The sequence below is a fragment of the Arthrobacter sp. KKT183 genome (genome assembly GCF_055657625.1).
Map to the genome: position 1 here is coordinate 1,422,124 of NZ_CM145770.1, position 225,407 is coordinate 1,647,530.

The window sequence follows — 225,407 nt, forward strand, 5'->3', positions numbered from 1 at the left end:
GCAGCATTCCCTCGCCGAATCGGGTGAGGTAAGCAACGCGGACCCCTGCCGCTGATTCGATTTCCTTCACAGACCTGCCGAGCCAACCGTCATGGAGTGCGAGTTCACCGAGGATGAGCCTGCCCGAGGATTCACGGAAGTCACCGTTGATGCTCTGTTCAGGCAGAATCCGGCGCAGAACCTGGTCGGCGCTCCACCGGACCGCCGCCACCGTGGGTATTCCCAGCCGCTGGTAGATCTCGGCCCGTCCGGGATCGTAGATCCTGGCGACGACGTGCGGCACGTGAAAGATCTCCCGGGCAACCCGGGTTGCAAGGATATTCGAATTGTCTCCGCTGGAGACGGCCGCAAAGGCATAGGCGTTCTCAATGTCGGCGTTTTTCAGGGTGTCGCGGTCAAACCCCACACCCGTGACCTTGCGGCCGCCGAATGAGCCCCTCAGCCGGCGGAACGCGCGGTCGTCCTGATCGATGATCGCAACGCTGTGCCCGGACTCGTCGAGCGTATGCGCAAGGCTGACTCCCACCCGGCCGCAACCCATGATTACGAAATGCGCCACTGACCACCCCTGGTTGTCTGCTTCCCGATTGTCAGACCTAAGCGTAGTGGTCCGGTAGAGGCGACGCCGCTCAAACGCGCTAGTCTGTGGGCTGTGCTGACATTCTTCGAGGCCGTCAAGCGGGTGCTGGTGGGCAAACCGTTCCGCAATGACCGGCTCCGGCATGAGACCCTGCCCAAGAAGATCGCCATGCCGCTGTTCTCCACCAGCGCGCTGTCCTCGGCAGCGTACTCGCCGGACGAGATTCTCCTCACCCTCGCGCTGGCGGGCGTTACAGCTGTTGCTGTGTCGCCCTGGGTGGGTCTCGCCGTCATCGTGGTGCTGCTGGTGGTCATAGCGTCCTACCGTCAATCAGTGCACGCCTATCCTTCAGGCGGTGGCGATTATGAGATCGCCCGGCGCAATCTGGGCAACGGGGCCGGCGTGACCGTCGCCGCGGCCCTCATGGTGGACTACGTCCTCACCGTGGCGGTGTCGGTCTCCGCCGCCGCGCACTATCTAATCTCGCTGGCGCCGGCCCTGGCGGGCACGCAGAGCGCGCTGGCGGCGGGCGCCGTCGTCGTTCTGGTGCTTGTGAACCTGCGGGGATTCACACGGGACGCACGGGTCCTGGCCGTCCCGTCCTATATCTTCATGGCGGCGATCCTCGCGCTCTGCGTGGCCGGGATCGTGCAGCGGCTCTCCGGGACGCTGGGGGAGGCGCCGAGTGCCCGCTTCGAGATCATTCCGGATCCGGCGTTCGAGAGCGGTCTGGTAGGACTGGCCGGAGCGCTGCTCATCCTGCGGGCGTTCTCCTCGGGCGCGGCTGCGCTGACCGGCGTGGAGGCACCGAGCGCAAACGTGCCGAGTTTCGAACCGCCGCGCGGCCGCAATGCAGCGAGCACGCTGCTCGTCCTGGGCGTGGTCGCGTCGGCGATGACGGCGGGGGTTATTTACCTGGCGAACGCGACCCGCGTGCATGTGGTGCAGAATCCGTCGGAGCAGCTGCTGCTTGGTGGTGAACCCGTGGGAGGCTCCTACGTCCAGAACCCGGTGATCAGCCAACTTGCCAGAACCATCTTCGACGGCGGAAGCCTGCCGTTCATCGTGGTTGTGTCAGCGACTGCGCTCATCCTCCTGCTGGCCGCGCACGGAGCGTTCAACGGCTTCCCGGTGCTGGCATCGATCCTCGCCAAGGATGGATACCTTCCACGTCAGCTGCGTACCCGCGGCGACCGGCTCACCTTCAGCAACGGCATCATGGCGCTCGGTCTCGGGGCCATTGCGCTGATCGTTGTCTTCCGGGCGGACGTCACCCAGCTGGTGCAGCTGTACATCGTCGGCGTCTTCGTCTCCTTCACCGCCACCCAGCTCGCGCTGATCAAGCACTGGACCCGGGAACTGCGCAGCACCGTCGACAAGAAGCACCGCCGGCAGATGAACAAGTCCCGCGCCATCAACTCGATCGGATTTGTACTCACCGCCGCAGTGCTCGTGGTGGTCCTGGTGACCAAATTCGAGTTCGGAGCCTGGATCGCAGTCCTTGCGATGGTGGTGCTCTTCGCGGTCATGCTCAGCATCAAAAAGCACTATGACCAGGTGGCGCGTGAACTTGCGATCGACGACGCCGCCTCCGCCCGCGCCCTGCCCTCACGGGTCCACGCCGTCATTCTCGTGTCGCATGTGCGCAAGCCGGTCCTGCGCGCGCTGGCCTTCGCCCGTGCGTCCCGCCCCTCAAAACTTGATGCGATCGTGGTTGATGTCGACGCCGAAGAGACCCGCCGCACGCTCGAGGACTGGGACCGGCTCGAGCTCCCGGTGCCGATCACCGTCCTCGCCTCGCCCTACCGGGACACCATCCAGCCGATCATGGACTACATCAAGTCCATGCGGCGGAATTCGCCGCGGGACCTCATTGTGGTCTATATCCCGGAATACGTCGTCGGTAAATGGTGGGAGCAGCTGGTCCACAACCAGACCGCGCTGCGCATCAAGACCCGGCTGCACTTCGAGCCGGGGGTTATGGTGGCAAGCGTGCCATGGCAGTTGGCATCCTCCGACGCCGCCCGCGAATCCCAGGACCTCAGGTGACCCAGAACCCAGAACTCGAACTAACCATCGGTCCGCCCGCCCACGGCGGGCACTGCGTTGCCCGGCACGAGGGCAGGGTGATCTTCGTGCGCCACGCGCTGCCCGGAGAGGTGGTGAAGGCACGCCTGACCGAGCACGACGACGACGCCCGCTTCTGGCGCGCGGACGCCACGGAGGTGGTCCAGTCCTCTTCCGACCGCGTGAACCACCCATGGCCGTTGGCTGACGCCGGCCTCGCCGGACTGCGCGGCACCCGCCCGGTGGGAGGCGCGGAATTCGGTCACATCGACCTGTCCGCGCAGCGCCGTCTGAAGAGTGAAATCTTCTCGGAGCAGCTTGTGCGCCTTGGAAAGATCGAGCGCGACATCACCGTCGAACCGGTTCCCGATGAAGCGCCGGACGGGCTGGGATGGCGCACCCGGGTGGGTTTCGCCGTCGATCCAGACGGGCATCTTGCCATGCATGAGCACCGCTCGAACGTGTTGATTCCGGTGGCCGATATGCCGCTGGCCGTTCCTGCGATCAATGGCCTGGCGCTCTGGAACCTGGACTTCAGCGGCCTGGATGGAGTGGAAGTCGCCGCGGGGTCCGGGGATGATGAGCCGCTGGTGCTGCTCAAGACCCGACAGGATCGGCCTAACCGCAGGATCCGGGCGGTAGCTGAGGAAATCCAGGGCGCGTCGGTGGCGGCGTGGAACCCTGAAACGGGCTCGCTGACGCAGCTCCGCGGTAAGACCTGGGTGCGTGAAACCGTTGGAAACCATAGCTTCCGGGTCACCGGAGAGGGCTTCTGGCAGATCCACCGTAGTGCCCCGGCGGTCCTGACAGCGGCGGTGCTCGAGGGCCTCGATGCAGCGCCCGGCCTGCGGTTGGCGGATTTGTATGCCGGAGCGGGATTGTTCACCGCAGCGCTCGCGGAACGCGTCGGTGAGGCGGGTTCCGTCCTCTCCGTCGAGGGATCATCGGCAGCGAGCCGTGACGCGCGGAGGAATCTCCACGGGCGTGCCCACGTGGATATCGTGCAGGGCAAGGTGGAGAAGGTGCTGCGTGAGCGCCGGCCGCATCTGGACGCCGTCGTGCTGGATCCGCCGCGGGCCGGTGCAGGCAGGGAGGTCGTTCGGGCCATGACCGGAACCGGCGCAAAGTCGGTGGTGTACGTATCCTGCGATCCGGCTTCCTTCGCCCGCGATGCCGCCTACTTCACGGCGGCGGGATGGAGCCTTGAATCCCTGCGCGTGCTTGACCTGTATCCGCACACGCACCACATGGAGTCGGTGGCAGTCTTCCGCGGAGAGTGAGCGCTCGATAGCTGCATACCGATAGGATGAAAATGTTGTTCCGCGTGGACTTCGCGGCCTTATGATCGACGCGAAAACCCGACACCTGCTCCTGCTGGAGTCTTAGGTACTCCTAACTAGCAGCTCGCGCCCGCCGGAACAAGGATAGAAGACGGCGAGAGGAGTCCTGACATGAGTAGTGTGGACAGCTTCGGTTCCAAAGGCGTACTAGACGTCGCCGGTGCCGAATATGAGATTTTCCGGTTGAATGCAGTTGAAGGCGCCGAGAGCCTTCCGTACAGCCTCAAGGTTCTGCTCGAGAACCTGCTGCGCACCGAGGACGGCGCAAATATCACTGCGGATCACATTCGCGCCCTCGCAGACTGGGACGCAGACGCCCAGCCGAGCACCGAAATCCAGTTCACTCCGGCGCGCGTCCTGATGCAGGACTTCACCGGCGTGCCCTGTGTCGTGGATCTGGCCACCATGCGGGAAGCTGTCAAGGAGCTCGGCGGAGATCCGGCGCGCGTCAACCCGCTCGCACCTGCTGAAATGGTCATCGACCACTCCGTGCAGATCGACGTCTTCGGCAATTCCGAGGCGATCGAGCGCAACATGGAGATTGAATACGAGCGCAATGGCGAGCGTTACCAGTTCCTGCGCTGGGGCCAGACCGCCTTTGATGACTTCAAGGTTGTTCCCCCCGGAACGGGCATTGTGCACCAGGTCAACATCGAATACCTGGCGCGTACGGTCATGACCCGCGAGGTAGACGGTACGCTGCGTGCCTATCCTGACACCTGCGTCGGCACCGACTCCCACACCACCATGGTTAATGGCCTGGGCGTGCTGGGCTGGGGCGTCGGCGGCATCGAGGCCGAGGCCGCGATGCTTGGCCAGCCCGTGTCGATGCTGATTCCACGCGTCGTCGGCTTCAAGCTCACCGGCTCAATCCCGGCCGGCGCAACGGCAACCGACGTAGTTCTGACCATCACGGAGATGCTCCGCAAGCATGGCGTCGTCGGGAAGTTTGTTGAGTTCTACGGCGAAGGCGTTGCAGAGGTTCCGCTGGCCAACCGCGCCACCATCGGCAACATGAGCCCGGAATTCGGTTCAACGGCCGCCATGTTCCCCATCGACGACGTCACGCTCGAGTACCTGCGCCTCACCGGTCGCTCCGAAGAGAGTGTCGCGCTCGTGGAGTCCTACACCAAGGAACAGGGCCTCTGGCATGACCCCTCGCGTGAGATCCGTTTCTCGGAGTACATCGAGTTGGACCTGTCCACCGTTGTTCCTTCCATCGCAGGGCCAAAGCGGCCCCAGGACCGCATCGCCCTGACGGACTCCAAGGAGCAGTTCCGCAAGGACATCCACAACTACACCGGTAACGCTGATGATGCAGCGCTGGACGAGGCGCTCGAGGAGTCTTTCCCGGCCTCAGACGTTCCTGCCATGACGTCCACGCTCAAGCATTCCGCTGCAGCGTCGGCAAACGGACGGCCGTCCCGGCCGGTCAAGGTCAATATGGCGGACGGGCGGGAATTCATCCTCGACCACGGTGCAGTAAGCATCGCGTCGATCACCTCGTGCACCAACACCTCGAACCCGTCAGTGATGCTGGCCGCGGCGCTGCTCGCCCGGAATGCCGTGGACAAGGGCCTCGCTTCGAAGCCCTGGGTGAAAACTTCCGTGGCACCCGGCTCGAAGGTTGTCACCGATTACTATGACAAGTCCGGGCTGACTCCGTACCTGGAAAAGCTTGGCTTCTTCATCGTGGGCTACGGCTGCGCCACCTGCATCGGCAATTCCGGTCCGCTTGAGGAGGAAATCTCCAACGCGATCCAGAACAACGACCTCTCGGTTGCTGCAGTGCTCTCGGGCAACCGGAACTTCGAGGGCCGCATCAACCCCGACGTCAAGATGAATTACCTCGCGTCGCCGCCGCTGGTCATTGCCTACGCGCTGGCTGGAACCATGGACTTCGACTTCGAGAATGATCCGCTCGGACAGGACGAGTCAGGCAACGACGTCTTCCTGCAGGACATCTGGCCGAGCCCCACCGAAGTGCAGCAGGTCATCGATTCCTCGATTGACGAGGCCATGTTCTCAAAGGGCTACGAGGGAGTGTTCGACGGCGATGACCGCTGGAAGGCGCTCGATACCCCGGAGGGCGACACCTTCGCCTGGGCGGAGGACTCCACCTACGTGCGCAAGCCTCCGTACTTCGAGGGCATGCAGGCCCAACCGGAGCCGGTAGCGGACATTGAGGGAGCCCGCGTGCTCGCCAAGCTCGGTGATTCCGTCACCACCGACCACATCAGCCCCGCGGGATCGTTCAAGTCCGACAGCCCGGCGGGCCGTTACCTCCTCGAGCATGGCGTAGCCCGTAAGGACTTCAACTCCTACGGATCACGCCGCGGCAACCACGAGGTAATGATCCGCGGCACCTTCGCAAACATCCGGCTGCGCAACATGCTGCTCGATGGAGTAGAGGGTGGCTTCACCCGCGACTTCACGCAGACCGGCGGACCGCAGGCCTATATCTACGATGCCGCGATGAACTACCAGGCCGCAGAGACACCGCTGGTTGTCCTCGCGGGCAAGGAATACGGTTCAGGGTCATCGCGTGACTGGGCTGCCAAGGGCACTGCGCTGCTCGGAGTCAAGGCCGTCATCGCAGAAAGCTACGAGCGTATCCACCGGTCAAACCTCATCGGTATGGGTGTGCTGCCCCTGCAGTTCCCTGCCGGTGAAAATGCTGCAACGCTCAAACTGACCGGAACTGAGACGTTTGCCATTGAGGGCGTCACCGAGCTGAACAACGGCAACTCGCCGGCAACCGTCAAGGTGACCGCCACTCCGGAAGAGGACGGTAGTCCGGTCACCTTCGATGCTGTCCTCCGCATCGACACGCCGGGTGAAGCTGACTACTACCGCAACGGCGGAATTCTGCAGTACGTCCTGCGCCAGTTGGCAGCAGCGTCCTGACCGAGCCCCCCGTCCATGCAAAACACGCCGTTCCCGGTATTGGGAGCGGCGTGTTTTGTGTTGCACCGGCGGCGCGCGACGGCCGCGGGCACGGCTGGGCGGCAGGCCGCGTTAGAGTTAACAGCGTGTGAGAACGCACCGGTGCCGTGAATCACAAGTAGCAGAAGGAGGCGCGATGGGACTCCTGGAGACCATCCACAGCCCACAGGACCTCACCAGGTTGTCAGGACAGCAGCTTTCCCGCCTGGCAGCGGAGATACGTGCCTTCCTCATCCGTACCGTGTCGCGAACCGGCGGCCATCTGGGTCCCAACCTGGGCGTTGTTGAGCTGACAATCGGCATTCATCGGGTGTTTGACTCCCCTCGCGACAGCATTGTTTTTGACACCGGGCACCAGTCCTATGTGCACAAACTCCTGACCGGACGTCAGAATTTTGATTCCCTGCGCCAGCAGGGCGGGCTCTCGGGCTATCCTTCCCGTGCTGAATCAGTCCACGACGTCGTTGAAAGCTCGCACGCCTCGGCGTCGCTTTCATGGGCGGATGGCATCTCGCGGGCGCGCGTGTTGAACGGCGAGGAGGATCGCACTGCCGTTGTTCTGATCGGCGACGGCGCCCTGACCGGCGGAATGGCCTGGGAAGCGATCAACAACATCGCCGCTGACCAGCGGCGCCGGGTCGTGATTGTCGTCAATGACAACGGTCGCTCCTACGCACCCACAATCGGCGGGGTTGCTGACTACCTCGCCTCGCTGCGGCCAACCCTTGACACGGTGCGTACCCACCGCGTGTATGAGGGCACCCTCGACTGGTGGAAGCGCAAGCTGCAGAACGGCGGTACAGTGGGCCGCTTCGCCTACAAGAGCCTGCACGCCACCAAGAAGGGCGTGAAGGACTGGTGGGCGCCCCAGGGCCTCTTCGAGGATCTGGGCATGAAATACATTGGCCCCATCAACGGTCATGACCTCGCTGCGGTAGAGCACGCACTGACCCAGGCCAAAAACTATGGTGGTCCGGTCATCGTCCATGCCATTACCGAGAAAGGCCACGGCTACGCGCCCGCACGTGCCGATGAAGCGGACCAGTTCCACGCCGTCGGAATCATTGATCCTGAAACCGGCGAGCCGATCGGCGCCGGGGGAGTACAGTCATGGACCTCGGTTTTCGCCGAGGAAATTGCGGCCATAGCCGATGAGCGGCAGGACATCGTCGGCATTACCGGCGCCATGCTCATTCCGGTCGGGCTCCACAAGTTTGCCGCGAACCACCCGGACCGGGTGTTCGACGTCGGCATTGCGGAACAGCATGCTCTCACCAGTGCAGCCGGCATGGCTTTTGGCGGCCTCCATCCGGTGATCGGGCTGTACGCCACCTTCCTGAACCGTGCTTTCGATCAGCTTCTGATGGATGTCGCCCTCCATAAGGCGGGCGTGACCATTGTGCTGGACCGCTCCGGAGTTACCGGGCCGGACGGCGCGAGCCACCATGGTATGTGGGATCTCTCGATGCTGCAGATCGTACCGGGGCTGCATCTGGCGGCGCCGCGTGATGCCACCCGGCTTCGGGAGGAACTCCGCGAGGCGGTGGCCATCGGCGATGCACCCTCGGTGGTGCGTTACTCGAAGGGTAACGTCGGTGTCGAGGTTGAGGCTGTTGAACGGCTCTCCGACGGGGTGGACGTCCTTTGCCGCAGACCGGCCGGTTCCCGCCAGAATGATGTCCTGATTGTCAGCGTCGGAGCCATGAGCGAACTCGCGCTTGATGTATCCAACCGGTTGGGGGCCCAGGGGATCAGTTCCACCGTCATCGATCCGCGGTGGGTATTGCCGGTGGCCCGTTCAGTCATTGAGCTTGCTGCCGAGCACCGCATCGTTGTGGTCATCGAGGACGGGGTGCGTGCCGGCGGCGTCGGATCGCGCATTCGGCAGGAGATGCGCTCTGCCGGCGTGGATACGGCACTCAACGAGGTTGGCCTGCCGGTGGAATTCCTTGACCATGGCTCACGCAGCGAGGTTCTGGAGCGTGTCGGGCTGACTGCCCGGAAGGTTGCACAGGACACAGTGGAGCAGGTGCTCGGAACCAAGGTGCCCGTGGCGCGTCCGTTGCCCGGTGAGGTGCCTTCGGCCACGGGTCAGCTGCCTAAGCTCTAACCCGCCGGACACAGCTCAGCCGAGGAATGCCCGGGAAAAACTGAAGAACACAGAGGCCGCGGTCGCTACGAGCAGCAGCACGGTGAGCGGCCAGGCCCATTCGGCAAGGAACCGCCGTATGCCTCCGGGCGCCGGAAGATCTCCACGGATGATGTTCCGCGCCGTCAGCAGGACAGTCAGGACGATCAGAACTGCCCACACCGCCATACAGTACAGGCACAGGATGTGGATCACGAACAGCGCCTGGCTCCAAAGCCAGACGACAAAAATGAACCCGAGGCTGACTCCGATCTGCAGGCCGCGCCAGTACCAGCGGGCCGGACGCGCACCCGAGAACAGGACCATCGCCGTCGTGAGGATGATCGTGAAGGCAACAAGGCCGATCAGCGGATTGGGAAACCCGAACAACGCCGCCTGCCAGGTGCGGAACACCTCGCCGCAGGAGACAAACGGGCTGATGTCGCAGGACGTCACGTAGTTCGGATTCTCGTACAGCGCGATCCGTTCCAGGACCAGTTGCCCCGAGGCCAGAAAGCCGACGACGCCGCACACGGCCATCAACCACGCCATACCGCGGTCGCCGGCCAACGCAGGTTGAGTGCTTCCGCTCCAACCCGCCGGCTCTGTCCGGGCGTCCTCGGGCATGCGCCCCTCCTCGGTATCGCTGTGCCGGCTTGTTTGCCACCAGCGAGTCTAGCGGCCGGTACAGGCGGTGGTGATGGGCGTGTGAGACAATGAACGTGGCTGGTGCGGGAACCACATTCCGGTGCCGGTCCAGTGACAGGCTTCCGGTTCTGCCGGCGACGCTCCTGCGGATTTGGCACTTCATGGTGAACCCCGCAGAATCCGCCGGGCAGGACCCGCGCTGGTTTTCAGCGATCGGGCAGGAAAAGCGCCACTGGTCTTCGAGTGATGCCGCGCCCCATGGTTGGCGCGACCTCGAACGACACAATAACGACTTCCGGGTGGCGCGTGCACTCACGCCGCGGACACCCGACCAAGCGCCTCGCGGCGACGGAATGTGGACGCCGTTCGCGGGGGTGGAGCACAGCCGAATATGGATACAAACGCATCAGACACCTCAGAGGTCCTGACGGACACAGCTGAGCAGGAAGCGCCGGCGCTCAAGGCGCCGCGTACCCGCCGCAGGAAAAATGAGGACGTAGCTGAGCCTCCGGAAGCCGTACCGGCGGCCGCTGACGGTGAAGAGGCCGCGCAACCCGCGCGCCGCCGGACTTCCCGGCGGGCGTCACAGCCTGAGGTCAGCCTGCCCGAGTCCCCATCCCAGCCGCCGTCGGTCGGTTCAAACGCCGGTGCTTCCGGAACTTCTACTGACGCCCCGACCGGCGAAGCTGTCGTCGAAGAGGGCCAGTTTTCGAGCGATGCACCCGCAGCAGAAAAGAAGCCCGCGCGCACCCGGCGTACCCGCAAATCCGCGACCGATGTGAGTCCTGAGCCGTCCGCGGCCTCAGCGGAGGCGCCGGATGAGGCCGGTTCCTCGCCGGAGCGGCCCGTCCGCCGTCGTCGTGTGGCAACGAAGGCAGCCACCGTGGAGGGTGCTACCGGAGGGTCGGCAGTAGAACCCCCAGCAGCAGTTGAGCCTGCTGCCACGGAAACTGTTGCGCCGGATGTTCAGTCTGCCGGTGCTCCCGAAGTGCCGGCGGCCGAAGAAGCTCCCCGCCGATCCCGCCCGACGCGCAGCCGTCGAGCAACACGCAGCGCGGGGCCTGCAGATGACTTCGCCGATTCCGGGAGCGCTGGAACGGGCGTAAGCCAGGACGCTCAGACTGCTGCCGGCGCACCGGAGGCTGCGCCGGCACCAGACGCTGCGGCCGACGAGGACGTCGCTTCCGGGGGCGCCGAAGCGGATGACCGTGCCGGCCTGGACCCCTTCGCCGTTCCGGATTCGCCGGTATCCCTGCTCTTCCACGCTCCGGACCTCACCGCGGTTGTGCCGCGGACGCCGCCGAAGACCGCTCCGAAGGCTGTTACCGAAGACGCCGAAGACAATACCGAGGGCGACGACGACGGGCGCGGACGCCGCCGGAGCAGGCGCAGCAGGAGCCGCAGCCGGGCGACGGAGTCTGAGGCCTCCGAATCCGGGCCGGAGGCCCGGAACCAGGGGCCGGCGGAATCCGGTGAGGAGAGCGAGCCGGTGACCTCCCGCCGTCGCCGTCGCCGCCGCCGCGGTGATGAGGACCTCGAACTTACCGGCGGGCAGGATGATGATCCGCCGAACACGATCACGCGTGTCCGTGCGCCGCGGCAGAGCCAGGAAGCGCCGTCGGACCAGGTGACCAGCGTGAAGGGATCCACCCGGCTGGAAGCCAAGAAGCAGCGCCGTCGTGAGTCGAGGGATTCGGGCAGGCGCCGCCAGGTCATCACCGAGGCGGAGTTCCTTGCACGTCGTGAATCCGTTGACCGCCAGATGGTGGTCCGCCAGCGCGACGACAGGATCCAGATCGGTGTCATGGAGGACGGAGTGCTCGCGGAGCACTTCGTGTCCAAGACCCAGCAGGATTCGTTGATCGGGAACGTCTACCTCGGCAAGGTCCAGAACGTCCTGCCCAGCATGGAAGCTGCCTTCATCGATATCGGGCGGGGACGCAACGCCGTACTGTATGCCGGCGAGGTCAACTGGGACGCGGCCGGACTGGACGGCCAGCCGCGCCGCATCGAGCTTGCGCTGAAGTCGGGCGACCCGGTGCTGGTGCAGGTCACCAAGGATCCGGTGGGCCACAAGGGCGCACGGCTGACCAGCCAGATCTCCCTTCCCGGGCGGTACCTGGTGTACGTGCCGGGCGGCTCCATGACCGGAATCTCCCGCAAGCTTCCCGACGTTGAGCGCAATCGCCTCAAGCGGATCCTCAAGGACCGGCTCCCGGAGAACGCAGGCGTCATCGTGCGCACCGCGGCAGAGGGAGCCAGCGAAGAGGAACTGACCCACGACATCAACCGCCTCCGCTCCCAGTGGGAGACAATTGAGGGCAAGGCGAAGTCAACCAAGACGCTCGCGCCGGAACTGCTCTACGGTGAACCGGACCTGACCATCAAGGTGGTCCGGGACGTCTTCAACGAGGACTTCTCCAAGTTGATCGTCTCCGGCGAGGAAGCCTGGGACACAATAGAGGCGTACGTCATGTACGTCGCCCCGGATCTCGTGGGCAGGCTCGAGAAGTGGACGAAGGACGAGGACATCTTCACTGCCCGGCGCATCGACGAGCAGATCCACAAGGCACTGGACCGCAAGGTGTTCCTGCCTTCCGGCGGCTCGCTGGTGATCGACCGGACCGAAGCCATGACCGTGGTCGATGTGAACACAGGCAAGTTCACCGGCAGCGGCGGCAATCTCGAGGAAACCGTCACCAAGAACAACCTTGAAGCGGCTGAGGAAGTCGTCCGGCAGCTTCGCCTGCGCGACATCGGCGGCATCATCGTCATCGACTTCATCGACATGGTGCTCGAGGCGAACCGCGACCTCGTGCTGCGGCGGCTCGTCGAATGCCTCGGACGGGACCGGACCAAGCATCAGGTCGCTGAGGTCACCTCGCTGGGCCTCGTCCAAATGACCCGCAAGCGGATGGGAACCGGGCTGCTGGAGGTGTTCGGCGAGAACTGCGAGCACTGTGCGGGTCGCGGTGTCGTCACCCATGACGAACCGGTTGAGCACCGCAGGCACGCTGTGTCGACGGAGAACCACCAGCAGCACCTGCGCCAGGAGAAGATGTCCCGCAGCGAACGCAAGCGCCGGGCGAAGACTCCGCCGGTGGAGGAGGAGCACGTTTCCCCGCCGGAACCGAGGGCCGACGACGCCGAACGCCAGGCTCGTGCCGAAGCCGCGCGGGCTGCCCTGGCCAGCATCGCCGCTGCCACTCATGCGGCGCATGAGCACGATCACGGGCAAGGAGTCTCGCCGGTGGCGGAAGCGCCGTCGTCGGCCGCTGTGCTGACGATCAATGGGGAGCAGGTGACGCTCCCCAAAGCGGAGAACGCGCCTGCTTCCGTCCGTCCGGAGCCGGCCCTGACCCTGGAGAGTCTGACGGAGGCCTTCAACCGCTTCCCTACGGCGGGTGGGGCGGATTCCGGCAGCCCGGCGCGCGAGGATCCTGCGAGCCCGGCCAGCGGGACCATGGCGCCTGCGGAGGACGAACCGGCGCATCGGGCCCCGGCGGGCCAGGAGGCGGCGAGGCAGGGCATGTCCGCGGACGGCTCCGGTGCGGCCCCATCGTCCGGTCACCGTAAGCGGCGGCACCGAGCCGCCAGCAGCGCCCAGGGCTCGGCTGAGAACGCCACGATCGAGCGTGCCGCTACCGTGGCGGACGCACCGGCAGCCGGAACACAGTATGTTGCACGTGCCGGCAAAGCTGCGCCCAAACCGCAGCAGTCGGACGAGCCCATGATCCTGGGAGTCGGGGTGCCGGCCTCCGAGCTGTAGCAATCGTCGCTCGACGGAACGCGCCGTTCCCGGTCTGAAGGGGGCGGCGTGTTCTGATTGCGGGCGGTGAGCCCCCTGCACGGTAGGGTAGGCCACAGTGACACGCGGTGCCCGGTTCCGGGCTGAGATGAAACGCGTTGAACCTGATCTAGAGATGGCCGTCAATAGGCGGCCTTTGGCCTAGCGGAGGGATGTCGCGGATGAGTATTCGCACGCTCGTAGACACAGTGGAGCACACAGAAGCCCTATCGGTTCCAGCGCGGGCGCGGACTATTCCGCACGTGCTGAGCATTGCGGGAACAGACCCCACCGGCGGGGCCGGTATTCAGGCTGACCTGAAAAGCATCGGGGCGCAGGGTGGCTACGGTATGGCGGTAGTCACTTCCCTTGTTGCCCAGAACACCCGCGGGGTGCGCAGCGTGCATACACCGCCGTCGACGTTCCTCGGTGAACAGCTGCAGGCGGTCAGTGATGACGTCACCATTGATGCGGTGAAGATCGGGATGCTCGGAGACGCGGAAACCATCCGCACAGTCAGGCGATGGCTGCCGCGAGCGACCGGGGCCGTCATAGTCCTCGATCCGGTCATGGTTGCAACCAGCGGGGACAGGCTGCTGGCCTCCGACGCGGAGGACGAGTTGCGCTCCCTGGTGCCGCTCGCTGACCTCGTGACGCCGAACCTGCCGGAGCTCGCGGTACTGCTCGGTGAGCCTGTTGCCACAAGCTGGGACGCGGCTGTGGAGCAGGGCAAACGGCTTGCAGCTTCAACGGGTACCTCGGTGCTGGTCAAGGGCGGCCATCTGGAAGGTGCCCTGGAATGCCCGGACGCGCTCGTAGACGCGTCCGGCGACGCCGGCACAGTCTCCGTGGTGGGCGGTACTCGCATCGATACACGGAACACGCACGGTACCGGCTGCTCCCTTTCGGCGGCCCTGGCGACCGTCCAGACGCGCACCGGGAACTGGCACCAGTCGCTGCTGATCGTGAAGAAATGGCTTCGGGGCGCGCTCGAACGAGCCGACGAGCTCAACGTGGGGCAGGGAAACGGACCGATCCATCACTTCCATGAGTTCGTACCCGGGCCGATCCCGGCGCCCCCGCCAGAGGAGCGCCCGTTCAGCGAGCAGGTCTGGGAGCTCACCACAAGCCACCGTCTGGCGATCGAGACGCTCGGGTTCGTACGGGCGCTCGGCGACGGTAGCCTGCCGCCTGAACAGTTTGCGTATTATCTGGCACAGGACGCCATGTATCTGAGGGGCTACTCGCGCGTGCTGTCCAGGGCAAGCGCTCTTGCACCCAGCGAGGCTGAGCAACTCTTCTGGGCGAAGTCGGCACTCAGTTGCCTTGAGGTGGAATCCGAGCTCCACCGGACGTGGCTGACCGGACGCGGGCAGTCACCGGCCCAGGGGCGGGTGACGAGGGCCTACGTTGACCATCTGCTGGCAGCCTCTGCCAACGCAGGCTACGCCGTCCTGGTGGCGGCGGTCCTGCCGTGCTACTGGCTTTACTCACACCTGGGCAATGCCCTGCACTCGCAGTGGATCGGCAACGGAGCCAGCCCGAACCACCCGTACGCAAACTGGCTGGAAACGTACGCCGATCCAGCGTTCGCGGAGGCCACCGCACGTGCAATTTCCATCGCAGATTCGTGTTTCGCTGCTGCCCCGCCCGCAGACAGGGAGGCAATGGTCGAGGCGTTCGAAGCATCTGCCTGGTATGAACATGAGTTTTTTGACGCGCCGACACGCCTTGATTTGCGGGATTCCGCGAAATTGCCGTAATCTGGATCTTCGGTGCGGCGCCCTCGTATGGCTATTTTCGGGGCGTGGATGCATCGTGAGTGCACTAGCACCCCTCCGGCTGCGCTGACAACAGCGTACGGTCCCGGAAACAGTATGCAAACAGTTTGATCGTCGAGAGAAGTGAGTTCCCAAGTGGTGTACGCGATTGTCCGCGCAGGCGGCCGCCAAGAAAAGGTTTCCGTGGGAGACCTCGTAACCCTTGACCGCGTCCCCGGTGAGGCCGGCAGCAGCTTCCAGCTGCCTGCTCTCCTTCTGGTAGACGGCGACAAGGTGACTTCAGCAGCACAGGACCTGGCAAAGGTCAGTGTCACTGCCGAAATCGTCGAGAATCTTCGGGGCCCGAAGATTGTTATCCAGAAGTTCAAGAACAAGACCGGCTACAAGAAGCGCCAGGGTCACCGTTCAGAGCTCACCAAGGTCAAGATCACGGGTATCAAGTAACCGCTGCAGGTTCCTTGATCCAAAGATTCTGTTTCAGAAAAGGGCAGGCATAACAGATGGCACATAAGAAGGGTGCGAGTTCCACTCGCAACGGTCGCGACTCCAATGCGCAGTACCTCGGCGTGAAGCGCTTCGGCGGACAGGTCGTCAAGGCAGGCGAAATCATCGTCCGCCAGCGCGGAACCCACTTCCACCCCGGCGCCAACGTCGGTCGTGGCGGCGATGACACGCTGTTCGCCCTGGAAGCCGGTGCCGTTGAGTTCGGTACCCGCCGTGGACGTCGCGTTGTCAACATCGTGGGTGCGGCTGCCGAGTAGTACTCGCAACCGCACACCATAGCAGCGTTATACAAGAGCACTAGGGTGGGGTGAGCCAATCAGGCTCACCCCATTTTCTTTTAAGCCGATAAACTCGGCAAAAATGAGAAGTTTCTCAAGAGGAGTACACCGTGGCAAGCTTCGTTGACCGGGTAGTTCTGCACGTCTCGGGCGGCACCGGCGGGCACGGGTGCGTCTCGGTCAAGCGGGAGAAGTTCAAGCCGCTGGGCGGGCCTGACGGTGGGAACGGCGGCGACGGCGGAGCCGTCATCCTTCGTGTGGAACCGCAGACCACAACCCTGCTGGACTACCATCATGCCCCGCACCGCCATGCCACCAACGGTGGAAACGGCATGGGTGACTGGCGCGAGGGAAAGAGGGGCGAGACGCTCATCCTTCCCGTTCCGGACGGCACGGTAGTGAAGACGCGCGACGGCGAAGTGCTGGCTGACCTTGTCGGCGCCGGTACCGAGTATGTGGCAGCAGCCGGTGGACAGGGTGGTCTCGGTAACTCCTCACTATCGTCGCAGAAACGCAAGGCACCCGGGTTTGCACTCCTGGGTATTCCGGGTGATGCCCGGGATGTGGTGCTGGAACTCAAATCCATCGCTGACATCGCCCTGGTCGGGTTCCCCTCGGCCGGCAAGTCCAGCCTCATTGCCGCCATGTCTGCGGCCCGCCCCAAGATTGCTGACTACCCGTTCACCACTCTGCGTCCCAACCTTGGAGTCGTACAGGCCGGCGAGGTCCGCTTCACCATCGCGGATGTCCCCGGACTTATTGAGGGCGCAAGCGAGGGCAGGGGACTGGGCCATGACTTCCTTCGACACGTCGAACGGTGCGCCGCCCTCGTCCATGTGCTTGACTGCGCCGCGCTTGAGACTGACAGGGATCCGCTGAAGGACCTTGAAATCATTGAGAGCGAGCTTGATCGCTACGCCGTTGACATGAGTTACGCCGGTCCCGGCGGTGAGGTTGTGCCGCTCAATGAGCGTCCGCGCCTGGTGGCACTCAATAAGGTGGATGTGCCAGACGGCCGTGACATGGCAGAGTTTGTGCGTCCGGAACTTGAAGCCCGCGGTTACCGTGTCTTCGAGGTGTCAGCTACAAGCCATGAAGGGCTCCGGCAGCTCGGGTTCGCGATGGCGGAGATTGTGCGCGAGGCCCGCGAGCTGCTCAAAACCGCACCTCCGGTTGTGGCTCCTCCGGTGCTCCGTCCGCGCGCAGTCAACGAAAAGGGATTCGTCATCCGGCGCGAGGAGAAAAACCTCGAACCCCTCTTTCGGGTGTTGGGTGAGAAGCCCGAGCGCTGGGTGAAGCAGACCGACTTCACAAATGACGAGGCTGTTGGCTACCTTGCGGACAGGCTCGCTAAGTTGGGTGTTGAGGAACAGCTCTTCAGGAGCGGAGCGAAGCCGGGGGACACCGTGGTGATCGGCGAGGGCGACGGCGTCGTCTTCGACTGGGAGCCAACCATGATGGGCGGTGCTGAACTTCTCGCTTCTCCGCGCGGTACCGACATCCGTTTGGCCGAGTACGTGCGCCCCACGCGTGACCAGAAGCGTGAGGACCACCAGAACCGGAAGGATGCGCGGGCCGCAGCGCGCGAAGAACTCGAGGCAGAGCGGAGGGCCGGCATCTGGACGGAGTCGGTCAACTACAAGCACTCCGGTCCGAAGGCAGCGAAGAACGACGGCGCCACCGACACCGGCTCCGGCGATGACGCTGGCGAGGACTGATTTCGCCGAGCACCAGAAAATCCGCAATCAACAGAAGGAATAGATGACAGTAAAGCGCCCGATCAAAACCCGCTCCGGACTGGCGAAGGCCAAGAGAATTGTTGTCAAGGTAGGTTCATCTTCCCTCACGTCGCTCTCCGGAGGACTCTCCGATGAAGCCCTGTTCGCCCTGTCCGATGTGCTCGCTGCCCGCCATAACGAAGGGACCGAGGTCATCCTTGTCTCCTCGGGAGCAATTGCAGCGGGCCTCGCTCCGCTTGGACTCCCACGGCGACCGAACCAGCTCTCGTCGCAGCAGGCGGCTGCCAGTGTGGGGCAGGGCCTGCTCATGGCGCGCTACACCCACGCATTCGGCGCTCACGGGGTCACCGTCAGCCAGGTCCTGCTGACCCTCGATGACCTGATACGGCGAAGCCACTACGCGAATGCGCACCGCGCAATGGAGCGGCTCCTGAACTTCGGCGTGGTCCCCATCGTCAACGAGAACGACACCGTGGCAAGCTCCGAGATCCGCTTCGGGGACAATGACCGCCTGGCTGCCCTGGTTGCCCACCTGGTCAAGGCTGATGCGCTGATCCTGCTTTCTGATGTCGACTCCCTCTATGACGGTCCACCCAAGGACGGAGCAAAGCGCATCCCCGAAGTCCGTGGACCTCAGGACCTCGAGGGGGTGAGCATCGGCAAGACCGGGAAGGCCGGGGTCGGTACGGGCGGTATGGTGACGAAGGTCGAAGCCGCCACGATCGCCGCTTCCTCCGGCATTCCAGCACTGGTCACATCGGCGGATAATGCCGGACCGGCATTGGCTGGAGAGGACGTGGGAACCTGGTTCAGCACCAATGGCCGCCGCCAGCCGATCCGCCTGCTCTGGCTGGCCCACCTGGCCCGGATTCAGGGAACGCTCACGCTTGACGACGGCGCGGCCAAAGCCGTGGGGGAGCGGCGGCGGTCGCTCCTGTCGGCGGGAATCGTTTCAGTCGGCGGAGAGTTTGAGGCAGGGGATCCCGTCGAGATGGTGGACCGAACCGGTTCGGTCATTGCCCGGGGGCTTGTGAACTACAGCTCATTCGAGTTGCCGCGGATGCTCGGCAGGACCACCCGCGAGCTGTCGAAGGAACTCGGCAGGGAATACGAGCGTTCAGTGGTGCACGTCAACGACCTGGTCGTGCTCAATACGGTCGCACCTTCCTGACCCCGGCTGGGGTTGGGAGGACGCGCTCGTTAGACTGGAGTGATGACTGACGTGACTACACAGCAGACTGCCCATCAGACAACCACCGAATCCGCCGACGGCGAGCAGCCGGCCACGCCGGTGAACGTCGAGCAGGCTGTGCACGCCATAGCGGACCGCGCCAGAACCGCATCGCGGATCGTTGCCCGGGCCAACCGGTCCCATAAGGACAAGGCGCTCGAAGCCATTGGTGAGGCACTCGTAGCCAATCAGGGCGCCATTCTTCGGGCCAACCAGAAGGACCTGGAGTCGGGGCGTGCCAAGGGCACCTCAGCTGCCCTGCTTGACCGGTTGAGCCTGAGCGAAGAACGGATTGCGGGTTTGGCCGCAGCGCTGGAGAACCTTGCCGGCCTGCCGGATCCCGTAGGTACCATCGACCGCGGGCAAACTCTGCCTAATGGCGTCCGTCTCCGGCAGGTCCACGTTCCCCTCGGTGTGGTCGCAGCCATCTACGAGGCCCGGCCCAATGTGACGGTGGACATCGCCGGCCTCGCACTGAAGAGCGGCAACGCCGTCATCCTGCGTGGTGGCAGTGCCGCCGCTCATACCAATGCTGCGCTTCTTGGCATTATCCGGGATGCACTGGACCGCACGGGGCTGCCTGCGGATGCCGTGCAGACTGTGGACGAGTTCGGCCGCGAAGGAGCCAACGTCCTGATGAAGGCACGCGGACGGGTGGATGTACTGATTCCCCGCGGTGGCCATGACCTGATCCAGACGGTAGTCAGCAATGCAGCCGTACCCGTCATTGAGACGGGCGAAGGCAACGTTCACATCTTCCTCGATGAGAGCGCGGACGAGGAGATGGCGGTAGACATCCTGCTCAATGCCAAGACACAGCGCCCCAGTGTCTGCAACACGGTTGAGACCCTCCTCGTGCACAAGGACGCGAAGGCTGCCGCGGCAGTTCTGGAAGCACTGTCCGGTGCCGGTGTGCGTATCCACGCAGACGCCCGGATTCAGGCTATCCTCCCGCAGGGCGTAAGCGCTGATACAGCCAGCGAGGATGACTGGGCGCGTGAATACATGGATCTCGACATCGCCGTTGCAATGGTGGACACCGTGGATGAAGCGCTGGAGCACATCCGTACCTGGAGCACCGGCCACACCGAAGCCATCATCACCAATAACCTGGCACGGTCTGAAGAGTTCATTGCCGGTGTGGATTCGGCGGCCGTCATTGTCAATGCTTCCACGCGATTCACCGACGGCGGCGAGCTCGGCCTGGGCGCCGAGGTCGGCATCTCCACTCAGAAGATGCATGCCCGGGGACCAATGGGCTTGCGCGAACTGACCACCACGAAGTGGATCATCCAGGGCGACGGACAGATCCGGCGGTAGTAACGCGTAGGATAGTACCGAAACAGTACTGAAAGTACGCGCTGACCCGCGCCCGGCGGCGGGCGGACACCTCGTTCCCAAGGGGAGAAGAATGCTGACACAAATCCTCAACGTTGCTGTTGTTGCAGGCGAGACTGCCGAGCACCACAACGAGCTTCCGATGCCTGCCATCGCGTACGGCGCCATCATCATGGGGTTGCTGTTGTTGCTGATGTTCGTCACTATCGCCTTCACCAGCCTGGGGCACCGGCATGAGGCAGTGCAGGAGCACGCCGATCCCCATCGCCAGCATCCGAACAAGCATGATCACGGCGAATCGGCCCACTGATCTCGTTGACCGCTCCGCCCGCGTCCACCCCTGAGCAAGGGATACTCCCGAACGCTCGCCCTTCCGATGGCCCTGCCCGCTGGCGTCTGGGAGTCATGGGTGGAACCTTCGATCCGATCCACCACGGTCACCTCGTTGCGGCCAGTGAAGTTGCGGCAGCCTTCGACCTCGACGAAGTCGTCTTTGTTCCGACGGGCCAACCCTGGCAGAAAAATGCCCAGGAAGTCAGCCCGGCCGAGCACCGCTACCTCATGACCGTAGTGGCCACGGCATCAAACCCGCGGTTCACGGTGAGCAGGGTGGATATCGACCGCCCGGGCCCTACCTACACGATCGACACACTCCGGGACCTGCGAGCTACACGGCCGGAAGCGGAGTTGTTCTTCATCACGGGCGCGGACGCCATGGCGCAGATTCTCTCCTGGAAGAACGTGGATGAGCTGTGGTCTCTGGCGCACTTCGTCGGTGTCACCAGGCCTGGTCATGAACTGAGCACGCAACGCAAGGACGTCAGCCTGATGGAAGTTCCGGCTATGTCGATTTCTTCGACAGACTGCCGTCGCCGAGTCTCGGGTGGAGAGCCGGTCTGGTACCTGGTTCCGGACGGCGTCGTGCAGTACATCGCAAAGCACGGGCTCTACCGGAAAGGTGCCCCTGAGACGGGAACGCCGGTCCAACCTGAAGTGTCCACAACAACATGACAATCACTGGGTGAAGAAGTAATGAGTAACGGTCACGAGTCCCCGCAGAGCCGGAGGTCGCTCCGACAAGCGAGCGCAGCCTCCGCCGGGGACCACTTGCCGTCGCAGGGAAGTTCCGAGGGGGCACTGATGCCCGGGCACCGGCCGCCGGCGCAGTCCGGCAAGCCGGCGGCTGTCAGCCTTGAACCTGCGCCCCGCGAACGGCGCAGCCGGCGGGCAGCAAACGCTCCTGTGGACGCGCCGTCGGCCGTGTCGGCTCCGTCCACGGAACGTCTGTCGCAGGTCCGTGCCCGTGACCGCGAAATGCTGCGCAGCTACCGTGCGCTGGCTGACCAGCAAGTCGACCAGCCCGCAGGCATCCCCACCCGACGCCAACTTCGTCTCCAGCAGCAGGCAGCCCGCGAGAAGGCGCTGCAGGCTGAAGGCACTCCTCTCACGTCGCCCGCCGAGGTAAGCCCATCTGGCGTTGCTCATCCGGACGGGATGACGGTGGAGCAAGCTCTGGCTGCGCGTGAAGCAATTGCTCACCAAGCGCAAAACCAGGTGGCGGTCATGGAAGCGGCGGCGAAGGACGATCCCTTCTCGGTTGACCTGGAGATCCTCGCCCAGCAGAAGGCACTTGCCGAGCGTGCAGCCGTGCTCAACACGCGTGCGCAGAAAATCCAGCAGCTCACGCAGGAGAACCGGCAGCGCAAGCCGCTGCTCAATGACCCGACAACGGCGCACAATCTCTCGATCGTTTCCCCGGTCGAGTTCGTTCGGGCTCCGACGGAAATTCCGGAGGGCGCTGAGCCCTCGACCTCCCACATCCCGGTTGTGACTGCGCCCGCTGTGCCGAGCAGGCCGCCGTCGTCGGCGTTGTCTCCGGACTCTGCGGGACGCTCGCAGGTGCTAGCGCAGGCGGAGGCAATGGTCCGTGAACAGCGCCGTCCGGGTTCCGACGGCGCCACTCCCATCCGTGCGCGCAGCGCCCACGGATTGGAGCCCCTTGATGCGATGACGGCAGGACTGGCACGTGTCCAGCGAATGCGAATCGCGCAGTATTCGGTAGTAGGTTTGGGCGCTCTGGCGCTCATCACCGGAATCATGATGATCGTCGGCCGCTTTTAGCAGCCGACCACACCCTAGGAGATTAGTGAGCGCATCGGAATCGTCCATTGCGATTGCCCGCACCGCAGCACGCGCGGCGACGGACAAAATTGCACAGGACATCGTGGCCATGGATGTCAGTGAACGCCTGGCGATCACTGACGTCTTCCTTGTGGCCTCGGCCCCCAGCGAGCGTCAGGTCAACGCCATTGTTGACGGCATCGAAGAAGAACTCTCAAAGCAGGACCTGAAGCCCGTACGCCGCGAGGGCCGGAGCGAGGGCCGCTGGGTACTGCTTGATTACGTTGAGGTGGTCATCCACGTGCAGCACCAGGAAGACCGCGTTTTCTACGCCCTGGAGCGGCTGTGGGGCGACTGCCCCAAGGTTGACCTGCAGCTGGAGGGCGCGTCGGGCGCTGCTCCCGCAGACACCGCGTCCGCCGAGTGAGTCCGCGCGCCGTAGACAGCGCAGCTGGGGACTCCGCACCAGAGGGTCGGCGGATCGTTTTCTGGCGGCACGGTCGGACTGAGTGGAACGCCCGCGGCCTGTTCCAGGGCCAGGAGGACATCGCGCTCGATGATCTTGGCAGGCAGCAGGCTGCACAGGCAGCGCACGAGCTGAAGCACCTGTCGCCGTCGCTCATTGTGTCCTCGGATCTGGAACGGGCGCGGGATACTGCAGCGGCATTGAGCGTAGCCACGGGAGTGCCTGTGGGTACGGACCCACGCTTCCGGGAGACCTATGCCGGCCAGTGGCAGGGACTTGCGTTCGCGGAGATCGGCGCGAGGTTTCCCGAGGAGCAGCAGGCGTGGCATGAAGGGGATCCCTTTGTTGCTGCCGGCGGTGGAGAGAGCCGGTCGGACGTCGGCGGGCGCATGAAGGCGGGGACTCTAGAGGCCGTCGCTCAGTTGGCGCCGGGACAGACGCTCGTCGTGGTCAGCCACGGCGGAGCGATCCGCGCAGGCGTTGCCGCCCTGATGGGTATCCCGGCGAACCTCTGGGGATCGCTGGCTGGTGTGGCCAACTGTCACTGGTCGGTTCTGGAGGAGCTGAATCCGTCGTCGTCGGCGGTGCCGCTCAGATGGCAGTTGACCGAGCATAACGTCGGGCTGGCATCCATGCCGTCGTCGCCGCTGGAAGGTTGAATCGACGCCGTCGCGCCGATTTTGCGGGGGCAGGAAAATTGTCTAAACTGAACAAGTTGCGTCGGCCCGATCAGGGCGGGATCAACGGGTTTGGGGCTGTGGCGCAGCTGGTAGCGCACCTGCATGGCATGCAGGGGGTCAGGGGTTCGAGTCCCCTCAGCTCCACGTAAGTTGAGAAGTTCGAAACCTGCCCCGTCTGATGGCGGGGCAGGTTCGTGTCCGGCTCCGGTTGGGTCGTCTCGCCGCCGCGCGCCTGGGCGAAGACGGCCGCAGCTGGCTCGGCTGGTAGGAACGTGACGTGTTCGTCCTCGTCGATGACTATCCCCTTGAACAGTGCTCGGTTGAGGATTCGGCGTTCAGCAGGTTCGCACTTGCTGTAAAGGTCCCCGAGGTCGGTGAGGACACCGAGGATCTGATCGAGCCCCTCGTGAGCGCTGTGGTAGGTGGTTGCGATGCTGTCGAGTCGGTTGATGATCGCGTCCAGGCTGGTGCGGATGCGGTCCTGTTCGGTCCTGAGCAGGTCGAGTGGAATGGCGTCGGCGTAGTGGGCTTGGACGAGCTTGAGGCGTTCGGCTTCGAGCTTGTCGCGCTGTGCGGTCAGCACGGCGCGTTCATCGCCGCTGGAGGCTTCGAGCTGGGCGAACACCTGATGTAGGACCTGGTTGACGCGCTGTGCTTCCTCGGCGGTCAGGCCGTTCGTGCCGTAGTCGCGTTCGATGTGGTCCTCGATCCGTTCGGCGAGGATCGCCGAACGGGTGCAGCCGTTCTTCTTGCGTCGCCCTGAGCATGTGAAGTACTCGTAGCGATCTCCTTGCTTGTCACGGGGCCGTTCGATCATGAGCTTGGCGCCGCACGAGCAACGCAAGCTCCCCTTGAGGTAGTGGTCGTACTTCTGGGGCCGCTCACCGACGGCGTTCTTCGCATCGAGCTGCGTCTGGACGCGCAGCCAGGTGTTCGGGTCGACCAGCGGGCTGTGGGCGCCGTCGTAGGTGACGCCGCGGAAGGTGACGGTGCCCTGGTAGTAGGGGTTGGTCAGGATCTTGTGCAGCCCCGTGGTGATGACCGGTTTTGCCGGCTGGGACGGTGTGGGGCGAGTTGTCAGGCCACGGGTCTTCAACTCGCGAGCGAGGGAGGACAGGGACCAGTCGCCGGTGGCGTAGGCGGTGAACGCGAACCGGATCAGGTCGGCGCGGTCGGGGTCTAGTTCGATGTCGCGGGCCTCTCGGCCCTTGGTGTCGGTGGTGCGCACGTTCAGGTAGCCCAACGGTGCTTTGGTCGGGGTGCCGCCGATTGAGGCTTTCTGCGTCATCCCTTTGAGGACTTCCTGGGCGAGGTTGAGGGAGTAGAACTCGGCCATCGACGCGAGGATGCCGTGCATGAGCATGCCGGAGGGGGACTCGTCGATGTTCTCCGTGACCGAGACCAGGGTGATGTTGGATCCGCGCAGGGTGGAGTGGATGATCGCGTCATCGAGCCGGTTGCGAGCGAGTCGGTCGACCTTGTTGATGATGCAGTACCGCACCTGGTTGACTGCGATGTAGTCGAGCATCTCCTGCAACGCGCGGCGGCGGGCGGTCTTGGCGGACTCGCCGGGCTCGATGAACTCCTTAACGATGACCGCGCCGAGCTGTTCGGCCTTGCGCTGGGCGGCTTCTCGCTGGGCGGGGATGGACAGACCTTCTTCGAGGCCGTTGCGGGTGGCCTGGTCCTTGGTGGAGACCCGCAGGTAGGTGATCGCCGGTACCAGGCCGTCAGGTTTTTCCTCACCGGTCACGGCTATCTGGCGTCGTTTGTCAGTTGCCAGGGCGCGGAGTGCTGCGAGGTCGAGGCCGGAGGGAAGGTCGAGGAACGTCATCGGGTGACCGCCTTTCAGGTGCCCAACGGTGGGTTGGGTATCCGGGGCACCGGATGGCGGTCACGTCAGGATTCGAAAAGAACACCCCGGGGCGGGTTTAGGGTCGGTGCCAGCGACGCCGTGATTGTCGTGTTGGCCTCTGATTCTACCGTCCGGGAGTGAGCAGTTGTCGGAGGTGTTTGCCTGCTTGGGCTGTGGCATCGTCGGATGCTCGCAGGGCGAGGCGGATGAGGACTTCGGCGACCTTCTCGGTGTCGACGTCGTCACGCTTGTCGAATCGGACCCGGACCGGCCGGTCGGCGCCGGCCCGGTCGGTCCTGTGCGAATAAGAGCGAACCATCAGCGCTTGCCTTGCGCACGTTGGTCACCGGGGCGATGGTCGAAGGGTTCACCGGTGGCTTCGTCAATGGTAGCGAAGAACACGTCCTCAGCGGCTTGCCGCTGCCTGACCTGCTCGCGGACGAAGTCGACGAACTCATCGTCGCGGTCAGCGATCACGATGTCCTCTACCGGTGGTGCGGGCATTTCGCCGGGCCAGGTGGTCTGCCGGGTGGGGCGGTCCCGGTCGAGGCGTGTGCCGGAAGCAGCGATCCAATCGCGCAGTCGCACCCTGACGTCGGCGAAGTCGCGGTGCCAGCCGATGGGTGCGGAGCCGTTCTGTTCAGCGTCGTAGGCGCACAGCCAGTGCAGGTGCAGGGCAGATAGCTCCCAGACCAGTTCGGGGTGGTGGTGCCAGAACGGCGGGATCACGGCGGCGGGGAGCCCGTAAGTGTGGCGGAGCCAGTCGATCCACCGGTTCAGCTCCAGCCATTCTTGCTCCAGGTCGTGGGCTGAGAGCATGTTCCAGTTCACCGGGTGCGGCGGTCCGCCCACCGACTCATCGGCCATCTCATCGCCCAAGTTGTCGTCCAGGTCGTCGTCGAGGTCGCTCTCATCGGGCTCCGGGGGCGGCATGTGGTCGCTCATGATGCTGCTCCTCCCGGTTCAGCGGCCCAGCACCGGAGCATCGGCAGGCGGCCGGGTTTGAGACGGGTCGAACGCTCGGTTGTGCTCGCGGGTCGCGCTCTCGCGCTCTGCGGCAACACCGGTCCGGTGGGGTGTGCGGTCCACGTCGTAGCGGGTCCGGGCGGTGTCGTGACCGATCTTCTTCCCGACGAACTCCTCGCCCTCGATCTGTTGCGCGTCGCGGGTGTAGGAGTACTCGTGCGCGTAGCCTTCGGCGACGAAGTTGTCGCCCTTGGCGAACCGCTCGTAGGCACGTTCGGCGGTGGCCCGGTACAGCACGAGGTTGCCGAAGCTCGGCTCTCGCTTCGAGAAGGACCCGTCCGGGTCCTTGCGGTAGTTCTCCTGCCCGAACCGGGCATAGAACCGTGCGTCACCGTTCTCCGTGGTGGTGAGCTGCGGATCGGTGGCGATGAAACCCGAGATGGACTGCTGAGTGTGGATAGCCATCGGGCTCTCCTCCTGACGTTCGTGGCGACCGCCCGTGCGGGGTCGCTCGTATGAGATAGGTGCACAGCGAAGCCCGCGGCCTTTGGTCAGGAATCGACTGGGCGTTGCAGCCGCGCTTCGATCTCGGCGCGGTCTTCTTTGAGCTGCGTGCCGTCAGGGCGCGAGGGCCAGGCGCGCAGGTCGGTGATGATCGGTGGCGCGGAGCGCAGCAGGGTGACGCCGGTGCCGAACGGCAGTGTCCTGATCCGGTCGGGTGGGAGGATTGGGACGCGGCGGATGGAGCGTTGGTTGGAGCGGGTGCCGTGGTCGCCGAGGGTCACGCTGTCGGTGTACTCGTCGCGTTCGCCGATGAGCGTGGAGAGGTCTTGGAGGTCGCGGGAGTTGGAGGCGCCGCCGAGGATGATCTTGACGATGCTGGCGTCCCAGATCGCGCCGGCGGCGTTGTCTGACCACTTGTCCCGTGCTTGGGCCAGTGACTGGAGTACGGGCAGGGTGGTGATGCCGGTGCCGCCGCCCTCAGCCATCAGCGTGGGCAGGGAGGGGAGGGGGGCGAGGTTTCCGATCTCATCCAGTGCGAGCAGCAGGGGCGGGTCGAGCCGGGCACCGGGCGAGCGGGCGGCCAGACGCCGGGCGGTCTCGATGAGGTCTTCGACGAACGCGGCCACCAGTGCGGCGGATGCGCCGGCTCCGGCGCCGGTGGCGAGGAGGTAGAGGGTGCCGCGTTCTCGGATGAAGGTTTCGGGGTCGAAGCCTTCGCCGGGTCCGGGTGAGACGGCGTCGAGGACGCGGGGGTCGGCGAGGGCTCCGAGGGCGAGGGCGACGCCCTGCCAGATGCTGTCGCGGGTCTTGGGGTCGGAGTCGATCATCGCGCCGAGTGAGTCCGCCCACCCGGTCGCCGCCTGCGCGCTGTTGGTGAGGATCGCGGCGGCCTCGGCGGCAGCGGTGGGGTCGAGGGTCCAGCGGAATAGCTCGGACGGTGGCCGGTGGTCGAGGGCGGCGGCATGCAGGAGTGCTTGGAGGGCGGTGCGGGTTTTGCCTTCCCAGAATCCGCCGGATTCCACTCCGCCGGCCGAGAGCCCGGTGCCGGCTGCGAGCCCGGTGGCGCGGATCATCGCGGTCAGCGGGTCCTCACAGCCGCGGATCGGTGACCAGCGCATGCCTGCGGGGATGCCGTCGGTGAGGTGCTGGGGGTCGAACAGGGCCACCGGGCGTCCGTCACGCTCCCGGGCGCGGAGGGTCGCGGTGAGGTTGTCGGGGCGGGTGCTGGTGGTGACGACGGCGCCGGGCGCATCGAGGATGGCGTTGATGACCACGTGGAGGCCTTTGCCGGACCGCGGGGGTCCGATGAGCAGAATCGAATCCTCCACACTCGCCCACACGTCCTGGCCCTTGGAGGTGCCGATCCGGTAGCCCACATCACCAGGGGCCGGGCAGTCGAGGGATGGACGGAGAGTCGCGGCCCGGCGCAGCAGCGCTTTGGCTGAGGCGCTCTGGTTTACCTCGTGGGCGGTGGCGGTGCCGGCCAGGCGTCGCGGATCCGTGTCGACCTTGCGGGAGTAGCGGCACAGCCCGACCCACACCCAGGCCCCTGCGGCGGTGAGGCCGGCGAGCAGGATCGCGGTGATGATCCAGTACGCGACCGGGTTGAGGCCGTGCGCGTCGAGCGCTGTGGCGGGGTCGTCCGGGTTGAACAGGACTGCGAGTCCGGAGGCGGGGCCGGCGGAGGGGTGGGGTGTGCCGGTGAGGAACGCAGCCACGCTTCCTGCGGCGCGGAGGATGAGCGCGACGCCGAAAACCCCTACCAGTCCGATGAGGGCGGCGTTGGTCAGCTCGTCGCCGAAGGAACCCGCCTGGCGCTGCTGGGGCGCGTTCACGGCAGCCGCCAAACATGGACGGCGCCGGAGATGCGCCCCAGCAGCACCACCTCGCCGGTGCCGTCGCGCAGCAGGGAGGAGATTTTGGTCTTGTCGAGGAGAGCGCGGGCATGGCCGGTGCCGGTGGCATCGGTGTGGGAGACGATGACCGCGACGGCGACGTCCTCACTGGGCAGGAACCCGTCCCCGGTCACCTCGACCAGTTCCGGCGTGCGCGTCTTCGTCGCGTGCTTGCCGCGTTGCTTCTCCGGGTCGGCCTCGGGCGGCTTGGGCGTGGTGCGTCGGCCGGTGCGGATGATGTCGGTGAACACGCTCCCGTCGGTCTCACGGATTTCGATGCGCACCGCGGTTGTCCGGTCCTCGGTGATGGCATCCAGCAGGACTCCGAAGGCCCTTCGGGTCCACGCTGGCCCGCCGGCTGGAGGCGGGTAGGGGGTCCCGTCGATATTGACGTTCAGGACGCCGGTGTCGGTGACGGTGATGACCGCGCGCGGCAGGATGATCGGGGTCTGTACGGGTTCCCGCCAGGTCGAGCGGCGTGGGGGTTTGCGGTTTATCACTTCACCCCCTGAATGAGCCTGGAGCTGGTGTCGAACAGGTCCAGTTCAGCGGGATGCAGTTGGTGTTGGGTCACGAAGGCCCTGTCCTTGATCCGCCATAGTCCTTGCCCGACACCGAGCGAGGGGAGAAGTTTTTGTTCGGTGCCGGTGAGCCCGAGGGCCTGGGCGGTGGGGCCGAGCTGATCGGATTCCTGTCGGTACACGATCCTGGTCTCGGCATTCGCCAGTAGCGAGTTCGCCAGGGATCTCATGGCGGAACCGGCGTCGCCAACGTTGTCGAGGTCGGAGAGCTTGTGGAAGATCAGCATGTTCGCGATCCCGTAATGCCGCGCCAGCCGCCAGTGAGCGTCCATCCGTCGCAGCAGTGCCGGGTGGGACATGAGCCGCCACGCCTCGTCATAGATCACCCACCGTTGCCCACCGTTGGGGTCCAACAACGCGGATTCCATCCATGCGCTGGAGCACGTCATCAGCACCGAGATCAGGGTGCTGTTCTCGGTGACGCGGGACAGGTCCAGGCTGATCATCGGCAGGGACGGGTCGAACGTCACCGTGGACGGGCCATCGAACAGTCCGGCGAGGTCGCCGGCGACTAGGCGGCGCAGGGCATGGCCGACGAGCCGTCCGTCTTCGGCCAACCGGTCGTCGGCGCCCGCGTTCGGGTTGAGGATGCGGTCAACGACCATCGGCAGGATCGGCACGGTGTTCTCCCGCACCGTCTCGGTCAGGGCAAGGTCGATCGCGGTGTGCTCCAATGGCGTCAATCCCCGAGTCAGGACCGTCTCAGCCAGTGACCCGATGAGGTCACGGCGGCGGGACGCGACCGTGATCGCCCACTGCTCATTCGACAGACCGGAGGGCCGGTGGCCCTCGTCAAGCGGGTTAAGACGTGTGTTGAGTCCGTGGCCGAGGACGATCGCCCTCCCACCGACCGCCTTCGCGACCGCCGTGTGCTCACCCTTCGGATCTCCCGGGACGTAGACACGCCGCCCGAACGGAAGACTGCGTGTGTAGAGCGACTTCGCCAGGGACGACTTGCCGGAGCCGACGATCCCGGCCAGGACGACGTTCGGTGCGGTGATGATCCCGCGGGCGTAGAGCACCCAGGGGTCGTACACGAAGGAGCCGCCGGAGTAGAGGTCTTGGCCGACGAATACCCCGTCGGCGCCGAGTCCTCCTTCGGCGACGAACGGATACGCCCCCGCTAACGTGGCAGAGGTGTCCTGATGCCGAGGTAGCCGGAATCTGCCGGGGGTGCGCAGCGCTGCCGGTCCGGGTTCACCCGCGGCTGGCAGGTAGGTGGTGGCGCGTCGTTCGGCGCGCTCGGCATCAGCCTTTGCCCGCGTTTCGGTGTTCTCGGTGCGCCGTTGTTCGGCTTGGAGGCGGGAGGCGGCCTGGAGGCGCTGCTTGCGGAGCCGGCGGCGCTCGGAGGCCGGCGTGACCAGCACGGAGGTGTGCAGCCGCTCGCGCTCGGTCACAGCGACAGCCCCCGCCTAACAGATGTGGTCGCGCGGGTGGGAACGGCGAACCAGTCCTTCTCCGCCCCCGGCGGTGTCCGCACCGACTGTGGCAGGGGTGGCCTTCGGTCCGCGGCGGGGAGGGGGTTGGTGGCCTCGCGGCTGCGCGCCGTGGTCGCGTCGGCCAGAGACGGGTCGGGTGGGACCGGGTGGACGCGCAGCAGGCCCACGTGCCCCATCCCCGCGTTCGACGTGAGGGTGTAGTCGCCATCGGCCACCACGTGGTCGAGGGTTCCCGCCGGGGGCTCGTCGTAGACGTACCCGTTCTCCAACGCGGCGGCGGTGGTCTCGTCCCCGTAGTCGAAACGCTTCAAGTGCTCGATTGCCGCGCCCGTGCCGTCGCGGTCGATCAGATCGAGTACCTCGTCGGCATCCTCGCCCTGGAGGAACACCACGGAGACCCATCGCCGCGGGGCAGTCCCACTCAGTGGCTCTTCTGTAAGGTCGGGTCCCGGATGCCAGGCGATCCTCCCGGAATGACCGGACGCCGCATCGAGCCGGTCATGCACCTGATCCAGCAGGGTGCCGGCTTGGTGCAACTCGTCCGCTGCGGCCAGGGCACTGTCCGCCCCGGCGGCGTGGTCACCGTGATCGTCGTGGGCACGGTCACGGTAGGTGAGATGTGCGTTCGCGAGTTGGTCGAGCACCTGCCGAAGCGACCGCACCACGGCGGTCATGTCACCGAACACGGCGTACGTGTCGGCCGGGTTGTCGAAGGTCCGGCTTGCGTGGGCCAGGCCGCGCAGCGCTTCTGATGCCTCGGCGGCATCGGCGAGTGGATCGTGGAACGTGGGCATGAACGGCCTCCCGTGGAACGCGAGTGAGTCCCCGGATTCGGGGTCGCAGGTCAGGTGCGCGCAACGATGCAACGGCCCAGCGGGCTTGTCAGATGTGGCGGCAGAGGGGGAGCGCGGCGGCGGTGAATGCGGTGGCCTGTTGACCGACGAGCAGCCTGGTCTCGCAGGAGGTTTGGATCGCGGCTTGTTCGATGGCGGCGACGGCGGCTTCCAGCTCGTCGATGGTGGGGGCGGTGACGCTGATGAGGCCGGTGTAGCGCAGCACGCCGTGGCCGGCGGTCAGGTCGGCTTCCTGCTGGAGGACGTCGTGGTATTCGGCGGTGAGAGCGGCGTCTTCGATCTGCCCGATCTTCGCCCGCTGGGCCTGATCGGAGATGTGCTCGACCTTCTTCTTCCTGATGTCGCGTGCGGCTTGGTCGGAGCGCATCGGGGTGCACAGGAGCGTGAACGAGCGTTGGACGCCGGTGGACAGCAGGACAGGGGACAAGAAGCCGGGGTAGACCATTGATCGCGGCCACTCGCTGATCCACAACACGGCGTGGTGGGCGGAGTCGGTGCGCAGCCTTGTCCAGGACTCGTTGACTGCGACGGGGCCGGCGGTTGCGAGGTTCTGCCCCAGCTCACCGTGGCGTTCCAAGGTCGCTGCGATCGCTGGGTCGTACGCGCTGCGGAGGATGACGGCGATCTGTCCGGGGGTGAGCCAGCCGGAGGGGGTGAGGTCGGCGGAGCGGAGGGCTGAGGTGAGGGTGGACATCTCTTGGCGCAGGACGGCGGTGGCGCCGCGGATGCCGCCGCCGGCGGTTCTGATCTGCCGGGCGGCGTTCTTCATGTCCAGTGACAGTGACAGGGTGGAGGCGTGCCGTTCTCCGGCGGGGCCGGCACGGTCGATGAGTTCGGCGTAGGTGGTCGCGGCCCAGGAGTCATCGGAGATCCCGTGGGAGGCCCACCATTCGGCGAGCCCGGCGCCCGAGTCCGGCAGCGTGCGCTCCAGCACCTGGAGGGTCGCGATCCGACCGGAGCGGCACACGGTGGCCAGGACGCGACCCCAGGAGGTGACGCGGCGTTCCTGCTCGCCCGGGTCCAACAGCACGAACGCGGGGTGGGAGACCTCGCACACCACGGTCAAGGTCTGCTGGCGGGGGTCGTGGATCATCCCGGCGCCGGTTTCGGGGTCGGTGTATTCGCGCAGCCGGGCTGTGTCGCCGGGCAGGGCGAGGGTCCCGACAGGCCGCGGTGTCACCACGCGTCGCCGGTACAGGAGCTGCCCGCCGGTGGAACGCCAGAGCCACCAGAATGCGACGGGTAACCATTCGATGGCGGGACGTCCTGCCATCGGTGTCCAGGTCAGGGCGGCGGCGAGCACCCAGACGGGTGCGGTGTAGGCGAGCAGGATGCCGCCGCCGGCGTAGAGGGCGGCAATGATCGAGAGGACACCGGTCGCCAGGGTGATGAGCTGGGACAGTGACAGGCCCAGGAGCACTCCTCGGCGGGTGAGGCGGGAAAATTTCACCGGCACCAGCTCTGAGGACACCGTGCGCTCATTCTTCGTCGTCATGGCTCACTGCCTCCCGGTCGGTTGCGGCGCCGGTGGTGGGGTCTGCTTCGACGCGGACGGCATCCTGGGTTCCGGTGTGGACGGCGGGGGCGCCTGTGCCAGCGGGGATGTGCCGGTCTGGGAGGCGGAGTCTGCGGCGGTCTCGCCTTGCCCGCCGAGGGCGGTACCGGCTTTAGGTCCGGCGGAGGCGACGTCCTTGGCGACCTTTGTGCCGATCACCGTCGCTGCGGCCGGACCTGCCGCCGCAGCACCAGCACCCGCCCTCGCTCCAGTTCCTGCGCCGGCGGAGCTGTTGCCTGCGGCGGCGGCCTTCCCTCCGCCAGCAGCGCCACCAGGTGCCTGGGGTGCCGGGTTTTTCGGTGAGGGCGGGTTCTTCCCACCCCCATCCCCGCCGCCGTTGTTGTCGCCGTCGAGGATCTTCTTCGGCTCGCCGCCCTGCGGCTTGGATGGTGTGGGGATGGGCCGGTTGAGGGCGTTCTTCGCGTCCTGCTCGGACCCGATCGCGTGGTACATGTCGAAGCCCACAAACGACAGGAACTTGTAGGTCAGGTAGGGAGCGAAGGCGGCCATCGCCATCAGCACGATCCCGGCGATCGGATCAGCGACCGAGGACAGGTCCGCATCGATCGGCGCGCTGACTTGGGTAATGGCGACGAGGAACATGACGACCAGGACGAGTTTGGAGACGATCAGGGCGATGATGAACATCGCCCACTTGCTGATCCACCCTTTCGTGGCATCCCATGACGCACCGGAGAACGCCAGAGGGGCGAGGACGATCGCGACCAGGAGGAGTGCTTTGCGGACGAGGAGGGAGAGCCAGACGATCGCGGCGGCGGCGATGGCGAGGCCGGCGAGGAAGATCGTGATGATCGCCCCGACACCGGGGGCGGCGATGTTGATCCCGACCAGGCCCGCGGCGAGCAGGGTGATCTTGTCGCCCATCGACTCGGTGGTCTCGCCGGCGGCTTGGATGATCCCGATGCAGAGCTGATCGACGATCTCCAACAGCAACGCGGTCAGGGTGATGACCACGAATGATCCGAGGACGGATTTCGCGAGTCCGAGGGCGGCGCGGGAGAGGGCGGTGGGGTCACGGCGGATGAGTCCGGTGATGAGTTGGAGGCAGAAGAAGATCAGCATCACGAACACGGCGATGCCGAACAAGATGTTGTAGACGGCCACGTACTCCGGCCTGGTGACGTCCACGAGGGTGGTGGTGTCGAACACCGTCCAGACGGCCTCGAACAGCCAGCCCGCGGCGGCGCCCATCGCGGAGGCAAGCCAGTCGAACGGTGCCGAGACCAGGGTGGCGGCGGCTTCGCCGGCCACGTCGCACACGGACGAGATGATGGGGACATCGCACACGCCCACCGCAATCACTCCTCACATATAGGTGTCGAGTTGGTGGGTGGGGTCAGACCTGCTGGCCGACGTTCCAGAAGAAGTTGATGAGCGTCACCGACGCTCCGCAGATCACCGCGGCACCGCAGGACACGAGGACGCCGACCTTTCCCCGGCCGGCGAGGTGGGGGTTGGAGGAGTTGGCGCCGAAGCCCCACACGATCGCCGAGATGATCAGCGCCAGAACGGACAGGATCAGGCCGACGGTCATGACGGCGCCGACGATGGTGCGCAGCTGGGCGATCCCGGGCAGGCCGTCGCTGTTGGGGTCGATGGTGATGTCCATCGGCATGAGCGCGGGCAGAGCGGTGATGAGATCGAGCACGGTGGGTCTCCTGACGAACGAACTCCGCCTCTGAGGTGGAGAACATGGATGGGTTCGTCGGTCAGGTGCACGGGCCGTCCCCGCGGCCCCGGGAAAGCGACAGTTCCGGGATGCGGGCGGTGTGGCGTCAGAGTTGTTGGCCGAGGTCGATGAGCCAGTTCATCCACGCGACCCCGCCGCCGGCCAAAACGGTGGCCCCGAGGGCGGTCCAGGCGCCGATGCGTGCCTTGGTCGCTGCGGCATGGTTGCCGTTGGCGGTGGCGATTGCCCAGATGATGGCGCAGACGATCAGCATGAGCACGGCGGTGATGAGCACGAAGGTCAGCAGCGCGCCGACTACTTCGCGCAGGTCGCCAATGCCGCTCAGGCCTTCAAAGTCGGGGAACACGTCCATGGTCTTCAGCTCCTTGCCCGGACGGTGACGTGGAGGTGGTCGATGTGCCTGGTGGTGATATCGGTGCCGTGGGTGTAGTCGCGCCATCCTTCGGCGTCGCGGGTCAGGGACCAGATCTTGTCCTGCCAGATCAGATATTCGACGCCGAGGGTCTCGGCGTGCTCTTTCATCCAGTTGGTGACCTGCCATCCGGCCTCGAGTTGCGAGGTGGTGGGGTGTTGGCCGATGGTGTTGCGAATGTGAGATCGCATGCCCGGCCCAGGGTGTGTTCTGAGACGTTGCCGGGCCGCGGCGAGTAGCAGGCCCACGAGGTCTCGGGGAACGCTGCGGTGGCCTGGTTGTGGAGGTGCAGGAGGCGGGCGGTGATTCGCCCGTCGCTGGTGGGGTCGTCGACCATCCGGTCCGGGCCGCCGTCGAGCGGGTCCGGCTCGTCGCCGGGTGCTCCGGTGTCGGCATCGCAGCCGGTGGGGGCGCCAGTGGCGGGCTTTGGCAGATCGGCGGCCTCGTGGGCGTTGAGCCAGGCGGCGGGGTCGGTGTGCTCGCCGTTGGTGCCGCCGTTGCGGACCTCGAAGTGCAGGTGCGGGCCGGTGGAGTTGCCGGAGGAGCCGACATCGCCGATGTGCTGTCCGGCGGTCACGGTGTCGCCGGCGGTGACGTGGATGCCGGTCTCCCACATGTGCGCATACGCCGTCGCCACGACCGCTCCGTCGATGTGGTGTTCGATGACGATGAGTCCGCCGTCACTGCTGGAGAACTCCGCGACGGTCACGGTGCCGTCTGCTGCGGCGAGGATGGGGGTGTCGTCCGGGGCGGCGAAGTCGGTGCCGGTGTGGAACGAGTTCTCCCCGGTGATCGGGTGGGCCCGGGGTCCGTAGTCCGAGGAGGGCGCCCAGGTGTCCTCCGGCAGCAGGAACACGACCCGCGACGACTCTACCGGGACCGTCTTCACGACCGGCACCACAGTGCCGTCGACGGTTGTAGTGCCCGTGGCGCCGGTGGTGGTCGTGGTGGTGAGGGTGGTCAGGATGGTCTCGGCCACGGGCTCGTAGTTGCGATACCGGTCGGGATAGGCGGACACCTCGACGGCCTGGGCTGCTTCGCCCTTGTCCATGGACTTCCAGCCGGGGATATCCAACAGGCCTCTGGGGCTGGGGTAGTTGGGGCCTTCTGGTCCGCCGAAGAACGCCCGCGCCTGGTAGGTCGGGTCCATGAGGTCGGTGACCGTGCCCCACCCGGACTGCGGCCGCATCTGGAACAGGCCCAGGCTGTCGTGGTCGGAGCCGTCGCCGTCGTTGGGGTAGTCCGCGGATTCGGGGTAGGTGCCCGTGTTGGTGAGTTGCCGCAGGGTGGATTCGGTGAGGGCCGCCATCAGCGCGATCTGGAGTCCGTCCCGGGTGACGCCGTCGATGCGCGTGCCGGTCTCGATGATCGTCGCCGCGTGGGTGAGCTGCCGGTTGTTGAGGGTGAAGGTCTCGCCGTTCGCGGTGGTTACGGTCAACGACTCGGGGACGTCGCCGATCGTGATGGCGTTCCCGGCGACGGTGCACGCGGCGGTGGAGGCGGGATTCATCAGCAACCCGATCCCGACCGGCGCGAACGACGGGCCGAGCAGGACCAGGGTGAGGGCGGCAGTCGCGAGCTTCTTCACGATCGACCCCGGGGCCTTATCGCAAGGGGTTGTCGAGCTGGGACAGCCGCAGCAGATGACAGGTGTCATAGGCTGGGCCGCAGCCGATGAACACCGTGAACGCCACCGCATGTTCGGAGGCGACTGGTTCGTCGTTCCACAGGCCTGTGCGGTGGCGGGTGCCCTCGATCGTGTAGGCGGTCGTGCCGTCGGCGAGCTGCCCCGGTTGCGCCTGAGCGACGGCGGTGTCCCATGCGTCGGGGACGAACAGGGTGTCGATGGTGAGGTGCTGGGTCGTGGCGTACTGGCGCAGCTCGACCCATGCCTCCCGGGTGGGCAGGTAGGTGGCGATGTCGGAGGCGAGCCCCGCCTGCTCGGCACCGGTGGGGTCGCCGACGGCGAGGAGAACCGACGTGTAGTCCAGGGGCATGAACCCGGATGCGGTGTCCCACCCGAACAGGGCGGTCGCGACGTTGCGGGCGAAGGACTCTGGGTCATCCGACCCGGCGACGACCGGCAGACGCGGCGTCACGGTCTGGACCGGGATGGCGGGTGTCGTGACCACTGGCCCAGACCCGACACCACTTTCGGTGTCGGTGCTGGTGGGTGGTCCGGTGATGAGGCCGTAGCCGCTGACTACGGCCAGGACGAGGACTGCCGCGAGGGCGGCGAGCACGGCGATCCGCCGGCGACGGATACGAGGGTCGGCGAGGTCGGGTGTCTTCATGCCTGTAGGTGCACGACCGTACCCAGTCCTCGCCGCGGAGGGATCAGAGGGCGCGCAGGCGACCCCGGACAGGCCCGGGCTCGCCGGTCTGTCGGTCGCGGGCGGCACGCAGCTCCTCCGCGAACCGGCCCGTCCCGGCGGCAGTGGTCAGGAAGGATTCGATCTGTTCGTCGCTGAGTTCGGTCGCGAGCTGGCCGGCGTCGTAGTGGGTCCACCAGTCGACCAGCTCGCCCCAGGTGAGCACGAACGCCCGCACCGGATACCGCACCGGCTCGCCAGCGTCATCCGCGGACGGGACTGGCCGGGGTGCGCGCTTCTTCGTCTGGGTGTTCTTGACGCGGGCGAGCGCGTCGGCGGCGAGCTGGTGCAGGTCCGCCTCGCGCTGTCCCTGGGCGGTGGCGACGGCGGTACGGACTGCTTCGTAGATCGGGTGCACCGGGGCGCCGGCGTCGATACGTGCCAACTCGGCGGTTACATGTGCGCGGAGTTCGGTTGGTTGGGCGGGGTCGTCGGCGATCTGCTCCAGGTAGCTGATCTTGTCGAGGGTTTTGTAGGAGGCCCCGCCGGGGATCATCGCTGCTGCCTGTTCGCGGGTCTTGCCGTGCGGCCCGGGTGACGGGGGTGGAAATTTTCCACCCCCGTCACCTCCGGGCTGGTGTTCGCTGCTGAACCGGGTCGCGGCTTCCCGGCCGGCGGCGTCCTCGGCCATCAGCGTCTTCAGCTCCCGGTAGAGAACGGCCGCCTCGGTCTGGGTCAGCGGCTTGTGGAGCACGTTGTCGTCTTGTTCGGCGAGGAGGTGTCCGAGTCGGTCGGAGATCCCGGAGCGGACCCACACGTTGACCTTCTTCCACCCGAGCCGTGTGATGGCCGCCAGCCGGCGTGCGCCGCAGACGAGTACGCCGTCGGGGGTGATGGTGATGGGTTGCAGGAGCCCCTCGCGGTCGATGGAGGCGGCGAGTTGTTCGATGTCGCCCAGATCGGTGCGGTGCCGGCGTCCGACACGGATCGAGGCGACCGTGCGCTCCAGCTCGATGAACCCCGCTGGCGCGCTCACCGAGACCCACCCCGGTCATGTTCGCGCGGTGCTGCGAGGCAGACGGTGAGGGTGAGGTCGTCGTCGCGCAGCAGCATAGGCAGGTTCTCGCCGATCAGCAGCCGCAGCAGCACACCCCGCCCGGCTGTGGTGGCGGCGTAGGCGGGGTGGGGATTGCCCAGCAACGCCTTCAGCAGGGCTGTCCAGGAGGCGCGGGGGAGGTCGAGGAGGGCTCGGGCGTGCTTGTCGCGTCGCAGCGCGTCGTAGGTGGCCTGGCGGGTGCCGGTCCGGGTCAGCGCCCCGCAGACATGCTCAATCCCGGCCCGCGCCGTCGCTGGCGGCCAGTCCAGCAGGGTGAAGAACGCGATGGCGTCCTCGACTACCGCCGACGCCGTGGTGCGCGCCCCTGCGGAGTCCTCCTTCTCGTCCTCGTCCTGGTTCTTGTCGTGCCTGGTGGGAATGGGGTCGGTGACCTGGAATGCCGGGTCGTAGTCGGTCAGGGGGTTGTCGCGGTCGCTGAAGCGTTCGGGGTCGTGGAACGCCGACACGTGCGGGCGCCGTGCCTGATGCACTGAGCAGAGCAGACCTTGGGCGCGTTCCTCGAAAATGCAGGTGATCCGCACCGCATGGGTCACCACCGCCCACGGGTCGACCGCCGTGCGGGCGGCCTGGGTGCGCATCACGTCGAACGCTGCGGACGCGGCCTCCCACGGGTCCAGCCCGTGCTTGTGCGCCAAGGGGGCGTACTTCTCGGCCACGAACACCATCAGCTCCGCCCCGGCCGGGTCGTGCTGCCACGCGCCCGGTCCTGCGGTATGGAGCCGGCGCAGCAGGATTCGTAGGCCCTCACTGGTCGTGAAGTCCCCGGCGCTCTCAGTCGTCTGGCCGGTGGTGGCGTGTGCGTTCTCGGTCATGGTCAGGGCACCTCCTGACAGATAGGTGCGCAGGCGTCCCCCTGCAGTCGCCATGGGCGACGTGCCGGTGCTGGGGACGCGCATCGTCAGCTCACCCCAGCCCGATCCCCGAGCGAGTCACCCACGACTGCGGCCCACCCGTTCGTCCGAACTCCGGCACCGACGGCAGACGCCTAGCCCGCTCGCTCACGGCCGTCTGCACGGTAGTGACCCCGCGGCTTCCCGCACGGACCGCCCGGCCCGGGAGGTGGCGGGAGCGGCGGGCCAGCTCGACCTCAAAGTCGATACCCCGACCCGCCACCGCGGCGCCGTGACGAGCGATCAGGTCCGTGGGCCGCACCCATTCCGCACCCCGCACACGTCTCGCGCATGCCCCTGTCTGTGACGTAGCGCTGCCCGGACGGCGGACGACGTTTGCGGCCTGCACCGCCTCCGGCGTCTCGGTCCTCTGGACAGGCTCCGCCGTCGCCCGGGTCGTGTCCGGCTCGGGTGCCTGACGGCGCTCGTGTGGCTGGGTTGGATCGGTGCTCATGGGTTCTCTGCCTCCGCGGTGTCGCTGCGCTCGGTGTCGGTGTCTGTGTGCGCGGTGTCATCGGGAAGGTGCGTGCTGGTGAACCACCGGCCCACCGTCGAGGGATGCACCTGGAGCTCGCGGGCGATCTTCTTGTTCGACCAGCCCCGCCCACACAGCTCCCGTGCGCGGTCCCTCCGATCCGTGCCCGCGGCATCCCTCGGACGGCGCGGTGTCTCCTTGATCGACGGGGGCCGTTTCAGCGGCATGCTTTTGATGGGCGACGACGTCGGAGCGACGAGGCTTCGTTGCGCAGGTACGGCGATGGAGGCCTCGGTCGGCTTTTCCGAGGATGAACGCTCGCCGGTGGCGGGGACGGGTCGGGTGAGGATGACGGTCAGGTGGGTGATCGCCAGCAGCACGACCGGTGGCACTGCGGCCACGGCCGCGGCCAGCACGCCCGGCACATCGGCATCGGCGGCGACGACGGCGTGGATCGCGTTCGCGGTCACCGACACCGCGGCCCCACCGGCCAGCAACGCCCACGGATACCACGCCGACCTTTGCCCGGCCAGGGCGACGACGGCGACAGTGGCGACCACGATGATCCCGTCCACGATCAGCGGCCACGCCCACGCCTGCCCCTGACCGATCCCGGACCGGGCGGCCAGGTCCGCCAAGGCTGTGAAACTGAGCCAGAACGCCCCGGCGGCGATGAACACCGTCCCGGCACCGGCCGTCACCACAGCCCGGCGCCGACTGGCCCTCCTGTCGCGGATGGATGTAGTCATCCCAGCCCCCGCACACTCGACGATCGTGAAACGGCAGGGTCTCTGGCAAACCAGTCGTCCGTAGCTGCCGGTGAAGGGTCCCGGACCGTGGGCGAGGTGGAGTTCTCCCTGGTGGGGTGGGCGGCACGGTAGGCGGAGTGGACGGTCGCTGTGATCTCCCGCTCATCCAGCCCCGCATCGGAAGCAGCAGCGCTCAGCACGTCGAGGGCGTCGGAGGCCGGGACGCCGTTCTCCGCGAGGCGGCATGCGGCCCAGAACAGGCCACGGTTCCGCTCACCCTCTCCGCGGCCTGCGACCCACGCCGCCAACCGCGACATATCCGCCTGTCTTTGCAGACCTTGGTTTTCCGGCGGGCGAGGTGCCGGGCGCGGGTCGAGGAAGTCCCGCAGCCGATCTGAGTCCAGCACTGAGGAAGTTCCGGCGTTGACCCGCCGCACCCGGTATCCGGCGACAGCACCAGTGGTGGATACCTCGGAGGGTGGGAGGAGGATGTATCCGCCGTCGCCACGGAAGTCGATCCCGGCGCGCGCCGCCTGCCAAGACCGCTGATCCTGACGAGGCGTGGCCGGGTAATAGGCGTGCATCCCACCCGACGGGGTGGACACAAGGAACTGCCACCCCTCCGCCAGCCCCGCACGGGAAGCGCGCAAGAACCCGCGGAACCCATCGACGGGGCCGTGGACATCGACATCAACCACGACGAAACCAGAGGGCGCGCCGGTCGGGACGCCGATGTTTGCCCCCGGATGCTCACCCCACCAGGCCTCCACCTGATCGGGGTCGGCGGCCGCGTCGTGGAAGCCGTGCTCGGTGAGTGGGCGCTTGCCACCAGGCACGCACGGGAACACCGGCACCCCTGAACGAGCCAACTCCCGGGCCGCAGCGGACAACGGCCACCGGCCGGACGCCCGCGTCAACGCACCGGAGAAGACGCCGGGGACACCATCACAGCTGCTGCCCGTGCGTCGACATAGCAGGGACGTGCCGCGGACCGGTCCCCGATGGCTGCGGCATCGCATGTGCCGGCGCTGACAGCTCGCGAGCGGCCAAAGGTCGTTCCGTCGGGTCGCGGTGCGGTGTCTCATAGTCCAGGCCCGGCGGAGTGCCGTCGCCGACCTGGGCGCTGTCGAGCTGGTCGAGGATCGCCAGGGCGGTCTTGCGGACCCGCTCACCGGTGGTCTTCACGATCTCGACCGGTTCCTTGCCATCGACCCTGGCCGCCCACGTCGACACGTACGGGATCGTGTAACCACTGGTGTCCAGGCCGTGGGCGGCGCCGAGCATCAGCGCGACCGACTCCGCCTCGACCTCACCGATCCCACGATGTTGACGCGCTTCGGGTTGATCGGGTCCGTGCATGAGCACGTGGCCGAGTTCGTGAGCGAGGGTCTTCACCTGCGCGGCGGGGTCCATATCCTCCCGCACCGCCACCGTCTTCGCGCCGTAGTCGGTCATCCCGTTCGCCGCATGGATGGATGCCCCGTCCGGGACGCGAAGCAGGCGGAATCCCGCGGCATGCACCTGGGCGGCGAGTCCTTCCCAGAGCCCCGCGGGAGCTTCACCTTCGAGCAGTATTGGCGCCGGAGGGGAGGGGAGGGGATCGCCTGCAGTCTGGGAAGCGTCCCACACGTACGCGGGCCGCACGCCAATCATCTTCGACCGAGCAACCTCGCCCGGCTTGGGCTTCTCGGACCGGTTCAGTCGTCGCCACGACGCCGGATCGGACGGATTAGCCGATGCGAACCGGCCGGTTACCGGCGCGAGGATCTGGTACCCCGGCTGCCCCTTCTGCACCTGACGGCCCAGCTGCTGCCACTGCTTGTACCCGGCGACGTACGTCGGCATAGGCGAGGGCACCAGTTTGGCGTCGAAAGCCGCGCAGTGCTGAACCCAGATCAGCAATGTGTTGTTGAACGACCGAGAGCGGAACCGTGCGGCGAACGCCAACGCGCGTGCCCAATCATCACCAGAGACCAGTTGTGCGACGGCGTCCGTCAACTTCTCGTGCAGCTCGTCGAGCTTCGCCTCCTGCGCAGCTCGGCCTTCCTCCATCGATGCCATCATTGGGTCTCCTCTCCGGCGGGCCACGGCACTCGTGTGCGTGGCGGTACACCGTTGAGGTGAGCCGGGAGACCCAACGGATCGTGACGGACGACGGGACTGGACCGTTTCCACAGCCATGATCAAGCCGCCAGCGCACTGGACATGAGCACGCAGTCGGAGGGTTGTGTTCGAGCCGGGCAGCATTCACCTCCCGGGTTGGAAGCGCGGCGACAGCGGCGCTTTTTGACAGAGCCGTTCCCCTCGAAGCCCGCCGTTGAGCATGCTCAAAATGCTTGAGGGTTCCGTTCTAACACCCCCGTTGAGCATGCGCAACCCCTTGATTTGAGCATGCCCAACGGTTATATTGAGCATTCTCAACACTCCGCTCGGGGGCAGCCGAACGACGATGCCTTTGCCTGACCCGAGGGGAAGGGTGATCAAACGAAAATGACAGATGAGGACAACACAGCGGCGCAGGACCTCGCGAAGCGTCTGCGGCTCCTGCTGGATGTCGCGATCGCCGAGTCGGGTTCCGAACCGACCTACTCGCAGATCGCGGCCTACCTCGATCAGCGCGGAACTAGTCTGTCGAGGTCACGGTGGACCTACATGGTGAACGGCCACAGGTTTGTGCAGGACGCTGCGGTCTTCGAGGGATTGGCAGCATTCTTCGACGTGGATGCGGCCTTCCTGGCCGGGGAGGGCGACGCGCCTATTCCGGCTAAAGTGAGTGCGCAGCTGGATCTCGTGCGCTCGATGCGGGCGGCCAAGGTGAAGTCGTACGCGGCACGCACGCTGGGGGATATATCACCGAAAGCGCTCCAGGCGATCAGCAGGTTCTTGGACGAAGAAATGACGCACACCTGAGCAGTGACGGCGCCGCTCCGCACGGAGCCGGCATCGGCACATGCTCCCGGAGTGAGAGCGAAAGCACTTTGAACATCGAACAGACCGTGTCGACGGCCGTAGCGAGCCTCGCGCTGGACAGCACTTTTACGTTCGATGAATTGTGCCAAGCGATGCAGAATCATAGGCAGCGCAAGCTCCGCGTCGTCGAACTAGCGGATCTCGGCGACCACGACGGAATCTGCGCGCTGTGGCTGATCATGGACTCCGAAGACCTTGTTCTCCACGCTCGCAGTGACTCGTTCCTGCACCGCCAGCAGTTCGTCCTCCACGAGTTCGCCCATATGCTCCTTGGCCACGGCCAGGGCGACGAATGCGCGGTTGACGACGTCTTGCTCCCCGACATCCCAGCACACACCCGCGGGCGCTTACTCAGACGGCAAGATCCCAATTCTGACAGCGAGATCGCGGCGGAGTCCGTGGCCGATCGGCTCGCCGCTGCGATCCGAGCATCGGCCTTCGCTGAGTCCCGCTATTCGGAGATTTTCGGGTGATCCAGACCCTTGTCGCGGTACTCATGTGGGTGCTCGTCGTGAGTCTTCTCATCCTGCGGCGCAGACGCACGGACCGCAGCCTCACGTACGCCGCACTCACCATTTCCGTCGCGATGACCCTCAACGTGGACCCGATCTACAGCACCGTCGATGCGGCCCTTGGCGCGACAAACATCGCAACACTTCTTGCCGATGGCGCGTTGATGATTGGGCTCTTTTTCCTCGGCCGGGGGATCATGAAGGCCGGAGAGTATCGACCAAGACTGGTGCGTACCGCCCTGGGACTTCCCGCGCTCCTCATCTCACTTGTCGGGGTTGGGTCTGCTTTTCTGCTCATTGACCGAGGGGCGACGACGACGACCTTCATGAGCGACCTCGGAGCACAGCCAGCGGCGGCCACTTACTCGATGATTGGCTTCACGTACTGCGGAATCGTGGTCGCAGCGATGATGATCCTCGCGGGACGTCAATATCGCCTCCGCAATGATGGGGCTCAGCGCATTCCCGCCGGCTTGCTGCTTCTTGGATCGATTTTTGGAGTCGCACTGTGCCTGGTCGTTCTGATCATGGACGTCGCGCACGTCGTTGGCAATCTCGATTTAATGGATGCCGTCGCCGCGGCATACGGGCCTCTCTATTTGCTGACGTTCGTCTTCCTGTGCACTGGTTTGGCAGGGCAATCAGCCGTCCGCTACGTGCGAGACCGTTCACGGGGCGTGAGAACTGGTGCGCTGGTGAACGAGCTGGAGCCGATCTGGCGTCGGGCGACGCTCGTTCGCCCGGGGTTGAGCCAGACGCACTCTTCGGCCGCCAACATGGAGGACCCGGAGACGCGCCTTCATCGAGTGATCGTCGAAATCCGCGATGCCATGATTGATCCACGCGTCTCGTTTGAGGTGAGCAGTCACGAGCGCGCACTTCTGGGACGGGCGGAAGACCACCTCCTTGGGCTCGACGGACGGGGCGCGCAGGCAGCCGACGATACTTCAACTCGCCGTGGTTCCGAACGAGGGCACGTATGAAACGCCTTCTCGCCGCGGGAGCGGTGTTATTGACTGCATGCGGGTTAGGTCTCGGTTGGGGCATTGCTCGGCGGTTGACGGCATCCGCAGGGCTGAGGAAATTCGACCTCGTCGTCCGTGACGTGGAGCGCGACGGTGATGGCTGTTTGATCGTCTTGGACCGAACGCGCCAGACAGTGGCGGATGGCATCTACAACCTATGGTTCCAGAATGGCGGCTGGGTTCAACTCTCTGCCGAGGTCCTCGATCGAGGGCGAGGTCGAATCGAACGGCCCGTGACAAGCGCTTCTGCCGGCTTCGCCCTGGCGGCTGGCGATCGTACCTCATGGAGCGGGATTTACTTTGCGAGTCCAACTGATGCTGGCCTTTCCGCCCGAGAAGTCGCGGTTGACACCGCCGTGGGAAGTGCTCCGGCCTGGCTTGTGGAGGGAGAGAGTGACCGCTCGACGTGGGCGATCCACGTTCATGGTCTGGGGAGCACCCGAGCGGGCACATTGCGCGGCGTGCGGGTCGCTTCGGACCTAGGCTACACATCGCTCATCATCACTTATCGAAACGATGGAGAAGGGCCGAAGGCGGGCTCTGGCCGGTCCTCGCTTGGGTTCACGGAAGTCGAGGATGCCGAAGCAGCAGTACATTACGCGATACAACACGGAGCACATCGGATCATTCTCTTCGGATGGTCGATGGGCGCCGCGATTGCGCTGCAACTCGTCGACCGTGCGCGCTACCACGGCATAATCGTGGGGGTTGTGCTGGAGTCTCCGGTGCTCGACTGGGTCGCGGTGATCAACGCGAATTGTATTCGTAGCGGGCTGCCTGCCGCGTCAGGCATCCTTGCTATTCCGTGGCTCACGCTTCCCTCGCTGTCACGCATGACCGGTCTGCCGACGGCCATCCCGCTTCGGGATCTTGATTGGGTCGCACGCGCCGCAGAACTCGCTGTGCCCATGCTGATCATCCACGGGACCCTAGACGACTCCGCCCCGATTCGAGTCTCGCAGGCCGTTCGCGACCTGCGCCCCGACCTCGTTGAGTTCGAAGCCTTCACAGCCGGTCATACACTGTCATGGAACTCCGACCCCGAACGCTGGCAATCGACGGTCACCGCCTGGCTTTTGGCACACGTCAACGCTGACGCCAGGTGAGGTTAGCGTCCCACGGCGCGAAGGGTCGCGCGAGGTCTCCGACGCAAAGACCGCCGAAAACTGCGGCCCTGAAAGCAGAGCTCGCCACGGCCGCTGAACCGGCTACAGCAGCCGAAACCCGGGCAGGACAGGGAGAAGGGGCTGCAGCCAGAGCGCGTGCGGAAGTAGGTACTCTCGCCGTGGACCTCGCCGCAGCGATCATCACCCAAGCAGCGCCAAGATTGGTGAGCATCCAGCTAGAGGACGGCTCGTGATTGCCGTGCATCACGGCAGCCTCTTCTTCGCCCCAGGTGCACCACTAAGGCCCTTCGCGCAGCCCACCGCAGAAGGGCTACCGGCTGGATGAACTGTTGACAACGCCCTTAGTCTGAAAAGACCTGCTTCGCTTTCGGGGGAGTGGACGATACGGAGAAGGGGCTATCTAATGAGATAGCCCCTTCTTTATGCCTGCGAGCCTCCATGAAGGGCCGGGTATGGACGTTACCTGAGTTTCCGGTGTCCGTGACCGACGAGATCGGTCGGACGCTCATCAAGGAGGTACCGGAGCGTTTGAGCGTTCCACGACGCGTAGAACCCCTCTCAGCTAAAGAGGGTCGGGCCGTGCGGGATCTCATCTTGAATTCGCGAAAGGAAGATTTCTGAGGATCGTCTCGGTGCACGGATTGATCATTTAGAGCCCCCGATCTTCGGGTCCTTCGCCCACGTGGGCACCAGACCCCCAGGGGAGGTCTAGCAGACGCCGGGTCAGGTCCACCGTCGGTGTGGGCCTTCTCGACGTAGGTCCGGGGGAGCGTCCTGAACCTGGAAGGAGGTTGGCGGATCGGCTTGGTTCGCTAGCTGTTCCCGTAGTAGGCATCGTTCAGGTCATCCCGGTGCCGCGCCGGGCCGTTGACGTGCTGGTCGGGGACGGGCAGGCGCGTATTCAGCCTGATCGGCTGCTTATCTGACCTCCCCAGTAGGTACCCCTGCCCGGCGATCACTGGGTGACGCGGGGGTGGGGCGACGCCCGGGAGCAGCAGCGCGGCCAGCATGCGCGGCTCTTCGACGCCTTCGGCAACGATCCACCCTCCGGTCTGTTGAATGAAGGTGATGGCGGCCTGCACGGTCGCCTGCGATGAGGGGTCCCGGTCGAGGCGGGCGATGACGTCCCCGTCGATTTTGATGATGTCGAAGCTGATCAGCCTGAGCGCCTGCAGGCCGGCGTTGCTTCGGCCCATGTCGTCGAGGGCAAGCCGAAATCCCTTCTCTTGTGCCTGTCTGAGGGTCCGGATGGACTCGGCATGGTTTAGGCCGGACTGTTCGGTCACTTCCAAGACGACGTCCTGCGGTTCCAGTCCCGCCACGGCGAGCTCGGCGGCCAGCTCATTGAGGTCAAAGCCCGGCAGGGTGTCCGGGTGGACGTTGAGGAAAAGCAGGCCCTCCCACTGCTGGCCGATGACTGAGGCTAGCACCGCCGATCGTGCGAGCCGGTCCAGTGCCGGGGCGACACCGAGGCGTTCGGCCAGTTCGAAGGCCTCGTGAGGTCCGGTGATCTTGGAACCTTCCGGCAGGCGCAGCAGCGCCTCATGGGCCAGGACGACGCCGCGGTGCAAATCCCAGATGGGCTGAAACGCCACGGTGATGGGTCCGCCGGCGACCAGGGCGGTGAGCTCGTCGATTTTTTCGGCACTGACGGTGTGGCCCTGTGCCATCGACGTGAAGGAGACACTCCGATGCCGTCCGAGGCGTTTGGCTTCGTAGAGCGCCGCGTCGCTGCGCTCCCACAGCTCAGTCAGGGTCAGCGGCTCGTCGGAGTTTGAGGCGACACCTGCACTGAAAGATACCCCGGGAAACCGTCCGGACAATGCTGCCCGAACCCGTTCAAGTGCTTCGGTGGCCTGGTTTTCGTCCCTCCCTGGGAGATGACGGCGAACTCGTCGCGCCGAGCCGGAATGGGGTGTCGGAGGGGCAGAGTTCAACGAAGGAGTCGGCAAGGGCCTGCAAGACCCGGTCACCGTGGCTGTGGCCCAGCCGGTCATTGAGTTGTTTGAACCCGTCCAGATCAATAAGGGCAAGACTCACGGCCGTGTTCCTGCGGTCAGCCAGCGCTGCTGCCAGGGACGGCCCGAAGGGGCGCCGTCCGGAAAGCCCTGTCAGGGGGTCAGCGTCGGCCTGTTGCTGTGCCCGCAACTGCCGCCGCTGGAGCGATCGTCCCCCGAACAGATACGACAGGGGCAAAGCGACCATAATGGCTGTCAGCAGACCCATGAGCTTGTTCTGCCCCAAGTCCTTGACCAGTTCCGTGATGATGTCCGCGCGCTGGTCCACCTCCAGGATCAGAGTTCCTTCCGGTGATGAGATCGGCAGCAGGAATTCGTACCTTCCTGTTCCTGTCTCCCCTGCCTCAGCTTCGGTTTGGACAACCGTCCGGCCGGTGGCCAGCACTTCGGTTAGGCGCGACGGGTCCATGTCTTCGGACACATCGCTGTCACCGCCTTCACTTTCTGCAATCAACCCGCCGGCGTCATTAAACAGACGGGACTGCCCCCGGTTTGTGTTGACTCCTTGACCTAGCGAGCTTGGGCTCGTGGAAGGATGTTGACCATGCCCACGGCTTATGGGGCGGAGTTCCGTCAGGATGTTATTGATGTGGCCCGGAAGGGCGAGGCTCCTTTGGCGCAGATAGCAAAGGATTTTGGGCTCTAACGCTGCGTCCGCCAGTTATCAAAATCGACCGGGACTTGATCCACGATGTTGATCGGGATGAAGCCAAACGCGCGTTGATCGAGATGCTGGGGACCTTCGCCAGCCGAGTCGACGCCTGGATCCTCGCCGAGGGAGTCGAAACCCCGGAGGAGCTCGACACCTTGGCCGGTCTCGGGGTTCCGCTGGTGCAGGGCTATTATCTGGGCCGGCCGGCAGCGCCTTGGCACCGGTCACCGACGAGGCAGCGCTGCGGCTGGCATCACGGGAAAGATCCGCCCGGTCGATTAGCCTGCGCGGGATCGTCGAACCGGCAGGAACCGTGCACAGCGTCGCCAAAGCCGTCCAGGCATTCTGCAGCGACCCGCGGCTACACCACGTGGTGTTGCTGGATAGCGTTACGCGCCGGCCCGTGTGCGTTGTGACCGCCGAAGCGGCAGCGCTTGGGGTGGTGACTGAGGGGGTGAGAGCGAACCTGGACACACCGGTGGACCAGATCCTGACACGATGCATGACCAGGAACGAGGGGGAGCGCTTCGACCCGATCCTCGTCACCGACAACGCGGGACGATTCGCGGGGATCGCCCGCATGGAACGCCTGATCACCGCCCTCGCCGTAGCGTACGAGTCCGGGCACCCGGAAGCGGCACCCACGAACTGAACTCCTTAACGTTAACGGCGGTTTCAACCGCCGGACCACGTCATGCCCTATTGGGGCTCGTCATGCCTCCGGAGCCTGGGGTGCCGGGGGTGTGTCGGTGGTGCGCTCGAGCCAGCGTACTTTCCTGTTCACATCTCACCGCCGCTCCGGTGGTTCCTGCCCGGCTCTTACCGCCGGCTCTGGGGGAGTGGGTCCCATCAGGGCTACGTTCCGCGCTGATCAGTCGGCCGAGGGTTGTTGGGGCCCCCAACTTCGCTCAACAACCCTCGGGACTATCACCGCGGATCATTTGATCGGTGGTGTGCACAGATAGTAGGCGCACGCTTCATTTTTGACCAGCGCGAGGATTCATCGCTGGTGGAACGATTACTTGCTCTGGGATACCAGTGCAGGACCTGATCCGTGATTCGATTGATGATGAAGGTTGGGGCCGCACATCATCTGCGGACGGGGGAGGACAAGGGTTCCCTTGTTCCCCTTCGGTTTGTCTTAGGGGCCGGGCTGCATGCGTTACTTTCAGCTAGGCGCACGATGTTTATTAGTGCGGCCCGCAGGGCAGGGTTGGTCAGCCCGTTGGGAATATGTTCGCTGGCTTCGCTGTGTTCTATTTCCCTGAGTACTTTCCGACCCGCTGTTGTGAGGCCTACACGCCAGACGCGCCGATCCGCGTCGTCCCTGGCACGTTCCACCAACGCGCCGTGTGATTCCAGGCGATCGATGATTTTGCCGATTGTTTGGGTCTGCACGTGAACCAGTCGTGCGAGCTTCACCTGTGTCAGGGGTTTGTGTGCTCGGAGGGCCTTCAAAGTGACTACACCGGCTTGCGTGATGCCGCTCAACCGTAGGCGTCCGTTCTCTCGGTTCTCATTCAATCGGGCCGCAGTGGTCAGAAGACGGACAGTTGGCCATTCACTCATGTCCATAACGAGGTACCCTTCGTTTCCGGGGCGCGATATACGGTCGGTTTTGAATCTCGTGGCCGGGTGTTCGGTGTCCTGCAAGGGGGGTGCGAGGTTCCCCAGGAACGGTGCTTGTGGCTTTTGGGTCGGCGTTCTCGAGTCCTTGCCTTGTGGCATCCGGAGCCCGTCGAGTCCTTCGGGCACTACCAGGTTCTGACCTCGACCCGGCTGATCTACAGGCACTATCAGAGCGGTCCCGTGCGGTGATCACCGGACGCGGCGGTGAAATTGAACCAGCCCACGAAACGCGAAAAGACTCCCTGCCCGGAGGTTAGCGGCCTTCAGGGGTGCCGGCGTCTACTCTTCTACCCTTGCAGATTGTCCGCTGAAGCGACCGTTCAACCTTGAGGTCAGGGTGATCCTGCCGGTCCCGATCAGGTGTCAGCCGGGCGGGCGACTGTGCAGCGCATCACGCAACAGTGGCAGGAGTTCGTCCCCATCAGCGCCGCGAACGACAGGGATTGCGTTGATGGAGTCTGCGTCCTGATCACCCCCGGCCCGCTCGGTCGGTCGCACCTCACGCAATGCGATAGCCGCCACATGGTCCGGGTGGTCCCTCGCCAGGTCGCTGTAAAGGGTGGGGTCATGTTCGCCGTTATCGCCAACGAGGACCCATGTGACATGAGGCATGTCCTGGATGAGACGGGCGAGGGAGGACGATTTGTGTTCCTGACCATCGCGGAACCAACGGTGCGGGGTGATGCCCCAGTCGGTCATCAGGACTGCGCCGGCCGGGAAGTCGTGCCGTTCGAGGAAGCGGGACACCGGACCCACGAAGTTCCACGGGCCATTGCTCAGATACACCACCCCGGGATGGTCCTGACCCTCAACAGCGGTCCGGAGTAGGCGCGCCATGCCAGGCACCGAGCGCCTAGTTGAACTGGAACCGCGCAGGGTGCGCCAGGCCGCCCGGGCAGGATGGGAGATACCGGTGACCCACACGGTGTCGTCGATGTCGCAGACCACACCGCGCACCGGTTCACCGCTCATCACGTGCACGGTCGCAGGAACCTGCGCACGGCCGTCCACGTGCAGGGAAGCTTCAGTGCTGCCCGGCTCTAGGGGACTGTCCAACGATAACCGGGAATCGATGATACCGGCGGAGTCGCTGGTGACCGTGGCCGTGACACCACCAAGCTCGATCCTCACATCGACTCCAGGACTCTCCAGGGTGAGCAGGCGACGCCAACCGGAGATACCAGGCCGGGCAGCAGGATCCACCGACGCCGGTGCGAGGACGACCCGGCCCAGCACGCGGGCATGGTCGGCGCTGGCGTAACCCGAATACGGAATCACCGCGGGCGTCCACCCCTGACGGGCCGCCCGGCGCGCCAGCCGGTTCCGGATTCCTTGTTCCGTGCGATAGGCGGCCGTGACCGCAGCTTGACGGAACCGGCTCGACTGGGGATCACGTGAGGACATCAATACACGGTACCCGTAGAGCCACGAGTCCGGTCGACGCTCAGCCCCGATTCAAGCGATGCCCGGTATATACGACGTGGACCTACAGGAGGAGCGCCGCGCTTTCCTCTGATAGGCACCAAGACGATTCGGACCGTGAAGGGATCAGGGCATAACAGATGGCAGGCACTCGGGGCCTAACGACCGTTGTGGCCAACTCGCCCACCTTGGTTTGCGGCGGCCGTGGAAGTGGGGGGAGCTGCCTGGCCGTTTCTATGCGCATGGTCTTTCAGTGTGTTTAGCTGGGCCAATCAGTTTTCGCCGATTGCACCAGTGAAGTCGACCGCAAGGAGAACGTCATGGGCTTGGACGACAAGATCGGAAACGCCGCTGAGAAGCTTGGCGGCAAGGGCAAGGAAGCGACCGGGGACGCCACCGGCGATAACGAGCTGAAGGCCGAAGGCAAGGGCGATCAGGCCAAGGGAGATCTGAAGCAGGCAGGCGAAAAGGTCAAGGACGCCTTCAAGAAGGATTAGATCCACCAACTTTCTGTATGCCATGAAGAAGGGGCGAACCTAAAACAGAACTGCTCCCCGGAAGTTGGACTGAGAAATTCAGTTCCGACTTCCGGGGAGCAGTTTTATGTATGCAAGTAGTTCGTTATCAGTAGATCAGCGCGAGGCCGCTGTAGCGTGGTTCGAGAAGGGCATCGCAGATCGGGCAGCGGCCAGCCTGCTGGGCGTCTCTCGTCGCCCGGTCGGGCGTCTGTATCGGCGATGGAAGATTCATGGCCGAGGAGCGCTGGTGACCAAGCCGACCAAGCAGTCCTACCCGTTTGAGTTTAAGCGCGCGTTGGTCGAGCGGGTCCTTGCTGGTGAGGATGCCCAGGCACTCGCCGCGGAGGCAGGGCTGTCCTCACCTGAACTGGTGAAAACGTGGGTCCGTAAGTATCGGCTTGAGGGTGCGGACGCGTTGCGGGCGAAGCCGAAGGGCAGACCCAAGAAACCCGATGGTCCGCCGCCGCCGGAGGTGTCCGAGCTGGAGCGATTGCGGCGGGAGAACGAACGGTTGCGGGCAGAGGTGGCGTACCTGGGAAAATTGCGGGCCTTGAGGGCGCAGGAACGACGGTGAAGGCCCAGACCATCATCGCCCTCAAGGCTGACTTTCCTCTGCCGGTTCGGCTGCAGGTGACCGGTCTTGCCCGGTCCACGTTCTTCTATCACCCCAGGCGCGCCTCCAAGCACCCGATCGGAACGCGTCGCTAAAGGCCTCGATCGCGGAGATCTTCACCAAGAACCACGGCCGGTACGGGCACCGCCGGATCCATACCGAACTGGTCAAGCACGGGCGGACGGTCGCGAAGAAAACCGTGCTCAAGCTGATGCGTTCGCAGCAGTTAGTCTGCAAGGTGCGCAGGAAGAAGCGTTACAACTCCTACCGGGGCGAGCAGTGCAAGATCGCCCCGAACGTACTGAACCGGGAGTTCCACGCCGATGCCCCGAACCAGAAATGGGTGACGGACGTGACCGAGTTCAGTGTTGGTGACCGGAAGCTCTACCTCTCACCGGTCATGGACCTCTTCGACCGGCAAATCATCTCCTACACGGTGGGCCAAACATTCACCGACCCGCGCCTCGCGGCGGCCGTCGTGGACCGGCTGACCTTCCGCGGCCACATCATCAACACCGGCACCGATTCCTACCGGCTAAAAACCACCCAGCAGACCATCAACAAGTCCCGGCAAAACTGACCGGAACACCAACAGGGTGGGGCCAAACCAAACGGCGAACCCGGGGCCAAATCAACTTGCTATTCCCACCCCAAACCTGGAACTGACCAACGCCTCACTACGCGATGCTCTGGTAACGCTCGAGCCGGGCCAACAACCGCTCGTCCATTCGGATCAGGGCTTCCAGTACCAGCACCTCTCCTGGCGGCGTATGCTTCAGAACGCCGACGCGACCCAATCGATGTCACGTAAGGCAAACTGCTACGACAACGCGGTGATGGAGAACTTCTTCGGGCACCTCAAGGAAGAACTCTTCCACCGCATCCGAGTCCTCAGCACAGACGCACTGACCGCCGCACTGCACGACTACATCCACTGGTACAACACCGAAAGGATCTCGACAAAGCTAAAGGGCCTGAGCCCGGTGCAATACCGTGCTCAGGCCCTAGTCGCCTAGCCTCTTACTAAACCAGTCCAACTATCGGGGACCAGTTCACACAGGTTCGCCCCTTCTTCATGGCATATCGCCAGCGGTTGGGGGATCAGGTGGTGGAGGTGGCGTCCCGGACCTCTCCGACGAGCTCTTCGATGATGTCCTCGAGGAAGAGCATACCGGTGGTGTGTCCTTCGGCGTTGAAGACCCGGGCAACGTGGGCGCCGGTGCGACGCATGGTCGCCAGCGCGTCCTCGAGTTCGCTATCCCGGTAGGCGGAGGCCAGTCGGCGGATCCTCTTGGTAGGTACCGGGCGGGTGAACTTCTCCGGCGCGGTGAGGTCCATGACGTCCTTCAAATGCAGGTAGCCGGTCGGCTCACCGTCCGGGTTGGTGAGGATGTACCGGGAGTACCCGTGCTCACTCACCGCCGCCTGCAGGTCAGCCGGCGTTGCATCCTCCGGCAGGAGGATCATGTCCGTGATCGGCACTTCGACATCAGCGACCGTCTTGGTGGTGAATTCGAAGGCCGCGGTGAGCGTGCCGCTTTCATCCGAGAACAACCCTTCCCTGGTGGACTGCTCCACAATGGTGGCGACCTCATCGAGGGTGTAGGCGCTGGTGGCTTCGTCTTTCGGTTCGACCTTGAACAGCCGCAGGATCCCGTTAGCGATCCCGTTCAACGCCCAGATGACCGGTTTGACGATCTTCGAGACCATTACCAGCGGGGGTGCCAGCAGCAGTGCTGCCTTGGTGGGGACGGAGAAGGAGATGTTCTTGGGCACCATCTCCCCGAGCACGACGTGCAGGAAGGTCACCAGCAGCAGTGCGATCACAAACGCAAGGATGCCGACCGCTTCGGGCGAGAGGGGCGTGTAGGCCAGCGGGTATTCGAGCAGGTGGTGGATTGCCGGTTCGGAGACATTCAGGATCACCAGCGAGCACACGGTGATGCCGAGCTGGCTGGTTGCCAGCATGAGCGTGGCGTGCTCCATGGCCCACAGGGTGGTTTTGGCGGCTTTGCTGCCGGCGTCGGCCTTGGGTTCGATCTGGGACCGGCGCGCGGAGATCACAGCGAACTCAGCCCCGACGAAGAACGCGTTCACCGCGAGCAGGACGACGAGCCAGATGATGCCGGGTAGGTACTCGCTCATGTCAGGTCCTTGGTGAGCTCATCGATCACACGGTCATGGGGGCTCTCAGGTGATTTCTCGGGATCGGACGGGGTGTACCGGAGGCGTTCGACGTGGGTTCCCAGGACGCGTTCGACGCGCAGGATTCCGTCCTCGACGGTGACCTCGTCGCCGAGTTCGGGGATGCGGTCCAGCTGGTCGGTGACGAACCCGGCGAGGGTGTCATACTCCTCACCGTCCGGGACCTTGATGCCCGTGCGGTCGGCAAGCTCGTCGGGGCGCAGCGACGCGTCGAAGCTGATGGACCTCCCGGTACGGACGACGCCGACCTGGGTGCGGTCGTGCTCATCCTCCAATTCGCCGACGATTTCCTCGACCAGGTCCTCCAGGGTGACGATGCCGGCTGTTCCACCGTGCTCATCGGATACCACCGCGACCTGCAGGCCCTGCGTGCGGAGCACACCGAGCAGGGAGTCCACGCCCATGGATTCCGGGACCCGGAGTGGTTTGATCATCAGGTCCGTCGCCGCAACGTGGCTTCGCTGCTCCAGGGATACCGCGAAGGCCTGCTTCACGTGCAGTACGCCCAGGACGTCATCGGAGTCCCGGCCGATCACGGGGAACCGGGAGTATCCGGTCTGGATGGCGACGTCCACGATCTCTTCTGCGGTGGCCGATGAGGGGACGGTTTTCATGCGCACCCTGGGGGTCATCACGTCCGCGGCCGTGTGGTCCGAGAAACGCAGCGTGCGGTGCAACAGCTCGGCGTGATCGGCGTCCAACCGGCCCTCAAGGGCGGAGCGGCGGACCAGGGAGCTCAGTTCCTCGGCGCTGCGGGCACCGGAGAGCTCTTCCTTCGGTTCGATTCCGAAGGACCGGATGATCTTGTTCGCGGTGTTGTTGAACAGCAGGATCACCGGTTTGAGCACCGTGGTGAAAAGGGTTTGGAACGGCACCACGAACTTGGCTGTCTGCCGGGGCAGGGCCAGGGCGAAGTTCTTGGGCACCAGCTCTCCGATCACCATGGCGAACACGGTTGCGATGAAAATCCCCACCACCGCCCCTACTCCGGGCACGATGCCCTCAGGTAGGCCGATCCCGAGCAGCGGTTCGCGCAGCAGTGAGCTGATCGCAGGTTCGAAGGTGTACCCGGTCAGCAGCGTCGTCAGGGTGATACCCAGCTGCGCACTGGACAGGTGCGTTGAAGTGATCTTCAACGCGTTAATGGTCGGTTTCAGGCGCTTCTCACCGCGGGCCTGACGGGCCTCCAGATCGCCGCGGTCCAGGTTGACCAGGGCGAACTCGGAGGCAACGAACATACCGGTTCCGACCGTGAGGATCAGGCCGATACCGATCATGATCCACTCATACATGGTGTCGCCCCTCTCCACTGGCAACCAGAACACCGGTGTTCAGTACGTAGAGGGGCAAGGGTTTATGTGAGGGAGGGTCATCCATGGTGCCAAACAGTCTACCGAACGTCCCCACGCCTTGACGAAAGGCTAGCCCAGCCCGGCGGGCTACTGATGTCCGTCATCGTTGGTGATCCGGCCAGTGACGGGCTTGCGGGAGAGGTGGACGGCACCAGACTCCGCCCCCCGGGCGGTTGCCGCGGCTACGGCGTCGTGGTCGTCGGCTTGGTGTAGGCGTGGCGCAGGTACACGGGCTCGATAGGCTCACCGCTGCGCTTCTCCTGACGCCGCTTCGCCGCCAGGTTCAGTGCCTCCACGGCGATGGCGAAGGCCATCGGACTATAGATGAGGGTCTTGTCGATTTTCACTTCGAACGCGTCCGCGATCAGGAACACACCGATCAGCACCAGTAACGCCAGCGCGAGCATCTTCACGGTGGGGTGCCGGTTGACGAAGGCGAAGATGTGCTTCGCTGAGAACAAATGATTATTGTGAAGGAGGACAGGACCGCGACAAGCGGAGACTTCCTGACCAGCGGTGTGACTTGGATGAGTGGAGTCGGGTCCGTCGTGTTGTCGAGCCGGCTTGGGGAATCGCGCCGGTAGGGTCTGCGGTATGGGAAGAGGAGTTGTAGTGCTGTTTGCTGTGCTGTCGGCCGTGATGTTGGCCGGATGCGGGATCAGCATTCCGGCGGATCCAGAAGGCACCCTCGATCGGGTCAGCGGGGGCACGATGCGTGTCGGAGTGTCTGAGAATGGGCGCTGGGTCGAGCTCGATGACGGAACGGGGCCGCGGGGCGTGGAACCGGATTTAGTGCGTGAGTATGCGGATCGGATCGACGCCGAGGTGGAATGGGTGGAAGGCGCAGAGCATGAGCTGATGGACCAGCTGAAGCATGGCCAACTGGATTTGGTGATTGCCGGCCTGTCTGACAAGACTCCTTGGCACAGCCATGGGAGCATCACCAAACCATACGCGGAGACCCGCGATGAGCGTGGTGAAACCGTCAAACACGTGATGGCGGCCCCGCTCGGGGAGAACGCTTTCGTGTTCAGCGTCGAACAGTTCCTGCTGACGAAGAAGGTTGCGCTGTGACCGAGAACCGGAAGGCGCGCTTCGGTCACACCGAACTTCCTCCTGAACAGGCTGCGGCGTTGCGGAAGGCCGTGAAGTTCGAATGGATCACCATTGTCTTTCTCGCGGTCACCACCTTCGTGGTCTTTCTTGTTCTCGGTAATTCACAGGCCATGAAAGCGGCCTGGATTGAGGATCTGCTGTCCTTCCTGCCGCCTATCGCGTTCCTCGTAGCGGTGCGCATCATCCGGCGGGTTCCGGACGAGAGGCACCCGTACGGCCATCACCGTGCCGTGGGCGTCGCGCATTTGGTGGCTGCCGTGGCATTGACGGTGATGGGCGGGTTCCTGGTGGTGGATTCAGGCATGGGCCTGATCACCGCCGAACATCCCAGCATCGGCGGTGTAGAAGTCTTCGGGCAGGTCATCTGGCTTGGCTGGCTCATGATCGGCATCATGTTGTTGACGGCCGCTCCGCCGGTCTACCTGGGTCATGTGAAGATGAAGCTGGCCAGCAAGCTCCACGATAAGGTTCTGTACGCCGACGCGGACATGAACAAAGCGGACTGGATGACGGCCGTCGCCGCCGCCGTGGGCGTGGCAGGCATCGGCATTGGGCTGTGGTGGGCTGACTACGCCGCCGCGCTGCTGATATCAGTGAGTATTCTGCACGACGGTGTCAAGAACCTTCGCGCCGCTATCGGCGGCTTAACAGACGCCCGGGCCATGACGTACGACGATGCCGAGCCCCACCCCCTCACATCAGAGGTGGACGAGTATCTGCGCCGCCTGGATTGGGTCGACGATGCACGGTCGCGCACCCGGGATGAAGGCCATGTCTTCCACATCGAGTCCTTCGTGGTGCCTGCAGGCAAACGGACGCCCACCATCAAACAAATAGAACAGGCCCGCGAAGGCTGCGTGCAGCTTGACTGGAAGGTTCAGGACATGATTATTGTGCTCGTGGGTGAGCTTCCCGACGAGTTCCTTCCGGGCCTGGAGACAGCCGGCGCAGAGAAGTCCTAACCAATAGGGTTCCCGGTCGTACGAAACTCTTACAAAGACTAAAGAGCCGGTCACGGTTTGGCCTAACCGGAGGAAGACGCGAAAGCATCGTAAACCCGTCGCGTGTCGATGCCGTTTCAGGCCACCTAGAGTGACGATTGGCGGCCTAAGTCGGGACGGGCACCTTGAGAACTCCGGGCCTCCTTCAGCCCGGTCTGAAAAGGTCAGGCTTCTAGGCTTCCGTGACTACCCGTTGTACCTTTATACCGAAGGGGAGTCGAGTCGCCCCTTCGGTATCGTTTCCGATTACCGTCTGACCGCACGGCGAGTTACTTGCAAAGGCCCGTCATGCTTAAACTAGCCTCAGCGTCGAACCTCCACTCGAATGAACTGGTATCCCTCCACTCCAAGCCCGCGCAGTGACCGGTGCTTCAGCTTCTTCCGACTACCGGATCATCCCTTCATCTCGCTTCTCTTGAAGCAGCCCGACATGACCTCGTGCGAACCGTGCTCAGTGCTTTAGACGTATGCAAAGAGGCAGAGTCTCACACTGCCCGACGCCTACTGAGCGCGGCGGTCGCCGACCTTACATACCTAGATAACATGCTCCATGAGGTCCGCAACCCAGTCACGCCGAGTCCAAGCTCATGACGTATAGCAGCAGAATCAGCCCCGCGGAGCCGTTCCCGAAAAACCTGCGTGAACTGGATGACCAAGCACTACATGTGCTCAACAGTAAGCTTCATCGGGAGTTGGACGCCGAGTACCGTCGCGGTGCTGCAGAACCAGAGACCGAGTTCAGGAGCGAAGAAGTGAATCTGGAGCTGGACTGGCGTGAAAGCCAAAGCACGATCTCGGATCGAAACGCTCGTCTGCGTTCCTGATCAGCGCAGCACCAGGTGAAGTTTTACCGGAGGCTCAGGTCTAGCCGGTGATCTCGCGTCACTCGACGTCGACGATGAGCGGCATGCGGTCGCTGTGCTCAGCCAGTCCTCTTGTGGGCCATTGATCTCATGGGTAACCCGGACATAGCGCAGATCCCATGTAACCCATCGATGCCACCCATTCCCTCTGCCTTTCTCCTTCGGCGGGATAACGTATGGGTTGTTATCGGCCTTCCCATGGTCCTCGGCACACACTATGCAGTGAAGTGGCCGCCCCGCTTCGGTTTATACATGTAACCGCCCGGCAGGTTCGGTGTAGGAATCGAGGGGGATGCTCGGGCAGGCGCCAGTGCTGGCGGGCCGGCGTTGAGGGGGAACGCTCTCCATCGACCGATTATTGCGCTGGAACTAGGCTGTGCACGCCCGCCGCTCGCTCAAGGTGTGAATCCCAGTGTTGGTGACGTGGTGGGTGTGTGCACGCGGTCAGGCTGGTTCCTGCTGTCCAGGTGTGTGCGGGCGAGCAGCGAAGCGGGGGAGCTTTGCGCCGTGCACAGGTGGGCAGGAGGCCGCTGACATGGTCGAGCCAGAGGGGGCAGTTCATGGCTCACCGTCATTGACTCGTGACCATCTGCGGTGGGAACGATTGGTTGAGTAGTGAATGATTTGAGCGGTGATCAGCCCATTGTGGACCACGTAGCTTTCTGCACAATCGATAATCTTCACGGGACCATCTGAGTCGGTCCGGAACAGCATTCCTACGTCCGCCTGTGTAATGAGTCGGACATGGGTGTAGGAAGCGTCCTCGGCGCCGGAACGCCATCGTTTGGCTAAGTAACGGACTCCGTCATGGCCGCGATGTATTCCCTTTGTAGAGAGGAGCATCACGTCAGACGCGTAGTTCAGGCGCAAGTCCCACTCCAGGTCACCGTACTTGCGGTACGCCAGATGTGACCGCAGCACCTCATTCGTGGTCCGCGGTGTCCCCATCTGGAGTTCCCTTCCGTAGACGGCCCCGTCGATCGGCTATTCTCCAGCCATACCATGCCACGGTGGAAGGGGGGCTTGTCGCTCAGGACTTTTACCTTTCTTCTTCCAACCGTTATCCAGATACTCGACCAGGAAGCATGCTGATCAAAGAAGAGGGAAGAAGCTGAGATGCCTGGATCAGCTTGCGCCCACTCCCGGCTGACGTAATAGGCCGTTATCGGCGTTTAAGGATGTCGAGTTGCATCCGATGCGAGAACACGACACCGCCTGAGATCGCGTATGGTTTCCGGCGATTATCAGCCTTGAAGGAGCCGGGCGGGCGGCGATGTCACGAGCTTCATGGATGAAAGAGAAGCGCTTTGACCTGCGCGTTTGCATTTGATCATTCATCTAATGAATGATTTGGGCATCTGGTAATCGGTGGTGAAGGAGCCATGTGTCGAGTCGGGGATCTGTTTCTGGTTTCGTTCCGGCGCTCTTGCGGGCCGATGATTCGGTGCTTCTTCGGCCGGAGGAGCAGGTCTTCACCGCAATGGTTGATGGGTGGCGGGATCAACAGCTGGCGCGTGGTCTGAACCAGTCCACTATCGCACCGCGGATCCGTATGGTTACGCGGTTCCAGGCGTTCACCAACGACTATCCGTGGGCTTGGACCGCACCGGATGTCGAGGAATTCACCTCCGAGCTGCGTACCCGCGATCATCAGATTGCGATGAGCACCTTGCGCGCGTATCAATCGGCGATCCGGCTGTTCTGCGACTATATCTGCGATCCGCGCTACCAATGGGTGCCCACCTGCGAACGGCTGTTTGCGTCCCATCCGGTGCAGATCTGCTTTGACTGGAACACTGCCGTGCATACGTCGGATTACGAAGGCAGACCGCAGCGCCGCGCTCTGACCAAGTCTGAGCTGCAGGAGCTGTTCGACCATATGGATGATGAAGTCGTGCGGCTGCGCAAGGCGGGCAGCAAAGGATGGCTGCCGGCGCTTCGGGACGCGGCGGCTTTCAAGACCGCCTACGCCTACGGGCTCAGACGCCGGGAGCTGGCCATGCTGGACCTGGAGGATTTCGGCCCCAATCCACACGCGCCCGAGTTCGGCGGCCACGGCGTTGTCTACGTTCGGTGGGGCAAAGCCACAAAGGGCGGCACTCCGCGGCGCCGCTCGGTCCTGACGGTGTTTCCGTGGTCGGTGGGGGTTCTGGATGAATGGGTCAATACGTACCGTGCGCTCTTTGATACGGGACCTCGCAGCTCAGCGTTATGGCCCAGTGAGCGCGGCGCCCGGGTAACCACAGAGTCGCTTGGCCGGAGGTTCACTCGCTACCGGGATGCTGTGGGGCTGCCTGAGGAGATCGGATTGCACTGCCTGCGCCATTCCTATGTCACCCATCTGATCGAGGACGGATTCGACCCGTTGTTCGTGCAGCAGCAGGTTGGGCACTCCCATGCCTCGACCACCGCGATATACACATCTGTTTCCTCGGATTTCAAGACACGCACCCTGCGTAAGGTGCTGGATGCCGGGATAGCGGAAGCACTGAACAAGCGAGGATCACAATGACCAGACGACGCATCGGTTATAAATGGCACCTGCGCCAGCTGATGGCCGCCCACAACATGTGGAAGACCCCGGATCTGGCGCCACTCCTGAAAGAGCGGGGCATCAGCCTTTCGCCGGCCCAGATCTATCGCCTCGTGGCCGAGGAACCCGAACGGTTGTCCCTGCGGACACTGGCCGCGCTGTGTGACATCTTCGACTGCACACCCAATGACCTGATCGAACCCTATGTCGAGGCGGCCCCCCGCAAGGAAGCCACCGGGAACGCGAAGGTGGTTGAGCTCAATGCCCAGCTCCGTCCACGCCGTGCCAGGATCATCGACGATGAGCAGTGAGCCGACCCCGTAAAGCCCCGCAACCGGATACTTACCCTCCATGCGCCCGATGCCGTCTCGCCTATGAACCTGCCGCGAACTGGCCTGATGGAACAATCTGCGGCTACTGCTACATGGCGGCCAAACGAACCCGGGGAACATGCGAGCAGTGCGGGCATGAAGGCGTCCTGCCGGGGGTCAGTCCGACCGGGCCGCTGTGCCGGTCCTGCGCCGGTATTACCCTGAACGTGGACTGCCGGCGCTGCGGCGCCGAAGGTGAACTCTATTCCGGCGGACGGTGCTGGGCGTGCGCTCTGGAGGATCAAGTCCGCCAAACACTTGCCGGTTCGGACGGTTCAATTCCCACCAAACTTGTCCCCTTGGCCGAGGCCCTTATTAGCATGCGCCGACCAAATAGCGGGATGATCTGGATCAGGCAGAAGCATGTTTCAACGTTGCTGCAATCCCTTGCCGCCGGTCGCATCGACCTTACCCATGAAGCGCTGGATTCGCTTCCGTACTCACGCACACCCGAGTACATCCGCGGTCTCCTGGTCGAACACGAGATACTGCCTCCCCGGGACATCTATCTGGCAAAGTTCCGCACCTGGTCAGCGGCGAAACTTACGACAGTAACCGACCCGGCTCACCGGTCGGTCGCCGAGCGATTCATCCGCTGGCACCAGCTCAAACGTCTCCGCAAAGAAGCAGCTACGAAAGGTTCGGTCAGCCGCGCCCTGTTCCTCAGTGTCAAACAGAGCACCACGGTGGCCGTGAAGTTCCTCAATGGCCTGACCGCGCAGGGCAGGACCCTTGCCGACGTCGATCAGAGAATCGTTGACCGCTGGTATGCTTCCGGCCCGTCCACTAACGCCCTGGCGGAAGTGTTTCTCTATTGGGCGATGACCCACAAACACATCAGAAAAGTGGACCTACCCCGCCGAAAAGCGGCCAGCACTGAGGTATTCGGTCACGGGGAAAGAATCACTGCTATCCGGACGATTCTGACTGAAGACAAGCTTTCACCTGCGGTGAGAATCGCCGCAGGGCTCGTGCTTCTTTACGGACAGCCGCTGAACCGGATTGCGAGTCTAACCACTGACCGGATACGGATCTCCAGCGCGGGCGTGGAGCTCTGCTTCACCTCCGAATGGCTGCCAGTCACCGAGCCGTTCGCATCGCTGCTGCGGACGTGGACAGCCAACCGAACCAACCTGCAAACCGCAGCCCACAACGCCAACAGCCGGTGGCTCTTCCCTAGTCCTGCCCCTGGCCAGCATCTTCCCGCAGCCCTCATTTCGGAGAGACTTAAGGAAAGTGGAATCCCAGCCCAGCTCGGTCGCACGGCGGCGTGGCGACACATGGTAAGAGAAGCACCACCAAGCGTCCTCGCGGAACTACTCGGGTTAAGCTCCGCCACAGCCATGCGTCACGCAGAACTGGCCGGATCCAACTTTGCCCGTTACGCCGCACTCCAACGCAATCACTGATGTGTCTGCCTGGGCGAGGCCGATGGACACACGCTGTGGCACCCTGACAGGCGAGCATCATGGTTGCTCACGGATGTCGAATGAAGCTCCCAAAGGGAGGTTTCCTACTTGCTATGAGCACTCACCCCGAGATCTTCGCTGCTTTTCGAGCCGCAGTTTCAATTCTTGCCCGATGAGTTGTCCACTCGACATCTTCGCCTGCAACTCCATCGAGGGTTTCACGGATAATATCTGCGTGGCCCAGATGTTGTGAGGTCTCGGTGAGCATATGTACCAGCACGGCGAAGAGGGTGACGTCCGAGTGCCACCACGAAACATGTCCGATCGCGTCGATGGGTAAGGACTCAATGGTGGTATCGGCGTGCCGACATGCGCGCTGGTAAGCGGTCATAATTTCATCGCGGGTTTCGTTTTCTGTAGCCCACATGAAGTCACGATTGCGGAACTGTCCATCGAGGGAGGGAACGGGCTGTTCCGGATACGGGCGGCCGAACGCGTGACCGAAATAGGCTGCCTCGTAAAGTGACAGGTGTTTGATCAAGCCTAAGAGATTCGTGCCGGTGGGAGTCATGGGCCGGCGCACGTCATACTCGTTTAGCCCATTGAGTTTTTCTACGAACTGTTCACGGGCATTTTGGTGGCGCTCATGAAGGTGTGCTTTTGCAGATTCGTCGATCATGGACCGAAGCCTACGGCGACTATAGGGCTAGAGATGCGCCTCAGTCCCGGTCGACAGGCAATATTGGCAGCCACGCGTCGCCGGGAGTGATCAGTCACAGCAGTACAACCCATTCGGCGTAGAAGATGCCCAGTCCTAAGGCGACGAACAGACCGGCGATGATCCAGAAGCGGGCCACCACGGTTACCTGTTCCCAGCCCTTGAGCTCGAAGTGATGGTGCAGCGGGGTCATGCGGAAGACTCTTTTGCCCCCCGAAAGTTTGAAGTAGCTCACCTGGATGATGACGGACAAGGTAATCATGACAAACAGTCCCGCCAGGACGATCAGCAGAAGTTGAGTGCGGGACAGGATAGCGAATCCGGCGATTGCGCCTCCAAGGGCTAGGGACCCGGTGTCTCCCATGATGATCTTTGCGGGCGACGTGTTCCACCAGAGAAATCCGACCAATGAGCCGCACAGCGCGGCTGCGATCAGGGACAGGTCCAATGGGTCTCGTACCTCGTAGCAGATGTTCGCGGGCACACCCGGGTTGCTGCACCGCTGGTTGTACTGCCAGAAACCCATCAGCATGTATGCGCCGAACACAAAGATTGACGCGCCGGTGGCAAGACCGTCCAGCTCGTCGGTGACGTTCACACCGTTGGAGGTCGCGGTGAGAATCAGGTTCGACCAGAGGATGAACAAGATGGCGCCGATCAGGGACCCTGCGAAGGCCAGGTCCACGGACGTGTCGCGGACAAAAGAGATTGCGGTGGAGGCTGGAGTACGTCCGTCCGCGTCGGGGAAGTTGAGTGCGAGGACCGCGAATGTCACCCCGACAACCGTCTGACCGACGATCTTCGCGCGGGCAGTGAGTCCAAGACTGCGCTGTCTCGAAATTTTGATGTAATCGTCGAAAAAGCCAACGATGCCCATCCCTACGGTAACCAATAGCAGCAACAGGCCTGAAGCGGTTGGTCCATCGGAGGCGCCGGCCAACATCATGATGCTGTGCGTTGCAAAGTAGGCGATGATCACCGATCCGATGATCCACGCGCCGCCCATCGTGGGTGTTCCACGCTTGGTGTGGTGAGAGGTTGGGCCATCGTCGCGGATGAACTGCCCGTATTCCTTCCGGACCAGAAAGCGAGCGAGCACCGGCGTGCCAAATAAAGCCAGTATCAACGCCACAGCCGCAGCGATCAGCAGCGCGATCATAGAAGGTGCCCCCAAGTTCCCCGGACCGGGTCCGTTTAGTTCCGTCTGTGACTCAGGTGCATTGTCAGGCACCGACGACGACTCATTCGACGCCGATCCTATCGGGTCGTTTCTGCAGCAAGCCCCCCACGCGCCGGCACGGCAGAAGCAATTGCCCATAACTATCGGCCAAAGCAAGAAGCTGGAGCTGCTCCAGAAAGGGGCCGAGGCGAACCTTCTCGCCTCCCGTGCCGTTCGTTCCTAGAACTCGACATCATTGAACACGACGTGTTGCCGGCACTTCGGATTCAGCACTATCGATTCGGAGGCGGTAACCAGCTATCGCCTAAATTTGCTGGCAAGAATTGATGAGTAGGACCCACTCCCGTATGGGGCAATGCAATGAGGTGAGTCCCTGATGTAGCTTCGTCCTGTTGCAGGTGAAGGCCTAGAAGATTGACGAGCGTCGCAGCGACGGCCACGAGGTCTGCGGCGCATCCATGGAAAGTGGGTGTCGAGCATCCTCGCGTTGGAATCAGTTCCTCGTCACCTTCTGCATCCCGCCAAAGCGGGTGATAGAGCTCCAATGAGCCGTCGGAAAGGACGGAAAGACCGGCCCGTTTATCAATCTCCGAAAGACTAAGCTTGGGACTGCTGAAGGTTTAATTGACACTTCGCCTGTGAGGATTTGATCCTTGCGGTGGAAGGATGTTCATCATGCCCAAAGCCTTTCCCGAAGAGTTCCGCCGCGATGTCGTAGCGGTTACCCGCAGGGGAGAAGCGCCCATCACGCAGATTGCCAAGGACTTCGGTGTCTCGCCCGCCGCCCTTCACCGCTGGCTGAAGATCGCCGACAAAGAAGGCGGCGTGAAGTCCGGGGCGGTGTCCGATGACTCCGCGAAGCTGCGGGAGGCCAACAAACGGATCCGGCTCCTGGAACAGGAAGCCGAAGTCATGCGCCGTGCTGTGGCCTATCTGTCCCGGGACATCAATCCAAAAAAATGACTCTTCTATGGGTTTAGTCAAGCCATGATGGTTTGGAGTTGGCGGAAGATGGATCGGCAGACGTAGCGTTTGAGGTTGCGACGGATTTCCCGGTTGGTTTTCCCGTTGGCACGGCTGCGGGCTACGTAGTCTTTGGTTGCGGTGTCGAAGCTCATGCGGGTTCTGACGATGACGTCGAAGGCGCGGTTGAGTTGGCGGTCGCCGGAGCGGTTCAGCCGGTGCCGGGTTGTGTTGCCGGAGGATGCGGGGCGTGGTGCGACTCCGCCGAGTGCGGCGAAGGCTGCTTCGGATCGGATCCGGCCGTGGTGGGAGTAGGCGCAGATGATGATCGCGGCGGTTACTGGGCCGACTCCGGGAATTGTTTGGAGTCCCGGGGCAAGTTCCTCGGCGAGCTGCGCAAGTGCTTTGTGGTTTTCGGTGAGCTGGTTGCTGAGGTCTTTGATGGCGAGAGCGAGTCGTTTGGCTTCGGTCCGGGCGATCCGTGAGACGGCGTCGATGGTGGTGGTGTTCCGCCAGGCCGCGATTGTGGTGACCTGCGCTTCGGTGAGGGACGCGCGGGCATCGACGCCTAGGTCTGTGCCGCGCAGCAGTGCTGTAAGGGCGTTCCGGTTCGCGGTGCGCTGCTGGTCCAGGAGGGACCGTGAGGCGAGCAGGATCCGCAATGCTGTTCGGGTTCCTGCGGCGCGGGGTGTGATGACGTGGTCGCGTTCCCTGCCGAGAACGGACCGGGCGGCGGCTTCTGCGTCGATCGGATCCGATTTGCCGGTCAATGCCCGCGACGAGCGGGAAGGCGGTCTCACCTCGCCTACTTCGATGCCTCCGGCGTGCAGGGCCTCGGTGAGACGCGCGCCGTAGGAGGAGGTTCCCTCCACGGCAGCGAAGACGGTCTGTCCGCCGGTTCGTCGTCGGATCCACGCAAGCGCTCGGTCCATTCCCGGCCCCGTGCTCGGGAACGCTGCGGTGTCGACTATCGCACCGGTTGCGCTGTGAATCGTCGTGAAGGTGTGTGTGCGGGCGTGGGTGTCGACTCCGACGACGAATTCGAAGTCTTCGGCGATGATCGTCATGGTTTGTCCTCCTTCAGTGAACCGGTCAGGTTGGCCGGAGCCTGCTGTTGTTCGCTTCGGAGACGCATCTGTAACGAGTCACACCCGTGGGTGGACAATCTTCTGATTAGGTCATCCGTGCGGGCAGGCCGGTCCTGGGAAACAGGGCGGACGCGTCATTTTCAAGACACCGCGGTTGCGGGTCGGATATACCCTGAGTCACGCACCGCTTCCCGAGACCAGCCTGCCAGCCAGCCCCTGGCCGGCTAATGACCATTACAGATGTACCCGCTGGTTCGCGAGCTGGCTGCCAAGGACGCCCCGATCAGGGTCCCCGTGGTAGTGTCCTGCCGGGTACTGAATTTCTCCAGACAGGCCTACTACCAGTGGGCCGCCAACCCAGTCCCCGCTCGGGACTGGGAAGAAGCCCACCTGATCAACACCGCCATCGATCACCACCACGACGATCCGGCCTTAGGATACCGGTTCATCGCCGATGAGATCAACGCCGCGCGTTGACTCATCAAAGATGCCCGCGTAGCTGCTATCGAAGAATCATTTGGTAATGCCCGCGTAGCGGCGCGTCTGCCGGGGTGGCAACCGTCGCCCCGGCACTGTGAGCCATGGAGCTTTCGATGAGCGAACGCAAGGCCGTCACGAAGACTACTGCCCTCCGATATGCCCGGTCGGATCGAGCGGCGAAGAAGGTGATCCTGGATGAGTTATGTGCCCTGACCAGTTGGCATCGTGATCATGCGCGTAAGGCGCTGCGGCAGGCCCTGGTGCTCAAGCAGGTCAAGCGCAGGCCGCCCAGGGTCCCGCTCTATGGGGAAGACGTGATCGAGGCGCTGCGGTTCTGCTGGGCCGTTCAGGGCACCCTGTGCGGGCGGCTGCTGGCAGCAGCGCTGCCGGACCTGGTTCCGCGGCTGCTCCGGTTTAAGGAGCTGACGATTGAGGACGGGACGGCGGCGTTGCTGCTGAAGATCGCCCCTGCCACCATCGACCGCCGGCTCAAGGCAGACCGGGGGAAACTCGACCCAAGAGGCCGTTCCCACACCAAGCCCGGAACACTGCTCAAGGACTCCATCCCGATGCGGACGTGGGCCGAATGGGACGATGCGGTGCCCGGCTTTGTTGAGATCGATCTGGTCGGCCACGAAGGCGGCAATTCCAAAGGTGAGTTCTGCTTCACCCTGACAATCACTGACATTTGTACGGGGTGGACCGAGACCCGGTCGGTGAAGAACAAGGCCCAGAAATGGGTGTTCGCCGCGATCAAGGAAGCGACCGCGGCGTTCCCGTTTCCGATCATCGGGATCGATTCGGACAACGGGAGCGAGTTCATCAATTGGGAGCTGCTGCGGTGGTGTGAACAGGGACAACTGACGTTCACCAGATCCAGGTCCGGGAACAAAAATGACGGCGCCCACGTGGAACAAAAGAACTGGCATGTGGTCCGGCAAACCGTCGGATACCACCGCTACGACACGGCGGCTGAGCTGGACTTGCTGAACCGGATCTGGGCATTGCAAGGGCAGCTGACCAACCACTTTGGGCCCCAGCAGAAATTCGTCAAGAAGATCCGAACCGGCGCAAAGATCACCAAGAAGTACGATCTGCCGGCGACACCGTACGAGCGGGTCTTGGCCGACGAAGGAACGGTCCGGAAACTCGTGAAGACCAGGTTGAAGCGGGAGAACAAGCCTTTGAACCCGGCGGCAATCCAACGTCAGGTTCAAGCCCTCTGCGCTGACCTGCTCACACTGACTACAGCGAAGCAGGGCCCAAAAAGCCAACCAACCATCCGGGCATTATCAAATGATTCCACGATCAAAGCTACGCGGGCATCTTGACATGATTCCTCGGGCGCCGGTCCAAGGCCTGGGGCAAGTGAACGCCGGATCTGGCGGCTGTGCTCTCAGAACGGCATCCTGTCGGTGATCCACCGTCGGCGCCGCTCAGGGCTCAAGGCCGGCCCTCCGGTCCACGATGACCTCATCGAACGGGACTTCAGCGCCACGGCACCAAATTGGAAGTGGCTGACGGACATCACCGAGCACCACACTGAGGAGGGCAAGCTGTACCTGTGCGCCATCAAGGACCTGCACTAGAACCGGATCGTCGGGTATTCCATGGACGGACGGATGAAAGCATCTCTGGCCGTCGCCGCCCTGGACCATGCCGTGGCCCTTAGGAAACCGGCGGACATGGTGGTCCACTCCGACAGGGGTCCCAGTTCAGATCCAGAAAGTTCGTCCTGGCTTTGAACACCTACGGGCTGCACGGATCGATGGGCCCGGTAGGGGCATGCGGTGACAATGCCGCGTGTCAGCGATGGAATCGTTCTTCTCCTTGCTTCAAAAGAACGTCCTGAACCGCAAACGGTGGGAGACCCGGGCCGAACTCCGGCTCGCCATCACGACCTGGATCGAGCGCAGCTACCACCGAAAGCGCCGTCAGCGAGCCCTCGGACGGCTGACACCCATCGAGTTTGAGACAATAAAAAACGCGGCCCCAGCCGCGTAAGAAAATATCAACCCCAGCTGTCAATTAAACCTTCAGCAATCCCGTCCACCTCCCGAAGGCGGTTTAACGGGTGCCCGGCACACCACTCGGTCCAGCGAGTCCGTACTCGCCGACCACCTGCAGCTTGTCAGGAATGCTGGTACCGCCAGGCGGGGATGCTTCCAGGAACTACGAGAGCGTCCAGCGGAACTGTCTCGTACTTTTGTCTTGCATCGCATGCCTTACGAGACCTGAAGTCCTCAGTCCAGCTGCAAGCAGCCATCGAAACCGCAGTGTCCCGATCTCAGGAATTGAGCGAGTGAATTCTGCCGAAATCGGCGGCGCTCAGGCCGGCGATGCTCCTCGAGCATGTTCGAAGACCAGATTCGTTTGTGTGCCCGCGACAGCAGGATTGGAGGACAAATGCTGCAGAACAAACCGTCTGATGTGATCGGTATCGCGAGCTGTTATGTGGATCAGGAAGTCATCGGCTCCGCCCAGTACAAAGATTTGCGATATCTCAGGAAGTTGTCGAAGCTCTTCCCCAAAAGTGGTCATCAGGTGCCGCGCCCCCGGGCGGAGTCTGACACTGACCAGAGCCTGCAGCGGCATCCCCAGCGATTCGGCATCCACATCAACGGTGAACCGCTGAATCACCCCTGCTTGTTTGAGGGCTCTGAGACGCAATAAGCAGGTCGACGGGGCAATCCTCAGCGCATCCGCCAGCGACTGATTGGTCCTCCGAGAGTTCTCAACCAGCAAGGCGAGCAACTTCAAATCCGTCGAGTCCAGTTCAGGGCGCAGTTTCTTCGGCTCAGTCACCTATTTCAATCTTCCTGTCGAAGTTTCGCTACTTACTCTCACCCTCTTCCGAAGATTGCTCATAGTTTAGCTGAAGAGCTCCAATAATCTGCCAGTCTTAGCCAACAGTAAGCCATCCTGCGAAAGGCAGACCATGATCATCGCAGTGCCCAAAGAAGTAAAAAACAACGAGTTCCGCGTAGCCATCACTGCATCTGGTGTCCAGGAATTCCGCGCCAACGGTCACGATGTCCTCGTTCAAACCCGAGCCGGTATTGGATCAGGCATCAGCGACCAGGAATACGCTGCGGCAGGAGCCGAGCTTGTAGATAACGCTGACGATCTGTGGGCCCGCGCTGATATGGTCCTCAAGGTCAAAGAACCTGTAGCAGCCGAATATCACCGCTTCCGCGAGGGCCTAATCCTCTTCACCTACCTGCACCTGGCAGCTGAACCTGAATTGACCCGGGCCCTGATCGAAGCTGGGGTGACTGCCATCGCTTACGAAACGGTGCAGACGGCCACACGGGCACTGCCCCTGCTGGCACCGATGTCCGAAGTCGCCGGACGCCTTGCGGTGCAGGTGGGCGCCACCTCGCTGATGGCCCCCGAAGGAGGTAAGGGCGTGCTGATCGGCGGTGTGCCAGGTGTTCGGCCCGCGAAGGTAGTAGTACTGGGCGCCGGTGTTGCCGGCACGAACGCAGCGGCGATGGCCTTGGGTCTCGGAGCCGACATCACCATCCTCGATATCAACATCAACCGTCTGCGTGAACTCGACGCGCTGTACCAGGGCCGGCTCAAGACCGTGGCCTCCAACAGCTACGAAATCGAAAAGTCCGTCATCGAGGCTGATCTCGTCATCGGTTCCGTTCTAATCCCAGGATCGAAAGCGCCGAAGCTAGTCACCAACGAACTCGTATCCCGCATGAAGCCCGGCTCCGTGTTGGTCGACATCGCCGTTGATCAGGGAGGATGCTTCGAGGACAGCAAGCCCACCACACACGAGACACCTACCTTCACGGTCCACGACACCTTGTTCTACTGCGTTGCCAACATGCCCGGAGCGGTTCCAAACACCTCGACATACGCACTCACAAACGTCACCCTGCGCTACGCCCTCGCTCTGGCAAACCGCGGTGTCCGTGGTGCCATCGAAGCCGATCCCTCTCTTGAAGGAGGCCTCAATGTTGTTGCTAGAAAGATCACCCATCAGTCCGTGAGCGACGCCCATGGTCTCGAACTCGCGGCTTGGAAAGATCTTCTTCCGGCCTGATTGACTGCCGCCTGGGACAAATCAAAGCGCAGAATCAATCCTTCGCAGCCACCTCCACTAGTAGGGTCAAAACGACGGTGATCGACTGTTCAACGCACCGGCGCTCCTTCACCTCCCGTGTCGCAGTTCGCGGCAGACATAGTAAGAGCATGGACTTTGAAAACGTCGCCGGCGGTTATCTCAGCAAGGAATGGTGGTCTCAACCGGTCAACGCACCACCACTTGGCTGTATGAGTGGGTGGAGGTGCGTGTGGAGCTCACGACGGAGCAGCAGCAGGCAATCTGGGAAGGGTGGCGGGACGGTGAAAGTTCCGCCTGGTTGGGGCAACCGGCGCATATGATCCAGAACTCCCTCCGAGGTCACGGGGGGCATCAAGCTGCAGTTTCCTCGCCGGAACCATCAGCACCACTTAAGCCTTCAAGACGGCTCCAAGTGGTCCAAAACTTGACACTACAACACTAAACATATTGTTCACGCTACGCACTAAAGTTCGGTGAGTGAACACCGAATGTTGTGCCAACGCCAGTCAACCGGAGCTGATATGAAACAGGCTTATATCTACGATGCTGTCCGTACCCCCTTTGGGAAGTTCGGCGGAGGGCTGGCGGGAGTTCGGTCCGACGACCTTGCAGCACACGTTGTGCGCGAATCGGTAGGCCGTGTCCCGAAGCTGGACCCTGCGCAGGTCGATGAGGTGATTCTGGGCAATGCCAACGGCGCTGGGGAGGAAAACCGGAATGTTGCCCGGATGGCCACTCTGCTCGCGGGGCTTCCCACCTCGATCCCCGGCACCACGGTGAACCGTCTCTGTGGCTCGAGTTTGGACGCCGCGATTATCGGGTCGCGGCAGATCAATGCAGGAGATGCTGATGTGGTGCTGATCGGTGGGGTTGAATCTATGAGCCGTGCGCCGTGGGTGCTGCCCAAGACAGAAAAGCCCTACCCCGCGGGGAACCAAATGCTTGTTTCCACTACCCTGGGCTGGCGCCTAGTTAACCCTGCTATGGCCGCCGAATGGACAGTTTCTCTGGGCGAGGCCACCGAACAGTTGCGGCAAAAGTACAACATCACCAGGGAGCGCCAGGACGCTTTCGCTGCCCGCTCGCACCGGCTGGCCGACGCCGCCTGGAGCAAAGGTTTCTTCGATGATCTGGTCACCTTTGTTCCGGGCACCGACGTCACTCGTGACGAATCCATCCGTCCCGGCAGCACCGTGGAGAAGCTAACCGCCCTCAACACGGTTTTCCGGCCGGCAGGGGAGGGATCTTCCGCCGGCACCGTCACCGCGGGAAATGCCTCGCCTCTGAATGACGGGGCATCGGCGGCGTTCCTCGGCAGCGAGGGTGCCGCAGAGAAATTCGGCTTGCCCCCGATTGCCCGTATCGCAGGCCGCGGTGCCGCCGGTACCGATCCGCAGTACTTCGGGTTCGCCCCGGTGGAAGCCGCCAACCGCGCACTGGATAAGGCCGGGATCGGCTGGGACCAGGTCGGCGCCATCGAACTCAATGAGGCCTTCGCGGCACAGTCCTTGGCCTGCATTGATGCTTGGAAAATCGATCCGGATATCGTTAATCGCCACGGTGGCGCGGTGGCGATCGGTCATCCGCTGGGTGCGTCCGGTACCCGGATCCTCGGTACCCTGGCCCGCAGCCTGCAGTTCACCGGGGAGCGCTGGGGCGTCGCCGCCATCTGTATCGGCGTCGGACAGGGACTCGCCGTCGTGCTCGAGAACGTCTCCGCCTGAAACGGAACACACCAAGGGAGAACAGCAGTGCTTACTATTACCCGGACGTGGACCAAACAGTTGCTGGGATCCACGACGGCGCCACTGTCCTGATCGACAGGCTCCATAACGCCGGATAGCCGGTGGAACTCATCGAAGCGCTGTTGCGCCGGGGTCCGGGCAACCTGACCGTTGTCAACAACGATGCTGGCAACGGACGGTCCGCGCTGGCCGCACTGATCGGCGCGGGACGGGTAACCAAGATGGTTTGTTCATCTCCACGCCAGTCGGACTCGCAACTGTTCGCACCAAATACCGGGCGGGGGAAATTGAGCTGAAATTGGCCCCACAGGGCAACTTCGCTGAACGGATCCGTACCACTGAAGCCGGAATCGGTGGGTTCCTCACCCCGCCGGGTACGGAACCATCCTCGCCGAGGGGAAGGAACCTGCGTCATGGACGGCAGAAGATATGTAATGAAAGTCCTATCCACCTTGACTTTTTCCTGATCAAGGCCCTGAAGGCGGACAGGTTCGGCAATCTCATTTGCTGCAAGGATGCGGGTAACTTCGGCCCAATTATGGCTTCGACTGCCTGCCAAGCACATCGGCGCACCGGACGCCTTTCCCGCCGTGGGGCGGGTTTGGACCTCGCCACCGGCGCCATCGGGTCGCAATCGCGGAGGCAGGGCATCGCGTGCCGGCGTAGTATTCTCGAGACCGTCCTGGCCGCGACGCCGATTTTCGGCCCGAGCAGGTCGGGGCCCTGCCGGTGCTTGGTCCGGGCAGCCAGGACCTTCTGCTCGACCTCGGGCGCGGTCCGGGTAGGCATCGTGTGCGGCCGTGAGGACCGAGTCTCCAGGCCTCTCGCCCTCGACCTCGTAACGGACGATCCAGGTCCTGGCGCACTTGCGGGAAATTTCCATCGCCGCGGCGATGTGGGCCTGCTTCCATCCGGCCTGATGCCGCTCGACGATCAGCCTGCGGCCATGGACAGTTAGACGGGCATTACGGTGGAACACGAGAACCTCCGAGTTGAAGTGGGCCTTAGACAAGCCACATCACACTCGGAGGTTCTCCCTCGTTCAACCAGACTCGCCGCCCTGAGTATTTGATGCCTTGAGAGCCACTCAATCTTGCGCTTCAGAGCCACCGATCGTGCGGAAGAGAGCCAGTGGTGGTGTGCTTGGGAGCCACTGGCCCTCGACCTCATCGTTAGGCGCTGGCCAGGGCGGTCTGCTCCCTCATGTTGTAGGTACCGGTGTCGACCCAGGTGGTGTTGTGGATGATGCGGGTCCATGATGGCGTCGGCGTGGACGCCGGCGCCGAGGCGGTGATGCCAGTCCTTCTGCTGATACTGGGTGCAGAACACCGTCGACGTCTCGCCGTAACGGCGCTCCATCAACTCCAGCAACATCGTCCGCATCGATTCCGTCGGCCGATCAAGTAACCACTCGTCGATGACGAGCAGGGTGAAGGTAGCGTATTTCCGGAGGAACTTGCCGGCGCCGCCGGGGGTGTCTTGAGCTGCGACCCAGGCCTCTTCGAGGTCGGGCATCCGAACATAATGGGCGCGGATCCGATGTTCGCAGGCGCGTTTCGCGATCGCGCAGCCCAGATACGACTTCCCCGACCCGGTGAACCCCTGGAAGACGACGTTCTGCTGCCGAGTGACGAACAAGCAGGTCCCGAGTTGGGTCAGGAGCTGCCGGTTGAGGCCGCGCTCGTCGAGCAGGTCGATGCGCCGCAGGCCCGCGTTGGGGTAACGAAGCCCCGCCCGTCGGATCAGCCCGTCCACTTTCGAGTGCATGAAGGTGGAGTAGGCGTCGTCGACGACCAGGCGGACCCGTTCCTCGAACGACAAGCTGATGCTGAGGGTGTCGTCTTGGAGGTCGATGGCCTCCACCAGCTCGCCGGCGTTCATCTCGCGGAGCTTGCGTTTGGTCTCCCCATCCAGGACGCTCGTCGGGTGCCTCCGGCGTAGTAGGCGCCGCCGCGAACATAACCGCCATCATCCGGCTCGGGCTCGGGGGTGTGCCCGGTTTTGTCCTGTCCGGTGTCGAGGATCGGCCGCAGGTGCGCATAGCGGGGTGAGCGGATCGGGCCCCGCAGCGCCAGCGCGCAGGCCGCTTCGAGGCGTGCCGGGGAGAATCGGCGCGACAGTTTCAGCACCGCCAGCGCCGCGTCGAAGCCAGCCTCATCGATGAACACGGTCTCGAAGATCTTGGCTGTCACTGCCGCCGTCGCAGGTCCGACCCGCGCCGCCCACTCCTCGATCCGGCCCCGGTCCCAGGCCTCGAAGCTGCGCCCCTCGGGCAGGTTCGCCTCGTTCGTCCGATACTGGTTGCTGGCCGTGGCCGGCAGCAGCAAATGGCTGGTCAGGCGCTCGTCACGCCGGTAAACCTCCAGCATCGTCTCCGTCACGCGCAAGTCAACGAGGGCGCCGATATGGCTGAAAGGGACGGAATAGAAGTTCTTCGCCCAAACCACGTGAGCGTTGGGGTTCACCTTGCGTTTATAGACCCACGTGCTGATCTCGAATGGGGCCGCCGGCAGCCCCTGCAACAACGGCTTCTCCTCCGCGGTGAACACACTGAGGCGTGACCGGTCACGTTTCTGGAACGGCTCCCGGTTATAGGCATCGATCTGTTCCCGGATCCGCAGGCGCAGCTGCGCCAGCGACGTAAACTGCTCGTGCCGGAGGCCGGCGATGACCCAGGTCGCGACATGGGAAACCGTGTTCTCGGCACCACTCTTGTCTCGAGGGTGGCGAACTTTGCCCGGGAGGACCGCGGCCGAGTAGTGCGCCGCCATCTTCCGGTAAGCGTCGTTGAGCACGACCTCGCCCTCCTTCGGGTGGGAAATCACCCCGGTCTTCAAATTGTCCGGGGCCAGGCGCGGGACGCTGCCACCGAAGAACGCGAACATCGCCGTGTGGGCGCGCAGCCACGACTCCTGCTTCATGTCCAGGCTCGCTTCCACGAACGCATACCGGCTGAACGGCAGGCACGCGACGAACAAATACACCCTCGACAGCTCACCCGTCGTCGAATCCAACAGCTGCATCGTGGGTCCGGACCAGTCGACCTCGATACTGCGGCCGGCCTTGTGCCCGACCCTTGACGTCGCCCCCGAGACGGCGGCGTGTTCGCCATAGAGGCGACAGAACCGGTCATAGCTCATCGTTGCCTGCGCCATTGACGCTGCGTCGACATACTCCTGGTGCAACAGCTTCAACGTCACCCCGACCCGGGCCAACTCAGCGTGAACCCGGGGCCAGTCCGGCTGCGCGAAGGCGCTCTCATGAACGCCGCGGCCGGGGAACACGGCCGCATACACCTCGGCTTCCGACCGCTCCGCGACGTCATCCCAGACGACGCCCAGCCGGTCCGCTGCAATCGAGCACCGCCTGGACGCTATTGCGTGCGATGTGCGCCGAGGCGATCGACCTGCCTGACAAACCCTGATTTCGTAACTGCAAGACAAGTTTCGCCTTGATCTTCCGTACCATTACCGGTACTCCTCCCACCACGTGGCCATCACATGGTGGGAGGAGCTTTTCAGGTGGCTCTCAACCACACCAATCGTGGCTCTAAACGACACGTCCGTGATCTGGGCAGGTGGCTCTGAAGCGCACGACAGGTGGCTCCCTTGGAAGCCAATATTCAGCTACCAACGTCTTGGCCGGGTACAGCTAGGCGCTAAGCGGTCACAGCACCGGGCAGCTGGCACACCGATTGCGATGCGCTCTCTCATTGCAGATCGATTACCTACCTCTGAAAGCGGAGACGCCTGTGATCTCTCGGCCCACGATCAAGGACTGAATGAAGTCGGTTCCCTCATACGTATGGACGACCTCCATGTCCGTGAGGTGACGAGCAACGTGATACTCGAGCAGCAGACCGTTCCCACCGAGCAGATCCCGTGCATCGCGGCACAGCTGGCGTCCCTTGTCGCAAGTGAACATCTTTGCGAGCGACGCCTGCTCGTTGCTCAGACGCCCCTCGTTTTGAAGCGCGCCAGCTCGGAAGCAGACAAGCTGCATTGCTGTGAGATCGGCGAGCATGTTGGCGAGCTTGTTCTGAACGAGCTGATGGTGCGAGATTGGGCTGCCAAACTGGACGCGCTCCGACGTGTACTGCACAGCGGCTTCGTACGCGGCGGTTGCGTGCCCCAGCGCTTCCCATGCCACGGTACTGCGCGTACGGTTCAGCACCGCTCCAACGTCGCGGAAGGACTGCGACTTCTCGAGTTTGTTCTCGACCGGAATCCGCAGGTCTTTGAAGGTGATCTGTGCCTGCTGGATTGCCCGTTTGGCGATCTTCCCTTGAATGGCCTCAGCTTGGTACTCCTCGGGGTAGCTGCCGTCCCGGTTCTTCTCCAGCATGAATGCCTTGACCCTGTCGTCTGCAGTGTCGCGCGCCCAGATGATCACGAGATCGGCGACGTGACCAAGGCCGATCCAGCGCTTGGAGCCATTGAGGACATAGTGGTCACCCTCGAGGCGCGCGCTGGATTCGAGCGCGACGGAGTCTGAGCCGTGGTCCGGCTCGGTGAGGGCGAATGCCCCGAGTTTCTCGAGCCGCGCCATCTGCGGCAGCCAGCGATGTTTCTGCCCTTCGCTGCCCAGGAGGTCGATCGTCCCCATCGCGAGGCCGGAGTGCACCGCATTGAAGGTGTTCACACTGCCATCGCCACGCGAGAGTTCCATGGCGACGAGGCCCGCTTGCAACCTGGTCAGACCTGCGCAGCCGAACCCTTCGATTGCGGAGCCGATGATTCCGAGCTCTCCGAGCTTGGGAAGGATTTGGTACGGGAAGTCGGCCTGTTCCCAGTAATCGTTGATCACCGGGGTGACCTCAGAATCCACGAACGCACGGATCTTCACCACGAGGGCGCGGTCCTCATCGCTGAGGTAGTCGGCGACCTCATAGAAGTCCGCCTTCACGTTCGAACTGATGAGTCCCTTCATGCTGTTGCTTCCTCTACTGAGATCGAAGAGAAAGCCGGTGAGCCTGCCAGCCAGCGCCGAATAAGGTGCGTATCCTCGCCAAGCGCGGGCGGCGCCTTGTCGTAGGTCGCCGGGGTCTGCGAAAAAGTGATGGGGTTGCGGATGCCGGGAGTGGAATGGGTGTCTGAGCCTGCCCGGATGATCGGCTCCAAGCCGATTCGCTCGGCGAATTGTATGCCACCCGCGACGTCCCGGATAGGTGCGCACGGAATACCTGCCGTTGTGAGACGCTCGAACCAGTCGGACGCGGTCGCTCGCGAGAGCGCCGACTCGAGCAGGGGGCGCAGTTCTAGCCTATTCCGGCTGCGGTCAGGCGCCAGCGCGAATCGGGGATCTTCCGTGAGTTCTGGCATTCCGAGCTCCCGGCAGAGCACCCGGAATTGCCGGTCATTGCCGATCGCCAGAACGATGTCTCCCTCGCCGGTCGCTATAGGCTCATAGGGATAAATGCTGGGATGCTCGTTACCCATGCGACTCGGCACGACACCGGCGATGGCGTAGGCACCGGTCTGGTTCACGAGGCCCGAGAGCGCCGAACTCATTAGGTTGACCTCGACCCGCTGTCCTTCACCGGTCACCTGCCGGTGGTTGAGTGCGGCGAGGATGCCAATGCAAGCATGCATTCCGGTGAAAACGTCGACGACTGCGACGCCAGCCCGGAAAGGTTCGGTTTCCGGACTACCTGTGAGGCTCATTAGTCCCGAGGCTGCCTGGACAAGCAAATCATAGCCAGGAAGGTGTGCCCCACCCGCTGTGCCGAAACCCGTGATCGAGGCGAAGATCACTGACGGGTTGCTGACGCAGACACTCTCATAGTCCAGTCCGTACTTTTCGAGGCCGGCAGGCTTGAAGTTCTCGATGACGATGTCTGCTCGCACCGCAAGTTCCCGCGCAACATCGAGGTCTTCCGCATTGTTGAAGTCGAGCTTGACGGAGAATTTGTTCCGATTGACGGAGAGGTAATACGTCGACTGTCCTTCAAAGACCGGTGGCATCCACATTCGAGTTTCATCACCAGTTGGGCTTTCCACCTTGATAACGGTGGCTCCCATATCGGCGAGGATCATGGTGCAGTAAGGTCCTGCCAGCACACGTCCGAAGTCTGCGACGACCACTCCGCTCAGTGGGCCTCGCCCGGAACGGGTGAATGCTTCCTCAAGTATGCTGCGATCTCGCACTTTCTACCTCGATACTGTTTCTCGTTGTGCTGCGTGAGTAATCTTCATCCTGGCAGTCGTATTACTGCGAGTCAAATACTAATAAGCGCGGCATTGATACATATGAGTTATATATCGGCTGCTTCGGTTCTACTGACTTTGTACTTGATCGGAATAAAACTGTTTGTATATATGCACCGTTTGCTATTATTCGGGTATGGAAATCCAGGATCTTCGAACTTTCGTGGCAGTTGCCGAGGAGCTTCACTTTGGCCGCGCGGCAGAACGGCTTCACCTTGCCCAGCCGCCGGTCAGCCGCACGATCAAGTCTCTGGAGAAGGAACTTGGGGTCGAGTTGTTCAGCCGCACCACAAGGTCCGTGACAATCACAGTGGCAGGCCAGGCACTACTTGGGCCCGCCAGACGCATCCTAAACGAGGTCAAACGCGCTGCACACGACGTATACGCAGCTCAAGATGGGTCCTTGGGTTGTGTGAGCATTGCATTCGCCGGCGCATCGACAGAGGTACTCGTAGGTCGACTCTCCCGAGCCGCGAAGATCAAATACCCGAACTTAACCCTTGAGCTCGCCAGCCAAAACTTTGCGCAACCAGCAATTAATCGCTTAATCGACAACGAAGCTGACATTTCGATAGGTCGTTGGGACTATCTCCCGGCCGGCATCAGGTCACGTGTCCTCATCAAGGAGCAGTTGGTTGTTGCCGTTCCAACCACCCACCCCTTGGCCAGCTCAGAGTCCGCAGCTATGAAAGAGTTCGCCACCGACTATTTCGTAACTCTGCCCCCGCATCCGGGCTCAGTACTGACTGACCGACTGATCCGACTCAGCCATGCCGCAGGCTTCGACCCGCTTGTCGCACAAGTCGCGCCGGACACGTGGACCGCACTTGCTCTCGTTGCAGCAGAAGTCGGCGTTCACCTGACTATCTCTTCGGTCGCCACCAACACTCACAATCAGGAATTTTCATTTTTGCCAATTGCCAACCCATTCGAAGACGTGTTGCTGCGTATGGCCTGGCGGGAGGATTCACACAACCCCGCACTCGCAACTATCCTCGAACTTGCTGAGGAAGCGCTCTGACTAGCACTCCTCACCAGCCAGCGGACGCCCCAACGAAATCCGCCTTTGCGACCCACTTCATATTCTGGTTCTCTCAGGTCAAGAGTTAACCAAACCGTAGGCACCCCCGCGCAGCGATTCTTGCCAATGGATTCGAGAACGCCGAGCCTCTCCAGCGAGCGGTCAACTGGTGAGCCCGTCATCATGGATGAGATGCTGTCGTAATTGATCCCAGGAAACGGTCACCGCTTGCCCGACAGCTAGCTTCGAGGCTTCACTCATTGTGAGCTTTGCAATGCCCGGAGTCCCGTCGCCGAATTCCATGTATACGGTGACATTGGATCCGGTGAATACGATTTCCCGTACTGCGGCTTCGAACCCATCCGTGTTCGTGTCCGTCTTCGGTGCGATGGAGATTGCCTCAGGGCGTACGATCATCACGTTCGCGTCGGTTTTCTCCAGTTCCTCACGCGTTAGGTACGCACTTCCCGCTGGGGAAATGAATGTTGAGGTCTCGACATCGATCTTCCCACTGAATACGTTGGAGTCGCCTAGGAACCGTCCGACGAAAAGGGAGGAAGGTCGATAGTAGAGATCCTCGGGGGTCCCGATTTGCTCGATACGGCCATCGTTGAACACAGCGATGCGATCAGAGAGCACGAGCGCCTCCTCCTGATCGTGCGTCACGAAGACGAATGTCATTCCCAGCTCGCGATGAATCCTCGCTAGTTCCCGCTGCATTTCGCTTCGGAGATTCTTATCTAGTGCGCCAAGAGGCTCATCCATCAGCAATGCGCGGGGATCAAATACGATCGCTCGTGCGAATGCGACACGCTGCTGCTGGCCGCCCGAGAGCTCCTTCGGGAGCCGGTCGGCATAAGGGTCGAGCCGAACGAGCGCCAAAGCACGGGTGACTTTCTCTCGGATCTGGCTCTTATCCATCTTGCGCTGCCGCAGAGGGTAGGCGACATTGTCGAACACCGACATGTGCGGGAACAGCAAGTAGTTTTGGAATACCACGCCGAGGTCTCTACGATGCGGTTTGAGGCCATCGATTTGGTTGCCTCCGATGCTCACCGTCCCGGATGAAGGGTTGACGAAACCTGCGATTAGCGAAAGCAAAGTAGTTTTCCCTGATCCGCTCGGGCCCAAAAAGGACATGAACTCGCCGGGTTGGATCTCTAGGGAGACGTCGTTGAGCGCCAGCGCGGTGGAAGATGGGTACTGCATCGTCACGTTGCTGACGGTGATCGCCTGCTCATGCTCGAGCTTTTGCATCAGTTGCTGATTCACTTTCTCTTATTGCGTCCAGGCACGACCTGGACCAGTACGACCAAAATCGTGGTCACCAGGATGACGAGGGTCGCCGCAGCAGAGACTGTCGGGTCGATCTCGGTCGCGATTGCGTTGTACATATTGACGGGGAGGGTCTCCAAGTTGGGGGTCTGCAGGAATAGCGAGACCACCGACTCATCGAATGAGGTGACAAACGCCAGGACAAACCCGCTGACAACTCCAGGGAGGATGAGCGGCAGAGTGACCGTGAGGAACGCGCGAACGGGTCCTGCGCCGAGAGATGACGCCGCGGTGGTGAGACCGGGATTGTATCCGCTCAGGCTAGAGGAGACGGAAGTGATTACGAACGGCAGGGCCAGCATGGTATGGGCCGCGACGAACCCGAACAGGCTTCCGACGAGCTGCCATCGCAAAAACACAGCATAAATTGCGACAGCGAAGATCACGCCCGGAACGATCATGGGGGCCATGTACAGGCCCGAGAGGAAGCCACTGAACTTGGGTGACATCCTTGCGATCGAGACTGCTGCGAGAGTGCCGAGCACGGTCGCCAGTACCGCAGTCAGAATGCCGACCTGCAGCGATGTGAAGAGCGAATCCGTCCACTTCGCCGAGGTGAAGAAGTTCTCGTACCAGCGCAGTGAGAAGCCCTTTGGTGGGAACGAGAAGTTTCGCGCGTCCGAAAAGGACATGGGGATCACGATTAGCACCGGCAGGATCAGAAGCGCCATCACGACGACGTTCCATGCCCGCAACCAAATCGGGAGATTTGGCTGGCGGCGTGCCCGTAAAGAGACGCTATTATGCTTCACAGTCATGCGGCACCTCGCTTCATGAGCGGATTGGCCTGCCGAACGAGCCAGTTCAAAACACCGAGGATGATCAGCGTGACGACGAGCAGAAGCATCCCCGCGGCACCGGCCCCGGGGAAGTCGAGCAACTTCTGTACCCGAGTGGCGATGATCTGCGATAGTAGCGCCTGATCGGGCGAACCCAAGAGCGCAGGGGTGATGTAGAAACCGAGAGCCACCACAAAAACCAGGGAGAAACCGCTCATCACGCCGGACAGGCTGAGTGGCATGTAAATCCGGGCAAAGGACGCAACCGGCTTTGCTCCGAGGCTCCCTGCAGCCCGCAGGAGGCCGCGGTCGATGGTGCTCATCTGGGTATAGAGCGGGAGCACCATAAACGGCAGCATGACCTGCGTCATGGCAATTGCGACTCCGCCCCATGTGTTAAGCAGGACAACGCCGTTGATCCCCAGGGCTTGGAAGAACTGATCGATCAACCCACCGCGGCTCTCCAAGATGAACCATGCGAAAGTCCGGGCAATGATATTTACCCAGAATGGCAGCATGACCATAGTCATCATGACCGTCCGCCACCCCGGCGAGACGACAGTCATCGAATATGCATATGGATAGCCGATGATGAGAGTTGCCAGACCAACAATGAGCCCAACTGCGATCGTGCGCAGCATCACTGTCACAGTAACGCCGTCGGTGAGCAGACTGAGGTAGTGGCCGAATCCGATCTCTGGGCTAGTGAATGAGAGCCAGACGATCAGGGTAATCGGGTAGACAAAGAACACACCCAGGGCGATGAGAGCCGGAATCGCGAGACCTCCGGCACTCACCCCGCCCGTGCGAAACCGCGACTTGGAAGATCCTGGGATGCTCAAAATCTGAGCGGTCATGATTAGCCGATCTGCCAGGCAGTGTACTGCTCGGTTACCTGCTTGAGGTTCTCTCCCCACCAGGCTCCGTCGAAGTAGATTGCGCGACCACGCTGGTCCAGGTCCGCGAAGATGACTGCCTGCCCTTGGAACTCGTCGAAGTCAGGATCGGCATCGGCGACAATGGCGCCTCGACCAGTCAACTCTGAGGCTTTGGCCTGACGGTCGGAGTCGAGCGTCGACTGCAGGAACCCGAATGCTTTGTCTGCGCTCTTGGAGCCCTTCGGCACTGCGAGCTGATCTGCCGACACGACGGTCGCGTCCCACACCGCTGACCAGTCGCCGCCGTCGCGGAGGAGGTAGCCGAAGCGGGACTCAGGGGTCAGCGCCATATCGACCGAGCCATCCAGCATCGACTGCCCCAACTGACCATAGCTTTCGGCAAACACCAGGGATTCGCGAATCGAATCGTATTTCGCAAGCGCTCGGTCGATATCCAGCGGATACAAATCATCAGGATTCACGCCGTCTGCAAGGAGTGCGAGCTCCATCATTCCAGTGTCGAACTCCGGGGGAAGCAGTCGCTTCCCGGGGAACTTCTCGAAATCGAAGAAGTCGGCAATAGTACTGGGTTTCTCACCTGAATAGGTCTCATTGTTGGAAACGAACATGAGTTGCGAGAAGTAGAAAGGAATGCTGCAGTCGGTGCCAGTGGCGCCCTCCGCAAACTTTGTGCCCTCGGTCAGCTCCGGAGGCAACTCTTCAAGGAGCGTCCCGCAGTGCTGATTCGCTCCAGCCGGGGTCATAATGACGCTATCCCAAGTCACGTTTTCGGATTCGACCATCGCCTGCAGCTTGGCAAGGTCGATCGGCGAGTCGCTCTGGACAGTAACGTCGTTGTCCTCGGTGAAAGGATCGCCGAATGATTCGAGCTGGTATTCCTGTGTCTCCCCGCCATAGCCGACGAAGACGATATTGCCTGATGTGCCGTTGCTGTCTGCACTCCCCGATGAGCCGCAACCCGTACTAGTAATCAGTAGTCCTGCGATTCCGGCCATCGCGAGGACAACCTTGGTTCCTTGCACATTCCTTGTTGTCATCTGTATCCCTTTTCCTTGATTGGGGCCCGCATCGATGAGGGCCTGATTGATATGTGGAGAAGCTCGACGAACCACATAGGTCGGGCTATGTTCGTTAGCCCCGATTTTTCACGGTGGCCGGTGAGGGCCGCTGGTTCGTGCCGGCGGATGGATCGGTGGTTGTTTCTGTTTCCGGGCAGCGTGGTGTGGCCTGTTGTATCGCCTGGTGTGGCGCCGGTTCCACTTCCGGTGGTGGTTTTGTCGTCGGGACGGGACGGGAGCACGCTCAGTCTGGAGCAGCTGGCGGGGCGTGTTTCAGGCGCCCGATGTTCATCAGGAGCAGCTTCAGGAGATCCTTTTCCGGCGCTGTTTCCGGTAGGAGGAGTTGGTTGCGGCGGGCGCGGGTGATGATTTTCCCGGCGGTCGCGAAGAGCCGGTAGCGCCAGCGTTTGATGTCCCAGGCTTTGGCGTGGTGACTGCCTGGTAGGGCGGTGAGCTGGATCCAGGAGATCAGGTTGAAAGCCAGTGTGGCGATGTTTGCCCAGGCCTGGTTCGCGGCGAAGTCGTAGAACGGCAGCTTGCCCAGGCCGGTGTTTTTCAGGGTCTTGATCCGGTTCTCGCACCGGCCGCGGGCGCGGTGCCGGGCGTCGAGGAAGGGTCCGTGCCAGCGCGGTGAGTTGGTCAGGAACGCGGTGATCCGGTGCCCATCTGTATCGAGGAGGCTCGGCTGCGCTCCGGGGTGCAGCGGCTCGGCGCGCAGGAACAGCTTGGTGTCCGGAGGGTAGTCGGTGAGCCCGATGACGTCCGTGGCGTTGATGACCCACGCATCGGTGCGGTCGTTTCCGGTCTGGTCCAGGGCCGGCTGCCAGTGCTGTTTGTCGCTGATCCAGTCGATCATGTGCGCCTTGCCGAACGGCAGGGTATAGCTGGTGGAGAACTGCACGCCGAGGTTGTGCAGGTGCCAGAGGAACTTCCGGGAGGCACCGGCACTGTCGGTGCGGACCAGCACCTTCTGCCCGGTCAGGGTCCCGGTTCCGTCGTAGAACCCGTCGGGCAGCTGGGCTACGGCGGTGTGGAAGACCCGGATGTGGTCCTCGGCGCTGTTCGCTCCGGCGTTGCCGGGCCGCAGCACCGCGGCCAGGATTTCCTTGGAACCCTTACCGGTGCCGTAATCGACGCTGGCGATGAAGGGGGCGAACCCGTAGCCGCGTTTGTAGGTGCCGGCGACGTTTTCCTTGTCCGAGTGCGAAGTCACCAAGGTGGCGTCGATGTCGATGATGAGCGGGTCCGTGGCGGTCGCGGTCAGGGCCGGGTTCCGGTTCCCGGCGGCATTCCAGGCCCGGGTGCGCAGTTCCCTGGTCAGGGTTTCGAATCCGTAGCTGAACAGCTCGGGGTTGACCACGGTGCGTTCGAAGAATCGGGAGACGGTCGCGTTTGAGGGCAGCTGACCAAAAACCTTGGGAGAGGTACGAAGGATGTCCAGGTCGGAGGCGTGCTCGCCTCCGGCGGCGAGCATCGCGGCCAGTGAACCGACCAGCCGGCCGGGTCGGTGTCGTGCGCCGGAGGGAACGAACTGGCCGAGTCTGTCCTCGCACAGTCTGCCGAAACCCAGTGCGTCCATGAAGCCGGTCAGGACGCTGACTCCGGCGTGGGAGATCAGCGACTGGCCACTGAAAATAACGGGAACCGCCGGGAAAACAGGGGTAGAGTGGTGCATCGAAAAGGTGCTCCTTCACGACCGGGATAAATTGGCTTAGACACCACTATTTTCCCTTGTCGGAGCACCTTTTCGCCTTTTAAACACGCCCATCAACGGCCACCCGATGAAACCATAGGGTTAGCGCGCCAGTACCGAGTCGAGTGCTTCCCGGATACCGCGCACGATGATGCGGATCTCGTCTCCGGTGACGATGAATGGGGGCGAGATCTGGAGGATGTTGTTGGGCAGGTTCCGCAGGTGTACGCCTCGGCCCTCGAGTGCGGAGACGACGTCGAGCCCAGAAATGCCGTCTGCGAGGACGACTCCTCCCATGAGGCCGATGTAGCGCACCTCCTTCACACCTTCGTGGTCGCGGAGCTGCTCCAGCTCATCAGCGAGGATCGGTTCGAGTTCTTGGACATGTGCGAGCAGGTCCTCCCGCTCGATGATCTCGAGGTTCTTGAGCGCGACTGTCGCAACCGTGGCATGGCCGGCGTAGGTGAGGCCCTGGTGGAGGATGGGAGCGTCGGCACCGTCGTAGAACTGCCCGGACACGCTGGGAGCGACGATCACGCCGCCGAGGGGCAGGTAGCCGGAGGTGACGCCTTTCGCGAAGGTGATCATGTCGGGGTTGAGGTCGAAGCGCTCCGATGCCGTCCAGGTACCGAGACGGCCGAACGCGGTGATGACCTCGTCGGCGATGATGAGGAAGCCGAACTCCTTGGCGAGCTCCTTGATCCGCTCGAAATAGCCTGGCGGAGGAGGCACGAGTCCGCCGACACCCATGACCGGCTCGGTGATGAACGCGGCGATCTTCTCCCCGCCAGATTCACGGATGCTGTGCTCTGCAGCTTCGATGTCCCACTGGTCGACGAGCAGCGTCTCCGGTATCAGGGTGCCCGGACCGAATCCGTCCCGGTTGAAGGCGAGACCGGCCACACTCGTGCCGTAGGCGTGCAGGCCGTGGTAGGAGTCTTTGCGGGAGGCGATGGTGAGCTTCTCGGGCTGCCCTTGCAGCTGCCAGTGCCGTCGGGCAAGCTTGAGCGCCATGTCGACTGAGTCAGAGCCGCCGCTGGTGAAGATCACCTTGGCGTCGTCGAATGGCGCCAAGGTGGCGATTTTGTTTGCGAGGTCGAGCGCCGGTTGGTTCGCGTAACGGCCGAAGATGTGCCAGGTCTCGAGGGTGCGGATCTGCTGGGCGGCGGCCTCTGCGATCTCGTCGCGGCCGTGACCGACGTTGGCGTACCATAGGCCGCCGGCGGCGTCGAGCAGACGGTCGCCATCGCTGGTGACGATGTAGGCGCCGTCGCCTTCGGCGACGACGGTCTGGGGGTTGGCGAGCACGGTCGGCATATGAGCCTGAGCGCTCCACAGCGCGTTGTTCTGGGACATTGTTGTATCCTCCTGCAAATCGTTTGTGGGTCGGGTCGAACGGTACGTCTTGGCCCGGGGCGGCTGTTCAGCTGTAGTCGAAGAAGCCCTTGCTGGTCTTGCGCCCGAGTTCGCCGGCGGCGACCTTGTCACGCAAGATTCGCGGGGGCTCGAAACGTTCGCCGAGTGTAGAGGCGAGGTATTCTGCGATCCCGAGACGCACGTCTAGGCCGACGAGGTCAGTGGTCTTAAGTGGGCCGGTCTCATGCCGGTAGCCGAGCACAATCGCCGCATCGATGTCCTCCGCTGAAGCGACGCCCTCTTCGAGCATCCGCATCGCCTCGAGTGCGAGGGCGACACCAAGCCGGGAGCTCGCGAACCCGGGAGCGTCGCGCACGACGACGGGGGTCTTTCGCAGGGCCTCGGTCCAGTCGCGGGCGGCGTCGACGAGAGCGTCATCTGTTGCCTCGCCGACGATGACCTCGATTAGCGTCGAAGCGGGGACCGGGTTGAAGAAGTGCAAGCCGAGGAACCGGGATGGGTTCGAGAGTTCGGCTGCGAGTTGCGAGACCGACAGCGATGACGTGTTTGTTGCGATCGGGGTATTCTTCCCGGTGCGCTGCTCGATCGCGCGGAGGGTGGCCGCTTTCAGTATGAAGTCCTCCGGGACTGCCTCGATCACGAGGTCGGCTGTGTTCAGGAGCCAGTAGTCCTCGGATACGACGAGCCGGGATAGGAGCACATCGAGTGCCGGCGCTGCGGGATCCTTCGAGACGGCTTTTTCCATGATCTCCTGGATCCGGCCCTGGGCGGCTTCTACTGCCTGCGCGTCCCGTTCGAGCACGGTGACCGATGAGCCATTGACGGCGAAACTGAGCGCAATGCCAGTTCCCATCCGGCCGCCTCCAACGACGGCGACATGTTGAGGCAATGCCACGGTTTAGTGTCCCTTCCGCGCGTTGCGCTTCTGCAGGAAATCGTCCATACGCTGGGCTTTCTCCGGTGATTCGAAGAGCAACGCCTGCGCAAGGTTATCGATGATCGGATGCGCAGGCCTCGGCGCGTGAATAATCGTCTTGGTGACCTGGATCGCGAGCGGATCAAAGCCGCCGATGCGATCAGCGAGGGCGTTAGCACGATCGATCAGTGCTTCTGGCTCGCAGACTTCAGTGACCAATCGAATTGAGAGCGCCTCGTCGGCTGTGAGGACGCGGCCTGCGAGCAGGATCTCCTTCGCCACAGGTTCGCCAACGAGCTCGACGAGCCGCCAACATGCACCGGCGGCGGCGATGATGCCGAGGTTGGGTTCGGGATTGCCGATCTTCACCCGGGTCGTCGCGATTCGGAAATCTGCGGCGTATGCCAGTTCAGCCCCTCCGCCGAGGGCGTAGCCGTCGATCGCGGCGATCACCGGCATCGGCAATGCCGCGATGCGCGCGAAGATGCTCGAATTAATCCCGCGCAGGGCTTCGTGCCGGCGCCGGTCGCGCAGCTGCGAGATGTCGGCCCCTGACGCGAAGATGCCGCCTCGTTCAGTCCGGGTTCCGGTGAGGACCAAGATGCTGGGTTCGCGCTCGAGCTCATCGCAGACCCCGTGGAGTTCGTCCACCATTGCCTGATCGATCGAGTTCAATGTCTGGGGCCGGTTCAATCGCACGATTGTGCGATTACCGTATTGCTCTACTGTGAGCGTGCTCACGAAGTCCGCCTCTCTCAGAAACCGTCCGGCGGCACTGCCGCTGCGATGCGGAATTAATCTTAGTTTGCCCTAGGATCCCATAGCACACAAATACCTAATAACCCTCTTTTGATGCTAAATCCTGCATATATACAGCTTCCGGTAGCCGCAACCAGTATGGGATTTATCACCGCATGTCATTTAAACCGATCAGTATTGGTATTGGACGTGTGATGAATTAGCTGCGACAGTGAAGAAATCGGACCTCTAGGCATCGTTTCGCATGGGTCCTTGGCGATCACACACCGAGCAATGAAGGAGCGTCGTCGCACATGGGTGTCTACACGACCGTGAATCCAGCAACCGGCGAGAAGTTAGCCGAGTTCTCCGAACTCACCGGCGACGAGGCGCGGTCCGCACTCGATCGAGCCGGAAACGCTTACCCACAGTGGAAGGGCAGGGACCTCCAGGAGCGGGTTGCCCTCATCAAGCGCATCGCGGAACTACACCGCGCGCAGCGGGAGGAGCTGGCTTCGCTGATTACCATCGAGATGGGCAAGCCCATCGCGCAGGCCCGGGGCGAGGTCGATCTCGTCGCGAACATCTACCACTACTACGCCGACAACGCCGAGGATTTTCTCGCCGATGAGGTTCTCGACATCGCCGGTCCCGGCACTGCTGTAGTGAAGACCGAGCCGATCGGCGTGTTGGTCGGCATCATGCCATGGAACTATCCGTACTACCAGGTGGCGCGATTTGCGGCGCCGAACCTCATCCTGGGCAACACGATCCTGCTTAAGCACGCACGCAACTGCCCGCAGTCCGCGCTCGCCATTGAGCGTGTGTTCCGCGAGGCCGGCCTTCCCGAGGGCGTCTACACCAATGTGTTCGCGAACAATGATCAGATCGCGCAGATGATCGCCGACGCTCGCGTGCAGGGTGTCTCCCTCACCGGGTCCGAGCGGGCTGGCTCCTCCGTCGGTGAGGTCGCCGGTCGGCACATGAAGAAGTATGTCCTGGAGCTCGGCGGGTCCGACCCGTTCCTCGTGCTAGACGACGCCGACCTCGACGCCGCGGCAGCAGCTGCCGCAGTCGGCCGCTTCGCCAACGGCGGCCAGGCCTGCACCGCATCGAAGCGTTTTATCGTCCTCGACTCGGTCTACAACGAGTTCCTCAAGAAGTTTATCGAGCAGAGTCGCACGTACGCTGCGAGTGATCCCGCGTCCGATGTTACGAAGCTCGGCCCGCTCGCTTCCACCGCGGTTCGGCGGGACCTCGTGGAACTCGTCGACGACGCTATCGAGCGAGGAGCGACGGTACACCTGGGCGGAGAGATCCCTAATACGCCGGGCGCCTACTACCCGGCAACGGTGCTCTCCAATGTCACGAAGGACATGCGCGCCTACGCCGAGGAGCTGTTCGGCCCGGCCGCCGTCGTACATCGAGCGACCTCTGAGGAGGAGGCGATCACGATTGCGAACGATTCCCCCTTCGGACTGGCCGGTTCGGTGTTCTCGGGCGACCCCGAGCGGGCGCAGCGGATCGCCGACCAAATCGAGACCGGCATGGTGTGGATCAACAGCACGAGCAGGACCGCACCGGATCTTCCCTTTGGCGGGATCAAGGCGTCGGGCGTCGGCCGCGAACTTGCCCGATACGGCATCAACGAATTCGCCAACAAGAAGCTCATCCGCGTCCCCGACGCGGTGAAGAAGCTCGGCATGAATGAAGAGCGCGTCATTTAGACGATATGAAGTGCGGCGCCGGTTCGTTGTCGTGGGACTGGAATCTCGGGTTCAAAGCCTGGCGTAGGTTGCCAGTTCCGCGGCCTTCTTCGCTCAGCCGGGGCCGGTGTGGACTGGTAGAGTCACATTTGAACGTCTGGAGGTTCCAGTCAGTTCCTCCCGCGCGAAGCCGTGGACGGTGGCTCCAGCGCCGAGCAGAGAACGGGAAATTCCAGTCCTGTTGCCACTGCTGGCCCCAGTTGACCAGCGCTGCCCGGCCGTGCAACGTGTCCTGTATGGTTCGGTCCCGGCTGTATGAAGGCGCCGCTTCGGTGCTGGTTAGTCCAACAGGGCTCAGGAGCCGAAATCGAGCAGCACCTTTCCCCGCTTGATGCCACATTCGACGTGGTTAAAAGCTGCCGCGACATCATCGGCGGCGAAAACGCGGTCGATAACAGGCCGCACCTCTCCACTGGCCAGGTGGGGCAGCATTCTGCGCTCAAAAGCTCGCACTACGATGGCCTTGTCTTCCGATGATCGTGCCCGGAGGACCGAAGCGAGTAGCCGTCCCCGTCGGCTCATTAGTGCCCCCAGATTAATCGACGTCTCGGCGCCGGCGCCCACTCCGACAACTATGATGCGCCCCAAGACCGCCAGTGCGGCGAGATCGGTGGCGAGGTTGGGCGCACCGACGACCTCGAGCACAACGTTTGCGCCGCGGCCTGATGAGATCTCGAGGACGACGTCCACCACGCTCTCAGGATCGGCCGGGATGCCGCCAAGGTCTGAGATTAGTTCCCGCCCGTGAACGGTCCGGCTTGTGCCAATGACACCTGCCCCGCTGGCACGAGCAATCTGCACCGCTGCAGTGCCCACACCGCCCGTCGCTCCGCCAACTCGTCGAGGTTGCCCGGCACGATGCAGACATGGCGTGCGGAAACCAGGACCCGATTTGCCAACCCTCCCCCCGCCACCACCCGTTGGTGGCCGGAGTCAATGGAATGTGCGACCGCCATTGATCTGGATGACCTCGCCGCGTCCGCACCGGTGCCCGCGTAGGACGCCGGTGCGGACGGAGCGGCGGATCATCGCGATCCGGGTCAACCGGCGGTGGGGACCGGCACGGATCGGCTATCACCTCGGGATCCACCCTTCGACCGTGCACCGGATCCTGGCCCGGTACGGGCTGGCGAGACTGTCCTGGCTGGACAGGGCGACCGGCCGGGTCATCCGCCGCTACGAACACACCGCGCCCGGGGACCTGGTGCACGTGGATATCAAAAAGCTCGGCAGGATCCCCGACGGCGGCGGCCACCGCGCCGTGGGCAGGGCAGCCGGGCGCCGTAACAAGGTCGGCACGCAGCGCAACCGCCGCCCCGGGTATCGCTTCATTCACAACGCCGTCGACGATTACTCACGCTTTGCCTACTCCGAGATCCTCACCGATGAGAGAAAGGAAACCGTCGCCGCGTTCTGGACCCGCGCCAACACCTGGTTCGAGTCCCGCGGGATTACCGTCCAGCGAGTCCTGACCGATAACGGCAACGGGTACCGATCCCGTGCCTTCGCCGACGCCCTCGGCCCCCGCATCAAACACAGACGCACCCGCCCGTACCGGCCGCAAACCAACGGTAAAGAACGCTTCAACCGCACCATGCTCGAGGAATGGGCCTACGCGAAGCCTTACCAATCAGAAGCAGAGCGCGTGGCCGCTTTCCCGAAATGGCTGCACCACTATAGTCACCACCGAGGCCACACCTCACTCAAAGGTCAGCCACCAGCCAGCCGTGTCACCAACCTCACGGGGCAATACACCTAGCGAAGTCAGCCCAGTTGCGCCTGTTACCCGCCGACGACGCCGAAGGTCGGCGCCGGTGTCAGCCAGGGGAGCCAGCATGATCCTGTTGGCCGCGACTTCCAAGAGCGACCGCGCCGCGTATGCGCTGATGTTCCGCCAGCTCGCGGCTACCGCTAAAGCCATTCACGATATGCACAAAGCCACCACAGACCTTAACCGGGTGATGGGCTTGTCCAGGTCAGTGATCGCCGCGACGAAGGTCGTCGAAGGCAGCGTATCAACGCAGACCGTGAAGCCGGAACGTATGACCATCGAGAAGTTGCGCGAACAGCATCCCGAACTCGATGAGGAAACCCTGAAAGCACGTTTGGTTGCTGGACGTTCCCGCGAAGGCGCACCGATACCGGCGACACTCACACGCGGACAGAAGCCAACCGAGCACGCAGTACCAGCACGCGGGCCAGAACGAGGTAGTCAACGAGGGATTTAGAGATAGGGGATAGCGGTTCAGTGTCGCTGACGCTCCGTGGTGGTAGAACGTATCTCGCGTGTCGGTTCCGCTCTGGATGCGCGGTGCTTTTGGGTGAATGATTGTGGTGTCTGCCGCGGGCGACGCCGATTTGTTCTTGGTGCTGTTAGTGAGCCTGTGGGTTAGCGTGGTGTGGAGGACTTCCACGGGAACCGTGGATTGTTGCCCTTGAGCACGAGTGTTTGATTCCTGAATTGATTCCCCGTCCTCCCCGTAGCAGATTCAATGATCGGGTCGAGGGTGTCAGGAGAATGATCATGGATATTGTGCACGAGCGGGCGGTGGGGATGGACATTTCCAAGCGTGATGCGAAGGTCTGCTTACGGGTTCCCGGGAACCGCCCGGGGACTTTCACGACCACGGTGAGCACATGGGGTGCCACGACCTCACAAATTCTGGAGCTCAGGAATTTCCTTGAGTCCGAACACGTCACCACGGTGGTGATGGAAGCGACCAGTGATTATTGGAAACCGTTCTTCTACCTGCTCGAAGAAACCCTGCCGGTAGTCCTCGTCAATGCGAAGGCGGCACGGAACATCCCGGGACGTAAAACCGATGTTTGCGACGCGGCGTGGCTGGCGCAAGGGCGTGTCAAATGAAGTGTGTAAGGGACCAGCTGGTTATCCGTTCTGCCGGGTCGGTCAGATCGGAAGCCTGTTAGGAAATTGAAGTGCGAAGGCGTTCAGCGCTCGGTGCCATCCCTGGGTGCCGGTGCCCAGGTCACCGCCCCGGAGGGTCTCGATGTTCCTGATTCCGAGATAGACAAGCTTGATCGCGGCCTCGTCGGAGGGAAACGAGCCGCGGGTCTTGGTGATTTTCCTCAGCTGGTAATTGATCGACTCGATCTGGTTGGTCGTGTAGATGACTTTGCGGATTTCGGGCGTAAACGCCAGAAACGGGGTGAAGTCCTCCCACGCGTTCCGCCACGCCAGCACCGCCCCAGGGGCCTTGGGACTTCCACACCTCGGCGAAGTGCGCCATGGCGAGCTCCGCCGCTTCCACGGACAGCGCGGTGTAAATCGGACGCATATCCTTTGCCATCGATTTCCGGTCCTTGTAAGAGGCGTATCTCATCGCCGAGCGCAGCAGGTGCACCACGCACGTCTGCACCACGGTTTCGGGGTAGATGCTATTGACCGCTGCGGGGAGCCCGGTCAGCCCGTCGCAGCACAGGATGAGGATGTCCTTGACCCCACGGTTGCGGATCTGGGTCAGCACGTTGGCCCAGAACTTCGCTCCTTCCTGGGTTCCCAGCCACAGGCCCAGCACCTGCTTGCGGCCCTCCACGTCCACACCGACGGCCACGTGGCAGGCTTTGTTGACCACGACCCCGCCATCCCTGATTTTCAGCCAGATAGCGTCGATATACACGATCGGGTAGACCGCTTCCAGCGGCCGGTTCTGCCACTGGGTGATCTCATCGGCGATTACGTCAGTGACCCGGGAAATCGTCGCTGCCGAGACCTTCGCCCCGTAGATTTCCTCCAAGTGCGAGCCGATGTCCCGGGTCGTCATGCCCCGGGCGTACAGGGACAGGATCATGTCCTCGACCTTGCCGAGCCGGCGGGCCCGCTTGGGCACGATCACGGGCTGGAAAGTGCTGTTTCGGTCCCGGGGCACGGTGACCTCGACCGGGCCTTGGAGGGTGTGGACCTGCTTGCTGGTCTTACCGTTGCGGGAGTTACCGCTACCGGCCCCGGCAGGGTCACCGGATTCGTATCCGAGGTGATCGCTAATCTCGGTTTCCAGCGCCCGTTCCAGCACCGCTTTGGTCATCTGCGACAGCAGTTCCTCAACCCCGTGCCGGCCCTCTCCGAGGTCCTCTGCAGCATTGACCAGAGCATCAATCTGCTCGGGGCTAAGCACAGCGGCCAAGGGGTTATCAATCAGTTCGTTCTCGCCCAAAAGGGCCGTCCTTTCAGATGGTGCAACCAGCGGCCACACCATCACATCAGGCCGGACCCCTTACACACTCGATGAAACACCCTCCGGCCGCGCCGCCGCGCAGACCATCATCGCCGAGATCGGGCTGGATATGACCCGGTTCCCCACTGCCGACCATCTGGTGTCGTGGGCGAAACTGTCTCCGCGCACCATCCAGTCCGGGCCGAAGAGCCGAGCCGGGCACACCGGCAAGGGCAACCCTTACCTCTAAGGAACTCTCGGTGAGGCAGCAGCCGCGGCAGCCCGCACCGATACCTTCCTTGGCGAACGCTACCGGCGGCTCGTCAAACGCCGTGGGAAACTCAAGGCCCTGGTCGCGGTGCCAGCTCCATCCTCGTGACCATCTGGCACCTCCTGGCCGACCCGGCAACCCGATCGCACGACCTCGGATCCAGCTACTTCGCCAACCGCACCGACAAGGACCGCAAAACACGCAACCACATCCGCCAACTCGAAACCCTCGGCTACACAGTCACCCTTGCCCCCACCGCCTAACCACCAACAGTCATTTTCCGGTTAGCTCATGAGCGAGTCGGACGGAATTGATGAAGCAGTAGAAGGCGGGTTCCGTGCTGGCCTTATGGCAGCCGCACGGATCGGAGAGCAGCTAGCGAGGATGCGTGAGGAACAGCTGCACAGCATCCAGCAGGCAGAAGAAGCACGGGCACGAGAGCTTCAGGAACGGTTCAACGCAGCGCAGGCAGCAGCTCGCGCCCAGCTCGACCCGGTAAGCCGGGACGAGTGGTGGGATAAGGCCACCCCGAGATGATCGAACGCGCCCATGAGACAGCGGAAGCATGGAAAGGCTACGATCCAGTTGCCACCGAGCACGCAGAGAGAATCCGCGATCAGGTGCAGCAACGCTACGGGATCGACGTTGACGCACCCGGAGCCTCCGAGCAGGACATTTCCGCAGCCGTCACCTGAGCCCAAGCGGCACGTCAGCAGACCGAGATCGAACGCTCCAACGCTGCCGCAGCTCGCGGCGACGAAGTAATGGCCGGAGCCGCCATAGCCGGGGCAACCCGGGAGGACCAGACGCGGGCGAACAACTCAGCAGAGCCAGCCTATGACTCCCCGGAGAGGCGTCAGCAGCTCGAAAAGAGCCTAGAGGGGCATCCCGACCGGGAGGCCGTCAAAGCTCGCCTCATGTTCGACAAGCACCAAGGAACACCCCCGAGCGCAGCAGTGAGCTCTGAACCGAATCTGGGCAAGACCTCCGGGATGAAAAGCTCGTCCAGAGGACGCTCCATCGAACAGGGAGCGCGAGAACGCTGACCAGGACATGTACGTACACAGACAAAAGGGAGGCCCAGCCGGCAACGGCGTGGCCTCCCCATTCTGGTAGTGAATTTACAACGGGTACAGAGATTGAGCAGGGGCCGGTAGAGCCGGGTGTTGGGATGCTTCACGCTTTGGCCGGGGGCGTGGTTGACTACCTTTCTCGGCCCATTCGGTGAGCACGTTGCCGGTCAGGGACGCATGCTTACCCGCTTCGAGGATGTCCTGGACAGTGACCGGGTTCATGCGACTTCTCCGGTCGCGGCGTCCAGGGTGGTGAAGGTGTCATAGACGCTCAAGTCCACGTTCGCCGCGGACGGTTCGGTGCGTGGGCCAGCCGGCGGGCGATCATGCCCAGGGCGGCCATGTCTGGTTGGTCCCCGCGGCGGATCAGGGTATCGGCGGCTTGGATTGCCGCATCGAAGCCGGCGGATCCGGACGCGGCGTCCACTGCGTTGAGCAGGCGGCGCCGGTCGGTGGCCGTGGCCCGGTCCCGCCAGTCGCGTACCGGGTCGGTGGCCAAGGCCCGCGGCGGGGAATGTGACCAGGAACCGGGCTTGGTCACCAGCAATGGGACGAGGGAAGCAGGTTCGAAGATCGTCTCGGTCTGCCTGCCGAAGACTCGTGGGAAGGACCGTACGGGCTCGGAATGCTCGTCCAGGATCTCGATGACGTCATGGCGTAAGCCCACGGTGAGGTTCCGCCCGTGCTCCGGCTCCCGGGCGCTCTACTTTGACACGCGCGCGTCGAGATCCGCCAAGGTTATCGTTGCGAGCGGGCTAGCAAGCACGAGGGAGAAGTCTGCTACGAGAATTCCCTCTAGCGGCGCCCCCGGCGTTCATCTCCGGCCTCACGACTGACTCCGTTGGTGCCACCCTCCCAGGACACTCATTACAGTACTGACCGAATCGATGCCTCCAGTACCGCCAAGCCCTCGTCGAGGACTCCGGCTTCGATTCCCAGCGGTGGGAGCAACCGGATGATGTTTCCGTTGGTTCCGCAGGTAAGGGTCAGGACACCGTGAGCGTTGGCCTTCTTAGCGGCGGCGGTTGCGAGGTCTCCGCGTGGCCTGGAGGCGTCACGGAACTCGATCGCCATCATCGCACCACGGCCCCGAACGTTTGACACACCGTCCAGCTCCACGAGGGGCTCAAAGCGCTGCCTGATGGCAGCTTCGATGCGAGTGGCGTTCTTGAGGAGAGTCCCTTCTTCAAGGATTTCGAACACGGCCAGCGCAGCCTCACAGGCTACAGGGTTGCCGGCGTAGGTTCCACCCAAACCGCCAGTGTGAACGGCATTCATGAGCTCAGCGCGGCCGGTTGCGGCCGAAAGCGGCAGCCCGCCGCCGAGCGCCTTCGCGGTCAGCGTGATGTCGCCGGCAATTCCCTCGTGTTCGGACGCGAACATGGTGCCCGTCCTACCCATACCTGCCTGGATCTCATCGATCACCAGTACGATGCCGTGGCGCGTAGCTATTTCACGGAGTCCTTTGAGGAACCCGGGTGCCTGGACAATGAATCCACCCTCACCTTGAATCGGTTCGATGACCATCGCGGCGAAAGTTTCCGCACCGTTTGCAATCAGCAGGGCTTCGATCTGCTTCAGGGCCTTCTCAGGTCCCTCAGGTGTGGTGTGCGCCGGTGCAGTGGGAGCTCGGAAAACCGAACCCGGCAGAGGGCCGAAGTTGAGCCGGTACGGATTCTCCTTCGCTGTCATTGCCATCGTGAGCTGGGTGCGCCCGTGGTAGGCCTCGTCGAAGACGAGGATGTTCGGGCGCCGGGTAGCTGCCCGGGCAACCTTGATGGCGTTTTCGACCGCCTCCGCTCCGGTGGTGAACAATGCGGTCCGCTTCTCAAAGTGACCGGGGGTGTGTTCGTTGAGCCAGCGGCAAACGTCGACGAATGCGGAGTATTCGGTAACCATGAAACATGTGTGGGTGAAACGCCCGAGCTGGGCTGCGGCGCGTTTGGCCACCTTCGGATTTGCCGCACCGACGCTAGTCACAGCGATGCCCGAAGCGAAGTCAATGAGGTGGTTCCCGTCGACGTCCACGAGCAGCGCTTCCTGTGCATGATCGATGAATACGGGCATGGTGATGCCGAACGCGTTGGTCACGTGCTGGCGTCGTTCGACTTCCAGTTCGCGGGAGCGCGGTCCAGGAAGTTCAGTAAGTAGACGGCGAGCTGTGACTTTGACGCTGGCCGGGTCGTTGGCCCGGCCCGGAGCGAGCTGTGGTGTGACGGTCATAGGTCCTCCTCGTGTGGTTGAAACCACGATAGGCGCAACTGAATGACGTGTCGTTGGATAATATATCCTCGGAACGTCCTTATGTAGACGCAGCGTACAAAGCGCGTGATCTATGATTTCTGCATGATTACTCTCGCCAGGCTCGTAGAGGCCGCAAGGCGCGATTTGGTGCCCTGTTGGCCGATCTCGCTACCGCGCGTAGAGCTGACGGGTGTTCATGTCTCCGAGCTCGAGGACCCAACGATGTTCCTCTATGGGGGCGAACTGCTCCTCACAGTGGGACTGCAGCTCACCGGGCTGAATGGTGACGCGCACAAAGAGGCTGCCAAACTATATGTACAGCGTCTGGTGGACGGGGGCGTAACTGCTCTTGGCCTTGGTCTTGGTTCCGGGCATGCAATGGTGCCAGACGAGCTGCTGGCGGCGTGCGTCGAAGCAGGCCTTCCCCTACTCACAGTTCCCCGCGAGTCCCCTTTTCTGGCAGTATCACGGGCCTACTGGGAATTGGTCAGGGAAGGTGGAGAGGCCGAACTCACCGCATTGCTGGGTCTTCAGGTTGCGTTGACGCGGGCCGCAGCCCAGGAAGATGCGGAGCCGGAAATCGTTCGTGAATTAGCCCGCGCCTTGGGAACCTGGGTTGCCTACTTGCCCGAAGGGGACAGAGCTCCATCGTCCGCCGGCAGCAGTGGGGAGCTTCCGCCCGGGCTGCTAGACGAGCTAACCCGGGAATCTGCCGTCCTTCGGACCGCACGCAGAGGCGCGACCGGCAATATCCAACTGGCATCAGGTAATGCCTCGCTTTATCCCGTATCCGACGGCCCATCCGCTTCCGGGTACCTCGCGCTGGGTAGAAGCGGTCAGTTGGCCGCCGCAGAGCGTCATCTATTCCTGACCGCATCGACCCTTCTTGCCGCGCGAGCGGCTGGCCAACGAAACGCTGCGGCTGAGCGTCGTCGTGCCGAAGGCATGGTCGCAGCACTCGTCCTGGAAGGGTACGATGATGCCGCCCGCCTCCTTGCGAAACAAATGAACCTTGATGACCTGCCAGACACGGCATTCCTTGTAGCCCTTCCTGATCAAGAACAGCTCGCCGCGCAGCCTTCTCCGCCCGGACTCGTGCTCCAACGGTCTGGTGTCATGTTTGTGCTCCAAACAGCGTCGAGCCCCTACCCCCGACTACCAGAAGGAGTCCGCGGGGCATGGGGTGGACCAATTCCGCTACGACGCCTACATGAAATTGGAGCCCAGGTCGCCGATGTCGCCGCTTCGGCGCCCGTCGGCCGGCTCATTCGTGTCGGCCATGGGTTGGATCTGCCGGCCGATGAATGGGTGGGTGTACTAATGGCGCACCCAGTCCAGCTCCTGGAAACTGTCCGCGTGTACTTGGCTCACCGTGGGCAATGGGAAGCCGCCGGCCGAGAACTAGGGGTGCATCGAAACTCAGTGCGCTACAGGATCGCCCAGGCGAAGGAACTTTTAGGGGTCGACCTAGATGATCCGGATGTAACCGCTCAGTTGTGGCTCGCCCTCAGGAGTCGGCCCTAAGTGTACTGGGTCGGGACGTTGGTTACACGGTGAATGGGTGTAGACCTCTTAGGTTGGTGGTTTACCACAACTGCCAACTGATCTAAGAGGTCTTCACTATTGGTGTGTGAGGGTCAAGAAGTTCTGGCCTGACCAACGGCATGGCAGTCGGCCCGGCATGCGGGAGAGGAGAAGAATGCTTCCGGGGTTGCCGGTCTGCCCAGAGGTCTTCTGACGCGCCCCTCGTCTCGACGGGGTGGGAGTTGTCCTCGACATGACCTGCCGATCGGCCAGCCTCACAAGAGGCGTGGCCGGGCAGGCTGCCATGTCCTGATAGGAGTCTGACAAGCGTCGCAATAGTGAACTGAGTGGCATACCCGCCCGGCCGCGCACCCCCCCCATTGAAACGGAAAGGTGCGCTAGAACCATCATGCAAGGCAAAGAGTCCCAACGTGTATGTGGGGATAGATACCCACGCGGAAACCCATTACGTGGCCGTTATCGACGAGGACGGTCGTCGACTGATGGATCAGGAGTTCCCAGCGACCGCCGGTGGATACCGGAAGATTATCGAGTTCATCCCCACCAACGGCAACGCTCTCGGCATCGGAGTTGAATGCACTGGCAGCTACGGCGCAGAAATCACACGGCAACTGGCGGAGTGAAATTCGAGGTCATTGAGGTCAATCAGCCCAGCCGTGAAAAACGCCGGCGGAAGGGGAAGACGGATCAGCTCGACGCTTACAGCGCCGCCGAAGCAGTCATGAGTGGCCGAGCCAGCTCTGCACCAAAGGGCCGCAACGGGCTCGTCGAGGCCCTGCGAAGCCTGCGGACAGTCCGCGAGTCTGCGTTGCGCGACCGCACCGCAACCATCAATCAGATCAAAGCGATGCTCATCAGTGCCCCTGACAACGTCCGCTCACCATACCGGTCGTTGAAAACACCGAGGCTCGTCGCGGCGTTGGCTGCCACCCGTCCCCAGCGGCAGCCAGTCACTTCAGAAGAATGCACCCGCTACGCGTTGCGCCTGCTGGCGAAGCGCTACCAGGAACTCGATGAGCAGGTCCGGGATCTCACGGCTCAAATCGATCGTCTTCTGAAAGCCCACGCGCCCGGCCTCATGAACGTCTTCGGATCAGGCCCCGATACCGGCAGCCAACTGCTCATCACCGCCGGCGACAACACGGCACGCCTAAGAAGCGAAAACCAATTCGCTGCCCTGACCGGAACTTGTCCAAGGCCTGCTTCATCAGGGAAGACAGAACGGAACCGTCTAAACCGGGGTGGTGACCGTAAAGCCAACTCGGCACTCCACCACATCGTGCTGGTCCGGATGAGATACCACCAGCCAACCAAAGACTACGTCGCCAGACGGACGGCCGAAGGGCTCGGGAAGAAGGAAATCATGCTGCCTCAAGCGCTACATCGCGCGCTAAGTCTTCCCTGTCCTCGTGCAGACACTCCGCGTCAACGAACGGGGCATTACTTGAAAAATGTCTATAGGTGCCATGTCCCACAGTAATGCCCGCCTGACCCCGACCCGGTAGGCGGATCATCACCGAACGTGTTTTGTCCGGCCGTCCCGTCGCTCACGTGGCCAAGGAAATGGGTATTTCCCGCACCTGCGCGCACCCTTGGTTGAGCCGGTACCGTGCCCATGGCTGGGAGGGGCTGCAGGATCGCGGGTACGACTGAAGTCTTGCCCATATGCCACCGCACCGGCGGTGGCCGCTGACATCCTCGTTCAGCGCCTGGCGCACCGGGAAGGCCCAATTGACCTGGGCCGGCGTTGCGGGATCAGCCCACGGACGGTGTCCTGGATCCTGGCCCGGGCAGGCATGCCGAAGTTGTGGGAGCCGGACCCGGTCACCGGGCAACGCATCCGGTCAGGCAGGGCCATCGAACACCGGTACGAACGCGCCACCCCGGGAGAGCTGGTCCATATCGATGTGAAGAACTCGGACGTATCCCTGATGGTACGGGGCCGGGGCATCGGTTTCGACTACGTGCACGTCGCCGTGTGATCACTCCCGGCTGGCTTACGCCGAAGTGCTCACGGACGAGAAGGGCCCCACCCTTAGCCTTGATCCACCGATCAGCTGTCGGCGTTGGTTGGTTTCCGGGGCGTGACGGAGTTCTGGCTTTTGGGCAGGACTGATCGACCTACCTCGCTGTCGGTGTTGTTCCACTAATGTTCCTGGTCGGGCCGTTGTCGCAGCTGTTGGTCGGGCTTCCTACGCCGTGGCCGGTGGTGCGGTGACGGTGTTGAACAGCTGCTCCCATGCGGTCTGTCAGGGCCAGGATTCAGGGAGGTGGAGGCGTATTTTCCGTGCGCTTGATGGCGATCCTGGCGGGGAGGTGGATGAGTTTGCGGCGGATCGTTCCGGTTCTGGCTTTACCGAACTGCCCGGCGGCGAGGATCCCGGCGGCGCGTGTGAGGTTGTAAGCCATGACCGCGGCCACGAGCCAGGCCGAGTTCGCAGCGAACTTGCCGGAGGTTATCTTGAGTCGCTCAGCGGGTGTCCATCACGTGCGTGACGAGGTTGGATTGCCCAGCGCCTGCGTCGTGGATGCGGTTACCTTGTGTTGTCCATCACGGCGACGGAAGGTATCCGATGAAGGTTCAGCGCGTTCTCATGCCAGGGTCCCGGGCGGAGTCCTGGACGGTGCTCGGCGACGATCAGGTACCGGTTGACCCGGTTGAGCGATTTCTCGCCTATCTTGCTTCGATCGAACGGTCCCCGAACACGGTTAAGGCCTACGCACATGATTTGAAAGACTGGTTCGCCTTTCTTGCCGGTCGGGGCCTGGACTGGCGGTCGGTCAGGCTGGAGGATGTCGCCGCGTACGTGGGCTGGCTTCGGCTGCCGCCGGCGGCTCGTACCGGTCAGGTGTTGATGTTACCGACCGTGGAGCATCACTGCAGTGAGTCAAGTGTTAACCGTAAGCTGGCCGCGCTAACTTCGTTTTGCGAGTTCCACGTGCGGCACGGAGTGGCGTTATCCGGTCTTTTAGTCAGTGTGGTGCCGAACCGTAGGGGCGCGTCAGCGGCAACCTCGTTCAAACCGTTCCTGCACCACATCAGTAAGCACAGCGGGCAGCGTCGACGAACGATCAAACTGTCGACCTCGCCGCCGCGGGCACGTGTCCTTTCGGCAGCAGAGGCCCAGGCGATTCTGGACGCATGTGGGCACTTGCGCGACCGGTTCCTGTTCGCGCTGCTGCTTGATACCGGGATAAGGACTGGTGAAGCACTGGGGCTGCGCCATGAGGACTTGGCCATTGCTGAACGCCAGGTGTCCATCGTGATCCGCGCTAACGATAACCGTGCCCGCGCCAAGGGTGGCCGGCCGCGGTTGATACCGACCAGTGCGGAGTTAATGCGGCTTTATACTGACTATCTCAACGACGAATACGGGCCGCTGGACTCCGATTATGTTTTCGTTAATCTCTGGGGCCGGCCTCATGGACACCCGTTGACGTATCCGGCGGTCTACGACTTGGTAGCTCGGTTACGCCGGCTCACGGGTGTCGCTTTTGGCCCGCATTGGTTCCGCCATACGTATGCGACTTGGCTGCTGCGCCGCGGTGCGGGGATGGAGAATGTGAAGGAGTTGCTCGGACACGCATCGATCACCACAACGATCGATACTTATGGTCATCTCACCGTCGAAGACGCCAGAGCGACCCTTTACGCCGCGGGCTGGTTCACCGGCAGGGAAGTGCAGCGGTGAGCGGGGCGTCCCGGGCTCATCTGACACCTGCCCATCCTGGTTTGCTGGAGAAGCTGATGGCTGTGGTGCGGCCGGAATTCCGTGTTGATATTTACCTCCCCGATCCTGACGACCCGGTGTTGGGACGCAAGTCGTGCCTGGTACCCGAGTGTGACCGCTGCCAGGTTGAGAACGGGCTTTGCTCTGCTCACGGTTGGCGTCGACGTCAACGGGGCCGGTCGGAGATGGAGGTGTTCCTCGCCGATCCGGGACCGGAACTGAACGGGCGCCGGGATTTAAGCACCTGTTCCGTTACCGGATGCAGGTACGGCAGCAGCGGCTCTGGACTGTGTCAACGTCACCGCTCGGTCTGGACCCGCGCCGGCCAGCCCGATCTCGGACAATGGGCTGCAGGTGCTTCTCTTATCGGACCATCCGTACCGGCTGAGTGTTTGCTGCGGTTCTGCTCGTTATGGACCGAGAACGCCAAACACTTGTATTGCAAATCCCACGCTACACGGTGGGCTCAACTGGGCCGCCCGTCCAATGCTGACTATATCGAGCATTGCCAGCGGCGCGGCAAGGCATACATCGACTTCCGTGGATTGGCGCCCCAGCTCAAACTTGAGCTGCAGTACGCAGTCCAGTGCCGCCACGACCAAGCCACGCTAATCACGACACCGTCGATGGTGACCTGGACATTACGCAACGTCAAAGACGTCGACGTGAGGTCACTGCTGGATCTGACCCAACAGCAGTGGCGTGAGCTTGCCGGACCTAAAGAGGGTACCTACCACCGGTTCCTGGCCTTCTCCCGTGAGAAGGTCGAGACCCTGCATGAGGGCTCGGGCTGGGAGGTGGAGTATCCGCGCGATGTCTGGCGCCTGCATCTGCTGCCCGGGTTGACCGCGGTTCCGGGAAAGCGGCCCCACTCCCGTATAAACCTGCGGTTCGACCGCTTGCTCCAGTCATGGTTACGGAGCCTTGCCAAACGCTGGGCCCGGCTGCGTCTCAGCTCCGGGTTGAGCCCATCCACCGTGAGCGGCGATATCCAGGGTCTGCGACGGTTCAGCACTTTCCTTGCCGAAACCACTCCCGGAATAGAAGCTCTGGCCGACATCAACAGGGAGGTGCTGGAACGGTATTTGGCTTGGCTCGCTACCCAGCCTTTCGGGCGCGGCGCCAAGGAAGATGCCATCACCGCACCGGGAGCCTTCTTCCAAGCGATCCGCCAACACGGCTGGGACGAGACCTTACCGACCACGGCGGTGTTTTTTCCCGGCGATATCCCTGCCCGCCCAGCCAAGGCCGTTCGTCACGTCGCTGAGCACATCATGACGCAAGTCGAGGCGCCGGCCAACCTCGACCGGTGGCCCAACCCCGGTGGACGGCTCATCACGCTGATCTGATTCGATGCGGTTTAAGGGCCACCGACGCGTGCACCTTAGCGTTCGACTGTCTGCTCCACGACGGTCAAGGAGCTCCTTACCTGCGCTATTTCAACAACAAAATGCGCCGCGAGGCCGCAGTGCCGATCGATGAGGAACTCGAGACCGAGATTCATATCCAGCAGCAACGGGTGCGGCAGCGCTGGCCCGACCAGCACCCTTGCCTTTTCCCTGCCCTGATTGGCAACGCCGGTGGCCAAAACCCCATGACGTATTACAGCTATCGGGGCATGCTCAACGCGTGGTTGGCCACCTGCCAGGTCAACGACGAACACGGCCAGCCGGCGCATCTTACCCCGCACCAGTGGCGGCACACATTTGCCTGCCGGCTCATCAATAAAGACGTCCCTCAAGAGGTCATCCGGGTTCTGCTCGATCATGAGTCGACTCAGATGACAGCCCACTACGCCCGGCTCACTGACCAGACGGTGCGCCGGCGCTGGGAGGAAGCCACCAAGGTCAACATCAAGGGAGAGCGGGTCGACATCGACCCTGAGAGGCCCCTTGCCCAAGCCCAGTGGGCCAAGACCCGCTACGGCATGGCCACGCAGACCCTTCCGCACGGATACTGCGGCTTACCGGTGCAAAAGAGCTGCCCACATGCCAACGCCTGCCTGACCTGCCCAGTGTTCATCACCGGGCCCGAATTTCTACCCGAGCTGCGTGAACACCGCGGCCGCACCCTGACACTCATCGACAAGTCCGAGGCGAATGGGCACACCCGCGTGGCAGAGATGAACAAGAAAGTGCTGACCAACCTCGACAGGATCATCGACTCGGTCGATGAAGAACCGGAAAAATCCGCAGATGCGATCTGATAACTCCAGCTATCTCCTCGCAGCCGCGCGCGATCGAGCCCTGCAAACCCGCAAGCGGGCACTGCGCGCGCTACAGCGGCTCGACACCGCCGGCACGCCTGCCACCTTCGAGTCCGTCGCCGCCGAAGCCGGCGTTTCCCGGTCCTGGCTCTACACTCAGCCCGATTTACGAGCCGAGATCCAACAACGACGTGCCCGCCACCAACCTTCACCGCCGTTGCCGCTGACCCCACAACGGCAACGGGCATCGGACGCGTCCCTGCTACGCCGACTGGAGGCCGCCACCGAGCGGCTGCGTCGCCTTGAGGAGGATAACCGCCTCCTGCGCGACGCCCTCGCTGAAGCTCTCGGCGCCGCGCGCACCAACCGCATCCTCGGACCAGGGACCAGCCGCGACACGCCCGGGCGACAAGCCACTAAAACTATCGGCCCCTGCTGATGCAAACCACCCCAGAGCCTCGTCGAAGACACCATCCACAACACAGAACCGCAGGTCAGAAGCCTGCAGATCGTCGGGACTAAAGATAACCGAGGGCATGTGCGCCAACGCACTGTCTTTCAGGTGGGCGTTGATTTGCTCGATAATGGCGTGCTTGCGGTGGGTTTGATCCGCGGCGACGGTGTCTAGGATCTCAGCGTCAACGGTGGTGAAGAACGCGTGGTGCCGGTGTTTGTCGAGTAGCCGCGGCTGACGGTGGTTTCCTTTGTCGGGTTCAGCTCCGGGATCCGGCGCACCACGAGCCCGGTAGACGGCCATCAGCGTTTCTTGGACCGGGGCTCGTCCGGTGAATCTCGTGAGGCGTCCTCTAAGAACGCCTGTAGTTTTCCCATCAAGTCCGAGGCTGCCTCGGTCTTTTCCAACCGGCCCTGCGTCACCTCTAACTGGCGGCGCAAACGCGCGTTCTCGGCCTGCTCCGCCGAGGGCTTCCCGATCGGTTCCCCGGGCTTCTTCCCGGCCAACACACCGGCATCACGGAGCTTCCTCCACTCGGTGATCTGTGAGGAATACAGGCCCTCCCGGCGCAGGAACGCACCACCGCCACCGTTCTCGCACGCGCTCTCGTACGCGGCCAGGAACTCGAGTTTCTGGCTGGACCGGGGTAAACGACCGTCGAGGCCGCGGCCCACCAGCCCGCGGCCCAGGAGAGTTACTACTACTACTACTACTACTACTCACAGCGCTATCTTCGCGTACTGCACTCAGAACCGAACTGGACATGATCACTGGATTCCTGGCTCTCGCCCCACGCGACTAAACGGACTTGCTACGAGCCCCTGGTACCGTCCCAGCCTGACACGTAGGGCTTGGCAGAACGGCAAAGCCGAACGCTTCAACCGCACCCTCCAGGAAGGTTGGGCCTACCGGCAGGCTTTCACCTCCAACAAGGACCGCACCGACGCACTGCAACCCTGGCTAAACTTCTACAACAACCATCGGCCACATGGCAGCCTCGGAGGCACGCCACCCATCACCAGGTGTCAACAACCGACTGACTGAGTACAGCTAAGTATCGGCACAGGGAACGAGTTCAATGCCGAGCATTGGCTCCATATCCATGCTTTCGTGCCCAGCAGCCTCCCTATGGCACCTCGCCTGGAGGATTCTTCATCGGACAATGGGCTTCATTTATGACGAATCATCTAAAGAGCGATCAATAACTTGACTTTCTGCATCATGACGTCGGCCACTCGCCCAGCTACTCTCAATGGACAGTCCGTTGCTAGAGGACGATCCCCAGCCCGGGGATAGCAACCGCTGCAGGAGAGAACGATGGGAGCGGCCCCACGCGCCATGCGAGGGCACCCACCGGCCCTCCCCGAACTCCGTTCCCTGCGCAATTTCTGCTCCACTTCGCTGCTCCCCGAGAGGACCAATCGTGACGATCGAATATACGAACTCAGCCGCGAGGACAGCCACCCGGACCAGAACCATACGCGGTGCGGTCCTGGAAGCTACCGGCGCCGAGCGGCCGTACACGGACACGCTCCCCATCCAAGTGGAAGACCTCGAGCTCGAAGGTCCGGGTAAGGGCGAGATCCTGGTTCGAATTGAGGCAGCCGGGGTGTGCCACTCAGACCTATCCGTCGTCAACGGAAACCGGCCGCGACCTACCCCAATGCTGCTTGGCCACGAGGCGGCCGGCATCGTGGAGGAATTGGGCGATGAGGTGACCGATATCTCGGTCGGTCAGCGTGTCGTCATGACGTTCCTCCCCCGCTGCGGGCAATGCGCCGGTTGCAAATCCAACGGCGGGACCCCGTGTGAGCAAGGCAGCGCGTCCAACACCGAAGGAACACTGCTCGGTGGCAGCCGGAGGATCTCACGAAACGGCCAGCCGATCCAGCACCATGTGGGAGTTTCCGCGTTCGCCACATATGCGGTGGTTTCCCGCCGTTCCGTTGTACCTGTTGGCGCTGACGTGCCTGCGCACATAGCTGCACTGCTCGGATGTGCCCTGCTCACTGGAGGAGGAGCTGTTCTCAATGTCGCCAAGCCCGTGCCTTCGGCCCGGGTAGCCATCGTTGGTCTCGGCGGAGTAGGTATGGCGGCTCTGATTACAGCCGTCGCCACCGGAGTCGAACACGTCGTCGGTATCGATACCATGCCAGCCAAACTGGAAGCCGCGCGCAACCTTGGTGCCGTCGACGCCTTGACTACTGCGGCGGCTCTGGAATGCGGTGAAAAGTTCGACGCTGTTATCGAAGCGGCAGGGCACCCACGCGCTCTGGAAGCTGCGGTGGCATTGACGAAGCCGGGAGGAATCACCGTGACGGTCGGGTTGCCCGCCCCTGGGCAATCGGTCGCCATCGACCCGCTCACCCTTACGGCAGAGGCCCGGTCCATCGTCGGCAGTTACCTCGGTTCGGCAGTTCCCGAACACGACATTCCCATCTACGAACAGCTCTGGCGAGACGGCCAACTGGCGGTCGAAGGGTTGGTGTCTGAGACCATCTCGCTCGAAGAGATCAACCGGGCAATGGACACGCTCGACGACGGCCACGCGCTACGCCAAATCATCACCTTTTCCTGATTTCAATCCGCATCCAGCTTCGAAGAGAGACCATTGTGACCTCCACGAAAGACCACATCTACAGCGCAATCATCATCGGCGCCGGTTTCGGCGGTCTGGGCCAGGGAGCCCAGTTCGTCCAGGAAAGCGTTGAGGACTTCCTGATCCTTGAACGCGGCGAGGATGTAGGAGGCGTATGGCGTGAGAACACCTACCCTGGCGCCGCGTGTGACACTCAGGCGCTCGTGTACTGCTACAGCTACTTCCTCAACGTCAAGGTATCCCGGATGTTCGCCGGCCAGGAGGAGCTCCAAGGCTACCTGCGCTCCATGGTGCAGGAGTTCGGGCTGAATAAGCACATCCGATACGGTCAGGACATCACAGCATCGGAGTGGGATCAGGCTCGCTGCCTCTGGACTGTTCATACCGCGGACGGCTCGCAGTACCTCGCCCGTTCCGTCGTGGCAGCTTGGGGCCAGCTGAACGAGCCCAATATGCCTGACTTCCCGGGGACGGACACGTTCGAAGGCGTGGCTTTCCACTCCTCGAAGTGGCGGCACGATCTCGATCTGACAGGCAAGCGGGTCGCATCCATCGGTTCAGCCGCCACAGCGGTTCAGTACGTTCCCGAGGTTGCGAAAATCGCATCGAACCTGACTGTATTTCAGCGCTCAGCCAACTACATCCTCCCCCGCGACCAGTACATCTTCAGCGAGGAGGAAAGCAGGCAGTTCCAGAAGAACCCGGACGCATACCGAAAGCTGCGCCAAGAGATCCACGAGTTTCGTGAAGCGGGATTCGAGCGGACGCGACGCCACACAGCAGCGTCCGAGGAAGGCGTGCAACTCGCACGCGAGCACCTCGAGAATCAGGTGTCCGATCCTGAACTGCGGGCCAAGCTCACCCCTGACTACGACTTCGGATGCAAGCGTATTCTGAGAAGCGACGATTTCTACCCCGCCCTGACCCGCGGCAACGTGGAACTCGTGACCGAGGCAATTACCGAGTTCACGCCTCGCGGAATTTGCACCGCTGACGGCGTCGAGCACGAGTTCGACGTGGTCATCTACGCCACGGGCTTCCATAGCCATGCCTTCCAGGGATCAATGCGCGTTTCAGGACGTGATGGCATCCGCCTCGAAGAGCGGTGGGGCAACGCACCAGAGGCATATCTGGGCATCACTGTCGATCAGTTCCCCAACCTCTTCCTAATCTATGGTCCCAACACCAATCTGAACCACAACTCAGTGGTCTCCATGCTGGAGGCCCAGCACCGCTACATCGCCCAGGCTGTCGAGTACATCGCAGCCGATGAATCGAGGGTATTGGAAGTGGATCGGGCTGTGCTCGACAAGTACAACGCTCACGTTCAGAACGAACTCGAGAAGTCCGCGTTCTCCTCGGACTGCTCCTCCTGGTACAAGAACGAGGACGGACGAGTCATCAACAACTGGTGCGGAACGGTGGAAGAATACCGGGCGAGCACCCATGACCTCCAACTCGATGACTACCTTCAGCTGGCCGAATCCGGACAGGCAAGGTGACCCATCCAGACCCTTTCAGCCGGAGGCCTGTCGCATCAGACGCTGTAGGAGTTCTGGAGGCATTCCGCTCATCCGGGGGGCGCTCATTCCATACTTATCCCGTCGAACAGGTACGGGAGCTCTATGAGCAAGGGTGTGCGGCCAACGGTCTGAGCGGTGATTCGCTGTCGTCGGTAACGGATTTCAATGTCGACGAGTTCAAACTGCGGATCTATGACCCGCGCCCCGTCGGAGGACCCACCCCCGGCGTGCTATTTCTCCACGGCGGAGGGTGGGTTATGGGCAGTCTTTCAACTCATGACGGACTGTGCCGGCGCCTGGCGAGCCTTACGGCGCTGCCAGTCATTGCGGTTGACTACCGTCTGGCCCCAGAGCACCGCTATCCGGCAGCGATCGACGACTGTCGCACTGCGCTGCGTTGGTTGTTCTCAGCCGGTAATGAGCACGGCCTGGACGTATCCCAGGTCGTGCTCGTCGGTGACAGTGCTGGAGGACAGCTGGCCGCTGTCCTAGCAATTGAGAACGCGACCGCAGCAGATCCGCTGCCGATCGCGGGCCAAGTCCTCATCTACCCCATGGTGGACCTGACCATGGCATCACCCTCCTACGGCCGAGTCACCAAGGGATTCCCTCTCGTTGCTGACACTATCGCTTGGTTCGCGGACCATTACCTGCCGGAGGGGATAGACCGTTCTGCCCCAGAAATCAGTCCCGCCCTCGCGCAACTCCCCGTCGGCCTTCCACGAAGCCTCGTTATCACTGTGGACAACGATCCGTTGGTTGACGAGGGGGCGAACTACGCCGCGTCCCTTGCTCAAGCAGGAACTGAGGTCCGGTACCAACACCTACCGGGGTACGCCCACGGAATGTTGACCTCCGCAGGGCGTATCCCTCGTGGTGAACAGTCGGTTGAGGACATCGCCGGCTTCATCAGGTACGCACAATCTGACTGGGATGGTGTGCATTTTGGGCGGGAGTGAGGCGCTCGGTCCGGTGACCACCAAGCAGACAACTCTATGGATGGTGGTGGTCCGAGGGATTCCCCTCACGGCCATCACCATCTCACATTATTTAGGAAAGCACTGATGACCACCTCCTCCCTTATTGATCTTCTTGACGTCTTACGCAAGCTTGAGGCCGAAGTTCTTGCTTCTATGCCTACCGGCCTGCTGGTCGGCGGCCAGTGGCGGTAGGCGTCCGATGGCGGCACTTTCGACGTACATGATCCCGCGACCGGTGAGGTACTTGCGACTCTTGCCTCGGCGACTAGTGAAGACGCGGTGGCCGCCCTCGATGCCGCCCAGGCGTCCAGGCGTCCTGGGCGCGCACCGCTGCACGGGAGCGTGCCGAAATCCTGCGACGCGCATTCGACCTGGTGACTGCGTGCCAATGACTTCGCACTGCTGATGACACTGGAAATGGGAAAACCGCTGGCTGAAGCACACCGCGAAGTGACCTACGGCGCGGAATTCCTGCGCTGGTTCTCGGAGGAGGCCGTACGCGACTACGGCCGCTACCTCACCACCCCCGAGGGCAAGGACAAAATTCTGGTCCAGCGCAACCGGGCGGCCCGTGCCTGCTTATCACGCCGTGGAACTCCCGCTGGTGATGGCGACCCGGAAGGTGGCGCCCGCCGATCGCTGCCGGCTGCACCATGGTGCTCAAACCGCGAAACTCACACCGCTCACAGCCCAGCTGTTCGCCCAAACCACGCTCCGACGCCGGCCTGCCCGCCGCAGTGCTCAACGTCGTCGCCTCCGGCATCTACGGACCCCTGCTGAAACATTCCCGGCAGCGCAAGATCTCCTTCACCGATTCCACACCGGTGGGCAAGCGGCTCATGGCCGATGCCGCACAGAACGTACTGCGTGGCACCATGAGATCATGTGTCCACGATGTGCTGAGACAGGACACACAAAGCTATGAGACCCAGCGTCCATGAAGTGGTGCGGTCCAGTGTCTACGATGTTGCGAGATTACACACCAAGTCGCCAGACCGCCAGTACCATCCGCCCCTACCGACATCGTGGACAGGGTGTCTCACGACATCGGAGACAGCTGCATGGGGTGCTTGTCTGTGACATTCGATGAATGTCTAATCCTCTTTCGCCTCAGACTCGTGCCGCGATTATCAACTACGATCCGACCCAGCCGCTCGCCCTGTCGGTCAGTGAGTTCTGCCGCTCGGTGAAGATCTCGCGCAGCGTGTTCTACAAGATCCGCGCTCGTGCGGCACACGAGTTAACGGCAGCGCTGCATCCGCGCTCCCGCGCACTGGGACGGCCAGCCAGTCGGTACGGGCCCACGGTCGTTAACGAGCTCGTGAAGATCCGCAGACAGCTCAAGGCCGATGACTGAGACTACGACCCCCGCTCGGCCGCGGCCGTTATCGACTGGGCTTCCCGTTACCGTCAGCGCGGACCGGCCGGTAACGGTGCTTCGAGCCGGGCCCGCCACTGTCCGCCTCGGACGCACGCACGCCCGCCCGGACGTAGCGGCGGATCATCGCGATGCGGGTCAACCGGCAGGGGGTCCGGCGAGGATCGGGTACGATCTCGGAGTGCATCCCTCAACCGTGCACCGGGTCCGACCCGGTACGGGCTGGCCAGGCTATGTTGGCTCGACCGGGCGGGCCGGACAATCCGCCGCTACGAACACACTGCACATTGCTCGGACCGAGGCCTTTCGTCTGTCTAAACACATTCTGGAACTGGACGAGCAGCTCATTGGCCAATAAGCTGCAGCTGGATCAGCTGGTCAAGGCCAGTAAGGCTGCACCCTTGCTGCTGAAATAGAAGGGGTTCGGGGCGATCAGTGCCGCGAAGTGCCTCACCGCGTGATCACACGAGGGCAGGGTTCGTAGCGAGGCGTCGCTTGCTTCTCTGGCTGGGTGAACCCAATTCCGGCGTCTTCCGGGAACACGGCCAGACATCGGCTGAACCGGGGCGGCGACAGGGGCTGAACAGCGGGCTGCACATGGTCGCCGTCACGAGGATGACCCACGATCCTACAACCCGTGAGTACGTGGAAAAGCGACGGGCAGGAGGTCGGAGTGAGAAGGAAATCCGCCGCTGCATCAAACGCTATTTTGCCCGCCGTATCTATCGAACACTCAATGCCTCATCCGCGACTTGACAGACATAGAAGAGTCCACCGAGGCCAAACCTCACTCAAGGTCAACCACCAGCCAGCCGCGTCACCAACCTCTCCTAGCCGTCTTCGAGCTCGACAGGTGAAGCCGCAGCCACAACGCGAACAAGGGCCCGCTCCTGAAATCGGGCGGGCCCTTGTTATGACTCCCGGGGAAACCGAGGCCATCACCGAGCTATTGGCTGGAAGACCTGCTCAATCCCGTGCGGCTTGTTGGCTTCACCTGCCACAGCACACCATAGATGACCGCGGCGACAACCACGGTGAGTATGGGACCCCAAGTGGAACCTATGCCCGCCAACTCCGGATTGATTTGTCCAAGCTGCAACATGAAGATGCCAACCACCGTTGCGGTGGTCCAAGCAATGAGGCCGTTCGTGTTGATCGCTTTGTAGTGCCGATCCTCAATGGCGCTGTGCTCCTGCCTTTTGCCGCGGCTTAGGACAATATGGGTGAGCGCGATGGCTACCCACGCCGTCACGAGCACGCCCTGCCAAGCGAGTGCGAGCAGCAAGTACTGCACGATCGGGAGCAGCATAAGCAGGAAGATGATTACCGAAGAGAACAAAACCCAAACGAGGTTCGGCATCCTGAGACCAAAAACACGCTCGCCAAAAACCTTCAAATTTGCGGCACCGAGATAGTAATTCGCCGTGTTTATGCGGGTTTGCGACGCGAACACGATGAGGAGCCCAAGGATGCCCATCATCTGTACGATCCCCCCCGCTACACCAGTCTCGGTCACGTCCATACCCGGGATAGTGAAGGTGAGAAAGATACCCGCTACGGCAGAGAAGCCGAACGCGAGAACGTTGAAGACGGGACCGAAGGAGACCCACTGGTGGAACTTCGTGTCTTTGCGCTTACCTAGCGAAGCAAAATCCATCGTGAACATCATGAGGATCCATACGCCCATATATCCCACGAAGGTTGCTAGCCAACCTGGGCCGCCAAGAGCAAACTGAATCGGAGCTTCAGGTGCCTGAGTCAGCCAACTTTCGTTGTAGCCGTACAGAGACGCGGCCCAGATGACCGCGGCGATCAAGCCAAAGAAGTAGATCGGCAACAAAAACCCGTTAAGTTTGTCGAGGAATCGGCGCACACCGCCGATGATGAGCGGCGTGGAGTAGGTCACAACAATGAGACTCCACATCCACATCTCTCCGCCGAACTGGGTTTGGAAGGCGTATGCAACGATCGAGCCTTCGAACACCGCGTAGTAAATTGCGATGAGTGCGAAGATAATGGTCGCGATAGATGACCCCGCCGTGCCAAGAATTGTGCGCGAGAATTGCGCGACCGTGGTGCGATTGTTGATCGCGTACTTCGAAAGGACAGCGTTGATGACGCTGTAAACAATGATCGTGAGTGCGATGCCGACGAGCGCATTTGCCGTGCCGTATGCTACGGCCATCGCGGCGCCGACATAGACGTAGAACATGGCGCTAGCGACGCCATACCAGGCCATGGTTAGAGAGCCGCGGCTCATCTGATCGTCGTCGTTGCCCTCCCGGGCAAGCGCATCTGTTGCTTCGACGTCATCATTAGAGCCAGTCAGACTAGTTGACACGGTGATGCCTCCATTGGTGAATGAGTAGTGTGATTCTGCGGCGTCTCGCTGTGAAGCTGCTGATACAGCATTCTGTCCGGGTGACGGATCCGGATGCCCTCCCTGGTTCTGATATGGGTGAGCACGAGACGCCATGGGTGTTTATGAAAAATATCTCTTGGTTTATCGAGCTTGTGGCCACAAATCGAGGTACAAAGTAGGGGAGGGACCGGTGGGTTACCCGCCCCGTCACGCCAAAGGAAATTGGCCAGGTGCTGCACTTACGCGCTCCAGTGTGCGACGGATCGGCGTTGCATTTGTTCGCGATGCTGGCGCGTAGTCTTCGCGAAGAGCTCGCCAGTTCCCCAGTCGAGGATCACGCCGTGGCGACGGATGACGTCGAGCATGTCGATTTCACCACCGCAGTACTTCCGAGCGACATCGGCGGGATCAGCGTTCATCCACTCGCGGCGGTGCTCGCGTATCCACTCACGCATCGCGGTCGTAGCCTCAGAGTCGATCTCGTATTCGTCGAGTTCCGGATTGATAGGTGTGATTACCACGCCGTAGTCCTTCGCAGCACGCTCAACCGAGACGTATTCGTCAATGACGTCCTCAAGAACCTCCTCTGATGTTCGCTCCAGTGGGTCTCCGTAACCACCACCTCCGGCCGATGGACGGTAGAAGGTATCGCCCGGGCCTACAGGTACCGACGAGAAGATAGAGCCGAGGAAGCGCTCGTTCTCCGTGCCCCGATTCAGCCAGACGCCGTGAGGGATGGACGGTAGCCCGCCCTCGATTCCCCATGTAATGGATCGCGCTCGATCGCAGCAGTAGCTCATGACCGTCGACTCGGCGTCGGTGAGCGTGCCCCCCTTTTCGATCCCACAACCGCCACGGTATCGGCCGGGGCCGCCCGAGTCTGTGCCGATCTGGTGCATGTTTGTGATCACGGGCGAAAGGCGCTCCTGGCCTTCGCAGGGCTGCACGGCGAGGCCTACTCCGAAGACTGGCGCAGTCGCACTCGAGCCATCCTTGCTGATCCGGCCTCCCCAGCCTCCGGCCATCCAGTCGTACCACATGAATCTCGCCTTATCCTCGGTGCGCGCGTCATGCCCCCCGACCAGCAGGTACTCAAGATTGAACGAGCACGCCATCGCACGATCCTTCATGATTCCGGACCACAGCTCGAAGATCCCGTTCATAATTTTTTCATAGGGCCCCGCCACGGTGCCGGTGACTGCAAGCGGCCAGCCAGCATTCACTACGGTCCCCTCAGGCCCAATGTCGGCAGTAACAGCCGCGTAGAATCCCGAGTTCAGGGGAACGTCAGGAAAGAACGTTTTCGTGCCAGCGTATATCGCAGAAAACGTGGAGCCGTAGCCGGAGTTGAGGAACGCTTTAACTGCGGGGCCGCCCTTAAGGTCGTAATGCATGCCCTTCCCATCGAGGGTCAGCGTGACCTCGACCGGCACGAGACCCTCTTCGGCGCCCGGGTCTAGATCGAGATAGTCGACCGTACTCCAGGTGCCTCGCGGCAGCTCGGTGAGCCGACGGCGTACTGTGCGTTCGACGTAGTCTTGCGTCTCCTGCATCGCAAGGGTTACCGTATCGATGCCATAACGCTCGACCAGTCGTAGCACCTCCCGTTCGCATACCGCGGTAGCTTCCGATTGGGCGTGGAGGTCACCCATCGCCTGATCGGGAGCGCGCGTGTTCGACACGAGCAGCTGCGCTACATCGTGAAGGTAAGCGCTCTTTGACCAGATTCGCACCGGCGTAATCCGAAGGCCTTCGCTGAAGTGTTCTGTCGCGGACACGTCAAAGGATCCCGGGACGTTCCCGCCGATGTCGGCCCAGTGGCCTTTGTTCTGAGCGAAGGCAATGATGCGGCCCTCAGAGAAGATGGGACGCACAAAGGAGACATCGTTGAGATGCGTTCCGCCTCGGTATGGATCATTGATGGCGAAGACGTCGCCGGGGTGGATGTCGTCGCCGAACTCTTCGATCACAGCCTTGCATTGGAAATGCAACGTACCCACGTGTACAGCGATGTCAGCGGACCCTTGCATAACGGTGTTCCCGGTAGCATCGCATAGCGCAGACGAGAAATCACGTGAGTAGATGACGAAGGAGTAGCAGGTGCGCAAAATCTGCTCGCTCATGAGGTCGACACTCGTGGCAAAGGCGTTTTTCAGCACCTCGAACGTTACTGGGTCAAGGGTGGTCTCCCGCGCCAGGGTATTGGAGGGCACAAAGGTGTCGGTCATTAGTTCTTCTCCTCGAAATGAATACGGATGTTCAACCACTCATCGATCTCCGCGCGGGTCGAGGGTGGCACAACGGTGGTTGAATCGAACTGGCTGATGATGGCGGGACCCGTGAATCGGGTACCGGCGGCAAGCTCGTCCCGTTCATAAACTGGTGTGTCGAGCCAGCCCTCGTCCCGGAAGTAAACAGGTCGACGCTCGATCGGCTCAGTCGGCTCCTGCAGGAGCGATTCGGCAGGGCGGAAGGAGGGCTTCGGAATCTTCCCGACGGCGGAGAGGTGCAGCTGGTAGACCTCTACAGGTGTCTCGTCCTGACGGAAGGAAAACTCACGCTCATATTCCTCATGAAAAGTATGGAGCGCTTGCTCCATCGCTCCTGGTCCACTGCCCATTGGCACCTGCAGAGACCGCCACTGACCGCGGTAACGCATGGAAATCTTACGCTGCAGGATTGCGTTTTCATCACTGACCCCTTCGTGACGAAGCCGTGCGGACGCTTCCGTCTCTAGGCCAACGAATGCCTCTTCAACGGCGTCTTCGTCGGTCCCATCCACGAGACTCGTGAACATCTGCGCGAAATCATGTTGGATGTCGACGAGCAGACATCCCATGGCCGAGGTTACTCCTGGGTTCGGTGGGACGATCACAGACGGAATACCGAGCTCTCGGGCAACGTCAACGCCGTGGAGAGCGCCCGCTCCGCCGAAAGCAAGCAGGGCGAAGTCTCGAGGGTCGTAGCCTCGGCGAATTGAGACAAGACGCACGGCGTCCGCCATGTTCGCATTGGCGACCGAGATTATCGCTTGTGCTGCCTCCTCAAGGCCCATGCCAAGGGGCTTTGCGATGACTCGGTTGATTGCCTCCTCCGCCAGCGATCGATTTAGCGTCATCGCTCCACCCGCGAGCGAAGTGCCGAGCCTGCCAAGCAAGACATTTGCGTCGGTATTGGTTGGCTGTTCTCCGCCCGTGTCGTAGCATGCGGGGCCGGGTTCCGCGCCCGCAGACTGCGGTCCATTTCGGAGGGAACCGGCGATATCGATGTGGGCGAGTGATCCCCCACCGGCACCGATGGTGAGCACCTCGATCGAAGGGAAGATAATTGGGTGGCCGTACTCGACTTGCCACTCTTGTGTTATACGGAGCTCCCCGCCTGCTACCAGTGAGATGTCTGTGGAGGTGCCGCCCATGTCTAGGCTTACCGCGTTCTCGTACCCACACTGCTGCGCGATGTGCTTCGCCGATATGGCGCCAGCGGCGATGCCTGAGGCGGCAAGGCGCACGGGGAACTTCTCCACAAGACGTGGTGTCATGGATCCGCCACCCGAGTGCAGAAGCAGGAGGTCTCCCTGATAGCCGCCGTCCCGGAGCTCATCAGCGAGACGGTTCACATAGCCGGAGACCAACGGAGCAAGCACTGCGTTCGACACGGTTGTATTGAACCGTGGATATTCGAAGATCTCAGGAAGAACCTCGGCCGATGTGGAAACGGTCGCGTCGGGAATCACCTCCTCAATGATTTCGCGCATGCGGATCTCATTGGCTGGGTTCGCGTATGAGTTGAGGAAACACACCGCTATGGTCTTAACGCCGCGGCGTTTCAGCAGTTCGGCGAGCTTGCGGGCCTCCTCCTCATCAAGGCGGGTGATCGAGTGGCCTAGATAGTCTGTTCTCTCAGTGACTTCGAACCGATCGCGACGGCGAATGTAGGCTGGAGACACATCCTTATAGGCATCCCAGAGGTCGTCTTTCGTACCATCTCGAATCTCGAGGATGTCTCGGAAACCGCGCGTCGTAACTAGCGCCGCCGGCGGGAAGTTCCTAGTGATAAGTGCGTTGGTCGCCACCGTGGTCCCGTGCGAGAAAAGCGACACCTCCGACAGATTGATTTGTCCCCGCTCGACACCATTCATGACGGCGATCATCGGATCATAAGGTGTCGACGGCACCTTCGTGACGCGCATTTCTTTGCTTTCCTCGTCGAAGATGCAGACATCGGTAAACGTGCCACCCACGTCTACCGCAACTCGCACTTTGCCCATCGGTTTCTCCTAAGATCTTCATGAAATGAGTGGATTAACCTTCGCCCGCTATGAGATCTGTGTCACTGTAAATTAGAACGATTGCTGGAGCGTGGCTTGTAAAAATAACCAAAATGGCACATGATCGATGTGTGGATATCCCCAGCCCCGGGTCTTTCAAGCTGCATTCTGAAGGGCCGACCGCCGAAACAGTACGTCTTCGCGCCACACTTGAGATCGCGAACGCCCTCCTCGACGCAGTGTCTTCACAAGACCCCGTTCATGCCCTTACATCGCGCATAGGCATGATCTGCCGCGGAGCCGCTACCATTTATGATTACGAAGGTAAGATCGTCGAGAGCGTGGGCGGGGCTCCGACTCAGCTCATTTGGAACGAGGTCGAAGGGTCAAATCAACCCGAACTCGTCCTCGAGATTGGGCGTTGGCACGTGATGACGCGCCGCGTAGCCCTCCGGGCAGGGATCCACGTGATTGCGATCGCCAGTCGTAGTCTTGACACGCTCTCCGAAATAGGAGGGGTGCTGCTCGACACTTCAGAGCGATTCCTCGGAGCGGTCCACGGCATCCAGTACGGCGTGACCCTGCGAGACCGCCGCGACAACGAACAGCTCATCGCGAGTCTGCACGACGGCATCATCCCTTCACGCGAGCATCGTTTCTGGATCCGCGTTGCGCAGTTCCACTTCACGGCTTACTCCCCGCTGCGCGCCGCTGAACTCAGGCCTCTTAGCGGCAGTGCAGGTGCTAATAACGATGTCACACGCCTCGCTTCGCGCGCCCGCTCGAACGACATTCCCCTGCTCATCATGCTGCGCCGCGCTGAGCTGGAATCGCCAGCCGTAATCTCGGCGATCCTGCCGGCCACCAAACAGGCGACCCGGTGGCTCGACCTCACAGCATCCGAGTACCTCATCGGTGTCTCCGCCCCGTTTTCTGCTCTTGTCCAGGTCCCTGAGAGTGTGCGCGAAGCAGAAACGGCACTTGGCATTGCTGAAACTTGGGCCGCTGTGGCCCAAAGACCGGAATTGATCGGGCCCGTACGTATTGATGAAATCGACCTCTCCACCTGGCTACTTTCCCACGTGAATCCGGTGCAACTCCAGGCGCGAATTACCGCCACCTTGGCACCGGTGAACACAGAGCCCCTTCGGGAAACCCTCATCACGTATCTCGCAAACAACCAGAATGTAGCTCGTACCGCGGAGGCCCTGTATATCCACCAGAACACTGTGCGTTACCGACTAGGGCGCATTGAGGAGGCGATCGGATTACCCCTCGATTTTGCGCCTGCCTTAGCCAATCTGGTCCTCGCTCTCTATCCGGAGCTCGGACCTTCCACATCGGGTTCGAATGTTATCTCGACGCCCTAACAGGACGGGGTCCTTCGAAGCCCCTAGTCTGCATTGCTACGATAGTGCAGACGTACGGGCCTAAATCGAAAACGGTCCGAAAACTGGCTCTGACTAAGGTTTTATACGGGGAGCGGGACGTGTTGTTGGTTGCCTTGTGTGCCGATAGTTACCGATATGTCAACTAAAACCCGGCCGCCTATCCCTTCACCGCCGATCCAGGTCGAGGTCCGCCGGCAGAGGCGGAGCGGTCGTCGTTTGAACTAGGTTCATTTGGCGCTCTCCGGTGCAGTGGTATGGGGAGCACTGCCAAGCCTGGACCAGGCGGGCCTTGGGTCAGGGACCGGGCTCATTGGCGGCGTGCGTGGTGGTGCGACTGGTGGTGGCGTTGAGGATCGAGGCCAGGTCACAGTGCACGAACCGGCCGTGCAGCGCAGCAGTCCCGAGGGCCCGAGCCACGGCCGCGGTGCCGGCGATTTTTGCCAGGGTGACGGCTTCGGCCATTTTCACGTTCATCCGCTAGGTGCCGGCGGCGGCTGCTTCGATCAGCAAGGTCCGGGAGCCTTCCCCGAGGGCCGGGAACTCGGCCTCATCGCCGGTGCGGGCCTTGATGACTGTTAGGAGATACCAGCGACATCGACTGGTCGTCGACCTCGCCATTCTGGAAGCTCAAGCGCGCTATCCCCGAGCTTCCACGCGTCTTGCAGACGAGGTCCGAGCCGCGTCAACCAGAGTTAACGCGTCTTGGAAGGGCAGCCCTCCACGTCCTGCGATCCGCGGCGGTCATTGTCCGCTCACCTGACCGTCGAGGAGGCGGCGGTGACGGTTTCGATGCGCGTGATGTCGGCGGGCGACGGCTACAAGTACCTGCTGCGTACGGTCGCCGCGGCCGATGGTGACAGGTCGCTGTCGACCCCGTTGACGCGTTACTACGCCGAAGCAGGGAACCCACCGGGCCGCTGGCTCGGCAGCGGGCTACCAGCACTGGGGACCGGACAACTCCATGGAGGTGATCAGCTCTCCGAGCCTCAGCTCCAGCTCCTCGTGGGGATGGGCCGCGATCCGATCACTGGAGGACCCCTGGGTCGCGCATACCCCGAGTATCGGTCTGTCTCCGAGCGCGTCGCGGAGCGCGTGAAGGCTCTCGACCCGGCGCTCAGCCTTGGCGAACGTGGCGATGCTGTCGCCGCGATCGAGGCCGAGGAAGCCACACGGAGCACGCGCCGAGCTGTTGCAGGGTTCGACTACACCTTCTCGATCCCGAAGTCCGCCAGCGTCCTGTGGGCCCTTGCCGATGCCGGCACGCAAGCACTGATTGCACAGGCGCATCACGCAGCGGTTGCGGAGATGGTTGCATTCATCGAGCGGCAGGTTGCCGCAACTAGGGTGGGTGCAGCCGGCCCGTATGGGGCGGTCGCGCAGGTGGACGTGACCGGGGTGATCGCGACCGCGTTTGACCACTACGACTCCCGCGCTGGCGACCCTCATCTGCACACCCATGTGGTGATTTCGAACAAGGTGCAGACCGCGCAGGACGGGAAGTGGCGATCGTTGGATGGGCGGCCGATGCACGCCGCGACGGTCGCCTTGTCGGAGTTGCACGAGGCGGTCTTCGCCGACCACATGACCCGTGCCTTCGGGGTCGGCTGGGAGCAGCGGGACATGGGGGGCGACCGCAATCCTGCCTGGGCCATCACCGGCGTGCCGAAAGAGCTGGTGGCGGAGTTCTCCACCCGCGCCCGCCACATCGAGGCGGAGAAGAACCGTCTGATCGAAGAGTATGTCGAGCGCCACGGCCGCCAGCCCTCGACCGTGACGATCCTCAAGCTCCGCGCCCAGGCCACCCTCGCGACCCGACCCGCGAAGGAAGTCCGCTCACTCGCGGAACTCACGACCGACTGGCGCCGCCGCGCCACCGGCCTGCTGGGCGAGGACGCCACCACCTGGGCACGTCGCGTGACCTCGAACGACGCCCCATTGCTTCTGCGCGCCGATGACATCCCGCTCGATGTCATAGCTGAGTTCGGGCGTACAGTGGTCGAGACGGTCGGAGAGAAGCGGTCGACGTGGCGACGCTGGAACCTGACCGCGGAGGCCGCCCGGCAGACGATGGGCTACCGGTTCGCCAGCACCGAAGACCGCGAGGCGATCGTCGGCCTCGTCGTGGATGCAGCCGAGTCCGCGTCACTGCGGCTCACTCCGCCGGAGCTGGCGACCAGCCCGGCACTGTTCCGCCGCCCCGATGGGTCCTCGGTGTTCCGGCCGAAGCACTCGACGGTGTTCTCCTCCGAGGAACTCCTCGCCGCCGAAGACCGACTCCTGGAGCGCTCCCGCACCACGACCGGGCCGACCGTCACGCTGTCCGCCGTCGAGGAGGTCACCGCGAAGCCCGACCGCGAGGGACGACTCCTCGGGGATGACCAGGGTGCGGCCATCGCCGCGGTCGCAGTCTCGGGGCGTGTTGTTGATGTGCTGGTGGGGCCGGCGGGCGCGGGCAAGACCACCGCGATGAACAGCCTGCGCCGAGCGTGGGAGACCGAACACGGCAAACGATCGGTCATGGGGCTCGCGCCGTCGGCAGTCGCGGCGCAGGTCCTCGCTGACGATCTCGGGGTCACCACGGAGAACACGGCGAAGTGGTGGACTAACTATCAACACCATGGTGCCACGTTCCAGGCCGGACAACTGGTGATCATCGATGAAGCCTCTCTCGCCGGCACCATCTCCCTGGACCGCATCACCCGGGTCGCCGCCGAAGTCGGTGCGAAAGTCCTCCTCGTGGGCGACTACGCGCAGCTGCAATCGGTCGACGCCGGCGGGGCGTTCAGTCTCCTGGTCGCGGACCGTGACGATGCGCCCGAGCTGGTCGACGTCCACCGGTTCACCCACGAGTGGGAGAAGACCGCATCCCTGGCCCTCCGGCACGGGCGCGCCGAGGTCATCGACACCTACATTGACCACGACCGCGTCACCGGCGGCGAGGCCGACGCCATGAGTGATGCCGCCTACACGGCGTGGCGCGTCGACCGCGCGAAAGGGCTGGTGTCGGTGCTGATCGCGGAATCCCGCGAGGACGTGGCCACGCTCAACCACCGTGCCCGAGCCGACCTCATCCTCGACGGTGTCCTCCAGCCAGGCCGGGAAGTCGAACTGAACGGCGGCACCCAGGCAGGCGTGGGGGACACGATCATCACCCGCCGCAACGACCGCCGCCTCCGGAACGGCAAGGACTGGGTCCGCAACGGCGAACGCTGGACCATCACCGGCGTCCGCGACGACGGCTCCATCACCATCCGCAGGGCCGAGCGCCGGTTCGGCGGCTCCATCGTCCTCCCCGCCTCGTACGTGGCCGAGCACGTGGATCTCGGATACGCGGTCACAGCGCACCGTGCGCAGGGCATCACCACTGACACCTCCCACGTCGTGGTCGAGCCGACGACGACGCGGGAGAATCTCTACGTCGCCATGACCCGCGGACGCCAGTCGAACCGGGCCTATGTGGTCCTGAACCGCCCCGACGACCACGCCGCCCCACACCCCTCGGACAGCACTGACGCCACCGCCCGATCGGTGTTTTTCGGGGTGCTCCGGCATGTCGGTGCCGAGCTTTCCGCCCACGAGACCATCACCGCCGAGCAGGAGACCTGGGGGTCGATCGCACAGCTCGCAGCCGAGTACGAGACCATCGCCGCGGCCGCGCAGCACAACCGGTGGGCAGGGCTCATCCGCACCCGCGGACTCACCGACGACCAGGCTGAGGCCGTCATCGACTCCGAAGCCTTCGGCGCCCTCACCGCTGAACTGCGCCGCGCCGAGGCCAACCACCACGACATCGACCGGCTCCTGCCCCGCCTCGTCTCGGCGCGAGGATTCGAGGACGCCGACGACGTCGCCTCCGTCATCCACCACCGCCTCGCTCGGGCGACTGCCCACCCGGCTGGGTCCGGGCGCAACCGCAAGGCCCCGCGTCTCATCGCCGGCCTCATCCCACACGCCGACGGTCCCATGAGTCAGGACATGCGCGACGCCCTGGACGAGCGCCACCGCCTCATCGAAGCCCGAGCCGATGCCGTCCTCGACACCGCTTTGCAGTACCACGAGCCCTGGACCAGGGCACTCGGGCCGATGCCGAACGACGCACCCGGGAAACGTCTCTGGCGGCGGCGCGCACGGGCGATTGCGGCCTACCGCGACCGGTACGCCATCACCGACACCACTCCTCTTGGCACCTCACCCGATTCAACCGTTCAGAAGATCGACCGCGCCCGTGCGGAAGCAGCACTTCGCGCACTCAACACCCAGCCGAGCCCGGTCCCGCAGCGGCGACCCGCACAACGGATCAGCCCCGAGCGGGGCCTATAGGTGGGTTCCGCGCAGAGAAGAGGGCCTCGCACCGACTTCTTCGCATGCGAGGCCCCAAGGGGAACGTTGGGTAGGTTCCTACATGGATCGCGTCTGCCCGGTCGCGCTCGGCCTCTGCTTGCGGGAGAACTCCGGCCCCAGCTCCGAACGCTCGATCCCATGTTCCGGTGGGCGACGGGTCAGGTGCTCGACGTCCGTGGCATTCGTGACGACACGAGCCCTCCCATCACGCAGCAGCATGTGCGGTCCCGCGCTCGTCCCCGACGTCACCGGACCGGGCACCGCACCCACGCTCCGGCCCAGCGCATGTGCTTCGGCCGCGACCCGGAGTGAGCCTGAGCGCGCTCCTGCTTCGACGATGACGCTGGCTTCGGACAGAGCCGCCAGGAGTCGTCCGCGGGCCAGGAACCGATGCCGCGTTGGGGTTGCGCCCGGCGGCATCTCGCTCATCAGCAGGCCGACGTCTGCGACACGGTCCAGCAGTTCCCGGTGACCCGCCGGGTAGGGGCGGTCGACGCCACCGGCCAGTACCGCGACCGTGTCCCCGCCCGCACCCAGCGCAGAACGATGCGCCGCGCCCTCGATCCCATATGCGCCCCCGGCGACCACTACACGCCCAGCACCGACGAGATCGACGGCCAGCTCGCCAGCCACGAGTTGTCCGTAGGAAGTCGATGCCCGCGCGCCGGTGATCGTCACGAAGTCCTCCATCGGACGTGCGAAGAACGACGTCGCGCCTCGTGCCCACAGCACGTAAGGAGTGCGATCACCGAGATCTGCGAGGGCCTTCGGCCAGTGCTCGTCACCCGGTATCAGCACGGTGAAGCCGCTCTGATCCATGCCGTGCATCCGCTCCGCCACATCTTCCAGCCGGTGCGGCAGCGCCAGGCGGTCACGCCACATCATGGCCTCCACACGGTTCAACCCTGGGACCGCGTCCTCGTCGTCGACGAGACGCAGTGTCTCGATCGCGCCGACGCGGGACAGGACACGTCCGGTGACGCGATCATCTGGCTCGGCAAGGATCGACAGCAGCATGCGCGCGGTGCGCTGGTCGTGGGCCAGGCCGGTGATCGCGGACATGATCTGGGCTCCTTCTCGGTCGGATGACGTCGAGAAGGTGCACGGCACCGGTCAGAGGCGGGTACGTGCGGGCGGTTACGCCGCGACGGCGGGTCGGCGAGCGACCCGGTGATCCCACCCTCCGCGGCCCGGACGCGGAGCAGCAGCACCAAGCTGACCGGGCCCATGATCGCGAACTTCATCGCGTTCCAGACGCACAGCAGCACCAGCACATGTAGCCAGCCCGGTCCGCCATCCTCGATCAGCACTCTCAGGATGCCCGCCACGTAGAGGTAGGGGACGGCCAGCAGCATCGCCGGGACACCCCACTTGAGGCCGCGGCGCGTGCGAATCGCATCGAGCAGGATGTTCGTGGGCATGTAGCGGCGCAGGAAGTAGCGGGTGTGGACACTGGCGGTCCAGATCAAGCGGAACATGAGCGCAGTCCTCTCCTCGTCTCCGGCGACAAGGAATCAAGGAGGACCACTCCGGCCGAGGCCGTCTGGTCGTCCCACCGCGTCGGCAGTGGGTCAAGCAGGTAGAGGCCGCCAACTCCAAGATACCGCTGTTGCCCCTGCGATGGAAGAAACCCAGTGCGTCATGCGTCCTGCGTGGCTCCGTGCATCCGCTCAGCGAACGGGGTTCAATATATGCAACAGGTGAGAGGTTCCCGACGGCGCCCAGCGAGATGTTCGGGCTGGAGCAGAGGGAGCAGACAATGCCCGAGAGTCGACACCGGTATCTCTACGAGCGCCTCGGCGACCACGACTTCCAGCAGCTCGTCAGCGCTCTGCTCGCGAACCAGTTCCCCGATTACATCCCGATGGCACTCCGTCAGGCCGATGGCGGCCGAGACGGCCTGCGCAAGGTCGACGCCTCGAAGGTCCTGATCTATCAGGTCAAGTGGTCGGTCAGTGGCAAGGAGAAGGACCCGGTCACCTGGCTCGACCAGGTCGTCAGGAACGAGGAAGCCAGTCTGAAGCGTCTGGCCGCGCAGGGAGTCCGTCACTACACGCTGGTGACCAACGTGGGCGGCACGGCCAAGGAGGACTCGGGCACGTTCGACCGGCTGGACAAGAAGCTCCAGGCATACGCGAAGGAGTTCGGCTACGAGCAGATGACCTGCATCTGGCGCGAAGCGCTGAACCCATGGGTCGACAACGCCCCGACCGAGACGAAATGGGCCTACGCCGACATGTTGGCGGGGTGGGATCTGGTTCGATACCTCGTCGCCGAGCACGTCGGCGTAGGTAAGGATAAGGCGCATCGTGACCTGATCCGCAAGGTCGCCGCAGCCCAGTGGGAAGACGACAAGCGGGTCAAGTTCAGCCAGTCCGACGTGGACCGAGAGAAGGTCGTGGACCTTTTCGTTGATGTCACCGCTGATCGCGTCCACACCGCAGCCAGCCGACACCTGCAAGCACAAGCACCGAACGCAGTCGGTGGTGCCGCCGCCTACCTGCTGCGCGCACCGGCCCCTTTCACGCTCGTCCGCGGCGCGCCGGGGCAGGGCAAGTCGACGCTGAGCCAGTACGTCTGCCAAGCCCACCGCAGGTTGTTCATCCCCGAGGCCGAGCGGCCTGACTCGCTACCCAAGCTGGATCAACCACGTTTCCCCATCAGACTGGACCTGAGCGACTATGCACTCTGGATCGGCGGCAACAATGTGTGGGACCACTCCGAGGACCGCAAGCAACCGAAGGCCAAGGTACGTAAGGGCGAACAGGCGACGATCGAGTGCTTCCTCTCCGACCTGATGACGCACGAGAGTGGCGGAATCACCACCGACGCGAAGACAGTGCACGACATCTTCGAGCGAGTCCCCAGCCTCGTCGTGCTGGACGGGCTCGACGAAGTCGGCAGCGCCACCATGCGCGGCAAGATCGTCAGAGAGATCGACAAGTTCGTCGGTCGCGGGAAGGCCTACACCGACCCGCCCAGGGTCGTCGTCACCACGCGCCCCAGCGCCGGTGAGCTTCCCGAGCCGTCACCCAACCTGTTCGAGATCATCACCCTCAACCAGCTCACCGTCGAGCAACGTGACACGTACCTGCGCAAATGGTGCGCGGTCCGGGGGATTAGGGGCAAGGACGGTCGCGCCCTGCGGAAGAGCTTCAAGGACAAGAGCCGCGAGCCCTACATCAACGAACTCGCCGGCAACCCGATGCAGCTCACGATTCTGCTGGATCTCCTCCACCAACAGGGTGCTGCCACGCCCACCCAGCGCACAGATCTCTACGACAAGTACGTCGAGCTTCTCCTGGCCCGCGAAGCGAACAAGCACCCCAAGGCGGTGCGCGACCACAAGGAAGAACTGATCGAGATCATCCCGTTCCTCGGCTGGTACCTCCACGCACACACCGAGGAATCTCAGATCAACGGTCGCATGAGCGTGGACGAACTCAAGGAAGCAATGCGGCACTTCCAACGCACCTACGGCAACCGCGAGTCGATCGTAGACCAGCTGTTCGAAGGAGCGAGCGATCGCCTCTGGGCGCTGACCAGCAAGGTCGACGGAACCTACGAGTTCGAGGTCCTCTCCCTACGGGAGTACTTCGCGGCCCGGTTCCTCTACCACAACGCGGGCGAGGACAACCCAACCTTCGACAGCACGACCGTGCTACGCGAGCTGCTGCGTCGACCGTATTGGCTCAATACCGCCAGGTTCTACGGCGGCAACGCGAAGGGCAACGGCATCTATCCGCTGACCGCTGGGATCGAGGAGGAATTGGCGCAGAGCAAGTCGCCCGCGTCCTACCTTGCCGCATGGGCGCTACTCACGGACGGAGTCTTCCAGCGCCGCCCCCGCGAGGCACGCAAGGTCCTCACGGCACTCTGCTCAGACAGGGGGATCGCGATCCTGCTGTCCGCACTCGACCGCCGTGACATCGTCGCCCTGCCCGAGCTGCCGGACCTGCCCGACGATGACGGTGCCGATCCCACCTGGGCGCGCCTCACCACGCAGATCGGCAATGACCCGACGGACGGTGCGAACACGTGGCGGGTGCGAGCCCTGCGAGAACTGTTGAACCAGCGCAGCCAGTTCGCGGCATGGTGGTACGAGCAACTCACGGCAGCCATCGGCACACCTCAGCAGAACGCCTGGCTCAGGATCGGTGCTGAATGCGAAGCCGGCGCAGGGGTCACCGCATCGTTCGAGCGCATCGACCTTTCCGAAGGTGCCGCCGAACTCCTCCTGAGCGGTGGCCTCGTTCCGCCGCCCGGAAGCGCACTCGAAGCAGCACTCCTCAACGCAGTCTTGGATGGCGAGTGTCCGCGCGTGACGTCGACTCGATCCATGCCGGCACAGGTCGCCGTCGCCCTCTCTCCAGGAGACTTCCTCACGAACTCCAAAACGGGTTTTGTCGCCAGCGATGAGAAGACGAAACGTCGCCGAAGCGAGGCGATCAACCATCTCAGAAAAGCCGGATCTCCGTACGCGCAGATCGCCAAGCAACGAGCCTTCAAAGCCGGGCAGAAGGGCAGCACGTTCCCGTGGTCGGAGACCGCCGCCGCGCTGCACGCACACACCGGGCGCCGGTGGCTTGCCTCCGAGATCGCCATCCTCGGCGCCGCGTCTCCCTTCCCACCCGCCTACACCAAGAAGCCCGGTACGATGCCCTTCGGGAGCATGAGCCACCCCTCCGAGCTCCTCGCGCAGGCCCGGGCCAACGGCCGCAAAACCGAATGGTGGCGCGAGCAGTACGAGGCCCTCGACGACGATCTGGCCAGCGCGGAATGGGCACTCGCACTGTGGTGTACCGCTTCCGGTCCGGTCATCTCAGAACTGATGACGTTGTTGGAGACCGTGCTAGACCAGCTACCTGCGCCGCGCCGCAGCACCGTCCTTCGCGCTGCCGAACAGACGGCCCGTTACGGCTGGCTGAAAGACCGACCGGTCACCGCGGCGACGGACGACCCGGAGCTGGCCGCCCTCAATCAACTCCGAGCCCAGGAAGCATCGATAGCGGAGCGTGACGGTGCGATGTCCTCAGCCCGCGACAACTCGGCGGCGTCGACCTCGCTGCTCAGCGTGGCCCGAGAGCAAAAGTGGCTCAAAGTAGATGCCAGGCCCATGTATCGGTAGAAGCAGCAGTGGCGGCATCCCTGTTGTCATTGGCCTCACCGCGCTCGACCATGCGAGTCTCGTAGCGCCACGCCTTCGGCGAGAAGGTAGCTGCGCACAGTGCCCGCGGAGTATCCCAGGCCGATACCGACACGCTCCAGAGACTCACCCTCCGCATATCTACGCGTCATTTCATCCACCTCGGAAGAGGATGGTGTGGTGCGGCGGAGACGGACTCCCCGCGCGCGCAACAGAGACGCTAGACGCTGCCGGCTCACGCCGAAGTCCCGCACGATCTTCCGCAACGTCTCACCGGTCGCGTACCGGGCTTCAGCCATGAGCAGTTCCTCCTCGCTGATGCGTGCCTGCTGCCGGACGCGTGGAGCCTCGCGACGGGGCCGATGGATAGTGCGGAGCCGGATCGCGCCGTGCATTGAACTCATCCGAGCCAGGGGCGGGGCAAGTTTCGACACGCCTCCCGCTAGGTCCACCAACAATCCGCTGGAACACAGGGAAGTAGCCTGGTTTCAGCGGATTTTTTTCTGCCTGAACTCGCTCAACTCGGCGTTTACCCGGCGTTTTGCAATCGGAAGTGGACGATGATCCATGCGGTGCCCGCGGCTACCATCAAGCAAGTATGCCGAACGACCAAGAGACCTCGAACCAGTCAGCCGGCGGTTGTGTTCGGTGCATCGTAGACCGAACGACCGCGTAGCAAGAACCGCATCGAAAGCATCTTGCCTTATACGTCGTCCAACAATGAGGGGCAGCATTGTCGACGGCGATCGTGAATGTCAGACCTGCTTCATACACTGCGGAGCATGACAGATAATTTGCACCGACTCGGGCCGCTAGAGCGAGCGATTCGCACGAAGGACACGGAGCTGCTCCTTGCAACCGTCAAGAACCGTTGCCAGATCGACGCCGATGACCCGGACGGATGCTGGCTATGGAACGGAAGCATGCGAACCAACGGGTACGGATACTGCGGGCGTCATACAAGTAATCGACTCGTTCATCGTGTTGTTGCGTGGGCATCAAGCGGTTTCGCGGGCGAGTGCAACGAAATGCCGCCGATCCATCACATGTGCGGAGTGAAGCGTTGCTGTCGCCCGGAGCACCTCCTGCCGGTGACGGTTGTCGCTAACGTAGCTGAATCCCTTGCGCGCGCGGCGCATCTGAAACGAATAGCCGAATTGACGCTCGCGCTTGCTGAGCTAGATGCTAAGCATCCACTGCTGACCAATCCATGGTGGGGCAACGATGTGCGGTTCGAATTGCAAGCGCGCCCTGATCAGGGCGCGCCCGAGCGTTGGCGGGCGCTGCGCGCAGCCGAGAAAGCTGAGAATTCGGCAACCCGTAAGGCGCATGAAGCGCGTAGGTTCCGGCAAGTGCTTGAAGTAGGCCGATTGAAGAATCGTGGAATGACCACTAAGGGCGCTCTGGCGAAGGTTGGGCTAGCCCGTAGTGTGTACGACGACTGGCGCAAACGGCTGGCGCTAGCATCTTGAACGACACCTGGGCGGAGATTCGCTGTCAGAGCTGCTCCTAGTTTGTGTAGACCCAACCGGCCGACCGAAAGGGGCGCCAAATGTTCACGCGACTCAAGGTGATCTCCTACAGAAGGAAGAAGCGGCCAGATGGCTCTTCGTCCTGGCTGCTGACTAGTGCTGCTCTCAAGAGGGCGATGAGCGATCGGCCGGCTGCGCGACGCATGGGCATGGCGGAGCTAGACGTCCTGTCGCGGAGCGAACTGACGACCGACATAGACAAGTCAATAGCGGCCGATGCGATGGAATGGCTCAAGCGTGAGCGGAAGTAGCCGCCCAATCGCCTTCTTCGGTGACTGGCACGGTCACATGGGCTGGACCTTGGGCTGCATCAACGCAGCTGAGAAGGCTGGCGTCAAGACGATGATCAGTGTCGGAGACTGCGCCCTAGACTGGCCGGGGGCAAAAAGAGGTCGCTACGAAAAGTGCATCAACGGCATCTTGGAAGAGAAGGGGGTGCGCCTTCTGGTCAGTCCTGGGAACCATGATAATTGGGAAACCATCCTCAAATTAGAGCCCGGAGAGGACGGCTTGGCCCGATGGCGCTCGAACATTTGGATACTCCCGCGCGGTGGCCGCACGACAGTGGAGGGTCTGATCATTGGCGGGCTTGGCGGCGCTTTCAGCATCGATTTCGACCTGAGAACAGAGGGCAAGGATTGGTGGCCGCAAGAGGAGCCTACATTAGAGGAAGCCCAACGCCTGATCGAAGGCGGGCCCGTGGACGTACTGGTTACCCACGATGCTCCCCTGTCCCTACCCCTGAAGAGTGATCTTTTACTTCCTGCCGGTTTCATCGAGCGCGCAAATCAAACCCGCATCCTGCAGGACGATGTCGTTGCAAAGTTGAAGCCCGCGCACCTCATAGCGGGGCACTGGCACCAGCGCCGCATTCACGAGATCACGCATTTGAATGGTGAGGTCACCCGCGCCGACGTCCTGGCCAATGAGATGCACAACAGCGGTAACGCCATCCTGGTCCACCCATCTGAGGAGCGCCCGCTGAAGATCGAACCGTTGAAGGTAACCACCCGGTAGGCGGCCGAACCCGACGGCACCGTCACCTTCGAGGGGCGTACTTTAAGTACATGGACATCCGACGGGTCGTGCGGGAGCTCAACTCAATGCTTGGTCCAAACCTGGTCGCAGCGTTATCCGGGGCCCGAGATCGAGAGCAGCCAACGCTTTGGGCGCAACCTAATGGTCCCGAGCCAGCCCCGGACTTCGCGCAGCGGCTTCGATTCGCCCACGGAGAGTGGACACGGCTCGCAGCCGGCGAAGGCGAAGATATGGCCCGCAATTGGTTCATCTGCGGTAACCCCCGGCTCGATGACGGCACACCGCTGACCGCTATTCGTGAGGGCCGCTGGCGAGAAGTATCAGCCTCAGTAACCAGTTACCTTGAGGGCGGCTGGAACGGGTGAACCTGCCTTATGTCGATAAGGGAAACTCCTAGTGCACCTCGCTGAGTTCGGGAGTTCGGGAGTTCGGGACTTTGTGACTCCGTGAGTTCGGGTCGACAGTTAGGGACTCCGGGACTCCGGGACTTCGTGACTCCTTCAAAGCTAATGCTGGCTGGCAGTTCACCGCCATCCTGAAGCCCGATGCGCTCCCGAATTGCTGCCGATGTGACCTTCGTAAGCTCCGAGGCGCATTTATGCTCAGACCCAATTCACGTCAGAGGCGTGTGGCAGCGAGCTCTTTCACCCAATTAGGCGTCTTCATGCCGAGCCTGCGGTCTGTTGTCACCCCGCGCACGGCCTCCTCGTCCCCCTCGCGCTCAGATTTGCGGCTAGCGGCGTGCCGGTTCGTCATGTTGCCCACGCCGCAGCATCGTTGGTGGCAAGCTGGAGGACCGGCTCAACGTCCCCTCCCTCGCGCAGCCACTCCGTCACCGTCTTGCCATCCAGTTCACCCGGAACGGCGGTCTGAAGCCACAGCACCCACGTCCAACTGTCATCGGTACCCTGGGACAGCACCTTGAGAACGGGAGATAGCCCCGCCAGCAACTCGCCATTTCCTTGGAACTGCCAGACCGGGTAGATAAACTCGCCCTCCGCCGTAGGGCAACCCAGGAGTGTTCTCGCTTCACGCCGCTCTTGGATCTCTTGGCTCGTGAGCCCCAACAAGGCCGTCAGCCCGGCAAGGTCATAAAAGGGGCCGCCCTTCTCCACCAACGCGTTGGCGGGCCGACCAGTCATCGCTCGACGATCCGCCACTCGGGCGGTACCCACGGCAGACGGGGAGACCGGTGCGGTAGCTCCTCGGGTGTCGGTTCGGTCTCCCAGACGTCGATGCTCACAGCTGGGGTCGTGCGGCGGATTGTTTCCACATCACACCTTATCCTCAGGGTGAAGATAATCTCTTCGCCGAGTTGCACTCCGGAGAACGCGAGGACGGGAATCGGCTCGCCGTCCTTTCGGAGGTCATACACCGGCAAGTGGTGGTACTCGGGAGTGGTCGCCTTGATCTGCGCATACCGGGTCAGGAAGGAGCCAGACGCTGTGGCCTCAAAGCGGTAAATCGTTCCGCTGGCGGTGCGGATCTGCCAGTCCCCGTGCGCCGCTGCATGAATTTGCTCGATCATCATGTAGAGAGGCTACGGCGGGGGTCCCCCAAAATAAATCTGTTCACAGCGATATATTTACTGCCTCATCGCAGGTTCACCAGATTCGCCTCAAACACCGCGGGTTGTGACTTCGTGTGAGCCTTGTGAGCCTTGTGAGCACAAAGCGCCCGGGCGCTGGTTGAGCTTAAGCGCCGTGTAGGGAAGGTTGACACATATCACCCGATAGCGGGGTACATGTGTCAACTATTGCGGGTCCGCAACAGTTGTTTATCAGTTGTTTGGGCCACCTATGAGGGCTCTTCCGGCATTACGGCATTGGCCCACACCCAGCCTTCGCGCTCGGTCTTGATTGTGGGCTCAAGGAAGCGGATCTTCACTGCTCGGTTGTTCCAGGCAAGGGCGTGTGCTTTGAGGCGTACGGCTTTGGTGGGGTATCGGATCCACACGTTGACCCGGCGAGGTGTTGGAAAGTCCGTGGGTGGGTGGTTCTCGAGGTCGACCTCGATGGGGGTGAGCATCATGGGCTCTTCGCGGAGGATCCACCCTTCGATCCACCTGTCCACGTACGCTGTCGGTACTACGCGCTATTCGAACGGGATGTATTCCCGATTTTGGCGCACTGAATGGACTATTGGCAGCTGCTGGACGCTTTAGTGCCCGTAGCACCTAGCTATATAAAGACGCCAACGTGTCGGCTATCTGTGGAAGGAATTGGGACGGGCGACGAGCTTCGGGGGCCTTATCCGCGATCGACTGGTTGAGGATCGCCCAAAATTCTCGTTCGTTATTCACGCTGGGAGGTAGGTGGATGTACCAAATGAATCCGCGGGGCCGCGGAGGTATGCCTGCCTCCGATAGGTAAGCATCTATGTCCTCATCCGCCTCTTGAAGATCCTTCAGCGTCAGAGGTATTTCATGGGTTGTTGTGACGCCATTCGCTGTTAAAGTTTGAACCACCTGCCCTTGATCCGACTGGCCCGGTTGTCTCATGAGGTTGCGAGGTTCGGAAGCCCAGAGAACAAGCGCTCCCCAGCCGTTATTTGTGGCTTCTATCCAAGCTTCACGATTCGTGGTAGCAGCTAACGGGACGGCAGCCCATCTTATGAGAGTCATCTAGTCCTTTTAGAGGTGCAGCCCTCGCCGGAAGCAAGGGCTGCACCTTTGTGTGGAGGTCGGTTTAGGGGAAGTAGCAGTTATCGGCCCCGTAGCAGTTGAACTGAAGGGTGTTGAGTGCCCTGACGCTCTGCCGAGGGTAGCCTGTTGGCGTGAAGTAGGACGTGAACTGGTTGTAGTACTCGTTGCTGTTATTCAGACGATTTCCATAAATCAGCCCCGTCGAGTGGCGTTTGCGGCTAGAGGACACAGTGACGTTGCCGGCATCGTGTGAACCACAGGTCGCCGGCCCGAACGTGGCCGTTTCCCAGCACCGAATGCGTGAACTGGTGAACGCCAGGGCCGGTCCTGAATCCCAGATTCGAGAAACTGTGTTGTTCGCTTGGCGTCCGTTGAGGTTGGTTCGGATGACGATGTCGAAGCTGCCAGTCACTCCGCTGGTATTTCCGTAGGCAGCGTTTCCTTTAGTCTCTGCGATGTATGAGCTGATCTTGCGACGGCAGACATCTCCAAACTCGCACCACGTGTCATAGTCGTCTGCAAGGATGGAGAACGTCGGAGGTGGTTCCTCCTCCAATGGAGCTTCAGCTTGCAACTCCGTGAACTGCTGTACTGGTTTACCCTTTGCGTCCCTACTTACGCTTAGTCCCTCTCCCGTGCAGACCCATTCCTGGGCCTTTTGCTGGAGTGCCAAGTCGACGCACGGCACCAACGCGGGTTTGACGACCGCGCTTGTACTCGATGGTGGTGCGGCAGGGACTGCCCACGTTTTGGTTGACTCGTGGGGTTGATAGTTTTTAGGCGGCTAGCGCCATGTTGTTGATTGTCTCAAACTCGATCGGGGTTAGTTTACCGAGGGCTTTCTGCCGTCGCCGGCGGTGGTGGGTTCGCTCGATCCAGGTGATGATGGCCAGGCGTAGTTCTTGGCGGGTTTCCCACCGTTTCCGGTTAAGCACGTTCTTCTGCAACAGGGCGAAGAACGATTCCATGGCGGCATTATCGCCGCACGCGCCGACCCTGCCCATCGAGCCTTTCAGCCCGCTGGCGTGCAGTGCGGAGACGAACTTACGGGACCGGAACTGGCTACCCCTGTCGGAGTGCACCACGGTCCCGGACGGGCTCCTGAGCGCGACGGCATGAGCCAACGCGGCCACGGCCAGGGAGGCTTTCATCCGCCCGTCGATGGAGTAGCCCACAATCCGGTTCGAATACAGGTCCTTGATCGCGCACAGGTAGAGCTTGCCCTCCGCGGTGGGGTGCTCGGTGATGTCCGTGACCCACTTCGTATCCGGTGCCTCGGCGCTGAAGTCCCGCTCGAGCAGGTCATCGTGGACCGGCGGTCCTGCCTGGCGCCCTCCGACCCGTTTACGGTGGATGACCGAGAGGATCCCGTTCGCCGAACAGAGCCGCCAGATCCTGCGTTCGCTGGCCACCGGTGCAGTGCCGGCGTTGAGTTCATCGGCGATGAACCGGTACCCGAACGCGGGGTCATCGGCGTGCACGTCAATCGCGGCGTTGATCAGGTGCGCTTCCTCCCAATCCCGGGCCGAGACAGGGTTTGCCTTCCACTTGTAGAAGGCCTGTTTGGAGAAGTTCAGTATCCGGCAGGTCACCGTGACGGGAACACCGTCAGCGGCAAGGTCAAGGACCAGCGGAAACATCTGTAATGGTCATTAGCCGGCCAGGGGCTGGCTGGCAGGCTGGTCTCGGGAAGCGGTGCGTGACTCAGGGTATATCCGACCCGCAACCGCGGTGTCTTGAAAATGACGCGTCCGCCCTGTTTCCCAGGACCGGCCTGCCCGCACGGATGACCTAATCAGAAGATTGTCCACCCACGGGTGTGACTCGTTACAGATGCGTCTCCGAAGCGAACAACAGCAGGCTCCGGCCAACCTGACCGGTTCACTGAAGGAGGACAAACCATGACGATCATCGCCGAAGACTTCGAATTCGTCGTCGGAGTCGACACCCACGCCCGCACACACACCTTCACGACGATTCACAGCGCAACCGGTGCGATAGTCGACACCGCAGCGTTCCCGAGCACGGGGCCGGGAATGGACCGAGCGCTTGCGTGGATCCGACGACGAACCGGCGGACAGACCGTCTTCGCTGCCGTGGAGGGAACCTCCTCCTACGGCGCGCGTCTCACCGAGGCCCTGCACGCCGGAGGCATCGAAGTAGGCGAGGTGAGACCGCCTTCCCGCTCGTCGCGGGCATTGACCGGCAAATCGGATCCGATCGACGCAGAAGCCGCCGCCCGGTCCGTTCTCGGCAGGGAACGCGACCACGTCATCACACCCCGCGCCGCAGGAACCCGAACAGCATTGCGGATCCTGCTCGCCTCACGGTCCCTCCTGGACCAGCAGCGCACCGCGAACCGGAACGCCCTTACAGCACTGCTGCGCGGCACAGACCTAGGCGTCGATGCCCGCGCGTCCCTCACCGAAGCGCAGGTCACCACAATCGCGGCCTGGCGGAACACCACCACCATCGACGCCGTCTCACGGATCGCCCGGACCGAAGCCAAACGACTCGCTCTCGCCATCAAAGACCTCAGCAACCAGCTCACCGAAAACCACAAAGCACTTGCGCAGCTCGCCGAGGAACTTGCCCCGGGACTCCAAACAATTCCCGGAGTCGGCCCAGTAACCGCCGCGATCATCATCTGCGCCTACTCCCACCACGGCCGGATCCGATCCGAAGCAGCCTTCGCCGCACTCGGCGGAGTCGCACCACGCCCCGCATCCTCCGGCAACACAACCCGGCACCGGCTGAACCGCTCCGGCGACCGCCAACTCAACCGCGCCTTCGACGTCATCGTCAGAACCCGCATGAGCTTCGACACCGCAACCAAAGACTACGTAGCCCGCAGCCGTGCCAACGGGAAAACCAACCGGGAAATCCGTCGCAACCTCAAACGCTACGTCTGCCGATCCATCTTCCGCCAACTCCAAACCATCATGGCTTGACTAAACCCATAGAAGAGTCATTTTGGGTTGACATCCCGCGACAGATACGCGACGGCCCGGCGCATGACTTCGGCTTCCTGTTCCAAAAGCTTGATACGCTTTTTCGCTTCCCGCAGCTCCGCGGATTCTTCCTTTGCCGCCCTGGTTTTGGGGTCGTCTTCCTCGTCGGCTTTCTTCAACCAGCGGTGCAGCGCAGCCGGTGAAACGCCGAAGTCCTTGGCGATGGTGGTCAGGGGCGCTTCGCCCTTGCGGGCAACCGCGACCACGTCACGGCGGAACTCTTCGGGAAAGGCCTTGGGCATGATGAACATCCTTCCACCCGCGAGGTTCATCCTCACAGGTCAGGAGTCAACCAAACCTTCAGCAGTCCCCAAGAAGCAAACGCCTACCTCTACGCCGGAGCAAACCCAATCAACAACACCGACCCCAGTGGGTACCTGTACGGCACAGCGGGCGGAACACTTTGCCTTATCGTCTGTGTCGGCGCCTCGATTAACTATGATCCCGTCAATAATCGGTGGTCGGTAGGTCGCACCGTAGGTATTGGACCTAGGGCAGAGGCGGGCGTGCATGCTGGTATTGGCCTGGGACATGCTGGTGGTCAAAGTACGTCTCTTGAATGCTCAGGACTCTGGGGATACGGTCTCTTCGCAGGTGTATCCATGTGGGATCTTTACGGAGGCGGTGGGCTTGGAATCGGCGGTGGATGCTCCGTTATGAACACGTCGTACTGGACTGTCCCGTGATTACTTCCGTACTCATGCCACTGATCTTTGGCTTGATCCTCTTCACTATGGGTGCCGTCTCGTTCTTCGCTCGAGCCAGATTGTCCGCTTTCGGAGCCCGAGCATCAGCGGCCCTAAGCTCATCCGAGGACTCGTACCAGAGGGCTTACAACCGCAGGCTGCGGTATGGGTTCATCTCTGGGCTAATTCTCATGTTGGTGGGCGCAGGCTTCCTCGTCGCTGCGCTGGTACTTGAAAGCCAGGGATTCTCGTGACGATGGTTCACGGGACGCTTCGGGTTGCTGAATTCGCTTGCGGGCCGTTCTGCGGCTGGAATCAGCTGCTGACCAAATGTGACGAGCAGAGTCGTGGAAGAATCAGCCAAATGGATGCATCGAGTTTCTACACCGGAATTGTCGCAGAGCTCTATAAACCGCTGAAAACTCACTCCCAAGCATGGGAGCGCTACGCGTCGTTCATTCGGCAATCCGGGCAACCCGCGCTCGAACTCGGGTGCGGAGACGGAGATCCTATTCTCGATCTGCGGCGCAACGGAATCGATGTTGATGGTGTGGACTCATCTGCCGACATGCTCGCACGGTGCGCTGAAAGGGCCGTCCTGGAGGAGCTCGAGGTCACCCTGCACCACCAGCGGATGGAAGAGCTCGACCTGCCTCGCCGATACGATTCGATCTTTCTTGCGGGGCCGACGTTCACGCTGCTGCCCGATGACCAGACGGCGTTTCGCGGGCTGCAGGGGATCAGCAAACATCTCACCGATGATGGTTCGGCGCTCGTGCCGCTGTTCATCCCCTCGCCGACTCCGCCGGATCAGTTTGGGAAAATCAAAGAAGTGACGGCCGAAGATGGGGCTGTCTTGCGTGTATCTGTCGTTTCCGAAGACCGAGATGAACACGCGCGGATTCAGCGAACCCTCCTTCGATATGAGAAGCATATTGACGGAGAAAGCATCGTCGAAGAGCGGCCATGGACATTGCACTGGCACACTCAGGAAGGCTTCCGTGAGTTAGCCGATAACGCAGGTTTGACCGTATCCGCTGTCAATGACGCACAAGGTGATGCTGTTGCTCCCGACGCTACGGAGTTTACTTTCCTCATGCGCTAGACACCCCTACTTTCCCGGTAAGGGATCGGTAAGTGGGGCGGTGGGCAAAGATGGTCAGAGCACCTTGGCTGATTGGTCGAAGTTAGGTTTCGGATATGCCGGATATCGTCGAAGAGCCTATTCAAGTTGCGGAGCTGGTTGTTTTTGAGCGTAAGTCGCTATCGCTTGATGCGGCGGCGGCCGCAGGTTTGCCCGGCCGGTTTGAATCATTCTGCCTGGGCGAGCTGCGGGCGAGCGTGGCAACTGCTAATCAATACGGCTTTCTCAACACCGTCGAAGGCTTGAACGAACAATCTGTCGAGGTTCTGCCCGACGTGCTCCAGAGATTCCCGGACCCACATCAGCCAACGATTGTCGCGACATCGCCGTCGCAGCGCCTCATCGACCGGCTGCTTGGCGAAGGTTACGAGCCGGCATCCGTGCGGCCAATTGCTTACCTGCTTTCAGGCACGATGATCAGACTGGACGACACAAACATTGACCAGTGGCAAATACACGAAGTATCCACCACCCAGGATGCAAAGCTCTTCGCGGACCTTCTCGACGCCGGGTACGCGGCGACGAACGAAGTGGGGGCTTTGATTCGAGCGGAACGCGCCCTTCCGGAGGTTCGTGGATTCATCGCTTTTTGCAACGGCCAGCCTCTCGCCGCTGCGGCCATGTCCTTGCACAACACCGGTGCGGTACTCGGCGGGGCGTCCACACTCCCGGCAGCGCGAGGCACTGGAGCCCAAAGCGCCCTCCTAAGACACCGGCTTCGACTGGCGAAAACTCTCGGCGTCTCCTTGGCGACGGCCACCGCAGCTCCCGGAGCACCAAGTGTTCGAAACCTTGTCAAGCAGGGATTCACCGTCGTTGAACGGACGGCCTGGCGCTTCAATCGTGCTAACGCTGCGTAAGAATGCCGTGGCGGATGGATTTATGGGGATCCGGGGGGCCGGCGATACATAAGCGAGGGTTTAGCCGTGATAACGGATGATGTGTAGTGGGCCCTCGTCCAGTGTCGGTGGCTCGAACGTATCGTAGTAGCTTGCCGCTGTGTCCTCGCTGAGCTTGACCTCGTTCGGATCAGTGCCGTCCCTAGCTTTTACCCTGGCAAGAGCAACGTTCCGTGGGGTAGCTAGGTAGATCGTCTCCGGCGTCACTCCTAATCGGTTCAGAAGATGTCGGTAATCCGCCCTCATCGCTCGTGACCAGAACGAATAGTCGAGAACGACGTTCATGTCTTGAGCCACGTATTTGATCAGCAAGTCTCGGAGATCGATCTCGATAGTTTGAGCAATGTGAGCTGGAAGAGGCTGACTCCGGTGACCGCGATTCCATGCCTCTTCATCGATAGACAGCCGAACGAAGCCTTCGGCTTCTAATTGCCGAGCCGTAGTGGACTTACCTGATCCAGCCGGACCGCACATGAATACAACACGGCTCATGCCCTCAATGTTATTGGTAACGGGTGCCAGGTGTGCAGGCCGCCCGGTAACGATGGTTTGTTAGATGTTGCCCGAATGTCGGTTCGGCAGGCCGCCGGACACTACCTTTTGCGCTATCTCCGTGAGTCCCTCTAACTGATTGGGATTTACCAATGTTTTTGATAATCTCCGACAACTAGGTAAATGTCGGGTATGAATAAGTAGTTTCGGTTAGGTGGTCGCAGGGTGAGTAATGAACTGCGTAGTGAGCAGGCCAGTTGGTTCGAGGACAACCGGAAGAACTGGGATGACCGCGCCGCCCTGCATCATGCCTCTGGTTACGGCATCCAGCAGCTAATCGACGACCCCAAAGCTATCAGTGGCACACTCGCCCCTGACGTCTCACGACTCGGGGACCTGACTGGAAAGGACGTCATCCACCTACAGTGCCACCTCGGCACCGACACTGTCAGCCTTTCCCGGCTGGGCCCCCGCCGCGTGGTGGGGGTGGACATGTCCGGTGAGTCGCTGCGCAGGGCACGGGTCATCGCGACAGAGTGCGGTGCGGACGTTGAATACGTCGAGGCCAACGTCTATGACGCCCGTGAGGCTGTCGAGGGTGAATACGATCTGGTGTACACGTCGCTGGGCGTGTTGTGCTGGCTTCCCGACATCGACTCGTGGGCTAGCGTGGTCGCCTCGCTTCTGGTCCCGGGCGGTCGCTTCTTCATCCGGGACGATCACCCGATGTTCATGACCATCGGCGAGGACGTGAGCGACGGGCTGCGGGTCGAGCAGCCTTACTTCCAGCAGGACCACCCGCTGACGTGGGAGGACGAGGACAGCTATGTCGAGGCCGCGCCCGACGCGCCGGTCATCGCCCAAACCCGCAATCACCAGTGGAACCACTCGCTCGGGGAGATCGTGACGGCGCTACTACGTGCGGGTTTGGTCATCGACGGCCTGACGGAGGACCCCTATGCGGCATGGTGTCCGTGGCCGGAGCTGATGGTTGTGGGCGATGCGCGGGGATATCGCCTCCGTGACCGCCCCGAACGGCTCCCGTTGCAGTTCGTCATCGAAGCTCATCGCCCCGGCTAAGAAACAGGCTTCCCGGAGGAACCGGTAGGGGACCCAAGCGGAACAGGGCCAATGATCGGTAACGATCCTTTGCGGCAACCGTGCATACAGTGAGAGCGGTCAGGAGAGTGGCAATGACACGGGCTTCTTTCGTTGTCTAACCCTTTGGGTAGAGGTTTCACCAATTCAGGGAGGACCTTCGGTTTTTAGAAGATTGACAGCGCCTGACGGCATAACGTGAGCGAATGGACTCTTTGATTCACGCTGTTCGGCGTCTGGGCGCACCGGTCTTGGGCGTGCTGTTCTTCATCGTTTGGTGTGTGAATTCCGTTCCGACATATCCCGGTTTCGAAGCAGCTTTTACCGGTGTACTGTCGGCCCTGCTCTTGGGATCCTTGATCGGAGTCTCAGGGCGTTACCCGCTGCGTGCTCTGGTTGCTGTTGGGTCGGTCCTGCTGTCTCAGTTTGCCTGGCCGCTCCTGCTGACGACGGCTAGTGATATCTATACCTATCTTGGGTTCGGACTCGTTCACTTCTTCGTGGGAGCCAGTTCCTCGTCACGTACTCGTGCATGGGGTCTCGCTGGTGCTGTCGGCTTCACGATCGCCGCCTCGTGGCTGTTCACTTCACGCGAGCTGGCTGCAAGAACGTGGATCGGCCCCTCGGAGATCGGTGGACAGCTCGGTCACTGGTTTATGTCTCTCGTCCAGTTCGCGGTAGTGATGGTGGGGCTGTGGCTTGCAGGTCTCCTGTTACGCGTATTAGCTGATCGCAAGGCTCTACTGGAGGCACGCGCGAAGGCCGAACAGGACCTTCGATCAGCTGAGATCGATCTGAGCCTTGAACAGGAGCGAGGCCGGATTTCGCAGGAACTGCACGATGTTTTGGCCCACTCGTTAGCCGTCATTGCCATGCAAGCCGATGGTGCGCGCTATGCCAGACGGGAACTTCCCGCTCAAGTGAGCGATGCTTTGGCAGAGATCGCCCGTGCGGCACGACATGCGTTGATTGAGGCGCAGTTGGTGATTGAAGGCGTCAACGACGATGGCCGTGATCGGCCGCAACCGGGAATAGCCGACGTTGCTGGACTCGTGGATAAAATGCGCACCGGCGGCCTCGACATCAGTCTCACCGACGATGGTGAACACCGCCCGCTCTCGATGACGCAAGAGCTCGCGGTCTTCCGGATTATCCAAGAGAGCCTGACCAATGCGGTCAAGCACGCCCCTGGGACACCTGTCGCGGTAGGCATGGACTGGAATGGCCCTGGGCTGTCCCTTCAAATCATGACAGTGAACACCACAGTAAAGATGGATGCGCCAGGGGAGCCGATCGGTGGAGGTCGAGGTATTTCGGGTATGAAACAGCGTGCCCGTACGGCTGGCGGATGGCTTACTGCCGAAGGGGATGAAAGCGGTCACAGAGTCACCGCTTTCATTCCTTACCGTGATGACCAGGGAGTCATTCCTAGACAAGAGGCCATAGAGGCGGTGAGTCGAGGATGAGTGAACGGATAGAGGAACCGATCCGGGTGGCCGTCGTCGATGATCAGCCGGTGTTCAGAGCCGGTCTTCAGATGCTCATCGATTCCCAGACCGACATGGTTGTATGCGGGACCGCTGGCAACGGCGAGGAAGCGGTCGCGCTTGCTTCCTCGCAAAGTCCTGACATCATGCTGATGGATCTGCGGATGCCTGCCATGAATGGAATAGCCGCAACATCGGAGATTACCAGGGCCGGCACGGAAGGCCGCACTGCTCCGAAAATCATCGCTTTGACCACCTTCAACCGTGATCGGGCCACGGTTGATGCCATCCGGGCTGGGGCAAGCGGGTACGTACTCAAGAGCGCCGAGCCCGAGTTCTTGCTCGCCGCCATCCGCACAGTGAACTCGGGCTTCGCTGTGATCGCACCCGAAGCAGCTCACGACCTGTTCACGCATGTACTCGACCATGCAGCAAGCCAAGCTCCGAAGCCGGAAATTGAGGCGATAGCAGCCCTAACACCCCGCGAGAAGGACATTTTCCTTCTCGCGGCCAAAGGACTATCGAACCCGGTCATAGCGAAGAGAGTGTATGTCTCCGAAGCTACGGTCAAAGCAGATGTTCGCTCCATCCTCAAAAAGCTCTCACTGCTCAACCGCATACAACTCGTGGCGTATGCCTACGAACACCATCTGATCCCACGATCAGCATCCTTTGTGATGCGAGCGGACGAGGCGGAAGTTGATGAACCTAGTCGCTGAAGCGCCGGCAGCCGCGCATGTATTCACCACGGCAATAGTCCTTGGAATGATTGTATTGCTGTTGATTCGCCTTCTCAGCTTGAGGAGCAAGCGCCGATCCAACAGGTGCCGTGAGCAGGCGCCCGACCCGCAGACAGGCGGTGTTCTTGCAACGGAAAGACTCTCACCAGAACAGGCAGCTGCAGCTCGCCAACTCGCACAACACGTTCTGAGACAGCAAAACGACTAGGATCACAGCTGCAAATTCTCTGCTGTAGTTGCAAAGTGCAGAGAATCAACCGAGGTACGCCAGCAATGGCTGATGACCCTGCTGAGCCGGAAGAACCCACCCACAGGCTGGGCGCGGTTCACCGCGACCACGCTGGCCAACTACGGCAACAGTGTTGCCAAAGCTACCGCGCAGAAGCAGGAACTGGCAGCAGGGCTAGCCGGAGTCAAAGAGCCCAGCTACCGCTCCTACAAAGAACTCACAGACAAGACCAGCACCAACCCCGACACCATGGTGCTGGCCATGATGCTCGCCGCCCACGAATCCGATCTGAGCCGCGACTCATGGCGTCGACCCGGTCAGCAGGCCGCCTACTACCTGTTCCAACTCCAGGACTGGGGATACACGCTCAGCGACGTCGAAAGCATCATCACCGACAACGGCGCCGAACCAGAAGAGCCGGTCCAGCCGGTTGAATCGGCCGAGACGGGGGAGACGTTCGAGTTCGTGCACGCCGACGAGGAAGAACTGATTGCCGAGGAAGCCGACTACGCCGACGCCGGATAACCCATAAAGGCTGGTGCCCCACCGTCCGCGCGGTGGGGGTGCCGCCCGGCCCGGACGGAGCCGGCCCAGGCGAAAAAGGGGCCGGGTACTCGCTCACTCGCACCAGGAAACGGACCTCCGCTACGTCCGGGCAGGAAACCCTTGTTTCTCCGTAGTGGGTGGCTGGGACTTCTCCGTCATACAGGGCCGCCGAATCGAAGCCGAAGAACGTGGAGGGTTTGGTGAACTCGAAGGAATCAACATTAGCCTGAATGCTGCAACGGATAGGCTGGAAGGGATGGGAAGCAAGGTATCCCTTGGATGCCGGTTTGACTCCACCAGCAAAGCTACAACTGTAATTACGGTTGACACACGCGATGAACCTCATCGTTAAACTCTCAGCGTTCGCGATGCGCCGACTTTCTTGCCCATGCAAACGAACGGCCCCAGCAAACTGGGGCCGTTCGCTCACGACAGCTTAGACATTTGGAAGCACCCTTGCTGTCATTGGTGTATCGATGAAACCATCCGGGCCCACAAGAGTGGCCACGCGGCTTCCAAGAACGGTCTCTGCAACGGACATGAAGTCGAGGGTGCCCGCCCGGCAGGGAACCGTCTCGCCATCGATCTCCAATGTGGAATCGCGCAACTTGATGGCCGCGGCGCGGCGTTCGAACTTTTCCAACCGCTCGGGTAGGTCCCGTGCAGTCTTTCCCGAGGGAAGAATTTGACTGCCGCATGCAGTTACTAGGTGCTGGTAGAGAGCCGTCCCAGGGCCAACGATGTGCCGAACAACATCCCCATTCACAAAGGTCTTGATCGAAACCCGCACGCTCAAGTCGCTGCGGAAAGAATCGACATAAGAGACCTCAACGGTGTCCGTGGGATCAGTGTCTGTTCCTTGCCAATTAACTCTGTCTAGCTTGAATCGGTCATTCACCATCAGACTCAATAGTGGAGTACCGAATTCGCTAAACCGTTCGTCATTGCTGCGCATACCCAGTAGGTTCACGGGAATTTTCTCCCTTTCGGCTTAGTAGCCGTACCAGCTGTCAGATGGACGCATTGAGCTGCAGACGAATCCAGCTGCGGTGACAACCGTTCCTTCAGAAACGTAGGCGTTGTAGGGTAGCCCCTTGAACGCAATTGCCTGCTGGTGGATCCAGCCGCTACCACCGAACCAGCCGCTCAGATTGTAGACCTGGTAACCATAACCTGAGGCGACTGCCACCTTCCATGTGTGCCTGGCAGATGGACCAAGCCACCAATTGATGGTGTACGTCGTGGTGAATGATTTGCCACTACCGACTAGTGATGAGGTCCCGCAGTTTCCGTCTGCAAACCGCGAATCCAGGGTTGTGAATTCACCAGTTGATACTTTCGGTTCGGTGCCTGGCCCGTAGACTGCCCCTGTCATTTCCCCCTTCGGTGTGGACGCTGGGATCGAGTACTCGACACCCTGAGCATCCTTGCGAATGTCGTACCCGTTCGCCGCTGCAACCTTCTTGTCGAAACCGACGAACTTCATCTCCGACTTGGAAACCTCTACCGGCTCCAGTTCCACGGAATTTGCCTGGGCACCCCCAACTCCAAGCCCTAACGCAAGTACTGTGCATGCAGCTGCAGCCGATACTTTTTGCATAACACTATTCACGGTAAACCCCCCATTTTGAAGTGCCGTAACCCCCCATGGCTCCGGCACTTCGAACGTTATGCTCTGAAAGTCGCTAGCGATAGTCATCATTCACCAACCTTGATCTATTTGTGACAAACAAGGCGGCTCAGGTTGAAGTAAATGCTGGGCATAGGAGACAGCGCGTCGCGCCATGATCGCAGTGAAAATCACCGACTTTGGCAGGGGCATGATTGCCCCTGCTGACTCAATAAGCTCTACTCGGCTGTGGCTGCCGGGCGGCAGTTCCCCCAGGAGAACCTTTCTGGTGCGCTTTCCGGGCTGTTGAAGGGCACCGGTTGACGACGGTCAGTAGTCCAGAGAAGTTACACGCTCAGTGACGTGGAAACCCTCATCACCGACACCGACACCGACACCGGCACCGAACCAACAGGCCCGGTCCAGCCGGTTGAATCGGTCGAGCCGAGGGAGGCGTTCGAGGACGTCACCCATCACGGCGGGGGTGCTGCCTGACCCGGACGGAGCCGGCCCACGCGAGAAAGGGTCTGGCACTCGCCCGCCCGCACCAGGAAACGGACCTCCGCTACCGCTGCGGACTGAAACTGCCGGCAGCTCCTACGTCGCCATCGGCAGAGAACTCCTTCTTTTTTGCTGCTGTCCTTCGGATCGTACGTGCCTGCTCCACCAACCCAACAGCTGCCGCTGCTGCGTGCTCGAGCAATATGTCCGGCGCTCCTACGTCGCTTATTTCCTCCCACATTGCTCGAATCTCTTGCCCTGACGGGTTGTCCTGGCTCCGACAGGCACAGCTCCGCAAGCTTCGCCAGCAGGCAAAAACAACTGTGAGTCTTACGACGGCTGGTCTGGGACTAGCTGGCAGTGTTGATGCCGGTCGTTCTGCCTGGCGCGTGACTCGAAAAACAAATGGCCCCCTTGCGGGTGCATTTCCCCCGACTTGTCCGCGCTGGGTGGGGCGGCCGGCGTTGACCTGTTCCACGTCGGTGGCTTGATTAGAAGCTTGCCCAGCCCCTGCGGTTGTGGCTCATCACAGTATTGCCTCGAAGTGACTCTTCCCGGGTCCAGTGCCGGTCGTGATGCGACCAGTCTTGCCCATTTGAAAGGAAGGAGGGTGGCCGCGTTGACTACCGTTGCGCAGACCCGCCCGTTCGTCATCGGCGTGGACTGCCACGCCCGCACACACACGTACGCCATCATCGAGGCCCGCACCAACCGACAAGTCGCGTGCGAGCAGTTCCCGACCACCTCGGCAGGGATTTCCCGCGCACTTGCCTGGGTAGGTCGACGGACAGACGGCGATATGGCCTGTCTATGGGCCATTGAAGGTATCGGCTCTTATGGTGCACGTCTGGCCCGGGCAGTAGCCGACGCCGGCTATGACGTCGCCGAAGCTCCACGGATGAACGCCCGAGGTCGCCGGGCGATCGGCAAATCCGACCCGCTGGATGCCGCCGCCATCGGAACCGCAGTCATCGGCTTAGAGGAATCACAGCTTCGAACCCCGCGCCGGGATGAAGGAACCCGTGCCGGACTCAGGATCTTGAGCGCAGCCCGGGATCAGTTGACCCGGGAACGAACAGTGAATGTCAATGCACTCATCGCCTTGCTCCGGGCACATGATCTGGGAATCGACGCTCGTAAACCGCTGGTTCCCGCCCAGATCGCCACGATCACCAGATGGCGGGGACGACAGGAGCAGATCGAACTATCGATCGCGCGCGAGGAAGCAGTTCGGTTGGCGCGCCGCGTTCACGAAGTGACCACTCAGCTGACCGCGAACCAGAAGCGCATGACAGAGCTGATCCAGCAAAGCCCCGCTGCGCCGCTGTTGGAGATGGTGGGCACCGGGGCTGTCACGGTCGCTACGGTCATGACAGCTTGGTCGCATCCAGGAAGGGTTCGCAGCGAAGCTGCCTTCGCCTCCCTAGCAGGGGTGAACCCCTTGCCAGCCTCAAGCGGTAACACTGTCCGGCACAGGCTCAACCGGGGCGGTGATAGGCGCCTCAACCGAGCCTTGCACACCATCACCATGACCCGGATGGTCCACGACCCCGGAACCCGGGACTACGTCGCCAAACGCACTCAAGAAGGCCGCAGCTACCGCGAAATCCGCAGATCCCTCAAGCGCTACATCGCCCGAACCCTCTACCGCCAACTCAACACCCTTTACGCCACCGCGGAACCGGCCCCATCCCACGCTGCCTGTCCGGTGAAGGCGGTCCAAACACCCCGATTTCAATCGAGCTGTAGTTTTGAAGCCCAATAGAAAGTGCTCTCGAACGGAGATTGTTGTGTCACTGAGCGAACTGGCTCACGAGTACAGACCCGGTCGAGCTGCCTACGACGCAGGCCAGAGGACATTTGTTGGACTTGTGATTGGCGGCCCGTACGAGGACTGTTTCATTCACGTCGGCACATGGAGAATCGTGCCAAAACGCCGATTCCTGCTGTTTCCTGGACGTACTGAAGGTGACGATTTCGGAGGGTACTTCGCGGACTTCATCGGGACTTCTCAGCATCACGACGAGTCCTTCGAGTACACCGAGAACCCGCTGAACTTTGACCAGATGGACGATTTCCTGCGGCAGCACGACATACTCTGGGCAGCTCCTGACGACGTCGATGTTTTCGCTCGCGCGTATATCCCTCACATAACCAGCAGATTCCGAACGCCCAAGCCACGCAAGCCAGTTGAACCTCTTCCGCGCAACTGGCCGAATCCGCCCGAAGGATGGGAGCGATAACGGTCCTTTCATTCTGAGACACCAGCGGAAGGAGTCAGGAATGTCGGCGGAAATGGCCGCGCTTCATTCAGACCAGGATCGGCAGCGTTACCATCGCCCGATCCAGCAGCCCATCCAGATGCCTTAGAAAAGTACGGCTTTTCAAGACACGTAGCCAAGGGGCCGCCTGAGCCGATCGAGTGGGCGGGGTGCTGATGGAGGGTTCGCAGGGATCACCAGGAGAAAGGGCGTCCGCTGGCGCGGCCGGCTGTGGGTCCAGTGCCGGCTCCGCAGGGCTCCGCCGCCTCTGGCCCTGTTCTGTCTACGACGTCTTGGCTGCTGTCCTGTCGGATTGTACGTGCCCGCTCCGGCCGGTCTAGCCCCTCCTTCGTCGGGGCCTGCAATTCAGGAAATGTCCCTGCAGCGCTCCTTCGTCGCTGATTTCCTCCGGGAATTTCCCGCCCCTTGCCTTGCAGGTAGACGGGCCTCCGTCGGCCACAGCTCCGCAAGCTTCGCCAGCAGCCAAAACAACGGGGGAGAGGAGAAGCCGGCCGGTCACCTAAGCCGGCCCGGCAAAACAACTTGGTCCGCACCCGCACCCATTTCCAGCCGCTTGACAGACATAGAAGCGTCGGGGGAGAGGGGCCACTGCTGGACCACCACAAGCCCGAACCCCACACCTGCGAAAAGGAGCACATCATGACCACCACCAGCCACGCACCCGCCGGTAGCGCGGATACCTGTTTCGTGTCCGCACCCTCGACGGGCCGGACCGTGAACATCGCCGGATACGCCGCACCAGTGGAGGAACTGCGGGAAATCACCGAGTACCGCGAACCCGGCAAGCTCACTGCGCGGAACCTGCTGTTGAGCGGGGACAACCCGCACCGGGAGCGCGCCCGCTCACGGTTCACCATCGACACCGCAACCGGCCTCATCAACCGCTAACCGATCCCGGAAAGGACACCCCATTATGAGCACCGAGACGATCACCCGGACCGTCACCAAGGACACCGGAGAAACCATCACCGCCCCCGAACTGCCCGCCGATGACCGGACCGGGGACGGCTATGACTGGATGGAAACCCTTACCGGCACCAGCTGGTCAGCCCTGCCTAGCTGGGCGAGTGAGGGCTGGGACGCCGGAGCATGGCCCTACATCATCTTCGCCGTGGCACGGCACCGCGACGAGGCAGGGGAACTGTTCGGCTACAGCACCTACGTTGAAGGCGACACCCGCACCTGCTGGTTCCGCTCACAGGCGGCATGTTTCGAAGCAATAACCGAAGAAGTGTTCTTCTCCTGGAAGTCCGGCCAATCCCACGGGCCCGAGAACCTGCCCGAAGCCGCCGCCGAACTGCCCAACAGGGACCGCCTGCCCTACCCCGGCTGGACCAACTAACAACCAGTAACTAGGAACCGGACACCCCCGGTGCCTCCACCCGTTCGCGGGTGGGGGTGCTGCCCGGCCCGGACGGAGCCGGCCCAGGCGAAAAGGGGTCTGGTACTCGCCCGCTCGCACCAGAAAACGGGCCTCCGCTACCGCTGCGGACTCAAACTGCCGGCAACTCCTTCGTCGCCACCGGCAAGGGATCTCTTTCTTTTTTGCTGCTGTCCTTCGGATTATGCGTGCCCGCTCCACCAGGTCAACAGCTGCGCTGCTGCACGCCCAGGTGAATGTGTCCGGCGCTCCCAGGGTCGCTTATTTCCTCCCACATTCACCTGTCCGCTTGCCCCTGGCGGGGTTGACCCGGCTCCGTCGGGCACAAGCAAGCGAGCTTGCCAGCAGGCAAAACAACGACGGGGGAGAGGGCCACTGCTGGACCACCACAAGCCCGAACCCCACCACCTGCGAAGAGGAGCACACCATGAACACCACACCTATTTCCGTTCAGTCCGCGGCCGACATTCTGGCCTACATCCCGCACGCCCTCGGCTTCGCCCCGGAAGAATCCTTCGTCCTGCTCACCATGCACGGCAAACGGCTCGGCGCCACTTTGCGCATCGACGCCCCACAGGACATTGAACCGGCACTGTTCGCCCAAGCAGTTCTGGGTTACCTGTCCAACGACGTCGCCGCTGACGGTGTGCTGCTCGTCGTCTACACCGATCGGTCCACCATAGACGGGACCAAGCCCTACAGTCAGTACGCGGCGGCCGTTGAGGCGATGCTGGACACGGCAGGAATGCCAGTGGCTGATAGTTGGCTCGTGAGCTCTACCGAGTGGGTGACCTACTTCTGTGAGGACGCGGACTGCTGTTCCCCGCGGTCCTTGGAGGAAATCGCCGACAGCGCACTGAGTGCCCGCATGGTCTTTGAGGGATCCAACGCGACACGGGAAACCGTCGTCGACCCAGCATTTACCGGGGATAGCGCGAACCTTGACCGGATCGCCGACACCATCACCGGATGGGTGATTGAGGATCCCGCTGACTGGACCGCCCCCGTGATGACCGAGAACCGGGCACTGTGGCAGGAAACCCTCGGCACCGAACCCACCAAGGACACCGCCCTGCAACTCATCGCGGCCCTGCACACCCCCGCGGTACGGGACAGGATCATCGCCGACACCATCAGCACCGACGAGAACCCGGAAACCTTCGCCTCCGTCGTCATCGGCCGGTACACCGGGACACCGGACTGGGAGCGCGTGGACGCCACCCAGGCGCTGCTCATCGAGTTGTTCCGGTTCACCCCGCCCGAAGCCCGCGCACCGTTGTTCGCGTTCCTCGGCTGGATCTGCTGGTACAAGGGCCGGTCCTCCATCGCCGCCCAGTACCTGACCAAGGCGCAGGACACCGACCCGGAGCACATGCTTTCCCGGCTGCTGACCCAGCTGGTGAACACCGGCACCCTGCCCGAATGCGTCACAAACCAGCACACCGCCTACCAGCGCTAACCCGGTAGGGGGAGGGGCAGGGAACCACAACGGGTTCCCTGCCCCGCAGTCAGATCCAGTGTGCGGGACTTGTGCCGCTTTGATGGCAGATGCGGTCGAAAGCCAGCGACCAAACCGGCACAGTGATCCCAGCTGGTTCAGCCATCCGAACCGGTTCTTTGCAAACCCGTACTAGACTTTGGTCGTGGAATATATTGCCGTACTACTGCCATCGGCGGGTGTCGGCGCCATTTTCTACTTCGCGATGCGCGCCATTTTCGGGGCCGATCGGGCCGAGCGCCAGGCGCAGGCAGAAGCCGAACAGGAGGCGCAGGTCAACGCTACCCGCGCAGCGGTTGCTTCCCGTAGGGAGTTCACGCCAGAGCCCTAGGATGGGTTTAGCCGGCACCTGGGCATGGCTTGCTCATGTTGATCACCGTGACAGCGGTGTTGCCTCGCGTTCTTGGTGTGGCAGGCACATCTCTCTAAATTTCCTATGGTGGGGCTGATGTTCAGTCGTGAGGTGGGGCACTGCCGCTGATGGGATTTCAGGGCGCGCCGTGACCTTAATGTGACATTCATGAAAATTTGACGGTAGTCTCGTCAGCGTGCCTAGACCTGTGTTTGGCACCTGTGTACGGTTTGCCGAGCTCTGCCACCGAGCGCACAGTCCGTTCGTATCACCGTTGGCAGAGGCGGGGGAACCATTTTTTTTTGGATCTTGCTACTGGAAGGTCCTAGGGGTTAAGACGCACCTGATCGGGGAGACCGATCAGGCGTCCGGGTGACTCCCATCCGAATCCGACAGCTCACCTCGTAGGCACTGGGAGAGGCAATTCACTGTGTCCTACCGACGCGCTCAGGGCCGCCACCGCGCCCCACAGGTCAACGCACATTCTCTGACCGCTCTATCGCAAGCAGTTTCTTTGAACGCCGGATCGGCCGGCCGTCAAACAGCGGTCATCCTCGCGGCGTCCGGTTTGGTGTTGACAGCGGGGCTACCGGCCCACGCAACGGGAATGGCCGAAGAACGGGCACTGAAAAGTACCGAATTGACGGTTACGCCGGTTCAGGCGGGAGTGACGGCCGCCGCCGGAGCCGATATCTCCTTCGACCGGCAAGCCGTTTCACCTGTGGCCGCCCCGACCGTTGAGGAGCCGCCCGCGCCAGCTCAGCCCGTCGTGGAAGCGCAGGCTGCCCAGAACAACGCCCCTACCGAGGTCAACGGTCCCATGGCTGAGTCCATCCCAGCCGTGCAGGCGGTGACCGTTGCACCGGAGCCCGTCCCGGCTGCGCCGGTGAACGCTGCTGCCCGGGCGGTGACAGGAACCGCTCCTGCTCCGGCTCCCGCTGCTGCTCCTGCTCCCGCTCCCGCTCCCGCTCCTGCAGATTCTTCTTCCACCAGTGTCGGTGCGGCGCTGGTTGCTTCGGCTTACGCGCAGATGGGTGCTACCCAGGACTGCACGATCCTCGTTGAGGTAGCGCTGCGTTCGATCGGTAAGTCCGTCGGTGACTTGGCCCCTGAGCAGTTCTACCAGTATGGAACGGTCGTCGGATCCCCTGCCCCCGGCGACCTCGTTATCCGGCCAGGGCACGTCGCCATCTACGTCGGCAACGGGCAGGTCATCAGCAGCGGGATGAACGGCATGAACGCCACCATCCTGCATCCGCTGTCAGATCTGGCCGGGTCCTCCTTCGTCCGGGTCAACGGCTAACACAGCCGCACACCTCAACCCAGAGACAGGAAGCGCCGCTTACGGTGCCCGTGAGGGTATCGAGAGGGGCGCTTCTCCTTTGACGCCGCTGCGCCGTTGTCCCGAAATACCGTCAGCACTTTCCCCGAAGGAGCCGATACGCCGTGTACACGCTCAAAGTGTTCAGCACCCGCCGGTTCGGCATCCTCTCTGCTATTTTCAGCGCGCTCCTGCTGGCCGGTTGTACGGCGGGAGCTGACCCGCTGATCAGTTCAGCGCCCCGGGAGGTGAGTGGGGAAGCCACGGCACCGAGTACCTCCCGCGCTAACGAGGTACCGGAAATCTGCACTGAGCTGCCCTCCCATCTGGAGGCGCTGAACTTCTTTCCGCCGACTCTCTCCGAAACCGGCGACCCGAACAGCTCGCCCACTGAAAATTCGGCCGTTAAGAATGTCAGGGCACTAGAGGCCGAAGCGCCTAGCGAGATACAAGGCCAGCTGACGGCTCTGCGGGAAATCATGGCCCAAGGCGTCGCTGACCCAGCCGCTTTCGACTTCAACGGCTTTGTCGATGCAAAAATCGAGGTGGAAACCTGGGCCGTGGAAAACTGCTGACAGTTACGTTCCGGTGCCCGAAGAACGGTAGCTGTCCCTCCAAAACCGAACGGTTAACTCGTATGGACTGGAACGTGGGGTGAGTAGTGCGCACCCTTGACAGGCTTCACCGCGGGAATAATCGGGTAGTTGCTACTCGTGCCTACGGTTCTGGTTGATCCTACCTTTGAGCTGGTCAGCTTCTCCACAGAGTTTGAGGTCTCGATCATGCCGATTTCAGGTGCTGTTTTTGTAGGAACATCAGCTTCGGTCGCCCACCCGTCACCAGCGCCGCGTCTGGTGGTCAAGCTCCTAGGCCGCTTGGAAGTCACCCGGGACGGTTCGATTCTGGATACACGCGCGTTAGGTGGCGTGAAGCCGCGACAAATCCTGAAGATCCTGCTCCTTCAGTCGGGTTCTCCGGTCTCCAAGAACAAACTCCTTCACCTGCTATGGGGGGACAAACCGCCTGCGGCTGCAATAACCACTCTCGAAAGCTATGTGTGCATTCTGCGTCGGAACCTGCAGCCCGGGAGCGGCCAGCACGGGGTGCTGCGCACCTCGACAGGAGGGTACTGGATCGATGCGTCCTGCGTGGATGTGGATGTGATCCGGTTCCGATCGCTGGTCACCCGCTCGCATCACGCCGGCCCACGGGAGGCATTGCGACTGCTCCAGGAGGCATTATCGCTCGCCTCCGAACCGCTCCTGGACGACGAATCGTTATCGCCGTGGGCCGAGGAGGAATGCAAACTGCACGCAGCCCAGGTGACGGAAGCAAAAATCAGGGCAGCCGAGCTCGCAATTCCTCTTGGTCTGACCGAGCCGGCACTGACATGGGCAGAGGAGCTGATCAGGGCCGACCAGCTGAACGAACGCGCCTGGTTATGTTTGATCAACGCGTGGGAACAAGCCGGAGACCATTCTGAAGGTCTCCACCAGTACGAACGTTGCCGCGAGGTAATGGACCGCGAGCTCGGATGCGCTCCCGGGCCCGCCCTCCAGGACGCACACGAACGGCTCCTGCTCGCCACCGTAGGAATTCACGGAGACCTCACCGACGTCCTGTCGGCACTCCTTCTTCTTCATCAACGCTTGACCAACACGGCAACCCCCATAACGAGAAGCGAACCCCGGCCAACGCCGGGCGAGGACAACGCCTCGGTACGTCAGGCCGGTCACGTTCTCAGCAGCTTCCTCCGCCAAGCTACGGCCGCCGCGCTAAGGCAGAGTCCGCAGACACCGGCGGGGCACAGGGTTTCCATAACCCCCCTCGCGCACCGTTAAATCACAGGTCATCACGGAAGAGAAGGAATTATGTCTGTTTCACGACGCCAGGTGCTACTCTTCGGCGGCTTGGGTGCGCTCGGGGTTGGAGCGCTCACGGTGCCGACACGGTCAATCCAGGCGAAATCAGCCAGCGCCCTACCGGACGAGCAAATGCCGCTACCGTACCGAACCCGTTTCACGCAGGCTCCTATTCTGAATCCCTACGCAGTCGCCCGGAACCCGGATGACCCTGAGAAGAAAATCAACTACTACTCAGTCACACAGGTCGCGGCGGCCGCGTCAATCCTACCGAACAAGAACCTGCTCACACAGATCCTTGGGTATAACGGCATCTTCCCGGGGCCAACAATCAAGGTTGAACGGGGCACAAAGGCGTATCTGCGGGTCCGCAACCAGATGCCGGCAACCCATCCACGGGCCGGGCACCTCCTGTATTCATCGACGCATCTGCACGGATCGGCTTCCCTGCCGCAGTTCGACGGGTATGCCAGCGACATCGTCCACACCGGTTTCGCCAAGGACTATGAGTATCCCAACGACCAGCCGGCCCGTACCCTCTGGTATCACGACCACGCCGTGCACAACACGGCCCCGAACGTCTATTCCGGGCTGGTGGGCCAATACCACATGCACGATGAGCTTGAACGAGCCTTGCTTCCTCAGGGGAGGTTCGACGTCGCGGTAACGATCAGCGATGCCATGTTCGCTGAGAACGGGGAACTCGGGTATGACGATAATGACCAGTCCGGTGTCTACGGTGATGTGATCCTGGTCAACGGCCGGCCCTGGCCGGTGATGCAAGTCCAACGGCGTATCTACCGGTTCCGCCTCCTCAACGGATGCGTGTCGCGTTCCTTCCGGTTCCGGCTCAGTACCGGCGACCCGGTCGTCATGGTTGCCACAGACGGGGGCCTCATGCCCCGCGCGCAAACCGTCTCCCAGTGGCGTCACGCCAGCGGTGAACGCTACGAAGTCCTGATTGACTTCCGCAACTATCAGCCCGGGCAACGCGTCGAACTCGTAAATCTATCCAACGACAACAACATTGACTACGACCACACCGGTAAGGTGATGGCTTTCGACGTCGTCGATGCTCCTGTCGACACCAGCGACCCGACCTGGAACACCCTTCCGGGCGAATTGGATCCGGGGAACGAAGTGATGGCGCTGAAGCCCACCGACGCCATGATCCGGCGGCACTTCAGGCTCAAGCGCGATGACCTCACCGACAAGTGGACCATTGACGGTCAAACGTGGGCTGACGTTGTGGAGAGCAACTACCGACGGATCGTCGCCAACCCCGAACTGAACAGCACCGAAATCTGGGAATTCGAAAACTCCAGCGGCGGCTGGTTCCACCCCATGCACATCCATTTGGTGGACTTCAAGATCATCGGCGGGGAAGATCGGGCCACCTACTCCTACGAGCAAGGGCCCAAGGACGTCGTCTACGTCGGTGAAGGGGAAACCGTGCACCTGCTTATGAAATTCGGGCCCCACCGCGGCCGTTACATGATCCATTGCCACAACCTTCCGCACGAAGACCACGACATGATGGTCCAGTTCCGCGTCGGCACCGCCGCTCTCGAACCCCAAGAGAACGACCCCATAAAAGCCGGTCCCAGCCGCTGGGACGAAGCGACGGCGCTTCCACCCTTCCCTGGCGCCCACGAACCCGCAGACACCTAGCAAGGAAGCGGCACAGGGGACGGCTAGGTAACCGTCCCCTGTGCCCGCTGCCGGATATCCGATTCCCATCACCCATGACCGGGATGGACCCGCGAGGACTCGAGTGCTGCTGGCCAGGGGTTAGTGGCTATGCGTTGACCCGGACGAAGGAGGACCCGGCCAGATCTGACAGCGGATGCAGGATGGTGGCGTTCATGCCGTTCATCCCGCTGCTGATGACCTGCCCGTTGCCGACGTAGATGGCGACGTGCCCTGGCCGGATAACGAGGTCGCCGGGGGCAGGGGATCCGACGACCGTTCCATACTGGTAGAACTGCTCAGGGGCCAAGTCACCGACGGACTTACCGATCGAGCGCAGAGCTACCTCAACGAGGATCGTGCAGTCCTGGGTAGCACCCATCTGCGCGTAAGCCGAAGCAACCAGCGCCGCACCGACACCGCTTGCCGCTACAGTGCTCGATGCCTGAGCGGGTGCGCGTTCAATGGTGCTGGCCGCCGTCGTAATGCCCATGGTGCTGGTTTCCACCCTCGCAGGTGCTGCCGGCGCCGTGACACCGTTCACGCCGTTGGCGGCGCCTGTCAGGGCGATGACGTCACCGGGGTAGATGAGGGATTCCCAGCCGAGCCCGTTGACAGCGAAGATCGTTTCCAAGCTCACACCGTAAGAGGCTGCGATCTTTCCGAGGGTGTCACCAGGCTGAACGATGTGAGTGGCACCTCCCGTTGCTACTGCTGCAGCGGCAGAAGCCGCGCCCACGGTTTCGGTGACCGCTGTATCGAGGGTTTGCTGCGGCGTGGTGGAGGAGGTGGTGGTCGCTCCGGCGTGGGCCGGCAATATCGACCCGAGCACCAGACCCGATACAGCAACGGCTACCGCCGCCGGACGTCCTACTGTTCCCACTCCCGCCGATGCCGCTTTAGCAACGTGGTGCAGAGGGCTCGTGGGGACGGCGCGGTGGCGCGCGGTGTGGCGATTTTTTGACATGGCTAGCCTCTCCCAATGCCTGCGAAGTTAGCTGTCGGATTCGGATGGGAGCCACCCGGGCGTACCACAGCACTGAGAATGAGTGCCGCTTTCACCTTAACCCCTAGGGCTTCTTTCGAAACCCAACGTTCGGTTCCCCCGCCTCTGCCGTGTTCTGTTTCAGGACGGACCTCCACCAGCGACAGAGTTAGGCAATCTGCTGGAGGGGTGTCGCCCGCATCGAGTCCAAGACACCGCGAGAATCATATCCGTCGCGTCCTTGCCTGTCACATTTCAATAACGGCAACACAACGTTGGCCCTCAAAGTTTTCAGACCCTTCTCGGTATAGCTCTGGTTCGGCATATCGCCCTGTCCTGGAATTCGTTTCAGGTTCGGTACTTCAGTGGCTTTTCCGGACCGTCACGAACGGGGGTTCTTCTGCCACTCTTCACGAAGAGGCGCAGCTTATGAGCCGTGGCGGTGTTCCGGTAGGGCGGGGTCTAAAGCTTTGACGAGTTCAGTTGGACGTCTGGTTGATGCCAGCCAGTAGGGGGTGTGGTCTTCGTCGTCTTTTATCTCGATCCGTACGACGGGGTCGATCCAGCCGCGGATACATAGATACGCCAGGGCGTTCAGCGCCGGTCCGCGCTGATGGGTGGCCTCCTGTTTCACATAGGAACGTGCCGCACCCAGGTACTTCCGGTCGATGTGGGCACGGCCAACATCCAGTGAGCTGGTGGTCACAGTGATCCGCGGGGTAGACAGCACCAGGAGAGCGGTAATGATGAGGAAGATCAGGATGCAGGCAATAATCCCGGTCAGCATGCTGATCGGTGCAAACACCAGGATCGACGCTCCTGCCACTCCTGAGGCAAGCACCCACACAAACGGCGTCGGCCACAACCGTTCGTCGTAAAGGATCGCGGATGGCGGTGCGGAAACTTCGGACATGGTCAACAGCTTGCCACACCCCTACGCGTGCCCATTCCGGTCCCTCATCGATTGCTTGAGGACGGACGCTTCCGGCCCTTGCGGTGTCAAAGTGGGCAAGGAGACCCAAGCGAGCGGACCGACAGGGGCGCTGGCGGAATTGATCACGCCAGGCTACGCAGGTTGAACCAGATGCCGATGACCATGGTGGCTAGGGCGCCGGGTCATCGGCATCTGCATGCCCGGAACCGGGCACGGAGCCAGCCTAACTTACTCACTATCGAAGGATCCACGGCAGAGCAAAGCAAGGGTGCTGACTGTGTTGGGCCGGATTGCCGATGGAGCCTCAGAGGTTCTTCGGTCCTGACCTGAAAGCTAGCAGTTGTTCCGCATCAGTTTTTCTCTGTTGGTAGGTGCCGCGTCTGCAGGTGGATGGGCTGCAATTGAGTCCCACTCTCAACAGGTTACGAAATTGTAACTATACAGCCGTCCCTGTAGAGTGACTTCGTCGCCGAGATCAGTTGGTGACGCTGGTTTCAACGCCTAACCCTGCCGGGAATCCAGTACCGTTCGTATTCCGGCAGGGGTGGAGGACCCACTTCTTGTGGCGGCCTTTGTGCTGCCTTGGGGTGAAGCCATTCCAGTGTTTTGAACTGGAACGGCCGGGCTGGTTCCTTGCCCGAATCCGACAGCTAACTTCAGCGGCGTTCGGAAAGGAATCTTCTTGTCCTCACACAAGACCGCCGGCCGCCGCCGTGCGCAACCAGCGCCGCATGGCCGACGGGCGGCGGAGCGCCGTCCGAAGCATGGTCGCCGGGCGGCAGCCCCAGCCACCGCGACTACTGGGCATTGGATAAAACCTACAGCGATGGTTCTGGGTGCAGCCGGACTGCTTAGCGGCGTGATCCTCCCCGCGCAGGGAAGCGCCAGCGCAGAGCCTACGATCCAGGCCAGCCCCGCCGCATCACCGGAGAAGGTCACGGCTGATCCTCAGGCGGAGGTAACCTTCGGACGCAGCGCCGTTTCGGCCATTCCCGCTTCGGATCCAGGAGTTGGTGACCCTGCTGTACTGGCGGCGGGCTCGGTCGAGAACGCAAGCGGCGCGCCTGCCGCGGGCGACAACGCCGGGGATATTGCCGACACTGCTGGCGCCCGGCTGGCTGCTCCGCTCGGTTCCATGGCCACGACGTCCAGCTTTGGTTACCGCGCAAGTCCGTTGACCGGCGCCGGGGAACTGCATACCGGACTAGACCTGGTCGCCTCCTGCGCCACCGACGTTCTCGCCGCCCAGAGCGGCACGGTCGTCGAATCCGGCTGGAGCCCCTACGGGGGCGGAAACCGGATCGTCATCGATCACGGCAACGGGCTGAAGACCACCTATAACCATCTGTCCGTCATCACGGTCAGCACCGGGCAGGCGGTGGGCCAGGGCGAGCTGATCGCAAATGCGGGAACCACAGGGAACTCCACCGGATGCCACCTCCATTTCGAGGTCATGATCAACGACACGGTGGCTGATCCCACCCAGTGGCTCTGACCGTTTCCACCGTCCGCTACCACTCAAGGAGAGTCATGCACACACCCAATCCAACCAACACCGCACACGCCCGTCGGCCTCGAACCCGGGGCCTTCGAAGGGCGCTGCTGGGTGTACTCGCCGCCACGATGATCGGGTTCATCGGAACACCGGCAGCCACCGCCCATGACTCGCTGATTGGGACGGCACCGGAGGAAGGGCAGGTCATTGATACCGCGCCGGAGGCCATCACCATCACCCTCTCCGAAGCACCCTTGGAATCCTCCGGGCTGGAGCTGAGCCGGATACAGATCACCGGACCGGAGGGCACCGCGGTGGAAGCAACGCCGGTCACGTTGGAGGAAAACATCATGTCAGCCCCGGCCGCCATTGAGACCCCCGGCGTGTACAGCGTGGCGTGGCGGACCGTTTCCTCCGACGGGCACCCGATCGAGGGTGTCTTTGAGTTCACCTACGAACCGGCCAGCACGACACCGGCCGAGGAGCCCTCCACCAGCGCACCGGCAGCCGAAAGTGCAGAGCCTACGCCGACTGCGGCCGCCGCCCCAAGCGCGAGCGACGAAGAGGACCCGGCCGCCGAACCGGCAGCCGAGGAGACCGGGAGTTCCGGTGGCGTTAGTTGGTTGTTGCTGATTGTGATCGCGGTGATCGTGGTCGCCGGCGCCGCAGCGTTCATGATGGGGCGCCGCCAAGCCATCAAAGCAGACGCACGTGAGAGCGGTACGGAGGGCTAGCGGCCCACTGAGGTGGTTGTGGGCGCCGGCCGCTGCTGCCGGCGGATGAGGATGATCGCCGATGACAGTAGCGGGCCGGTGCCGGCCAGCAGAACCACCATGGCCGCAGCCAGTCGCTGATCCTCCACCAGCGAGGGACCCCAGCTGCGTTCAGTGTTGCTGAACCAGTCCGCTTGGAGTGGTTCCGGGAATACTGCCAGGAAGGCTGCTGCGGCGAGGGTCACGGACAGTGCGGCCAGCACGCCGGTGAGACTGCCGCGGGTCATTCGGGGGGTTACCTGGTGGAGGAGTGAACCGAAGAGGACCAGCCCGAGGCAGAGCAAATAGCCATTGATCAGTTGCAGGAAGAGCTGGCTGGCAGTGATCCTGGTGAAAAGATCGGTGCCGTAGACCAGGATCAGGGAGCCCAGGAGGGCCGCCGCAGCACAAAGGGGTGTCTCCCGCCGCGTCAGCAGCGGGTGGTTGGCGGCTTGCAGCGCCCATTCGCGCACACCGGTGCTGCCATCGGCCCGCGCGGGGACCGTCATCTGGAGGAGCTGTGCCGGGCGGGCGGAGACCAGCAGCAACGGGACGGCGAGCCCCAGAGTCAAAAGCATTGTCAGATGGGCGCTGAGCAGCACCAGCCCATAGACGGCCGGTGCCCCCGAGGTGGCGTAGACCAGTAGGCCCAGCCCGGTCAGCCAGAAGAGGATCCGGCGCTTCGACCACTGCACGCCTGATGATTCTGCCCTGCGGACCGCTGTGAGGTATACCCAGGCAGCAATGACCGCGACGCTCACCCAGAAGAGGTCCCAGCGCCACTGCGTGAGCGCGGTGAGCGCGGAGAGCTCGGGCGGGAGGGGGTATCCGGTGAGGATTTCGGTTTCGGTGATGTCCGGTTCGGGTAGTTGGGGGACCGGCGGTGGTGTCCGGCCCAGGACAGCGGCGATTCCCATCACGCCCGCCATGATCGTCGCTTCGGCGCCGATCAGCTTCCAGGCCATGTTCTTCCGCCCCGCCGCGGTGATCCTGGTTCGGTGCCGGTACCCGATGACGCCGAGGACGAGGGTGGCCAGGGTTTTGAGGATGATCAGCGTCCCATACGGGGAGAGAAGACCCTGGATGCTCCCGACGCGCAGGATGGTATTGATGACTCCGGAGACGAATACCAGGGCGAACGCAGCGCCGGCGAGGAGGGAGAACCGGGCAAAAATATTGACGGTTTCCTTCGTGGAGGTAGTGGTGTTGTTGGAGGGGAGGACATCCCACAGCAGCCCCAGGACGATAACCCCACCAACCCAGAGGCTGACCCCGAGCAGGTGCATGCTCAGCGCGCTGACCCCGGCGCTGTGGTCGGTGCTGCCGGCGGCGTGTCCGATGCTTGACAGCGGTACCACGGCGAAGGCAGCCAGCGCTCCTGTCAGGACGAAGCCGATGCGGCTCTGGACGGCGAAGAGGAGGGTGGCGGTGAGCGCAGCGAGGATTGTCACGCTTAACCAGGCTCGGCCGCTGGGTAGGTTCACCATATAGAACGCCAACTGCCGGGTGAACGCCTCATCCGTCGACAGGGGACTGCCGATGGTGTCGGCGTAACTGAGGATGAGGACCCCGGCGGCCGAGAAGGTCCAGATGAGCCCGGCAACCGTGCCCACCGACAGGACCCTGCTCAGTGCCGGCGGCCACGGCTGGGGTGTGGTCGCGGCCCGCGGCCGGGCGGGCCAGGGAAGGATCACCGTGAGATACACCAGGGCGGCCAGGACCACCGAGAGGGCAAGGTGATGGACCATGGTGACGACTGGCAGCGCCCAGCGGACGACCCCGCCGGGGTCGGCCACGGCCCGCGGCTCCGCGGCCCCGGAGAACAGCAGCGCCGCTGCGGTGATGGCCAGGGCGATCACAACCCCGGCGGCAAGGATGAGGTTTCGTTGAGCCGGTTGGCGGCTCTTTTTTCGCGCGGTCATGAGAGCCTCTCAGCTGCGATGGACACGACTGGCACGATCGTTGAGCCGTGAAATATACGCGTTGTAGGCATCCAGCTCCGGGGTCCCGTTAGTTTCGGCGTACCGGTCCGCGGCCACGGCTTGCCGTGCATCGTCGCGCTGCCAGCGGACCAGAATGAACAACACAATCAGCACTGACGGCAGCTCACCATAGGACCAGGCCAACCCGCCGGCGATGCCCTGATCCGTCAGCGGGTCCACCTCCCAGGAGGCGGGGAGGGTTGCAAAGAAGTCAACTACTGGGGTGGTGGCCATCATGATGATCACCCCGAAAAAGGCATGCAGCGGCATCTCGGCGAAAATGTCGACGAACCGGCCGAAATGGGTTTGCCGGATCGGCAGCGGGTCGGTGGACATCAGCGGGACGGTGAACAGGACCCCGGCGGCCAGGAAGAGTACCTCGAGGCTGACATGCCCGTACCAGGTCGGAAGGAGCTGATTGGCCAAGTCACTGAGGTAGACCCCATAGAAACTGATCAGGAACAGCGGAATCATGAACCCGGGGTGCAGCGCGATCCGGCTGATCCGTGAGCGTAATCCGGCGTGCGCCATCCGAAGGACCAGCCGTCCCGGACCCCAGTGAGGGGTGGCGCGCAGCAGCAAGGTGCCGGGCCGTCCCAAGATCAACAGGGGCGGTACCACCATCATCAGCGTCAGCTGCTGGAACATGAACACGGAGAACATGCGCAGCCCGTATCCTTCGATGCCGGCACCCATGACCACCGCGATGATCAGGCACCCGGAGAGGAAGGATAGCGCCCGCCACACCGGCCACCTCCGGCGGGCGGACCAGAGCCGGACTGCTCCGGCCAGATACAACAAAGCCAGCAGCACGGCGATGGCCGGGATCAGCGGAATCGGCTGCAGGGTGGGAGCGAGGAAGGTTTCAAGCGAGGGAGGGGCGGTGGGAATCCACACCGGACCCTCTACTGCCGGTTCATCCACCGGCTATGGCCCGCTGGTCGTGGCACAGGGTCGTGTCAGTGACCAGGACCACCTCAAGCAGGTCACCGAGCGCGTGCGCCAGGCGGGGGTCGGCCAGCTCGTAGCGGGCTTTACGGCCCTCCGGGGTGGAGACCACCAGGCCGCAGCCGCGCAGGCAGGTCAGATGGTTCGACATGCTCTGGCGCGAGACGTCGAGGATGTCGGCCAGGACGGCCGGATAATTTGGTCCGGACCGCAGCGCCAGGAGGATCCGTGCCCGGGTCGGGTCGGACAGGGCGTATCCGAACTTCGCCAGGACCTGCCCGGTTGTCAGCGATTCCATGGCTACCAGAGTACACCCGACATTGAGTTCAGCGTATAATGTATCATTTTTGGTATGCATAACCATAGCCACGAACCCGAGACGGCTGCCCGGACGCATCGCCGTCCGATCGCGATCGCGTTGGCGATCACGCTGAGCATTTTCGTGTTCCAGGTCTTCGGGGCGTGGTTGACCGGCAGCCTGGCGCTGCTCTTTGACTCCGCCCACGTCTTCACCGACGCCGGGGGACTGGCCATGGCGTTAACCGCAGCCACCCTCGCGGTGCGTCCCGCGACGGTGAAGCGGTCCTGGGGGTTCCGGCGTGCCGAGGTTGTGGCCGCGATGGTCCAGGCCGGGATCCTGATGGCGGTCGGGACCTATGTTCTGGTCGAGGGGATCCAGCGGCTGATTACCCCGACCGAAGTCGCCTCCGGGCAGATGGTGATTTTCGGGGTGATCGGGCTGGCCGGTAACGTTGCCGCGTTGATCGTACTGTCCAGAAGCAGGTCGGCCAACTTCAACCTTCGGGCGGCGTTCCTTGAGGTCCTCAATGACGCGTTGGGCTCGGTTGCGGTGATCGTCGCCGCCGTGGTCATCACCGTGACCGGTTGGGTGCGGGCCGATGCGATCGTCGCGATGCTGATCGGCGCCCTGATCCTGCCGCGCACGCTCAAGCTCCTCCGAGAGACCGTGCACGTGCTGCTGGAGGGCACCCCGCCGGGCATCGACCCATCCCAGATCCGTGAACACATCCTGAGAATGCCAGGGGTGGTGGAGGTGCACGACCTGCACGTCACCCAAATCGCCACCGGCCTGCCCGTCCTGACCGCTCATGTCGTGATGGCCGACGAGGTCGTCGCCGGAGGCGGGACACATGAGGTACTGGACCGGTTGCAGGAGTGCGTCTCCACGCATTTTAGGATTGGTATCGAGCACTCGACCTTTCAGATCGAACCGGCCGCGCACCGCGGCCACGAACACCACTTAGCGCACTGACCCCAAATCCCTATCCGGTAAGGACACCTGAAACTGATGAGCTCCACTCCAGTGAAAGCCCGCGCGTCCAGGACCCAACGCATTGTATGGATCGTTCTCGCCATGGCCGTCCTGGCAATGGTGCTTGCGGTTGTGATTGCGACTGTTGTCAGGGCCGATCGGCAGGAAGCGCTGGTCGCTGAGAGCGGAGGGAGCGCGCAGGTGGTGCGGGAGGACAGCCGGATCATCTCCCAGGCCCCGGAGGAGAAGGCGGTACTGGTTGAATTCCTTGACTTCGAGTGTGAGGCGTGCCGCGCGGCGAAACCCTTCGTTGACGAGCTCAAGGAGGAGTACGGTCAGAACCTCACCATCGTCGCCCGTTATTTCCCGTTGCCAGGGCACGTGAACTCGATGAACGCGGCTGTGGCAGTCGAGGCCGCAGCGCAGCAGGATCAGTTCGTGCCGATGCTGGACATGATGTATGAAACCCAGAGCGAATGGGGTGAGGCCAGCGAGTCCAAGGCCGACGTGTTCCGGGGTTTCGCGCAGGAACTCGGCCTGGACATGGAAGCCTTCGACGCGGCCGTCGCGGACCCTGCAACCACGGCCCGCATTGAACGGGACGTCGCGGACGGCACCGCCCTGCAGGTCGCGGGGACACCAACCTTCTTCCTCGACGGTGAGCGGGTGGAAGCCACGAGCCTGGAGGAATTCCGCTCCCTCATCGCCGACAGCATTGCAGCAGACGACACGTAAAATCCAGCTGCTCTGCACTTCATCCGGCTCCGGTGAACGTCAGCAGCAACAGGGCGACATTCAGGGCGATGATCAGGGCGGCACTGAGATAACTGCAGAGATTCAGTGCTCTGGAGTTGGTGTGGTCGCCCATGAGTTGCTTATCAGCTGAGGCCCTCACCAGCGGGATGAGTGCGAACGGGATGCCCATACTGAGGATCACCTGGCTGATCACCAGTGCCGTGGTCGGTTCGATGCCGATGCTGAGGATGATCAGCGCCGGCACCAAGGTAACCAGTCTTCGCACCCATAACCGGATCCGGATTTGGAGCAGGCCGTCCATGATGACCGACCCCGCATAGCAGCCCACCGATGTCGAGGCCAGACCTGAGGCCAGCAGGCCGATGGCGAACAGGAACGCCACAACAGGGCCCAGGCTGCTGCCGATAGCGGCGTAGGCTCCCTCGATGGTGTCGGTGCCGTCCACGCCGCGCAGACTGCTCGCCGCGGCCAACAGCATCGCGATATTGACCGTTCCGGCCAGGACGAGAGCCGCGATGACGTCGACACGTGCCGCCCGGATCAATTGGCGAAGGCGCCCCGGCGGGTGCCCGGTTCCGTGCCGGTGAACCGACAGCGCAGAGTGCAGATAGATGGCGTGGGGCATCACAGTGGCACCGAGCATGCTGGTGGCCAGCAGAACCGAGTCGGCGCCCTCCAGGCGGGGAATCAGCCCCGCGGCAGCCTCGCCCAGCGGCGGGGGATTGGCGATGACCCCGGCGGTGAACCCGGCGGCAATGACGGCCAGGAGGACCAGCACCGCCCGCTCGAAGAGGTGCTGCCGATTCTGGGTCTGCAGTGTCAGTAACACCATGGACGCAGCTCCCATGATCAGTCCGCCCAGGATCAACGGGGTGCCGAACAGTAGATTCAGTGCCACCGCACCGCCAATCACCTCCGCCACATCGGTGGCGGCGGCGACAACCTCGGCCTGCACCCAAAAAGCCCTGCGCCGTCGCGGCGGCAGCCTGCGGCCGATCAGTTCGGGCAACGACCGGCCGGTGACCAGACCGAGCTTCGCCGATTGATACTGAATCAGTACGGCCATGACGTTAGCGGCCACCAGAACCCACACCAGCAGGTACCCATACCGGGCCCCGGCAGTCAGGTTCGCCGCAACATTGCCTGGGTCAACATAAGCCACCGACGCCACGAACGCCGGGCCGAGCAGGAACAGACCCCGCCACAGCAGACCGCTGCGGGCACCCCGCGCTGGCAGATTTTTCGGCATGCCTAAATTATAGACAGAGGCATGCCGAACTTACTTAGTCGGTGGGCGCGGGGTGTGCGCCGGCCGATGGTGCGTCGGTGAGCCTGCTGGTGGCCTCGGCTGCGCCTGTGCCTGTGCCTGTGCCTGTGCCTGCGGCCGTAGCCGGAACCGGCTGGCTGGCTATCTTCTGGTGTTCCATCGCTTGTTCCCGGTAGCGGACCCTACGGACTCGGCCCACCATGGAGCGCATCAGGAGGATGACAGCAATGACCATGAACAGGGTCATCAGGAAGCCCAGCAGTCCCGGAGTGACCTCACTGGGATCCAGGCCGGGGCGCAGCTGGCTTTCATCGGGTTCGGGGACCAATGCGTATAGGGCCGTTTGTAGCATTACAGGTTCTCCTCGAGTGAGCATCGATGATGCAGCGTCATGGTTGGTAGGCTCTGGAGCGTAGCCATCGCCGCAACTGGTGGCGTAGGACGGTGGCGATCGTGATGCTCAGCGCGGCGATTGCCGCTGCCGCAAGCCCGACCCAGAACAGGGCGTCGGTGAGGGTTTCTTGCGGGGCCGGCCCGCCGAAGAACGCCTCCCACCAGATGACAATCGTTGCCAGTAGCCACGCCAGGGCTGCTGAACCCGCGGCCCACATGTAGGGCTGCGGGCCCCTGCTACGGCCATTGCTGGCAAACGCCACAGCCAGAATCCCCAATCCTGCCAGGGTGATCACCACACCCCAGGTAAGTAACTGTCCCAGCAGCGCGCCCAGCAGGATCAGCAGGGCGGCAACGATGACCAGGCGCCGGTGCCGTAGCGGCAACCGAACCGGTGCTCGCAGTGCCGCCTGACTCACCGCCGCCCGGATCTCCGGCTCCTGCGGAACCGTGGGATCCGGCAGTCCCAGTCCTGTCGTATAGGACTCTTCAGACCCAACCTCCCGTCCGTCCACCCGTAACACCGGACTGCCGGGAAAAATCGCCGCAGCGGAGCCTGCGGCTGCGGAAGTTTTCATGAACACGATGTGCTCGTACGGGGCGAGATCGTCGAGAACGGATTCGGTGGTTTCGCGCAGTGGCTGGGCCGCCGGGCAGCCCTCGGTATATCGGAGTTCGATCTGCATCCGCGGTACCCGCTACGCATCCATGCCGCCGGTGCACGGGGCACCGGCTTCGGGGGTCTGCGGCCCCTGCACATACTTGGTCAGGAACGTCTCCAGGCGCGGATCCTGCGCATCTTCCAGGGCCAGTTGGGTCCCCCAGGCGGTGGCGGTCACCGCGGCGTCCTGGCCCTCGACGGGGCTGAGCAGCACGTAGCTGCGCTCACCCACCAGCTCCGTCAACGCTTCAACACCTGCAGGATCCAGATCCGCCCGGTAACTGATCCACACCGCACCGTGTTCGAGGGTGTGCACGGCGCGGGCCTCACTGACGGGCTCGGTGTAGACGCCGCAGTTGGTCCACACCGGTGCATGGTCACCGCCTGCCCCTGGGCTCTGGGGGTAGTCGACCGGTGTTTCGGTGTGGTTGCGGGAGAGGTCCTCGAAGGTCTGTACCCCTTCGATGGGTGCATCGGCGGCTGCGGTCAGTGCCGCGTCCTGACGGATTTCGCTGACGATGACGAAGGCCACGGCCGCTGCGATGGCGGCAGCCAGCAGCAGTACCGTGCCGTACACCGTAATATTCTTGCGCCGTTCCGCGGTCTTCTGCTGCGCCTGGATGGCCTGGAGCCGGGCCCGCCGGTCACGGTTTGCTTGCTTGTTCTCTTTGTTCATGATTGCTCTTTTCAGCGGTTCTACAGGTTGGTGAAGGGAAGGCAGGGCCCTGGTTTAGAGGGTCTGCAAAAGGGTGCTCATCGCGTCTATTTCCGAGGACTGGGACTTGATGAGCTTGCCCGCCAAATCCCGCACCTGTGCCGTGGACGCGCTCTCGAGTGCCGCCTGGGCCATCTGCACGCCACCGCGGTGATGGTCGATCATCAGTTCCAGATAGAGCCGCTCCGCTTCAGGGCCTTGTGATTCCCGGAGCTGCTGGAGGTCTTCGTCGGTGGCCATGCCGGGCATCGACGTCTGGTCAGCGCCCATCTCGGCAGAGCTCATCTGATGGTCGGGCATCCATTGCATGGGTGGCTCGGAGCCGGTTTGCGGTAGTCCCCAATCCTGGAGCCAAGCGAACATTTGTCCGATCTGCTGTTGCTGCGTTAATGCGATGTCGTAGGCCAGGGCGCGGACCGGTTCGCTGTCGGTTCGCTCCAGGACAAGCATCGACATTTCCACTGCCTGGGCGTGGTGACGCTGCATGTCGCGGGCGAATCCGGCGTCGGCGCTGGTATCGCCCGGTTCCGGGCTCGCTGCAACGAAGCGGCCGCCGATGACGCCGACCGCGAGCACCAGGATAGCGCCCAGCGCGGCGATCACGACGTAGGCCGGTTTCAGTTTCATTTCACTTACCTCTCACTTACCTCGTGACGCATTGCCATGAACGCCGGTTGGTCCCCGGGTGGGGGTCTGGTGGGTTACCGGATGAAGACGGGCAGGAACCGGAAGAACACGGAGGCTGCGGTCGCCACCCAGAGCAGCGCAACGATGGTCCAAGCCCAGCCGGCGACACATTGCACAACGGCTGGCGGGGCTTTGATGATCCCGTGGACCAGGTTGCGGATGGTCAGCAGGATGAACAGGGGGATCATCATGGCCCAGACGATCATGCAGTAGATGCACAGGATGTAGATGTCGTATAGGGCCTGGCTCCACAGCCAGACCACGAAGGCGAACCCGGCGGTGACACCGGCCTGCAATCCGATCCAGTACCAGCGGGCGAACCGCGCCCCGGCCAGCATGCTCACAGCGGTGGTGATGACGACGGCGAACGCGACGATCCCGATCAGTGGGTTCGGAAAGCCGAAGAGCGCTGCCTGCCAGGTCTTGAATACCTGTCCACAGGAAACCCAGGGGTTGACGTCGCAGCTGGTGACATGGCCGGGATTCTCATAGGCGGCCAGGCGTTCGAGTACGAGGATTCCGGAGGCGATCCACCCAATGATCCCTGTTGTGAGCAGGACGAAAGCGGACGGCCGATTCCGGGCGAACCACGGGATCTGCCCGTGGTGCGGCGACATCGGGGCTGACGAAGCGGTGGATCCGGGTGCGGGTTTATTTGTCATGATTCTTTCACTGTTCGTTGGCGCCGGATGGTCGGTGGCTCTGCTAGCCGCCGACGTAGACGGAGATCAGGGCGAAGAGCGCGAACCCGGCGGTGAGGAACACCGGGTCGAGCAGGCTGGTGTCGCCTTCGTGGGCTTCTTCGATCATTTCCTCGACCACGACGCTGGTCAGGGCGCCGCCGGTGAGGGCAAGCACCGACAGGGTGATGATCTCGGGGGCGTCCTGCAGGGCGAAGTAGCCGATCGTTGCGCCGAGCAGGATGGGCAGGGTGAAGCTGAGCGCCATCAGGATGCGGGTGCGGCGGCGGATGCCGGCGCGTTTGAGCGATGCGCTGGCGGCGAATCCCTCCGGGATGTCGGCCGGGATTTGCCCCAGGGCCAGCAGGAACCCCAGTGAGGGGTTCAGGACGGTTGCGGTGCCGATCATGACCCCGTCGCTGAACAGGTCCAGGGAGACCCCGGAGAAGACCGCCAGTGGCCCGGCGGTCTCCTTGCCGGCGCCGAGGCGGGCGCGGATGAAGCCGATGGTCCGTTCGATGCCGACGAAAAATACGCCGCCGCCGACGAAGGCGAGGATCGGGATCCATGGCGGGCTGCCGGTAAGGGCTTCGGGCATCAGCTCGAGCCCGACCACGGCCAGGACGATCCCGGCCGCGAGGTGCAGTGCCAGGCTCAGGACGCGTTCGGAGACCTTGAACAGCTCCGCTGCCATCCCGCCAAGGAAATTCCCTGCCGCGGGCAGTGCCGCCAAGGCAAGGACGAGCGTAAATCCCTGCATCAGATCGGCATCCTGATGTCGTTGGCGAACCAGTCCTGTAATTGGGTAACCCAGGCTCCCCAGACACCGGAGACCATGAGCAGGCCGAGCAGGATCAGGACACCGCCACCGGTTCGCTGCAGGGTGATCCGGTGACGCCGGAAAAATCCGAGGGCACCCATCCCACGGCGGGCTCCGAGGGCGATCAGCAAGAACGGCACCCCAAGGCCGAGGCAGTAGAAGAATGTCAGCAGGGCACCCTTGGCGGCGCCCGACCCGTCGGTGAAGGCTAGCAGCTGGACAGCTGACAGGGTCGGCCCGATGCACGGTGCCCACCCCAACCCGAAGGTGACACCCAACAAGGGGGCGCCCCAAAGCCCGGTGGGAACCTTCGCCCGGATCTTGACATCGCGCTGGAACCAGGACAGCCCGCCGAGGAACACCAATCCCATCAGCACAACCACCAGGCCCAGGACCTGGGTGATCCAGGCCTGCTCAGAACTTTGCAACCATGCGCCGAGTTGCCCGAAGACCGCACCGACAGCCATGAACACGAGCGAGAAGCCCAGCACAAACAACCCAATCCCGGCGAACATCCTCCCACGCTGCTGTTTTTCCAGATCCACACCCGTGAGCCCGGTGACATAGCCCAGATAGCCCGGAACCAGTGGAAGCACGCACGGGGAGGCGAAAGACACAAGGCCCGCCAGCGCGGCGACCGGAATGGCCAGCAGCAGCGAGCCGGTGAGGATGGTTTCAGCGAAAGGATTACCTACCGCCGCCGGCAACGCCGAGGCCAGCACGGTCTGAAGGCTCATCGCTCATTCACCGCTGCGGTGATCAGGGCGTCCAGGGTGCTCTTCTCGGCCAACCCGATGATCCGCCCCGCGACCCGGCCTTGTTTGTCCAGTATCAGGGTGGTCGGTACCGCCTGCGCCGGAACGTAGTCGCTCATCGCCAGCAACACCGTCCCGTCGGTATCGTCAATACTTGGATACGTGGTCCCGAAGGTGCGCTCGAACGCCTCGGCGGTCGCCTGCTCATCACGGATATTCACGCCAATGAACTGCACGCCAGATTCCTGGTGCTTCTCGTACAGGGCCTGCAGGTCCGGGGCTTCCACCCGGCACGGCGCGCAGGCCGCGTACCAGACGTTGAGCACAGTGACCTGACCGGTGAAATCAGCAGAACTTACCGCGGTGCCGTCATAGAACCTGCCGGTCAGTTCCACCGGTTCCCCTCGGGATTCTGGTGGGAACTCGGTGACCGATCCATCGCCGGCGATGTAGCTTTCGGTATCGCCGGCGTTTGCCTGTTCGGCCAGGGAATCGCTCGAGGCGCATCCGGCCAAGCCCAGCACCATGACCAGGCCGGCAGCGATCAGACTCAGAGACGACCGGGTGACATGAATAAAGGAATGTTGTTGCACACTCATGTCCTCTGGCTTGTTCATCCGGGCACTTTCTATCGTTGGACTCATCACAGTCCGGAGTAGGAGTGCAGCCCGGAGAAGTAGACGTTGACGATCGTGAAGTTGAAGATGACGCAGAGGTAGCCGGTGATGGAGAGCCACGCTGCGCGGGTTCCTTCCCATCCGCGGGTTGCTCTGGCGTGGAGGTACCCTGCGTAGATGACCCAGATGACGAAGGTCCACACTTCCTTGGTGTCCCATCCCCAGTACCGTCCCCAGGCAGCCTCAGCCCAGATCGCGCCGGCCATGAGCGTGAAAGTCCAGCAGATGAACCCAATGCCGTTGAGGCGGTAGGCCAGTTGCTCAAGGGCTGCGGGAGCGGGTACCAGGCGAAGGAATCCTGCGGATCCGGATTCCTTCGCTGTTTTCTGTTGTCTGGTTTTGATGAGTTGCAGTATGGACAGGCAGAACGTGAGGGTGAAGATGGCTGAGGCGAGGACGGCGATGGAGACGTGGATGATCAGCCAGTAGCTTTGCAGTGCGGGGATGAGCTGGGCTACGGGCGTGGGGTATGCGATGGCTCCGGCCATCAGCATGACGAGTACTAATCCGGTGATCAGGGTTCCCAGGAAGCGCAGGTCCTGGAAGATGAGGCTCATGAGGAACACGGCCATAACCAGCAATGCGCCGGTGGTAGTGAATTCGTACATGTTGCCCCATGGGACCCGGGCGGCGGCGATGCCGCGGGTGATGACACCGGCGAGGTGGATGATCAGCCCGAGGATGCTGACAGCGACAGCAATACGGGCGGCGGGGCGACGGAGAGGCGCGTAGCTGATGGCGTTGCTATCCGAGATCTCCGGGGCGCTTTCCTCGGGGTCGACGCCCCTATGGGACCACCTGATCCCCGGTGTTCCGGTGCCGGCGGCGACGGACGCGGGTTCGGGGGTGCGGGTCTGTGCTGTTGCTACGGTGGGGAGCTTCCGCGCCCGCATGAGGTCGATGGTGAAGGCGAGGAAGGCGATGGTGTAGGTCAGTGCGGCGAGCAGCATGAATAGTTCGCTGTAATCGCCGAGCGCTTCATTGATCGGGGTCATTGTCTGCTACCTGCCTTCTCGGATTGGTTCCGGTCATATTTGGCGCTCCAGTGCGTGGAGAGGAGGGCCCCGATTTTGAGGGCTTCCTTCGCGAGCCCGTGGTCCTTGCCTCTGGCGAGCAGCCCATACTCGACCAAAGTCCTCCCGTTCTCGTCTTCGGTGGCGCGTACCCATGCCCTACGCCGGGGGATGCACAGCGTTGCTACTAGCCCTGCCAGGGCCAGCGAGGTGGAGATGAGCGCCATGGTTTTGCCCGGATCGAAGATGATGTCCAGTGCGACGTAGCGCTTGAGGCCGTCGAAGGTGATTGATCCTTTGCCCTGCGGAAGGTCGTATGTTTGGTAGGCGCCCAGGACGATGCCCCCGTCCGGGGTGTTCCGCCCGTTGAGCTGGGTGAGGTTGGTGGTGTCCAGTTGGTACACGTTACGGGGGGCGCCGTCGTCGAGCCCGAGGTCCCCGTAATAGGAGTTCAGGTTCAGCTGGGGGTTGAACGGATCCGGATCTGATCCGAAAGCCACACCGTTTTCGTCGACCACCGCTGTCGGTAGGAAGAACCCAACGAAGCCGAGCTGGTCGGGTTGCGCGTCGGGAGCCTTGATAACAATGGTGGAGTTGTAGGTTGCGTCCTGGGGCAGGGCCGGGACCGGCCCTTGGTAGGCGATGTTCCCGTTACCGTCGCGGACGGTAACCACGGGAGCGTAGCCGTTACCGATGAGATAGACGTTGGTGCCGCCGAAATTGATCGGTTCATTGACCCGCAACGTCTCGTTCCGGGGTTCAGCACCGGGACCCTCTTGGACGCTCATGGAGCCGGTGAAATCTACGGGGTTGCCATAATTGGTTTCCCTGCGGTCAAACGTGACGTCGAAGTCGTCCAGAGTGAGGGAAAACGGCACCAGCCAGTCAGCGTCGAAGTTTGTTCCCGGGAAGAAGGAGTCATAGGCGATCTCGGTGTTCGTGAATCCCTCGTCCTCAACGACGAGTTTTTGGCCGCGATACCCGAACAGCCCACCCACGGCCACGGCGATGAGTACCCCGATCAGGGACACATGGAACAGCAGATTTCCCGCTTCCTTCAGATACCCCCGTTCAGCAGCCACAGAAGGACTCGCCGTCTCGATGTCGCGCAGCTGCACCCGGTATCCACGACGGCGCAGCAGAACGGCCGCATCCTTGACCGCACCCTCAGGGGTGACGTCGCCGGATGGTAGTAACAGCGTGCCGTGCTGCGGCATCCGGGACAGCCTACGCGGGGTGATCGGCGGCTGGGAGCGCAGGTGCTTCCAGTACACGGCGGCGCGCGGGATCACACAGCCAATCAACGACACGAACAACAGCAGGTAGATCGCAGAAAACCAGGCAGAAGAATAGACATCGAACAGTTGGAACCGGTCCATCCACGGCCCGATCTGCGGGTTGTCTTCCAGATATTGGGTGACCACGGCGGGGTTGGCGGGGCGCTGCGGAAACAGCGACCCGGGCACCGCCGCGACGGCCAGGAGGAGCAGCAGCTGCACCGCGGTCCGCATGCTTGTTACCTGACGCCACGCCCACCGGAGCATTTCCACACCATTGAGGGAGACCGGCGGTTTCTCAGTCTTCGAACCAGGGGCCATCAGCCGGTGATCCCAACAGCGAGACCACTGGTCCAAGAGCTGGACGAGACCGAACGGGTCGCCAACGTCCCTGTCAGAACGGAAAATTCGTCGTCGGGCTCACAGCGCCTCAGTGAGGTCAGGTCCTCGATCTGCCAAGAATGATCCCCCGTCGGATTTACGTGTAGCACAATTGGTTCTCCTGCCGATCCAAGTGCAACCTTATCCCGATAGTTCTACAGTCTGTAGAACTGTCGGAGGTCTAGGCCTGTTCGGATGGCTTGTGGGCGGATGGATGGTTCTTCGGATCGTGGTTGTGTTCGACGGCTTTTCTGGTCACCGACGATTGCGAATCAGCCATCACCGTGGAGATGGCGAGGACTATGACGCCAAGGGTGATGAGCACGTCGGCGAGGTTGAAGGTGGGAAACCAGCCTGTGTGGAAATAATCGACTACTCCGGATCCATCGAGACGGTCGATGAAGTTCCCTGCGGCACCGCCGAGCACGGCGCTTAGCCCCAGCAGAGACAACCGCTGGTCGGACTTGGACGCCTGTAGCCAGAGGAACACGGCCACCGCGGTCGTGATCGCGCCGGTGAGAACCACCACCACCCAGGCGGGCAGGCCGGCGCCGATACTGAACGCGACGCCGGTGTTGTAGCCGAGCTGGATATTCAGTATCCCGACATCGATGGACTGCCCAGTGGCGAGGCGGTCCTCCACCAGTGCCTTCACCACCAGGTCGGCGGCGGCGAAGAAGGCAGCTAAACCCAGCCACGCGGCAGGTACCCCGAGCTTCCGGTAGCGGGTTGAGCCGGTTCCGCGGCTCATCGGGTGATGCCTACTCCGTCGCGGGCCGCGGACACGGTGTGGACTGGAACCGCCCGGGTGATCCGTCCGGCGCGCAGACCGTTGCCGATGACGAGGACTTCGGCCAGTTCGTGTATCAGCACCACCGCAGCGAGTCCGAGCACTCCGAACAGGGCCAGAGGGATCAGCACCGCGATGAGCAGCAGCGACATCCCGATGTTTTGCAGCATGATGCCGCGGGTCTGCCGGACGTGGCTGAGCACTTTGGGAAGGTGGGAGAGATCCTCGCCCATCAGCGCAATATCCGCCGTTTCGATGGCCACATCCGTCCCCATGGCACCCATCGCGATCCCGACATCGGCCGTTGCCAGGGCGGGCGCGTCGTTGATACCGTCACCGACCATGGCCACCGGTTGGCGTGCTTGCAATGCCCGGACGGCCTGTGCTTTGTCTTCCGGGCGCAGATCGGCGTGCACCGTAGTGATGCCCGCTTCGGCTGCCAGCGCGCGAGCGGTGATGGTGTTGTCCCCGGTCAGCATCACGGTTTCGTAGCCGGCCACAGATAACTGGCGAACCACCTCCGCGGCTTCGGGCCGCAGCTCGTCCCGGACCGCGACAGCGCCGATGACCGCGTGGTTTTCCTCAATGAGAACGGCGGTGGCCCCGGCCCGTTGCATCCGCTCCACCACCGCGTGCATGGGTCCCGGATCGATCCAGCCCGGCCGGCCCAACCGAACCGGCTGCCCGTTCAAGATGCCCTGCACGCCCGCCCCGGGAACGGAGACAACATCGACTGCCTGCGCTGGTGCACCGGCGGAGGCGAGGATGGCCCGGGCCAGAGGGTGTTCGCTGCGCGCTTCGAGCGCAGCAGCGACGGCCAGGACGCGTTCTTCGTTTGCTGGGATGCTGGCGGCGACTTCGACGACCGCCGGATTGTTCCGGGTCAGTGTGCCGGTCTTATCCAGGGCTATGATGCGGATTTTGCCCAACGTTTCCACCGCGGCGCCGCCCTTGATCAAGACGCCGATCCTGCTGGCAGCACCGACGGAGGCGACAACCGTGACGGGAACCGAGATGGCCAGCGCACAGGGTGAGGCGGCCACCAACACCACCAGGGCGCGCTCGAACCACAGCAGCGGGTCACCGACCAGGAACCCGAAAACAATGATCAGTCCGGCAGCGATCAGGATGCCGGGCACGAGTTTCCTGGCGATCCTGTCCGCGAGGCGCTGGCTGGCTCCCTTGCGCGACTGCTCGCTTTCAACGATGTGTACGATCCGGGCCAGCGAATTATTCTCTGCCGTCGAGGTGACCTGAACTTCCAGCGGTCCGGAGCCGTTGATGGATCCGGCGAACACCTCATCACCAGGTCCGGCCTCGACGGGAACCGATTCACCGGTCAATGCCGAGGTATCCAAAGCCGTGCGTCCGGCCCGGATGGTCCCGTCGGTGGCAATCCGCTCACCGGGACGGACGACCATCAGGTCCCCGGGCACAAGGTCCGCCGGAGCCACCGTGGTTTCAACGCCGTGACGCAGCACCCTGGCCTCCTTCGGTGCCAGATCCAGCAGTGCGCGAAGGCCGCGGCGGGCGCGGGCAACCGAGTATTCCTCCAGTCCTTCAGCGATCGCATACAGGAACGCCAGCGCAGCCGCTTCGGCCAGCTGCCCCAGCAGCAAGGCCCCTACCGCCGCGATGGTCATCAGGGTTCCCACACCGATTCCGCCCTTGAGGAGTCGGCGAAGGGTTGACGGTACGAAGGTCCACGCGGCCAGCGCCAGCGCAGCCGCTTCCAAAAGGACAGGTACCCAGCCCTGGACTCCACCAGTGTCCGCCAACCATCCGCTCAGGAGCAGGACTCCGGAGATCAGGGCAAGACGGATCTCGGTGACCTGCCAAAACTTTTCAGGCTCCTGCTCCTGTCCGGCCGGATTTCTTGTCTCGGATACGTTCTCGGTTGGACCGCAGCACGCGTCGCTCACCGTATTTCCTCCCTTCCCGGAGCGGAGGCCGAGTTCCCATACACCGGGCACAGACTGACGGCGTTACCCGTTGCTGCTAACAGGACTTCGGCCTGAGACAACAGGTCCATCAGTTCGGGCCTGGCCAATGAGTAGTAGACACTGCGTCCCGCAGCTCGTCCCGTGACCAAGCCACAATCGCGCAGGCAGGCCATATGCGCGGACACCGTGGATTGCGCCAGACCCAGTAGCCCGGTCAGGTCGCCGACGCGTGTCTCACCGCCTGCCATCGCCTTCACGATCGCCAGCCGGGTCGGATCGCTCAGCGAATGGAACAGGGCCACCGCAGGATCGAGCTGCCGCGCACTCTCACAGGCCGCTTTTATCGTCATAAAGCGATAATAGCATTTGCGCCAGATGATTGGCTCGATGCCGATCTTGTGGGCGCTCCTTCAAGGCCTCAAGGCAGCGATTTCCGGATCACGTTGCAGACCTTGCTCTGGTCGGTAGCTTCCGGCAGGTTAAAGCCAGGTCTTTCTGTTTGGTTGAAAGGGGTGCCGGAGAGAGTGAGGCAGGAGTTGTGCCCTGATCCGGCTGGAAAGTTTAGTGGAACGGCGCAGGGCCTTGATGACCGTCTGCACGTCCTCCCAGTTGGGAAGCGTTCCGGCGGTTTGGCGGGTGAAGCCAGTTGTTGGTGCATATTCCTCAATCTCGTAGGAGTATCGGAGCTTTGACAGCGAAACCGCTGCCTGGCCGTCGAGCGCGGCCTCCAGCTTGAGGCGTTCAGCGAATGAGCGGGGTGTATCCGATGACATCCGTCGATAGCCGTAATCGGCTGCTATCTCGGCCGTTTCGGCCCACGCCATCCTGGCGGGGTTATCGGTAGTAGTACCCGAGGTAAGTAACCGACGGCGGTGGGCGGACCGCGTCCTGCGTCTGAGGAGCGGTGTAACGCAAATCAGTGCGAGCAGCAGCATCCCGGTTGTCACAGCCCAGCTTCGCCCTGAACCGTCACGACCCTCTGGAGCATCGGATTGATCCGGGCTGGTGGCCGGTGTGGAAGGAGGTTCAGCGGCGTCCAATGGCGAATCTCGGGGTGTGAGGCTATCGTCGGCTACTGCCTCGGGAGGTAACGGTTGGGCTTGGGCATAGTCCGGGACAGCGCCGCGGCCCGGGGTGGGTTCGAACTTCACCCAGCCAACGTCCCTGAAATAGAGCTCGGGCCAGGCGTGAGCATCCCGTGAATCGACGGCGAATTCCGTGAGCTCCTCGCCACGGGGACCCTCAACTGTATTTCCGGTGGGCGTGCCTGGGGCGTAACCGACCGCAACCCGGCTTGGGATCCCGAGAAGTCGTGCCATGACGGCCATGGTGCCAGCAAAATGGACACAATACCCGGCCTTGACCTCCAGGAAACGTTCGATCACTCCCATACTGTTTCCGTCATAGCCACCGTCCACCGGCGCTTCCAGGGAATACGTGAACTCTTCGCTCCTTAGATAGTTCTGGATCGCCATGGCCTTGTCATAAGGGTTGGCCGTTTCAACCGTCAACTCTCGCGCTGTTGTCTCAATTGGCGCTGGAATGTCATCGGGCAGCGCGATGAAAGCCTCGGGAACTTCCCCGTCCGGAACGGGTCCTATGCCTGCAAGTAGTTCGCGCGTGAGTGTCGGGATTGAACTGCGAACCTGGTAACTTTGCTGCGCCGTGGATCCGCCGTCCGCTGCCAGTATGGTGAGGTTCTGCGGGTCCCAGGTCCACCTGCCCTCAAGGTTCGTGACGCTCATCGGCGCATACGGCGCCAGCAGCCATGGACTGGTAAAGCTCTGCGTGGTGATCGTCGTCAGTATGGGGCTTCCATCGGAGATGGGCTCACCTGCCACGATCTCTTCAATTCCAGCGCGCCGGGAATTCAGCCGCTGGTCCGGCTCCCACCGTTGGCCGGAAAAATCTTCCAAAGTCGACGAACGCAGATACAGCGGTTCAACTGCATTGGTGGCATAGGTGATCCGTCCGAAACCGGCCGGATTGCGCAGGTCATTACCCAGCGTCACGCTCGGATTCAACCCGGTCGCAGCACCCCACGGATTCAGGCGCGAACCCTGCGGAAACATCCCGGAACTAAATCCCGGGATCACCAACGGCAGCACAATGGTAGCGGTCAGTGCCACCGCTCCTATGGATACTGCCCGAGTGAAGTGCCCCTCGGAGGATCTGTCGCCGGTACCGGCAGCGGTCCTGCGGCCTTCGCGCCACTGCCCCGCAGCGAGGAGAAGCAAGTAACCGGTCACGGCGGCGATGAACGCGGGAATTCCTATGCTGTCCGGTTTGATAATTGCGGCAGGGATCAGAATCATCAGGAGAATGATTCCGCTGGCCGCCGGCATCCTGAGGGTGATGGCCGAAGTGTCTACCAGTACCGCGATCAGCCCGGTTGTGGCACTGATGACCAGGAGAATCCCCGCATCAGGTAGGACTGGTGCCAGATGTGTGACCACGGTGTCTTCGGCGTCATTGAGTAAAAGGGTCACCCGTTCCGGGGTGTCCGGTCCTGGAATGACGCCGAGGATGCTCTGGTCCGCAAAGTACTGCCAGTTCAGCACGCCGATCAGGGCTAGTAGGCCGGCCACGAAGATCAGCGGACCCGGGAAGCCCAGGCTTCGTATGACCGCCATGGTGGCGGACACACTGCCCACCGTAAGAATGACGGGGGGTAACCAGAGCCAGCCTTCGATAACACCATTGAGGCTCAGCGATGCCAGAATCACGGCTGTCATCGAGACCAGCGAAAGCACTAGGTGCCGTTGCTCATGTGGAGCACGGCCCGGCTGGGGCGGAACGAGACTTTCCTCAGAACTAGATGGCGCAGGCAGGGTGGTCGTCATCGTCGTCCCGGTCGCCGAGCGCGCACTGACCGGCAGTTGTACCGGGGTTGAGGGAGCGCACACCGCAGCCGTGTCCTGCGCGCGAAACCAGGACGGCCTCGGCCGCAGTAGTCCACAAAGGTTCGGCTTTGGGTATCCATGGGTCTCTTAACAGCGCGCAGTTAACGGATTACTTGTGACAACTTCCTTCCGTGATCAAAAGTTCCACACAGTAGGAGACGACCGCCCGAAGAGATAACCGTCCCTTCTGGGCCTCCAAGAGGTCGAAGAAGGTCTAAGCAGGATGCGTGAAATCGTGACAGCTGCGCAGGCTTTCCCCAAGGTCTCCACATCACACTGAATTCCTGCAGCATCCACACACGATATTAGAGGCGAGTAATGGCGATCGAAGAGATCGCGCTGGCCCGGCAGGATGCGGCTGACCTGATGCCTGGGGAGGCAGCCGACCGTCCCAACGGATTCACGCGAGAAGTACGTCCGATCCTGATTAGCATGCCGTCGCGCTCGACCGCAGCGGACTGGTGCATCGCCGCCGCCGAAGCGTTGCCCACTGGACCCTGAAGGGTCCCAAGCCAGGAGTCACACCGTGAGTATTTTCAACAGAAAGCGCACCGACCGGCGATCGGTCCGCGCAATTGAGAGAGCACAGGAGCTCGCTGAACGACGTCGGCGTGAAGAAGAACGACGGCGTGCGGCCGCGGAGCGGAAACGGCAGGAGGAAGCGCGTAAGCGGGCGGAAGCTGAACGACGGCGTACGGAACGAGAACGCGCCAAGCCGACACGGAAGCCGGTTCTGACGCCGAAACCCACCACCGGCAAGCCCTCGCCAAGTCCACGGCCCACCACGGTCAAGCCGAGCGCGACTGCCAAGCCATCCCCGACGGCAACGGCATCCGCAACAGTGTCCCCTTCGGCAACCGCGTCGGCAACTCCGACGGATTCGGTAACCGCAACGGCGTCCGCGACTCCTTCAGTTACCGCAGCCCCGTCGGAACCTCCCGTCGAAGAGCCGGAGGAGGCGCTGCACCACAGGTTCCAGAGCCAGGTGGACTTCAGCTCCGATCAGTTGGAGGTTTCCAACCCGGTCACCGAATTCCGGCAGATTCCGGCACTGTCGGTCCAACTGGACGTGCACAACCGCGACCTACGGATGGACGACGGCGCGGAGTTCGAGATGTGGAGCTTCGAGGATGAACGGTATGAGCGGGGTTTCCCTGGCCCCACGCTCAGGTTGCAGGAAGGCAAGATCTTCCACGGCACCGTCCACCCCAGCATGGGTCCACACACCCTTCACTGGCACGGGATGGAACCCGATCCGCGCAATGATGGCGTGGGGCACACCTCCTTTGAGGTGGACGGGCAGTACACCTACCAGTTCCAGCCTGAACCCGGTCGTCCGGGCGATCCGAACTACGGGGCAGCGGGAACGTACTTCTACCACTGCCATGTCAACACGCCTCTGCACGTCCAAATGGGGATGTTCGGACCGTTGGTGATCGACCCGGTGGTACATCCGGACTACCCCGTCAGCGCAGGAGCGAGGAGGGCTTTCGTCGACGGACCGGAGTATGACGTTGACACCGAGGCTCTGTTCGCCCCGTACTGCCTGGACCCGCGCTGGCATGAGATGGGCCATGCTGAGGGTCTGTCGGGGGAAGATGCCGGCCTCAACCGGTTCGAACCACGCCACTTCTACCTTCTAGGCGGGGAACTGGCGCGGCGCCCGGCGGGTAGGGAACTCGTGTGGAGCCTGTCGAGCTTGCGCGCGAACGTGGAGAGCGGCCCGAAGAAGCCGACACTGCTCAGGACAGTGAATGCCAACTACCTGCCCACCCTGGTGACCTTCACCGACGCAGCAGGAACGGAAGTAAAGATTGGCGAAATAATCTCCCACGACGGACGTCCGTACCGTGACACCTCCGTACCGGGTGCGCCTGCGCTGAGCTGCCGGGACGCCGGGTATCCGCTGACCACCAGCAGACTCTCCTACGGTGCGGCGGAACGATATGACATGCTGCTGCATCCACCGACACCCGGCCGTTACTACATGCGCGTTGATTGGAAGGACTGGATCACTGGAACGGTGGTCGGAACACGCGCCGTCCCCATCGACGCAACCTGACCTCATAATCTGCAGCGACCCGGATGGGGGGGCAAGACAGCACGAAGGGGCTTGTCATTTTCAGCGGCGTGACACGCTCGTTGACGTGTCCTGGCCCTGCAGGAATAGCTCGCGCCGGTATCACCGAACTGGACTACGGGCGCACGAAGGGCAGCAGTCGTCAGCCAGCCCGGGAATGTCTTCACAGGGATTTTCCAAGCAGCCGGGCCGAGACTGGGGGTAACGGCAGGGTGTCGGCCGCAGGGGAGGGCTTGGGATGTCGATGGTGTTGCGTGGCGCGGCGGGTGCTGCCCTGGCGGTTGCAGCGGTGCTCGCCCTGATATGGGCGTTCATCTATGGTGGTAGCGCCGAACTCGGCGTGTTGGACCGGGTTGGCCCCACGGTGCTGTGGTCGCTGCCCGCGGCGAAGCTGGTCTTCAACCTGGCCGCCGCGTGCACGGCGGGCCCCCTCGTGCTGGCCCTTTTCGTTGTAGCGCCGGATGAACCCGCTCACCGGCAGGCGCTACGCTTCGCCGGCTACTCGGCGTCGATATGGGCCCTCGCTGCTGGTGTTTTCACGGTCGCGAATTTTCAGTTGATCGCCAACATGCCGTTGTTTTCGGATGGTTTTGTGCCGGCCCTGTTCGCGTTTCTGATCGATGAGGATCCGGGTCGTTCCGGACTGATGGCAACCGGGATCGCGGCCACGACCGCACTGTTGTGTTTTGTGGTGCGCAAGCAATCCGCTGTTGCATTGACTGCTGTCCTTGCTTTCTCCGGGCTGATTCCGCTGGTGCTGAACTCTCACGCTGCCGGGGGAGCGGACCACGCCGACAGCACAATGTCGCTCTACCTGCACAGCGCCGCTGCGGTCGTCTGGCTCGGCGGGTTGGCTGGGATGGTCTGGTTGCGCCCATCTCTCGAACCCGGCCGGCTGAGCACCGTCGTCCGCCGGTACTCGACCCTGGCCCTGCTTTCCTTCATCGTGCTGGCGGTCTCCGGTGTCCTGGCCGCATGGGTAGCGATCGGCTCCCTCGCACAGATCGGAACACCCTACGGGGTGATCGTGCTGTTCAAGTCCGCGGCGTTCACCATCCTGGGAATCTTCGGGGCACTGCACCGCCTCTGGGTGATTCGACGCCTGGACAGCGTCGCTCCGCGAGCCGCCCGGTACTTCTGGTCGCTCGTCGTCGTGGAGCTGGCCATCATGGGAACTGCCTCGGGTCTGGCCGCGTCGCTGGCACGCACCGAGACTCCCACGTCGCTCGGATTAGCCGCTTCACTGGACCCGCCGCCCGCCCCCACGCTAGGGAATGTCCTGTCCCAATGGGAATTGGATCCACTGTGGAGCGTGGCGTGCGCCGTCGGCGTCTTCACCTACCTTGCCGGGGTGCGCAGGACCCGGATAGCTGGGATGAGGTGGCCCGCCTCCCGGACAGCGCTGTGGCTGACCGGCATCGCCGTGTTGTTCCTGGTGACGAACGGCGGCACCCACGTCTACCAGGGCTATCTGTTCAACGCACACGTGGTGACCCAGATGCTCCTCACCGCGGTGGTTCCGCTGTTCCTGGTCATGGCGGCACCGCTCACGCTGGCGGAGCTGACTATGAGGCCTCGAACCGATGGAAGCACAGGGTGCCTGGAGATGATCCGATCGTTCCTCCGGCCGGTACTCAAAATGACGGCCGCTACACCGTATTTGCCGGTGCTGCTGCTCGCGGGAACCCTTGTCGTCTTCTACTACAGCCCGCTGCTCGGCTATGCGGCCCTGAGCCAGCTCGGCTACGGCATCATGACACTCCTCGCCCTGTCCTCCGGTTGCCTGTATATGGCAGCACTCACCGGTGCCCCGGCTCCCGGACAGCAACTACAGCTGACCGTCAGGCTGGGCGCCGTGGCGGGAACCGCACTGCTCTTTGGCGTCTATGGACAAGCGATCAGCGCGCAGGCCACAGTGCTGGAACAACCCTGGTACACAGCGGTTGGACGGCCCTGGGGGCAGCATCCGTTCATCGCCCCGGAGCTCGCCGGAACCATCATGTGGGTCATCGCGGGCGCGGCGCTGGCAACAGCTGCCCTGATCATCGTCCTGCGACGAACGGTCTTGCGGCGAACGGTGGGTGACAGAGCAGAAGAATCATTAAAAGAGAACCCTCACCCCGAACCGGGCATCTCACCGAAGGCATCAATCCTGCAATAGCAGCCCGGACAACCGCAACGAACTAACGACACCGCACGCAAACCTGCATGCAGTACCGGCCCGGGCTAACCCAACACGTTGAGAGGCAGCCCCGCCACGCACACTGTCAGCGGCTGCTTAGGCATCGTTTTAGATGCAGCTGGCATTTACCCACTTGTCGACATCAATTTTGGCGGCAACGAAAGCATCGTAGTCAAAGTCTTTGGCTTCGCCTCGGCCGAGAGCCATGCTGGCCGCCAAAGTCTGCAGATCCGCTTCCAACTCCGGCACAGCGGTGGCGTCGATGTCCTCAACCTGGGCGATCATCGCGTCCAGCAGTTCCGGGGCTCCCTCGCGCTCGGACAGGATCAGCGGAGGAAAGTAGTTGAATCCCTCCTGTTGAGGAAGAAGGACCTCACAGATGTCGCCCTCCGGCGTACCGGGGGCCGCGGAGGGTGTCCGAGGCGCAGCTTGAGGCGCGGCTGCACTCGGGGCTGCACTCGTAGCTTCCTCTGCTCCGGGGGTTCCTCCTGAACAGCCAGCAATCAGCCACGCGACACCCAACGACATCGTGATTATCTTTACTGCGCCGGTCTTACTCGTCGAAATCATCTTCATCCTCGGTTCACTTTGTTGTCTTTGTACATCGCCGGCTCAACCCAACTTCGTCAGCCCGCAACCACGAACCGACGATCAAACTCTTAGGGGCAGCCGTCCCTGGTCAGCTCAATCTCCAGCGGATGCTGAGCGCTGTAATCACGGTCTTCACTTGAATAATCGAGCTCGACGTATGCTGCACTTCCACGGTCGGCGTTCTCACCAATCGAGACCTCCACCAACACGTTGACGTAATCATGGGTCTTGATTTCGTAGTCGGTGGCCGGTACCGGTCCCACCGGTGCCGGTGCCTCGCTCTCCTCCATGTCCATATCCATGTCTTCATCGCCGCTGCTGTGGTGGCCTTCACGGTTGGCAGGGATCACTTGCACCGATTGAAGCGTAAGCTCCTCCGGCGATCCGAGTGTCACATCTGCCAGGGTGAACACCTCATCGGTCGCATTATGCACCAAGATGGTGAAGACGGAGGATCCCGTCGGCGGCTGCTGGGAGCACAACTTCGCTCCGTTGGCCGTCACATTCAACGGGTCCTCATCCGCCGGGTCCACGGGTTCTGCTTGCTCGGCGGACGCTCCGGCTTCGCCAGAACCTTCCGCTGCTGCGTCGGTGCTGTGCGCTTGTGCGTCTGCATGCTCAGATTCCCCGCCGGTGGAATTCACAGAAGGGTCGCTCCCAGTGCCAGCCGGCGCCATCGAACACCCTGACGCGACCCCCATAATCACAGCGGAAACCAATAGCACCCTGCCCTTATTGCTGAACATTTTCCTACGTTCTTTCCGAAGTCTCATATGTCACTGAGCGCGCGAATCTCCCGTGCGAGCACATTACCTAACAGAATGTTCGTACTGGACGCGCCGAAGTATTGGTCGTTACAGGATGCCATGTACAACGAGAAGCCGGAGGAGGGTTCGCATCTCGGCACGATAGCGATCGGACACGAGCTACAAGAGCGAATCTCACTGTTCTTACTACCCGTCATTCATGGCAGGGTGAGAGATCAACTGAGGCTGTGGGTGCACACATAACGGTCACCGAGTAGGGAGTTCATCTGAACCGGTGATGTCCCACCGGTCCGTGAGGAAGACCGGACCTGGAATTTCCGACTCGCGGGGTAAACGCATGCCGCACACCGTAGTGCACCCAGACACGCTGGTGATCGTAGAGGAAACCATAAGGTACGAAACGGATAGTTAGCGCTACCGGCGAGGCTGATCCGAGTCCCAGCTCGACCCGGCAGATGGGCCACCCTTTCGTGAGCCCAGGGTGGAGTCGTCGAGTATGCCCCCAACCTCGCGCGGCTCCACCCTGTTACCGGAGCTACCGACCCCTTTGCAGTACTCCAAGGATTAAAAGCAATTCGTCGACCGATTTGTCTATAGGAACATCTCCGCCGGCCGCCGCGGTCGGCACGACACCCGCACCCCACTGCTGATTACCCGTGGCCACCGGCGAGGCCGGCGGTACAGTAAACCCGGAAACCAACCATCCGTAGGGGGAGCTCATGGCAGGCATCGACTTCATCCACTCCGCCCACCAGCTCACGTATGAAACCCCGGACAGCCCGGCGGAAAAAGCCCTCACCAACGCTATGCCGCTGCCATCGATCATCGGGTCGGTGAACCTCACGTGGGACCAACCCTCCGGCGATGTCTTCCGGCATATCTGGCCCGACTCCTGAGAGCGTGCCGCCTAAGCGCGTAGAACACCAGGACGAGCCGGACTGGGGTCCGGCGACCGCACGGCACGAGTGGGAACTGATGTATGTGCGGGGAATGAGCATCATACAAATCGCTGACGTGTGCCGGATGGACTACCAGCGAGTGCGTAGGCATATCCGCGCACGAGAACGCGGCGACCCAAGTATTTTCGGTCGCCGCCTCATCCGGCACACCCAGCCGGCGCCGCCACCATCGGTGGCGCCGTCAGGGCGCCGGGATCCCGGGCAAGTGTGGGAAGCCCGGTTCGAGCATCTGCGGCGCTTCATCGAAGAACGCGGCCAGTACCCGCAACAGCTCTCACCCGATTCTGATGAACGCAAACTCTTCGGATGGCTCGGTTATCAGCGCGACCAGGACCGGGACGGACGACTCAGCGCTGAACGCGCCGCACAGCTGGACACGCTGGGATCGTGGCGGGGCAGGGCGCTTGGGGATCGGGAAACCCACTGGCGCAACACCCATACCAAGCTGCTGCAGTTCATCCAGGACGCCGGACGCTTGCCCAGCCGCTACAACCCCCGTACGACACCGGAAGAAACCGCTCTCGACATATGGCTCGCAGCCCAGCGAGCCAACGCACGCAAAGGTGAACTCTCCGCCTCCCGCCGGACCGCCCTGGATGAGACCATGCCGAACTGGAACCACACAGGGGCCTCGCGACGCTCGGACTGAACCCCGGCACTCCCTGGCGGTCGCCGCCGGCACCCTAGATTTTTTGCTGCTGTCCTTCGGATGATGCGTCCACACTCCACAGGACTAACTCAGCTGCCGCTGAGCGGTACGGAACCCAGGCAATCTTTCCGGCGCTCCCAAGGGTCGCTTATTTCCTCCCAGATTCCCCACGCATCCCACCGCCCTGCGGGTTGACCCTGCTCCGTCTTGGACAGCTACGCGATGCTTCGCCAGCAGGCAAAAAACAATTGTGAGTCTTGCAGCGGCTGGTCTGGGACTAGCTGGCAGTGTTGATGCCGGTCGTTTCGTCTGACGTGTGACTCGAAAAAACAATTGCCCCGCCAGGGTGCATTTCCCCCGACTTGTCCGCGCCGGATGGAGCGGCCGGCGTTGACCTGTCTCACGTCGGTGGCTTGATTAGAAGCTTGCCCAGCCCCTCACGGTTGTGGCTCATCACAGTATTGCCTCGAAGTGACTCCTCCCAGGTCAGTGCCGGTCGCGACGCGATTGATCTTGCCCATTCGACAGGAAGGAGGGTGGCCGCGTTGACTCTCGTTGCGCAGACCCGCCCATTCGTCATCGGCGTGGATTGCCACGCCCGCACACATACGTACGCCATCATCGAGGCCCGTACTAAGCGACAGGTCGCGTGCGAGCAGTTCCCGACTACCTCGGCAGGGATGTCCCGCGCACTTGCCTGGGTAGGCCGACGCACGGACGGCGACACAGGGTGTCTGTGGGCTGTCGAGGGTATCGGCTCGTATGGGGCCCGTCTGGCCCGGGCAGTAGCCGAAGTCGGCTACGACGTCGTCGAAGCTCCACGGATGAACGCCCGAGGACGCCGCGCGATCGGTAAATCCGATCCGCTAGACGCTGCGGCCATCGGTACCGCAGTCCTGGCTTTAGATGAGTCCCGGCTTCGAACCCCACGCCAGGACGAGGGAGCCCGTGCCGGACTGAAGATCCTGAGCGCAGCCAGGGATCAGTTGACCCGGGACCGAACGATGAACGTCAATGCGCTCATCGCCTTACTCCGGGCACACGATCTAGGAATTGACGCTCGTAAACCGCTGGTTCCAGCCCAGATCCAAACGATCATCAGGTGGAGGGAACGAGACGAGCCAATCGAGTTGTTGATCGCGCGCGAGGAAGCAGTTCGGTTGGCGCGCCGCGTCCACGAAGTAACCACGCAGCTGACCGCTAATCAGAAGCGCATGACAGAGCTAATTCAGCAAAGCCCCGCGGCGCCGCTGCTGGAAATGATGGGCGCCGGGGCTGTCACTGTCGCCACCGTCCTGACAGCGTGGTCGCATCCAGGAAGGGTTCGCAGCGAGGCTGCGTTCGCCTCACTGGCAGGGGTGAGTCCCTTGCCGGCTTCAAGCGGTAACACTGTCCGGCACAGACTTAACCGGGGTGGCGATAGGCGCCTCAACCGAGCCTTACACACCATCGCCATGACCCGGATGGTCCATGACCCCGGGACACGCGACTACGTCACCAAACGAACCCAAGAAGGCCATAGCTACCGCGAGATCCGTAGGTCCCTGAAGCGCTACATCGCCCGCATGCTCTACAGACAGCTGAACACCCTCTACGCCACTGCGAGACCAGCGGATCCGACGTTGCTGACGCAACCTCTTCTCGAGTAAAGATTTTCTTATATATACGTAGGAGGATCCCTCTCCGGGCGACTGTTGTGTCGTTAGGCTGAGCTCATGTCTCGAGTCTTGGTTACTGGCATGTCGGGCACGGGAAAGACAACGCTGCTGGGCGAGCTATCCCGGCGGGGCCACCAGACGCTCGACACCGACTATGACGGCTGGGTGCTTGTAGACGGCGCATGGGACGAAACGCGCATGGCCGCGTACCTCGCTTCGAAATCGTCCGTCGTCGTCTCCGGAACTGTCGAGAACCAGGGACGCTTTTATGACCGTTTCGAGGCCGTCGTACTCCTCAGCGCACCGGTGGAAGTGCTCATCGAGCGCGTATCCATTCGTACCAACAATCCCTACGGCAACGGAGCGACAGAGCAGTCCGTGATCCGCCAGCAGGTCCTCGACGTGGAACCGCTGCTTCGACAGGGTGCAACCCTTGAGCTCGACGGACGCCGACCGCTTTCAGAACTGGCTGATGCTGTCGAACGCCTCATGGCATCCGCCGGCCACGTCCGGTGAACCATCGTTTACCGAGCGCTGCGTTGGTGAGCAATATAGTGAACGAATGAACGCCGAGACCTGGGAACAGCGCGTCGCCGAAGTCTGGGCTGACGAAACGATCGACGACGAGCATCGGATCGTCCGCATACGGGACCTCGTCGGTGCAGCCCCGCACCCCGCCATCGGCGCATTCGAGCTCGGCGGCGCTTTCGACTCCGCCGGTCACGAAGCGGAGGCAGATATTCACTACACCGCCGCGACGGTAGCCGGTCTCGATGCCATCGACTCCGACCGGGCTGCACAGATGATCGTGCAGCACGCCTCGACCCTGCGGAACCTCGGCCGGATCGATGAGGCGATCACAATGCTCCGCGAAGCAGGCGAGCATCCCAGCACCGGTGCGGCGCCGAAGGTCTTCCTCGCACTCGCCCTGCATAGCGCCGGACGCCGCGATGAGGCACTCCGCATCGCGATCGAGGCCGTTGAGCCAACCCTCCCCAGATACAACCGGTCAGTCAGCGCCTACGCCAAAGCCCTCACCGAGCAGTGAGCGATCCGCCACCAAAGCGTCTCGATAGCCGAACGTTCAGGGCATACCGCGGTGCCCCCTCCTGATGAGTAGCGAGGACCGAGCGACAAAGGCCAGCATCGACTACGACGAATACAACGACAATTTTTTAGCCGCGATTTACGACGGCGACAATCCGGACGGCCCTGATCATGACTACTACCGGGAGCTGGCAGCAAGTCTCAACGCAGCTCACATCACCGACCTAGGGTGCGGAACGGGCATCCTCACGGTCACACTGGCGGACCCTGGACGAACGGTTATCGGCATCGACCCTGCAGCCGCGATGCTAGCGCGCGCCTCTTCTCGACCAGCAGGTGATTCGGTGGAATGGCGTTTAGGCACGTCAAGCTTGATCGACACCAACAGAAATGACCTGATCATCATGACGGGGAACGTTGCGATGCACATCCTCGGGGATGACTGGCACATCACGTTGAAGGACGTCGCCCACGGTTTGAAGTCGGGAGGCTTGCTGGCCTTCGAAACACGCAATCCGACAGCGCAAGCCTGGACCGAGTGGAACGACCCAGGATCAGAACGAGACACTGCCGTCGGTCTGCTGCGCGAGAGCACGACAACCTCGGATCCCGACCCCGACGGAATTATCACCATGCGATGTCACAACGAGTTCATCGACGCAAACCACGAGGTGGACGTCAAGCAGCGTCTCCAGTTCCGGACCGCCGAGCAACTCACTGCGGACCTGAATCGTGCCGGCCTCACAGTTCGGCACATCTGGAGCGATTGGACCGGAACACCCTTCACCGGCGCTGTCTCGGAACGACTCATGATTTTCGAAGCGAGCCCGAAAAGCTAACCGCTCGAACTTCACCACCTTCGACTACTACCGACGAACTTGTCCCGTAGACCGATCCCTCTGCGTGCGAGCGTCAGTACTTGGCGGAGAAACCGCCGTCAGTGTTGAGGAGTTGTCCCGAGACCCAACGGCCGTCTGGGGAGAGAAGGAAGGATGTAACGGAGGCGATGTCTTCAGGGGTACCGAGTCTGCCTAAAGGGTGATGCGACACCATACCTTTACGCATCTCGGCGTTCATCCATCCGGTGTCGATCGGCCCGGGATTGACGACGTTAGCGGAAATTCCCTTGGGTCCGAGTTCTCGAGCGGCCGAGATGACGATTCGATCGAGCGCGCCCTTGGATGCCCCGTAGGGGAGGTTGCCCGTGGTGTGGTCGCTTGTGAATGCGACGATCGCGCCGCCGGCGGTGGGAATCTGCCGTGCGAATGCGGCGATTAGTAGTAAGGATGCACGGGCGTTCACGGCCATGTGGGCATCGAAGCTTGCCGCTGTGGTGTCAAGGATGCCGGACTCGACATCGTGGGCATGGCTGAGTACAAGACCGCTCAGCGCACCGCGTTCTGCGGTGATGCGGTCGACGAGATCTTCCGGGCCGTCCGTTGTAGCCAGATCACAGGGATAGTCGCCGCTCTCCAAATCGCTGGTTGTGACATCCCAGCCATCAGCGACCAAGCGAGGAACTATGCCGGCGGCGATACTGTTCGAGCGCGCTGCACCGGTGATGAGAACTAGGGCCATAACGGCACTCTATCTGGGCGTCGCTTTCTCAGCCGTAACTATTCCGCTCAACGATCCTCCAGAGAATAGGCTCGCACGTGTTTACAGGTGCATGCTGAGGACGGTTCGGACGGGGATGTTCCCGCCTCGGTCATCAGGGACGCGATGCATTCCGATTTTCTCAGCTACCCGCTCAGAAGCCCGGTTATCCGGGTGGATGATAGCTATCAGTTCCTTGGATTCAAGATGTTCTCGGGCGTAGTCGCGACAAGCAGTTGCTGCTTCTGTCGCGAACCCCTTCCCTTGTAGGTCGTAGCGAACGTGGTACCCGACCTCAAGCTTCTGCAGGCCGTTCACCTGCTGCCAGGTCAGGCCGCAGTCGCCGATGAACTCTCCGTCGTGCGTCTCGACAATCCACAGACCATACCCGTGCTTCGCGTAGTTCTCCTGGTTCCACTGAATCCAGCTTGCTGCTTCCTCCTGAGACTTGGGCGCAGGGTAGAAGCGCATCATCTCGGGATCCCCGAGCAACGCGGTCATGTTATCGAGGTCAGCATCAGTCATTTCTCGGAAGTGCAATCGATCAGTCGGCTGTGGCGTTAGCATCCAATCACTCTATTTCCGGTGCGTGGCCAAGGCTTACAAACCGATCGCTCATTAGGACGTTGATCAGATTATTAGTTACGGACAGCGGCCACAGCTTCGATTTCCACGAGCTGATGCTTGTATCCAAGGACTGTTACGCCTAATAGGGTGCTCGGGACTTCATGAGCACCGAACGCTCGGCGGACAACCTCCCATGCAGTGACAAGGTCAGCCCGATCGGTCGATGCCACGAGCACGCGGGTACTGATGACGTCCTCGATCCTGGCTCCAGCTGCCTCGAGAGCAGTCGTCATGTTCCGAATACACTGGTCCGCCTGGGCCGCATAGTTGCCCTCGCCTACTGTCGCTCCAGCTTCATCGAGGGGACAGGACCCCGCGAGGAAGATCAGTCGCACATCGGCCGGAGCGGTGGCGGCATAGGCGTACTGCGCTGCGTCCGATAGTGCGGTCGCGCGAATCAAAGTCACTGCTGAAGCCATCGGGCTCTGCCTTCTCTCGTGTCGACTTTCTGTCGTGTCGACGAATTTTTAGCTTCTCATTCACACGTCCCAGGCCACTTGCACGGGCCTCGCTTCGCTCGGGCTGTAAAAGCCCTTTTCTGTTTTTGCTGCTGTCCTGACGGATTGTGCGTGTCCGCTCCGACCTGTCTAGCCCCTACTTCGTCGGGGCCTGCGGTGCAGAAAATGTCCCTGCGGCGCTCCTTCGTCGCTGATTTCCTCCGGGAATTTCCCGCCCCTTGTCCTGCGGGTAGACATGCCTTCGTCGGCCACAGCTTCGCAAGCTCCGCCAGCAGCCAAAACAACGGGGGAGAGGGGAAGCTGGCCGGTCACCAAAGCCGCCCCACTCACCGGCAATTGGTCCACGTCAGCACCCGATTCCAGCCTCTTGACAGACATAGAAGCGTCGGGGGAGGGATAAGGACCACCAACCGACTAAGAGAAAACACAGCAAAATCCGCGTGAATAAGCCTCAAAACCTCTCCTTTTTCAGATGAAAACACTAGAGTTGAGGTAGCAGTACAGCAGTTGACTCTTACTAAAACCACCACGAAACCAAGGACTGAATGCTATGACTCTCACCATCTATATCAAGCCCACCGGGTGCTTTGGATGCGACAAGACGAAGCAGCTGTTCACCGAAGCCGGCGTAACGTTCACCGCCGTTGATATCACCACCAACCCGCAGGCACTGGAGTACATCACCGAAGACCTCGGCTACTCCCAGGCACCGGTCGTTCTATACGAAAAGGGCGGCAGTGAAGACCACTGGTCAGGACTGAACCCCACCAAGATCAAGCAGGTCATCGCCCTGGATGCCAGTGAATAGAACGTACCCAAGAACTGACTCACTCAAACACTCATTTACTCAAATACTCACGGCAGCAGCGACAACACCACAACCACCACGAGAGGCAAGTTGATCATCATGTCAGGCGAAACCATCATCACCGTTATTGGGAACCTCACCGCAGACCCCGAGCTGCGCTTTACCCCGAGTGGAGCCGCGGTAGCGAACTTCACCATCGCCTCCACGCCGCGCACGTTCGATCGGCAGTCCAATGAATGGAAGGACGGGGAAACCCTGTTCCTGCGCTGCTCGGTGTGGCGTGAATCGGCTGAGAACGTCGCGGAAACCCTCACCAAGGGAACCCGTGTCATCGCCCAGGGTCGGCTGAGGTCCCGCTCCTATGACACCAAGGAAGGCGAAAAGCGCACCGTGATGGAGCTCGAGTGTGACGAGGTGGGCCCAAGCTTGCGCTACGCCTCCGCGAAAGTCAGCCGCGCCCAACGGAGCAACAGCGGTCAGGGTGGGGGAGGGCAGGTACCAAGCCAGGGCGGCCAGTCCGACCCGTGGGGAGCACCGGCCAACGCCGGCGGCAACAGCGGCTGGGGTAACGGCCCAGAAACCAGCGAACCCCCGTTCTAAGCCCGTCTATGTCGGTGGCCGGCACTACGCTGGCCACCGACCCGCACACCCTGTAGGAGCCGCAATGTCTGATGAAACACCCGAAGTAGTACAACACGCCGACGACGCTTATGAAGCGATCCGGGCGATCAACCACCTGACCATCAACGCCCCCTCCCTCCCGGCTCCCCTCGTGTACAGCGTGCTGGGGAATCTCAAAGCTTTGGGACTCTCCCAAACCCTGGGGCAGCTCGCCAGCGGACTCGGCCGATCCCTGGACACACACGACGTGTACGAAGACGACGGACGCGACCCCGTGCAATCCATTGCCACCGCAACCGACCACCTCACTCGCGCCGCTGAACTCGCTGCACAGCTCAGCGACGAGCTGGCGAAAGCACAGAACGCAATCAGCCGGCAGGGCTACAACGAGCCCAGCCCAAACTGCAGTGAGTAAGTGAGTAAATGAGTAGACGTAAGCCGGCCTCATTCACCCCGTACTTCACCCAAGCCGACGCTGACCAGGTGCGTGCAGCGTTCCTATCCACAGGCCCCGCCGAGGGGTACGCATCCGTGGCAGACTTGATCGAAACAGCGGTACTCAAAGAAGTCCGCCGGCTGCAGCGCAAACACAACAACGGGAAACCCTGGGAACCCGTACCACCGGGCGCGCTACGCACCGGCAGGCGCAGCCGGGACGAAGAGAGACAGCGCGCTGAATAGATTTCCTAATTCCTTATTAGTGGTTCCCGATTCGCCGAGTTGGTGACGAAGGGACTGCTGGCATCAACGGGCTACGCAGCAACTGCCTTACTGGTGGACTCCTGAGATTTCCTAGGTCCATGGAGGCCCCGCAAAAGAATGGCTGTCACTGGTGAAGTGGTTGCTGCGAAACCTGCCCCACCCCACCCCCGGCCTGCGATGAGCTTGGTGACTTTGCCATTGCTCGGGGTGTCTTTTGAGTACACTGCTCTGCTGCAGTTCATGCTCTTTATGGTGCGAGCCTGCTGCGGGGAGATCTCCCTCTTCTTCCCGGGCCTTTCGAGCCCTTGATAAGGCTGGGACCCCCGCGGTGAGTCGGTGTCACGAACGGCTAGTGAGATGGCGGGCCGAAGAGTCCTGGAATTAGGTCGCCGCGTGCCCGAACAGGCTCATCACCGATTCAGGTTGGTAGAGAGTTAGGAGCTGGTTTGAACGTGTATTGCGGGCTCGATTGGGCCGAACATCATCATGACATCGCGCTGGTCAATGACGCCGGCGAGTTGCTGGCGAAACGGCGCATTACCGATGATGCCGCCGGGTATCGGGCCCTTCTTGAGCTGCTTGCTGAGCATGGCGATACGCCGCAGACACCTATTCCGGTTGCGATCGAGACCAGCCATGGGCTCCTTGTCTCGACCCTGAGGACGGGCACGCGGCAGGTCTACGCGATAAATCCGCTCTCGGCAGCCCGATACCGTGAAAGGTATGCGGTCTCGCGGAAGAAGTCCGACCACGGGGATGCGCTCGTGCTGGCGAACATACTTCGCACGGACAGGGCCGCACACAGGCCTCTGCCTCAAGACTCGGACCTGGCCCGCGCGATCACGGTCTTGGCCCGCGCTCAGCAGGATGCCGTGTGGTCTCGGCAGCAGATGTCCAACCAAGTTCGTTCGCTCTTGCGGAACTACTATCCGGCGGCGCTGGTGGCATTCCTTGGGAAGCAGAACGGTCTCATCCGTGCCGAGAGTCGGGCGGTTCTGGCCGTGGCACCGAGCCCAGGGCGTGCAGCGGGACTCTCCGTCACTCAGCTGCAAGCAGCCCTCCGCCGTGCCGGACGTGTGCGGGGCATCGCCAAGGAAGCGGCTCGATTGAAGCAGATCTTCCGGGACAACTACGCAAGACTTCCGCATCCTGTTGAGGAAGCAATGGGGGTGCAGCTTACGGCCCTGCTGCTCCAGCTCGATGCAGCATGTCAGGCAGCGGATCGCCTCGCCGAGGCAGTGGAGGAAGCCTTTCTACAGCACCCCGACTCGCAAATCCTCCTGAGTTTCCCCGGCCTGGGTGTCCAACTGGGTGCCAGGGTACTAGCGGAAGTCGGTGATGACCGTGCCCGCTTCGCCGATGCGAGGGCAATGAAGGCTTACGCGGGATCTGCGCCGGTTACTCGAGCATCCGGAAAGAAGACGTACGTAGGCCGCAGATTCGTCAAGAATAATCGACTGATCGCAGCTGGGTTTCTCTGGGCTTTCGCCGCGTTGAAGAGCTCAAAGGGGGCAAACGAACACTACCGGCGCAGACGAATGGCCGGTGACTGGCACGCGGCCGCTCAGCGGAATCTTTTCAACCGCTTCCTGGGCCAGCTCTATCACTGTCTTCAAACCAGCAGCCTCTTCGATGAAGTGAAAGCCTTCGTGCTCACTTCACCGAGTCCGGCACAGTTGTCATCAACCGGCTAGGTGTGTGCCCCGAACAGGGTATGCGGGTTGGTGACGGGATCCTGCAAGAAACAGCCAAGCCGTCGTACTGAGCCGCTCGGCAGAACCTGACTGACACCTTGATTGTCAGACGGTTCAGGAGTCGAAGTGAGTTTGCGCTGGTTTCCCGGAGATACCCTCGACGAGCTGGTCGGCGAGGACGCGCAGTTTGACGTTCTGATGGCTGGAGGCCTGGACGAGAATGTCGAAGGCTTCCTGCTGCGTGCACCGGTTCTGGGCCATGATGACTCCGACGGCGAGGTCGATGCTGGTACGGGACCGGAGGGTGGCTTCCAGATCCTGTGCTTTATCCGCATGTGCAGCGACGCGTACGGCCAGCTGAAGGGCACGGCTTGCCTGCTCCGCGTACGTTTCGGCTTTCCGCACGATGTCGGAGGTGAAGGTATGCGGTTTCTTGGCATAAAAGTTCAGGGCTGCACCGCCGTCACCGCCAATGAACAAGGGAACGCCCAGCATGGAGTAATACCCGTACTCCTGCACTGCAGCGAAGTAGTCCGGCCAGCGGGTATCCGAGCGGGCATCGGCGACAACAGTGGTCTGTTGTGTGTCGATGGCATTCAGGCACGGTCCCTCGTCGAAGCCATACTGGATCTCGTCGAGTTGCCGGGCCTCGTCCCCGCTGCTGGCCACCGTGGTCGCTTTGCCATGCCGGACAAGGGTCACACCGCAGTGAATAATCACCGAGTCACCCAAAATCCTGGAGGAGAATAGCGCCAGTCCTTCGAGGAAGCGGTCGGTGTCTTCGCTGCTGATCAGCAGATCCTGCAGCTGCTCCGCCATGGAAGCATTGACATTGTATTCAGACATTCATCAACTATATGGAGGGAACAACGCGTTCCCAGCGCCGAGGGCTTCGCGGTTCACGCAGACCATGTGCCCACACCCAACGCATGGCCCCAAGGAGGACCACAGCGCATGACGTCCAACATAGGGAAACGGTTCGACACCGCCGGAAACGTCGGCTTCCCCCACCGTCCGGACGGTGGGGGAGAGGCCATCGGTGTCATTCCGCCCCAAACTCCTGTGCGCGCGGAAGGCTGGGTTGGATGAACGATCACACGCACCGGCTCCCGCCAGAAGAAGCTTTCCCGGAAGACCTGGCAATTCTGAGCGACACCGAGTTGGAAGTGCTCAACAGCCGGCTTCACCGGGAGCTGGACGAGGAATACGCCCATGTGAACCCTCAGCTGGAAACTGTTGCAAGGCTCGAAGAAGTGAACCTTGAACTGAACCGCAGAGAAGGCCTCACCGTACGTGCGCAGAGTGGAGCCGGCGACGGGGCTGGAAGCGAAACGGACGGCGATACCGGTTCAATTTGGTAACGCTCATCCTGAGGTACGGGCCTTACTCAGTCGAACATCGATCGTCTCAAGATCCTCCAACGCCGCAGTGAGGAGCTGTTGACCCTCAGTGCTGAAGCCGAGAGGCTCATACCGTGCACGGATCTGCTCAATCGTTAAGACCATCTGCTCGCGAGCGGCTTCCAAATCTGCAACGTGCCGAGCTGAATCCACGCCGTATGTCCTATCGCCTGCCTGCAACCTGCGTCCGTTATCCCCGCAGTTCAGGTGTATTGGGAGCGACCCCGCGGGGTTCCACCGGAAGTTTACGCTCCTACACGGTATCGCATGGGAGGAAGCATTCGGGGTGAGAGGATCTGGCCGCACCTCATAGGTTTCGCAGGTTTGGGGCATCTGCTGGAGGGGAGTCTGGACTTTCCCCACGTGACGGCTCATGTCTCGAAAACCCGTGCCGCCCTGCTGCGTAGTCCAACCTTTAGCGGGTACCGCTCGCTGAAATGAATACACTCAGAACAGGACAAGTCTTGACGGATTAGCACCGTGAGATGTCTTTCGCGGGAAAACAAGAAAGAAACAGGGGTCGGGAGCTGTGTGGTGCAGCCCCCGGCCCCACCTTCATTGACGAGGAAAACCATTGACTGAACGCCAGGAAAGCCCACGCTTCCTCACCATCAAGGACGTCGCCGTGGAGCTCGCTACGAGTGAGTCCCAAGTGCGGGCGCTGCTCAGCTGTGGGGACCTGCCGGCTATCCAGATCGGTGGCAGAGGTTATCTTAAGTTTCGAGCCGTATTCGCCCAATCATTCTGTGCTTGACCTGCGCAAGCGTTACTAGCCCGTCTTTTGGTGATGCTGAGTATCGTGGGTTTCGATAGGCCGTGTTGAGCTTGTTTGTGACGAGGAGGGGCACGATGGTGGTGAAGCGCTTCCTGACTCTGGCTGATGTTGGAGAGGTTTTGAACATCTCTTCTTCCCAGACTTATGCGATCGTTCGTTCTGGTGAATTACCGGCGATTCAGGTGGGAGGCCGAGGTCAGTGGAGAGTCGAGGCTTCTAACCTTGAGGAGTATATTTCGGATGCTTATCAGCGCACCGCTGCCTCGATCAAGGAGCTGAACTTGCAGGTAGACGAGGAGACTGGCTCCTAGGTCGTCGACCTGAGAGATACGACGGAACCCTGTTGAGTGTTTTCCTTGATGAGCATCTGGTTGATTCTCCTGGCCGCTCTCAGCTCATCCTGAGCGTCTTCCAAATCGTCTCGTAGGAGACTGCTACGCGTTTGGGAATCTTCGAGGTCCAGGCGGGCACGTTCGAGGGATCGTTCAAGTAGCCCGATCCGGGTTCTGAGTTCACCTGGAGTTTCGAGGTCAAGCTGCTCCCCGATCTTGTTTCTCAGTGCTTTCTTCAGTTGATCCCTTTCCGCGACGGTTTTTGTGAGTCTGGCGTTGAGCATCAGTACTTCATTGCGCAGGCTGTTGATGGTGGGCGCGGAATCGGTCGGCTTCCTACCAACGTCCTCCTTCGCATGGTTCTGTGCGGCAGCGCTACGTACAGCCTCAAGGAGGTCCGGCACGTTATAGATCAGCCAGGTGCTCACTCCAGCGGACCGGGCGATGCCCGCGGCAGTGATCGACCGCCCTGCCTTTGTATGCGCTGCTATTCCGCGGAGCACTGCTTCACGCCGTCGTTGACCGTCGGCCCTCTTGGCCGCGATGAGCCGTGCTGTACGCAGTGCGGACGTGTTCGTTGTCTCGTTACTGCGCACGTTCATGCTTCCTTGGGCGTCAGTGGCAGGAGCTTCCGCGGAATAGCGGCGGTGAGCGGGTCCTGGGCTGGCGTGGTGGAGAGTGCTTGTAGGAGTTCGGTTGCCCGGTCGATCTCGTTTTGCTCTGCTGGGGAGAGTCTGGTCTTGGTGTCGGCGAGCAGCCGTCTGATTTTGCGGTAGGAGTCTATTTCGGCGGTGAGGCTCTCGAGTACCCAGGTATCGGCGATGGGTCGGGCGAGTTCCAAGTCGGTTGTGAGTGCGACGATGTGAGCGTCGATCAAGGGTAGGTGGGATACGTTGGCGCGGAAGTAGGTGCATCCAGCGCATTTACTGCGCGCCGGACAGGCCTGCCCGCCTGCTTTGACGTTGGATGGCTCTGTGCAGAGCCCCAACGGTGTGGCTACCGATCCGCGGGTGTACGCGGGATAGCTGTGCGGGGGTTGCTGGGCTCCGTGGCGATCGATGGTGGTGCGATCGACGATGCGGATGGCATCGGCTTTGCGTTGCCGGTTGATGCGGATGTACCCAGCGGAGGTTTCGAACTTCTTATGGTTCATCAGTTCCTGAATGACATCCGGAGCTGTGTTGTTATCGGAGAGCCTCTGGGCATAGGTGTGCCGCCAAGAGTAGAGGCGCAGCCGGGAGCGGTCGAAGGTTTCGGCTACGCCACCTGGTCCTTGGGTATGGCCGAGGCAGGTTCTTGATTCGCTCGATCCACCGCCAATAGACAGCGTGGTACCCGCTGATCGTTATAGGCTTGCGTGCTGCTGGCCCGAATCCTGAGAGCGAGGGAAACATCAGATCAGCTGCCCGTGGTTCTATGTCAGTGACTCTGTCGAGGGGGTTGATCCATGCTGTGATGATGTCCGCCGTGGAATGATGGATGGGTAGTTCCAGGCCGATGTCCCCGGTCTTTGGGGCGGCGTAACGGATGAATGGCCGACCGTCGTCGTAATGCTGCAGCGCATCGCGTTTGAGCCCGAGAATCTCAGAGGGACGCCGGCCCAGGTCGCGCAGCAGCTGATAGATCGTTTGGTGCATGTGGTTACAGAGTTCGGCTGGACGGCCGTTGGTGTAGGGGTGATCTCCGGCCACGGTGAACAGGTGAAGATTCTCGTCCAGTACCTTGATGACCTCATCCGGAATGGACTTGTTGACCGTGCTGCGCTTGCGGCCGTTGGCGATCGTGTCCGTGGCCAGAAAGCGGAACGCCGGAGCCAGGGACTGCAGCGCTTCCAGTTCTCGCCCTTCGTGCAGGAGCCTTGGGAACCGGTGGAAATGCTCGTATCTGTACCGTTCTGTGCGGGGCGCACCGTCATGGGTGTCCAGCGTGGAGTAAGCGAGGAATACCGCTTTCGCGTCAGCTCTTCCGAGACGATCCGGGGTGGTTCCATAGGGGCGGCGTAGCAGTGCGTCTGAGGCGATGCTGCAGGACCGGATAAGGTCGCGGATCCTGTCGGCCGGCAGCTCAAAGACGGCCGCGTATTCCTTGGCTGCTTCGCGTAGCCAAAGGACATGGATGGGGCGGAAATCCAGCGTTCCTTTGGAGCTGATGGTGTTGCTGCTGGACTGTGTACGGAGCATGAGGACCGCGGCGTCCCAGATGTCCTCTTTCTTCGCATCGGTGCCCGTGTGCTGATACCGCCAACGGGCCGACCACATCCGTCCGTAGTTCGTGAACCCCTTCTGCAGCCGCTGATCTGTCGAGCTCGCCAGCATGATCTGGTGAAGCTTCTCCATCGTTCGGGCACCCTGCTCCAGGGCGATGGTGATGCAGCGCCGGAGCACCCAGGGATCCAGCCGGTAGCCCTCTTGGTCACGTTGCTGCAAGGTTAGGAGGAATTCATGGCGAAGAATCGGCGGAAGATCAACCAGGGAGAATTCCGTGGTGGACCACTGCCGGCCGATGGGACGCGGAACGGCGGTGAACATCTCAAGAGTCATGCCTTGATTTTTGAACCGCTTCCACTGGAAACGATGGCCGAGACACAGTGCCTTCTCGAAACGCCATTCTTCTGTTCGGCAGTCCGGCACCGAGCACTGCTTGCCGCGTGGGAACACCCCCCGAGCTGTGGCCTGATACTTCTCCAACGGGTAGTCACCGCCGGTGGCGGCAAGGCGCTTTCGCCAGGCGTGATAGTGGTGGTAACAGAGGCCATGGTGGCTCGATATTGCCTTGCAGGACCGTCCACTGACGGTGATGGTGCACCGTTCTGTGGCTTCCGAGATCCGATCTGCACGAGGCTCGGTCGAGTGCTCGCTCTTCGCGCTACGTCTGGCCATCCACTTGCAGGTTAGGCAGTGCGCCCCGTTACTTCGGGCTAATCCGGCACAGCCGGCAGCCGGGCATGGATAGGCGGCCGTCAGCGGGTTGGAAGGATCCGAGGTGAAATGCCAGAGCTTGCCGTCCCATTCGCTGGGCCGCCAGTTTCGGTTGATGCGTTGTTGCAGGAACGCGAGGTAAGTCCCCGGTTCCATGCTGGGGCTTTCATTGAGCAGGATCTGCCGTAAATCAGCTGCCATTGGTCTCGCCGCTTGCTTTGGTGACGGATTCGACTGCTGCTCTCATTTCCGCCGGCGACGCGTGCAGATAAACCTGCGTCGATTCCAGACTTCTATGGCCCAGCAATTCCTGGACCACATCGAGGGGATGCCCTGCCCGAACCCACCTGGTGGCAGCAGTGTGCCGGAGCTGATGCGGGCGCACCCGCACCGCTGTCCTGCGCTCCCACCGTCTGAACATGGCATGGACGCTGGCATAGCGCAGCGGCTCATCGAGGCGGCTATTACGAGAGTAGAGATTGACGAAGACGTAGTCGCTCGAGACCCCGCCGAGTAGCCGGTAGCGCTCATCCTGATAGGCGGCATAGGTAAGCGTCACTGCATCCGTCACCGGAACACTCCGAGTGTCGCGTGACTTCGCCAGGGCGCCATTGCCATTGACCCGGCGGTGAATGTGGACGTGTGGACCGCGTTCGAAGCACCCGGCGTGGGTCGACTCCGGCAAAAAGTGGAGGTCTTCTAAGCGCAGGCCCAGAGCCTCTCCAACTCGTAACCCGCAGTGCACAGAGCCACCAGGCCGAACCCGTCCCGCAGGGCGCTGCGGCCTTGGATCGAGCTGGCCAACCCGATACCGATCGCGGTGATCAGCGGGACCATCACGATGTTCGTGGTCACGCCTCCGGAATCGTAGGCGATCCCGATAACTTCCTCCGGGGCTACGAATGTGGCTGCCAGCACGACCACATAACCGACGATCAGCAGTTTTTGGATCGCCCATCCCCGCAGTATGCGCATGATGCCCAGGACCAGGACCAGGACCAGGACCAGGACCAGGACCAGGCCGACGGAGACGGCCACCACGAGCCGCAGGACCAGTCCATTAATCCGGCCCTCGCTGACGATCTCCGCCTGCTGTGCTACGGCAATCAGGGCTGGCTCGGCCACAACCGCTGCGAACCCGATCGCGAAACCGAAAGGCAGCAGCAGGGCCAGAGCACCTCGTTGAGCAAACCGATTCGACAGGTTCTTGCCCACGGGGAAGACACTCAAATCCAGACCGTGCAGGAACAACGCGATACCAACGGCCACAATCAGGAGCCCCGCCGCCAGCACCAGCGGGTTGTCAGGCATGCTGCGGAACACCAGCAACTGGAAGCTGGTAACGACCACAACGATGGGCTCGACTTCCCCGACCGGACCGTCGAACACGCCATGATCCCGCGCTCACAGGTCGGCACCGTTACACCGGACACGACCATGGGCCAGCTGCGCGCTCTCATGGCGCAGGAGCACACCCGCTACCCGGTGATCTCCGAGACGGAGGAGCCGCTCGGAGTCGTCCAGCTCACGGACCTACTCCGCAGCCGCGCGCCCGAGGAGGCCCCGGTGTCTTCCATCATGGTGCCCCCGCTCGTACTGCCAACGCTCATGTCGCTGCCTGACGCGCTGGCCAAGCTCACGCGGTCGCGCAACGAGCTTGCCTGCATCATCGACGAATACGGTGGCTTCGCGGGTGTCCTGACGGTCGAGGACCTGTCCGAGGAACTGGTCGGGGAACTGACTGACGAGCATGACGACGACCCGCCCGCTGTCATCACGCCCGAGCAGGAGAACACCTGGCGGATGAGCGGTGATATCCACGTCGACGAAGTCGAACGCGCCGTCGGCTACGAGTTGCCCGCCGGTGACTACGAGACCATCTCGGGTCTGCTCATTGCCCACCGCGGTGAACTGCCGGTCACCGGCGAGGTGCTGCGGGTCGAGCTGCCCGACGACCCTCGTGATCTGGTGTTGGATCGACCTGTCCACCGTGTGCTCGAGGTTGAAGTGCTGGAACTTTCCCGGCACGTCCCCAGCGAACTGCTCGTGCGGCTTGTCCGGACCGCCGCTGACGGCGCAGGCTGCACGGATGAGACCGCGATCGGCACCGAGGAGGATCGATGAGTGATCCGCTGATCGTGACCGCCGTGACCGTGCTGCTCATCGTACTGAGCGCGTTCTTTGTCATTATCGAGTTCTCACTGCTCGGTGCCCGCCGCCACCGGCTCGAGGCCGAAGCTGCGACGAACCGGTCCGCCCGTGCGGCGCTGCGCGGCATCAACGAGCTGACGATCATGCTCGCCGGTGCACAACTGGGTATCACCGCAGCCACTTTCGCCCTCGGCGCGGTTACCAAACCGGCCATCGACGCATGGCTGGGCCCCGTGCTCGCGTCCTGGGGGACTCCGGAGCAGTTTGCCGGCGGCGCCGCTTTCGCCCTCTCGCTGCTGTTCGTGACATTCCTGCATCTAGTCGTGGGCGAGATGGCGCCCAAGTCCTGGGCGATCGCGCACCCGGAAACCTCGGCCAAGCTCATCGGTGTGCCCGCGCGCGGCTTCATCTGGTTGGTGCGACCGTTGCTGAGCTGGGTCAACGAGATCGCCAACCGGCTGGTCGCAGCCAGCGGAGTAACTCCGTTGGACCGTGCGGTCGTCGGCGGCCAGGACGTCGACATGATCCGACACCTCGTTGAGCACTCCGCGTCTGTCGGTGCCCTCGACGCCTCCTTCCGCACCCAGCTCTCCGGTGTCCTTGAGCTTCGAGAAGCTCACTATCCAAGCGCTGATCGCACCGGGCGGCGCGCCGACCATGGTGCCGGCCACAGCCACGGCCTCCCATGTGCAGGAAGCCGCCGCCCGCTCGGGCCACCTACGCATCCTCGTGGAGGACCTGGACGGGGGCATCCCCGGAGTCGTTCACGTCCGCGACACACTGCTCGAATCGCTGGAAAGGCCGGTTAGTGAGCTGACCCGCCCCGCGTTCACGCTCGACGCCGGAACACCGGTCTACGAGGCCCTTGCCCAGATCCGGGCAGCCGGGGAGCAACTCGCCGCCGTCATGCACCACGGGCGTTTCGTCGGGGTGGTTACCCTCTCCGACGTCCTGTGCCGGGTCCTTCCCCGAGAACTCACCCAGGAGAAGCGCACCGGTCAATGACGGGCGGAGCGCCGGAGGAGCAACAACTCCGGGAACGGTCGAAAACTGCGAGAAGGGCGGGCTGGAGCCCCCTGAGGCCAGCGATCAGCCACACTTAATCGCGGCACTTTACGGCCTGAGACCTATCGAATCCGGGAATCGTGAAAACCCTGGGGGCGGTCCGGAACCGAGAGTGCAGGGATCGTTCCGGTCGAGGATCAGGTGTTGAGTGCCGCTCCTACGGGCGCCCGTCCCTGGCTTCATCGTTCTGGTAGATGTCGGGGACGCCGTCGTGGTCGGTGTCGATGGACTCGAGATTCTCGATAGCCCGGTAGTGGCGGTTGCGGGCCTGCAGCAACGCTCCGGCCAGCAGAGCCGCTGCCACAGAGCCGGTGAGGACCGCGACCTTGGCGTAGTCGGTGTTGACACTGCCTGCAGCGAAACTCAGCTCGGCGATGAGCAGGGAGACGGTGAAGCCAATCCCTGCCAGCAAGGACACGCCCACCAGGTCTATCCATTGGAAGGACGGGTCCAGGCGCCGGCGGGTGATCTTGGTGGTGAGCCAGGTGGCACCGACGATCCCGATCGGTTTGCCCATGATGAGCCCGGCGATGATACCCACAGCGACGGGGGCGGTCAGGGCTGTGGTGAGTCCTTCCCAGCCACCCACTGCCACACCGGCAGAAAAGAAGGCGAACACTGGCACTGCGAACCCGGCAGAGATGGGGCGGAAGCGGTGTTCGAATTCCTCAGCCAAACCCGGGCCGGCCTCAGGTCCGCCGCTGGCCTTGCTGCGCATCACCGGGACCGCGAAACCGAGCAAAACGCCGGCAACGGTGGCGTGGACGCCGGCCTCGTGAACCAGCACCCAGACCACCAGTCCCAGGGGCAGCAGGATGATCCAGAATGCCCAGGCGTGCCGGCTGAAGAACCGGGAGAAGCGATGCGTGAAGAAGGCGAAGACTGCCAGCGGGACCAATGCGAGCAGCAAGGGCGTGAGCGCTACGTCATCGGTATAGAAGACGGCGATGATTGTTATGGCCAACAGGTCATCCACCACCGCAAGAGTCAGAAGGAACAACCGCAACGCGGGAGGTAGGTGGGAGCCGATGATGGCCAGCACCGCCACGGCGAAAGCGATATCGGTGGCTGTGGGAATAGCCCACCCGCTGACCGTCTCCGGGTTCACAGCGTTGAATGCAACGTAGACGAGCGCCGGAACAGCAACCCCACCGACGGCTGCGGCGACCGGGACCACGGCCTTGCTGAACTGGCGCAGGTCACCGGCCACGAACTCCCGCTTCAGCTCCAGACCCACGAGGAAGAAGAAGATGGCCAGCAACCCGTCGGCCGCCCATTTGCTGAGGCTGAGCCGCAGGTTCCAGGGCTCGTAACCGATCTCGTAGTCACGCAAGGCGAAGTAACTATCCGCGGCAGGAGAGTTCGCCCACACGATGGCGGCCAGTGCTGCAACGACCAGCAGTATGCCCCCGACGGTCTCTTTACGCAGGATCTCCCCGACACGGAGCACCTCGCGGTAGCTGCCACGGTGGAGGCTATCGTGGCTGTGATCCTCCGGGCCAGTGGTGGGGTCGTCGTGGCTGGACAAGGGGGGGCTCCTTGGTCTGCGGGTTCGTCGAATGTGCTCATGCCGACTAGATTTCCTTAGCTCACCAGATCGACAGTCTACGTACGGACCGCCGCGACCGACAGCCACCCCTTGTCCGGTTCACCGCCGGCTGGCAATGGCCAGCAACTCCGGACTAGGGCGAGGTTCGGGTCTGGTCCGGGTTCCGGCGGCCCTTGTGGAGCCCGATTTCGTAGGCTGTGAAGGAGATGAGGGTGGCTGCGATCAATGGTAGTACGAACCAGGCCATGGCTGCGGTGAACCCTTCCAGGGCATCGTGTGCGGTAGCGGTCAGAACGACATATCCGGTGTAGGCCAGGTACAGCCCCACGAACAGGATGCCCTCCCAACGCGCGATCGCGAAGCCGGTGAACGCGACGGGCAGCAGTGCCACCGCGGCTGCCAGCATCACCGGTATATCGAAGGCCACCGCAGCAGCGGATACGGGAATGCCCTCAAGAGAGATCAGGGCGGGCAGTCCGAGCACCACCCCAATGTTGAAGATGTTGCTGCCGACCACGTTACCCACGGCCAGGTCTCGTTCACCGCGGCGCACCGCAATGATGGATGTCGCCAGTTCGGGCAGCGACGTCCCGACTGCCACTACAGTCAGACCGACCACGAGACTGCTCACGCCCAGTGTGGCGGCAATGCTCACCGCGCCTTCCACGAGCAGTGTGGCACCGGCCACCAGTAAGGCGATCCCCAGCAGCACGAGCAGGAGCGATTTGGCGAAAGAGTCCGCAGGCGCCGCCTCTTTCTCTCCGGCCGAATCGGCGGTAGCTGAATCGGCGGTAGGCGAACCCCCGGCCGGGTCCGGCGTCGTGGGGATCTTCGCGTCGCGGCGGCCGATAACGACGGTCATCACAGTGTGCACCACCACGACGCAGAAGAGAACCAACCCATCCACGGCACTGATCCTCCCGTCCAGGGACACGAGGAGCACCCCGACTGAAAGGGCGACCATCAGGGGCAGGTCAAAGCGCACCAACCGCTGCTTCACAGCAAGCGGAACAACCAGTGCGGAAAGTCCGAGGATGAGCAGGACGTTGACGATGTTGCTGCCGACCACGTTGCCCACAGCGAGCCCGGGTTCGTCGCGCAGGACAGCGCCGATGGTCACGGCGAGCTCCGGTGCTGATGTGGCTGCCGAGACCACGGTGAGCCCGACCACCAGCGAGGAAATCCCCACGCGACGGGCCAGCGCTGAAGCCCCCCGCACCAGGAATTCCCCACCCAGCACCAGCAACACCAGCCCAGCCACGATCCGTCCCACGTCAAGTGCATCCATGGGTAGGAGTGTACGGAGCACAGCCCAATCCTGCGACCGGTGCCCGCAACAACTCCACCCCCTGATGCCGAAAATCATGGTGGGTAGCAACCGGTCAACCCACTGTGGAGTCCAACAAGACCGGGGGCAGTCCCGGGTGTCGTCTACTGGGGATAGCTGACTGAACGTTGCAGGGGTATCAGATCGTTGCCCCGCAAGCCGATTCTTGACCCTGATACGTGAAGCGTTTTTCCTCTGCGAAGAGCCCGTAATCTGATCCCGCCTGCGGCGGAACCGGAGGTCAAGCCGCTGCTGATTTCCGGCGGCGGGCGGCGATGAATGAGCGGATGCCGAGCACCACATAGATGATGAGCAGGACGAAAGTGATCGTGCTGGTGATCACCGCGGCAGGACGGTCAGCCTCCCCGGCGAAGAGAGCGCCGAGCTGCAGGACGTTCATCGTGGTGCCGAGGACGCCGAGCACTGCCACAACTAGGGCGATGTGGATGCCGATCTTCTGATTCTTCAGGCCGATGAGGCCGGAGATCAGTATGACACCTCCCAGGACGGCCGGGATCAGCGCCGTCCAGCTGGCGAAGGCGGCGATGATGTAAGCGGTGACGCCGAGGGCGATGAGAACGACGCCGAGTGCAATGGTGATGCGAGCCATGCCGCTCCTTACGCTGTTGGTGATTTCTTCTACACAGCGTAGTAGAAATTCGATCACGACTGGGACCGCTGAACTAAGTCATGAAAAGCCGCCATTCGAAGTTAATAGTCACAGGCACTTATCCGCAGCCAACAGGCGCACGCCAGAACGCATCATGTTATTCCTGTGCCGAGTGAAGCTGTCACGCGGACAGTACTTGGAACAGGGGTGGTTAGCCGACCCGGTGCACCAGACATGCGTCAAGGGGGGGGCGGGGCGCCACTCCAGCAGCCCACTGTCAGACGGCGGAGTCCCTTCGGTATCACCGAATGTTTGGCAGCCAGACGAGCAGCAGGATCCTCCAACTGAAGTTTTCTTTCGTCGTGCAGCTTCTGGCCTAATTTTGCGCGTAAGTGAGGCAGTCGGCGTTGTCCGGACCAGGTCCGACGTGGACTTCGGCCGCGGTGCACATCAAATGACCGTTGTGGACGCGCATTCGGCTCGCTGGCATGCCCCGACACCGGCTAGGACCTTGGGCAGGCCACCGTGTGTGCCGGTGCCGATAAAGGTGGAGCAGGAGGCATGGTCTTGTCTGCCACCGACGGTAATTGCGGCGGCATTGCAGGCAGAGTGGTCGTTGAACGAACAGTTGGTTACGCTGCACTCTGCTACATGCGTTGTCATCAGGGATCCTCCGTGCTTCGGTCGCCCGGGCCGGGCGGCTCCAATACCTACGGTGGGCCAGTCCAACCTCATCAAAAAGACCTAAATATTTGATCTAATCTCCGCCGTCCGTGGGGTTCGACGGTAGTAATAACATCGCACGGTCATACGATGCGGCATGCTCCCTGGCATGATCGTGTCGGTTAGGACGACGGTTTTGCATAGGTTAGAATTTACTCATCAAGGGGAGTACTCCCGTCTGTGATCGGCCCGTCATTACGGATGCACTGAAGCATCTCGGGTCGTCGGTTCCGGTTTCGTCCGGGCGGAGGAGACCTTGGCGTATCCGTTCAACGCCTACCCCTTGGGAGCCACCCTTATGCAGGTCACACCTATGATCTGGCTCATCACCATCGCTGTGACGATCCTGTTCTTCGTCTACGAGTTCTTCGCCCACGTGCGTAAACCCCACGAGCCATCCATCGCGGAATCGGCGCGCTGGTCGGCGTTCTACATCGGACTCGCACTGCTGTTCGGTGTGGGAATCGGCATGGTGTCGGGATGGAAGTTCGGAGGCGAGTACTTTGCCGGCTACCTCACCGAGAAGGCACTGTCGATCGATAACCTGTTCGTCTTCCTCATTGTGATGGCCGGGTTTGCGGTTCCGAAGAAGTACCAGCAGAAGGTGCTGATGATCGGGATCATCATCGCCCTGATCCTGCGCGGCGGCTTCATCGCCATCGGAGCGGCCCTGATCGAAAACTTCTCCTGGGTCTTCTACATCTTCGGCGCCCTGCTCCTCGTCCTCGCCTACAAGCAGGCCTTCAGCAGCCACGAGTCCAACCCGGCTGACGGTAAGTTCATGACACTCGTGCGCCGGGTCCTGCCCGTCACCAACGAGTACCACCAGGACAAACTCACCGTGATCCAGGGCGGGAAGCGCTTCGTCACACCGATGCTGCTCACCATCATCGCGATCGGCTTCGTGGACCTCATCTTCGCCGTCGACTCCATCCCGGCGATCTACGGGCTGACCAACGAGGCCTACATCGTCTTCACCGCCAACGCGTTCGCGCTGATGGGCCTGCGCCAGTTGTTCTTCCTCATCGGAGGACTGCTCGAGCGTCTGGTCTACCTCGCCCAGGGGCTGGCCGTCATCCTCGGCTTCATCGGCGTAAAACTTGTCTTCCACGCCCTGCACGTCAACGAGCTCCCCTTCATCAACGGCGGCGAACCGCTCCTCTGGGTGCCCGAGATCCCCATCTGGCTCTCCCTGCTCTTCATCGCCGCCACCATCGTCGTCGCGACCGCCGCGAGTCTGCTCAAGACCCGCGGCGACCGAAACAAGAACGCCCGCGGGCTGGTCCACGGCGAACCGGTGATCACCGCCGACCCACACGACCGGGACGAGGAATCCGAGGTCGACGAGAAGGCGACGTCCACTGCGGACATGTCCAAATAGCTCCTCACCGGCAGCTGGGAGAGGGGCGGCTCGCCGTGCTTCAGGATCGCTAACGCGTGCCCGGTCACGAGACAACGCCTGGACGGGTCTCGTGACCGGCGTTTCCCATATGCCTGCGGATATGGTGCGCCCCACATCGTTGCCAACCATTCCGTGTCCCCGGCAGGATGACGTATGGGCCGTTATCGGCACTCAACGATGTCGAGTTGTCCTGAGAACTCGACATCCTCGAACACGAAGTTTGCCGGTATTCCCTGAATGAAGGTCCTTGCTCGATGGTGGATTTGAGCCTTCTATTCATTCGGCGCCGCTCGCCGAGCGACTATGCGGCATGCACGGCCGCAATTCTCGCCCGGCGCGACCTTCCCGCATGAAGGGGATTCAGTAATGCGATGAGCGAAAACTGCATAAAGTAGACAGGCGCTACTGACATTCTGGCAGACTGGCAGAAGTTTGCACGGGCCAGTTGTGCAGGCACCCCTCGCCGGGCGGTCATCAGATGGCGAACAAGATTACTACTTGTCAGACTTACCCGACTGTGAGCTCCCGCGGGAGCTCGAGCTTTTTGTGGTGGAGCTAGCGTTGAGGGAAAAACGTCCTGTCACTGCGCTGCGGCTCGACGAGCTGAGGCGGTAGACACCTTTGCCTACGCTCTGAACACCTTTGCTACCTGAAGTTGCCATGCTGCACTCCCTCGATCGAGTTACCAGTATATGCCGTTTTGCCGGTTGCGGACTCTCGCCGCGTGCTGAGAAACACTAAAGTCGGCTCAGTCGTTGGCTCCACTCGTCAGCGATAGGCTCTACGCAGGTGCGCCATTCACTCAACTCATCGTTATCCGGTACATGCTCAAGGGCCAGAGTGATAGCACCGAACGTAAAAGGTGGTCCACCTTGCCTATCGACGGCAATCGGTAGAGCGATGACGAATTGCCATCGACGGATCTCATCCGACAGTTCGCTCAGGTCTTCGGCGAAGATGTCATCAGATCCGAGGCAGCGACCGACAATCCAAGGGCTGTCATGTCCGACCGCGACTTTCCTTAGCAGCGCTGCGTCAGTGTAGAGACGATCGGGAGCTGCCCATTTCACTGCTTTCCCCTCGGCGTCCGAAAGCCATAGAACGACATTCGCTGACTGGCCCATGGCCGCTGTGATGGTCTTCAGATCTTGCTTCAAGTCTGATGAATGCTGTTCTTGCAGGTTGTCGAAATCAGCAACACATTTCTGCCATAACGCGGCAGCTCGATCACGCGGTGAGCGGTAGTCAAGGTCGTCAAAGTACGGCAGTTCTCGCAGCGCTTGGGCAGCGTCCGCATGGTCTTGGGTGATGATGGCTTCCACATTTATCGCTTTCCATTGCTCGGCAAGCGATGGCAGAACGTTCTGAAATTGTGCTCTGCTCAGTCCAAGACCTTGACGAGCCAAAAAAACGACAATTTGCGAGTCCGTCTTAGGAGCAAGCTCACTCAGCCATGCGCGAATATCCGAATCTCGATATGAAGTGCCCGCCAGAATGAGCGGACCGTATCCCAAAGCTTGACCAAGTTGCGCTTGTTGCCAAGAGCCATTTTCCGTTACGAGGTCATTGAACTCCGAGAGAGTAAGAACGACATCGCGAGCGATCCCGCTCGAACGTTCAATGACCCCATGTAGATGGTGAACTTCGAAGTGCCCTGGTAGCGCTCGTCCAGAGAAGGTTGATCGGCTGAAGGAAGGTGTGGCCTTACCTAACTCAGTGGAGACAAGCGTGAGAGCGTCCTCAAGAAGGGTGTCGAAATTGAGGGTAAACAGATTGATGTCGCCAGGTGTTTCTCGAGCCGCTAGCGTTGCTAACGCCAAGTGAAGAGCTCCAGGGCGGAGATCGCTTGGCGCGCCTTCGTACAGGGCTTGCGCTAATACCGTATTCCAATTCGATCCTGCAGCGGTCTTCGCTGCTTCCGCGGCAAGTGCTGGGTCCTGATACGCCAAGAAGGCCTTCGCTGTTGCTTCATCAGAAATAGCCTTGCTGCGGATCAGTAGCTCTATGGACAGCGCGTTCCAGTCCGGCAGTCCCGCTCCGGCGGAGGCTCCCGCGCCTAACAGCACTGCGTAACGTTTATTACCGGCTACCGCGTCCCGTAGGGTCGCGATAACCGCGTCGTCAATCTCTGCTGCGCTCACTTAGCCAATTGTGTCAGCCAAGTGAGTGCGTAGATGTTGATGACACGCATCCGTTCCCTGTCCGCAAGAGTGCCGAGAATCGGGCATGTCACCCGTCTGAATCGCTCTCGGCCTCGTTTAGTCGCACCTCGCGCTCAACGATCTCGCTTGGTGTGACGGTTTCCTTATCTAGACGCACTCGCTCAACCGGAAGGAAGCGCTCACGCGAGGCCTGGTGTTCCTCCTCAGCTATTGAGTGCCTGATCAGCAGATCATTGACAGCCCTGGTTAGGTTTTCGAGCGTTGAGTCACCGTTGGCAACGGCTAATGATCTTCCAAAATCAACTTCTGTGTCTACCGAGTCTTCATCAACGCCCTGACTTCTAATCGTCACAGAACGCACAAAGTACGTGTCTTCTAGGGAGTTCGTGATGTCAGATATGTCCTGACGGATGTCATCCGACTCCTCAGCATTGACGGTAACTGAGCGCCTCAGTCCCTTCAGCTCGACTCGCACCAGCCTGTAGGCCAGCAGTGCTGATTCGAGCATGGGCCAGACGATTGAACTGGCGCTGTCGCGGCCAGTTAGTTTCGTGCCCTTGTGAGCTAAATGAACTCGACTCTCTGCGCTTGGTAGGGACTTCCCGACGGTCGTTCCTCTAAAAGACCACACGCCCTCGTCTGACCGAGGGTCGTCAGAAGCCGGGTCTTCCGCAGATACGTACAAGCCGGCATACCCCCTTCTGGCCGTCCAAGATTGCTTATTACTCTCTATGAGAGGAGTCAGATCCAGGCCGCGAAGCTCAACGTGCAGTTTCTCAAGGTCGGAAAAGGTGAACATGCCGCCGATCGCTTTCCAAAACGCACTAGGTGCATCCGAATTCTTTCGAAGCACCCACGGGAGGATAGACCGCAGTTCAGTATCCGAGAGGACGCCTTGGAAGGCTTCATGGTTTAGGAGGTGAGGGGAGGGGGCAGCACTTGCTGCTAAGGCCAGTATGGAGGCGGCGCGTTCGATTCGGGTGGTTGCCTCGGGTGAGAAGAACTCCGAGAATCGGCGAGGCGCTTCGGCACTGTCACCCGAGTCGCGAGGGAGTGCGATAAGAGATCGAGCATCGGCCGCGCTGACCCAGCCGCGCGCGCCGCGCAAGAAGTTGGCACGAACTAGCTCCGCAACTGGCGATGACTCATCTTCTGGTGTGTCGTCAACAACTTGAAGAGTTGAGGCGCTCGTTACCAAAGCCTCGGGCCGTTGCTCAAACTGACGTGACAAGTCATCAGTCACGGCAGAATCGTCTCGGTGCGCGTCGAGTGTGATCAAGGCAGGAGACTTATCTGGGATGAACTCCGCGTCACGGGCGGCGACGACATTATCGATGGAGTCGCGCAGAAAGACCGATCTCTCTCGGTTTTCTCGTGGCCAGCGAAGGACAAAGTCGGGAATGGCGCTGTGACTGAAGTAGTTGGTGTCGTCGATGCGCGCCGACGGGTCAAGCTCTAGCAGTTCCGTCCTCAGGACGTTTTTAACGCGACGTATGTATTCCTCGGGGTCGCGTGTATCGCGTGCTGCGGCGAGTACAGAATTGAACTCTTTCACAGTCCTGCCTTCTTTCGGTTGAGCTTTTTCCACACTGTGAGCACCTCGGCAGGCGTGAGCATGATTCTCTGCTGCTTCTCACTGAGCACCAACAGCCAGACGCGTTCAGCAACAGCGCGCCCAAGCTCGTGATCATAGGCTCTATCCCCGGCCAACTTTGGGTGTTTTTCAACGGCGGCGGCAACGCTCGCTTCCGAGGTCAAGTCCGCCCAATTGGTTTGAGAAAACGGGTGAGTGGTTGCCCAGATAAATTGACGGGCTTTCGCTCGCATGCCGTTATCTATCTCCCAAATTGAGGCTCCGTAAGCTATCGCCAGGAACTCCTCGAATTCGGCCGGTTGTTTTCCCGGCGAGTTGTATCGCTTACATTCGACGACAACCGGCGGCATGCCCTCCTCGAGGAGCATTCCCGCCAGATCGAATGTCTTCACACCCCCAGGATGAGGAACTTCGCACAGGGCGGCTGACCCGTAGGCGTTCCAAGACAAATCGAGGAAGGTGGTGGCTTCTAACCAACGCTTGAACAGGAAGACGCCCTCACGGCCTAACTCTTGTACCTCTTCAGCTGGCATCTCTAGATCATAAGTTGCGCGTTAGTTGCAGGGCGCACTTGGGGAGCTGTGTTGAAGAGGTGAACCGGTGGTGGTGCAGGTTAACCGTTGGTTCCTGCTGCACAAGCAGGTATGGGTGGGCTACGAAATGCGGGAGCTTGGTGCCCATAATTTGGTCCTCCCTGTTCTGCCCTGAACCCGTCTACCACCATGTCGCTTACGTGCCAATCCTTCAACTTCACCGAGGCGTGAAACACTCCGCGAGATTGAGCAACGCAACTTCTACTACCTGTACCGGTTGAACCGAGCAACTAAATAGCCGGTCGCTCCAACTCTGAAAGGCTGTTGGAATGAGCACTAGAAAGAAATCGCGCAAGCCGGCAGGCCTCTCCGAGAAGGATCCAGGGTACGCGATCTATCGGAGCATCGCTCGCATGGCTAATCAGGCGCCTAAGCCGCAACCGCTGTGGCTGGACAACGATTCACACGCGGAGCAGCGTCGGGCCGCTGCGCCTGGCCTCGCATGGGGATGGCTTCAGCGCACGCTGCGCAACGGCGAAGCTGCGATTAAGCTCGAGAAGAGTGGCTACGGGAGTGAAGCCGCCCCGCTTCTTCGCTCCGCCCTCGAGCACGCGATGCGCCTGGTCTGGGCGGACGCTGGCGAAGGGAAGTTCGTTGAGGTAGCCATGCTTGCCAAGAAGGCTACGAGCAAGAGAATGCTCGCCGCCCAGCATGACGGTTGGCGATTTGATGTGCTTATGGCTGATCAACTCCAGCAGTACGCAGACACCCCCACAGACGATATCCGGAATCTGGAGGAGCTTACTCGCCTCAAGCATGCGATCGACAAGAGTCCGGACGAGATCAAGGACCGTCTTAAGAGCATGTACATGGCGTGGCTTGCTTACACTGCTGCCAGTCATCCTACGATCGACTCTGCTGAGCCTTACATTCATAGACAACCAGACAGCAACTACGTGTCCCTGCTCTCGGTGCCTCGTCCGCGACCGGCGGCGGACTGCGCGGCGGTGTCGAACCTTGCGCTTATTGGTGCCGCGTACGGGTACTCGCGGGTGACTGGTCTTGAGGAGCACTTCGCTCCGGCCCTTCAGGACATTCTCAATCGGAACGCCAGGTACTTCGCTGACCTACCTCAGGAGTAAGTACGAGCAAGAACGACGATATGGCGCTGAGCCCTAATTTCCTATGTCGCGCGCGACGGTAAGTCATCTACCGCACCGGGTGCCTGAACGGTTGAAGGCTCTTCCACTTGCAGGAGGCTCACAGCATCGGCTGTCAATGCGAAAGGCGCGGCAGCGAGGTTGACGACAAGGGCTACTTTTGTGAGCAGATCGAAGAATCGTTTGCCCGTTGTCTTATCCCTAACTACAGCTTGCTGAAGCGACACATTGCGCACGAGCTGGCCAATTGATTCGTCCAGCGCGCTGACGAGAACACCTGATCCTGCTGCCCTGACTACCTCCGTGCTCTCCCAGATACGACGAGCTTGCGTCCAGATGAACGTCTTTGCCTCTACGTCCAGATCATCAGATTCGTTGGCCAGACCCATGATTTCGTGCGCAAGATCCCTGATTGCATCTAGTGCATTTCTGTCGAGGTTGCACGCGGGTACCACCGGGGCAATGTGATAGATGCAGTGCTCCAGCCCGATGAGATCGGTGTCATTGAACTGTTGGTTCAAGCTCGACACCGGCTGCCCCAAGGCAGCGAGAAAGCGCATGGCGTTACCGATATTAGTCATAGGACGCAGTACAAGCTCGTGCGGCGGCACCGGCACGGGCCTTGAGCGGACGGCGGAGCGGATCTGCGTCGGTAGATCGATGAGCTCGGCGATGCATCTGAACATGCGAGGGCTGTACTCGGTATTGGGCTCTCCGTTGTCGAGATCAAAGTAGTCCGATATGGCGCGCCTGATCGGTTCCTTGGGCTCGGGGTAGGAGCGCATATAGGTGAGGAATTCCCAAAGTCGGGACGCCGGGTTATCAGTTGAGGTCGACACGTCAATCTTTCAGGTTGAGAGGGCAGCGAAGGAGTTGAAGAGAAGACGCTGCCGTTCTCTTACATCTTGACAGCGCCTTTGCGCGCCGAGCGCCTTATCAACGACGGAGTCAAGTTTGTCGTGCGCACTGACGAGCTCGGGCGACATGCCTAGAGGCGCATAGTGCTGTTCCAAGGAGCGCTCTGACTTTAGGTTTCGCGCGTCCAAAATTCCTTGGCCGGCGGCCGCGATTGCTGATTTTTGAGCGCTAGTCAGTGGTGGCAAAGGGAAGTTATTCCATGTGACAGTACTCGAAAAGGAAGGGTCTGACTTCATGCGTCCGCCCACTGTCTTCATCCATGTGATGAACATGGATGAAGAAGCAATGCCAAAGATGATTCCGTCGGGGTCCGCTGCTGCATACACCTTGTTCGACACGATTACATCAGGCTCGAGGTGTGCCACTGGAAGGTACCTCCGGTTTTCGCTACTGACCTCGGGGATTCCGACGAATGGAACGTTGGAGACGAAGCCTTTCTGCCTGAAGAGGTGGGGGAATCTTGCCCAGTCCCGGGTCGAGGCTGCTTTGGAGTCGAGCCGCATCTGTTCGACGCCTTTCAGGCGATTCTTCAGTTCGGCAGATTGCGAGGGCGCAAGTGGATCCATGTCTTGTAGCCAAAGGCACCAGCGCTTCTGATTGTTGATCAGTTCTTTTGAGCCGACATAGGGCCGGAGGTAGCGAGACACTACTGGATCTTCGGACATCTTCTCGTGTTCGGCGGGCGTCACCACTAGGAAGCCGCCATCGCTCGGTTTTGACCCGTAGTTCACAAGGGGCATATCGGCTGAGAGGGGAGCATCTTTCTTGCCGACGAGAACATCGGCGCCATCGACCAGGTAGGCATTGATGGCCTTGACTCCGCTAACTTCTACCGGGGTTGATCGGATTGTCGCGTATTCGAAGAGCCGTGGTTTGGTGGATCTCTCGCGAGAGAAGCCGATGATGACGCAGTGTACGGCGGCTTTGCCGGGCGCCTCTGAGTCCCATTGGAAGGTCCGGTGAGCAAATTTGATTCGCCACCCGGCATCGAAGATGGGTTTGAACAAGCGTTCCGGTTGGTCGCCTTGAACAATGCTGTTTGTCGTTACGAACGCCCATTCCCCCACTCGATCCTTGAGGAGGCGCAGAGTGAGTGCATGCCAGCTCGTCACGAAGTCGAGCCGGGAGAGTTGTTTCGAGGTCCCCCAGGCTTGAGCCATGAGGGCGAGCTGCGCGGGAGTTCTGGTGTGGTCGCCTAGGAAGGGTGGGTTTCCGAAGATGAATGTCTTTCCCGTCGGCTCTGGCAGTGTGGAAGGCCAGTCGAGGGTGAGCGCGTCGTGGTGAACGATGTGAGCGGTAATGGTGATGGGTAGACGTTCTGGTGCTGCGCCGATGGCTTGAGCGAGTTTGCGGTTGGCTTGGTGATCAACGAGGAACATGGCTGTTTCGGCGATTTTGGCGGGCCACCAGTTGATTTCGAATCCCCAAAAGCGGTCGATTGTGAGCCGCTGGTCGAGCGTGGCATCGAGTGAGAGGTTAGTGTCTCCGGTTCGTTTGCGCCGTTCGACGATGATGTCGGTTTCGATGTCACGTAAACGCGCATAGGCGACGTTGAGGAAGTTGCCAGCACCGCATGCGGGGTCGACGTAGATGTTACTGGCCAGTTCGTCTTGGAAGGCGTTGAGGGCCTTCACTGTTGTTGATCGAGCGGAGATGAGTCGGTCCGCTCGTTGACGGTATTCATCGAGGAAGAGCGGGCCAATGGTTTTCAGAATATTGGCCTCGGAGGTGTAATGTTCGCCGTCGCCGCGACGGGCTTCCTTCTTCTTCACGAGCTGGAACATGGCACCGAAGACCGCGGGCGAGATGTGGGTCCAACGGAAGCGGCACGCTGCGAGGAGCGCTTCTCGCATGTCGTTCGTGAGGAAGACCGCCGGTGCCGATCCATCGAAGATGCCGCCGTTGACGTAGGGGAATCGATCCAGGGTTTCGGGCACGTTTTTTCGACGGGTAATGGACTTGCTGAGGACTTGAAACAGGGCGTTCAGCTGGGGTCCTAGGTTCTCGGCGGTGGTATCGAACTCAATCCATCGATGGAACAAGTCGGACTCCCATAGGCCTGCGTCGTCCCCGTACAGCAGGAACAGCAGGCGCGTCATCAGGACGGAAGCTTCCTGTGTCGCTTGGTCCTCGTCCTCCGCGTTTTCCGGAGAATCGTCGGAAACGCCTACGTCAGCATCGTCTCCTACCAACGCGTTGAAAAGCCTCGCCATGAGGCGTGCCGCCTGGATGGAAGCTTCTTTCTCCTCCGCTTTTGTAACGGTTTCGAGGCCGGCGAGGAACAACAGTTCATCGAGATGTTCAGATACTTCGTCGATGGTGAACTCGGACGTCCAGCCCTCGGCTCCGAGGCGGTCCACGCGGATATGTTCGAAGTCGCTGACGACGACGAATTTCGGCCATTCGGATTGAGGGATTGATCCGCCACGCAGATAGTCCAGTGCCTGTTCATGAGCTTCCTTGAGGTCCTTACCGAGGCTCTTTGCTTCACCCAGTACAACGCCAGCCCAGAAGAAATCGATGTATCCGCTGCGACCGGTCGACGCGCGGACCGCATCTCTTTCAAAAAGATTAATGCGCTCCGGGATGACCCCGAATGAGCGTAAGAGGTCGGACCAAAACTGTTGAGCGAAGGATTTTTCGGTGTGCGTTTGGCCTTCGGTTCGCCATCCATCGATGCGATCCCTCCACGCGTGGGAGAAGTCATCAAGACTGGATCGGATGGTGCCACGGTCGAGCGCAGATTGCACAAAAGCTCCTTTTTCAGTGTTTTCAGTATCTCGTGTTGTTTCAGCGCCGGCCGCGGAGCCACGCTATGCGCGGGCCAGGGTTGAGGAAGGCCGACCCTTCCTAGGTGGTAAAGGATCGGCGTCGATCAGACCTGGGCGCGTTGCAAGGGGCGGCATATAAGCGGGTATCCAGTCGTCCGACGGGTAGACAGGGTCAACAGGAGTGCCCTGGGCGCAGAACCCTCGTCCTTGATCGACACATTGATGTCGTACGGCCGTGACTGTCGGGTTGAGGGGTATGCGGGTAGGTCCTATGGGGACGATGTATGACGTCCACCGGGGCGGGTTGCCTGCGATGAACCCATCTCCCTGATGCCAGTTGCAACGCGGGCATATCTGCGCGGTATAGCGCTGGTTGGTGGTCTTACTGTGAGTCAGCTTGTACCGCGTGGCATTGGGTAGGTCACTGTTGTTGATAGCCCTCACTATCTGGCTCTCCAGGAGGGACTCCGGTCGATCGATAACGTGTATCGGATACCGTTGTGCGAACCCGATCGTCCCTCGAAGGCCGCAGCGGCTCTGTACGCCGACCGCCCTGATGAACCAGTACGAAAACCACGCCTGACATGGGGGGTTGTAGCACTTACCCATGGCCGTGCCAATCTCAACCTCATCAACCAAAGCTTCATAGCGCGGTTGTAGGGATCCGCCAAGGAGGATGCGCAGCCCTTCCTTCATCGGCACGTGTTCTGATCCGCCGAGGCCAACGGGAACGGCTATGGTCAAAGCCTCATAGGTGCCGGCAATTGTTGTGGCACTAACGGTCAGATCCCGGAGGTGGTTTTTGGGGCCGATGAGCCACCGGCACACCACGCCGTTACGCTCGTACCTCTCGGTCCTCCTGCGAAATTCTTGTTCGGTTTGTGCAGCCCATTGCACTTCGATGGCGAGCTGCATGTCGCCCTTTTTCAGTAGGACGTCAGCGATCCATGATCGGTCTTGTGCCGGCTCTTCTATTAGCGCTGTCCATCCAAGGGATCGAGCAACTTCAGCTACCAGTGCTTTGGTTCGAAGGTGCTCCGCGCTTTCGGGGCCGCCTTCGTGCAGGCCGCAGGTTTCGGCTTTATGACGGAAGAATCGGGTTCCGGTCCGTTTCATCCCTACGGGAATCCCGGGCTCACCGCACGTCAGCGTCAACCCTCTGTCGCGGTAAGTGTCGCGTAACGCGAGCCAATCGTCCGCCGAGAGAGACCAAGACTCAACACGAACGCCACCCCACATGGCTACTGCCGGCATTCCACCCCCATTGATTTACTCAAGATATAAGCATTCCAAGACTCGTTTGTACGCACCGAGGGTGCACCACCTCGCTGCGCACCACAATATGTGTGGAACCGAGATCGGAGTACTAACTAGGATCTCGACGACGGAAACAGTGGACGGCATGGAGTTCGAAGCGGAGTTCGACCGTCTGGATTCCCCAG

Annotated in this window: 205 protein-coding genes, 1 tRNA gene, 29 pseudogenes and 4 riboswitches (1 of these 239 running past the window's edge); of the genes and pseudogenes, 122 read left to right on the forward strand and 113 right to left on the reverse strand. The window is 62.2% G+C overall.

Going from position 1 to position 225,407, the window contains the following annotated elements; translation table 11 throughout:
* Window positions 1-559, reverse strand: partial view of a potassium channel family protein gene (locus ACZ2GY_RS06695; RefSeq protein ID WP_056547271.1) — the 5' portion only. It extends 116 nt beyond the left edge of the window; only the first 559 of its 675 coding nucleotides appear in the window; its start codon is at window positions 557-559; its stop codon lies beyond the left edge, outside the window.
* A gap of 93 nt (window positions 560-652) precedes the next feature.
* Here ACZ2GY_RS06695 and ACZ2GY_RS06700 point away from each other — a divergent pair, with 93 nt between their 5' ends.
* From ACZ2GY_RS06700 to dxs, 4 genes are all read left to right on the forward strand, one after another.
* Complete coding sequence (locus ACZ2GY_RS06700; protein ID WP_471673335.1) at window positions 653-2,629, forward strand: APC family permease; 1,977 nt, start codon at window positions 653-655, stop codon at window positions 2,627-2,629.
* The gene (locus ACZ2GY_RS06705; RefSeq protein ID WP_471673336.1) at window positions 2,626-3,927 is read left to right on the forward strand and encodes a class I SAM-dependent RNA methyltransferase; all 1,302 of its coding nucleotides are present in this window, start codon (window positions 2,626-2,628) and stop codon (window positions 3,925-3,927) included. Before ACZ2GY_RS06700 ends, ACZ2GY_RS06705 begins: the two co-directional genes overlap by 4 nt.
* A gap of 171 nt (window positions 3,928-4,098) precedes the next feature.
* Complete coding sequence (gene acnA, locus ACZ2GY_RS06710; protein WP_277359711.1) at window positions 4,099-6,894, forward strand: aconitate hydratase AcnA; 2,796 nt, start codon at window positions 4,099-4,101, stop codon at window positions 6,892-6,894.
* A gap of 175 nt (window positions 6,895-7,069) precedes the next feature.
* Window positions 7,070-9,043, forward strand: coding sequence for a 1-deoxy-D-xylulose-5-phosphate synthase (dxs, locus tag ACZ2GY_RS06715; RefSeq protein ID WP_471673337.1), 1,974 nt, complete (start codon window positions 7,070-7,072; stop codon window positions 9,041-9,043).
* A gap of 15 nt (window positions 9,044-9,058) precedes the next feature.
* Here the strand turns inward: dxs and ACZ2GY_RS06720 are convergent, their stop codons facing one another.
* On the reverse strand, window positions 9,059-9,688 hold the full coding sequence (locus ACZ2GY_RS06720) for a vitamin K epoxide reductase family protein (protein ID WP_277359709.1): 630 nt from the start codon (window positions 9,686-9,688) through the stop codon (window positions 9,059-9,061).
* 412 nt (window positions 9,689-10,100) lie between these two features.
* On the opposite strand from ACZ2GY_RS06720, the gene ACZ2GY_RS06725 reads away from it, so the two are divergent.
* The 14 genes from ACZ2GY_RS06725 (at window position 10,101) to ACZ2GY_RS06790 (ending at window position 24,268) form a co-directional block, all read left to right on the forward strand.
* Window positions 10,101-13,478 (forward strand): Rne/Rng family ribonuclease, encoded by a 3,378-nt coding sequence (locus tag ACZ2GY_RS06725; protein WP_346028344.1) that lies wholly within the window; start codon window positions 10,101-10,103, stop codon window positions 13,476-13,478.
* A 93-nt stretch (window positions 13,479-13,571) separates the two neighbouring features.
* A riboswitch (TPP riboswitch) is annotated at window positions 13,572-13,687 on the forward strand.
* Entirely contained in the window at window positions 13,679-15,259 is a 1,581-nt protein-coding gene (locus tag ACZ2GY_RS06730; protein WP_471673338.1) for a bifunctional hydroxymethylpyrimidine kinase/phosphomethylpyrimidine kinase, read from the forward strand. (Overlaps the previous riboswitch by 9 nt.)
* A gap of 153 nt (window positions 15,260-15,412) precedes the next feature.
* Window positions 15,413-15,721, forward strand: coding sequence for a 50S ribosomal protein L21 (gene rplU, locus ACZ2GY_RS06735; RefSeq protein WP_056547291.1), 309 nt, complete (start codon window positions 15,413-15,415; stop codon window positions 15,719-15,721).
* Between the two features lie 56 nt (window positions 15,722-15,777).
* Window positions 15,778-16,038: a 50S ribosomal protein L27 gene (rpmA, locus tag ACZ2GY_RS06740; protein WP_026545518.1), complete on the forward strand. Its 261-nt coding sequence runs from the start codon at window positions 15,778-15,780 to the stop codon at window positions 16,036-16,038.
* A gap of 131 nt (window positions 16,039-16,169) precedes the next feature.
* Window positions 16,170-17,777: a GTPase ObgE gene (gene obgE / locus ACZ2GY_RS06745; protein WP_471673339.1), complete on the forward strand. Its 1,608-nt coding sequence runs from the start codon at window positions 16,170-16,172 to the stop codon at window positions 17,775-17,777.
* 43 nt (window positions 17,778-17,820) lie between these two features.
* Complete coding sequence (proB, locus tag ACZ2GY_RS06750; protein WP_056547298.1) at window positions 17,821-18,969, forward strand: glutamate 5-kinase; 1,149 nt, start codon at window positions 17,821-17,823, stop codon at window positions 18,967-18,969.
* A 42-nt stretch (window positions 18,970-19,011) separates the two neighbouring features.
* Complete coding sequence (locus ACZ2GY_RS06755; protein ID WP_471673340.1) at window positions 19,012-20,349, forward strand: glutamate-5-semialdehyde dehydrogenase; 1,338 nt, start codon at window positions 19,012-19,014, stop codon at window positions 20,347-20,349.
* A gap of 91 nt (window positions 20,350-20,440) precedes the next feature.
* On the forward strand, window positions 20,441-20,677 hold the full coding sequence (locus ACZ2GY_RS06760; protein ID WP_277358888.1) for a hypothetical protein: 237 nt from the start codon (window positions 20,441-20,443) through the stop codon (window positions 20,675-20,677).
* Between the two features lie 95 nt (window positions 20,678-20,772).
* Complete coding sequence (nadD, locus tag ACZ2GY_RS06765; RefSeq protein ID WP_056547306.1) at window positions 20,773-21,378, forward strand: nicotinate-nucleotide adenylyltransferase; 606 nt, start codon at window positions 20,773-20,775, stop codon at window positions 21,376-21,378.
* 129 nt (window positions 21,379-21,507) lie between these two features.
* Complete coding sequence (locus ACZ2GY_RS06770; RefSeq protein ID WP_471673341.1) at window positions 21,508-22,488, forward strand: hypothetical protein; 981 nt, start codon at window positions 21,508-21,510, stop codon at window positions 22,486-22,488.
* A gap of 25 nt (window positions 22,489-22,513) precedes the next feature.
* The gene (gene rsfS, locus ACZ2GY_RS06775) at window positions 22,514-22,915 is read left to right on the forward strand and encodes a ribosome silencing factor (protein ID WP_471673342.1); all 402 of its coding nucleotides are present in this window, start codon (window positions 22,514-22,516) and stop codon (window positions 22,913-22,915) included.
* The gene (locus ACZ2GY_RS06780; RefSeq protein WP_056547315.1) at window positions 22,912-23,613 is read left to right on the forward strand and encodes a histidine phosphatase family protein; all 702 of its coding nucleotides are present in this window, start codon (window positions 22,912-22,914) and stop codon (window positions 23,611-23,613) included. Before rsfS ends, ACZ2GY_RS06780 begins: the two co-directional genes overlap by 4 nt.
* A 92-nt stretch (window positions 23,614-23,705) precedes the next feature.
* Window positions 23,706-23,778 (forward strand) — tRNA-Ala (locus ACZ2GY_RS06785).
* Window positions 23,779-23,911: 133 nt separating this feature from the next.
* Entirely contained in the window at window positions 23,912-24,268 is a 357-nt protein-coding gene (locus tag ACZ2GY_RS06790; protein ID WP_090586810.1) for a hypothetical protein, read from the forward strand.
* Between the two features lie 111 nt (window positions 24,269-24,379).
* Here ACZ2GY_RS06790 and ACZ2GY_RS06795 read toward each other — a convergent pair.
* The 20 genes and pseudogenes from ACZ2GY_RS06795 to ACZ2GY_RS06890 form a co-directional block, all read right to left on the reverse strand.
* Window positions 24,380-25,468, reverse strand: a pseudogene (locus ACZ2GY_RS06795) (recombinase family protein); the annotation flags it as partial.
* Between the two features lie 145 nt (window positions 25,469-25,613).
* Complete coding sequence (locus ACZ2GY_RS06800) at window positions 25,614-25,808, reverse strand: hypothetical protein (RefSeq protein ID WP_090586812.1); 195 nt, start codon at window positions 25,806-25,808, stop codon at window positions 25,614-25,616.
* Window positions 25,808-26,434, reverse strand: coding sequence for a hypothetical protein (locus tag ACZ2GY_RS06805; RefSeq protein WP_090586813.1), 627 nt, complete (start codon window positions 26,432-26,434; stop codon window positions 25,808-25,810). The genes ACZ2GY_RS06800 and ACZ2GY_RS06805 overlap by 1 nt, the downstream gene beginning before the upstream one ends.
* A gap of 18 nt (window positions 26,435-26,452) precedes the next feature.
* On the reverse strand, window positions 26,453-26,920 hold the full coding sequence (locus ACZ2GY_RS06810) for a single-stranded DNA-binding protein (protein WP_090586815.1): 468 nt from the start codon (window positions 26,918-26,920) through the stop codon (window positions 26,453-26,455).
* An 86-nt stretch (window positions 26,921-27,006) separates the two neighbouring features.
* Window positions 27,007-28,794 carry a type IV secretory system conjugative DNA transfer family protein gene (locus tag ACZ2GY_RS06815; RefSeq protein ID WP_090586843.1) on the reverse strand — a complete coding sequence of 596 codons (1,788 nt, stop codon included), beginning with the start codon at window positions 28,792-28,794 and terminating at the stop codon, window positions 27,007-27,009.
* Window positions 28,791-29,351: a hypothetical protein gene (locus ACZ2GY_RS06820; protein WP_090586845.1), complete on the reverse strand. Its 561-nt coding sequence runs from the start codon at window positions 29,349-29,351 to the stop codon at window positions 28,791-28,793. The genes ACZ2GY_RS06815 and ACZ2GY_RS06820 overlap by 4 nt, the downstream gene beginning before the upstream one ends.
* Window positions 29,351-30,832, reverse strand: a complete 1,482-nt coding sequence (locus ACZ2GY_RS06825; RefSeq protein ID WP_090586817.1) for an ATP-binding protein — start codon at window positions 30,830-30,832, stop codon at window positions 29,351-29,353. Before ACZ2GY_RS06825 ends, ACZ2GY_RS06820 begins: the two co-directional genes overlap by 1 nt.
* A complete protein-coding gene (locus ACZ2GY_RS06830; RefSeq protein ID WP_471673343.1) occupies window positions 30,829-31,668 on the reverse strand; it encodes a hypothetical protein in 840 nt (279 codons plus the stop codon). The genes ACZ2GY_RS06825 and ACZ2GY_RS06830 overlap by 4 nt, the downstream gene beginning before the upstream one ends.
* Window positions 31,669-31,756: 88 nt before the next feature.
* The gene (locus tag ACZ2GY_RS06835; protein ID WP_471673344.1) at window positions 31,757-33,223 is read right to left on the reverse strand and encodes an SCO6880 family protein; all 1,467 of its coding nucleotides are present in this window, start codon (window positions 33,221-33,223) and stop codon (window positions 31,757-31,759) included.
* 3 nt (window positions 33,224-33,226) lie between these two features.
* Window positions 33,227-34,597, reverse strand: coding sequence for a conjugal transfer protein TrbL (locus ACZ2GY_RS06840; RefSeq protein ID WP_471673345.1), 1,371 nt, complete (start codon window positions 34,595-34,597; stop codon window positions 33,227-33,229).
* A gap of 43 nt (window positions 34,598-34,640) precedes the next feature.
* Window positions 34,641-34,952, reverse strand: coding sequence for a DUF6112 family protein (locus tag ACZ2GY_RS06845; protein ID WP_171585977.1), 312 nt, complete (start codon window positions 34,950-34,952; stop codon window positions 34,641-34,643).
* A 127-nt stretch (window positions 34,953-35,079) separates the two neighbouring features.
* Window positions 35,080-35,346: a DUF6112 family protein gene (locus ACZ2GY_RS06850; RefSeq protein ID WP_171585976.1), complete on the reverse strand. Its 267-nt coding sequence runs from the start codon at window positions 35,344-35,346 to the stop codon at window positions 35,080-35,082.
* Window positions 35,347-35,351: 5 nt separating this feature from the next.
* A pseudogene (locus ACZ2GY_RS06855) lies at window positions 35,352-36,997 on the reverse strand (M23 family metallopeptidase).
* Window positions 36,998-37,010: 13 nt separating this feature from the next.
* Window positions 37,011-37,700: a hypothetical protein gene (locus ACZ2GY_RS06860; RefSeq protein WP_171585975.1), complete on the reverse strand. Its 690-nt coding sequence runs from the start codon at window positions 37,698-37,700 to the stop codon at window positions 37,011-37,013.
* Window positions 37,701-37,743: 43 nt separating this feature from the next.
* Window positions 37,744-38,754: a ParB N-terminal domain-containing protein gene (locus ACZ2GY_RS06865; RefSeq protein ID WP_171585974.1), complete on the reverse strand. Its 1,011-nt coding sequence runs from the start codon at window positions 38,752-38,754 to the stop codon at window positions 37,744-37,746.
* Window positions 38,751-39,647 carry a hypothetical protein gene (locus ACZ2GY_RS06870; RefSeq protein WP_171585973.1) on the reverse strand — a complete coding sequence of 299 codons (897 nt, stop codon included), beginning with the start codon at window positions 39,645-39,647 and terminating at the stop codon, window positions 38,751-38,753. Before ACZ2GY_RS06870 ends, ACZ2GY_RS06865 begins: the two co-directional genes overlap by 4 nt.
* Before the next feature lie 91 nt (window positions 39,648-39,738).
* A complete protein-coding gene (locus ACZ2GY_RS06875) occupies window positions 39,739-40,179 on the reverse strand; it encodes a hypothetical protein (RefSeq protein WP_171585972.1) in 441 nt (146 codons plus the stop codon).
* Complete coding sequence (locus tag ACZ2GY_RS06880) at window positions 40,176-40,949, reverse strand: DUF2637 domain-containing protein (protein ID WP_171585971.1); 774 nt, start codon at window positions 40,947-40,949, stop codon at window positions 40,176-40,178. Before ACZ2GY_RS06880 ends, ACZ2GY_RS06875 begins: the two co-directional genes overlap by 4 nt.
* Window positions 40,946-41,785 (reverse strand): bifunctional DNA primase/polymerase, encoded by an 840-nt coding sequence (locus ACZ2GY_RS06885; RefSeq protein ID WP_471673346.1) that lies wholly within the window; start codon window positions 41,783-41,785, stop codon window positions 40,946-40,948. Before ACZ2GY_RS06885 ends, ACZ2GY_RS06880 begins: the two co-directional genes overlap by 4 nt.
* 109 nt (window positions 41,786-41,894) lie before the next feature.
* A complete protein-coding gene (locus ACZ2GY_RS06890; RefSeq protein ID WP_471673563.1) occupies window positions 41,895-43,010 on the reverse strand; it encodes an ArdC-like ssDNA-binding domain-containing protein in 1,116 nt (371 codons plus the stop codon).
* 429 nt (window positions 43,011-43,439) lie between these two features.
* Here ACZ2GY_RS06890 and ACZ2GY_RS06895 point away from each other — a divergent pair, with 429 nt between their 5' ends.
* The 4 genes from ACZ2GY_RS06895 (at window position 43,440) to ACZ2GY_RS06910 (ending at window position 46,562) form a co-directional block, all read left to right on the forward strand.
* A complete protein-coding gene (locus ACZ2GY_RS06895) occupies window positions 43,440-43,859 on the forward strand; it encodes a hypothetical protein (RefSeq protein WP_171585968.1) in 420 nt (139 codons plus the stop codon).
* A 68-nt stretch (window positions 43,860-43,927) separates the two neighbouring features.
* The gene (locus ACZ2GY_RS06900) at window positions 43,928-44,392 is read left to right on the forward strand and encodes a hypothetical protein (protein WP_171585967.1); all 465 of its coding nucleotides are present in this window, start codon (window positions 43,928-43,930) and stop codon (window positions 44,390-44,392) included.
* A complete protein-coding gene (locus tag ACZ2GY_RS06905; protein WP_171585966.1) occupies window positions 44,389-45,414 on the forward strand; it encodes a DUF6545 domain-containing protein in 1,026 nt (341 codons plus the stop codon). Before ACZ2GY_RS06900 ends, ACZ2GY_RS06905 begins: the two co-directional genes overlap by 4 nt.
* Window positions 45,411-46,562, forward strand: coding sequence for an alpha/beta hydrolase family protein (locus ACZ2GY_RS06910; RefSeq protein WP_228721055.1), 1,152 nt, complete (start codon window positions 45,411-45,413; stop codon window positions 46,560-46,562). Before ACZ2GY_RS06905 ends, ACZ2GY_RS06910 begins: the two co-directional genes overlap by 4 nt.
* Before the next feature lie 833 nt (window positions 46,563-47,395).
* Here ACZ2GY_RS06910 and ACZ2GY_RS06915 read toward each other — a convergent pair.
* A complete protein-coding gene (locus ACZ2GY_RS06915; protein WP_171585965.1) occupies window positions 47,396-48,406 on the reverse strand; it encodes an EAL domain-containing protein in 1,011 nt (336 codons plus the stop codon).
* A gap of 16 nt (window positions 48,407-48,422) precedes the next feature.
* Window positions 48,423-49,055 carry a GGDEF domain-containing protein gene (locus ACZ2GY_RS06920; protein WP_471673347.1) on the reverse strand — a complete coding sequence of 211 codons (633 nt, stop codon included), beginning with the start codon at window positions 49,053-49,055 and terminating at the stop codon, window positions 48,423-48,425.
* A 227-nt stretch (window positions 49,056-49,282) separates the two neighbouring features.
* On the opposite strand from ACZ2GY_RS06920, the pseudogene ACZ2GY_RS06925 reads away from it, so the two are divergent.
* Both ACZ2GY_RS06925 and ACZ2GY_RS06930 read left to right on the forward strand, forming a co-directional pair.
* Window positions 49,283-49,399: pseudogene (locus tag ACZ2GY_RS06925) on the forward strand (EAL domain-containing protein); the annotation flags it as partial.
* Between the two features lie 68 nt (window positions 49,400-49,467).
* The gene (locus ACZ2GY_RS06930; protein ID WP_228721054.1) at window positions 49,468-49,905 is read left to right on the forward strand and encodes a hypothetical protein; all 438 of its coding nucleotides are present in this window, start codon (window positions 49,468-49,470) and stop codon (window positions 49,903-49,905) included.
* A gap of 437 nt (window positions 49,906-50,342) precedes the next feature.
* On the opposite strand, the gene ACZ2GY_RS06935 is transcribed toward ACZ2GY_RS06930, so the two are convergent.
* Together ACZ2GY_RS06935 and ACZ2GY_RS06940 are read right to left on the reverse strand one after the other, a co-directional pair.
* Complete coding sequence (locus tag ACZ2GY_RS06935) at window positions 50,343-50,981, reverse strand: MarR family winged helix-turn-helix transcriptional regulator (protein ID WP_471673564.1); 639 nt, start codon at window positions 50,979-50,981, stop codon at window positions 50,343-50,345.
* Window positions 50,982-51,245: 264 nt separating this feature from the next.
* Window positions 51,246-52,286 (reverse strand): App1 family protein, encoded by a 1,041-nt coding sequence (locus ACZ2GY_RS06940; RefSeq protein WP_171585962.1) that lies wholly within the window; start codon window positions 52,284-52,286, stop codon window positions 51,246-51,248.
* A 338-nt stretch (window positions 52,287-52,624) separates the two neighbouring features.
* Here ACZ2GY_RS06940 and ACZ2GY_RS06945 point away from each other — a divergent pair, with 338 nt between their 5' ends.
* The 7 genes and pseudogenes from ACZ2GY_RS06945 to ACZ2GY_RS06975 all read left to right on the forward strand — a co-directional run bounded on the left by ACZ2GY_RS06945 (window position 52,625) and on the right by ACZ2GY_RS06975 (window position 54,451).
* Window positions 52,625-52,801, forward strand: a complete 177-nt coding sequence (locus tag ACZ2GY_RS06945) for a CsbD family protein (RefSeq protein WP_171585961.1) — start codon at window positions 52,625-52,627, stop codon at window positions 52,799-52,801.
* 268 nt (window positions 52,802-53,069) lie between these two features.
* Window positions 53,070-53,396, forward strand: a complete 327-nt coding sequence (locus ACZ2GY_RS06950) for a helix-turn-helix domain-containing protein (protein ID WP_171585960.1) — start codon at window positions 53,070-53,072, stop codon at window positions 53,394-53,396.
* Window positions 53,393-53,530 (forward strand): hypothetical protein, encoded by a 138-nt coding sequence (locus ACZ2GY_RS06955; RefSeq protein ID WP_171585959.1) that lies wholly within the window; start codon window positions 53,393-53,395, stop codon window positions 53,528-53,530. Before ACZ2GY_RS06950 ends, ACZ2GY_RS06955 begins: the two co-directional genes overlap by 4 nt.
* Window positions 53,531-53,547: 17 nt before the next feature.
* Window positions 53,548-53,628, forward strand: a pseudogene (locus ACZ2GY_RS06960) (hypothetical protein); the annotation flags it as partial.
* A gap of 39 nt (window positions 53,629-53,667) precedes the next feature.
* Window positions 53,668-53,880 (forward strand): annotated as a pseudogene (locus ACZ2GY_RS06965) (DDE-type integrase/transposase/recombinase); the annotation flags it as partial.
* Between the two features lie 33 nt (window positions 53,881-53,913).
* A complete protein-coding gene (locus ACZ2GY_RS06970) occupies window positions 53,914-54,015 on the forward strand; it encodes a hypothetical protein (protein WP_471673565.1) in 102 nt (33 codons plus the stop codon).
* 16 nt (window positions 54,016-54,031) lie between these two features.
* On the forward strand, window positions 54,032-54,451 hold the full coding sequence (locus ACZ2GY_RS06975; RefSeq protein ID WP_171585958.1) for an IS3 family transposase: 420 nt from the start codon (window positions 54,032-54,034) through the stop codon (window positions 54,449-54,451).
* A gap of 85 nt (window positions 54,452-54,536) precedes the next feature.
* Here the strand turns inward: ACZ2GY_RS06975 and ACZ2GY_RS06980 are convergent, their stop codons facing one another.
* From ACZ2GY_RS06980 to ACZ2GY_RS06990, 3 genes are all read right to left on the reverse strand, one after another.
* Complete coding sequence (locus ACZ2GY_RS06980; RefSeq protein WP_171585957.1) at window positions 54,537-55,580, reverse strand: hemolysin family protein; 1,044 nt, start codon at window positions 55,578-55,580, stop codon at window positions 54,537-54,539.
* The gene (locus ACZ2GY_RS06985; RefSeq protein ID WP_171585956.1) at window positions 55,577-56,932 is read right to left on the reverse strand and encodes a hemolysin family protein; all 1,356 of its coding nucleotides are present in this window, start codon (window positions 56,930-56,932) and stop codon (window positions 55,577-55,579) included. Before ACZ2GY_RS06985 ends, ACZ2GY_RS06980 begins: the two co-directional genes overlap by 4 nt.
* Before the next feature lie 242 nt (window positions 56,933-57,174).
* Window positions 57,175-57,453 carry a hypothetical protein gene (locus tag ACZ2GY_RS06990; RefSeq protein WP_216607347.1) on the reverse strand — a complete coding sequence of 93 codons (279 nt, stop codon included), beginning with the start codon at window positions 57,451-57,453 and terminating at the stop codon, window positions 57,175-57,177.
* A gap of 151 nt (window positions 57,454-57,604) precedes the next feature.
* On the opposite strand from ACZ2GY_RS06990, the gene ACZ2GY_RS06995 reads away from it, so the two are divergent.
* Window positions 57,605-58,066, forward strand: coding sequence for a transporter substrate-binding domain-containing protein (locus ACZ2GY_RS06995; RefSeq protein WP_346655188.1), 462 nt, complete (start codon window positions 57,605-57,607; stop codon window positions 58,064-58,066).
* On the forward strand, window positions 58,063-59,070 hold the full coding sequence (locus ACZ2GY_RS07000; RefSeq protein WP_171585954.1) for a cation efflux transmembrane domain-containing protein: 1,008 nt from the start codon (window positions 58,063-58,065) through the stop codon (window positions 59,068-59,070). Before ACZ2GY_RS06995 ends, ACZ2GY_RS07000 begins: the two co-directional genes overlap by 4 nt.
* A 1,460-nt stretch (window positions 59,071-60,530) precedes the next feature.
* On the opposite strand, the gene ACZ2GY_RS07005 is transcribed toward ACZ2GY_RS07000, so the two are convergent.
* Window positions 60,531-60,920, reverse strand: coding sequence for a hypothetical protein (locus ACZ2GY_RS07005; protein WP_471673348.1), 390 nt, complete (start codon window positions 60,918-60,920; stop codon window positions 60,531-60,533).
* A gap of 436 nt (window positions 60,921-61,356) precedes the next feature.
* Here ACZ2GY_RS07005 and ACZ2GY_RS07010 point away from each other — a divergent pair, with 436 nt between their 5' ends.
* The 3 genes from ACZ2GY_RS07010 to ACZ2GY_RS07020 all read left to right on the forward strand — a co-directional run bounded on the left by ACZ2GY_RS07010 (window position 61,357) and on the right by ACZ2GY_RS07020 (window position 64,285).
* Window positions 61,357-62,484: a tyrosine-type recombinase/integrase gene (locus tag ACZ2GY_RS07010; protein ID WP_471672474.1), complete on the forward strand. Its 1,128-nt coding sequence runs from the start codon at window positions 61,357-61,359 to the stop codon at window positions 62,482-62,484.
* Window positions 62,481-62,816 (forward strand): helix-turn-helix domain-containing protein, encoded by a 336-nt coding sequence (locus tag ACZ2GY_RS07015; protein WP_471672473.1) that lies wholly within the window; start codon window positions 62,481-62,483, stop codon window positions 62,814-62,816. The genes ACZ2GY_RS07010 and ACZ2GY_RS07015 overlap by 4 nt, the downstream gene beginning before the upstream one ends.
* Before the next feature lie 401 nt (window positions 62,817-63,217).
* Window positions 63,218-64,285: a hypothetical protein gene (locus ACZ2GY_RS07020; RefSeq protein ID WP_471672472.1), complete on the forward strand. Its 1,068-nt coding sequence runs from the start codon at window positions 63,218-63,220 to the stop codon at window positions 64,283-64,285.
* A 121-nt stretch (window positions 64,286-64,406) separates the two neighbouring features.
* Here ACZ2GY_RS07020 and ACZ2GY_RS07025 read toward each other — a convergent pair whose 3' ends face one another.
* Window positions 64,407-64,964, reverse strand: a complete 558-nt coding sequence (locus ACZ2GY_RS07025) for a DinB family protein (RefSeq protein WP_400586495.1) — start codon at window positions 64,962-64,964, stop codon at window positions 64,407-64,409.
* 94 nt (window positions 64,965-65,058) lie between these two features.
* A complete protein-coding gene (gene mraY, locus ACZ2GY_RS07030; protein WP_471672471.1) occupies window positions 65,059-66,162 on the reverse strand; it encodes a phospho-N-acetylmuramoyl-pentapeptide-transferase in 1,104 nt (367 codons plus the stop codon).
* A gap of 696 nt (window positions 66,163-66,858) precedes the next feature.
* On the opposite strand from mraY, the pseudogene ACZ2GY_RS07035 reads away from it, so the two are divergent.
* Window positions 66,859-67,140: pseudogene (locus tag ACZ2GY_RS07035) on the forward strand (transposase); the annotation flags it as partial.
* Between the two features lie 23 nt (window positions 67,141-67,163).
* Here the strand turns inward: ACZ2GY_RS07035 and ACZ2GY_RS07040 are convergent.
* A complete protein-coding gene (locus ACZ2GY_RS07040) occupies window positions 67,164-68,213 on the reverse strand; it encodes an IS110 family RNA-guided transposase (RefSeq protein ID WP_471673349.1) in 1,050 nt (349 codons plus the stop codon).
* 252 nt (window positions 68,214-68,465) lie between these two features.
* Here ACZ2GY_RS07040 and ACZ2GY_RS07045 point away from each other — a divergent pair.
* From ACZ2GY_RS07045 to ACZ2GY_RS07055, 3 genes and pseudogenes are all read left to right on the forward strand, one after another.
* A pseudogene (locus tag ACZ2GY_RS07045) lies at window positions 68,466-68,696 on the forward strand (IS3 family transposase); the annotation flags it as partial.
* A gap of 131 nt (window positions 68,697-68,827) precedes the next feature.
* The gene (locus ACZ2GY_RS07050) at window positions 68,828-70,045 is read left to right on the forward strand and encodes an integrase catalytic domain-containing protein (protein WP_171585950.1); all 1,218 of its coding nucleotides are present in this window, start codon (window positions 68,828-68,830) and stop codon (window positions 70,043-70,045) included.
* Window positions 70,046-70,078: 33 nt separating this feature from the next.
* A pseudogene (locus ACZ2GY_RS07055) lies at window positions 70,079-70,718 on the forward strand (IS3 family transposase); the annotation flags it as partial.
* Between the two features lie 324 nt (window positions 70,719-71,042).
* Here ACZ2GY_RS07055 and ACZ2GY_RS07060 read toward each other — a convergent pair.
* Window positions 71,043-71,519: an Lrp/AsnC ligand binding domain-containing protein gene (locus tag ACZ2GY_RS07060; protein ID WP_171585947.1), complete on the reverse strand. Its 477-nt coding sequence runs from the start codon at window positions 71,517-71,519 to the stop codon at window positions 71,043-71,045.
* A gap of 133 nt (window positions 71,520-71,652) precedes the next feature.
* On the opposite strand from ACZ2GY_RS07060, the gene ald reads away from it, so the two are divergent.
* The 3 genes and pseudogenes from ald to ACZ2GY_RS07075 form a co-directional block, all read left to right on the forward strand.
* A complete protein-coding gene (gene ald / locus ACZ2GY_RS07065; RefSeq protein ID WP_171585946.1) occupies window positions 71,653-72,771 on the forward strand; it encodes an alanine dehydrogenase in 1,119 nt (372 codons plus the stop codon).
* 542 nt (window positions 72,772-73,313) lie between these two features.
* Complete coding sequence (locus ACZ2GY_RS07070; RefSeq protein WP_171585945.1) at window positions 73,314-74,516, forward strand: thiolase family protein; 1,203 nt, start codon at window positions 73,314-73,316, stop codon at window positions 74,514-74,516.
* A 122-nt stretch (window positions 74,517-74,638) separates the two neighbouring features.
* Window positions 74,639-75,024, forward strand: a pseudogene (locus ACZ2GY_RS07075) (CoA-transferase); the annotation flags it as partial.
* A gap of 134 nt (window positions 75,025-75,158) precedes the next feature.
* Here ACZ2GY_RS07075 and ACZ2GY_RS07080 read toward each other — a convergent pair.
* The 5 genes and pseudogenes from ACZ2GY_RS07080 to ACZ2GY_RS07100 all read right to left on the reverse strand — a co-directional run.
* Window positions 75,159-75,516: pseudogene (locus ACZ2GY_RS07080) on the reverse strand (leucine zipper domain-containing protein); the annotation flags it as partial.
* A 193-nt stretch (window positions 75,517-75,709) separates the two neighbouring features.
* A pseudogene (locus tag ACZ2GY_RS07085) lies at window positions 75,710-76,418 on the reverse strand (ATP-binding protein).
* Window positions 76,415-78,005: pseudogene (istA, locus tag ACZ2GY_RS07090) on the reverse strand (IS21 family transposase). Before istA ends, ACZ2GY_RS07085 begins: the two co-directional pseudogenes overlap by 4 nt.
* A 255-nt stretch (window positions 78,006-78,260) precedes the next feature.
* Window positions 78,261-79,466: an acyl-CoA dehydrogenase family protein gene (locus ACZ2GY_RS07095; protein ID WP_171585944.1), complete on the reverse strand. Its 1,206-nt coding sequence runs from the start codon at window positions 79,464-79,466 to the stop codon at window positions 78,261-78,263.
* Window positions 79,463-80,683, reverse strand: a complete 1,221-nt coding sequence (locus ACZ2GY_RS07100) for a CoA transferase (protein WP_171585943.1) — start codon at window positions 80,681-80,683, stop codon at window positions 79,463-79,465. Before ACZ2GY_RS07100 ends, ACZ2GY_RS07095 begins: the two co-directional genes overlap by 4 nt.
* 196 nt (window positions 80,684-80,879) lie before the next feature.
* Here ACZ2GY_RS07100 and ACZ2GY_RS07105 point away from each other — a divergent pair, with 196 nt between their 5' ends.
* Window positions 80,880-81,764 (forward strand): LysR family transcriptional regulator, encoded by an 885-nt coding sequence (locus ACZ2GY_RS07105; protein ID WP_171585942.1) that lies wholly within the window; start codon window positions 80,880-80,882, stop codon window positions 81,762-81,764.
* Window positions 81,765-81,926: 162 nt separating this feature from the next.
* Here the strand turns inward: ACZ2GY_RS07105 and ACZ2GY_RS07110 are convergent, their stop codons facing one another.
* From ACZ2GY_RS07110 to ACZ2GY_RS07145, 8 genes are all read right to left on the reverse strand, one after another.
* Window positions 81,927-83,036, reverse strand: coding sequence for an ABC transporter ATP-binding protein (locus tag ACZ2GY_RS07110; RefSeq protein WP_216607345.1), 1,110 nt, complete (start codon window positions 83,034-83,036; stop codon window positions 81,927-81,929).
* Entirely contained in the window at window positions 83,033-83,857 is an 825-nt protein-coding gene (locus ACZ2GY_RS07115; protein ID WP_171585941.1) for an ABC transporter permease, read from the reverse strand. The genes ACZ2GY_RS07110 and ACZ2GY_RS07115 overlap by 4 nt, the downstream gene beginning before the upstream one ends.
* Window positions 83,854-84,735, reverse strand: coding sequence for an ABC transporter permease (locus tag ACZ2GY_RS07120; RefSeq protein WP_171585940.1), 882 nt, complete (start codon window positions 84,733-84,735; stop codon window positions 83,854-83,856). The genes ACZ2GY_RS07115 and ACZ2GY_RS07120 overlap by 4 nt, the downstream gene beginning before the upstream one ends.
* 2 nt (window positions 84,736-84,737) lie before the next feature.
* Window positions 84,738-85,814 carry an extracellular solute-binding protein gene (locus ACZ2GY_RS07125; RefSeq protein WP_471673350.1) on the reverse strand — a complete coding sequence of 359 codons (1,077 nt, stop codon included), beginning with the start codon at window positions 85,812-85,814 and terminating at the stop codon, window positions 84,738-84,740.
* 265 nt (window positions 85,815-86,079) lie between these two features.
* On the reverse strand, window positions 86,080-87,510 hold the full coding sequence (locus tag ACZ2GY_RS07130; protein WP_471673351.1) for an IS1380 family transposase: 1,431 nt from the start codon (window positions 87,508-87,510) through the stop codon (window positions 86,080-86,082).
* Between the two features lie 120 nt (window positions 87,511-87,630).
* The gene (locus ACZ2GY_RS07135) at window positions 87,631-88,884 is read right to left on the reverse strand and encodes an aminotransferase family protein (RefSeq protein WP_171587291.1); all 1,254 of its coding nucleotides are present in this window, start codon (window positions 88,882-88,884) and stop codon (window positions 87,631-87,633) included.
* Between the two features lie 67 nt (window positions 88,885-88,951).
* Complete coding sequence (locus ACZ2GY_RS07140) at window positions 88,952-89,758, reverse strand: 3-hydroxyacyl-CoA dehydrogenase NAD-binding domain-containing protein (RefSeq protein WP_171587290.1); 807 nt, start codon at window positions 89,756-89,758, stop codon at window positions 88,952-88,954.
* Window positions 89,759-89,803: 45 nt separating this feature from the next.
* Window positions 89,804-90,475, reverse strand: a complete 672-nt coding sequence (locus tag ACZ2GY_RS07145) for an enoyl-CoA hydratase/isomerase family protein (RefSeq protein WP_471673352.1) — start codon at window positions 90,473-90,475, stop codon at window positions 89,804-89,806.
* A 398-nt stretch (window positions 90,476-90,873) separates the two neighbouring features.
* Here ACZ2GY_RS07145 and ACZ2GY_RS07150 point away from each other — a divergent pair, with 398 nt between their 5' ends.
* Window positions 90,874-92,286, forward strand: a complete 1,413-nt coding sequence (locus tag ACZ2GY_RS07150) for an NAD-dependent succinate-semialdehyde dehydrogenase (RefSeq protein ID WP_171587289.1) — start codon at window positions 90,874-90,876, stop codon at window positions 92,284-92,286.
* Between the two features lie 333 nt (window positions 92,287-92,619).
* Here the strand turns inward: ACZ2GY_RS07150 and ACZ2GY_RS07155 are convergent, their stop codons facing one another.
* Window positions 92,620-93,141 (reverse strand): zinc-binding dehydrogenase, encoded by a 522-nt coding sequence (locus ACZ2GY_RS07155; protein WP_171587288.1) that lies wholly within the window; start codon window positions 93,139-93,141, stop codon window positions 92,620-92,622.
* 154 nt (window positions 93,142-93,295) lie between these two features.
* Between ACZ2GY_RS07155 and ACZ2GY_RS07160 the strand changes: the two are divergent.
* The 3 genes and pseudogenes from ACZ2GY_RS07160 to ACZ2GY_RS07170 form a co-directional block, all read left to right on the forward strand.
* A pseudogene (locus tag ACZ2GY_RS07160) lies at window positions 93,296-94,084 on the forward strand (IS481 family transposase); the annotation flags it as partial.
* A gap of 76 nt (window positions 94,085-94,160) precedes the next feature.
* Window positions 94,161-94,553, forward strand: a complete 393-nt coding sequence (locus ACZ2GY_RS07165; RefSeq protein ID WP_171587287.1) for a hypothetical protein — start codon at window positions 94,161-94,163, stop codon at window positions 94,551-94,553.
* A gap of 296 nt (window positions 94,554-94,849) precedes the next feature.
* A pseudogene (locus tag ACZ2GY_RS07170) lies at window positions 94,850-95,173 on the forward strand (IS110 family transposase); the annotation flags it as partial.
* Window positions 95,174-95,233: 60 nt separating this feature from the next.
* On the opposite strand, the pseudogene ACZ2GY_RS07175 reads toward ACZ2GY_RS07170, so the two are convergent.
* Window positions 95,234-96,467: pseudogene (locus ACZ2GY_RS07175) on the reverse strand (IS256 family transposase).
* A gap of 160 nt (window positions 96,468-96,627) precedes the next feature.
* Between ACZ2GY_RS07175 and ACZ2GY_RS07180 the strand changes: the two are divergent.
* The 5 genes from ACZ2GY_RS07180 to ACZ2GY_RS07200 all read left to right on the forward strand — a co-directional run bounded on the left by ACZ2GY_RS07180 (window position 96,628) and on the right by ACZ2GY_RS07200 (window position 98,108).
* A complete protein-coding gene (locus ACZ2GY_RS07180) occupies window positions 96,628-96,747 on the forward strand; it encodes a transposase (protein WP_471673353.1) in 120 nt (39 codons plus the stop codon).
* Between the two features lie 125 nt (window positions 96,748-96,872).
* The gene (locus ACZ2GY_RS07185; protein WP_216607679.1) at window positions 96,873-97,031 is read left to right on the forward strand and encodes a hypothetical protein; all 159 of its coding nucleotides are present in this window, start codon (window positions 96,873-96,875) and stop codon (window positions 97,029-97,031) included.
* Window positions 97,032-97,059: 28 nt separating this feature from the next.
* Complete coding sequence (locus ACZ2GY_RS07190) at window positions 97,060-97,305, forward strand: hypothetical protein (RefSeq protein WP_171587285.1); 246 nt, start codon at window positions 97,060-97,062, stop codon at window positions 97,303-97,305.
* On the forward strand, window positions 97,302-97,463 hold the full coding sequence (locus ACZ2GY_RS07195; protein ID WP_171587284.1) for a hypothetical protein: 162 nt from the start codon (window positions 97,302-97,304) through the stop codon (window positions 97,461-97,463). The genes ACZ2GY_RS07190 and ACZ2GY_RS07195 overlap by 4 nt, the downstream gene beginning before the upstream one ends.
* 504 nt (window positions 97,464-97,967) lie before the next feature.
* Window positions 97,968-98,108 (forward strand): hypothetical protein, encoded by a 141-nt coding sequence (locus ACZ2GY_RS07200; protein WP_471673354.1) that lies wholly within the window; start codon window positions 97,968-97,970, stop codon window positions 98,106-98,108.
* A gap of 4 nt (window positions 98,109-98,112) precedes the next feature.
* Here ACZ2GY_RS07200 and ACZ2GY_RS07205 read toward each other — a convergent pair whose 3' ends face one another.
* From ACZ2GY_RS07205 to ACZ2GY_RS07215, 3 genes are all read right to left on the reverse strand, one after another.
* Window positions 98,113-98,508, reverse strand: coding sequence for a hypothetical protein (locus ACZ2GY_RS07205; RefSeq protein ID WP_171587283.1), 396 nt, complete (start codon window positions 98,506-98,508; stop codon window positions 98,113-98,115).
* Window positions 98,509-98,708: 200 nt separating this feature from the next.
* Window positions 98,709-100,064 (reverse strand): aminotransferase class III-fold pyridoxal phosphate-dependent enzyme, encoded by a 1,356-nt coding sequence (locus tag ACZ2GY_RS07210; RefSeq protein ID WP_171587282.1) that lies wholly within the window; start codon window positions 100,062-100,064, stop codon window positions 98,709-98,711.
* 189 nt (window positions 100,065-100,253) lie between these two features.
* A complete protein-coding gene (locus ACZ2GY_RS07215) occupies window positions 100,254-100,379 on the reverse strand; it encodes a hypothetical protein (RefSeq protein ID WP_471673619.1) in 126 nt (41 codons plus the stop codon).
* On the opposite strand from ACZ2GY_RS07215, the pseudogene ACZ2GY_RS07220 reads away from it, so the two are divergent.
* A pseudogene (locus tag ACZ2GY_RS07220) lies at window positions 100,329-100,505 on the forward strand (PucR family transcriptional regulator); the annotation flags it as partial. The gene ACZ2GY_RS07215 and the pseudogene ACZ2GY_RS07220 sit on opposite strands and share 51 nt — an antisense overlap.
* A gap of 441 nt (window positions 100,506-100,946) precedes the next feature.
* Here the strand turns inward: ACZ2GY_RS07220 and ACZ2GY_RS07225 are convergent.
* Window positions 100,947-101,189, reverse strand: a complete 243-nt coding sequence (locus ACZ2GY_RS07225; protein ID WP_228721204.1) for a hypothetical protein — start codon at window positions 101,187-101,189, stop codon at window positions 100,947-100,949.
* A 216-nt stretch (window positions 101,190-101,405) separates the two neighbouring features.
* Here ACZ2GY_RS07225 and ACZ2GY_RS07230 point away from each other — a divergent pair, with 216 nt between their 5' ends.
* The 5 genes from ACZ2GY_RS07230 (at window position 101,406) to ACZ2GY_RS07250 (ending at window position 103,612) form a co-directional block, all read left to right on the forward strand.
* Window positions 101,406-101,609, forward strand: a complete 204-nt coding sequence (locus ACZ2GY_RS07230) for a helix-turn-helix domain-containing protein (RefSeq protein WP_228721201.1) — start codon at window positions 101,406-101,408, stop codon at window positions 101,607-101,609.
* Between the two features lie 437 nt (window positions 101,610-102,046).
* Entirely contained in the window at window positions 102,047-102,253 is a 207-nt protein-coding gene (locus ACZ2GY_RS07235; RefSeq protein WP_471673355.1) for an IS110 family transposase, read from the forward strand.
* A complete protein-coding gene (locus tag ACZ2GY_RS07240) occupies window positions 102,250-103,110 on the forward strand; it encodes a transposase (RefSeq protein WP_346655263.1) in 861 nt (286 codons plus the stop codon). Before ACZ2GY_RS07235 ends, ACZ2GY_RS07240 begins: the two co-directional genes overlap by 4 nt.
* Before the next feature lie 83 nt (window positions 103,111-103,193).
* Window positions 103,194-103,283, forward strand: a complete 90-nt coding sequence (locus ACZ2GY_RS07245; protein WP_471673566.1) for a helix-turn-helix domain-containing protein — start codon at window positions 103,194-103,196, stop codon at window positions 103,281-103,283.
* Window positions 103,284-103,312: 29 nt separating this feature from the next.
* Window positions 103,313-103,612, forward strand: coding sequence for a hypothetical protein (locus tag ACZ2GY_RS07250; RefSeq protein WP_171587280.1), 300 nt, complete (start codon window positions 103,313-103,315; stop codon window positions 103,610-103,612).
* A 267-nt stretch (window positions 103,613-103,879) separates the two neighbouring features.
* Here the strand turns inward: ACZ2GY_RS07250 and ACZ2GY_RS07255 are convergent.
* Window positions 103,880-104,090 (reverse strand): annotated as a pseudogene (locus ACZ2GY_RS07255) (transposase); the annotation flags it as partial.
* Between the two features lie 113 nt (window positions 104,091-104,203).
* Here ACZ2GY_RS07255 and ACZ2GY_RS07260 point away from each other — a divergent pair.
* The 4 genes from ACZ2GY_RS07260 to ACZ2GY_RS07275 are packed head-to-tail and all read left to right on the forward strand — an operon-like array spanning window position 104,204 to window position 108,006.
* Window positions 104,204-105,322 carry a site-specific integrase gene (locus ACZ2GY_RS07260; RefSeq protein ID WP_171587279.1) on the forward strand — a complete coding sequence of 373 codons (1,119 nt, stop codon included), beginning with the start codon at window positions 104,204-104,206 and terminating at the stop codon, window positions 105,320-105,322.
* Window positions 105,323-105,363: 41 nt separating this feature from the next.
* Window positions 105,364-106,710 carry a hypothetical protein gene (locus ACZ2GY_RS07265; RefSeq protein WP_228721193.1) on the forward strand — a complete coding sequence of 449 codons (1,347 nt, stop codon included), beginning with the start codon at window positions 105,364-105,366 and terminating at the stop codon, window positions 106,708-106,710.
* Window positions 106,671-107,567, forward strand: coding sequence for a tyrosine-type recombinase/integrase (locus ACZ2GY_RS07270; RefSeq protein WP_346655261.1), 897 nt, complete (start codon window positions 106,671-106,673; stop codon window positions 107,565-107,567). Before ACZ2GY_RS07265 ends, ACZ2GY_RS07270 begins: the two co-directional genes overlap by 40 nt.
* Window positions 107,557-108,006, forward strand: a complete 450-nt coding sequence (locus ACZ2GY_RS07275) for a DUF6262 family protein (RefSeq protein WP_171587278.1) — start codon at window positions 107,557-107,559, stop codon at window positions 108,004-108,006. Before ACZ2GY_RS07270 ends, ACZ2GY_RS07275 begins: the two co-directional genes overlap by 11 nt.
* A gap of 78 nt (window positions 108,007-108,084) precedes the next feature.
* Here the strand turns inward: ACZ2GY_RS07275 and ACZ2GY_RS07280 are convergent.
* Together ACZ2GY_RS07280 and ACZ2GY_RS07285 are read right to left on the reverse strand one after the other, a co-directional pair.
* Window positions 108,085-108,308, reverse strand: a pseudogene (locus ACZ2GY_RS07280) (IS1380 family transposase); the annotation flags it as partial.
* Window positions 108,309-108,323: 15 nt separating this feature from the next.
* On the reverse strand, window positions 108,324-108,695 hold the full coding sequence (locus ACZ2GY_RS07285; protein ID WP_171587258.1) for a hypothetical protein: 372 nt from the start codon (window positions 108,693-108,695) through the stop codon (window positions 108,324-108,326).
* Window positions 108,696-108,873: 178 nt separating this feature from the next.
* Between ACZ2GY_RS07285 and ACZ2GY_RS07290 the strand changes: the two are divergent.
* From ACZ2GY_RS07290 to ACZ2GY_RS07330, 9 genes and pseudogenes are all read left to right on the forward strand, one after another.
* Window positions 108,874-109,065: pseudogene (locus tag ACZ2GY_RS07290) on the forward strand (integrase core domain-containing protein); the annotation flags it as partial.
* Window positions 109,066-109,444: 379 nt separating this feature from the next.
* On the forward strand, window positions 109,445-110,599 hold the full coding sequence (locus tag ACZ2GY_RS07295; RefSeq protein ID WP_471673356.1) for an alcohol dehydrogenase catalytic domain-containing protein: 1,155 nt from the start codon (window positions 109,445-109,447) through the stop codon (window positions 110,597-110,599).
* A 35-nt stretch (window positions 110,600-110,634) separates the two neighbouring features.
* Complete coding sequence (locus tag ACZ2GY_RS07300) at window positions 110,635-112,122, forward strand: NAD(P)-binding domain-containing protein (RefSeq protein WP_171587277.1); 1,488 nt, start codon at window positions 110,635-110,637, stop codon at window positions 112,120-112,122.
* A 248-nt stretch (window positions 112,123-112,370) separates the two neighbouring features.
* Window positions 112,371-113,102 carry an alpha/beta hydrolase gene (locus ACZ2GY_RS07305; protein ID WP_471673567.1) on the forward strand — a complete coding sequence of 244 codons (732 nt, stop codon included), beginning with the start codon at window positions 112,371-112,373 and terminating at the stop codon, window positions 113,100-113,102.
* Between the two features lie 438 nt (window positions 113,103-113,540).
* Window positions 113,541-113,621: pseudogene (locus ACZ2GY_RS07310) on the forward strand (hypothetical protein); the annotation flags it as partial.
* A 155-nt stretch (window positions 113,622-113,776) separates the two neighbouring features.
* Window positions 113,777-114,064, forward strand: coding sequence for an aldehyde dehydrogenase family protein (locus tag ACZ2GY_RS07315; RefSeq protein ID WP_267313555.1), 288 nt, complete (start codon window positions 113,777-113,779; stop codon window positions 114,062-114,064).
* A gap of 149 nt (window positions 114,065-114,213) precedes the next feature.
* Window positions 114,214-114,474 (forward strand): annotated as a pseudogene (locus tag ACZ2GY_RS07320) (IS481-like element ISAar27 family transposase); the annotation flags it as partial.
* A 42-nt stretch (window positions 114,475-114,516) separates the two neighbouring features.
* A pseudogene (locus tag ACZ2GY_RS07325) lies at window positions 114,517-114,798 on the forward strand (IS481 family transposase); the annotation flags it as partial.
* Window positions 114,782-115,257: pseudogene (locus tag ACZ2GY_RS07330) on the forward strand (transposase); the annotation flags it as partial. The pseudogenes ACZ2GY_RS07325 and ACZ2GY_RS07330, both read left to right, overlap by 17 nt.
* Before the next feature lie 190 nt (window positions 115,258-115,447).
* Here ACZ2GY_RS07330 and ACZ2GY_RS07335 read toward each other — a convergent pair.
* The 3 genes from ACZ2GY_RS07335 to ACZ2GY_RS07345 form a co-directional block, all read right to left on the reverse strand.
* A complete protein-coding gene (locus ACZ2GY_RS07335; RefSeq protein WP_171587273.1) occupies window positions 115,448-116,842 on the reverse strand; it encodes a purine-cytosine permease family protein in 1,395 nt (464 codons plus the stop codon).
* 260 nt (window positions 116,843-117,102) lie between these two features.
* Window positions 117,103-119,091 (reverse strand): hydantoinase B/oxoprolinase family protein, encoded by a 1,989-nt coding sequence (locus ACZ2GY_RS07340; RefSeq protein ID WP_171587272.1) that lies wholly within the window; start codon window positions 119,089-119,091, stop codon window positions 117,103-117,105.
* Window positions 119,091-121,130 (reverse strand): hydantoinase/oxoprolinase family protein, encoded by a 2,040-nt coding sequence (locus ACZ2GY_RS07345; RefSeq protein WP_171587271.1) that lies wholly within the window; start codon window positions 121,128-121,130, stop codon window positions 119,091-119,093. The genes ACZ2GY_RS07340 and ACZ2GY_RS07345 overlap by 1 nt, the downstream gene beginning before the upstream one ends.
* 113 nt (window positions 121,131-121,243) lie before the next feature.
* Here ACZ2GY_RS07345 and ACZ2GY_RS07350 point away from each other — a divergent pair, with 113 nt between their 5' ends.
* Window positions 121,244-122,500, forward strand: coding sequence for a helix-turn-helix domain-containing protein (locus tag ACZ2GY_RS07350; RefSeq protein WP_171587270.1), 1,257 nt, complete (start codon window positions 121,244-121,246; stop codon window positions 122,498-122,500).
* Window positions 122,501-122,798: 298 nt separating this feature from the next.
* Here the strand turns inward: ACZ2GY_RS07350 and ACZ2GY_RS07355 are convergent.
* A pseudogene (locus ACZ2GY_RS07355) lies at window positions 122,799-123,082 on the reverse strand (hypothetical protein); the annotation flags it as partial.
* Window positions 123,083-123,310: 228 nt separating this feature from the next.
* Here ACZ2GY_RS07355 and mobF point away from each other — a divergent pair.
* Window positions 123,311-126,841, forward strand: a complete 3,531-nt coding sequence (gene mobF, locus ACZ2GY_RS07360; protein WP_090584813.1) for a MobF family relaxase — start codon at window positions 123,311-123,313, stop codon at window positions 126,839-126,841.
* A 78-nt stretch (window positions 126,842-126,919) separates the two neighbouring features.
* Here mobF and ACZ2GY_RS07365 read toward each other — a convergent pair whose 3' ends face one another.
* On the reverse strand, window positions 126,920-127,924 hold the full coding sequence (locus ACZ2GY_RS07365; RefSeq protein WP_090584524.1) for a DNA-processing protein DprA: 1,005 nt from the start codon (window positions 127,922-127,924) through the stop codon (window positions 126,920-126,922).
* A gap of 697 nt (window positions 127,925-128,621) precedes the next feature.
* On the opposite strand from ACZ2GY_RS07365, the gene ACZ2GY_RS07370 reads away from it, so the two are divergent.
* The gene (locus ACZ2GY_RS07370) at window positions 128,622-131,990 is read left to right on the forward strand and encodes an NACHT domain-containing protein (protein WP_090584815.1); all 3,369 of its coding nucleotides are present in this window, start codon (window positions 128,622-128,624) and stop codon (window positions 131,988-131,990) included.
* A gap of 35 nt (window positions 131,991-132,025) precedes the next feature.
* Here the strand turns inward: ACZ2GY_RS07370 and ACZ2GY_RS07375 are convergent, their stop codons facing one another.
* Window positions 132,026-132,403 carry a hypothetical protein gene (locus ACZ2GY_RS07375; RefSeq protein WP_471673357.1) on the reverse strand — a complete coding sequence of 126 codons (378 nt, stop codon included), beginning with the start codon at window positions 132,401-132,403 and terminating at the stop codon, window positions 132,026-132,028.
* A 387-nt stretch (window positions 132,404-132,790) separates the two neighbouring features.
* Between ACZ2GY_RS07375 and ACZ2GY_RS07380 the strand changes: the two genes are divergently transcribed.
* The 4 genes from ACZ2GY_RS07380 (at window position 132,791) to ACZ2GY_RS07395 (ending at window position 134,943) form a co-directional block, all read left to right on the forward strand.
* A complete protein-coding gene (locus tag ACZ2GY_RS07380; RefSeq protein ID WP_471673358.1) occupies window positions 132,791-133,480 on the forward strand; it encodes an HNH endonuclease in 690 nt (229 codons plus the stop codon).
* A 176-nt stretch (window positions 133,481-133,656) separates the two neighbouring features.
* The gene (locus ACZ2GY_RS07385; RefSeq protein ID WP_471673359.1) at window positions 133,657-133,791 is read left to right on the forward strand and encodes a hypothetical protein; all 135 of its coding nucleotides are present in this window, start codon (window positions 133,657-133,659) and stop codon (window positions 133,789-133,791) included.
* Window positions 133,778-134,557: a metallophosphoesterase gene (locus ACZ2GY_RS07390; RefSeq protein WP_471673360.1), complete on the forward strand. Its 780-nt coding sequence runs from the start codon at window positions 133,778-133,780 to the stop codon at window positions 134,555-134,557. Before ACZ2GY_RS07385 ends, ACZ2GY_RS07390 begins: the two co-directional genes overlap by 14 nt.
* A gap of 251 nt (window positions 134,558-134,808) precedes the next feature.
* Entirely contained in the window at window positions 134,809-134,943 is a 135-nt protein-coding gene (locus ACZ2GY_RS07395) for a hypothetical protein (RefSeq protein ID WP_471673361.1), read from the forward strand.
* A gap of 387 nt (window positions 134,944-135,330) precedes the next feature.
* On the opposite strand, the gene ACZ2GY_RS07400 is transcribed toward ACZ2GY_RS07395, so the two are convergent.
* From ACZ2GY_RS07400 to ACZ2GY_RS07425, 6 genes and pseudogenes are all read right to left on the reverse strand, one after another.
* Complete coding sequence (locus ACZ2GY_RS07400) at window positions 135,331-135,720, reverse strand: hypothetical protein (protein ID WP_471673362.1); 390 nt, start codon at window positions 135,718-135,720, stop codon at window positions 135,331-135,333.
* Window positions 135,717-136,109, reverse strand: coding sequence for a hypothetical protein (locus ACZ2GY_RS07405; RefSeq protein ID WP_471673363.1), 393 nt, complete (start codon window positions 136,107-136,109; stop codon window positions 135,717-135,719). Before ACZ2GY_RS07405 ends, ACZ2GY_RS07400 begins: the two co-directional genes overlap by 4 nt.
* Window positions 136,110-136,375: 266 nt before the next feature.
* The gene (locus ACZ2GY_RS07410) at window positions 136,376-136,651 is read right to left on the reverse strand and encodes a hypothetical protein (protein ID WP_471673364.1); all 276 of its coding nucleotides are present in this window, start codon (window positions 136,649-136,651) and stop codon (window positions 136,376-136,378) included.
* 103 nt (window positions 136,652-136,754) lie between these two features.
* Window positions 136,755-137,201, reverse strand: a complete 447-nt coding sequence (locus ACZ2GY_RS07415) for a DUF5956 family protein (RefSeq protein WP_471673365.1) — start codon at window positions 137,199-137,201, stop codon at window positions 136,755-136,757.
* A gap of 64 nt (window positions 137,202-137,265) precedes the next feature.
* Entirely contained in the window at window positions 137,266-137,778 is a 513-nt protein-coding gene (locus ACZ2GY_RS07420; RefSeq protein WP_471673366.1) for a hypothetical protein, read from the reverse strand.
* 220 nt (window positions 137,779-137,998) lie between these two features.
* Window positions 137,999-138,871, reverse strand: a pseudogene (locus ACZ2GY_RS07425) (IS3 family transposase); the annotation flags it as partial.
* Window positions 138,872-139,123: 252 nt separating this feature from the next.
* Between ACZ2GY_RS07425 and ACZ2GY_RS07430 the strand changes: the two are divergent.
* Window positions 139,124-140,173: an IS110 family RNA-guided transposase gene (locus tag ACZ2GY_RS07430; protein WP_471673349.1), complete on the forward strand. Its 1,050-nt coding sequence runs from the start codon at window positions 139,124-139,126 to the stop codon at window positions 140,171-140,173.
* 20 nt (window positions 140,174-140,193) lie between these two features.
* Here the strand turns inward: ACZ2GY_RS07430 and ACZ2GY_RS07435 are convergent.
* Window positions 140,194-140,475, reverse strand: a pseudogene (locus ACZ2GY_RS07435) (transposase); the annotation flags it as partial.
* A gap of 700 nt (window positions 140,476-141,175) precedes the next feature.
* Between ACZ2GY_RS07435 and ACZ2GY_RS07440 the strand changes: the two are divergent.
* The gene (locus ACZ2GY_RS07440) at window positions 141,176-142,024 is read left to right on the forward strand and encodes a class I SAM-dependent methyltransferase (RefSeq protein ID WP_471673568.1); all 849 of its coding nucleotides are present in this window, start codon (window positions 141,176-141,178) and stop codon (window positions 142,022-142,024) included.
* A 95-nt stretch (window positions 142,025-142,119) separates the two neighbouring features.
* Entirely contained in the window at window positions 142,120-142,923 is an 804-nt protein-coding gene (locus tag ACZ2GY_RS07445) for a GNAT family N-acetyltransferase (protein WP_471673367.1), read from the forward strand.
* Window positions 142,924-142,983: 60 nt separating this feature from the next.
* On the opposite strand, the gene ACZ2GY_RS07450 is transcribed toward ACZ2GY_RS07445, so the two are convergent.
* A complete protein-coding gene (locus ACZ2GY_RS07450) occupies window positions 142,984-143,454 on the reverse strand; it encodes a P-loop nucleotide/nucleoside kinase family protein (RefSeq protein WP_471673368.1) in 471 nt (156 codons plus the stop codon).
* 225 nt (window positions 143,455-143,679) lie between these two features.
* On the opposite strand from ACZ2GY_RS07450, the gene ACZ2GY_RS07455 reads away from it, so the two are divergent.
* The 4 genes from ACZ2GY_RS07455 to ACZ2GY_RS07470 all read left to right on the forward strand — a co-directional run bounded on the left by ACZ2GY_RS07455 (window position 143,680) and on the right by ACZ2GY_RS07470 (window position 147,533).
* A complete protein-coding gene (locus ACZ2GY_RS07455; RefSeq protein ID WP_471673369.1) occupies window positions 143,680-144,534 on the forward strand; it encodes a class I SAM-dependent methyltransferase in 855 nt (284 codons plus the stop codon).
* Between the two features lie 224 nt (window positions 144,535-144,758).
* On the forward strand, window positions 144,759-146,018 hold the full coding sequence (locus tag ACZ2GY_RS07460; RefSeq protein WP_471673370.1) for a sensor histidine kinase: 1,260 nt from the start codon (window positions 144,759-144,761) through the stop codon (window positions 146,016-146,018).
* Window positions 146,015-146,758, forward strand: a complete 744-nt coding sequence (locus tag ACZ2GY_RS07465) for a response regulator (RefSeq protein ID WP_471673371.1) — start codon at window positions 146,015-146,017, stop codon at window positions 146,756-146,758. Before ACZ2GY_RS07460 ends, ACZ2GY_RS07465 begins: the two co-directional genes overlap by 4 nt.
* Window positions 146,759-147,059: 301 nt before the next feature.
* The gene (locus ACZ2GY_RS07470; RefSeq protein WP_471673372.1) at window positions 147,060-147,533 is read left to right on the forward strand and encodes a hypothetical protein; all 474 of its coding nucleotides are present in this window, start codon (window positions 147,060-147,062) and stop codon (window positions 147,531-147,533) included.
* Window positions 147,534-147,990: 457 nt separating this feature from the next.
* On the opposite strand, the gene ACZ2GY_RS07475 is transcribed toward ACZ2GY_RS07470, so the two are convergent.
* Together ACZ2GY_RS07475 and ACZ2GY_RS07480 are read right to left on the reverse strand one after the other, a co-directional pair.
* A complete protein-coding gene (locus tag ACZ2GY_RS07475) occupies window positions 147,991-148,509 on the reverse strand; it encodes a hypothetical protein (protein ID WP_471673373.1) in 519 nt (172 codons plus the stop codon).
* Between the two features lie 36 nt (window positions 148,510-148,545).
* On the reverse strand, window positions 148,546-149,256 hold the full coding sequence (locus ACZ2GY_RS07480; RefSeq protein ID WP_471673374.1) for a hypothetical protein: 711 nt from the start codon (window positions 149,254-149,256) through the stop codon (window positions 148,546-148,548).
* 270 nt (window positions 149,257-149,526) lie between these two features.
* Here ACZ2GY_RS07480 and ACZ2GY_RS07485 point away from each other — a divergent pair, with 270 nt between their 5' ends.
* The 11 genes and pseudogenes from ACZ2GY_RS07485 (at window position 149,527) to ACZ2GY_RS07535 (ending at window position 160,031) form a co-directional block, all read left to right on the forward strand.
* Entirely contained in the window at window positions 149,527-149,658 is a 132-nt protein-coding gene (locus ACZ2GY_RS07485) for a hypothetical protein (RefSeq protein WP_471673375.1), read from the forward strand.
* 625 nt (window positions 149,659-150,283) lie between these two features.
* Window positions 150,284-151,327, forward strand: a pseudogene (locus tag ACZ2GY_RS07490) (IS110 family RNA-guided transposase); the annotation flags it as partial.
* Between the two features lie 262 nt (window positions 151,328-151,589).
* Window positions 151,590-151,907, forward strand: coding sequence for a hypothetical protein (locus ACZ2GY_RS07495; protein WP_471672534.1), 318 nt, complete (start codon window positions 151,590-151,592; stop codon window positions 151,905-151,907).
* Window positions 151,908-152,585: 678 nt separating this feature from the next.
* Complete coding sequence (locus tag ACZ2GY_RS07500) at window positions 152,586-152,834, forward strand: hypothetical protein (protein WP_471673376.1); 249 nt, start codon at window positions 152,586-152,588, stop codon at window positions 152,832-152,834.
* A gap of 25 nt (window positions 152,835-152,859) precedes the next feature.
* Window positions 152,860-153,288 (forward strand): hypothetical protein, encoded by a 429-nt coding sequence (locus tag ACZ2GY_RS07505; protein WP_471673377.1) that lies wholly within the window; start codon window positions 152,860-152,862, stop codon window positions 153,286-153,288.
* A 466-nt stretch (window positions 153,289-153,754) separates the two neighbouring features.
* Window positions 153,755-154,786, forward strand: coding sequence for a DUF4192 domain-containing protein (locus ACZ2GY_RS07510; RefSeq protein WP_471673378.1), 1,032 nt, complete (start codon window positions 153,755-153,757; stop codon window positions 154,784-154,786).
* Window positions 154,787-154,970: 184 nt separating this feature from the next.
* Window positions 154,971-155,156, forward strand: coding sequence for a hypothetical protein (locus tag ACZ2GY_RS07515; protein WP_471673379.1), 186 nt, complete (start codon window positions 154,971-154,973; stop codon window positions 155,154-155,156).
* A 273-nt stretch (window positions 155,157-155,429) separates the two neighbouring features.
* Window positions 155,430-155,602: riboswitch (cyclic di-AMP (ydaO/yuaA leader) on the forward strand.
* An 89-nt stretch (window positions 155,603-155,691) separates the two neighbouring features.
* Window positions 155,692-156,480, forward strand: a complete 789-nt coding sequence (locus ACZ2GY_RS07520) for an NlpC/P60 family protein (protein WP_471673380.1) — start codon at window positions 155,692-155,694, stop codon at window positions 156,478-156,480.
* Between the two features lie 143 nt (window positions 156,481-156,623).
* Window positions 156,624-157,073 (forward strand): hypothetical protein, encoded by a 450-nt coding sequence (locus ACZ2GY_RS07525; protein WP_471673381.1) that lies wholly within the window; start codon window positions 156,624-156,626, stop codon window positions 157,071-157,073.
* Window positions 157,074-157,211: 138 nt separating this feature from the next.
* Window positions 157,212-158,339, forward strand: coding sequence for an AfsR/SARP family transcriptional regulator (locus tag ACZ2GY_RS07530; RefSeq protein ID WP_471673382.1), 1,128 nt, complete (start codon window positions 157,212-157,214; stop codon window positions 158,337-158,339).
* Window positions 158,340-158,369: 30 nt separating this feature from the next.
* Window positions 158,370-160,031, forward strand: coding sequence for a multicopper oxidase family protein (locus ACZ2GY_RS07535; RefSeq protein WP_471673383.1), 1,662 nt, complete (start codon window positions 158,370-158,372; stop codon window positions 160,029-160,031).
* A 127-nt stretch (window positions 160,032-160,158) separates the two neighbouring features.
* On the opposite strand, the gene ACZ2GY_RS07540 is transcribed toward ACZ2GY_RS07535, so the two are convergent.
* On the reverse strand, window positions 160,159-161,016 hold the full coding sequence (locus ACZ2GY_RS07540) for a LysM peptidoglycan-binding domain-containing protein (RefSeq protein ID WP_471673384.1): 858 nt from the start codon (window positions 161,014-161,016) through the stop codon (window positions 160,159-160,161).
* 2 nt (window positions 161,017-161,018) lie between these two features.
* A riboswitch (cyclic di-AMP (ydaO/yuaA leader) is annotated at window positions 161,019-161,185 on the reverse strand.
* 276 nt (window positions 161,186-161,461) lie between these two features.
* A complete protein-coding gene (locus tag ACZ2GY_RS07545) occupies window positions 161,462-161,947 on the reverse strand; it encodes a DUF3093 domain-containing protein (protein ID WP_471673385.1) in 486 nt (161 codons plus the stop codon).
* 509 nt (window positions 161,948-162,456) lie between these two features.
* Window positions 162,457-162,647: riboswitch (cyclic di-AMP (ydaO/yuaA leader) on the forward strand.
* A gap of 3 nt (window positions 162,648-162,650) precedes the next feature.
* Between ACZ2GY_RS07545 and ACZ2GY_RS07550 the strand changes: the two genes are divergently transcribed.
* Together ACZ2GY_RS07550 and ACZ2GY_RS07555 are read left to right on the forward strand one after the other, a co-directional pair.
* Window positions 162,651-163,463, forward strand: a complete 813-nt coding sequence (locus ACZ2GY_RS07550) for a M23 family metallopeptidase (RefSeq protein ID WP_471673386.1) — start codon at window positions 162,651-162,653, stop codon at window positions 163,461-163,463.
* 35 nt (window positions 163,464-163,498) lie between these two features.
* A complete protein-coding gene (locus ACZ2GY_RS07555; RefSeq protein ID WP_471673387.1) occupies window positions 163,499-164,197 on the forward strand; it encodes a copper resistance CopC family protein in 699 nt (232 codons plus the stop codon).
* Here ACZ2GY_RS07555 and ACZ2GY_RS07560 read toward each other — a convergent pair.
* The 3 genes from ACZ2GY_RS07560 to ACZ2GY_RS07570 are packed head-to-tail and all read right to left on the reverse strand — an operon-like array spanning window position 164,194 to window position 167,443.
* A complete protein-coding gene (locus tag ACZ2GY_RS07560) occupies window positions 164,194-166,137 on the reverse strand; it encodes a bifunctional copper resistance protein CopD/cytochrome c oxidase assembly protein (RefSeq protein WP_471673388.1) in 1,944 nt (647 codons plus the stop codon). The genes ACZ2GY_RS07555 and ACZ2GY_RS07560 overlap by 4 nt on opposite strands.
* Window positions 166,138-166,146: 9 nt before the next feature.
* Entirely contained in the window at window positions 166,147-167,121 is a 975-nt protein-coding gene (locus ACZ2GY_RS07565) for a cytochrome c oxidase assembly protein (RefSeq protein ID WP_471673389.1), read from the reverse strand.
* A complete protein-coding gene (locus tag ACZ2GY_RS07570; RefSeq protein ID WP_471673390.1) occupies window positions 167,114-167,443 on the reverse strand; it encodes an ArsR/SmtB family transcription factor in 330 nt (109 codons plus the stop codon). Before ACZ2GY_RS07570 ends, ACZ2GY_RS07565 begins: the two co-directional genes overlap by 8 nt.
* Before the next feature lie 54 nt (window positions 167,444-167,497).
* Here ACZ2GY_RS07570 and ACZ2GY_RS07575 point away from each other — a divergent pair, with 54 nt between their 5' ends.
* Complete coding sequence (locus ACZ2GY_RS07575) at window positions 167,498-168,418, forward strand: cation diffusion facilitator family transporter (RefSeq protein ID WP_471673391.1); 921 nt, start codon at window positions 167,498-167,500, stop codon at window positions 168,416-168,418.
* Window positions 168,419-168,454: 36 nt separating this feature from the next.
* Complete coding sequence (locus ACZ2GY_RS07580) at window positions 168,455-169,153, forward strand: DsbA family protein (RefSeq protein ID WP_471673392.1); 699 nt, start codon at window positions 168,455-168,457, stop codon at window positions 169,151-169,153.
* Between the two features lie 19 nt (window positions 169,154-169,172).
* Here the strand turns inward: ACZ2GY_RS07580 and ACZ2GY_RS07585 are convergent, their stop codons facing one another.
* The 15 genes from ACZ2GY_RS07585 to ACZ2GY_RS07655 form a co-directional block, all read right to left on the reverse strand.
* On the reverse strand, window positions 169,173-170,423 hold the full coding sequence (locus ACZ2GY_RS07585) for an Nramp family divalent metal transporter (protein WP_471673393.1): 1,251 nt from the start codon (window positions 170,421-170,423) through the stop codon (window positions 169,173-169,175).
* A 34-nt stretch (window positions 170,424-170,457) separates the two neighbouring features.
* Window positions 170,458-170,793, reverse strand: coding sequence for a hypothetical protein (locus tag ACZ2GY_RS07590; RefSeq protein WP_471673394.1), 336 nt, complete (start codon window positions 170,791-170,793; stop codon window positions 170,458-170,460).
* A gap of 37 nt (window positions 170,794-170,830) precedes the next feature.
* Window positions 170,831-171,520: a hypothetical protein gene (locus ACZ2GY_RS07595; protein WP_471673395.1), complete on the reverse strand. Its 690-nt coding sequence runs from the start codon at window positions 171,518-171,520 to the stop codon at window positions 170,831-170,833.
* Window positions 171,521-171,532: 12 nt separating this feature from the next.
* Window positions 171,533-172,171: a DUF3105 domain-containing protein gene (locus ACZ2GY_RS07600; protein ID WP_471673396.1), complete on the reverse strand. Its 639-nt coding sequence runs from the start codon at window positions 172,169-172,171 to the stop codon at window positions 171,533-171,535.
* Window positions 172,172-172,225: 54 nt separating this feature from the next.
* A complete protein-coding gene (locus ACZ2GY_RS07605) occupies window positions 172,226-172,837 on the reverse strand; it encodes a DUF305 domain-containing protein (RefSeq protein WP_471673397.1) in 612 nt (203 codons plus the stop codon).
* Window positions 172,838-172,911: 74 nt separating this feature from the next.
* Window positions 172,912-173,514, reverse strand: a complete 603-nt coding sequence (locus ACZ2GY_RS07610; RefSeq protein ID WP_471673569.1) for a vitamin K epoxide reductase family protein — start codon at window positions 173,512-173,514, stop codon at window positions 172,912-172,914.
* Between the two features lie 88 nt (window positions 173,515-173,602).
* Window positions 173,603-174,337 carry a ZIP family metal transporter gene (locus ACZ2GY_RS07615; protein WP_471673398.1) on the reverse strand — a complete coding sequence of 245 codons (735 nt, stop codon included), beginning with the start codon at window positions 174,335-174,337 and terminating at the stop codon, window positions 173,603-173,605.
* Complete coding sequence (locus tag ACZ2GY_RS07620; protein WP_471673399.1) at window positions 174,337-175,134, reverse strand: cytochrome c biogenesis CcdA family protein; 798 nt, start codon at window positions 175,132-175,134, stop codon at window positions 174,337-174,339. Before ACZ2GY_RS07620 ends, ACZ2GY_RS07615 begins: the two co-directional genes overlap by 1 nt.
* Window positions 175,131-175,769, reverse strand: coding sequence for a TlpA family protein disulfide reductase (locus ACZ2GY_RS07625; protein WP_471673400.1), 639 nt, complete (start codon window positions 175,767-175,769; stop codon window positions 175,131-175,133). Before ACZ2GY_RS07625 ends, ACZ2GY_RS07620 begins: the two co-directional genes overlap by 4 nt.
* Before the next feature lie 26 nt (window positions 175,770-175,795).
* Window positions 175,796-176,824, reverse strand: coding sequence for a c-type cytochrome biogenesis protein CcsB (gene ccsB, locus ACZ2GY_RS07630; RefSeq protein ID WP_471673401.1), 1,029 nt, complete (start codon window positions 176,822-176,824; stop codon window positions 175,796-175,798).
* Entirely contained in the window at window positions 176,821-178,440 is a 1,620-nt protein-coding gene (resB, locus tag ACZ2GY_RS07635) for a cytochrome c biogenesis protein ResB (RefSeq protein WP_471673402.1), read from the reverse strand. The genes ccsB and resB overlap by 4 nt, the downstream gene beginning before the upstream one ends.
* 241 nt (window positions 178,441-178,681) lie before the next feature.
* A complete protein-coding gene (lspA, locus tag ACZ2GY_RS07640) occupies window positions 178,682-179,251 on the reverse strand; it encodes a signal peptidase II (RefSeq protein ID WP_471673403.1) in 570 nt (189 codons plus the stop codon).
* A complete protein-coding gene (locus tag ACZ2GY_RS07645; RefSeq protein WP_471673404.1) occupies window positions 179,248-181,212 on the reverse strand; it encodes a heavy metal translocating P-type ATPase in 1,965 nt (654 codons plus the stop codon). Before ACZ2GY_RS07645 ends, lspA begins: the two co-directional genes overlap by 4 nt.
* Window positions 181,209-181,583, reverse strand: a complete 375-nt coding sequence (locus ACZ2GY_RS07650) for an ArsR/SmtB family transcription factor (protein WP_471673405.1) — start codon at window positions 181,581-181,583, stop codon at window positions 181,209-181,211. Before ACZ2GY_RS07650 ends, ACZ2GY_RS07645 begins: the two co-directional genes overlap by 4 nt.
* A gap of 129 nt (window positions 181,584-181,712) precedes the next feature.
* On the reverse strand, window positions 181,713-183,968 hold the full coding sequence (locus ACZ2GY_RS07655) for a transglutaminase TgpA family protein (RefSeq protein ID WP_471673406.1): 2,256 nt from the start codon (window positions 183,966-183,968) through the stop codon (window positions 181,713-181,715).
* Between the two features lie 486 nt (window positions 183,969-184,454).
* Between ACZ2GY_RS07655 and ACZ2GY_RS07660 the strand changes: the two genes are divergently transcribed.
* From ACZ2GY_RS07660 to ACZ2GY_RS07670, 3 genes are all read left to right on the forward strand, one after another.
* Window positions 184,455-184,637, forward strand: a complete 183-nt coding sequence (locus tag ACZ2GY_RS07660; RefSeq protein ID WP_471673407.1) for a hypothetical protein — start codon at window positions 184,455-184,457, stop codon at window positions 184,635-184,637.
* A gap of 25 nt (window positions 184,638-184,662) precedes the next feature.
* Complete coding sequence (locus ACZ2GY_RS07665; protein WP_471673408.1) at window positions 184,663-186,198, forward strand: multicopper oxidase domain-containing protein; 1,536 nt, start codon at window positions 184,663-184,665, stop codon at window positions 186,196-186,198.
* 256 nt (window positions 186,199-186,454) lie between these two features.
* Entirely contained in the window at window positions 186,455-188,377 is a 1,923-nt protein-coding gene (locus ACZ2GY_RS07670) for a bifunctional copper resistance protein CopD/cytochrome c oxidase assembly protein (RefSeq protein WP_471673409.1), read from the forward strand.
* A gap of 129 nt (window positions 188,378-188,506) precedes the next feature.
* On the opposite strand, the gene ACZ2GY_RS07675 is transcribed toward ACZ2GY_RS07670, so the two are convergent.
* Window positions 188,507-188,974 carry a hypothetical protein gene (locus ACZ2GY_RS07675; protein WP_471673410.1) on the reverse strand — a complete coding sequence of 156 codons (468 nt, stop codon included), beginning with the start codon at window positions 188,972-188,974 and terminating at the stop codon, window positions 188,507-188,509.
* An 83-nt stretch (window positions 188,975-189,057) separates the two neighbouring features.
* Complete coding sequence (locus tag ACZ2GY_RS07680) at window positions 189,058-189,633, reverse strand: hypothetical protein (RefSeq protein ID WP_471673411.1); 576 nt, start codon at window positions 189,631-189,633, stop codon at window positions 189,058-189,060.
* An 842-nt stretch (window positions 189,634-190,475) separates the two neighbouring features.
* Here ACZ2GY_RS07680 and ACZ2GY_RS07685 point away from each other — a divergent pair.
* The 6 genes from ACZ2GY_RS07685 (at window position 190,476) to ACZ2GY_RS07710 (ending at window position 194,908) form a co-directional block, all read left to right on the forward strand.
* On the forward strand, window positions 190,476-190,652 hold the full coding sequence (locus ACZ2GY_RS07685; protein ID WP_471673412.1) for a hypothetical protein: 177 nt from the start codon (window positions 190,476-190,478) through the stop codon (window positions 190,650-190,652).
* A 94-nt stretch (window positions 190,653-190,746) separates the two neighbouring features.
* Window positions 190,747-191,364, forward strand: a complete 618-nt coding sequence (locus ACZ2GY_RS07690; protein WP_471673413.1) for a helicase associated domain-containing protein — start codon at window positions 190,747-190,749, stop codon at window positions 191,362-191,364.
* 545 nt (window positions 191,365-191,909) lie between these two features.
* The gene (locus ACZ2GY_RS07695) at window positions 191,910-193,013 is read left to right on the forward strand and encodes an IS110 family RNA-guided transposase (RefSeq protein WP_471673570.1); all 1,104 of its coding nucleotides are present in this window, start codon (window positions 191,910-191,912) and stop codon (window positions 193,011-193,013) included.
* Between the two features lie 66 nt (window positions 193,014-193,079).
* Window positions 193,080-193,538 (forward strand): AAA family ATPase, encoded by a 459-nt coding sequence (locus ACZ2GY_RS07700; protein ID WP_471673414.1) that lies wholly within the window; start codon window positions 193,080-193,082, stop codon window positions 193,536-193,538.
* Window positions 193,539-193,584: 46 nt separating this feature from the next.
* Window positions 193,585-194,070: a tetratricopeptide repeat protein gene (locus tag ACZ2GY_RS07705; RefSeq protein WP_471673415.1), complete on the forward strand. Its 486-nt coding sequence runs from the start codon at window positions 193,585-193,587 to the stop codon at window positions 194,068-194,070.
* A gap of 64 nt (window positions 194,071-194,134) precedes the next feature.
* On the forward strand, window positions 194,135-194,908 hold the full coding sequence (locus ACZ2GY_RS07710; RefSeq protein WP_471673416.1) for a class I SAM-dependent DNA methyltransferase: 774 nt from the start codon (window positions 194,135-194,137) through the stop codon (window positions 194,906-194,908).
* A gap of 73 nt (window positions 194,909-194,981) precedes the next feature.
* Here the strand turns inward: ACZ2GY_RS07710 and ACZ2GY_RS07715 are convergent, their stop codons facing one another.
* From ACZ2GY_RS07715 to ACZ2GY_RS07725, 3 genes are all read right to left on the reverse strand, one after another.
* The gene (locus ACZ2GY_RS07715; protein WP_471673417.1) at window positions 194,982-195,647 is read right to left on the reverse strand and encodes an SDR family oxidoreductase; all 666 of its coding nucleotides are present in this window, start codon (window positions 195,645-195,647) and stop codon (window positions 194,982-194,984) included.
* 81 nt (window positions 195,648-195,728) lie between these two features.
* Window positions 195,729-196,190, reverse strand: coding sequence for a GNAT family N-acetyltransferase (locus tag ACZ2GY_RS07720; protein WP_471673418.1), 462 nt, complete (start codon window positions 196,188-196,190; stop codon window positions 195,729-195,731).
* A gap of 113 nt (window positions 196,191-196,303) precedes the next feature.
* The gene (locus ACZ2GY_RS07725; RefSeq protein ID WP_471673419.1) at window positions 196,304-196,711 is read right to left on the reverse strand and encodes a RidA family protein; all 408 of its coding nucleotides are present in this window, start codon (window positions 196,709-196,711) and stop codon (window positions 196,304-196,306) included.
* Window positions 196,712-197,300: 589 nt separating this feature from the next.
* On the opposite strand from ACZ2GY_RS07725, the gene ACZ2GY_RS07730 reads away from it, so the two are divergent.
* The 5 genes from ACZ2GY_RS07730 (at window position 197,301) to ACZ2GY_RS07750 (ending at window position 200,575) form a co-directional block, all read left to right on the forward strand.
* Window positions 197,301-197,558 carry a glutaredoxin family protein gene (locus ACZ2GY_RS07730; RefSeq protein ID WP_299169113.1) on the forward strand — a complete coding sequence of 86 codons (258 nt, stop codon included), beginning with the start codon at window positions 197,301-197,303 and terminating at the stop codon, window positions 197,556-197,558.
* Between the two features lie 99 nt (window positions 197,559-197,657).
* A complete protein-coding gene (locus ACZ2GY_RS07735) occupies window positions 197,658-198,158 on the forward strand; it encodes a single-stranded DNA-binding protein (protein WP_471673420.1) in 501 nt (166 codons plus the stop codon).
* 64 nt (window positions 198,159-198,222) lie between these two features.
* On the forward strand, window positions 198,223-198,594 hold the full coding sequence (locus ACZ2GY_RS07740) for a hypothetical protein (RefSeq protein ID WP_471673421.1): 372 nt from the start codon (window positions 198,223-198,225) through the stop codon (window positions 198,592-198,594).
* 8 nt (window positions 198,595-198,602) lie between these two features.
* A complete protein-coding gene (locus tag ACZ2GY_RS07745) occupies window positions 198,603-198,860 on the forward strand; it encodes a ParB family protein (RefSeq protein ID WP_471673422.1) in 258 nt (85 codons plus the stop codon).
* Window positions 198,861-199,327: 467 nt separating this feature from the next.
* Window positions 199,328-200,575 carry an IS110 family RNA-guided transposase gene (locus tag ACZ2GY_RS07750; RefSeq protein WP_471673423.1) on the forward strand — a complete coding sequence of 416 codons (1,248 nt, stop codon included), beginning with the start codon at window positions 199,328-199,330 and terminating at the stop codon, window positions 200,573-200,575.
* A gap of 114 nt (window positions 200,576-200,689) precedes the next feature.
* Here the strand turns inward: ACZ2GY_RS07750 and ACZ2GY_RS07755 are convergent, their stop codons facing one another.
* Entirely contained in the window at window positions 200,690-201,421 is a 732-nt protein-coding gene (locus ACZ2GY_RS07755; protein WP_471673424.1) for a GAF and ANTAR domain-containing protein, read from the reverse strand.
* 108 nt (window positions 201,422-201,529) lie between these two features.
* Here ACZ2GY_RS07755 and ACZ2GY_RS07760 point away from each other — a divergent pair, with 108 nt between their 5' ends.
* The 3 genes from ACZ2GY_RS07760 to ACZ2GY_RS07770 all read left to right on the forward strand — a co-directional run bounded on the left by ACZ2GY_RS07760 (window position 201,530) and on the right by ACZ2GY_RS07770 (window position 203,061).
* Window positions 201,530-201,664 (forward strand): hypothetical protein, encoded by a 135-nt coding sequence (locus tag ACZ2GY_RS07760; RefSeq protein WP_471673425.1) that lies wholly within the window; start codon window positions 201,530-201,532, stop codon window positions 201,662-201,664.
* Window positions 201,661-201,936: a hypothetical protein gene (locus tag ACZ2GY_RS07765; RefSeq protein ID WP_471673426.1), complete on the forward strand. Its 276-nt coding sequence runs from the start codon at window positions 201,661-201,663 to the stop codon at window positions 201,934-201,936. Before ACZ2GY_RS07760 ends, ACZ2GY_RS07765 begins: the two co-directional genes overlap by 4 nt.
* An 888-nt stretch (window positions 201,937-202,824) precedes the next feature.
* Entirely contained in the window at window positions 202,825-203,061 is a 237-nt protein-coding gene (locus ACZ2GY_RS07770) for a helix-turn-helix domain-containing protein (RefSeq protein ID WP_471673427.1), read from the forward strand.
* Here the strand turns inward: ACZ2GY_RS07770 and ACZ2GY_RS07775 are convergent.
* From ACZ2GY_RS07775 to ACZ2GY_RS07795, 5 genes are all read right to left on the reverse strand, one after another.
* Window positions 203,058-203,684, reverse strand: a complete 627-nt coding sequence (locus ACZ2GY_RS07775; protein WP_471673428.1) for a hypothetical protein — start codon at window positions 203,682-203,684, stop codon at window positions 203,058-203,060. The genes ACZ2GY_RS07770 and ACZ2GY_RS07775 overlap by 4 nt on opposite strands.
* The gene (locus ACZ2GY_RS07780; RefSeq protein WP_471673429.1) at window positions 203,681-204,235 is read right to left on the reverse strand and encodes a hypothetical protein; all 555 of its coding nucleotides are present in this window, start codon (window positions 204,233-204,235) and stop codon (window positions 203,681-203,683) included. Before ACZ2GY_RS07780 ends, ACZ2GY_RS07775 begins: the two co-directional genes overlap by 4 nt.
* A gap of 31 nt (window positions 204,236-204,266) precedes the next feature.
* Complete coding sequence (locus ACZ2GY_RS07785) at window positions 204,267-205,622, reverse strand: hypothetical protein (protein WP_471673430.1); 1,356 nt, start codon at window positions 205,620-205,622, stop codon at window positions 204,267-204,269.
* Window positions 205,623-206,190: 568 nt separating this feature from the next.
* Complete coding sequence (locus ACZ2GY_RS07790) at window positions 206,191-206,745, reverse strand: tyrosine-type recombinase/integrase (protein ID WP_471673431.1); 555 nt, start codon at window positions 206,743-206,745, stop codon at window positions 206,191-206,193.
* On the reverse strand, window positions 206,700-207,389 hold the full coding sequence (locus ACZ2GY_RS07795) for a DUF1538 domain-containing protein (protein ID WP_471673432.1): 690 nt from the start codon (window positions 207,387-207,389) through the stop codon (window positions 206,700-206,702). The genes ACZ2GY_RS07790 and ACZ2GY_RS07795 overlap by 46 nt, the downstream gene beginning before the upstream one ends.
* 3 nt (window positions 207,390-207,392) lie before the next feature.
* Here ACZ2GY_RS07795 and ACZ2GY_RS07800 point away from each other — a divergent pair, with 3 nt between their 5' ends.
* Both ACZ2GY_RS07800 and ACZ2GY_RS07805 read left to right on the forward strand, forming a co-directional pair.
* A complete protein-coding gene (locus ACZ2GY_RS07800; protein WP_471673433.1) occupies window positions 207,393-208,124 on the forward strand; it encodes a CBS domain-containing protein in 732 nt (243 codons plus the stop codon).
* Window positions 208,121-209,156 (forward strand): annotated as a pseudogene (locus ACZ2GY_RS07805) (CNNM domain-containing protein). Before ACZ2GY_RS07800 ends, ACZ2GY_RS07805 begins: the two are co-directional and overlap by 4 nt.
* A 217-nt stretch (window positions 209,157-209,373) precedes the next feature.
* Here the strand turns inward: ACZ2GY_RS07805 and nhaA are convergent.
* The 4 genes and pseudogenes from nhaA to ACZ2GY_RS07825 all read right to left on the reverse strand — a co-directional run bounded on the left by nhaA (window position 209,374) and on the right by ACZ2GY_RS07825 (window position 213,365).
* Entirely contained in the window at window positions 209,374-210,744 is a 1,371-nt protein-coding gene (gene nhaA, locus ACZ2GY_RS07810; protein WP_471673434.1) for a Na+/H+ antiporter NhaA, read from the reverse strand.
* A 154-nt stretch (window positions 210,745-210,898) separates the two neighbouring features.
* Entirely contained in the window at window positions 210,899-212,053 is a 1,155-nt protein-coding gene (locus tag ACZ2GY_RS07815) for a calcium/sodium antiporter (protein ID WP_074703596.1), read from the reverse strand.
* A gap of 280 nt (window positions 212,054-212,333) precedes the next feature.
* Window positions 212,334-212,702, reverse strand: a complete 369-nt coding sequence (locus ACZ2GY_RS07820; RefSeq protein ID WP_471672467.1) for a hypothetical protein — start codon at window positions 212,700-212,702, stop codon at window positions 212,334-212,336.
* Window positions 212,703-213,078: 376 nt separating this feature from the next.
* Window positions 213,079-213,365 (reverse strand): annotated as a pseudogene (locus ACZ2GY_RS07825) (DUF1540 domain-containing protein).
* Window positions 213,366-213,723: 358 nt separating this feature from the next.
* On the opposite strand from ACZ2GY_RS07825, the gene ACZ2GY_RS07830 reads away from it, so the two are divergent.
* The gene (locus tag ACZ2GY_RS07830; protein ID WP_471672465.1) at window positions 213,724-214,806 is read left to right on the forward strand and encodes a TerC family protein; all 1,083 of its coding nucleotides are present in this window, start codon (window positions 213,724-213,726) and stop codon (window positions 214,804-214,806) included.
* A 758-nt stretch (window positions 214,807-215,564) separates the two neighbouring features.
* Here ACZ2GY_RS07830 and ACZ2GY_RS07835 read toward each other — a convergent pair.
* The 3 genes from ACZ2GY_RS07835 to ACZ2GY_RS07845 form a co-directional block, all read right to left on the reverse strand.
* Window positions 215,565-216,968, reverse strand: a complete 1,404-nt coding sequence (locus ACZ2GY_RS07835; RefSeq protein ID WP_471673435.1) for an SIR2 family protein — start codon at window positions 216,966-216,968, stop codon at window positions 215,565-215,567.
* A gap of 88 nt (window positions 216,969-217,056) precedes the next feature.
* Window positions 217,057-218,544: a hypothetical protein gene (locus ACZ2GY_RS07840; protein WP_471673436.1), complete on the reverse strand. Its 1,488-nt coding sequence runs from the start codon at window positions 218,542-218,544 to the stop codon at window positions 217,057-217,059.
* A complete protein-coding gene (locus ACZ2GY_RS07845; protein ID WP_471673437.1) occupies window positions 218,541-219,116 on the reverse strand; it encodes a hypothetical protein in 576 nt (191 codons plus the stop codon). Before ACZ2GY_RS07845 ends, ACZ2GY_RS07840 begins: the two co-directional genes overlap by 4 nt.
* Window positions 219,117-219,445: 329 nt before the next feature.
* Between ACZ2GY_RS07845 and ACZ2GY_RS07850 the strand changes: the two genes are divergently transcribed.
* The gene (locus ACZ2GY_RS07850; RefSeq protein WP_471673438.1) at window positions 219,446-220,258 is read left to right on the forward strand and encodes a hypothetical protein; all 813 of its coding nucleotides are present in this window, start codon (window positions 219,446-219,448) and stop codon (window positions 220,256-220,258) included.
* Between the two features lie 41 nt (window positions 220,259-220,299).
* Here the strand turns inward: ACZ2GY_RS07850 and ACZ2GY_RS07855 are convergent, their stop codons facing one another.
* The 3 genes from ACZ2GY_RS07855 to ACZ2GY_RS07865 all read right to left on the reverse strand — a co-directional run bounded on the left by ACZ2GY_RS07855 (window position 220,300) and on the right by ACZ2GY_RS07865 (window position 225,219).
* Window positions 220,300-221,115, reverse strand: coding sequence for a hypothetical protein (locus ACZ2GY_RS07855; protein ID WP_471673439.1), 816 nt, complete (start codon window positions 221,113-221,115; stop codon window positions 220,300-220,302).
* A 9-nt stretch (window positions 221,116-221,124) separates the two neighbouring features.
* On the reverse strand, window positions 221,125-223,944 hold the full coding sequence (locus tag ACZ2GY_RS07860; protein WP_471673440.1) for a DNA methyltransferase: 2,820 nt from the start codon (window positions 223,942-223,944) through the stop codon (window positions 221,125-221,127).
* A 63-nt stretch (window positions 223,945-224,007) separates the two neighbouring features.
* The gene (locus ACZ2GY_RS07865) at window positions 224,008-225,219 is read right to left on the reverse strand and encodes a competence protein CoiA (RefSeq protein WP_471673441.1); all 1,212 of its coding nucleotides are present in this window, start codon (window positions 225,217-225,219) and stop codon (window positions 224,008-224,010) included.
* Window positions 225,220-225,407: the final 188 nt, after the last annotated feature.

What these genes read in the sequence shown, in the direction of transcription:
- acnA (WP_277359711.1), top strand. Translation starts at nt 4,099, where the DNA reads ATGAGTAGTGTGGACAGCTTCGGTTCCAAAGGCGTACTAGACGTCGCC.
- dxs (WP_471673337.1), top strand. Translation starts at nt 7,070, where the DNA reads ATGGGACTCCTGGAGACCATCCACAGCCCACAGGACCTCACCAGGTTG.
- ACZ2GY_RS06720 (WP_277359709.1), bottom strand. Translation starts at nt 9,688, where the DNA reads ATGCCCGAGGACGCCCGGACAGAGCCGGCGGGTTGGAGCGGAAGCACT.
- ACZ2GY_RS06725 (WP_346028344.1), top strand. Translation starts at nt 10,101, where the DNA reads ATGGATACAAACGCATCAGACACCTCAGAGGTCCTGACGGACACAGCT.
- ACZ2GY_RS06730 (WP_471673338.1), top strand. Translation starts at nt 13,679, where the DNA reads ATGAGTATTCGCACGCTCGTAGACACAGTGGAGCACACAGAAGCCCTA.
- rpmA (WP_026545518.1), top strand. Translation starts at nt 15,778, where the DNA reads ATGGCACATAAGAAGGGTGCGAGTTCCACTCGCAACGGTCGCGACTCC.
- proB (WP_056547298.1), top strand. Translation starts at nt 17,821, where the DNA reads ATGACAGTAAAGCGCCCGATCAAAACCCGCTCCGGACTGGCGAAGGCC.
- ACZ2GY_RS06755 (WP_471673340.1), top strand. Translation starts at nt 19,012, where the DNA reads ATGACTGACGTGACTACACAGCAGACTGCCCATCAGACAACCACCGAA.
- ACZ2GY_RS06760 (WP_277358888.1), top strand. Translation starts at nt 20,441, where the DNA reads ATGCTGACACAAATCCTCAACGTTGCTGTTGTTGCAGGCGAGACTGCC.
- nadD (WP_056547306.1), top strand. Translation starts at nt 20,773, where the DNA reads ATGGGTGGAACCTTCGATCCGATCCACCACGGTCACCTCGTTGCGGCC.
- ACZ2GY_RS06770 (WP_471673341.1), top strand. Translation starts at nt 21,508, where the DNA reads ATGCCCGGGCACCGGCCGCCGGCGCAGTCCGGCAAGCCGGCGGCTGTC.
- ACZ2GY_RS06800 (WP_090586812.1), bottom strand. Translation starts at nt 25,808, where the DNA reads ATGGTTCGCTCTTATTCGCACAGGACCGACCGGGCCGGCGCCGACCGG.
- ACZ2GY_RS06805 (WP_090586813.1), bottom strand. Translation starts at nt 26,434, where the DNA reads ATGAGCGACCACATGCCGCCCCCGGAGCCCGATGAGAGCGACCTCGAC.
- ACZ2GY_RS06810 (WP_090586815.1), bottom strand. Translation starts at nt 26,920, where the DNA reads ATGGCTATCCACACTCAGCAGTCCATCTCGGGTTTCATCGCCACCGAT.
- ACZ2GY_RS06830 (WP_471673343.1), bottom strand. Translation starts at nt 31,668, where the DNA reads ATGCCCACGTTCCACGATCCACTCGCCGATGCCGCCGAGGCATCAGAA.
- ACZ2GY_RS06835 (WP_471673344.1), bottom strand. Translation starts at nt 33,223, where the DNA reads ATGACGACGAAGAATGAGCGCACGGTGTCCTCAGAGCTGGTGCCGGTG.
- ACZ2GY_RS06850 (WP_171585976.1), bottom strand. Translation starts at nt 35,346, where the DNA reads ATGGACGTGTTCCCCGACTTTGAAGGCCTGAGCGGCATTGGCGACCTG.
- ACZ2GY_RS06860 (WP_171585975.1), bottom strand. Translation starts at nt 37,700, where the DNA reads ATGAAGACACCCGACCTCGCCGACCCTCGTATCCGTCGCCGGCGGATC.
- ACZ2GY_RS06870 (WP_171585973.1), bottom strand. Translation starts at nt 39,647, where the DNA reads ATGACCGAGAACGCACACGCCACCACCGGCCAGACGACTGAGAGCGCC.
- ACZ2GY_RS06875 (WP_171585972.1), bottom strand. Translation starts at nt 40,179, where the DNA reads ATGAGCACCGATCCAACCCAGCCACACGAGCGCCGTCAGGCACCCGAG.
- ACZ2GY_RS06880 (WP_171585971.1), bottom strand. Translation starts at nt 40,949, where the DNA reads ATGACTACATCCATCCGCGACAGGAGGGCCAGTCGGCGCCGGGCTGTG.
- ACZ2GY_RS06890 (WP_471673563.1), bottom strand. Translation starts at nt 43,010, where the DNA reads ATGGCATCGATGGAGGAAGGCCGAGCTGCGCAGGAGGCGAAGCTCGAC.
- ACZ2GY_RS06895 (WP_171585968.1), top strand. Translation starts at nt 43,440, where the DNA reads ATGACAGATGAGGACAACACAGCGGCGCAGGACCTCGCGAAGCGTCTG.
- ACZ2GY_RS06910 (WP_228721055.1), top strand. Translation starts at nt 45,411, where the DNA reads ATGAAACGCCTTCTCGCCGCGGGAGCGGTGTTATTGACTGCATGCGGG.
- ACZ2GY_RS06935 (WP_471673564.1), bottom strand. Translation starts at nt 50,981, where the DNA reads ATGCCACAAGGCAAGGACTCGAGAACGCCGACCCAAAAGCCACAAGCA.
- ACZ2GY_RS06940 (WP_171585962.1), bottom strand. Translation starts at nt 52,286, where the DNA reads ATGTCCTCACGTGATCCCCAGTCGAGCCGGTTCCGTCAAGCTGCGGTC.
- ACZ2GY_RS06945 (WP_171585961.1), top strand. Translation starts at nt 52,625, where the DNA reads ATGGGCTTGGACGACAAGATCGGAAACGCCGCTGAGAAGCTTGGCGGC.
- ACZ2GY_RS06980 (WP_171585957.1), bottom strand. Translation starts at nt 55,580, where the DNA reads ATGAGCGAGTACCTACCCGGCATCATCTGGCTCGTCGTCCTGCTCGCG.
- ACZ2GY_RS06985 (WP_171585956.1), bottom strand. Translation starts at nt 56,932, where the DNA reads ATGTATGAGTGGATCATGATCGGTATCGGCCTGATCCTCACGGTCGGA.
- ACZ2GY_RS07005 (WP_471673348.1), bottom strand. Translation starts at nt 60,920, where the DNA reads ATGGGGACACCGCGGACCACGAATGAGGTGCTGCGGTCACATCTGGCG.
- ACZ2GY_RS07015 (WP_471672473.1), top strand. Translation starts at nt 62,481, where the DNA reads ATGACCAGACGACGCATCGGTTATAAATGGCACCTGCGCCAGCTGATG.
- ACZ2GY_RS07020 (WP_471672472.1), top strand. Translation starts at nt 63,218, where the DNA reads ATGATCTGGATCAGGCAGAAGCATGTTTCAACGTTGCTGCAATCCCTT.
- ACZ2GY_RS07025 (WP_400586495.1), bottom strand. Translation starts at nt 64,964, where the DNA reads ATGATCGACGAATCTGCAAAAGCACACCTTCATGAGCGCCACCAAAAT.
- mraY (WP_471672471.1), bottom strand. Translation starts at nt 66,162, where the DNA reads ATGATCGCGCTGCTGATCGCTGCGGCTGTGGCGTTGATACTGGCTTTA.
- ACZ2GY_RS07040 (WP_471673349.1), bottom strand. Translation starts at nt 68,213, where the DNA reads ATGACGATCATCGCCGAAGACTTCGAATTCGTCGTCGGAGTCGACACC.
- ACZ2GY_RS07050 (WP_171585950.1), top strand. Translation starts at nt 68,828, where the DNA reads ATGAGCGAACGCAAGGCCGTCACGAAGACTACTGCCCTCCGATATGCC.
- ald (WP_171585946.1), top strand. Translation starts at nt 71,653, where the DNA reads ATGATCATCGCAGTGCCCAAAGAAGTAAAAAACAACGAGTTCCGCGTA.
- ACZ2GY_RS07070 (WP_171585945.1), top strand. Translation starts at nt 73,314, where the DNA reads ATGAAACAGGCTTATATCTACGATGCTGTCCGTACCCCCTTTGGGAAG.
- ACZ2GY_RS07095 (WP_171585944.1), bottom strand. Translation starts at nt 79,466, where the DNA reads ATGAAGGGACTCATCAGTTCGAACGTGAAGGCGGACTTCTATGAGGTC.
- ACZ2GY_RS07105 (WP_171585942.1), top strand. Translation starts at nt 80,880, where the DNA reads ATGGAAATCCAGGATCTTCGAACTTTCGTGGCAGTTGCCGAGGAGCTT.
- ACZ2GY_RS07115 (WP_171585941.1), bottom strand. Translation starts at nt 83,857, where the DNA reads ATGACTGTGAAGCATAATAGCGTCTCTTTACGGGCACGCCGCCAGCCA.
- ACZ2GY_RS07120 (WP_171585940.1), bottom strand. Translation starts at nt 84,735, where the DNA reads ATGACCGCTCAGATTTTGAGCATCCCAGGATCTTCCAAGTCGCGGTTT.
- ACZ2GY_RS07125 (WP_471673350.1), bottom strand. Translation starts at nt 85,814, where the DNA reads ATGACAACAAGGAATGTGCAAGGAACCAAGGTTGTCCTCGCGATGGCC.
- ACZ2GY_RS07130 (WP_471673351.1), bottom strand. Translation starts at nt 87,510, where the DNA reads ATGCACCACTCTACCCCTGTTTTCCCGGCGGTTCCCGTTATTTTCAGT.
- ACZ2GY_RS07135 (WP_171587291.1), bottom strand. Translation starts at nt 88,884, where the DNA reads ATGTCCCAGAACAACGCGCTGTGGAGCGCTCAGGCTCATATGCCGACC.
- ACZ2GY_RS07140 (WP_171587290.1), bottom strand. Translation starts at nt 89,758, where the DNA reads ATGGGAACTGGCATTGCGCTCAGTTTCGCCGTCAATGGCTCATCGGTC.
- ACZ2GY_RS07145 (WP_471673352.1), bottom strand. Translation starts at nt 90,475, where the DNA reads ATGGTGGACGAACTCCACGGGGTCTGCGATGAGCTCGAGCGCGAACCC.
- ACZ2GY_RS07150 (WP_171587289.1), top strand. Translation starts at nt 90,874, where the DNA reads ATGGGTGTCTACACGACCGTGAATCCAGCAACCGGCGAGAAGTTAGCC.
- ACZ2GY_RS07165 (WP_171587287.1), top strand. Translation starts at nt 94,161, where the DNA reads ATGATCCTGTTGGCCGCGACTTCCAAGAGCGACCGCGCCGCGTATGCG.
- ACZ2GY_RS07180 (WP_471673353.1), top strand. Translation starts at nt 96,628, where the DNA reads ATGACCCGGTTCCCCACTGCCGACCATCTGGTGTCGTGGGCGAAACTG.
- ACZ2GY_RS07190 (WP_171587285.1), top strand. Translation starts at nt 97,060, where the DNA reads ATGAGCGAGTCGGACGGAATTGATGAAGCAGTAGAAGGCGGGTTCCGT.
- ACZ2GY_RS07195 (WP_171587284.1), top strand. Translation starts at nt 97,302, where the DNA reads ATGATCGAACGCGCCCATGAGACAGCGGAAGCATGGAAAGGCTACGAT.
- ACZ2GY_RS07210 (WP_171587282.1), bottom strand. Translation starts at nt 100,064, where the DNA reads ATGACCGTCACACCACAGCTCGCTCCGGGCCGGGCCAACGACCCGGCC.
- ACZ2GY_RS07230 (WP_228721201.1), top strand. Translation starts at nt 101,406, where the DNA reads ATGGCGCACCCAGTCCAGCTCCTGGAAACTGTCCGCGTGTACTTGGCT.
- ACZ2GY_RS07245 (WP_471673566.1), top strand. Translation starts at nt 103,194, where the DNA reads ATGGGTATTTCCCGCACCTGCGCGCACCCTTGGTTGAGCCGGTACCGT.
- ACZ2GY_RS07260 (WP_171587279.1), top strand. Translation starts at nt 104,204, where the DNA reads ATGAAGGTTCAGCGCGTTCTCATGCCAGGGTCCCGGGCGGAGTCCTGG.
- ACZ2GY_RS07275 (WP_171587278.1), top strand. Translation starts at nt 107,557, where the DNA reads ATGCGATCTGATAACTCCAGCTATCTCCTCGCAGCCGCGCGCGATCGA.
- ACZ2GY_RS07315 (WP_267313555.1), top strand. Translation starts at nt 113,777, where the DNA reads ATGGTGCTCAAACCGCGAAACTCACACCGCTCACAGCCCAGCTGTTCG.
- ACZ2GY_RS07340 (WP_171587272.1), bottom strand. Translation starts at nt 119,091, where the DNA reads ATGACCGACACCTTTGTGCCCTCCAATACCCTGGCGCGGGAGACCACC.
- ACZ2GY_RS07345 (WP_171587271.1), bottom strand. Translation starts at nt 121,130, where the DNA reads ATGGGCAAAGTGCGAGTTGCGGTAGACGTGGGTGGCACGTTTACCGAT.
- ACZ2GY_RS07350 (WP_171587270.1), top strand. Translation starts at nt 121,244, where the DNA reads ATGGCACATGATCGATGTGTGGATATCCCCAGCCCCGGGTCTTTCAAG.
- mobF (WP_090584813.1), top strand. Translation starts at nt 123,311, where the DNA reads ATGCGCGTGATGTCGGCGGGCGACGGCTACAAGTACCTGCTGCGTACG.
- ACZ2GY_RS07365 (WP_090584524.1), bottom strand. Translation starts at nt 127,924, where the DNA reads ATGTCCGCGATCACCGGCCTGGCCCACGACCAGCGCACCGCGCGCATG.
- ACZ2GY_RS07370 (WP_090584815.1), top strand. Translation starts at nt 128,622, where the DNA reads ATGCCCGAGAGTCGACACCGGTATCTCTACGAGCGCCTCGGCGACCAC.
- ACZ2GY_RS07375 (WP_471673357.1), bottom strand. Translation starts at nt 132,403, where the DNA reads ATGCACGGCGCGATCCGGCTCCGCACTATCCATCGGCCCCGTCGCGAG.
- ACZ2GY_RS07380 (WP_471673358.1), top strand. Translation starts at nt 132,791, where the DNA reads ATGACAGATAATTTGCACCGACTCGGGCCGCTAGAGCGAGCGATTCGC.
- ACZ2GY_RS07385 (WP_471673359.1), top strand. Translation starts at nt 133,657, where the DNA reads ATGAGCGATCGGCCGGCTGCGCGACGCATGGGCATGGCGGAGCTAGAC.
- ACZ2GY_RS07395 (WP_471673361.1), top strand. Translation starts at nt 134,809, where the DNA reads ATGGCCCGCAATTGGTTCATCTGCGGTAACCCCCGGCTCGATGACGGC.
- ACZ2GY_RS07400 (WP_471673362.1), bottom strand. Translation starts at nt 135,720, where the DNA reads ATGACTGGTCGGCCCGCCAACGCGTTGGTGGAGAAGGGCGGCCCCTTT.
- ACZ2GY_RS07405 (WP_471673363.1), bottom strand. Translation starts at nt 136,109, where the DNA reads ATGATGATCGAGCAAATTCATGCAGCGGCGCACGGGGACTGGCAGATC.
- ACZ2GY_RS07415 (WP_471673365.1), bottom strand. Translation starts at nt 137,201, where the DNA reads ATGACTCTCATAAGATGGGCTGCCGTCCCGTTAGCTGCTACCACGAAT.
- ACZ2GY_RS07430 (WP_471673349.1), top strand. Translation starts at nt 139,124, where the DNA reads ATGACGATCATCGCCGAAGACTTCGAATTCGTCGTCGGAGTCGACACC.
- ACZ2GY_RS07440 (WP_471673568.1), top strand. Translation starts at nt 141,176, where the DNA reads ATGGTTCACGGGACGCTTCGGGTTGCTGAATTCGCTTGCGGGCCGTTC.
- ACZ2GY_RS07445 (WP_471673367.1), top strand. Translation starts at nt 142,120, where the DNA reads ATGCCGGATATCGTCGAAGAGCCTATTCAAGTTGCGGAGCTGGTTGTT.
- ACZ2GY_RS07450 (WP_471673368.1), bottom strand. Translation starts at nt 143,454, where the DNA reads ATGAGCCGTGTTGTATTCATGTGCGGTCCGGCTGGATCAGGTAAGTCC.
- ACZ2GY_RS07460 (WP_471673370.1), top strand. Translation starts at nt 144,759, where the DNA reads ATGGACTCTTTGATTCACGCTGTTCGGCGTCTGGGCGCACCGGTCTTG.
- ACZ2GY_RS07465 (WP_471673371.1), top strand. Translation starts at nt 146,015, where the DNA reads ATGAGTGAACGGATAGAGGAACCGATCCGGGTGGCCGTCGTCGATGAT.
- ACZ2GY_RS07470 (WP_471673372.1), top strand. Translation starts at nt 147,060, where the DNA reads ATGACCCTGCTGAGCCGGAAGAACCCACCCACAGGCTGGGCGCGGTTC.
- ACZ2GY_RS07475 (WP_471673373.1), bottom strand. Translation starts at nt 148,509, where the DNA reads ATGCGCAGCAATGACGAACGGTTTAGCGAATTCGGTACTCCACTATTG.
- ACZ2GY_RS07480 (WP_471673374.1), bottom strand. Translation starts at nt 149,256, where the DNA reads ATGATGACTATCGCTAGCGACTTTCAGAGCATAACGTTCGAAGTGCCG.
- ACZ2GY_RS07500 (WP_471673376.1), top strand. Translation starts at nt 152,586, where the DNA reads ATGACCACCACCAGCCACGCACCCGCCGGTAGCGCGGATACCTGTTTC.
- ACZ2GY_RS07505 (WP_471673377.1), top strand. Translation starts at nt 152,860, where the DNA reads ATGAGCACCGAGACGATCACCCGGACCGTCACCAAGGACACCGGAGAA.
- ACZ2GY_RS07510 (WP_471673378.1), top strand. Translation starts at nt 153,755, where the DNA reads ATGAACACCACACCTATTTCCGTTCAGTCCGCGGCCGACATTCTGGCC.
- ACZ2GY_RS07535 (WP_471673383.1), top strand. Translation starts at nt 158,370, where the DNA reads ATGTCTGTTTCACGACGCCAGGTGCTACTCTTCGGCGGCTTGGGTGCG.
- ACZ2GY_RS07540 (WP_471673384.1), bottom strand. Translation starts at nt 161,016, where the DNA reads ATGTCAAAAAATCGCCACACCGCGCGCCACCGCGCCGTCCCCACGAGC.
- ACZ2GY_RS07545 (WP_471673385.1), bottom strand. Translation starts at nt 161,947, where the DNA reads ATGTCCGAAGTTTCCGCACCGCCATCCGCGATCCTTTACGACGAACGG.
- ACZ2GY_RS07555 (WP_471673387.1), top strand. Translation starts at nt 163,499, where the DNA reads ATGCACACACCCAATCCAACCAACACCGCACACGCCCGTCGGCCTCGA.
- ACZ2GY_RS07560 (WP_471673388.1), bottom strand. Translation starts at nt 166,137, where the DNA reads ATGACCGCGCGAAAAAAGAGCCGCCAACCGGCTCAACGAAACCTCATC.
- ACZ2GY_RS07570 (WP_471673390.1), bottom strand. Translation starts at nt 167,443, where the DNA reads ATGGAATCGCTGACAACCGGGCAGGTCCTGGCGAAGTTCGGATACGCC.
- ACZ2GY_RS07575 (WP_471673391.1), top strand. Translation starts at nt 167,498, where the DNA reads ATGCATAACCATAGCCACGAACCCGAGACGGCTGCCCGGACGCATCGC.
- ACZ2GY_RS07580 (WP_471673392.1), top strand. Translation starts at nt 168,455, where the DNA reads ATGAGCTCCACTCCAGTGAAAGCCCGCGCGTCCAGGACCCAACGCATT.
- ACZ2GY_RS07585 (WP_471673393.1), bottom strand. Translation starts at nt 170,423, where the DNA reads ATGCCGAAAAATCTGCCAGCGCGGGGTGCCCGCAGCGGTCTGCTGTGG.
- ACZ2GY_RS07590 (WP_471673394.1), bottom strand. Translation starts at nt 170,793, where the DNA reads ATGCTACAAACGGCCCTATACGCATTGGTCCCCGAACCCGATGAAAGC.
- ACZ2GY_RS07595 (WP_471673395.1), bottom strand. Translation starts at nt 171,520, where the DNA reads ATGCAGATCGAACTCCGATATACCGAGGGCTGCCCGGCGGCCCAGCCA.
- ACZ2GY_RS07600 (WP_471673396.1), bottom strand. Translation starts at nt 172,171, where the DNA reads ATGAACAAAGAGAACAAGCAAGCAAACCGTGACCGGCGGGCCCGGCTC.
- ACZ2GY_RS07605 (WP_471673397.1), bottom strand. Translation starts at nt 172,837, where the DNA reads ATGAAACTGAAACCGGCCTACGTCGTGATCGCCGCGCTGGGCGCTATC.
- ACZ2GY_RS07610 (WP_471673569.1), bottom strand. Translation starts at nt 173,514, where the DNA reads ATGTCGCCGCACCACGGGCAGATCCCGTGGTTCGCCCGGAATCGGCCG.
- ACZ2GY_RS07615 (WP_471673398.1), bottom strand. Translation starts at nt 174,337, where the DNA reads ATGCAGGGATTTACGCTCGTCCTTGCCTTGGCGGCACTGCCCGCGGCA.
- ACZ2GY_RS07620 (WP_471673399.1), bottom strand. Translation starts at nt 175,134, where the DNA reads ATGAGCCTTCAGACCGTGCTGGCCTCGGCGTTGCCGGCGGCGGTAGGT.
- ACZ2GY_RS07625 (WP_471673400.1), bottom strand. Translation starts at nt 175,769, where the DNA reads ATGAACAAGCCAGAGGACATGAGTGTGCAACAACATTCCTTTATTCAT.
- ccsB (WP_471673401.1), bottom strand. Translation starts at nt 176,824, where the DNA reads ATGACCCCGATCAATGAAGCGCTCGGCGATTACAGCGAACTATTCATG.
- resB (WP_471673402.1), bottom strand. Translation starts at nt 178,440, where the DNA reads ATGGCCCCTGGTTCGAAGACTGAGAAACCGCCGGTCTCCCTCAATGGT.
- lspA (WP_471673403.1), bottom strand. Translation starts at nt 179,251, where the DNA reads ATGAGCCGCGGAACCGGCTCAACCCGCTACCGGAAGCTCGGGGTACCT.
- ACZ2GY_RS07650 (WP_471673405.1), bottom strand. Translation starts at nt 181,583, where the DNA reads ATGACGATAAAAGCGGCCTGTGAGAGTGCGCGGCAGCTCGATCCTGCG.
- ACZ2GY_RS07655 (WP_471673406.1), bottom strand. Translation starts at nt 183,968, where the DNA reads ATGACAGCCGTGATTCTGGCATCGCTGAGCCTCAATGGTGTTATCGAA.
- ACZ2GY_RS07660 (WP_471673407.1), top strand. Translation starts at nt 184,455, where the DNA reads ATGGCGATCGAAGAGATCGCGCTGGCCCGGCAGGATGCGGCTGACCTG.
- ACZ2GY_RS07670 (WP_471673409.1), top strand. Translation starts at nt 186,455, where the DNA reads ATGTCGATGGTGTTGCGTGGCGCGGCGGGTGCTGCCCTGGCGGTTGCA.
- ACZ2GY_RS07675 (WP_471673410.1), bottom strand. Translation starts at nt 188,974, where the DNA reads ATGAAGATGATTTCGACGAGTAAGACCGGCGCAGTAAAGATAATCACG.
- ACZ2GY_RS07685 (WP_471673412.1), top strand. Translation starts at nt 190,476, where the DNA reads ATGGCAGGCATCGACTTCATCCACTCCGCCCACCAGCTCACGTATGAA.
- ACZ2GY_RS07690 (WP_471673413.1), top strand. Translation starts at nt 190,747, where the DNA reads ATGAGCATCATACAAATCGCTGACGTGTGCCGGATGGACTACCAGCGA.
- ACZ2GY_RS07700 (WP_471673414.1), top strand. Translation starts at nt 193,080, where the DNA reads ATGTCTCGAGTCTTGGTTACTGGCATGTCGGGCACGGGAAAGACAACG.
- ACZ2GY_RS07705 (WP_471673415.1), top strand. Translation starts at nt 193,585, where the DNA reads ATGAACGCCGAGACCTGGGAACAGCGCGTCGCCGAAGTCTGGGCTGAC.
- ACZ2GY_RS07710 (WP_471673416.1), top strand. Translation starts at nt 194,135, where the DNA reads ATGAGTAGCGAGGACCGAGCGACAAAGGCCAGCATCGACTACGACGAA.
- ACZ2GY_RS07715 (WP_471673417.1), bottom strand. Translation starts at nt 195,647, where the DNA reads ATGGCCCTAGTTCTCATCACCGGTGCAGCGCGCTCGAACAGTATCGCC.
- ACZ2GY_RS07720 (WP_471673418.1), bottom strand. Translation starts at nt 196,190, where the DNA reads ATGACTGATGCTGACCTCGATAACATGACCGCGTTGCTCGGGGATCCC.
- ACZ2GY_RS07725 (WP_471673419.1), bottom strand. Translation starts at nt 196,711, where the DNA reads ATGGCTTCAGCAGTGACTTTGATTCGCGCGACCGCACTATCGGACGCA.
- ACZ2GY_RS07730 (WP_299169113.1), top strand. Translation starts at nt 197,301, where the DNA reads ATGACTCTCACCATCTATATCAAGCCCACCGGGTGCTTTGGATGCGAC.
- ACZ2GY_RS07735 (WP_471673420.1), top strand. Translation starts at nt 197,658, where the DNA reads ATGTCAGGCGAAACCATCATCACCGTTATTGGGAACCTCACCGCAGAC.
- ACZ2GY_RS07740 (WP_471673421.1), top strand. Translation starts at nt 198,223, where the DNA reads ATGTCTGATGAAACACCCGAAGTAGTACAACACGCCGACGACGCTTAT.
- ACZ2GY_RS07745 (WP_471673422.1), top strand. Translation starts at nt 198,603, where the DNA reads ATGAGTAGACGTAAGCCGGCCTCATTCACCCCGTACTTCACCCAAGCC.
- ACZ2GY_RS07755 (WP_471673424.1), bottom strand. Translation starts at nt 201,421, where the DNA reads ATGTCTGAATACAATGTCAATGCTTCCATGGCGGAGCAGCTGCAGGAT.
- ACZ2GY_RS07760 (WP_471673425.1), top strand. Translation starts at nt 201,530, where the DNA reads ATGACGTCCAACATAGGGAAACGGTTCGACACCGCCGGAAACGTCGGC.
- ACZ2GY_RS07765 (WP_471673426.1), top strand. Translation starts at nt 201,661, where the DNA reads ATGAACGATCACACGCACCGGCTCCCGCCAGAAGAAGCTTTCCCGGAA.
- ACZ2GY_RS07770 (WP_471673427.1), top strand. Translation starts at nt 202,825, where the DNA reads ATGGTGGTGAAGCGCTTCCTGACTCTGGCTGATGTTGGAGAGGTTTTG.
- ACZ2GY_RS07775 (WP_471673428.1), bottom strand. Translation starts at nt 203,684, where the DNA reads ATGAACGTGCGCAGTAACGAGACAACGAACACGTCCGCACTGCGTACA.
- ACZ2GY_RS07780 (WP_471673429.1), bottom strand. Translation starts at nt 204,235, where the DNA reads ATGAACCATAAGAAGTTCGAAACCTCCGCTGGGTACATCCGCATCAAC.
- ACZ2GY_RS07785 (WP_471673430.1), bottom strand. Translation starts at nt 205,622, where the DNA reads ATGACTCTTGAGATGTTCACCGCCGTTCCGCGTCCCATCGGCCGGCAG.
- ACZ2GY_RS07800 (WP_471673433.1), top strand. Translation starts at nt 207,393, where the DNA reads ATGATCCCGCGCTCACAGGTCGGCACCGTTACACCGGACACGACCATG.
- ACZ2GY_RS07815 (WP_074703596.1), bottom strand. Translation starts at nt 212,053, where the DNA reads ATGGATGCACTTGACGTGGGACGGATCGTGGCTGGGCTGGTGTTGCTG.
- ACZ2GY_RS07820 (WP_471672467.1), bottom strand. Translation starts at nt 212,702, where the DNA reads ATGGCTCGCATCACCATTGCACTCGGCGTCGTTCTCATCGCCCTCGGC.
- ACZ2GY_RS07830 (WP_471672465.1), top strand. Translation starts at nt 213,724, where the DNA reads ATGCAGGTCACACCTATGATCTGGCTCATCACCATCGCTGTGACGATC.
- ACZ2GY_RS07845 (WP_471673437.1), bottom strand. Translation starts at nt 219,116, where the DNA reads ATGCCAGCTGAAGAGGTACAAGAGTTAGGCCGTGAGGGCGTCTTCCTG.
- ACZ2GY_RS07850 (WP_471673438.1), top strand. Translation starts at nt 219,446, where the DNA reads ATGAGCACTAGAAAGAAATCGCGCAAGCCGGCAGGCCTCTCCGAGAAG.
- ACZ2GY_RS07865 (WP_471673441.1), bottom strand. Translation starts at nt 225,219, where the DNA reads ATGCCGGCAGTAGCCATGTGGGGTGGCGTTCGTGTTGAGTCTTGGTCT.